This is a genomic window from Phaeobacter sp. CC-HEC084, from assembly GCF_059429255.1.
Window position 1 is genome coordinate 892666 of record NZ_JCAIJQ010000002.1, and the last position, 228167, is coordinate 1120832.

The 228167-nt window shown below is 61.3% G+C and carries 209 protein-coding genes, 5 tRNA genes and 1 pseudogene (2 of these 215 only partly in view); 118 read left to right on the forward strand and 97 right to left on the reverse strand.

Annotated features, from left to right (window positions below):
- On the reverse strand, positions 1 to 620 hold the 5' portion of the coding sequence (locus AC5SSZ_RS04720; RefSeq protein WP_495437282.1) for an acyl-CoA dehydrogenase family protein. 1150 nt of this gene lie to the left of the window's left edge; only the first 620 of its 1770 coding nucleotides appear in the window; it begins with the start codon at positions 618 to 620; its stop codon lies beyond the left edge, outside the window.
- Between the two features lie 105 nt (positions 621 to 725).
- Here AC5SSZ_RS04720 and AC5SSZ_RS04725 point away from each other — a divergent pair, with 105 nt between their 5' ends.
- Positions 726 to 1760: an AraC family transcriptional regulator gene (locus AC5SSZ_RS04725; protein WP_495437284.1), complete on the forward strand. Its 1035-nt coding sequence runs from the start codon at positions 726 to 728 to the stop codon at positions 1758 to 1760.
- A 15-nt stretch (positions 1761 to 1775) separates the two neighbouring features.
- On the opposite strand, the gene AC5SSZ_RS04730 is transcribed toward AC5SSZ_RS04725, so the two are convergent.
- Positions 1776 to 3371, reverse strand: a complete 1596-nt coding sequence (locus AC5SSZ_RS04730; protein ID WP_495437287.1) for a methyltransferase regulatory domain-containing protein — start codon at positions 3369 to 3371, stop codon at positions 1776 to 1778.
- Between the two features lie 248 nt (positions 3372 to 3619).
- On the opposite strand from AC5SSZ_RS04730, the gene AC5SSZ_RS04735 reads away from it, so the two are divergent.
- The 4 genes from AC5SSZ_RS04735 to AC5SSZ_RS04750 all read left to right on the forward strand — a co-directional run bounded on the left by AC5SSZ_RS04735 (position 3620) and on the right by AC5SSZ_RS04750 (position 7215).
- On the forward strand, positions 3620 to 4078 hold the full coding sequence (locus AC5SSZ_RS04735) for an Rrf2 family transcriptional regulator (protein ID WP_495437289.1): 459 nt from the start codon (positions 3620 to 3622) through the stop codon (positions 4076 to 4078).
- Positions 4075 to 4761 (forward strand): Crp/Fnr family transcriptional regulator, encoded by a 687-nt coding sequence (locus AC5SSZ_RS04740; protein WP_495437291.1) that lies wholly within the window; start codon positions 4075 to 4077, stop codon positions 4759 to 4761. The genes AC5SSZ_RS04735 and AC5SSZ_RS04740 overlap by 4 nt, the downstream gene beginning before the upstream one ends.
- Positions 4762 to 4958: 197 nt before the next feature.
- Positions 4959 to 6632, forward strand: a complete 1674-nt coding sequence (locus AC5SSZ_RS04745) for a bifunctional protein tyrosine phosphatase family protein/NAD(P)/FAD-dependent oxidoreductase (RefSeq protein ID WP_495437293.1) — start codon at positions 4959 to 4961, stop codon at positions 6630 to 6632.
- 190 nt (positions 6633 to 6822) lie between these two features.
- Entirely contained in the window at positions 6823 to 7215 is a 393-nt protein-coding gene (locus AC5SSZ_RS04750) for a rhodanese-like domain-containing protein (RefSeq protein WP_065270653.1), read from the forward strand.
- Positions 7216 to 7272: 57 nt separating this feature from the next.
- Here AC5SSZ_RS04750 and AC5SSZ_RS04755 read toward each other — a convergent pair whose 3' ends face one another.
- Positions 7273 to 8031 (reverse strand): alpha/beta fold hydrolase, encoded by a 759-nt coding sequence (locus AC5SSZ_RS04755; RefSeq protein ID WP_495437296.1) that lies wholly within the window; start codon positions 8029 to 8031, stop codon positions 7273 to 7275.
- Between the two features lie 115 nt (positions 8032 to 8146).
- Here AC5SSZ_RS04755 and AC5SSZ_RS04760 point away from each other — a divergent pair, with 115 nt between their 5' ends.
- Positions 8147 to 8512 (forward strand): hypothetical protein, encoded by a 366-nt coding sequence (locus AC5SSZ_RS04760; protein WP_065270651.1) that lies wholly within the window; start codon positions 8147 to 8149, stop codon positions 8510 to 8512.
- Positions 8513 to 8517: 5 nt separating this feature from the next.
- Here the strand turns inward: AC5SSZ_RS04760 and AC5SSZ_RS04765 are convergent, their stop codons facing one another.
- Positions 8518 to 9420, reverse strand: a complete 903-nt coding sequence (locus AC5SSZ_RS04765; protein ID WP_495437298.1) for a DUF817 domain-containing protein — start codon at positions 9418 to 9420, stop codon at positions 8518 to 8520.
- Positions 9421 to 9599: 179 nt separating this feature from the next.
- Positions 9600 to 10895, reverse strand: coding sequence for a serine hydroxymethyltransferase (gene glyA / locus AC5SSZ_RS04770; RefSeq protein ID WP_495437300.1), 1296 nt, complete (start codon positions 10893 to 10895; stop codon positions 9600 to 9602).
- Positions 10896 to 11117: 222 nt separating this feature from the next.
- Between glyA and AC5SSZ_RS04775 the strand changes: the two genes are divergently transcribed.
- Positions 11118 to 11873, forward strand: a complete 756-nt coding sequence (locus AC5SSZ_RS04775) for an NAD kinase (protein ID WP_274828442.1) — start codon at positions 11118 to 11120, stop codon at positions 11871 to 11873.
- An 82-nt stretch (positions 11874 to 11955) separates the two neighbouring features.
- On the opposite strand, the gene AC5SSZ_RS04780 is transcribed toward AC5SSZ_RS04775, so the two are convergent.
- On the reverse strand, positions 11956 to 13392 hold the full coding sequence (locus AC5SSZ_RS04780; RefSeq protein WP_369002708.1) for an amidase family protein: 1437 nt from the start codon (positions 13390 to 13392) through the stop codon (positions 11956 to 11958).
- 394 nt (positions 13393 to 13786) lie between these two features.
- Between AC5SSZ_RS04780 and prpE the strand changes: the two genes are divergently transcribed.
- Positions 13787 to 15679 carry a propionate-CoA ligase PrpE gene (gene prpE / locus AC5SSZ_RS04785; RefSeq protein ID WP_495437304.1) on the forward strand — a complete coding sequence of 631 codons (1893 nt, stop codon included), beginning with the start codon at positions 13787 to 13789 and terminating at the stop codon, positions 15677 to 15679.
- A gap of 107 nt (positions 15680 to 15786) precedes the next feature.
- Here the strand turns inward: prpE and AC5SSZ_RS04790 are convergent, their stop codons facing one another.
- Complete coding sequence (locus tag AC5SSZ_RS04790) at positions 15787 to 17175, reverse strand: methyl-accepting chemotaxis protein (RefSeq protein ID WP_495437307.1); 1389 nt, start codon at positions 17173 to 17175, stop codon at positions 15787 to 15789.
- Between the two features lie 475 nt (positions 17176 to 17650).
- On the opposite strand from AC5SSZ_RS04790, the gene AC5SSZ_RS04795 reads away from it, so the two are divergent.
- A complete protein-coding gene (locus AC5SSZ_RS04795) occupies positions 17651 to 18688 on the forward strand; it encodes a calcium-binding protein (protein WP_274834200.1) in 1038 nt (345 codons plus the stop codon).
- Between the two features lie 133 nt (positions 18689 to 18821).
- Here the strand turns inward: AC5SSZ_RS04795 and AC5SSZ_RS04800 are convergent, their stop codons facing one another.
- Positions 18822 to 19244, reverse strand: coding sequence for a tellurite resistance TerB family protein (locus tag AC5SSZ_RS04800; protein WP_065270643.1), 423 nt, complete (start codon positions 19242 to 19244; stop codon positions 18822 to 18824).
- A 271-nt stretch (positions 19245 to 19515) separates the two neighbouring features.
- Between AC5SSZ_RS04800 and AC5SSZ_RS04805 the strand changes: the two genes are divergently transcribed.
- From AC5SSZ_RS04805 to AC5SSZ_RS04815, 3 genes are all read left to right on the forward strand, one after another.
- Positions 19516 to 21096: a lysine--tRNA ligase gene (locus AC5SSZ_RS04805; protein ID WP_495437310.1), complete on the forward strand. Its 1581-nt coding sequence runs from the start codon at positions 19516 to 19518 to the stop codon at positions 21094 to 21096.
- Positions 21097 to 21241: 145 nt separating this feature from the next.
- The gene (locus tag AC5SSZ_RS04810) at positions 21242 to 21646 is read left to right on the forward strand and encodes a DUF4864 domain-containing protein (RefSeq protein ID WP_495437312.1); all 405 of its coding nucleotides are present in this window, start codon (positions 21242 to 21244) and stop codon (positions 21644 to 21646) included.
- Positions 21647 to 21776: 130 nt separating this feature from the next.
- Positions 21777 to 24062 (forward strand): right-handed parallel beta-helix repeat-containing protein, encoded by a 2286-nt coding sequence (locus AC5SSZ_RS04815; RefSeq protein ID WP_495437314.1) that lies wholly within the window; start codon positions 21777 to 21779, stop codon positions 24060 to 24062.
- 8 nt (positions 24063 to 24070) lie between these two features.
- On the opposite strand, the gene AC5SSZ_RS04820 is transcribed toward AC5SSZ_RS04815, so the two are convergent.
- Both AC5SSZ_RS04820 and AC5SSZ_RS04825 read right to left on the reverse strand, forming a co-directional pair.
- Entirely contained in the window at positions 24071 to 24556 is a 486-nt protein-coding gene (locus AC5SSZ_RS04820) for a HugZ family pyridoxamine 5'-phosphate oxidase (protein WP_495437317.1), read from the reverse strand.
- A gap of 23 nt (positions 24557 to 24579) precedes the next feature.
- Complete coding sequence (locus AC5SSZ_RS04825) at positions 24580 to 25248, reverse strand: hypothetical protein (protein ID WP_495437319.1); 669 nt, start codon at positions 25246 to 25248, stop codon at positions 24580 to 24582.
- A 147-nt stretch (positions 25249 to 25395) separates the two neighbouring features.
- Here AC5SSZ_RS04825 and AC5SSZ_RS04830 point away from each other — a divergent pair, with 147 nt between their 5' ends.
- Both AC5SSZ_RS04830 and AC5SSZ_RS04835 read left to right on the forward strand, forming a co-directional pair.
- Positions 25396 to 25716, forward strand: a complete 321-nt coding sequence (locus tag AC5SSZ_RS04830) for an antibiotic biosynthesis monooxygenase family protein (RefSeq protein WP_065270639.1) — start codon at positions 25396 to 25398, stop codon at positions 25714 to 25716.
- A gap of 86 nt (positions 25717 to 25802) precedes the next feature.
- Positions 25803 to 26210 carry a universal stress protein gene (locus tag AC5SSZ_RS04835; RefSeq protein ID WP_065270638.1) on the forward strand — a complete coding sequence of 136 codons (408 nt, stop codon included), beginning with the start codon at positions 25803 to 25805 and terminating at the stop codon, positions 26208 to 26210.
- Between the two features lie 108 nt (positions 26211 to 26318).
- On the opposite strand, the gene AC5SSZ_RS04840 is transcribed toward AC5SSZ_RS04835, so the two are convergent.
- Complete coding sequence (locus AC5SSZ_RS04840) at positions 26319 to 26924, reverse strand: hypothetical protein (protein WP_495437322.1); 606 nt, start codon at positions 26922 to 26924, stop codon at positions 26319 to 26321.
- Between the two features lie 116 nt (positions 26925 to 27040).
- Complete coding sequence (gene uvrB / locus AC5SSZ_RS04845) at positions 27041 to 29233, reverse strand: excinuclease ABC subunit UvrB (RefSeq protein ID WP_495437324.1); 2193 nt, start codon at positions 29231 to 29233, stop codon at positions 27041 to 27043.
- 168 nt (positions 29234 to 29401) lie between these two features.
- Between uvrB and AC5SSZ_RS04850 the strand changes: the two genes are divergently transcribed.
- The 7 genes from AC5SSZ_RS04850 (at position 29402) to AC5SSZ_RS04880 (ending at position 34063) form a co-directional block, all read left to right on the forward strand.
- Complete coding sequence (locus tag AC5SSZ_RS04850; RefSeq protein ID WP_495437328.1) at positions 29402 to 30526, forward strand: PepSY-associated TM helix domain-containing protein; 1125 nt, start codon at positions 29402 to 29404, stop codon at positions 30524 to 30526.
- 87 nt (positions 30527 to 30613) lie between these two features.
- Complete coding sequence (locus AC5SSZ_RS04855; protein ID WP_065270634.1) at positions 30614 to 30925, forward strand: ETC complex I subunit; 312 nt, start codon at positions 30614 to 30616, stop codon at positions 30923 to 30925.
- A 195-nt stretch (positions 30926 to 31120) separates the two neighbouring features.
- On the forward strand, positions 31121 to 32056 hold the full coding sequence (locus AC5SSZ_RS04860) for an MYG1 family protein (RefSeq protein ID WP_274838760.1): 936 nt from the start codon (positions 31121 to 31123) through the stop codon (positions 32054 to 32056).
- 33 nt (positions 32057 to 32089) lie between these two features.
- Entirely contained in the window at positions 32090 to 32722 is a 633-nt protein-coding gene (locus AC5SSZ_RS04865) for an alpha/beta family hydrolase (RefSeq protein ID WP_274838759.1), read from the forward strand.
- Positions 32723 to 32852: 130 nt separating this feature from the next.
- A complete protein-coding gene (locus AC5SSZ_RS04870; RefSeq protein WP_495437331.1) occupies positions 32853 to 33158 on the forward strand; it encodes a hypothetical protein in 306 nt (101 codons plus the stop codon).
- Between the two features lie 316 nt (positions 33159 to 33474).
- Positions 33475 to 33951 carry a GNAT family N-acetyltransferase gene (locus tag AC5SSZ_RS04875; protein WP_495437333.1) on the forward strand — a complete coding sequence of 159 codons (477 nt, stop codon included), beginning with the start codon at positions 33475 to 33477 and terminating at the stop codon, positions 33949 to 33951.
- Positions 33952 to 33986: 35 nt separating this feature from the next.
- Positions 33987 to 34063 (forward strand) — tRNA-Arg (locus tag AC5SSZ_RS04880).
- A gap of 488 nt (positions 34064 to 34551) precedes the next feature.
- On the opposite strand, the pseudogene AC5SSZ_RS04885 reads toward AC5SSZ_RS04880, so the two are convergent.
- The 3 genes and pseudogenes from AC5SSZ_RS04885 to AC5SSZ_RS04895 all read right to left on the reverse strand — a co-directional run bounded on the left by AC5SSZ_RS04885 (position 34552) and on the right by AC5SSZ_RS04895 (position 37749).
- Positions 34552 to 35719 (reverse strand): annotated as a pseudogene (locus tag AC5SSZ_RS04885) (IS3 family transposase).
- Between the two features lie 308 nt (positions 35720 to 36027).
- On the reverse strand, positions 36028 to 36297 hold the full coding sequence (locus tag AC5SSZ_RS04890) for a glutaredoxin family protein (RefSeq protein ID WP_274835636.1): 270 nt from the start codon (positions 36295 to 36297) through the stop codon (positions 36028 to 36030).
- Positions 36298 to 36423: 126 nt separating this feature from the next.
- Positions 36424 to 37749 carry an MFS transporter gene (locus AC5SSZ_RS04895; RefSeq protein ID WP_495437336.1) on the reverse strand — a complete coding sequence of 442 codons (1326 nt, stop codon included), beginning with the start codon at positions 37747 to 37749 and terminating at the stop codon, positions 36424 to 36426.
- A gap of 156 nt (positions 37750 to 37905) precedes the next feature.
- Between AC5SSZ_RS04895 and AC5SSZ_RS04900 the strand changes: the two genes are divergently transcribed.
- The 5 genes from AC5SSZ_RS04900 (at position 37906) to AC5SSZ_RS04920 (ending at position 39778) form a co-directional block, all read left to right on the forward strand.
- Positions 37906 to 38904: an aldo/keto reductase gene (locus AC5SSZ_RS04900; protein ID WP_495437338.1), complete on the forward strand. Its 999-nt coding sequence runs from the start codon at positions 37906 to 37908 to the stop codon at positions 38902 to 38904.
- Between the two features lie 221 nt (positions 38905 to 39125).
- Positions 39126 to 39202: transfer RNA gene (locus AC5SSZ_RS04905), tRNA-Asp, on the forward strand.
- Positions 39203 to 39283: 81 nt separating this feature from the next.
- Positions 39284 to 39360 (forward strand) — tRNA-Asp (locus AC5SSZ_RS04910).
- 75 nt (positions 39361 to 39435) lie between these two features.
- Positions 39436 to 39512 (forward strand) — tRNA-Asp (locus AC5SSZ_RS04915).
- Between the two features lie 41 nt (positions 39513 to 39553).
- Positions 39554 to 39778 carry an RND transporter gene (locus AC5SSZ_RS04920; protein WP_274833372.1) on the forward strand — a complete coding sequence of 75 codons (225 nt, stop codon included), beginning with the start codon at positions 39554 to 39556 and terminating at the stop codon, positions 39776 to 39778.
- Between the two features lie 134 nt (positions 39779 to 39912).
- On the opposite strand, the gene AC5SSZ_RS04925 is transcribed toward AC5SSZ_RS04920, so the two are convergent.
- Both AC5SSZ_RS04925 and AC5SSZ_RS04930 read right to left on the reverse strand, forming a co-directional pair.
- The gene (locus AC5SSZ_RS04925) at positions 39913 to 40791 is read right to left on the reverse strand and encodes an alpha/beta fold hydrolase (RefSeq protein ID WP_274833373.1); all 879 of its coding nucleotides are present in this window, start codon (positions 40789 to 40791) and stop codon (positions 39913 to 39915) included.
- Positions 40792 to 40891: 100 nt separating this feature from the next.
- Positions 40892 to 42283, reverse strand: coding sequence for a M20/M25/M40 family metallo-hydrolase (locus tag AC5SSZ_RS04930; RefSeq protein WP_495437341.1), 1392 nt, complete (start codon positions 42281 to 42283; stop codon positions 40892 to 40894).
- A 385-nt stretch (positions 42284 to 42668) separates the two neighbouring features.
- Between AC5SSZ_RS04930 and hemA the strand changes: the two genes are divergently transcribed.
- The 3 genes from hemA to ispG all read left to right on the forward strand — a co-directional run bounded on the left by hemA (position 42669) and on the right by ispG (position 46461).
- Positions 42669 to 43892 (forward strand): 5-aminolevulinate synthase, encoded by a 1224-nt coding sequence (gene hemA, locus AC5SSZ_RS04935; RefSeq protein WP_495437343.1) that lies wholly within the window; start codon positions 42669 to 42671, stop codon positions 43890 to 43892.
- Positions 43893 to 44021: 129 nt separating this feature from the next.
- Positions 44022 to 45233 carry a helix-turn-helix domain-containing protein gene (locus AC5SSZ_RS04940; RefSeq protein ID WP_495437345.1) on the forward strand — a complete coding sequence of 404 codons (1212 nt, stop codon included), beginning with the start codon at positions 44022 to 44024 and terminating at the stop codon, positions 45231 to 45233.
- 103 nt (positions 45234 to 45336) lie between these two features.
- Positions 45337 to 46461, forward strand: a complete 1125-nt coding sequence (gene ispG / locus AC5SSZ_RS04945) for a flavodoxin-dependent (E)-4-hydroxy-3-methylbut-2-enyl-diphosphate synthase (protein ID WP_495437348.1) — start codon at positions 45337 to 45339, stop codon at positions 46459 to 46461.
- A gap of 109 nt (positions 46462 to 46570) precedes the next feature.
- On the opposite strand, the gene AC5SSZ_RS04950 is transcribed toward ispG, so the two are convergent.
- On the reverse strand, positions 46571 to 47335 hold the full coding sequence (locus AC5SSZ_RS04950; RefSeq protein WP_495437350.1) for a DsbA family protein: 765 nt from the start codon (positions 47333 to 47335) through the stop codon (positions 46571 to 46573).
- On the reverse strand, positions 47332 to 48711 hold the full coding sequence (locus AC5SSZ_RS04955) for a M48 family metalloprotease (protein WP_495438318.1): 1380 nt from the start codon (positions 48709 to 48711) through the stop codon (positions 47332 to 47334). Before AC5SSZ_RS04955 ends, AC5SSZ_RS04950 begins: the two co-directional genes overlap by 4 nt.
- Between AC5SSZ_RS04955 and AC5SSZ_RS04960 the strand changes: the two genes are divergently transcribed.
- The 7 genes from AC5SSZ_RS04960 to AC5SSZ_RS04990 all read left to right on the forward strand — a co-directional run bounded on the left by AC5SSZ_RS04960 (position 48710) and on the right by AC5SSZ_RS04990 (position 57791).
- On the forward strand, positions 48710 to 49852 hold the full coding sequence (locus tag AC5SSZ_RS04960) for a pyridoxal phosphate-dependent aminotransferase (RefSeq protein ID WP_495437352.1): 1143 nt from the start codon (positions 48710 to 48712) through the stop codon (positions 49850 to 49852). The genes AC5SSZ_RS04955 and AC5SSZ_RS04960 overlap by 2 nt on opposite strands.
- A gap of 79 nt (positions 49853 to 49931) precedes the next feature.
- A complete protein-coding gene (locus AC5SSZ_RS04965; RefSeq protein WP_347508988.1) occupies positions 49932 to 51152 on the forward strand; it encodes an N-acetylmuramoyl-L-alanine amidase in 1221 nt (406 codons plus the stop codon).
- A gap of 201 nt (positions 51153 to 51353) precedes the next feature.
- Entirely contained in the window at positions 51354 to 53855 is a 2502-nt protein-coding gene (locus tag AC5SSZ_RS04970; protein ID WP_274837231.1) for a penicillin-binding protein 1A, read from the forward strand.
- Positions 53856 to 54026: 171 nt separating this feature from the next.
- Entirely contained in the window at positions 54027 to 55151 is a 1125-nt protein-coding gene (gene prfB / locus AC5SSZ_RS04975; protein WP_495437355.1) for a peptide chain release factor 2, read from the forward strand.
- A gap of 43 nt (positions 55152 to 55194) precedes the next feature.
- Complete coding sequence (locus AC5SSZ_RS04980; RefSeq protein ID WP_347508985.1) at positions 55195 to 55476, forward strand: hypothetical protein; 282 nt, start codon at positions 55195 to 55197, stop codon at positions 55474 to 55476.
- 94 nt (positions 55477 to 55570) lie between these two features.
- Positions 55571 to 56974: an amidase gene (locus tag AC5SSZ_RS04985; RefSeq protein ID WP_368998751.1), complete on the forward strand. Its 1404-nt coding sequence runs from the start codon at positions 55571 to 55573 to the stop codon at positions 56972 to 56974.
- A 46-nt stretch (positions 56975 to 57020) separates the two neighbouring features.
- A complete protein-coding gene (locus AC5SSZ_RS04990; RefSeq protein WP_495437359.1) occupies positions 57021 to 57791 on the forward strand; it encodes a DUF2189 domain-containing protein in 771 nt (256 codons plus the stop codon).
- Positions 57792 to 57810: 19 nt separating this feature from the next.
- On the opposite strand, the gene AC5SSZ_RS04995 is transcribed toward AC5SSZ_RS04990, so the two are convergent.
- Entirely contained in the window at positions 57811 to 58569 is a 759-nt protein-coding gene (locus tag AC5SSZ_RS04995; protein ID WP_065270606.1) for a helix-turn-helix domain-containing protein, read from the reverse strand.
- Positions 58570 to 58846: 277 nt separating this feature from the next.
- On the opposite strand from AC5SSZ_RS04995, the gene AC5SSZ_RS05000 reads away from it, so the two are divergent.
- Positions 58847 to 59254: a hypothetical protein gene (locus tag AC5SSZ_RS05000; RefSeq protein ID WP_495437361.1), complete on the forward strand. Its 408-nt coding sequence runs from the start codon at positions 58847 to 58849 to the stop codon at positions 59252 to 59254.
- Positions 59255 to 59435: 181 nt separating this feature from the next.
- On the opposite strand, the gene ilvN is transcribed toward AC5SSZ_RS05000, so the two are convergent.
- The 4 genes from ilvN to AC5SSZ_RS05020 all read right to left on the reverse strand — a co-directional run bounded on the left by ilvN (position 59436) and on the right by AC5SSZ_RS05020 (position 64353).
- Positions 59436 to 59996, reverse strand: a complete 561-nt coding sequence (gene ilvN, locus AC5SSZ_RS05005) for an acetolactate synthase small subunit (RefSeq protein WP_065273495.1) — start codon at positions 59994 to 59996, stop codon at positions 59436 to 59438.
- An 81-nt stretch (positions 59997 to 60077) separates the two neighbouring features.
- Positions 60078 to 61829, reverse strand: a complete 1752-nt coding sequence (locus tag AC5SSZ_RS05010) for an acetolactate synthase 3 large subunit (RefSeq protein ID WP_274828959.1) — start codon at positions 61827 to 61829, stop codon at positions 60078 to 60080.
- A 360-nt stretch (positions 61830 to 62189) separates the two neighbouring features.
- Complete coding sequence (locus AC5SSZ_RS05015; protein WP_274828961.1) at positions 62190 to 62822, reverse strand: response regulator transcription factor; 633 nt, start codon at positions 62820 to 62822, stop codon at positions 62190 to 62192.
- A 91-nt stretch (positions 62823 to 62913) separates the two neighbouring features.
- A complete protein-coding gene (locus AC5SSZ_RS05020; RefSeq protein ID WP_065270602.1) occupies positions 62914 to 64353 on the reverse strand; it encodes a cache domain-containing protein in 1440 nt (479 codons plus the stop codon).
- 280 nt (positions 64354 to 64633) lie between these two features.
- Between AC5SSZ_RS05020 and AC5SSZ_RS05025 the strand changes: the two genes are divergently transcribed.
- From AC5SSZ_RS05025 to AC5SSZ_RS05035, 3 genes are all read left to right on the forward strand, one after another.
- On the forward strand, positions 64634 to 65716 hold the full coding sequence (locus AC5SSZ_RS05025) for a TRAP transporter substrate-binding protein (protein WP_065270601.1): 1083 nt from the start codon (positions 64634 to 64636) through the stop codon (positions 65714 to 65716).
- A 149-nt stretch (positions 65717 to 65865) separates the two neighbouring features.
- Positions 65866 to 66813: a TRAP transporter small permease subunit gene (locus AC5SSZ_RS05030; protein WP_065270600.1), complete on the forward strand. Its 948-nt coding sequence runs from the start codon at positions 65866 to 65868 to the stop codon at positions 66811 to 66813.
- A 17-nt stretch (positions 66814 to 66830) separates the two neighbouring features.
- Positions 66831 to 69185 (forward strand): TRAP transporter large permease, encoded by a 2355-nt coding sequence (locus AC5SSZ_RS05035; protein ID WP_065270599.1) that lies wholly within the window; start codon positions 66831 to 66833, stop codon positions 69183 to 69185.
- Positions 69186 to 69413: 228 nt separating this feature from the next.
- On the opposite strand, the gene AC5SSZ_RS05040 is transcribed toward AC5SSZ_RS05035, so the two are convergent.
- From AC5SSZ_RS05040 to AC5SSZ_RS05055, 4 genes are all read right to left on the reverse strand, one after another.
- A complete protein-coding gene (locus AC5SSZ_RS05040) occupies positions 69414 to 70229 on the reverse strand; it encodes an arginyltransferase (protein WP_274828962.1) in 816 nt (271 codons plus the stop codon).
- Between the two features lie 145 nt (positions 70230 to 70374).
- Complete coding sequence (locus AC5SSZ_RS05045; RefSeq protein ID WP_495437369.1) at positions 70375 to 70815, reverse strand: RDD family protein; 441 nt, start codon at positions 70813 to 70815, stop codon at positions 70375 to 70377.
- 96 nt (positions 70816 to 70911) lie between these two features.
- Positions 70912 to 71358 carry a DUF2852 domain-containing protein gene (locus AC5SSZ_RS05050; RefSeq protein WP_368948037.1) on the reverse strand — a complete coding sequence of 149 codons (447 nt, stop codon included), beginning with the start codon at positions 71356 to 71358 and terminating at the stop codon, positions 70912 to 70914.
- 343 nt (positions 71359 to 71701) lie between these two features.
- Positions 71702 to 72184, reverse strand: coding sequence for a MarR family winged helix-turn-helix transcriptional regulator (locus tag AC5SSZ_RS05055; protein WP_065270595.1), 483 nt, complete (start codon positions 72182 to 72184; stop codon positions 71702 to 71704).
- 217 nt (positions 72185 to 72401) lie between these two features.
- Here AC5SSZ_RS05055 and ectA point away from each other — a divergent pair, with 217 nt between their 5' ends.
- Genes ectA through AC5SSZ_RS05075 form a run of 4 tightly spaced genes read left to right on the forward strand, consistent with a single transcriptional unit; the run spans position 72402 to position 76102 of the window.
- A complete protein-coding gene (ectA, locus tag AC5SSZ_RS05060; RefSeq protein ID WP_065270594.1) occupies positions 72402 to 72932 on the forward strand; it encodes a diaminobutyrate acetyltransferase in 531 nt (176 codons plus the stop codon).
- Between the two features lie 55 nt (positions 72933 to 72987).
- Positions 72988 to 74274: a diaminobutyrate--2-oxoglutarate transaminase gene (gene ectB, locus AC5SSZ_RS05065; protein WP_495437372.1), complete on the forward strand. Its 1287-nt coding sequence runs from the start codon at positions 72988 to 72990 to the stop codon at positions 74272 to 74274.
- Positions 74275 to 74278: 4 nt separating this feature from the next.
- Complete coding sequence (locus AC5SSZ_RS05070; RefSeq protein ID WP_274833388.1) at positions 74279 to 74680, forward strand: ectoine synthase; 402 nt, start codon at positions 74279 to 74281, stop codon at positions 74678 to 74680.
- Between the two features lie 3 nt (positions 74681 to 74683).
- On the forward strand, positions 74684 to 76102 hold the full coding sequence (locus tag AC5SSZ_RS05075; RefSeq protein ID WP_274866314.1) for an aspartate kinase: 1419 nt from the start codon (positions 74684 to 74686) through the stop codon (positions 76100 to 76102).
- Between the two features lie 169 nt (positions 76103 to 76271).
- Here AC5SSZ_RS05075 and AC5SSZ_RS05080 read toward each other — a convergent pair whose 3' ends face one another.
- A complete protein-coding gene (locus tag AC5SSZ_RS05080; RefSeq protein ID WP_274837226.1) occupies positions 76272 to 76769 on the reverse strand; it encodes a MarR family winged helix-turn-helix transcriptional regulator in 498 nt (165 codons plus the stop codon).
- A gap of 162 nt (positions 76770 to 76931) precedes the next feature.
- On the opposite strand from AC5SSZ_RS05080, the gene mnmH reads away from it, so the two are divergent.
- Positions 76932 to 77999: a tRNA 2-selenouridine(34) synthase MnmH gene (gene mnmH / locus AC5SSZ_RS05085; protein ID WP_274837225.1), complete on the forward strand. Its 1068-nt coding sequence runs from the start codon at positions 76932 to 76934 to the stop codon at positions 77997 to 77999.
- Here the strand turns inward: mnmH and selD are convergent.
- From selD to AC5SSZ_RS05120, 7 genes are read right to left on the reverse strand one after another with little or no spacing between them, the layout of a single operon-like run.
- On the reverse strand, positions 77996 to 80158 hold the full coding sequence (gene selD, locus AC5SSZ_RS05090; RefSeq protein ID WP_495437376.1) for a selenide, water dikinase SelD: 2163 nt from the start codon (positions 80156 to 80158) through the stop codon (positions 77996 to 77998). The two genes, mnmH and selD, sit on opposite strands and share 4 nt — an antisense overlap.
- Before the next feature lie 54 nt (positions 80159 to 80212).
- The gene (locus tag AC5SSZ_RS05095; RefSeq protein ID WP_065270587.1) at positions 80213 to 80599 is read right to left on the reverse strand and encodes a Na+/H+ antiporter subunit G; all 387 of its coding nucleotides are present in this window, start codon (positions 80597 to 80599) and stop codon (positions 80213 to 80215) included.
- Between the two features lie 7 nt (positions 80600 to 80606).
- Entirely contained in the window at positions 80607 to 80876 is a 270-nt protein-coding gene (locus AC5SSZ_RS05100) for a K+/H+ antiporter subunit F (RefSeq protein ID WP_065270586.1), read from the reverse strand.
- Entirely contained in the window at positions 80873 to 81370 is a 498-nt protein-coding gene (locus AC5SSZ_RS05105) for a Na+/H+ antiporter subunit E (RefSeq protein WP_065270585.1), read from the reverse strand. The genes AC5SSZ_RS05100 and AC5SSZ_RS05105 overlap by 4 nt, the downstream gene beginning before the upstream one ends.
- Positions 81367 to 82920 carry a monovalent cation/H+ antiporter subunit D gene (locus tag AC5SSZ_RS05110; RefSeq protein ID WP_495437379.1) on the reverse strand — a complete coding sequence of 518 codons (1554 nt, stop codon included), beginning with the start codon at positions 82918 to 82920 and terminating at the stop codon, positions 81367 to 81369. The genes AC5SSZ_RS05105 and AC5SSZ_RS05110 overlap by 4 nt, the downstream gene beginning before the upstream one ends.
- A complete protein-coding gene (locus AC5SSZ_RS05115; RefSeq protein ID WP_274828998.1) occupies positions 82917 to 83267 on the reverse strand; it encodes a Na+/H+ antiporter subunit C in 351 nt (116 codons plus the stop codon). The genes AC5SSZ_RS05110 and AC5SSZ_RS05115 overlap by 4 nt, the downstream gene beginning before the upstream one ends.
- Positions 83268 to 83269: 2 nt before the next feature.
- Positions 83270 to 86131, reverse strand: a complete 2862-nt coding sequence (locus tag AC5SSZ_RS05120; protein WP_495437382.1) for a monovalent cation/H+ antiporter subunit A — start codon at positions 86129 to 86131, stop codon at positions 83270 to 83272.
- A gap of 297 nt (positions 86132 to 86428) precedes the next feature.
- On the opposite strand from AC5SSZ_RS05120, the gene AC5SSZ_RS05125 reads away from it, so the two are divergent.
- Together AC5SSZ_RS05125 and AC5SSZ_RS05130 are read left to right on the forward strand one after the other, a co-directional pair.
- Positions 86429 to 86935: a rhodanese-like domain-containing protein gene (locus AC5SSZ_RS05125; protein WP_495437384.1), complete on the forward strand. Its 507-nt coding sequence runs from the start codon at positions 86429 to 86431 to the stop codon at positions 86933 to 86935.
- Between the two features lie 92 nt (positions 86936 to 87027).
- Entirely contained in the window at positions 87028 to 87810 is a 783-nt protein-coding gene (locus tag AC5SSZ_RS05130) for a CE1 family esterase (protein WP_495437386.1), read from the forward strand.
- Positions 87811 to 87831: 21 nt separating this feature from the next.
- On the opposite strand, the gene mdoH is transcribed toward AC5SSZ_RS05130, so the two are convergent.
- The 11 genes from mdoH to AC5SSZ_RS05185 form a co-directional block, all read right to left on the reverse strand.
- A complete protein-coding gene (mdoH, locus tag AC5SSZ_RS05135) occupies positions 87832 to 89751 on the reverse strand; it encodes a glucans biosynthesis glucosyltransferase MdoH (RefSeq protein WP_495437388.1) in 1920 nt (639 codons plus the stop codon).
- Complete coding sequence (locus AC5SSZ_RS05140; protein WP_495437390.1) at positions 89748 to 91253, reverse strand: OpgD/OpgG family glucan biosynthesis protein; 1506 nt, start codon at positions 91251 to 91253, stop codon at positions 89748 to 89750. Before AC5SSZ_RS05140 ends, mdoH begins: the two co-directional genes overlap by 4 nt.
- On the reverse strand, positions 91250 to 92551 hold the full coding sequence (locus AC5SSZ_RS05145; RefSeq protein ID WP_495437392.1) for an OpgC family protein: 1302 nt from the start codon (positions 92549 to 92551) through the stop codon (positions 91250 to 91252). The genes AC5SSZ_RS05140 and AC5SSZ_RS05145 overlap by 4 nt, the downstream gene beginning before the upstream one ends.
- Before the next feature lie 103 nt (positions 92552 to 92654).
- Positions 92655 to 94022 carry a tetratricopeptide repeat protein gene (locus AC5SSZ_RS05150; RefSeq protein WP_495437394.1) on the reverse strand — a complete coding sequence of 456 codons (1368 nt, stop codon included), beginning with the start codon at positions 94020 to 94022 and terminating at the stop codon, positions 92655 to 92657.
- A gap of 248 nt (positions 94023 to 94270) precedes the next feature.
- On the reverse strand, positions 94271 to 95470 hold the full coding sequence (locus AC5SSZ_RS05155) for a CaiB/BaiF CoA transferase family protein (protein ID WP_425537411.1): 1200 nt from the start codon (positions 95468 to 95470) through the stop codon (positions 94271 to 94273).
- Positions 95457 to 97076 carry a thiamine pyrophosphate-binding protein gene (locus AC5SSZ_RS05160; protein ID WP_495437397.1) on the reverse strand — a complete coding sequence of 540 codons (1620 nt, stop codon included), beginning with the start codon at positions 97074 to 97076 and terminating at the stop codon, positions 95457 to 95459. Before AC5SSZ_RS05160 ends, AC5SSZ_RS05155 begins: the two co-directional genes overlap by 14 nt.
- Positions 97077 to 97164: 88 nt before the next feature.
- A complete protein-coding gene (locus AC5SSZ_RS05165; RefSeq protein ID WP_495438319.1) occupies positions 97165 to 97635 on the reverse strand; it encodes a DUF302 domain-containing protein in 471 nt (156 codons plus the stop codon).
- 218 nt (positions 97636 to 97853) lie between these two features.
- Positions 97854 to 99884: a PhoX family protein gene (locus tag AC5SSZ_RS05170; RefSeq protein WP_495437399.1), complete on the reverse strand. Its 2031-nt coding sequence runs from the start codon at positions 99882 to 99884 to the stop codon at positions 97854 to 97856.
- 201 nt (positions 99885 to 100085) lie between these two features.
- A complete protein-coding gene (locus tag AC5SSZ_RS05175) occupies positions 100086 to 101144 on the reverse strand; it encodes a YeeE/YedE family protein (protein ID WP_495437401.1) in 1059 nt (352 codons plus the stop codon).
- A gap of 240 nt (positions 101145 to 101384) precedes the next feature.
- Positions 101385 to 101714 carry an ArsR/SmtB family transcription factor gene (locus tag AC5SSZ_RS05180; protein WP_065270573.1) on the reverse strand — a complete coding sequence of 110 codons (330 nt, stop codon included), beginning with the start codon at positions 101712 to 101714 and terminating at the stop codon, positions 101385 to 101387.
- An 85-nt stretch (positions 101715 to 101799) separates the two neighbouring features.
- Positions 101800 to 102216: a hypothetical protein gene (locus AC5SSZ_RS05185; protein ID WP_065270572.1), complete on the reverse strand. Its 417-nt coding sequence runs from the start codon at positions 102214 to 102216 to the stop codon at positions 101800 to 101802.
- A gap of 136 nt (positions 102217 to 102352) precedes the next feature.
- Here AC5SSZ_RS05185 and AC5SSZ_RS05190 point away from each other — a divergent pair, with 136 nt between their 5' ends.
- The 10 genes from AC5SSZ_RS05190 (at position 102353) to katG (ending at position 112922) form a co-directional block, all read left to right on the forward strand.
- A complete protein-coding gene (locus AC5SSZ_RS05190; protein ID WP_065270571.1) occupies positions 102353 to 103090 on the forward strand; it encodes a cytochrome c biogenesis CcdA family protein in 738 nt (245 codons plus the stop codon).
- Positions 103091 to 103119: 29 nt separating this feature from the next.
- Complete coding sequence (locus tag AC5SSZ_RS05195; RefSeq protein ID WP_065270570.1) at positions 103120 to 103722, forward strand: thioredoxin family protein; 603 nt, start codon at positions 103120 to 103122, stop codon at positions 103720 to 103722.
- A 124-nt stretch (positions 103723 to 103846) separates the two neighbouring features.
- Positions 103847 to 104323, forward strand: coding sequence for a sulfur oxidation c-type cytochrome SoxX (soxX, locus tag AC5SSZ_RS05200; RefSeq protein WP_065270569.1), 477 nt, complete (start codon positions 103847 to 103849; stop codon positions 104321 to 104323).
- A 49-nt stretch (positions 104324 to 104372) separates the two neighbouring features.
- Positions 104373 to 104789: a thiosulfate oxidation carrier protein SoxY gene (soxY, locus tag AC5SSZ_RS05205; RefSeq protein ID WP_065273490.1), complete on the forward strand. Its 417-nt coding sequence runs from the start codon at positions 104373 to 104375 to the stop codon at positions 104787 to 104789.
- A gap of 38 nt (positions 104790 to 104827) precedes the next feature.
- A complete protein-coding gene (gene soxZ / locus AC5SSZ_RS05210; protein ID WP_065270568.1) occupies positions 104828 to 105157 on the forward strand; it encodes a thiosulfate oxidation carrier complex protein SoxZ in 330 nt (109 codons plus the stop codon).
- Between the two features lie 77 nt (positions 105158 to 105234).
- Positions 105235 to 106086: a sulfur oxidation c-type cytochrome SoxA gene (gene soxA, locus AC5SSZ_RS05215; protein WP_495437409.1), complete on the forward strand. Its 852-nt coding sequence runs from the start codon at positions 105235 to 105237 to the stop codon at positions 106084 to 106086.
- Between the two features lie 102 nt (positions 106087 to 106188).
- The gene (soxB, locus tag AC5SSZ_RS05220) at positions 106189 to 107886 is read left to right on the forward strand and encodes a thiosulfohydrolase SoxB (protein WP_274829019.1); all 1698 of its coding nucleotides are present in this window, start codon (positions 106189 to 106191) and stop codon (positions 107884 to 107886) included.
- Positions 107887 to 107968: 82 nt separating this feature from the next.
- Positions 107969 to 109252 (forward strand): sulfite dehydrogenase, encoded by a 1284-nt coding sequence (gene soxC / locus AC5SSZ_RS05225; protein WP_065273489.1) that lies wholly within the window; start codon positions 107969 to 107971, stop codon positions 109250 to 109252.
- Entirely contained in the window at positions 109236 to 110291 is a 1056-nt protein-coding gene (locus AC5SSZ_RS05230; RefSeq protein WP_065270565.1) for a c-type cytochrome, read from the forward strand. Before soxC ends, AC5SSZ_RS05230 begins: the two co-directional genes overlap by 17 nt.
- Before the next feature lie 414 nt (positions 110292 to 110705).
- Positions 110706 to 112922, forward strand: a complete 2217-nt coding sequence (katG, locus tag AC5SSZ_RS05235) for a catalase/peroxidase HPI (RefSeq protein WP_368948055.1) — start codon at positions 110706 to 110708, stop codon at positions 112920 to 112922.
- Between the two features lie 93 nt (positions 112923 to 113015).
- Here katG and AC5SSZ_RS05240 read toward each other — a convergent pair whose 3' ends face one another.
- Positions 113016 to 114023, reverse strand: a complete 1008-nt coding sequence (locus AC5SSZ_RS05240) for a GlxA family transcriptional regulator (RefSeq protein WP_065270563.1) — start codon at positions 114021 to 114023, stop codon at positions 113016 to 113018.
- A 259-nt stretch (positions 114024 to 114282) separates the two neighbouring features.
- Here AC5SSZ_RS05240 and AC5SSZ_RS05245 point away from each other — a divergent pair, with 259 nt between their 5' ends.
- The 6 genes from AC5SSZ_RS05245 to AC5SSZ_RS05270 all read left to right on the forward strand — a co-directional run bounded on the left by AC5SSZ_RS05245 (position 114283) and on the right by AC5SSZ_RS05270 (position 118250).
- Entirely contained in the window at positions 114283 to 114915 is a 633-nt protein-coding gene (locus AC5SSZ_RS05245) for an ATP-dependent Clp protease proteolytic subunit (protein ID WP_065270562.1), read from the forward strand.
- A 144-nt stretch (positions 114916 to 115059) separates the two neighbouring features.
- On the forward strand, positions 115060 to 116325 hold the full coding sequence (gene clpX / locus AC5SSZ_RS05250) for an ATP-dependent Clp protease ATP-binding subunit ClpX (RefSeq protein WP_065270561.1): 1266 nt from the start codon (positions 115060 to 115062) through the stop codon (positions 116323 to 116325).
- 107 nt (positions 116326 to 116432) lie between these two features.
- Positions 116433 to 116795: a RidA family protein gene (locus AC5SSZ_RS05255; RefSeq protein ID WP_495437414.1), complete on the forward strand. Its 363-nt coding sequence runs from the start codon at positions 116433 to 116435 to the stop codon at positions 116793 to 116795.
- 108 nt (positions 116796 to 116903) lie between these two features.
- A complete protein-coding gene (locus AC5SSZ_RS05260; protein WP_065270558.1) occupies positions 116904 to 117290 on the forward strand; it encodes an NADH:ubiquinone oxidoreductase subunit NDUFA12 in 387 nt (128 codons plus the stop codon).
- A 55-nt stretch (positions 117291 to 117345) separates the two neighbouring features.
- Entirely contained in the window at positions 117346 to 117801 is a 456-nt protein-coding gene (gene mlaD, locus AC5SSZ_RS05265; RefSeq protein ID WP_495437417.1) for an outer membrane lipid asymmetry maintenance protein MlaD, read from the forward strand.
- An 83-nt stretch (positions 117802 to 117884) separates the two neighbouring features.
- Positions 117885 to 118250, forward strand: coding sequence for a DUF2155 domain-containing protein (locus tag AC5SSZ_RS05270; protein WP_065273488.1), 366 nt, complete (start codon positions 117885 to 117887; stop codon positions 118248 to 118250).
- Here AC5SSZ_RS05270 and aat read toward each other — a convergent pair.
- The 4 genes from aat to AC5SSZ_RS05290 form a co-directional block, all read right to left on the reverse strand.
- Positions 118214 to 118846 carry a leucyl/phenylalanyl-tRNA--protein transferase gene (gene aat / locus AC5SSZ_RS05275; RefSeq protein WP_495437419.1) on the reverse strand — a complete coding sequence of 211 codons (633 nt, stop codon included), beginning with the start codon at positions 118844 to 118846 and terminating at the stop codon, positions 118214 to 118216. The genes AC5SSZ_RS05270 and aat overlap by 37 nt on opposite strands.
- A 122-nt stretch (positions 118847 to 118968) precedes the next feature.
- Positions 118969 to 120318: an acetyl-CoA carboxylase biotin carboxylase subunit gene (accC, locus tag AC5SSZ_RS05280; RefSeq protein WP_495437422.1), complete on the reverse strand. Its 1350-nt coding sequence runs from the start codon at positions 120316 to 120318 to the stop codon at positions 118969 to 118971.
- A 9-nt stretch (positions 120319 to 120327) separates the two neighbouring features.
- Positions 120328 to 120825 (reverse strand): acetyl-CoA carboxylase biotin carboxyl carrier protein, encoded by a 498-nt coding sequence (gene accB / locus AC5SSZ_RS05285; RefSeq protein ID WP_495437425.1) that lies wholly within the window; start codon positions 120823 to 120825, stop codon positions 120328 to 120330.
- A gap of 202 nt (positions 120826 to 121027) precedes the next feature.
- Positions 121028 to 121564 carry a LuxR C-terminal-related transcriptional regulator gene (locus tag AC5SSZ_RS05290; protein ID WP_065270553.1) on the reverse strand — a complete coding sequence of 179 codons (537 nt, stop codon included), beginning with the start codon at positions 121562 to 121564 and terminating at the stop codon, positions 121028 to 121030.
- A gap of 99 nt (positions 121565 to 121663) precedes the next feature.
- Here AC5SSZ_RS05290 and AC5SSZ_RS05295 point away from each other — a divergent pair, with 99 nt between their 5' ends.
- The gene (locus AC5SSZ_RS05295; RefSeq protein WP_495437428.1) at positions 121664 to 123172 is read left to right on the forward strand and encodes a class I adenylate-forming enzyme family protein; all 1509 of its coding nucleotides are present in this window, start codon (positions 121664 to 121666) and stop codon (positions 123170 to 123172) included.
- Positions 123169 to 123972 carry a 3-hydroxybutyrate dehydrogenase gene (locus AC5SSZ_RS05300; RefSeq protein WP_495437430.1) on the forward strand — a complete coding sequence of 268 codons (804 nt, stop codon included), beginning with the start codon at positions 123169 to 123171 and terminating at the stop codon, positions 123970 to 123972. The genes AC5SSZ_RS05295 and AC5SSZ_RS05300 overlap by 4 nt, the downstream gene beginning before the upstream one ends.
- 31 nt (positions 123973 to 124003) lie before the next feature.
- On the opposite strand, the gene AC5SSZ_RS05305 is transcribed toward AC5SSZ_RS05300, so the two are convergent.
- The 8 genes from AC5SSZ_RS05305 to AC5SSZ_RS05340 form a co-directional block, all read right to left on the reverse strand.
- On the reverse strand, positions 124004 to 124540 hold the full coding sequence (locus tag AC5SSZ_RS05305) for a helix-turn-helix transcriptional regulator (RefSeq protein ID WP_274829033.1): 537 nt from the start codon (positions 124538 to 124540) through the stop codon (positions 124004 to 124006).
- Positions 124537 to 125079 carry a cytochrome b/b6 domain-containing protein gene (locus tag AC5SSZ_RS05310; RefSeq protein WP_495437433.1) on the reverse strand — a complete coding sequence of 181 codons (543 nt, stop codon included), beginning with the start codon at positions 125077 to 125079 and terminating at the stop codon, positions 124537 to 124539. The genes AC5SSZ_RS05305 and AC5SSZ_RS05310 overlap by 4 nt, the downstream gene beginning before the upstream one ends.
- A gap of 78 nt (positions 125080 to 125157) precedes the next feature.
- Entirely contained in the window at positions 125158 to 125418 is a 261-nt protein-coding gene (locus AC5SSZ_RS05315; RefSeq protein ID WP_065270548.1) for a PepSY domain-containing protein, read from the reverse strand.
- Positions 125419 to 125677: 259 nt separating this feature from the next.
- Positions 125678 to 126433 carry an ABC transporter ATP-binding protein gene (locus AC5SSZ_RS05320; RefSeq protein ID WP_065270547.1) on the reverse strand — a complete coding sequence of 252 codons (756 nt, stop codon included), beginning with the start codon at positions 126431 to 126433 and terminating at the stop codon, positions 125678 to 125680.
- Positions 126434 to 126445: 12 nt separating this feature from the next.
- Positions 126446 to 127201 carry an ABC transporter ATP-binding protein gene (locus AC5SSZ_RS05325; protein WP_065270546.1) on the reverse strand — a complete coding sequence of 252 codons (756 nt, stop codon included), beginning with the start codon at positions 127199 to 127201 and terminating at the stop codon, positions 126446 to 126448.
- Positions 127202 to 127214: 13 nt separating this feature from the next.
- On the reverse strand, positions 127215 to 128417 hold the full coding sequence (locus AC5SSZ_RS05330) for a branched-chain amino acid ABC transporter permease (RefSeq protein ID WP_065270545.1): 1203 nt from the start codon (positions 128415 to 128417) through the stop codon (positions 127215 to 127217).
- A 4-nt stretch (positions 128418 to 128421) separates the two neighbouring features.
- Positions 128422 to 129444 (reverse strand): branched-chain amino acid ABC transporter permease, encoded by a 1023-nt coding sequence (locus AC5SSZ_RS05335; protein ID WP_065270544.1) that lies wholly within the window; start codon positions 129442 to 129444, stop codon positions 128422 to 128424.
- Positions 129445 to 129603: 159 nt separating this feature from the next.
- Positions 129604 to 130950, reverse strand: a complete 1347-nt coding sequence (locus AC5SSZ_RS05340; protein WP_065270543.1) for a substrate-binding protein — start codon at positions 130948 to 130950, stop codon at positions 129604 to 129606.
- A 234-nt stretch (positions 130951 to 131184) separates the two neighbouring features.
- Here AC5SSZ_RS05340 and AC5SSZ_RS05345 point away from each other — a divergent pair, with 234 nt between their 5' ends.
- From AC5SSZ_RS05345 to AC5SSZ_RS05365, 5 genes are all read left to right on the forward strand, one after another.
- Positions 131185 to 132483 carry a short-chain fatty acyl-CoA regulator family protein gene (locus AC5SSZ_RS05345; RefSeq protein ID WP_495437438.1) on the forward strand — a complete coding sequence of 433 codons (1299 nt, stop codon included), beginning with the start codon at positions 131185 to 131187 and terminating at the stop codon, positions 132481 to 132483.
- Positions 132484 to 132579: 96 nt separating this feature from the next.
- The gene (locus AC5SSZ_RS05350; protein WP_065270541.1) at positions 132580 to 132960 is read left to right on the forward strand and encodes a response regulator transcription factor; all 381 of its coding nucleotides are present in this window, start codon (positions 132580 to 132582) and stop codon (positions 132958 to 132960) included.
- Positions 132961 to 133027: 67 nt separating this feature from the next.
- Complete coding sequence (locus AC5SSZ_RS05355) at positions 133028 to 133420, forward strand: hypothetical protein (protein WP_274829036.1); 393 nt, start codon at positions 133028 to 133030, stop codon at positions 133418 to 133420.
- A complete protein-coding gene (locus AC5SSZ_RS05360) occupies positions 133420 to 136101 on the forward strand; it encodes a sensor histidine kinase (protein ID WP_274833419.1) in 2682 nt (893 codons plus the stop codon). Before AC5SSZ_RS05355 ends, AC5SSZ_RS05360 begins: the two co-directional genes overlap by 1 nt.
- Before the next feature lie 80 nt (positions 136102 to 136181).
- Positions 136182 to 137507, forward strand: coding sequence for a FliM/FliN family flagellar motor switch protein (locus AC5SSZ_RS05365; protein WP_065270538.1), 1326 nt, complete (start codon positions 136182 to 136184; stop codon positions 137505 to 137507).
- Positions 137508 to 137781: 274 nt separating this feature from the next.
- Here AC5SSZ_RS05365 and AC5SSZ_RS05370 read toward each other — a convergent pair whose 3' ends face one another.
- The 4 genes from AC5SSZ_RS05370 to AC5SSZ_RS05385 form a co-directional block, all read right to left on the reverse strand.
- Entirely contained in the window at positions 137782 to 138207 is a 426-nt protein-coding gene (locus tag AC5SSZ_RS05370; protein WP_274833420.1) for a protein tyrosine phosphatase family protein, read from the reverse strand.
- 10 nt (positions 138208 to 138217) lie between these two features.
- Positions 138218 to 138649, reverse strand: coding sequence for a DUF6691 family protein (locus AC5SSZ_RS05375; RefSeq protein ID WP_065270536.1), 432 nt, complete (start codon positions 138647 to 138649; stop codon positions 138218 to 138220).
- Positions 138649 to 139077, reverse strand: coding sequence for a YeeE/YedE family protein (locus AC5SSZ_RS05380; protein WP_065270535.1), 429 nt, complete (start codon positions 139075 to 139077; stop codon positions 138649 to 138651). Before AC5SSZ_RS05380 ends, AC5SSZ_RS05375 begins: the two co-directional genes overlap by 1 nt.
- A 111-nt stretch (positions 139078 to 139188) precedes the next feature.
- Entirely contained in the window at positions 139189 to 140052 is an 864-nt protein-coding gene (locus AC5SSZ_RS05385) for an MBL fold metallo-hydrolase (protein ID WP_274833421.1), read from the reverse strand.
- A 327-nt stretch (positions 140053 to 140379) separates the two neighbouring features.
- Here AC5SSZ_RS05385 and AC5SSZ_RS05390 point away from each other — a divergent pair, with 327 nt between their 5' ends.
- Entirely contained in the window at positions 140380 to 140595 is a 216-nt protein-coding gene (locus AC5SSZ_RS05390) for a hypothetical protein (RefSeq protein WP_495437443.1), read from the forward strand.
- A gap of 141 nt (positions 140596 to 140736) precedes the next feature.
- Here AC5SSZ_RS05390 and AC5SSZ_RS05395 read toward each other — a convergent pair whose 3' ends face one another.
- Positions 140737 to 140955, reverse strand: a complete 219-nt coding sequence (locus AC5SSZ_RS05395) for a hypothetical protein (RefSeq protein WP_065270532.1) — start codon at positions 140953 to 140955, stop codon at positions 140737 to 140739.
- A 214-nt stretch (positions 140956 to 141169) separates the two neighbouring features.
- Between AC5SSZ_RS05395 and AC5SSZ_RS05400 the strand changes: the two genes are divergently transcribed.
- From AC5SSZ_RS05400 to preA, 5 genes are all read left to right on the forward strand, one after another.
- Positions 141170 to 141433: a DUF2312 domain-containing protein gene (locus AC5SSZ_RS05400; protein WP_065270531.1), complete on the forward strand. Its 264-nt coding sequence runs from the start codon at positions 141170 to 141172 to the stop codon at positions 141431 to 141433.
- Between the two features lie 213 nt (positions 141434 to 141646).
- Positions 141647 to 142045 (forward strand): RidA family protein, encoded by a 399-nt coding sequence (locus tag AC5SSZ_RS05405; RefSeq protein WP_065270530.1) that lies wholly within the window; start codon positions 141647 to 141649, stop codon positions 142043 to 142045.
- 120 nt (positions 142046 to 142165) lie between these two features.
- Entirely contained in the window at positions 142166 to 142810 is a 645-nt protein-coding gene (locus AC5SSZ_RS05410; RefSeq protein ID WP_495437447.1) for a cupin domain-containing protein, read from the forward strand.
- A gap of 152 nt (positions 142811 to 142962) precedes the next feature.
- Complete coding sequence (locus AC5SSZ_RS05415; RefSeq protein ID WP_495437449.1) at positions 142963 to 144297, forward strand: NAD(P)-dependent oxidoreductase; 1335 nt, start codon at positions 142963 to 142965, stop codon at positions 144295 to 144297.
- 57 nt (positions 144298 to 144354) lie between these two features.
- Complete coding sequence (gene preA / locus AC5SSZ_RS05420) at positions 144355 to 145659, forward strand: NAD-dependent dihydropyrimidine dehydrogenase subunit PreA (protein WP_274829050.1); 1305 nt, start codon at positions 144355 to 144357, stop codon at positions 145657 to 145659.
- Positions 145660 to 145745: 86 nt separating this feature from the next.
- Here preA and AC5SSZ_RS05425 read toward each other — a convergent pair whose 3' ends face one another.
- Entirely contained in the window at positions 145746 to 146360 is a 615-nt protein-coding gene (locus AC5SSZ_RS05425; RefSeq protein WP_495437452.1) for a TetR family transcriptional regulator C-terminal domain-containing protein, read from the reverse strand.
- Positions 146361 to 146616: 256 nt separating this feature from the next.
- On the opposite strand from AC5SSZ_RS05425, the gene AC5SSZ_RS05430 reads away from it, so the two are divergent.
- The 7 genes from AC5SSZ_RS05430 to AC5SSZ_RS05460 all read left to right on the forward strand — a co-directional run bounded on the left by AC5SSZ_RS05430 (position 146617) and on the right by AC5SSZ_RS05460 (position 153617).
- On the forward strand, positions 146617 to 147867 hold the full coding sequence (locus AC5SSZ_RS05430; RefSeq protein ID WP_495437456.1) for a Zn-dependent hydrolase: 1251 nt from the start codon (positions 146617 to 146619) through the stop codon (positions 147865 to 147867).
- A gap of 57 nt (positions 147868 to 147924) precedes the next feature.
- Positions 147925 to 148245, forward strand: coding sequence for a hypothetical protein (locus tag AC5SSZ_RS05435; RefSeq protein WP_274833427.1), 321 nt, complete (start codon positions 147925 to 147927; stop codon positions 148243 to 148245).
- Between the two features lie 38 nt (positions 148246 to 148283).
- Entirely contained in the window at positions 148284 to 149738 is a 1455-nt protein-coding gene (gene hydA / locus AC5SSZ_RS05440) for a dihydropyrimidinase (protein ID WP_065270523.1), read from the forward strand.
- Between the two features lie 68 nt (positions 149739 to 149806).
- On the forward strand, positions 149807 to 150619 hold the full coding sequence (locus AC5SSZ_RS05445; RefSeq protein WP_065270522.1) for an ABC transporter ATP-binding protein: 813 nt from the start codon (positions 149807 to 149809) through the stop codon (positions 150617 to 150619).
- Between the two features lie 33 nt (positions 150620 to 150652).
- Positions 150653 to 151570 carry an ABC transporter permease gene (locus AC5SSZ_RS05450; RefSeq protein WP_274835921.1) on the forward strand — a complete coding sequence of 306 codons (918 nt, stop codon included), beginning with the start codon at positions 150653 to 150655 and terminating at the stop codon, positions 151568 to 151570.
- Positions 151567 to 152412, forward strand: coding sequence for an ABC transporter permease (locus tag AC5SSZ_RS05455; RefSeq protein WP_274829054.1), 846 nt, complete (start codon positions 151567 to 151569; stop codon positions 152410 to 152412). The genes AC5SSZ_RS05450 and AC5SSZ_RS05455 overlap by 4 nt, the downstream gene beginning before the upstream one ends.
- 218 nt (positions 152413 to 152630) lie before the next feature.
- On the forward strand, positions 152631 to 153617 hold the full coding sequence (locus AC5SSZ_RS05460) for an ABC transporter substrate-binding protein (protein ID WP_065270519.1): 987 nt from the start codon (positions 152631 to 152633) through the stop codon (positions 153615 to 153617).
- A 97-nt stretch (positions 153618 to 153714) separates the two neighbouring features.
- Here the strand turns inward: AC5SSZ_RS05460 and AC5SSZ_RS05465 are convergent, their stop codons facing one another.
- The 8 genes from AC5SSZ_RS05465 to acs all read right to left on the reverse strand — a co-directional run bounded on the left by AC5SSZ_RS05465 (position 153715) and on the right by acs (position 163113).
- Positions 153715 to 154215 (reverse strand): flavin reductase family protein, encoded by a 501-nt coding sequence (locus AC5SSZ_RS05465; RefSeq protein ID WP_495437460.1) that lies wholly within the window; start codon positions 154213 to 154215, stop codon positions 153715 to 153717.
- Between the two features lie 15 nt (positions 154216 to 154230).
- Positions 154231 to 155685, reverse strand: a complete 1455-nt coding sequence (locus tag AC5SSZ_RS05470; RefSeq protein ID WP_495437463.1) for a 3'-5' exonuclease — start codon at positions 155683 to 155685, stop codon at positions 154231 to 154233.
- Positions 155685 to 156200, reverse strand: a complete 516-nt coding sequence (locus tag AC5SSZ_RS05475; protein ID WP_495437465.1) for a hypothetical protein — start codon at positions 156198 to 156200, stop codon at positions 155685 to 155687. Before AC5SSZ_RS05475 ends, AC5SSZ_RS05470 begins: the two co-directional genes overlap by 1 nt.
- 25 nt (positions 156201 to 156225) lie before the next feature.
- The gene (locus AC5SSZ_RS05480) at positions 156226 to 158049 is read right to left on the reverse strand and encodes a DUF294 nucleotidyltransferase-like domain-containing protein (RefSeq protein ID WP_495437467.1); all 1824 of its coding nucleotides are present in this window, start codon (positions 158047 to 158049) and stop codon (positions 156226 to 156228) included.
- Between the two features lie 128 nt (positions 158050 to 158177).
- Entirely contained in the window at positions 158178 to 159959 is a 1782-nt protein-coding gene (locus tag AC5SSZ_RS05485; protein ID WP_274829061.1) for a sodium:solute symporter family protein, read from the reverse strand.
- A 2-nt stretch (positions 159960 to 159961) separates the two neighbouring features.
- Complete coding sequence (locus tag AC5SSZ_RS05490) at positions 159962 to 160246, reverse strand: DUF4212 domain-containing protein (RefSeq protein ID WP_065270513.1); 285 nt, start codon at positions 160244 to 160246, stop codon at positions 159962 to 159964.
- 217 nt (positions 160247 to 160463) lie between these two features.
- The gene (locus AC5SSZ_RS05495) at positions 160464 to 161147 is read right to left on the reverse strand and encodes an adenylate kinase (protein ID WP_495437471.1); all 684 of its coding nucleotides are present in this window, start codon (positions 161145 to 161147) and stop codon (positions 160464 to 160466) included.
- A gap of 4 nt (positions 161148 to 161151) precedes the next feature.
- Positions 161152 to 163113: an acetate--CoA ligase gene (acs, locus tag AC5SSZ_RS05500; RefSeq protein ID WP_495437473.1), complete on the reverse strand. Its 1962-nt coding sequence runs from the start codon at positions 163111 to 163113 to the stop codon at positions 161152 to 161154.
- Positions 163114 to 163614: 501 nt separating this feature from the next.
- Here acs and AC5SSZ_RS05505 point away from each other — a divergent pair.
- The 4 genes from AC5SSZ_RS05505 (at position 163615) to AC5SSZ_RS05520 (ending at position 168700) form a co-directional block, all read left to right on the forward strand.
- Positions 163615 to 164631, forward strand: coding sequence for a C4-dicarboxylate TRAP transporter substrate-binding protein (locus AC5SSZ_RS05505; RefSeq protein ID WP_065270510.1), 1017 nt, complete (start codon positions 163615 to 163617; stop codon positions 164629 to 164631).
- Positions 164632 to 164712: 81 nt separating this feature from the next.
- Positions 164713 to 165384, forward strand: a complete 672-nt coding sequence (locus AC5SSZ_RS05510; RefSeq protein WP_495437476.1) for a TRAP transporter small permease subunit — start codon at positions 164713 to 164715, stop codon at positions 165382 to 165384.
- Positions 165385 to 165393: 9 nt separating this feature from the next.
- Entirely contained in the window at positions 165394 to 166794 is a 1401-nt protein-coding gene (locus AC5SSZ_RS05515; protein WP_065270508.1) for a TRAP transporter large permease, read from the forward strand.
- A gap of 412 nt (positions 166795 to 167206) precedes the next feature.
- Positions 167207 to 168700, forward strand: a complete 1494-nt coding sequence (locus AC5SSZ_RS05520) for a methyl-accepting chemotaxis protein (protein WP_495437479.1) — start codon at positions 167207 to 167209, stop codon at positions 168698 to 168700.
- A 127-nt stretch (positions 168701 to 168827) separates the two neighbouring features.
- Here the strand turns inward: AC5SSZ_RS05520 and AC5SSZ_RS05525 are convergent, their stop codons facing one another.
- The 4 genes from AC5SSZ_RS05525 to AC5SSZ_RS05540 all read right to left on the reverse strand — a co-directional run bounded on the left by AC5SSZ_RS05525 (position 168828) and on the right by AC5SSZ_RS05540 (position 173240).
- Positions 168828 to 170129 (reverse strand): MFS transporter, encoded by a 1302-nt coding sequence (locus AC5SSZ_RS05525; protein WP_495437481.1) that lies wholly within the window; start codon positions 170127 to 170129, stop codon positions 168828 to 168830.
- Positions 170130 to 170203: 74 nt separating this feature from the next.
- A complete protein-coding gene (locus AC5SSZ_RS05530) occupies positions 170204 to 171349 on the reverse strand; it encodes an ABC transporter permease (RefSeq protein WP_274837192.1) in 1146 nt (381 codons plus the stop codon).
- Complete coding sequence (locus AC5SSZ_RS05535) at positions 171346 to 172284, reverse strand: ABC transporter ATP-binding protein (protein ID WP_495437484.1); 939 nt, start codon at positions 172282 to 172284, stop codon at positions 171346 to 171348. The genes AC5SSZ_RS05530 and AC5SSZ_RS05535 overlap by 4 nt, the downstream gene beginning before the upstream one ends.
- On the reverse strand, positions 172281 to 173240 hold the full coding sequence (locus AC5SSZ_RS05540) for an HlyD family secretion protein (protein ID WP_065270503.1): 960 nt from the start codon (positions 173238 to 173240) through the stop codon (positions 172281 to 172283). Before AC5SSZ_RS05540 ends, AC5SSZ_RS05535 begins: the two co-directional genes overlap by 4 nt.
- Positions 173241 to 173458: 218 nt before the next feature.
- Between AC5SSZ_RS05540 and AC5SSZ_RS05545 the strand changes: the two genes are divergently transcribed.
- Genes AC5SSZ_RS05545 through AC5SSZ_RS05590 form a run of 10 tightly spaced genes read left to right on the forward strand, consistent with a single transcriptional unit; the run spans position 173459 to position 180836 of the window.
- Complete coding sequence (locus AC5SSZ_RS05545) at positions 173459 to 174334, forward strand: universal stress protein (RefSeq protein WP_495437486.1); 876 nt, start codon at positions 173459 to 173461, stop codon at positions 174332 to 174334.
- A gap of 1 nt (position 174335) precedes the next feature.
- Positions 174336 to 175790: a F0F1 ATP synthase subunit beta gene (atpD, locus tag AC5SSZ_RS05550; RefSeq protein WP_495437488.1), complete on the forward strand. Its 1455-nt coding sequence runs from the start codon at positions 174336 to 174338 to the stop codon at positions 175788 to 175790.
- Complete coding sequence (locus tag AC5SSZ_RS05555; RefSeq protein ID WP_495437490.1) at positions 175787 to 176245, forward strand: F0F1 ATP synthase subunit epsilon; 459 nt, start codon at positions 175787 to 175789, stop codon at positions 176243 to 176245. Before atpD ends, AC5SSZ_RS05555 begins: the two co-directional genes overlap by 4 nt.
- Positions 176242 to 176529 (forward strand): AtpZ/AtpI family protein, encoded by a 288-nt coding sequence (locus AC5SSZ_RS05560; protein WP_495437492.1) that lies wholly within the window; start codon positions 176242 to 176244, stop codon positions 176527 to 176529. The genes AC5SSZ_RS05555 and AC5SSZ_RS05560 overlap by 4 nt, the downstream gene beginning before the upstream one ends.
- Positions 176526 to 176813 (forward strand): ATP synthase subunit I, encoded by a 288-nt coding sequence (locus tag AC5SSZ_RS05565; protein ID WP_274833441.1) that lies wholly within the window; start codon positions 176526 to 176528, stop codon positions 176811 to 176813. Before AC5SSZ_RS05560 ends, AC5SSZ_RS05565 begins: the two co-directional genes overlap by 4 nt.
- A complete protein-coding gene (gene atpB / locus AC5SSZ_RS05570) occupies positions 176813 to 177481 on the forward strand; it encodes a F0F1 ATP synthase subunit A (protein WP_065270497.1) in 669 nt (222 codons plus the stop codon). Before AC5SSZ_RS05565 ends, atpB begins: the two co-directional genes overlap by 1 nt.
- A 13-nt stretch (positions 177482 to 177494) precedes the next feature.
- Complete coding sequence (locus tag AC5SSZ_RS05575) at positions 177495 to 177740, forward strand: F0F1 ATP synthase subunit C (protein ID WP_065270496.1); 246 nt, start codon at positions 177495 to 177497, stop codon at positions 177738 to 177740.
- A gap of 2 nt (positions 177741 to 177742) precedes the next feature.
- A complete protein-coding gene (locus AC5SSZ_RS05580) occupies positions 177743 to 178477 on the forward strand; it encodes a F0F1 ATP synthase subunit delta (protein WP_495437495.1) in 735 nt (244 codons plus the stop codon).
- Between the two features lie 3 nt (positions 178478 to 178480).
- On the forward strand, positions 178481 to 180025 hold the full coding sequence (locus AC5SSZ_RS05585; RefSeq protein WP_495437497.1) for a F0F1 ATP synthase subunit alpha: 1545 nt from the start codon (positions 178481 to 178483) through the stop codon (positions 180023 to 180025).
- A complete protein-coding gene (locus AC5SSZ_RS05590; RefSeq protein ID WP_495437499.1) occupies positions 179979 to 180836 on the forward strand; it encodes a F0F1 ATP synthase subunit gamma in 858 nt (285 codons plus the stop codon). The genes AC5SSZ_RS05585 and AC5SSZ_RS05590 overlap by 47 nt, the downstream gene beginning before the upstream one ends.
- Positions 180837 to 180847: 11 nt before the next feature.
- Here the strand turns inward: AC5SSZ_RS05590 and AC5SSZ_RS05595 are convergent, their stop codons facing one another.
- The 9 genes from AC5SSZ_RS05595 to AC5SSZ_RS05635 form a co-directional block, all read right to left on the reverse strand.
- A complete protein-coding gene (locus AC5SSZ_RS05595) occupies positions 180848 to 181207 on the reverse strand; it encodes a SpoIIAA family protein (protein WP_495437501.1) in 360 nt (119 codons plus the stop codon).
- Between the two features lie 72 nt (positions 181208 to 181279).
- On the reverse strand, positions 181280 to 182659 hold the full coding sequence (locus tag AC5SSZ_RS05600) for an MBL fold metallo-hydrolase RNA specificity domain-containing protein (RefSeq protein WP_495437503.1): 1380 nt from the start codon (positions 182657 to 182659) through the stop codon (positions 181280 to 181282).
- A 3-nt stretch (positions 182660 to 182662) separates the two neighbouring features.
- Positions 182663 to 183496, reverse strand: a complete 834-nt coding sequence (locus tag AC5SSZ_RS05605; RefSeq protein ID WP_495437506.1) for an LOG family protein — start codon at positions 183494 to 183496, stop codon at positions 182663 to 182665.
- Positions 183497 to 183995: 499 nt separating this feature from the next.
- A complete protein-coding gene (locus tag AC5SSZ_RS05610; RefSeq protein WP_495437510.1) occupies positions 183996 to 184433 on the reverse strand; it encodes a hypothetical protein in 438 nt (145 codons plus the stop codon).
- Between the two features lie 24 nt (positions 184434 to 184457).
- A complete protein-coding gene (locus tag AC5SSZ_RS05615; protein WP_495437512.1) occupies positions 184458 to 185057 on the reverse strand; it encodes a hypothetical protein in 600 nt (199 codons plus the stop codon).
- Positions 185058 to 185113: 56 nt separating this feature from the next.
- Positions 185114 to 186346, reverse strand: a complete 1233-nt coding sequence (locus AC5SSZ_RS05620; RefSeq protein ID WP_495437514.1) for a hypothetical protein — start codon at positions 186344 to 186346, stop codon at positions 185114 to 185116.
- A gap of 196 nt (positions 186347 to 186542) precedes the next feature.
- The gene (locus AC5SSZ_RS05625; RefSeq protein WP_495437516.1) at positions 186543 to 187151 is read right to left on the reverse strand and encodes a helix-turn-helix domain-containing protein; all 609 of its coding nucleotides are present in this window, start codon (positions 187149 to 187151) and stop codon (positions 186543 to 186545) included.
- A gap of 248 nt (positions 187152 to 187399) precedes the next feature.
- Positions 187400 to 189661 (reverse strand): plasmid recombination protein, encoded by a 2262-nt coding sequence (locus AC5SSZ_RS05630; protein WP_495437518.1) that lies wholly within the window; start codon positions 189659 to 189661, stop codon positions 187400 to 187402.
- Between the two features lie 722 nt (positions 189662 to 190383).
- Positions 190384 to 190569, reverse strand: coding sequence for a ribbon-helix-helix protein, CopG family (locus AC5SSZ_RS05635; protein ID WP_495437520.1), 186 nt, complete (start codon positions 190567 to 190569; stop codon positions 190384 to 190386).
- Between the two features lie 104 nt (positions 190570 to 190673).
- Here AC5SSZ_RS05635 and AC5SSZ_RS05640 point away from each other — a divergent pair, with 104 nt between their 5' ends.
- The 3 genes from AC5SSZ_RS05640 to AC5SSZ_RS05650 all read left to right on the forward strand — a co-directional run bounded on the left by AC5SSZ_RS05640 (position 190674) and on the right by AC5SSZ_RS05650 (position 194722).
- Positions 190674 to 191192, forward strand: a complete 519-nt coding sequence (locus AC5SSZ_RS05640; RefSeq protein ID WP_495437522.1) for a hypothetical protein — start codon at positions 190674 to 190676, stop codon at positions 191190 to 191192.
- An 86-nt stretch (positions 191193 to 191278) separates the two neighbouring features.
- Positions 191279 to 192304: a hypothetical protein gene (locus AC5SSZ_RS05645; protein WP_495437524.1), complete on the forward strand. Its 1026-nt coding sequence runs from the start codon at positions 191279 to 191281 to the stop codon at positions 192302 to 192304.
- A gap of 87 nt (positions 192305 to 192391) precedes the next feature.
- Positions 192392 to 194722, forward strand: coding sequence for an AAA family ATPase (locus tag AC5SSZ_RS05650; protein WP_495437526.1), 2331 nt, complete (start codon positions 192392 to 192394; stop codon positions 194720 to 194722).
- A 1362-nt stretch (positions 194723 to 196084) separates the two neighbouring features.
- Here the strand turns inward: AC5SSZ_RS05650 and AC5SSZ_RS05655 are convergent.
- Both AC5SSZ_RS05655 and AC5SSZ_RS05660 read right to left on the reverse strand, forming a co-directional pair.
- Complete coding sequence (locus tag AC5SSZ_RS05655; RefSeq protein ID WP_495437528.1) at positions 196085 to 197389, reverse strand: DUF6538 domain-containing protein; 1305 nt, start codon at positions 197387 to 197389, stop codon at positions 196085 to 196087.
- Positions 197390 to 197520: 131 nt separating this feature from the next.
- Positions 197521 to 197610, reverse strand: a tRNA-Ser gene (locus AC5SSZ_RS05660).
- Between the two features lie 336 nt (positions 197611 to 197946).
- Here AC5SSZ_RS05660 and dusA point away from each other — a divergent pair.
- Positions 197947 to 198942, forward strand: coding sequence for a tRNA dihydrouridine(20/20a) synthase DusA (gene dusA / locus AC5SSZ_RS05665; RefSeq protein WP_495437529.1), 996 nt, complete (start codon positions 197947 to 197949; stop codon positions 198940 to 198942).
- Between the two features lie 68 nt (positions 198943 to 199010).
- Here the strand turns inward: dusA and AC5SSZ_RS05670 are convergent, their stop codons facing one another.
- The 3 genes from AC5SSZ_RS05670 to ccmI are packed head-to-tail and all read right to left on the reverse strand — an operon-like array spanning position 199011 to position 200969.
- Positions 199011 to 199244, reverse strand: coding sequence for a DUF1289 domain-containing protein (locus AC5SSZ_RS05670; protein ID WP_065273486.1), 234 nt, complete (start codon positions 199242 to 199244; stop codon positions 199011 to 199013).
- A 4-nt stretch (positions 199245 to 199248) separates the two neighbouring features.
- Positions 199249 to 199722: a Holliday junction resolvase RuvX gene (ruvX, locus tag AC5SSZ_RS05675; protein WP_274829099.1), complete on the reverse strand. Its 474-nt coding sequence runs from the start codon at positions 199720 to 199722 to the stop codon at positions 199249 to 199251.
- Positions 199719 to 200969, reverse strand: coding sequence for a c-type cytochrome biogenesis protein CcmI (gene ccmI / locus AC5SSZ_RS05680; protein WP_495437532.1), 1251 nt, complete (start codon positions 200967 to 200969; stop codon positions 199719 to 199721). The genes ruvX and ccmI overlap by 4 nt, the downstream gene beginning before the upstream one ends.
- Positions 200970 to 201215: 246 nt before the next feature.
- On the opposite strand from ccmI, the gene AC5SSZ_RS05685 reads away from it, so the two are divergent.
- The 5 genes from AC5SSZ_RS05685 to AC5SSZ_RS05705 all read left to right on the forward strand — a co-directional run bounded on the left by AC5SSZ_RS05685 (position 201216) and on the right by AC5SSZ_RS05705 (position 207145).
- Entirely contained in the window at positions 201216 to 202460 is a 1245-nt protein-coding gene (locus AC5SSZ_RS05685) for a sarcosine oxidase subunit beta family protein (RefSeq protein WP_065270487.1), read from the forward strand.
- Between the two features lie 106 nt (positions 202461 to 202566).
- Positions 202567 to 202908 (forward strand): sarcosine oxidase subunit delta, encoded by a 342-nt coding sequence (locus AC5SSZ_RS05690; RefSeq protein ID WP_274829103.1) that lies wholly within the window; start codon positions 202567 to 202569, stop codon positions 202906 to 202908.
- Between the two features lie 100 nt (positions 202909 to 203008).
- On the forward strand, positions 203009 to 206038 hold the full coding sequence (locus AC5SSZ_RS05695) for a sarcosine oxidase subunit alpha family protein (RefSeq protein ID WP_370570747.1): 3030 nt from the start codon (positions 203009 to 203011) through the stop codon (positions 206036 to 206038).
- Positions 206031 to 206597 carry a sarcosine oxidase subunit gamma gene (locus AC5SSZ_RS05700; protein WP_495437536.1) on the forward strand — a complete coding sequence of 189 codons (567 nt, stop codon included), beginning with the start codon at positions 206031 to 206033 and terminating at the stop codon, positions 206595 to 206597. The genes AC5SSZ_RS05695 and AC5SSZ_RS05700 overlap by 8 nt, the downstream gene beginning before the upstream one ends.
- 134 nt (positions 206598 to 206731) lie before the next feature.
- Positions 206732 to 207145 (forward strand): hypothetical protein, encoded by a 414-nt coding sequence (locus tag AC5SSZ_RS05705; protein ID WP_495437537.1) that lies wholly within the window; start codon positions 206732 to 206734, stop codon positions 207143 to 207145.
- Between the two features lie 21 nt (positions 207146 to 207166).
- Here the strand turns inward: AC5SSZ_RS05705 and AC5SSZ_RS05710 are convergent, their stop codons facing one another.
- Complete coding sequence (locus AC5SSZ_RS05710) at positions 207167 to 207937, reverse strand: FkbM family methyltransferase (RefSeq protein WP_495437539.1); 771 nt, start codon at positions 207935 to 207937, stop codon at positions 207167 to 207169.
- A gap of 133 nt (positions 207938 to 208070) precedes the next feature.
- Between AC5SSZ_RS05710 and AC5SSZ_RS05715 the strand changes: the two genes are divergently transcribed.
- Positions 208071 to 208670 (forward strand): superoxide dismutase, encoded by a 600-nt coding sequence (locus AC5SSZ_RS05715; RefSeq protein ID WP_065270482.1) that lies wholly within the window; start codon positions 208071 to 208073, stop codon positions 208668 to 208670.
- Between the two features lie 144 nt (positions 208671 to 208814).
- Complete coding sequence (locus tag AC5SSZ_RS05720; RefSeq protein ID WP_368998849.1) at positions 208815 to 209270, forward strand: host attachment family protein; 456 nt, start codon at positions 208815 to 208817, stop codon at positions 209268 to 209270.
- Between the two features lie 77 nt (positions 209271 to 209347).
- Here the strand turns inward: AC5SSZ_RS05720 and AC5SSZ_RS05725 are convergent, their stop codons facing one another.
- Positions 209348 to 209890, reverse strand: a complete 543-nt coding sequence (locus AC5SSZ_RS05725; RefSeq protein WP_369002034.1) for an LOG family protein — start codon at positions 209888 to 209890, stop codon at positions 209348 to 209350.
- A 121-nt stretch (positions 209891 to 210011) separates the two neighbouring features.
- Here AC5SSZ_RS05725 and AC5SSZ_RS05730 point away from each other — a divergent pair, with 121 nt between their 5' ends.
- The 3 genes from AC5SSZ_RS05730 to AC5SSZ_RS05740 all read left to right on the forward strand — a co-directional run bounded on the left by AC5SSZ_RS05730 (position 210012) and on the right by AC5SSZ_RS05740 (position 214973).
- A complete protein-coding gene (locus AC5SSZ_RS05730) occupies positions 210012 to 211865 on the forward strand; it encodes a LysM peptidoglycan-binding domain-containing protein (protein ID WP_369002033.1) in 1854 nt (617 codons plus the stop codon).
- Positions 211866 to 212009: 144 nt separating this feature from the next.
- Complete coding sequence (locus tag AC5SSZ_RS05735; RefSeq protein WP_369002032.1) at positions 212010 to 213827, forward strand: ABCB family ABC transporter ATP-binding protein/permease; 1818 nt, start codon at positions 212010 to 212012, stop codon at positions 213825 to 213827.
- A gap of 63 nt (positions 213828 to 213890) precedes the next feature.
- Positions 213891 to 214973 carry an endonuclease/exonuclease/phosphatase family protein gene (locus AC5SSZ_RS05740; protein WP_495437542.1) on the forward strand — a complete coding sequence of 361 codons (1083 nt, stop codon included), beginning with the start codon at positions 213891 to 213893 and terminating at the stop codon, positions 214971 to 214973.
- A gap of 98 nt (positions 214974 to 215071) precedes the next feature.
- Here AC5SSZ_RS05740 and AC5SSZ_RS05745 read toward each other — a convergent pair whose 3' ends face one another.
- A complete protein-coding gene (locus AC5SSZ_RS05745) occupies positions 215072 to 218878 on the reverse strand; it encodes an efflux RND transporter permease subunit (RefSeq protein ID WP_495437544.1) in 3807 nt (1268 codons plus the stop codon).
- Positions 218875 to 220125 (reverse strand): efflux RND transporter periplasmic adaptor subunit, encoded by a 1251-nt coding sequence (locus AC5SSZ_RS05750; RefSeq protein ID WP_065270478.1) that lies wholly within the window; start codon positions 220123 to 220125, stop codon positions 218875 to 218877. Before AC5SSZ_RS05750 ends, AC5SSZ_RS05745 begins: the two co-directional genes overlap by 4 nt.
- A gap of 274 nt (positions 220126 to 220399) precedes the next feature.
- Between AC5SSZ_RS05750 and AC5SSZ_RS05755 the strand changes: the two genes are divergently transcribed.
- The 5 genes from AC5SSZ_RS05755 (at position 220400) to AC5SSZ_RS05775 (ending at position 225938) form a co-directional block, all read left to right on the forward strand.
- Positions 220400 to 221071, forward strand: a complete 672-nt coding sequence (locus AC5SSZ_RS05755; RefSeq protein WP_495437547.1) for a hypothetical protein — start codon at positions 220400 to 220402, stop codon at positions 221069 to 221071.
- A 53-nt stretch (positions 221072 to 221124) separates the two neighbouring features.
- Positions 221125 to 222447, forward strand: a complete 1323-nt coding sequence (locus AC5SSZ_RS05760; RefSeq protein ID WP_495437549.1) for a PQQ-like beta-propeller repeat protein — start codon at positions 221125 to 221127, stop codon at positions 222445 to 222447.
- Positions 222448 to 222521: 74 nt separating this feature from the next.
- A complete protein-coding gene (gene der / locus AC5SSZ_RS05765; protein WP_347510077.1) occupies positions 222522 to 223988 on the forward strand; it encodes a ribosome biogenesis GTPase Der in 1467 nt (488 codons plus the stop codon).
- A 244-nt stretch (positions 223989 to 224232) separates the two neighbouring features.
- Positions 224233 to 225186 carry a fatty acid desaturase gene (locus tag AC5SSZ_RS05770; protein WP_495437551.1) on the forward strand — a complete coding sequence of 318 codons (954 nt, stop codon included), beginning with the start codon at positions 224233 to 224235 and terminating at the stop codon, positions 225184 to 225186.
- Between the two features lie 89 nt (positions 225187 to 225275).
- Positions 225276 to 225938: a helix-hairpin-helix domain-containing protein gene (locus AC5SSZ_RS05775; RefSeq protein ID WP_495437553.1), complete on the forward strand. Its 663-nt coding sequence runs from the start codon at positions 225276 to 225278 to the stop codon at positions 225936 to 225938.
- 95 nt (positions 225939 to 226033) lie between these two features.
- On the opposite strand, the gene serS is transcribed toward AC5SSZ_RS05775, so the two are convergent.
- Positions 226034 to 227326, reverse strand: a complete 1293-nt coding sequence (gene serS, locus AC5SSZ_RS05780; RefSeq protein ID WP_065270473.1) for a serine--tRNA ligase — start codon at positions 227324 to 227326, stop codon at positions 226034 to 226036.
- 195 nt (positions 227327 to 227521) lie between these two features.
- Between serS and yajC the strand changes: the two genes are divergently transcribed.
- A complete protein-coding gene (gene yajC / locus AC5SSZ_RS05785) occupies positions 227522 to 227836 on the forward strand; it encodes a preprotein translocase subunit YajC (RefSeq protein ID WP_116560284.1) in 315 nt (104 codons plus the stop codon).
- A 34-nt stretch (positions 227837 to 227870) separates the two neighbouring features.
- Positions 227871 to 228167: the 5' portion of a protein translocase subunit SecD gene (gene secD, locus AC5SSZ_RS05790; protein ID WP_274829125.1), read on the forward strand. 1365 nt of this gene lie beyond the right edge of the window; the window shows 297 of its 1662 coding nt (coding positions 1-297); its start codon is at positions 227871 to 227873; its stop codon lies off the right edge, out of view.

Here is a 228167-nt window from a genome sequence, read left to right on the forward strand (position 1 = left end):
GTGTTTTCGGCCATGTCATGCTCACCATAGGTGATGAAGATCTTGGTGCCGGTGATCGCATAGGTGCCGTCGTCCTGCCGTTCGGCGCGGCTGCGCAACAGGGCCAGATCGCTGCCGGCCTGCGGTTCGGTCAGGTTCATGGTGCCGGTCCATTTGCCGGACACCAGATTTTCAAGATAGATCGCTTTGGTTTCCTCTGACCCGGCTGTCAGCAGCGCCTCGACCGCGCCATCGGTCAGCAGGGGGCAAAGGGCAAAGCTCATGTTGGCGGCGTTCAGCATTTCCGTAGCGGCGGCGCCGACGGCGCGGGGGAGGCCCTGACCGCCGAAATCCTCCGGATGGGGCAGGCTTTGCCAGCCCATTTCGACGAACTTGCCATAGGCCTCGGTAAAGCCATCGGGCAGGATCACCCGGCCATTTTCAAGACGTGCGCCGGACTGGTCGCCGGGTGCGTTGAGCGGGGCAATCTCTTCGGCTGTGAACCGCGCAAGTTCGGTGAGGGCAGCCGCCGCATCCTCGAGTTCCAGCCCGTCATAGGCAGGCAGGCTGGTCACCTCTGACCATCCCGCAAGATGCTGGATATTGAAAATCATGTCTTTGACCGGGGCATCAAATGTCATGGGGCGGCCTTTCTTTAGCGGTTGCCATTCCCGCCAGATAGACATTGCTCTAAGTGTGGTCTATATCCTCTGTGGACGTGAAACTTGCTAAAAGTGACAAATACCATGTCGCCGCTCCCCCCGGAACATGCGCAGGGCGCACTGATCCTGCCGACGGTATCGCGGGCCTTTCTCGAAGATTGGCTGTCGACCTTGCGGGTGCATTGCGCGCCGGGCCAGCTTGCAGGATTCCTTGATCAGATCGGATTGGATGATGCGGCGCAGCCGTTGGGGCGTGTCACCCATGACCAGATCGTGCGGCTTTACCAGTTGGTGGCCAGTGAAACCGGCGATGAAATGATGGGGTTGTGGAGCCGCCCGGTCCGGTCCGGGGCGCTGAAACTGCTCTGTACCTCGGTGCTCGGGGCGTCGTCGCTTTCGGCGGCCTTGTTTCGCTTTAGCTCGTTCTGGAACTTGGTCCTGGATGATTGCCGCGTGCGGCTTGAGACCGGGGAGGACAGGCTGCAGATTGTTCTGGAGCCGCAGGGCGATGGCGGCCAGAACAGGTTCGGGCATATGCTATTGCTGAAGCTTGCCCATGGGATTGCCTCATGGGTGGCGGGGCGAGAATTGCCACTGCGGGAGGTCGGCTTTGCCTTCCAAAAGCCTGAGTTTGCGGAGGATTACCCTATCCTGTTTCCCGCGCCGGTCAGGTTTGGTGAGGTGAGTTCCTCGCTGACCTTCGACGGCACGCTGGACCGGCTGCCAGTGTCGCGCAGCGAGGCAGAGATGCAGGAGTTTCTGATCCGGGCGCCGCGGGACTGGATCTTTACCAACTTCCGGGAGCATGCGGTGATGTTGCGCGTGCGTGAGCTGCTGCTGCAGTCAGAGCGGCTGAGTTGCAATCTGGAAGATGCGGCGCGTGCGCTGAACCTGACGCCCCGCACGCTGATCCGGCGTCTTGATGCCGAAAACACTTCGTTTCAGGAGATCAAGGACGGTTTGCGGCGCGATATTGCCATCCGCGATCTGTCACTTGGGGCAAAGAGCATCGAGGCGGTGTCGCAGGACGTGGGCTTTGCCTCTGCCGCGAATTTCCACCGCGCTTTCAAACGCTGGACGGGTACGACCCCCGGCAGCTACCGGAGGTCGGATGTGTAGGAACCGCTGGCCCCGTCAGGCGACAGCCTGCGAGTGGGGCTGGGCCTCTGGGTTCGGCATTGGTGGCTCAAGCGTGAGGCCGAGGCTTTCGCAGAGCGGCAGGCGCTGGGCTGCAAATGTGTTGGCCCGTACCCGCAGAACCGCAAGGTTTTCCTCAGGCGTTTCCAGAATGCGACCATCGGCATGCAGGCGATAGCCCTGAGGCGCGAGGATCTGCCAGGCCAGCTCTGCCCATTCATTCGGCGTTTGCAGCCCTTCGCTGCGGGCCAGCAGGAACAGCTGTTCGAACCGGTCCATTTCGATGCCGCCGCCAGTCACGGGTGAAGCCAGAAAGCGCAGGGTTTCGCTGTCTTCAGCGCGTTTGCACACGGCGGTATTGAAGGCGCGGCAATGTGCGGCGCGCTCTTCCAGACCTTCCTTCGGCAAGCAGGGGGTGATGTGGCCTGCGCCGATCAGAACGGTCAGGATACGGGTGATGGCCTCCCATGTGTTTTGCCCGAAGGCGCCCTGATCCAGCAGATCGCGGACCGTTAGCGGGCCGTCCTGCAGCGCCGTCAGCACCGGCGCGTATTGCTCTGGTTGCAGCGGCAGGTCTCCCTGACGCCCCTTGAAGGTCAGTCGCCCACCGCCATAGCGGCGCGACAGCGCCAGCGTGGTTTCAAACCAGGCGCCGATGGCGCCGCGTGCCGTGTGGGGCAGTTCCCCACGGATAAACAGGTCGGTGCGGAATTGCTCGTTCAGCAAAAGATCCCGCAGGCCCTGACGGCGCACCGGATCGGTTTCCGCGTTCAGAAGGGCCAGCTGCTCGGCGGAAAATGACACGTCGTCCAGATGATCCATCGGATCGGTCGAGGCCATGAAGGACAGTTTGGCCTGGGACATGTCGCTGGCCACATCGGCGAAATGGAACGGGGTCCAGTCCCTGTTGAGATACTCATGCGCCAGATAGTTGGGCGACATGTTCTTGATCTTTTCAATCCATGCAGACAGCGACGGGTTCGAGGAAATATACCCCGCTCCGGCCTGATCCAGTTGTTCCAGGTGCTGGATCGCATCGCTGATCCGCTCGGCTAGGGGACCACTGCCTTGCGCCGTGCGGTCCACCAGGATGCGGCGCAGGGGCACGGCCGCCGCCCAGCCGGGTTGCGTGTTGTAGCTGATGTAGACCATTCCGCCGGATTTCAGCCGCTTCGACAGGAAGTCGAGGATATGCTGCTGGTTTTCCTTGGACACCCAGCTGTAGACCCCGTGCAGGGCGATGACATCAAAGGTCTCGGGCAGGCCTGGGGCATTGGCGAAGTCTTCGAAGGATTGTTCGTGGAAATGCATGTTGTCCAGCTGTGCCTCTTCGGCCAGCGCCCGGGCGCCAACCATATGGGCCGGATTGAAATCCATCGCGTGGAATTCGATATGCGGGTTGGCCGCTGCCAGCAGATTTGCCGAAACCCCCTGACCGCAGCCCAGTTCGCAATATGTCAGCTTGGATCGGTTCAGCCCGTGTTTCTTCCCCTGAGAGACGGCGCAGAAGGCGAGGTGGGACGGCGCCAGTTCGCGAAAAAAGTCATGTGTGTAATCAAGATCGGCCACATAGCCGGAAGTCCAGTCGTTCATATTGCGCCTTGTTGGTCCGAGGTTTGTTCGAATGCAGCGTGACGTGCTGGCTCACAAATTTCATAAAACTTGTAATAATAGAGTTAATGCCACTCAGCATTTTCCGGCCTCGCTATTCAGGCCGGATGCGCCGGTTTGGCCGCGTGGTGATAATGGGAGAACACGTGCGCCGCGGCCGCACTTTCGCTGCCGTGACTGCGGTTCTATACTGGCCCTGCTGCGTACTCTGCGGCGCCGGGGAGACAACCATGAAGCTGACCAGATATACCAATTATGCCTTGCGTTCCCTGCAGTTGGCAGCGCTGAAGGCGCCCGCATTGGTGCGGGTCGAGGACATGGTGCAGATCCATGGGCTGTCGCGCCCCCACGTAGTCAAAATCGTGCATGAGCTGGGCAAGGCGGGCTACCTGCAGACCCAGCGCGGGCGCGGCGGCGGTTTTCGTCTGGGGCGGCCTGCTCACGAAATCGTGGTCGCGGATGTGGTGCGCCTGACCGAGGGGCCGATGGAAGTGGTGGAGTGTTTCAACCCCGACATGAATACCTGCCCGCTGATGGGGGTTTGCAAACTCTCCCGAAAGATTCAGGAGGCTACCCGGGCCTTCATGGCGGTGCTGGAAGAAGTGACCATCGCAGATATCGCTTCGAACAGGGGCGACCTATTGGCCCGGATCGCGCCACTGGACCCCCGACCTGAGAGCGCAACGTGACCGCGGAGAGCGAAAGCCGGGATTGGGTCGATCTGTTCCCCGGCCTGTCGCAGCTGGAAACCCCGGCCAGACAGGTGCTGCTACAGCGCAGCACCCTGATCGATGTGCCTGCGGGGACTGTTCTGTTCGGGCCGGGCAAAACGGCCGAGCATATGCTGTTCCTGCTGGAAGGCACCGTCCGGGTTCAGCATTTGTCGGACAGTGGCCGTGAGATCGTCCTCTACCGTGTGGGTGGCGGCGAAAGCTGCGTTCTCACCACCGCCTGCCTGATGGGCTATGCGGAATATTCCGCCGAAGGTATCGCGGAAACCGAGGTGCGGGCCGCCGCTGTGCCACGTCTGGTTTTTGACGATCTGGTGGCGCAGTCACCCTCGTTCCGGAATTTTGTCTTCACCGCCTTTTCGCGGCGGATTACCGATTTGTTTCTGGTGATCAATGAAATCGCATTCCAGCGGATGGACGTGCGGCTAGCGCAGCGGCTGCTGGAGATTTCCAAAGGCGATGACCGGATCGAGACCACGCACCAGCGGCTCGCCGTCGAACTGGGCACCGCCCGCGAGGTGGTGTCGCGGCAATTGCAGGAATTCCAGCGCCGCGGATGGATTCGGCAGGCGCGGGGAAGCGTCCATATTCAGGATCGCGAGGCTCTGCTGAGCCTGGCGGAAGACGCCGCAAAGGCGTGATGCACCGGGGTGATGTCCGGCATCTGCGGCTTTGGTGACTAAGTCACCGACGGGTGTAGCGCCAAAACTTATAAAATGAATGTAGTTTTGTGAGAGGGGGCTGCAGTGTTTGCCGATGTCAGGTCCGGTGATCTGACTTTCGGGAGCTGCACGGGCTGGTTTTGCTGGTCGCGCGCCACCAGACGTGAGGAGACACCATGGACTTCAAGACATTGACGAGCGGCCTGTCGGTCAGCCCGCAGATCACCATCGCGGACCTGCCCGCGATCCGCGATGCGGGGTATCGGGCGATCATCTGCAACCGGCCGGACGGGGAGGGGGCGGATCAGCCCACCTTTGACGAAATTCAGGCTGCGGCTGAAAAGCTGGGGCTTGAGGCGCGCTACCTGCCGATCGTGTCGGGCAAGGTCAGCGACGCGGATGCCGCCGGGTTCGGTGTAGCACTGACGGAGCTGCCGGGGCCGGTGCTGGCCTATTGCCGCTCGGGCACCCGATCGGCAACCTTGTGGTCGCTGTCGCAGGCGGACCGGCTCAGCGTTGCGGATATCCTCGCCACGACCAATGCGGCTGGCTATGACATGGGTGGGGTTGTGCGCCGGATTGCCAATGGCGGCAAAACGCCCACAGACCGGGCCGATGCGCGGTTCGACGTGGTCATCGTCGGCGGCGGCGCGGCCGGGATCTCGGTGGCCTCCAGCCTGAAATCCCGCAAGCCGGATCTTGATATCGCGATCATCGATCCGGCGGATATCCATTATTATCAACCGGGCTGGACCATGGTCGGTGGCGGCATCTTTGACGCGCAAGACACGGTGCGGACCATGGGATCGCTGATCCCCAAGGACGTGCATTGGATCAAGGCGGCGGTCGCGGCCTTTGAGCCCAAGGACGATGCCGTCGTTCTGGATGGCTGCCGGGTGGTGAAATACGACCGGCTGGTCGTCTGTCCGGGGCTGAAACTGGATTGGCACAAGGTCGAAGGACTGGTTGAAACGCTGGGCAAAAACGGCGTCACCTCAAACTACCGCTACGATCTGGCGCCCTACACCTGGGAGCTGGTGCGGGGGCTGAAAAAGGGGCGGGCGATCTTCACCCAGCCGCCGATGCCGATCAAATGCGCCGGGGCGCCGCAAAAGGCAATGTACCTGTCGGGCGATGCCTGGCTGCGAAACGGGGTGCTGAAGGATATCGACATTCATTTCAACAACGCCGGTGGCGTGTTGTTCGGGGTCAAGGACTACGTACCCGCGCTCGAAGGCTATGTGAAGAAATACGGCGCTCATCTGAACTTCTTCCACAATCTGGTGGCGGTCGATGGCGAGGCACGCAAAGCTTGGTTTGATGTGGCCAAGCCGGACACCCCAGTCGAACGGGTCGAGATGGAGTTCGACATGATGCATGTCTGCCCGCCGCAGACGGCGCCGGATTTCATCCGGGTGTCGCCGCTGGCCGATGCCGCAGGCTGGGTCGATGTGGATCAGTCCACGCTGCGCCACACGAGCTATGACAATATCTGGTCGCTGGGCGATGTGATGAACGCGCCAAATGCCAAAACCGCTGCCGCGGCACGTATTCAGGCGCCCATCGTGGCGGAAAACCTGGCGGCGGATATCGAAGGCAAGGCGCCGGTCGCGCAATACAACGGCTATGGCTCCTGTCCGCTGACCGTGGAGCGTGGCAAGATCGTCTTGGCCGAGTTCGGCTATGGCGGCGCCATGCTGCCGAGTTTCCCGAAGTTCCTGCTGGACGGCACCAAGCCTTCGCGCACAGCCTGGCTGCTGAAGGAGAAGATCCTGCCGCCGATCTACTGGAAGGCCATGCTGAAGGGGCGCGAATGGATGGCGAAACCGGAAAAGATCAGCGCGCGCTGAGGAAACCGGCCCATGGCAACCTTGTTCCGGTTGGCGTGGGCACACTTTCGGCAGGGAGGCGATCACGGCTGGTTGAGGCGCGGCCTTTGCGGGGTTGCCGCCCGGATGGCTTCGCGCGTAGCGTGCTGCGAGAGGAGCCGCCGATGATGGATGGGCGGCTGAACCTGCTGATCAAGAAAAGGAAACTGTCATGCCCCTGACTCTGCAACAGATGATGCAAGACGCCAACGCCGCCGTGGAGCGCCTGCCGGTGGAAGAGGCGCAGAAACTGCTGGAGCAAGGCGCCTTGCTGCTGGATATCCGTGATGCGCCGGAACTGTCGGCCAATGGCCGGGTGCGGGGTTCGCACCATATCCCCCGCGGCATGCTGGAATTCCGCGCCGATCCGGCCAGCCCGTTCCACGACGACACCCTGAAGATGGATCGTCCGATCTTGCTGCATTGTGCCAGCGGTGGCCGGGCGGCCCTTGCGGGCAAGCTGCTCAAGGATATGGGCTATGAAACCGTTTACAACACCGGCGGCCTGTCCGATTGGGCAGCAGCGGGTGCCTCGATCGAAGAGCCGGTCGACAAGGGCATGTAATCGCGATCATCCGGGCCGTTCCAGGATCAGGGTGGCCCGGATCATGACACAGCCTGTTCAGGCGTTGAAAAAGGCCCGCGCCGTCTGTTCAAAGGCGCGCGGGTTTTCTGCATGCAGCCAGTGCCCGGCATCGGGGATCTTGGCGAACCGTGCGTTGGGGAACTTGGCACGGATCTGCGGCCTGTGCTCCGGCAGAACATAGTCCGAATTGGCGCCGGACAGAAACAGCGCAAGCCCGTCCCAGCTGGCCTCAACCTGCGGAAAGGACATGATGCCGGGCATATGATTGGCCAGCGCATCAAGGTTCAGTAGCCAGCGTTTTCCCTGAATATCAAGCGATTGCGTGAAGAAGCTCTGCAAAGCTGGTTCCACACCCAGTTTAGCTAGCTGTGCATGGGCATCCGAGCGACGCGTCACCTGTTCCAGATCCACCTGCCGCATGGCTTCGATGAACTGGATCTGACTGTGGGTGTAGCTGACCGGGGCAATGTCGGCGACCAGCAGGCGCCGCACCGCCTGCGGGTGCAGCAGCGCCAGCATCATCGAGGCCTTGCCGCCCATGGAGTGGCCGATCACATCCATCTGTCCGCCGTGGGCTGCGATCACCTCGGCCAGATCCTCGGCCATATCGGGATAGCTGTGGCTGTCGCTCCAGGGGCTACTGCCATGGTTGCGCATATCCACTGCGATCACCTGGCGCTCATCGGACAGGCGTTTGGCAATGACGCCCCAGTTGCGGGCCGAGCCATAAAGCCCGTGGGCGATCAGAAGAGGCGGGCGGTCAGTCGGGGCACCGTGCAGGATCGTGTTCAGCATGGGGGCAGGTGATAAACGCGATGGCGCAGCGGCGCCAGCCCCATTGAGCCAGCTATGTGAACGCGGTAGGTTGCGCCTTGGCAGGCAGGACGCCGCCGGACCGGAGCCCAGAACGATGTCACAGACCGTCCTTGAGGAAATCGAAGAAATCCGCAGCCTGCTGGCCGAGCGTACGCAGGCCTCGGGTGATCTGCCTTTGGCCCTACGCAAGGCGCGCCGCCAGTTGCCGCGGCGGATCTACCGACAGGGGATGAGACTGGCCGAAGCCCTGCCGCTGCTGGAGCATCCGAAGCTGAGCCTGACGCTGGATCAGGCGGCGCTGCATGGAGCCAGCCGCGAGGTTACGGCTCATCTGCGCAGCATCAATCTGGCGGAGCGGCGCAAGGACCGGCTGTTGCAGATGCTGGGCAGCATGGCGTTTTCCTTGCTGGCCGTCGTGGCGCTGCTGATCCTCGTGTTGCGCTGGCGCGGGTTCGTCTAGCGCAGCTAGGGCGCCTTTGCTGCGCCGGTGGGGCCTTTGACACGGGGACGCGAGGCGTGCAGCGCCTTATCGCTCAGCGCCTCGCGGAAAACCAGGGTTACCGTGGCAAAGCTTACGTACAGCAACAGGTACCAGGACCCCATCTTGGCAAGGCTCACCCAATCTGTCGGGGCCTGCCCATGATAAAGCCAGGTCCGCGTGCCCGTGCCGATGTTCTCAGCCAGCCACAGGAAAAAGCTGGATAGAAAAGCCGCAAGCGGCAGCGGCATCCAATAGCGGTTATGACCGATGGTGAACCAGATACGGGTGCGCAGGAAAATGACCACCGTTGCCGCAAAAAGCACGACGCGCATATCAGGCAGGAAGTGATGGGCGAAGAAATTGCCATAGATCGCCACCGCAAGCAGAAGGGGCATCCAGTAGTGCGGATAGGGGGCAAAGCGCATATCGAACAGCCGGATAACCCGCGCCATATAGGAGCCCACCGAGGCATACATGAAGCCGGAAAAAACCGGTACCTGATATATCTTGAACAGACCGTCGCCCGGATAGCTCCAACTGCCCATATGGACCTTGAAGATCTCCATTGCGGTGCCGGTCAGGTGAAACAGCAGGATCACGCGAACTTCGCGCCAGCTTTCCATCCCAGTCCACAAAAGCAACGCCTGCAAGGCCAGCGCGTACATCAGCAGCGCGTCATAGCGCGCGAGCACCCAGTTCGGCTGCCAGATGTGATTGCTGAAGAGAATGCCGAACAGGAGAAAGGCTCCGAATATGGCGGCCCAGGCCTGCTTGAGGCCGAACATAACAAATTCTGCCACGGCAAAGGGCAGGCGGGCCCGCATGGCATCGCCAAGTCGGCGTTCAAGGCGGCGGGTGCGGTTGGGACCGGCGGGAAAATTCGCCATGTTACAAGATCTCAAACAAAATAAATGGTTACCAAACTGTGCAGGGCGGAGACGGTCCTGTCAGGCGCCGTACTCCTCCTTGGGAATATCCATTGCCCGATAAACTGACATTCGGCAAGAAAAATGCCCGGGCGATGTCATCGCGCCGGGCACTGGAAGCATAAAGAACCGTTCTGGGATCAGAGGTTCGGGTAGAGCGGGAAGCGGGCGCAGAGGGCCGCGACCTTGCCGCGTACGGCCTCTTCCACGGCCTCGTTGCCGTCTTCACCGTTGGCGGCCAGACCATCGATCACCTCGACGATCAGGTCGGCGATGTGACGGAACTCTTCCTCGCCAAAGCCGCGAGTGGTGCCCGCCGGGGTGCCAAGGCGGATGCCCGAAGTCACTGTCGGCTTTTCCGGGTCAAACGGGATGCCGTTCTTGTTGGTGGTGATATGCGCACGGCCGAGGGCCTTGTCCACGATATTGCCGGTCACGCCTTTGGGGCGCAGGTCCACCAGCATCACATGGGTGTCGGTGCCGCCGGTGACGATGTCCAGGCCGCCCTTGATCAGCTGATCGGCAAGGGCCACGGCATTGGCACGCACCTGCTTCTGGTAGCTTTTGAACTCGGGACGCAGCGCCTCTCCGAACGCCACGGCCTTGGCCGCGATCACGTGCATCAGCGGGCCGCCCTGGATACCGGGGAAGATGGCCGAGTTCACCTTCTTGGCGATATCTTCGTCGTTGGTCAGGATCATGCCGCCACGCGGGCCGCGCAGGGTCTTGTGGGTGGTGGTGGTCACCACATGCGCATGCGGGAAGGGCGAGGGATGCTCACCCGCTGCCACCAGACCGGCGAAATGCGCCATGTCCACGTGCAGGTAGGCGCCGACCTTATCGGCAATGGCACGGAAACGGGCGAAATCGATGACGCGCGGGATGGCGGAACCACCGGCGATGATCAGCTTGGGCTGGTGCTCCAGCGCCAGGGCCTCCACCTGGTCGTAGTCGATCAGGTTGTCATCGCGGCGCACACCGTAATGGACGGCGTTGAACCACTTGCCCGACTGGTTGGGGGCGGCGCCATGGGTCAGGTGTCCGCCCGAGGCGAGATCCATACCAAGGATGGTGTCGCCGGGTTTGATCAGCGCCTGGAAGACGCCCTGGTTGGCCTGGCTGCCCGAGTTTGGTTGGACATTGGCAAAGTCGCAGCCGAACAGTTCCTTGGCGCGTTCGATCGCCAGGTTTTCCGCCACGTCGACATACTGGCAGCCACCGTAGTAGCGGCGCCCCGGGTAGCCTTCGGCGTATTTGTTGGTCAGCACGGATCCCTGTGCTTCCATCACTGCGGCAGAAACGATGTTCTCCGATGCGATCAGCTCGATCTCGTCGCGCTGGCGGCCCAGCTCGTCAGTGATCGAAGAATACAGTTCGGGATCGCGATCGGCGAGGGACTGGGTGAAAAAACCGGGGTCACGGGTGGTCTCGGTCATGCTGGCTCCGTCGGGTTGGAGGTGGGATTGCGCGATTTCCTATCGGAAACATGGCCGATCTAAAAGCCCGTAAAGCGACTATTACCTGCGGCAGAACGGCCACTCTGGTCTTTGTGGGGCAGCTGTGCTTGTTTCGGAACCGAATGCGCACCACCGGAAACAGTTTTCCGCGCCCTGCGCCCCCAGTCGTGACCTCAGGGTGGCCCCAATGAGAATAGCTTCATGAGAATCGCCTTTCTGGCCAGCTCCGCCAAGGTGGCGCAAACCGCGCTCAAGGCTTTGGTCGACCGCTATGGAAATGTCCCGCCGCAGGAGGCGGAAGTGATCGTGGCTTTGGGCGGAGACGGCTTCATGCTGCGCACCATGCACGAAACCGTCGATCTGCCCGCGCCGGTCTATGGCATGAACCGGGGCACCGTCGGCTTCCTGATGAACGAATATCACGAAGAGGCGCTGATCGAGCGGCTGCGGGAAGCGGAACAGGAAATCATCAACCCGCTATCGATGACGGCAATGGACCGGGATGGAAAGATTCACCACGCGCTTGCGATCAACGAGGTGTCGCTGCTCCGCGCCGGGCCACAGGCGGCGCGGCTGAAGATTTCGGTGGATGGGCGACAGCGGCTGGCCGAGCTGGTTTGCGACGGGGCGCTGGTGTCCACGCCCGCCGGCTCTACCGCCTATAACTACTCTGCCCACGGCCCCATCCTGCCCATCGGCGCCGACGTCCTGGCCCTGACGGCGGTGGCCGCCTTTCGCCCGCGGCGTTGGCGCGGAGCGCTGCTGCCCAGTACCGCCAATGTGCGTTTTGACGTGCTGGAGGCCGACAAACGCCCGGTGATGGCCGAAGCGGATTCAATCTCATTCGAGAATATCGACTGGGTGGAGATCCGGACGGATACAAGCATCCGGCACAAAATCCTATTTGATCCCGGCCACGGGCTGGAAGAGCGGCTGATCTCGGAGCAGTTCACCTGATCCGGAAGACTGAGATGTGAAAAGGGGCGCTGCGGTTTGCAGCGCCCCTATATAAAGGTGTTCAAGGTTGGGGCAGGCTGTGTCAGCCCTGATCCATCATCTCCCACAGCGGCAGATGCATACGGCCAACGCGAGCCTCGATCGCGGCGCAGGCATCGACCGCCATGTCTTCGCGCCAGCGCGGCGATACGATCTGGACGTTGATCGGCTGCGGGCCTTGCTCCAGCTGCGCCAGCCGGGAGGGAACGCAGCCCGCGGGCAGCCCCATGAAGTTCATCGCATAGGAATAGACCGCGCAGCCCAACACCTCGTGCACGCCTTCCGCGCCTTCGGTGTCACGATCCGGTTTGAAGAAGGGCTGCGGCAGGAAGGGGGTCAGCACGAGCGGGTAGTCCTGCTGGAAAAGGGACCACTCCCGCGCGTAGTGGCTGCGTTTTGCCATCATCTGCAGCAGCTCATCGCCCATGAAAGGCGGGAACTCCTGGAAGTAGACCTCGAAGATGTCGCGTACGGTTTGCGATCCGGCGGCATCCACGTCCTTTTTCATCATCGCGTAGACCTCGCCCATCAGGGCGCGATAGCCGTTGCGGCCTGCCTCGAACACATTGGGCGGCTCGACCTCTTCCACCACGTAACCGGCATCGCTCAGCGCATCGCGGGCGGTCAGCAGCGCCGCCTCGACCTCGGGGTGTAGATCATAGCCGTGGGTGTTGCGGGTAAAGGCGACCTTGATCGGTCCTTCGGGGGCTTCCCCGCGCCAGGGCAGGGGGACGTGGAAGGGATCGCGCGCATCGGGGGCGATCATGGTCGGCATTGCCAGGTGCAGATCCTCGGCCGAACGGGTGATCAGACCCTGCACCGACATGGATTGCGCCAACATGCCGCGCTCTGCCTTCTGGCTGGGGTTCCAGGCAGGCACACGGCCCAGGCCCGGTTTCACCGTGACCGCGCCGTTGGCCGCAGCGGGAAAGCGCAGAGAGCCGCCGATGTCATTGCCATGCCCCAGCGCGCCGATCCCGGCCATTACGGCTGAACCTGCGCCGCCAGAAGAGCCACCCGGCGAAATATGCCGCCCCCAGGGATTGTAGGTGCGTCCGTGCAGCGGGTTGTCGGTATCGGCACGGAATGAAAACTCCGGCGTATTGGTGCGCCCAATCACGACGGCACCGGCCTTGTGCAAGTTCTCGACTACCGGGGCATCCGCCGGGGCGATGAGATCCTTCAGCGCGGTGACCCCGTTCGAGGTCGCATGACCCGTTTGGTCGACGTTGATCTTGATGGTGACCGGCACCCCGTGCAGCGGGCCGGGCGCAGCGCCTGCAGCGCGTGCCTTATCGAGGGTCCGGGCGCGTTCCAGCGCCTCGGCGCTCAGGTCTTCGACCACCGCGTTGAGCGCGGGATTGGCGGCCTGCATGCGGTCGATCGAGGACTGAACCGCAGCCTCGGCGGAAATGTCCCCGGCACGGGTCTGGGTGGTCAATTCGGTGGCGCTGAGACGCCAGATATCGCTTTGTGTCATATGTAATTCTCCTGCCGGCAGGTTAGACGCCGCGCGTCGGGTTGCAAGGGGATATGCGGCAATACCAGGGATCATTTTGCGACTTGCTGCGGGAACGGGCAGGGCTGTGCGGATGCCGCGCGGAACGCAAGATGGGCGTCCTGACGCGTGGAGTGCTGCGCATTGATTCGAAGGCGTAGCGGCAGGCCTTAGCCAAATCGGCTTTACAACTTTGCAGTTTTTCAGAAATCGCGCCGTAATACGTAAGGCTCCGCCGCGTTTGCATATATTTGCAGGGCGTAACAGGCCGAAATTGCAAATTTCTGCTACACTGTGACGCCACGTTCCTTCGGCGGCTTGCCCGGGCGCATCGCTTGGGCATAACTCTTTTGCATCGAGGAGCGAGGAGGACGCCATGTCGTATCAAGACGTATATGCCAGCTGGAAATCGGATCCTGAGGGGTTCTGGATGGAGGCCGCGAAAGCGATCGACTGGGACCAGGCTCCGAGCCGGGCGCTGAGCGATCTTGGCGGCGGGCTGTATGAATGGTTCGCCGACGGCATGGTCAACACCTGCTACAACGCCGTTGACCGCCACGTGGAAAACGGACGTGGCGAGCAGACGGCGATCATCTATGACAGCCCGATCACCCACACCAAGCGCGAGATTTCATTCGTCGAGCTGCGCAACCGCGTCGCCACGCTGGCCGGTGCGCTGCGGGCCAAGGGCGTTGAAAAGGGTGACCGCGTCATCATCTACATGCCGATGATCCCCGAGGCGCTTGAGGCGATGCTGGCCTGCGCCCGTATCGGCGCGGTGCATTCGGTGGTCTTTGGCGGTTTTGCGGCAAACGAACTGGCGGTGCGCATCGACGACGCCACTCCCAAGGCGATCATCGCTGCCTCCTGCGGGTTGGAGCCGGGCCGGGTGGTCCACTACAAGCCGCTCTTGGATGGGGCCATTGATCTGGCCACGCACAAGCCCGACTTCTGCGTGATCTTCCAGCGTGAACAAGAGGTTGCCGAGCTGGTTGAAGGGCGTGATGTCAACTGGCACGGCTTCCAATACGGGGTCGAACCGGTCGATTGCGTGCCGGTCGAGGGCAACCACCCGGCGTATATCCTGTATACTTCCGGGACTACGGGGCAGCCCAAGGGCGTGATCCGCCACACCGGCGGGCAGCTGGTGGCGCTGAACTGGTCTATGAAGAACATCTACAACGTAGATCCCGGCGACGTATTCTGGGCGGCCTCTGATGTGGGCTGGGTCGTGGGGCACAGCTACATCTGCTATGGGCCACTGATCCATGGCAACACCACAATCGTGTTCGAAGGTAAACCTGTGGGTACCCCCGATGCGGGTACTTTCTGGCGGGTGATTTCCGAGCATAACGTCAAGAGCTTCTTCACCGCGCCTACGGCGTTCCGCGCCGTGAAACGCGAAGACCCCAAGGGCGAATTCGTCGGTAAATACGATCTGTCCTGCCTGAAACAGGTGTATCTGGCAGGCGAGCGTGCTGACCCCGACACCATCACCTGGGCCCAGGACCAGCTGAAGGTGCCGGTGGTCGACCACTGGTGGCAAACTGAAACCGGCTGGTCCATCGCAGCGAACCCGGTGGGGATCGAGGAGCTGCCGACCAAGCTTGGCTCGCCCGCCGTGCCGATGCCGGGCTATGAGGTGGATATTCTGGATGAGGGCGGCAATCCGATGCCTGCAGGTGAGCTTGGTGCCATCGCCGTAAAGCTGCCCTTGCCGCCGGGCACCCTGCCAAACCTCTGGAATGCCGAGGAACGTTTCAAGAAAAGCTACCTCACCACCTTCCCGGGCTACTATGAAACCGGCGATGCAGGCATGAAGGATGAGGATGGTTACCTCTATATCATGGCGCGCACTGATGATGTGATCAACGTGGCCGGCCATCGCCTGTCCACCGGCGGCATGGAGGAGGTTCTGGCCTCGCACCCCGATGTTGCCGAATGCGCGGTGATCGGCGTTAGTGATCAGTTGAAGGGGCAGATGCCGGTTGGCTTTCTTTGCCTGAACGCGGGCACCAACCGCCCGGGCGAGGAGATCGTCTCTGAGGTGGTGAAGCTGGTACGCGAAAAGATTGGCCCGGTTGCGGCATTCAAACTGGCCGTGGTGGTGGACCGCCTGCCCAAGACGCGGTCTGGCAAGATCCTGCGCGGCACCATGGTCAATATCGCAGACGGCACGCCCTACAAGATGCCCGCAACCATCGACGATCCGGCCATCCTGGATGAGATAAAGGAAGCCCTGCAAAGCATCGGCTACGCCAAGGGCTAAACCTGTCTGAAGGTTAGAATACCAAACCGTGCCGCATTGCTGCGGCGCGGTTTGTTCGTTGGGGGTCGAAGAAAGCCAGTGCTCGGGGAGGGTTTTGAAACCCCGTCTCAGGCCGCCGGACGGTGTGTTTGTAGGGGCGTTTCCGGGGTGGCTCGGACAGCCTGGACGGTGCCTTGCCCCGCGTCACCGCCGACCTTGAAAGTAGCGACACGCTGCTGCAGCAGCCGGGCGTTGTGCGACAGGTCCAGACTGACGGCGCTGGTTTCTTCCACCATTGCGGCATTGCGCTGCGTGACCTGATCAAGTTGACCGATGCCAACGTTGATCTCTAGCAAGGCGGCTGCCTGTTCCTTGGCGCCGCTGGCGATATGGCCGATGCGTTCGGAGATGTCCGATGCGCCGCCAATGATGGTCTGAAGTTCCTGGCCGACCTGTGCCACGACATCCACACCCGAATGCACCTGCGAAGAGCTGCGTTCGATCAGCTTTTTGATTTCCCCTGCAGCGCTGCCCGAGCGTTGCGCCAGGGTTCGAACCTCGGCCGCAACCACCGAAAATCCCCTGCCTGCCTCTCCGGCGCGGGCGGCCTCGACGGCGGCATTCAAAGCCAGAAGGTTGGTCTGAAACGAAATGTCGTCAATGAGGGAGACAATGCTTCCGATTTCCTCGGAGGATTGCTTGATCGCCTCCATCGCGTCGACGGCCCGGTTCATGACTTTATTGCTGTCCTTAGCAGTCCGCTGCGCCGTATCTGCGATGCCTTTGACGTCCTGCGCCAGATTGGCCGAGGAATTGACCGCTGATGACAGCTCTTCCACTGCGGCGGCGGTTTCTTCCAATGTCGCCGCCTGCGATTCCGTGCGTGACGACAGTTCCCCAGAAGAGCCTTCGATCCCGTCGGCGGCTGCGGAGACTGTCGATGCAACCTGTTTAACCGATAGAACCACTTGCTCCAGTTTTTCGATGGCCGCATTGAAGGTGGTGCCAAGGGTGCTCAGCTCTTTGATGTCTGATACCTCGACCCGGTGCCGCAGATCGCCCTGGCTGATGGCCTCAAGCCCGGTAAGGATGCCATCCATGGCTTCCTGGCGGGCGCTGGCATCGGACACGTCGGTGGCAATCTTGATGACTTTGCGCACCTTGCCTTCAGAGTCGAATACGGGCGCATAGGTTGCCTGTATCCAGACAGGTTCGCCGGATTTCGAAACTCGTTCGAAGCGGTCCGAATAATATTCCCCCGATGCCAATCCCGACCAGAAGGTCGCATAATCCGCCGATTGCGCGTCTTCGGGCTTGACGAACATCGAATGATGATGCCCTTCGATCTCGCTGAGTTCATAGCCCAGGGTTTCGAGGAAATTCTTGTTTGCTTTTAGGATTGTGCCGTCTGTCGCAAACTCGATAACGGCCTGTGTCCTGTCGATGACGTCCAGAACCGCCTGCTGTTCTTCGAACTTTCTTTCCCGCCGAGTTCGGGGCTTGATAATTTTCAACATCAAATCGTCCTCACATAATAACTCTTGCCTTAGTAATCGGCAGGAAAAAGGGTCTGTCGATACGTGCAAAACGTTGAATTGTTGCAATCAATAAACGATTTGAGGTGCGGACGTGTTTTTCAAAATTTTCGGTGAAACGGAAGGATGAACAATCTTTTCAGGATCTTCCGAAGTATTTTGCAATCCTTATGGTTGCAGTAGCCGTGGGTGGCTCCATTAACTTTTGCGAATTTTTTACGGCTGTTAATTCGCTATGCTGCTTTTGTGTATGCCTGCCGTGCAACAGTCGGCAAAGGTAATCGCCTAAGTTTTCAGCCGTCTGAACGCGTTATCCGGTTTGAGTCGCTGATTTTCTATTTGAGCCATCGGTCGGCGAAATGGAGGCGAGGCGCAATACTTGGAACAAATCCATCGATCTGTTAGCGGTAGCTAGGTGTAGAGTTCAATCTGGTGACAGTATTAAGGGGTGGAAATAATGCGTGCGAAGGTTTCTTGGGGACAGAACGCAGACGAGATGGGGTTTGCCCAACCGCATAACATCTTCAATCTTTTCAACGGAATCGTCGGGAATGATGATTTCCCCATCAAGACATCAACTGACCGCGCCCTGGTCGTTGAGGGGCAGTTGGGGTTTGCGGGCTTTCCGCTGGACCTGCGGATGACGATCAAGGGCGTCGGTTTCACCTATCAGGGCGATGAGGTTACCGGCGGGGAGATCCGCCGGATCAAAGTAGAACAGCTGACCGATGATGGTGGGACCGCCAAGATCTTCAACATGCGGGGCCTACGGATCGATGTTACCGATCTGACCGAGGCGATGGAGTTCGAGGACAACGGTGGTTTTGAAGGCACCGTAGAGGAACTGCTTTATGGAAATGGCTGGGTTTACAATGGCGTGCCTTCGGTGGATGTCATTGACCCGGATCAGATGTTCTTTGGCTACGGCACCCAGTTCAACATGGATGGCCGGGACAAAATCTTTGGCCGCGCCGGGGACGACACCATCCTTAGCGGTGAAGGGCGTGATTTCGTGAGCGGGGGGAACGGCAACGACTTCATCCGCGGCGGGTTGGGGAAAGACACACTGAAAGGCGGTCGAGGGGATGATGAGATTTATGGCGATGTCGGCTACTGGGACGGGCGACGCGACAAGATCTTTGGCGGTGGAGGCGATGACTACATCGATGCTGGCGCTGGCAATGACCGTGTCAACGGCGGCCGCGGAAACGACAAGATGGTTGACGCGGCCGGACGCGATACCTTTGTCTTTGGTAAGAGATCCGGTCACGACTGGATCCACGACACTGACAATGAAGGTGCCGATCTGATTATCCGCACCGGCAAAGAGATCACGGTCACCTTTATCAATATGGAAGAAGAGTTCAGCTCAGGCCCATGGGCCGGGGAATACTTTGACCGCGGGTTCCTGTTGGAATGGGGGCGCAACAGCCTGCTGCTTGGAACCTATGGCGATATCGAAGATTTCGGCCTGACAGATTATACCATGCTGTGATGGTCAAAGGGCGCAGGGCGAGGAGTATCACGCCTTGCGCCCGTCAGAATCCGTCAGAATTTGCTTACGAACGGCCCGAGCAAAAAGCTGCTGCGGGCAGGTTATTGTGCATGGGTCCTAAGTGGGGCCGTGCCTAAACCATGTGCCGCGCGCGGGCGCCGCGTTCAATGGCGGCGGCGTGCAAGCGGTCGATGTTCAGCTCATACCGCATTTCTTCCAAAAGGCGCAGCTCGGATTCCGCCAGCGTGCCATCGGCAGCAGCCACGTCACAGGCCAGCGCATAGGCGGTTTCGAACAGGCGTTCTGGCAGGTTGTCCCGGATCAGGCCGAACAGGGCGTCCAGCCCGTCCTCCTGCTCGAATAGGTCGAAAACGGTCTGCGAGATCGTGTTGATCCGGTCGATGTCATAGTCGGCAAAGACCGGCAACATGTTGACTGCGGATTGGATCTTGACCAGCTCGGCGGTGCGGATGTTCTCGTCCGAGGCCGAAATCGCCACCATCAGCGCCACGAGGCAATCCTGCGGCGTCATCGGATGGGGGGCTTGCTCGCTCATGGGGGCAACCTTTTGTAAAACCACTGTACATCACGGACGATATGCGGGGTTTTCTGCGGGTGCAACCATGCCGGTCCGCAGGTCGGCCCCCCGGGGCGGTGTTTTGCCGCCGACAGGCGGATCCGGCAGGTTTTGTTGCGCGGGGCGACGGGGTTTGGCGCCAGTGTTTATTGACTTATGCCGCACCGGCACAATAGAGGAGGAGGCCGGATGCAAGACGCATACCGGTAAAGCGGATATAGGCCGATTGGCGGCCCCGATGGAGAACAACATGTCTGAACTGCGCGAAACCGCTCTGACGAGCAAAGCCTGGCCGTTTGAAGAAGCACGCCGCATTCTCAAACGTTATGCCAAGGGCGCGCCGGAAAAGGGCTATGTGCTGTTTGAAACCGGCTATGGCCCCTCGGGTCTGCCTCATATCGGCACCTTTGGCGAGGTTGCGCGCACCACGATGATCAAGCGCGCCTTCGAGGTGATTTCCGATATCCCGACCAAGCTGATCTGCTTTTCCGACGATCTGGACGGCATGCGTAAGGTGCCGGGCAATGTCCCGAATGCCGAAAGCCTGCACGACCACCTGCAAAAGCCGCTGACCTCGGTGCCCGATCCCTTTGGCACCCACGACAGCTTTGGCCACCACAACAATGCCATGCTGCGCCGGTTCCTGGATACCTTCGGGTTCGAGTATGAATTCTACTCTGCGACCGAATTCTATGGCTCGGGCCAGTTTGACGCGATCCTGAAGCGCGCCTGCGAACGCTATGATGAGATCATGGAGGTCATGCTGAAATCCCTGCGCGAGGAACGGCGCCAGACCTATTCGATCTTCCTGCCGATCCACCCGGAAACTGGCCGCGTTCTGTACGTACCGATGAAAAAGGTGGATGCGGAAAACCACAGCATCACCTTTGACGATGAGGACGGCAAGGAATGGACCCTGCCGGTCACCGGCGGCAACGTGAAACTGCAGTGGAAACCGGATTTCGGCGCGCGCTGGGCGGCGCTGGAAGTTGATTTCGAAATGTACGGCAAGGACCACAGCACCAACACGCCGATTTACGACAAGATCTGCCGGATCCTGGGCTGGCGCGCGCCAGAGCATTTCACCTATGAGCTGTTCCTCGATGAGAACGGCCAGAAGATCTCCAAGACCTCGGGCAATGGCGTGTCGATCGACGAATGGCTGACCTATGCCTCTTCCGAGAGCCTTGCCTATTTCATGTATCAAAAGCCGAAAACGGCCAAGCGGATGCATTTCGACGTGATCCCCAAGGCGATGGATGAATACCATCAGCAGCTGCGGGCCTACCACGGTCAGGATCTCAAGGGGCAGCTCAACAACCCGGTTTGGCACATCCACGGCGGCGACGTGCCGGAGTCCAAGATGGTGGTGCCTTTCTCGATGCTGCTGAATCTGGCCTCGGTGGCGTCGGCACATGACAAGGAAACGCTCTGGGGCTTTATCCGCCGTTATGCACCCGATGCGACACCGCAGACCCACCCCGATCTGGACGCGGCGGCGGGCTTTGCCGTCAAATACTACGAAGATTTCGTCGAGCCGCAGAAAGTGTTCCGCGCGCCGAGCGACGCCGAGAGTGCCGCGTTGGAGGAATTCCGCGGCAAACTGGCATCCTGGGATGGCGAGACCACGGGCGAAGCGCTGCAAGGCATCGTCTTTGAGGTGGGCCGCGAGCATTTCGGCAAGGAAAACATGCGCGACTGGTTCAAGGCGCTTTATGAGGTTCTGCTGGGCGCCAGCCAGGGTCCGCGCTTTGGCGGCTTCGTCGCCCTTTACGGCGTAGAAGAGACCGTTGCCCTGATCGACAAGGCGCTGGCTGGCGAGCTGGTCTGAGACCACCGCAAGCCAAGGATGAGAAGGGCGCCCAATGCGGCGCCCTTTTTCTTGACGGCCCGCAAGCTACGCCCTTGTCATCTAATTTTTGACCTGCCGCATTCCTGGCCTAGCTAAAACATCTAGGTATCGTCGGAGGTCGCCAATGTTCAGGTTTGCAAGTTTTGTGTTTTCGCTGGTGCTTCTGGCGCTGCCTGCGGGGGCAGAGGACAGGGACCAGATCACTGGCGTGATCGGGGACCAGATCGAGGCGTTTCGCGATAATGACGTCACGCGGGCCTTCGGTTTTGCCTCCCCCCGCATCCGCAGCCTGTTTGGCACGCCCGAACGCTTTGGTCAGATGGTCAAGCGCGGCTATCCCATGGTTCTGCGCCCAAACCAGGTCCGCTATCTGGAGCTGCGGGAGGTCGCCGGTAACCTGTGGCAACGGGTGCTGATCACCGATCAGGACGGGCGGCTGCACCTGCTGGATTATCAGGTTGTCGAGGGCGGCAGCGACTGGAAGATCAACGCCTTGCAGATCCTGAAAGTGCCGCAAGGCAACGCATAGTGTTTCTCGCCAGAGCGGCTGGCCCGGTGCAGGGGCAGCGCGCGCCTGTCTGACGCCGGATTAAGCCCGACATTCTAAACCCTTTCCGATCTGCGCTGCTTGCGCGTCGTGGCATAGGAAAGGGTTTCCCATGAACAAGGTGATCACAGATGGCTTGCAACTGGCGCCTTCACCGTTCGAGGAAGGGCTGGTTCAGTGGTCCAGCGGCAATGGCACGCCGGGCTCGGATACTTATGACGGGGTGGTGAACGCGGCCTACGTGGCGGCGGATGCGGATTTTGGCGGCTGCCTTGAGCTGCAAAAGCTCGACAGCACGCAAAAGCTGCGTTTCATGGGACAGACGCCGATCCTGCCGGGGTGTTACCTGCAGGTCCGCGCCCGTATCAAGGCGATCAGCGGCGCGTTGCCGACGGTGCGGGTGGCAGGCTGGGCCGGGCAGGCCAATAACAGCCACCTGTCCGGGGTGGTCGAAACCGGCACCAGCACGACGCTGACCTCTTATGGGCAGGTGGTGGAGATCACGGCCATCGTCGGGACTGGCAGTCGCAGTGGGGTGGACATGCCCTGGGGGCTTGCCGCCGACCACGGGCATTTCGGACTGGACCTGATTGGCCCCAATGGCGGCGTTGTGCGGATCGACGATATCGAGATCACCGATATCACAAGCGCCTTTCTGCGTGATATCATCAGCCTTGTGGATGTGACGGATTTTGGTGCCATCGGGGACGGGGTTCAGGACAACACAGCCGCCTTTGAAGCCGCCGATGCAGCCGCCGACGGGCGCCGGGTTCTGGTGCCGGAAGGGGAATTCTATCTGGCCGAAACGGTGTCGATGGACAATGAGATGGTGTTCGAAGGCACGCTCTCCATGCCGACAGACAAGATGCTGCTCATGCGGCGCAATTTCGATTTTCCCGCCTATGCCGCTGCCTTTGGTGACGAAGAGCTTGCCTTCAAGAAGGCATTTCAGGCGCTGCTCAACAACGTGGATCATGAATCGCTGGATCTGCGGGGGCGCATGATCACCGTGACTAAACCGATCGACATGCAGGCGGCGGTGCCGAACCGCAGCTCTTATGCCACCCGTCGGGTGATCCGCAACGGTCAGTTTTCCGCCGTGGGCGGCGCGGCCTGGGATACCGAAACCGTGAGCTCTCAGGCGACCTACGACAGCAGCGATCCGCGCAAGCTGCGCAACGTGGCCAATATCGCCAATATCCCCATTGGCGCATTGGTCGAAGGCAGCGGGGTGGGGCGCGAAATCTACGTGCGGGCCAAGAACACCGGCGCGGGCGAGCTGACGCTGAACGCGCCGCTTTATGACGCGGTGGGCACGCAGAATTTCACCTTCAAGGGCTTCAAGTATCTGCTGGATTTCTCAGGCTTCAGCCAACTCAGCAAATTTGGCATGACCGAGGTCGAGGTGCAGTGCAATTCCCATTGCAGCGCCCTGCGCCTGCCGTCGGCGGGCACCGTCTTCAGTCTCGATCATTGCTTCATCTCCAGGCCCAAGGATCGCGCGATCACCTCGATCGGGTCGGGCTGTCAGGGCATTCTGGTCGACAATTGCCAGTTCCTGTCCGCCGAAGAGCCGCTTGATGTGCCGGACCGGAGCAGCGTGGCCATCAACGTCAACGCCAATGATGCCAAGCTGCGCAACAACCGTGCCAGCAAATTCCGCCATTTTGCGCTGTTGGCCGGGGCGAATAATACGGTCACCGGCAACCACTTCTTTCAGGGTGACAGTATCGCCAATGGCGTGCGTACCGCCGGGCTGGTGCTGACGAATACCTATTGTTCGACGACCGTGTCCGACAATTACATCGACAATTGTTTTGTCGAATGGACGAATGAACAGGACCCGACGCCGGATTTCAGTTCAGGCTTTTCCTTCAGCGCCCTGTCGGTCACCGACAATGTGTTTCTGTCTGGTGAGGTCGCGCCCTGGTTCAGCTATATTGTGGTCAAACCCTATGGCACCGGGCATTTCCTGAACGGTGTCACGGTCTCGGGCAACAAGTTCCGGTCGATCAATGGTTTCATAGACCGGGCTGAACGGGTGGATACCAGTTTCTCCGGGCTGGATTTCAGCCGCAGCAAGATGGTCTTTTTCGAAGGCAATACCTTTCACGGGATCACCTCTCCCGCCGCCAGTCCTCTGCGGCTGGAATACACCCAAGGCAGCGCCGCCACGACCTGGACCATCGACACGGATGGGCAGCTGCCGTTTGAAGGCCACGCGCGCAAGGTGGATGCGATTACCGCTCTGGGGCCGATCAGCACGTCTGGTGGCAGCAAACGCTATGCCATGCCCTATGCCGAGGTCGAGCAGGGTAGCGGTAAGGACCGGGTCAAGCTGAACTGGCAGGACGCGGTCAAGGGAGAGGTGCAGGTGATCGTGCGGGTGGACCGCTAGCGCGCCACTCAGGCGGGGGGCGTCAGATCATCTGGGCTCAGCACAAAAGCCTTTCCAAAGCCGCCGTTCAGATGTCCCGCCGTCACGTCCAGCCGGACAAAGGTAAAATCGCCAAACCCGATGTAGAGCTTCGCCTTGGGGTGGTCCTGCAGGTAATGCGCGGCCAGACGGGCGTGTTCTTCGCCGGTATTGGGGGTGAACTGCGCATGGCCCTGCAGACTGAGCCGGGGATGGGTCAGGGGATCGCCTTTGTCTCCCGGCTCCCCGACGAGAAAGGAACAGGCAGGCGCTTTCTGCAAGGCACGCGTATGGGCGGAGAGGGTCGAGAGCAGACTGATCGGCTGCCCCTCTGGTGACAGGCCAAAGGCCACCCGCGTGACAAGCGGGGTTCCATCCTCGGAAATGACTCCCAGCGCAGCAAAGCGTGCCTTCTCCATCAGTGTCCGGGCAAGGCTGCGGGCCTCGTCATCGGTGGGGCGGATTGGATCTGTCATCGGATTGTTGTCCTGAGCCTGTTTCAGAACCTATGCCACAGGGATATTTTCAGGCCAAGGCTCTGCCTGTTGGCCTGTTTGTGCTCCAGCCCCACAACCAGTTCCTGACCGGGTGCCGTCCGGTAGCGCAGACTTGGGATGATGGCATAGGTCAATGGCGCCCCGGCGCTGCGGGAGGTTTCGATCTGCAGCATTGGCGACAGGGCCGATCGGGTGTTGAGGCCAAAGGTGGCATCAAGTTTCCAGATCGGATCGGGGAGGCTGGCCCGGTACTCGTAACTGGCATCCAGCGAGATCCAGCCGCTGGCGCGGGCGGTCGTGAAATCATGCCCGAAGGACAGGGTGGCGCGGGACATGGGACTCCAATAGCCACGCTGGTGACTGCCGCCACCCGCGACTGTCAGCGCCAGCCGGGGCCGGGTTTCCCCGGTGGTCAGCGGGATCCGGGCAAACAGCAGGGCGTGGCCCGTTTGCCGGTCGTTCTGGTTCAGATCCACCCCAAGGGTCAGCCGCGGCGACCAGCCGTATTCCCCGAAATACCCCAGCTCATGGCGCAGAGTGCCATCCTCTGTCTGCCGCAGGGTGGCGCTGGCGGCAACAAAACCCTGGCCCGTCTGACGCAGCCAGGCCCCGGCCAGCGCGGGCGGCGCCAGAAGCAGGCTGAACAGGCAGGAGAGGATCCAGATCCGCAATTGAAACTCCCTTGGGTTGCTTTGTTGATATGGAATCTACCTTTGGATGTTTTTGCCACAAACTCAAGTTGCACGCGGAAAACAGTCTTGTTTGCGGCAAAATCGTCGTAGGGTGGAGGTGTTCAGGGCCAATCACGGGAGGAAACGATGCCGACAATTTCCAAAACGGCCGATATTCAGACGGTCATCACCACTTTTGAAATGACACCGGGAACCTGTCAGGATCTGCTGGATGCGCTGACAGACGCCTATGACAATTTCATTTCCCGGCAGCCAGGGTTCATTGCGGCGGGGCTGCATGTGAATGATGCGCAAACCCGGATCGCAAACTATTCCCAGTGGAAACGGCGCGAGGATTTCATGGCGATGCTGCGCTCGGAGGAAATGCGTGAACGCAACCGCCAGATCAGCGCCCTGTGCCGCAGTTTCGAACCGGTGATGTACGAAGTTGCCGCCACCTTTGATTGAGATCTGCAAATAGACTGATATGGATCAAGGCCTTGGGGGCACGCGCCGGGCATGTTGTCCCCAAGCCCGAATGACTGGAGGACCCAATGTATCACAATATTCTTGTACCGATTTCCTTTGACCCTGACCGCGATGTATCCGCACCTTTGAAACTGGCGCGCCTCTTGGCGACGCCTGAGGCGAAGATCACCCTGCTGCATGTGGTGGAACAGATCCCGTCCTACGCGATCACCTATATGCCGGCCGATTACATGGCCGAGGCCCGCGCTGCGCTGGAAAGCGAGCTGTCGGCACTGGCGGACACCCTGCCCAATGCCAAAGGTCTGGTCATTGAAGGGCATTCGGGGCGGTCGATCCTCGATTGGGCCGAACAGAACAACCCCGACCTGATCATCATCGCGTCACACCGTCCGGGCATGCAGGATCTGCTCTTGGGCTCGACCGCAGCGCAGGTGGTGCGGCACGCCGGTTGCGCCGTGCATGTGGTACGCTGAGGTGATCTGAAACGGTAATTCCTGAACTTTCAGAAGCGAGAACGGGGGCGCGTGTATCGTGCCCCCGATCTGTTTTGATCCGATGCCTAACCGGACCGACAGATCTGATCATCCAGCCAGCCTGACCAAACGGTGCAAGGCCACGGCGGCCAGTCGCACGGCTGTGCTGCCCGGTTGTACGCCCTTCAACAGAGCGGAGCGGAGCAGTGCCTTGTTGGAGTTCAGCGCGTCGGCAATGCGGGCATAATAGACCTGTTTTTCCTCTGGCGCCCGCAGCAGGATGGTTTCGGCTTGCTGGATCGCCTTCCGCGTCTGTTGTTTCATCCTCGGCAGGGCAGAGGGTTTGACCGGAGTGTATACCTCAAACCCACGACGTTTGGGTTTCGTACCCGGATCGCGGTTCTTGGCAATCGCAGCGCTAAGGGTGTTCTCGACAAGGTCCAGCGCCTTCTGCGCTTCGGAATAGGCCGTGTTGCCGCGCAGTTTGTCGCCAGACCTTTTGTAAACCAGGCGGTAGCAATCGTAGCGGTAGACCCAATCGACATTTTCGCAGCGGCTGAAGCCCCGCGATAGGGTATTGGCGACGCTCTTGCTTGTTGCGGCGGACAGGCCGACAGACGATCCGCTGCCTCCGTAACCTGCATCGCCGCCAGCGTGAAGCGCTCCGGCAGAGACCAAAAACAGACCGAGGGTGGCAACGCGAAAAATACTCATAAACAAAACTCCTGTGTACCAATGTCAGGCTAACACAGAATGATGGTCAGGCAAGGAGGCAAACCGGGACAGGGGACGTCTTGCAGCCCCCTGCACAGGATCCGAACAGGCTCAGATCACTTCCATTTTCGTTTCACATTGCCGCCGCGTTGTCCCGGCTTGCCCGCCGTGGACCTGCCACGCGTTTTCACCGCAGCCTCGGCAGCCGCATCGACGGCGGATTGGCGGGCCAGCGGATCGTCTGAGACCGCCAGATCCACGGCCTCCAGTCGTTTGACCTCGTCCCGCAGGCGGGCGGCTTCTTCGAACTCGAGGTTCTCGGCGGCCTTGCGCATCTGCTCCCGCAGCCCGTTGAGGTGGGCTTCGAGATTGGCGCCATGCATCGGCTTGTCGATATTGGCGGTGACGCGGTTCATGTCCACATCGCCCTGGTAGAGACCCGCCATGACGTCCTCGACGTTCTTCTTGACGGTTTCCGGCGTGATGCCGTGTTCCTCGTTATAGGCGATCTGCTTGGCGCGGCGGCGGTCGGTTTCTCCGATGGCCCGCTCCATCGAGCCGGTGATGCGGTCGGCATACATGATGACACGGCCATCGGCGTTCCGCGCCGCGCGACCGATGGTCTGGATCAGCGAGGTTTCAGAGCGCAGGAAGCCTTCCTTATCGGCATCCAGGATGGCCACCAGCCCGCATTCGGGAATATCAAGGCCCTCCCGCAAGAGGTTGATCCCCACCAGAACATCAAAGGCGCCAAGCCGTAGGTCGCGCAGGATTTCGATCCGCTCCAGCGTGTCGATGTCGCTGTGCATGTAGCGCACCTTGATACCCTGCTCGTGCAGGTATTCGGTCAGATCCTCGGCCATGCGCTTGGTCAGAACGGTACACAGCGTGCGGAATCCATCGGCAGATACCTTACGGATCTCGTCCAGCAGGTCGTCCACCTGCATGTCGACGGGGCGGATTTCGACCATTGGGTCCAACAGACCCGTGGGTCGGATCACCTGTTCGGCAAAAACGCCGCCAGCCTGTTCCAGTTCCCACGCGGCGGGGGTGGCCGAGACAAAGACCGACTGCGGCCGCATTGCATCCCATTCCTCAAACTTCAGCGGGCGGTTGTCCATGCAGGAAGGCAGCCGGAAGCCGTGTTCGGCCAGGGTGAACTTGCGCCGGTGGTCGCCCTTGTACATGGCGCCGATCTGCGGCACCGAGACGTGGCTTTCATCAGCAAAGACAATGGCGTTGTCGGGGATGAATTCGAACAGGGTAGGGGGCGGCTCGCCGGGAGCGCGGCCCGTCAGATAGCGCGAGTAGTTCTCGATCCCGTTGCAGTGGCCGGTGGCCTCCAGCATTTCGATGTCGAAATTGGTGCGTTGCTCCAGCCGCTGCGCCTCTAGAAGCTTGCCGTCGCCAACCAGCTGATCCAGCCGCATCCGGAGCTCTTTCTTGATCTCGATAACCGCCTGGTTCAGCGTCGGTTTCGGCGTCACATAGTGGGAGTTCGCATAGACCCGGATCTGATCGAAGGATCCGGTGCGCTCCCCGGTCAGCGGATCGAATTCGGTGATCGCCTCCAGCTCCTCGCCAAAGAACGACAGTTTCCACGCGCGGTCTTCAAGGTGTGCCGGGAAAACCTCAAGCGTGTCTCCCCGCACCCGAAACGAGCCGCGCTGGAACGCCTGATCGTTGCGCTTGTACTGCTGGGCCACCAGATCGGCCATCACCTGCCGCTGGTCGTACATCTCACCGACCTTCAGATCCTGGGTCATTGCCGAATAGGTCTCGACGCTGCCGATACCGTAGATACAGGAGACCGAGGCGATGATGATGACGTCATCGCGCTCCAGAAGCGCCCGCGTGGCCGAGTGGCGCATCCGGTCGATCTGTTCGTTGATCTGGCTTTCCTTCTCGATATAGGTGTCGCTGCGCGGCACATAGGCCTCGGGTTGGTAGTAGTCGTAGAAGGATACGAAATACTCGACCGAGTTCTCCGGGAAGAACCCCTTGAATTCACCGTACAATTGCGCCGCCAGCGTCTTGTTCGGGGCCAGAATGATGGCCGGGCGCTGGGTTTCCTCGATCACCTTGGCCATGGTGAAGGTCTTGCCCGTACCAGTGGCGCCCAAGAGCACCTGATTGCGCTCGCCTTCGTTGACGCCAACGCTCAGCTCCGCAATTGCGGTGGGCTGATCCCCGGCCGGGCTGAACTCCGTGTTCATCACAAAGCTTTTGCCACCTTCCAGCTTGGGGCGCTGGACGGCCTCGCGTTCGGTCATCATCGGCAGCGATTTGTCGGAATGGGCGTAGGGCATTGGCGCTCCTCAGTCTGGCGGCCATACACTTGATCTCTTTTTGTTCCAGATCAAGGGGGCAGGGGCAAGTCCTGGGCAAGTTCCCGAAAAATTGCACGGCACTGCGACGGAGATTGCGGCCTGCTGCGTTGCAGAAAGAGTGGCGTAAAACGATCCGGGGACAAAACCATGCGGAAGCTTATTTTCTGGAGTCATTTGACGGTCGGCCTGATGGTTGCCCTTATAGTGCTGATGCTGTCACTGACGGGGCTGTTACTAACCTATGAGGCGCAGATCACCCGTTGGGCGCAGACACCCGCGGTGTCCGAAGTGGGCACAGAGAGGCTGTCTGCGGATGAACTGGCAGGCATCGCCGCGATTGAAACAGGGGGGCGGGCGACAGCGCTTCGTTTTGCAAAAGATCCGGATGCCCCCGTGGCCGTGCAGGTCGGGCGAAATTCCACACTGTTTCTCGATCCATTCACCGGCGATTTGCTGCCGGAACAGGGTGCGGGAGTCGCTGCATTTTTTTCCACGGTTGAACATCTGCACCGTTGGTTTGCGCTCTCTGGCGATGGGCGCGATCTGGGCAGGGCGGTGACAGGAGCCGCGAACCTTGGCTTTCTGTTCCTTCTGGCCAGCGGCCTCTACCTTTGGTGGCCCCGGGCGTGGAAATGGCGGATGGTCCGCATGAACCTGTGGTTTCGCAAAGGCCTGCCCAGCAGCAAGGCCCGCGATTACAACTGGCACCATGTCTTCGGCTTCTGGGCGCTTGTGCCCCTGCTGGCGATTGTGGTGTCAGGCGTGGTGATCTCTTACCCTTGGGCCAGCGATCTTGTGTTCCGCCTTTATGGTGAAGAGCCGACGGCGCTGCGTCGGCGGGCAGGGGCCGGGCAGGGCGCGTCGGACGCCGTGGCTGAGGTTTCAGGTCTCGATCTGGCGCTATTGCAGGCCAGCGCGAATATTCCGGAGTGGCAGCGGATGGAAGTTGCGCTGCCGCTTGCCGAAAAGATCCGCGTCACCGTCGACAGCGGCACCGGTCGCCAGCCGACGAAACAGGTAACGCTGACCATGGATGCCCGGGATGGGGCGGTATTGGACCGCAGTGAATTCTCTGACCGCAGCGCGGGTCAGCAGGCGCGGATATTCCTGCGGTTCCTGCATACCGGAGAGATTTTTGGCCTTTTGGGGCAGACTTTGGCGGGGTTGGCGGCCGCATTTGCTCTGGTGATGACCTATACTGGCGCGGCGCTCAGCTATCGCCGCCTGATCCAACCGCTGTTGCGGCGCAGGCGTAGCAGGCAGACGGGTTAGCATTGTCGCAATACTAAGGATAAATCGATCTTGCCGCAGCGCGCGTATCATCGCATATAGGCAGCATCGGATGAGTAGGAGACTGCAATGCAAGCGCGTATTTACCGGCCAGCGAGAAACGCCATGACCTCGGGCATGGCCAAGACGCGGAAATGGGTTCTGGAGTTTGCACCCGCAAGCGCCCGCGAGGTTGATCCTCTGATGGGCTGGACCTCCTCTGCCGATACCCAAAGCCAGGTCCGCCTGCGCTTTGACAGCAAGGAAGAGGCGCTGGAATACGCTAAGGATCACGGCATCACCGCCGAGGTGGTCGAACCGAAGACCCGCAAGACCAACATCCGCCCCGGCGGCTATGGCGATAACTTCGCCACCAACCGCCGCGGTCCCTGGACCCACTGAACCTGTAAATCGGGGCAAGGTTGTCGCGGAATCGGGGCAAAGATTTCGCGGAGCCTCAGATTTAGATATTGGTGAGCGCGGCGCACAGCATGTTGATGCTTGTCGCGTCGCTGCCGAAATCCCCCCGAACACGATTCCCTCAGGGCGACCCAACCGGTCGCCCGTTGTATTTCCAGATCTGCCAGAGTGCCCATCATGATCATTACCCACCTCGTCACCCACAATGGCGGTTTCCACGCGGACGAACTTCTTTCCTCGGTCATCCTGACCCGCCTGTTCCCGCAGGCCGAGGTGGTGCGCACTCGTGACGCCGCGTGGATCACCCCCGGTGAGGGCAAGATCATCTATGATGTCGGCCGCGATTATGACGCTGAGGCGGGCATTTTTGACCACCATCAGCGCCCCAATCCCCTGCGTGAGGACGAACAGCCCTACAGTTCCTTCGGTCTGATCTGGAAGCATTTCGGCCTTGACTACCTCCGCGCTTTGGAGATCCCCGAGGCCGATCTGGAAGACATCCACGCCAGCTTTGAGCAGAGCTTTGTCCTGCCCATCGACCTGATAGACAACGGCGCGATGAACCCTTCGGTCGCAGGTCCGCTGACGCCTTTGACCCTCTCGGTCCTGTTGGAAAGCCTGAAGCCCGTCTTCGACAACCGCAGCGCGGACGCGGACGATAAAGCTTTTGCAGAAGCTCTGCCGATCGCGCGGGCGTTTGTCGAGGCGTCGATCACCAAGAAAGCCGCCAAGCGTCGTGCCGAAGCCATGGTCATCAAGGCGATCCAGGATGCTGGCCACTCGCGCATTCTGGAATTGCCCATGGGCATGCCCTTCCGCTCGGCCATTGAGGCGACTGGCGCGGACCACCTGTTGTTCGTGGTGGCCCCCCGTGACAATGACTGGTCCATCGGCGGTATTCGCATCAGCGGTGACAGCTTTGAGCAACGCGCCGATCTGCCCGCCGCATGGGCTGGCCTGACCGACAAGGCATTGGAAGAAGCCAGCAGCGTCAAAGGCGCAAAGTTCTGTCACAACGGACGGTTCATCGCGGTTGCCAGCAGCCGTGAGGCAGCCCTTAAGATGGCTGAACTGGCCGTCGAAGAGGCTAAGCGCACAGGCGCCGCAGCCTGATCTCGCCGCAGCCTGATCTCGTAGGAGGGCACGATGGATTTCCTGCTGAACGGAGACGAAACGGGGCGAACCACAATCCTTCTGGCCCATGGTTCTGGCGCAGCGATGGACACCCCTTGGATGGATACGGTTGCCGAAGGGCTGGACGCCCAAGGCTTCCGCGTCGCCCGCTTCGAGTTCAGCTACATGTCCGCCCGTCGCACTGGTGGCTCTAAGCGCCCACCGGCAAAGGCCGACACCTACGCGCCGGAATTTCTTGCCGCCATTGACGCGCTTGGCTGCGATGGTCCGCTGATCATTGGTGGGAAAAGTATGGGCGGCCGCGTGGCCAGCCTGATCGCTCAGGACCTTTATGACGCGGGGCGGATCAAAGGAATGCTGTGCCTCGGCTTCCCGTTCCATCCGCCGAAGAAGCCCGGCAATCGACGTGGTGAGAACCTTGCCGAGATAACCTGTCCAACCCTCATCTGCCAAGGCACCCGCGATCCATTCGGCACGCGGGAAGAGGTGCAGGAATACGATCTGTCCAATGCCGTGACCCTGCACTGGCTGGAAGACGGCGATCACGACCTGAAGCCCCGTAAACGGTTGACCGGAAAGACTCTTGAGGACCAACTCCTTGAGCTCGCGGAGCAAGTCAAGGTCTGGGCAAATTCCTGCTTCTGATTGGCTTCGTCAATATTCGACTGGAGAAATCTAGGCGCCAATTTCGGCCCAATCCGGCCCTGCGTGTGAGACAGCGCGTATGACCGCTCGAAGCCTTTACCCGTGTCGTAAGCTACCTGGAAGCGGGAAAATGGTATTTGACGCAGTCACAACGGTTTCGATGGTTGAGGCGTTCCAGACCGCGATCCCCCTTTGCGATCTCCCCGAATATCTCGGCGCAACGAAACAGCAAATTGAAGTTCTCTCTCTCGGCGGCATTGTTCTCCCGCTGACCCTAAGGACGAAACGCGGCTCGGTTCGGCACGTCCTCTTTGGTCGATCGCACCTTGATCAGCTACTGGCATTAATCGCCGGCTTGCCGACAACACCGGTGTTCGGCGAAGGCGCTTTTGCATCCGATCCCCTATGCCTTCCAGCGTGGGGCCGACCGATTTGAGTACCTGTTTCCGAAGTTCTCGACGGAAACATCCCGGCATTCCGACATCCCCGCAAGCAAGGGATTGGATTACTCGTTGTAGATGTTGTCCCCTTGGTTTTCGCGAAAAACGCAGCCTGACCTGATCCCGCAAATCTTGAGATGGAGCCCGCTTCGGCGGGCTTTTCTTTTTCTATTTCAGGGTGTTCACGGGATCTTGCCCCTATTTTCGCGGCATCCTTGCTCCGAGGGAGGAAAGGCGTAAAATAAGGCTTTGAAATCATGTTGAATTTTTTGCCACGTGGAAACAACTTTGCCCCGACTTACAGAACCAAAAATGCCCGAAACTGTGATTGTAACGGCCCGTCCTTCGGATCCCGATGCGGCGGTTCTGATCCGGCGCCACCTGGATCAGATGGCCGCGCAATCACCGGAAGAGAGCTGTCACGCGCTGGACGGCAGTGGTCTTGAAGGTCCGGACGTACAGTTCTTCCTGCTGCGCCGTGATGGTCAGGCGATCGGTATGGGCGCGCTGAAGCGGCTGGCGGATAACACCCGTGAGCTGAAATCGATGCACACGCTCTCTGAGGCCCGCGGCAGTGGCGCGGGCAGGGCCATTCTGGACCATCTCCTGAAACTTGCCCGCCAGGAAAGCGCCTCTGGCATTTACCTGGAGACCGGCTCTACCCCAGAGTTCCTCCCGGCGCGAAAGCTTTATGAAAGCTACGGATTTTCGGAGTGTCCGCCCTTTGGGGACTACAGTGAAGATCCCTGGTCCGTCTTTATGCATCTGGACCTGCAAGCCGCGCCTTGACCCTTGCATTGCGGGTGTCGTAACTGGTCCTCAGCGGTCCCTTAGCTCAACTGGATAGAGCAGCTGACTTCTAATCAGCAGGTTCGGGGTTCGAGTCCTCGAGGGATCGCCATTCTTTCGAATGTGCTGCCAGTGACCCATAACATTGCACGTTTTGTCGGTTTTCATGCACGCCCCCTGTCAAGAGGGACTTGTGGTCATCGCGTGATTTATCTCAGAACATTGATAATCAATCGTTTTCCATGCTTTCCATAGCAAAGCGACGCTTCACGCCCTTTGAACCTTTAAGACTGGTAAGATCGGCACGACTTCGCTTCGAAGATAGACGGGACCGACATCCCGCCCGTCGGGCTTAAATTTTTTGATACCCGACGCCTCCAGAACGGCCAGAATCCTGTTGCGGTGAGCGCCGGTTTCCGCCGCCAGTACCGTTAGCGTAGTGAAACGTGCGTTGAACGCTGCGATACCATCGCGACTCATCCGCCAGATCGGGGCTTTGGTGGCCGAATGCACCACTCTCACCGCAGGCGTGTAGCCCCCTTCTATCATAGCCAGAAACCTGCGCCTGGTCGGCCCCACCTGAGTGGTCCAGCTTAACCGTTAGTGCATGATCAGTCTTGGGTCCATCGGTACGATGGTTTCCTGGGCTGGAGGGCGGTAGCCCAAAGCACTGTGTGGTTGTTTCGTGTTGTAGTGTTTCCTCCACTGTTGATCAGCGGTCTCCGCTTCCCGGAGGCTGTAGAAGACTTCCCCGTTCAGCAGTTCATCCATTGCCCGGCAGGCGCATGCAACGCATGCTGCCGAGAGGGGCGGAACCTGGCATTGAAGCTTACGCAGTAGCCGTTCTCCCAAGGTGACCCGGGCGCGATGTAGGCGGTCTTGGCGCCGACGGCCTTGATCCAATCTTGAACGGCCTGAGCCACGAACTCCGGGCCGTTGTCAGACCGGATGTAATCCGGCACACCCCGCATGATGAACAGGTCGCTCAAGGCATCGATCACGTCACCCGAGTTCAGCTTGCGCTTCACCTTGATCGCCAAGCATTCCCGGCTGTGCTCGTCCAAGATGTTGAGCGTCCGGAAGACCTTTCCGTCCTCCGTCCGGCAGTGGACAAAGTCATAGCTCCAGACGTGGTTGCGATACTCAGGGCGCAGCCGGACACAGGAGCCGTCATTCAGCCAGAGCCGTCCCTTCTTCAGTGGCTTCATTGGCACTTTCAGCCCCTCTCGTCGCCATAGGCGCTCGACCCGCTTGTCGTTCACCTCCCAGCCCGCATCTCTCAGCAAAGCCGCGATCCGACGATAGCCGTAGCGGCCATACTGCCGCGCCAGTTCGATCATGTCCGCGACCAGACGCTCCTCATCGGCACGGCCATGCGGCGCCTTCCTCTGCGTGGATCGGTGCTGACCCAAGACACGGCAGGCGCGTCTCTCGGACAGATGGAACCGGGTGCGAACGTGATCGATGCAGGCACGGCGGCGAGCGGGGCTCAAAAGTTTCCCTTTGCCGCCTCCGCCAGGATCAGCTTGTCCAAAGTCAGATCCGAGACGGCTTTTCTCAACCGTTCGTTCTCTTTCTGGAGGCGCTTCAGTTCCCTGAGTTGGTCGGTTCCCATACCGCCATATTGCTTGCGCCAGCGATAAAACGTCTGTTGTGTCATGCCGATCTGGCGCACCTCCTCCGCGATCGTTGCACCTTGTCCCTTTAGAACTTCAACCTGCCGAAGCTTAGATATGATTTCTTCGGGTTTCTCTCTTTTCCCAGACATCGCGGTTCCTCCAAATTGCGGGACAAAACTATCCCAGTTGGTGGGCCACTTTCAGGGGGCTATCCAAGTACGGGGCGGCCTTTGCGGGGCTGGGGCAGAATAATATCATAACCACATCCGCAGCTGCGCCAACGGTGGAGGTGCAGACGCCAGTGAGCCCTTCGGAGTGGGATGGCTCTACCCCGTTCATTGACTGATCAGAAAGCCTTTCCTAGGGCGCACAGAGGGCAGGCAACGTGGTCATGTCCCCCCCCCCCCCCGCTTAATGCGCGTCTTTGCTCCGCGGGCATGACGGGGGGGCTTGTGGATCAGCGTTTCCAGAACCGTTTTGGTTTCGGCTTCTGGGCCTTGAGGTGTTTCTTCAGCTCAGTGAAGCCACCAATTTTCTCCCCGTCAATGAATACAAGCGGCGTTGTAGTGACGTGGTGCTTATCCTTGAAGGCATCCGTTTCCCGGCGGGTGCGCAGCACATGTTCTTCGATATCGAATTTTTCGCGACGCAGCAGGTCAAGGGCTGCCGTGCCGAAGCCACAGGTGTAATTGGGCAAATCCATGCGATAGATGACGGCTTTGGGCATAGGGGTATCCTTTCTATTCGCGGCGGGTTTCGAATACCGGCATGGCTTGCGCAAGGTCGGGCGGATCACGTTGGCGTGGGGGAGGTGAGGGCGTCGGCTGGGAGCAGGGTGGGGAGCGCCTGATTGTCAGCCGCGCGTCGGCCAGTCGCGGTGCAGATCGTCGATGATGATGGCGTGCTTGTGTGCCTCATCCCCGTGCTCAAGCAGGTGTGGATGATCCGGCGGCAGATCCGCGTGGCTATGGGGTATCTCCGAGGGGGCATGGGCAGGCCAGAGGAAACGGCACAGCAGCAGCCCGACAAGAGAAAGCGCCGCCAGCAGGATCAGCGCCGTGAGCGTGCCAAAGGCGGTCATCAGCCAGCCAGACAGCGGATAGGTCAGAAGCCAACAAGCATGGGAGAGGGCAAACTGCGCGGCAAAGATGGCCGGGCGGTCCTCGGCAAGGGCAGAGCGGCGCAACAGCCGTCCGGAGGGGGTCATGACCGACGAGTAGCCGATGCCGACCAGACACCAGCTGATCAGCAGCCCGCCCCAGCTGAGGCCCGTAATTGCCACCAGCGCCGCCAGCGCCAGCAATGCCGCAACCAGCAGCCCGGCGCCGGATAGCATTACTGGCCGGTCCGGCACCCGGTCCAGAACAGGCGGCAGCAGCAGCGCTGCCAACATCGAGCCAAGGCCAAAGGCGAACATCGCCCAGGCCACATCGCTTTCGCTGAGGCCCAATTCTCCGCGCACCAGTACCACGGAGTTCACCAGCACCATCGCCCCGGCGGCCGAGACCGAAAGGTTGAGCGCCAGAAGACCGCGCAGCCGGGGTGTGGCTAGGTAGATCCGGATCCCTCGGGTGGTGCGATCGTAAATGCCGCGCCTCCGGCTGGATTTCGGGCTGGGCAGCAGCACTGAGACGACAAGCAGGGCCGAGCCGACAAAGCCAGCGACCGTACCAAGGAACAGCGTGTCATAGGCCATGACGGCCAGCAGCAGCGCCGCCAGCGTCGGGCTGACAATGTTTTCCAGATCATAGGTCAGCCGCGACAGCGACAGCGCCCGTGTATATCGGTCCTCCTCCGGCAGGATGTCCGGAATCGTGGCCTGGAATGTGGGAGTAAAGGCAGCTGATGCGGATTGCAGCAGGAAGATCAGCACATAGACCTGCCAGACCTCGGTGACGAAGGGGAGACACAGGGCCGCTGCCGCCCGCACGAGGTCCAGCGTGACCAGCAGGGCGCGGCGGTTCACACGGTCGGCAAAGGCCCCGGCGATGGGTGCAATCCCCACGTAGGCGATCATCTTGATCGTGAAGATGCTGCCGAGCACCAGCCCCGCGCCGCTGCCTGCCAGATCATAGGCCAGCAGACCCAGCGCAACGGTGGCCAGCCCGGTCCCGATCAGCGCCGCGACCTGGGCCAGGAACAGATGGCGATAGGTGCGGTCTGACAGGATGTCGAACATGGGCGTCCTTACGGGGAGCAGGAAATGGCGATGGGCCTGATCCTGCCTGAGCGTCAAAGGGCAGGCAAGAACGACGGGGAAGAGCGTTCGACAAACGGGCTTCTTTTCGGCACCATGCGCTGGACGAACACATAATCGAAGCCGGAAAGAGAGTTCATGAAGCAGCGCAAACTTGGAGCCCAGGGACCAGAGGTCGGATGTATCGGCTATGGCGCGATGTCCTTTTCAGACATGTACGGCCCCACCAATGAGGCCGAAAGCCACGCCATTCTCGACAGCTGCCGGGATCTGGGGGTGACGCTGCTGGACAGCGCCAATATCTATGGCATGGGAAAATCCGAAAGCGCCATCGGATCTTACCTGCGCGCCAATCCCGGGGCGCGTGATGAATTTGTGATCTCGACAAAGGCCACGATCACGCGCGATGCCGATGGCAACCGGTGCTTTGATAACTCGGCAGAGCATCTTGAGGCAGAGCTGGACAAATCCTTGCAGCGGCTGGGCGTCGAGTGTGTCGATCTGTTTTATGCGCACCGCCGAGATCCGCGTTTCACGCCCGAGGAAACGGCGGCGAACCTTGGCCGCCTTGTGGAAAAGGGCAAGACACGCGCGATCGGTCTTTCGGAGGTGGCGCCCTCAACCCTGCGGCGGGCGATGACGGCCTTTCCTGTTGCGGCTGTGCAATCGGAGTATTCCCTGTCGACCCGGTTCCCCGATCTTGGCCTGGTACAGGCCTGCGCCGAACTCGGGGTGGCTTTTGTGGCTTTCTCGCCGGTGGGGCGCTCCTTGCTGACGGATAATCCGATTCCGAAGGCGCGGATCCCGCAACTGCCGTTCCTTGCTGGCAACCCGCGGTTCATGGAGCCGAATCTTAGTGAGAACCTGCGGATCACCGATAAGTTCCGTGCACTTGCGGCGCAGATGGGGACCTCGGCGGCGGCTCTGGCCAACGCTTGGCTGCTGACCCGCGGCGACCACGTGATCCCGATCCCCGGTACCCGCAGCGTCAAACACCTTGGGGAATGCGTCGCGGGCGCGGATCTGACGCTGACGCCTGAGGACTTGGAACGGATCGAGACTGTGCTGCCCGTGGGATGGGCGCATGGCGACCGCTATTCGGATGAGCAGTGGATCGGCCCTGAGCGCTATTGCTGATCCGACAGTTGCTCTGGTTCACGGCGACGGGGCGAATACGGGTCTTTGGTTCGCGAGTGCGGGGAGGGATAGGGAGCTTTCCTCTTGGTTTCAATGCTTTACATCTGGGAATGAATTTTTTTGGCCGAAAGCGGATAAAATGACAAAACACCGCTTGACGATACCCGAGGCCTAGGAATATTACACCCCAACGTTCGGAAGAGATGCTGAACGGGCAGCGAGCGGTTGTAGCTCAGTTGGTTAGAGTACCGGCCTGTCACGCCGGGGGTCGCGGGTTCGAGCCCCGTCAACCGCGCCACTGCTGCCTGCCCGCCTTGGGCAATACCAGGGTCCGCTCCGGATGGGGGATGCCGAAAGGCAGATGATATGAGATCCATGCGCGGTTGTAGCTCAGCTGGTTAGAGTACCGGCCTGTCACGCCGGGGGTCGCGGGTTCGAGCCCCGTCAACCGCGCCACTCATTAGTCTGGTCCCATGTGACAATGGGAAGTCCCGAAATGGGACCGGTCGGGACGCCTTATATAGGCCATGCGCGGTTGTAGCTCAGCTGGTTAGAGTACCGGCCTGTCACGCCGGGGGTCGCGGGTTCGAGCCCCGTCAACCGCGCCACTTCCTTTTTCCTCGAAAAATCAGGACCAGATGCGAGCGTCATGAAACTGCTGGATTCCATCGACTGGACGACTGCGATCATTGTCGCGCTACTTCTGGGGCTGGCGCCTTTCTTCCCCGAACCGCACCTGTGGGAAAAGCTCAGGATGCTGTTTGCAGGCGAATTGCAGCGCGCCCTCGACTGGTTCGATCTACTGATGCACGGCGCCCCCTTGGTGTTGTTGGGGCTCAAGGCCGCAAGAGACCTGCGCGCACGCAAGGGGTAGGCTGCCTGCAGAGCGGGGTATTGGCAGTAAGGGGGGGGCCGCGCTGTGCCTTCTATCATCGGCCAAGGTCGGGAGAGTCTGCACAGGCTCAGTGCCCATGTAGCCGACACCATCGGCGCCAAGATCACCGGATGTCAGAACGCTGGTTGTTCACTAAGAAAGTCCATGAGCGCTTCCGCGGTTTTCGATGGGTGCTGGTCCACGAAGAAATGCCCGCCCGGAATGGCCGCAGCGCGCATGTTGGCTAGGCGGGGCGCCCAGGTCGCCTCCACATCGTATTGTTTCGCCATAGCGCCGGTGGCGCCATAAAGGACCAGCGCGGGGCTGGAGACCTGACGGTCCAGATCAGCGGCATCTAGCGCGAAATCCACATCGATTGCGGCGCGGTAATCGTTGCACATCGCGTGGATGCACGCCGGATCACGCCAGCTCTTGCGGTAGGCCTCCAGCGCCTCGGCCGGGAAATCCTCCAGCGTCGCGCCGCCCCAGCCCAACAGGCAGCTTTCAAAATAGTAGTCCGGGTCCGCCCCGATCATCCGCTCGGGAAAGGGCGCGGGCTGCGCGAGAAAGAACCAGTGATAATAAGCGCGGGCGACCTCTTGGTGCAGATCACCCAGCAGCAGGTGGGTGGGGATGATGTCCATCACTGTCAGGCTAGCGATGGCGTTTGGGCTATCAAGCGCCATCCGGTGCGCCGTGCGTGCGCCACGGTCATGGCCGACGAGGTGAAAGCTCTCATGGCCCAATGAACGCATCAGTGCCACCTGATCGGCGCCCATCTCGCGAAAGTTCATCGCGGTCATGTCGTCTGGCTTGCTGCTGTCGCCATATCCGCGCAGATCGGCGGTCACCACGGTAAACTGTTCGGCAAGGCGTGGTGCCACGGTATCCCACATGGCGCGGGTTTGCGGGAACCCATGCAGCAGCAGAACGGCAGGTCCGCTGCCTTGCTGGGTGTAGGCAATCGTTTGGCCGTTCACCTCGGCGCGGCCTGTTTCGATTTCTGATGCCATCCACCTGACCTCCCTGAGTGGCGTGACTTTCCTGAATGAAGGATGCCCGGCCCACAGGGCCGGGCATGGCGGGGAGCCGCCGCTCCCCTATCTTGTCCGCTTACGACTGGGTCAGTGCCTCCAGAACCCGCGCCCAGGAGCGGATGCCTTTGTGAAAGCTCTTGAGGTCGTATTTCTCGTTCGGGGAATGGATCGCGTCATCTTCATTGGCAAACCCGATCAGCATCGATTCCATGCCGAGGATGGATTTGAAAAAGCCCGCGATCGGGATCGATCCGCCCATGCCGCAGAAGACCGCCTCGCGCTCCCATTCGTCGCTCAGCGCGCCGCGGGCGGCGGTGAATTCGGGGCGAGTGATATCCATCACCGAAGCGCGCGACCCTTCCAGATCGTTGTCCCAGACCACCTTGCAGTCGGGTTTCAGGCGATCTTCGATATGCTTGCGGATTTTTTGGCGCAGTGCGTCGGGGTCCATGTCCCCCACCAGACGGCAGGTGATCTTGCAATGCGCTTCGGAGGGGATCACGGTTTTCGATCCGGCGCCGTTATAGCCGCCCCACAGTCCGTTGACCTCCAGCGTCGGGCGCGCCCATTGCTGCTCCAGAATGCTGCGGTCTTTTTCGCCATGGGCCTGGGTGTAACCGGCGTTGCCAAGGTAGTCGTCTGCATCAAAACCGCAGCCTTCCCACTGACGCATCTGGTCTTCGGGCACCTCTTTTACGCCCTCATAGAAGCCTTCGACGGCGATCTTGCCGGTTTCCTCATCATAGAAGGAGGCGACGATGCGGCTGATTTCGCGCAAGGGGTTGAGGCCCGGGCCGCCATAGTGGCCGGAATGCAGGTCGATGCGCGGGCCGACCAGGGTGAATTCATCCTTCAGCATCCCGCGCAGCTGCGAGGCGATGGAGGGCACGCCGCGCGACACCATGGAGGTGTCACAGATCAGCGCGATATCCGCTTTCAGCTCTTCGGCGTGTTCTTTCATGAAGGGCACCAGCGACGGCGATCCCGATTCCTCCTCGCCTTCGAAGAAGAAGGTGATGCGGCAGGGCAGGGAGCCGTGGATCGCCTGCCAGGCGCGGCAGGCCTCGACAAAGGTCATCAGCTGCCCTTTGTCGTCCGAGGCGCCGCGGCCGCGGATGACGGTGCCGTTTTCGGTCTCTTCCAGTTGCGGCTCGAACGGCGGTGTCTTCCACAGGTTCAGCGGATCGACCGGCTGCACGTCATAGTGGCCGTAGAACAGGACATGCGGCGCGTCCTTGTTTTCCTGCCCCACGTGGCCCACGACCATAGGGTGGCCGGGGGTTATGCGCTTTTCGGCGTCGATGCCGATGGATTTGAGATCTGCCACCAGCCAGTCAGCCGCCTTTTCGCATTCTGCCTTGTAGGCCGGGTCGGTCGAGACGGACTGGATCCGCAGAAGGTCCAGCAGCCGGTCCGTTGCTGCGTTCACATCGGCGTCGATCCGGTCCAGCACTTCATTCAATGACATGTCTCACTCCTGCGTTCTGATTATGGTTTGTGATGATTTGTCGCGGACCGTAGCAGCGCCGTCAAAGAGGCGCCAGTGGGGAAGCTGGACGAGGGGATGAACCGCCATAGCCGGCTGTCCATGCAGGTATTTTCCAGAGTTTCCGATCCTCTATGCCCGGCGCCTTTCAGCGCCGCGTGCCACGCAATTGTCAGGAAATAGCCGCCCGCGCCGGGTTGTGGGCTCAGTTGCTTAGGTCTATTTGACCTGCATCAATGTTGCGCAACATGCCTTTTGCGTAAGCAGTTGATCAAAATCGGCGTCTAGGGTAGTTATTCATAAATGTGAATGGGACTGCCTTCGCGCCAGCGCCCTGGGTGCCAGACTTACAGCTATGGAGATGCCGGTGGACTATACCGCGAAACTCGACGCAGCGATTGAAAGCCTTCACGAAGAAGGCCGCTACCGGACCTTCATCGATATCGAACGGAAGAACGGACAGTTCCCGCATGCGGTCTGGACCCGTCCCGATGGCAGCGAAAGCGATATCACCGTCTGGTGCGGTAACGATTACCTTGGCATGGGGCAGCACCCGGTGGTTCTGGCCGCGATGCACGAGGCGATTGACGCAACCGGCGCAGGTTCGGGCGGCACCCGCAACATCTCGGGCACCACCGTCTATCACAAACGCCTTGAGGCCGAACTGGCGGATCTGCACGGAAAAGAGGCAGCGCTGCTGTTCACCTCGGCCTATATCGCCAATGACGCAACGCTTTCGACCCTGCCCAAGCTGTTCCCCGGTCTGATCATCTATTCCGATGCGCTGAACCATGCTTCGATGATCGAAGGGGTGCGCCGCAACGGCGGTGCAAAACGCATCTTCCGCCACAACGACGTCGCGCATCTGCGCGAACTGCTGGAAGCGGATGACCCCGCAGCGCCCAAGCTGATTGCCTTCGAATCGATCTACTCCATGGACGGCGATTTCGGCCCCATCGAAGAGATCTGCGATCTGGCGGATGAATTTGGCGCGCTGACCTATCTCGACGAAGTGCACGCGGTGGGCATGTACGGCCCACGTGGCGGCGGTGTGGCTGAGCGTGACGGTCTCGCAGACCGTATCGACATCATCAACGGCACTCTGGCCAAAGCATATGGCGTGATGGGCGGCTATATCGCAGCCTCGGCCAAGATGTGCGACGCCATCCGCTCTTATGCGCCCGGCTTTATCTTCACCACCTCGCTGGCCCCGACGGTTGCAGCCGGGGCGGCGGCCTCGGTGGCTTTCCTCAAGACCGCGCCCGAGCTGCGCGAGAAGCACCAAGAACAGGCAAAGATCCTGAAAATGCGCCTCAAGGGGCTGGGCCTGCCGATCATCGATCACGGCAGCCACATCGTGCCGGTCATCGTCGGCGACCCGGTTCACACCAAGAAGTTGAGCGATATGCTGCTGTCGGATTTCGGCATTTACGTTCAGCCGATCAACTTCCCCACCGTTCCTCGCGGCACCGAACGGCTGCGGTTTACCCCGTCGCCGGTGCATGGGCCGCTGGAAATCGACGCTTTGGTCAAGGCAATGGACGGTCTTTGGTCGCATTGTGCGCTGAATCGCGCCGAATTGGCCGGGTAGTGCACAGTTCTGTGTTCAAAACTGTTGAGTGTGTTATCGTTTCATCAACGGATTGGTCAGCTTGAGTCGTTAGGGTGATTCTGCAGACATCAAAATCCGGTTGCGGCAGGTAAAGATGGGACAGCAGGCATGATCGGGCGCCTTACTCAGCGCAAATCAAAAGAGCAGGGTGAGCCATCCGCGCCCAAAAGTTTTGACGACTTTGAGCTGCGGCTTGGCGACATGATGCGCGGCGAGCGCGCAACCATGGGGAAATCCCTGCTTGATGTGCAACGAGAGTTGCGCATCAAGGCATCTTACATCGCTGCGATTGAAAATTCCGATCCTTCAGTTTTTGACACGCCCGGCTTTATCGCCGGGTATGTGCGCTCTTACGCGCGCTATCTGAGCATGGATCCCGAAGAGGCGTTTGAAACCTTCTGCCGCGAAAGTGGCTTTACGGTTGCCCACGGCATGTCGGCCGAGGCCTCGGTGCGTAAGGCAAAGGCTGCACCCGGTGCACAAGCGGCAAATGCCAGTGGGCTGGGCAGCGACCCGTTCACCTCGCCCAACACGCCCTTTGCCCCCTCTGCGGGTGGTCTGTTCAGTCATGTGGAGCCACGCGCCATCGGATCGCTGATGGTGCTGGCGGCGCTGATCACTGGCATCGGCTACGGCGGCTGGAGCATCCTGAAAGAAGTGCAGCAGGTGCAGTTTGCACCGGTCGATCAAACGCCGCTTGTGCTGGCGGATGTGGACCCGCTGGAAGGCGCGCAGCTGAACCTGGCGAATGCGGATACGGATCCTGCGGCAGCGGCGCTGGACCGGCTCTATCGCCCACAGGCGCTGGATGTTCCGGTTCTCGAAGCCCGGGACGCGCCGATTGCAACGCTTGATCCGCGCACCTTTGGCAACTTTGCCGAACCCGATCTGCCATCCATCCAACTGGCGGAGGCCAGCCTGCCTGCGGACATCGCCGGGCAGCAGCTGACGGTACCGCAGGTCGTCGAAGAGGTGGCGCCGAGCGCGGAAATGCTTGCCGTACGTCCGGCATGGGTCGAGGTGACCGCCGCGGATGGCAGCGTCATCTTCGAAGGGATCATGGAACCGGGCGACCGGTTCGAGATTCCCCTGACTGAAGTTGCACCGACCCTGAAGACCGGGGAAAGCAGCGGCATCTATTTCGCGGTCAATGGACAGCATTTTGGTCCCGTGGGCCAGCGTGGACGGGTGACCAAGAATGTCGATCTGTCCCCGGATGCGATCTCGGGTCGGTTCGAGGTGGCCGATCTTGAGGATGACCGCAACCGCGCCCTTGCGACCCTGGTGGCGCAGCTGCAGGTCGACAGCGCACAGGACTGATCCTTTTTCCGCTTTTACTGTGTCTGACCGCGCCTGCCATTGCAGACGCGGCCCGCAGCACGTATCTACCGGCTGAGCAGCAGGACCATAGGGGACGGACCGCATGTCGCTGAATCACATTCGACCCTGGCGCCATATCGAGCGCCGCAAGAGCCGCCAGATCCATGTAGGGAACGTGCCGATTGGCGGGGATGCGCCCATCGCGGTGCAGACCATGACCAATACGCTGACCACCGATGTCGCTGCGACCATCGCCCAGGTGCAGGCCGCCGCGGAGGCGGGCGCGGATCTGGTGCGCGTCTCGGTCCCGGATGAGGCTTCGTCCAAGGCGCTGAAGGAAATCGTGCGCGAAAGCCCGGTGCCCATCGTTGCGGATATCCATTTCCACTACAAACGCGGGATTGAGGCAGCCGAGGCAGGCGCCGCCTGTCTGCGCATCAATCCCGGCAATATCGGCGATGAAAAACGCGTCGCCGAAGTGATCAAGGCCGCCCGCGACCACAATTGTTCGATCCGGATTGGCGTCAACGCTGGCTCATTGGAAAAGCACCTGCTCGACAAATACGGTGAGCCTTGCCCCGAAGCGATGGTCGAAAGCGGTCTCGATCATATCCGCATCCTGCAGGATCACGATTTCCACGAGTTCAAAATTTCGGTGAAGGCCTCTGATGTCTTCATGTCGGCAGCCGCTTATCAGCAACTGGCCGATGCGACAGATGCGCCGATCCACCTTGGGATTACCGAGGCAGGGGGCTTTGTCTCCGGGACCATCAAATCGGCCATCGGTCTGGGGCAGCTTTTGTGGATGGGCATTGGCGATACGCTGCGCGTCAGCCTCTCTGCCGATCCAGTCGAAGAGGTAAAGGTCGGGTTCGAAATCCTGAAATCGCTGGGCCTGCGGCACCGCGGCGTCAATATCATCTCCTGCCCCTCTTGCGCGCGGCAGGGGTTCGACGTGATCAAGACGGTTGAAGCGCTGGAAGAGCGACTGGCCCATATCCACACACCGATGAGCCTGTCTATCATCGGCTGCGTCGTGAACGGGCCGGGTGAGGCGCTGATGACGGATGTCGGTTTCACCGGCGGCGGGGCCGGGGCCGGGATGGTTTATCTGGCGGGCAAGGCCAGCCACAAGATGAGCAACGAAGAGATGGTCGACCACATCGTCGAACAGGTCGAACAAAAGGCTGCAGAAATCAACGCGGCTGAGGCAGCCGCCGCAGAATAAGCAGACGGCCCCAGACCGGGGCAATATGCAGGACTAACAGAAACGGGGCGCCAAGGGCGCCCCGTTTTGCGTTTCACCATGATGGCTCGGCCCAAGGCCGCAGCGCGGGTCAGCCGCGGTTCTTGCGGTTCTCTGCCACCAGGACTTCCATCTGATCAGCAGGCAGGTAGCCGCGCAGCAGTTCACCGCCCAGAACAAATGTGGGCGTGCCGGAGATCGACAGACGCTGGGCCAGATCGCGGGTCTGGCGCAATTCGCGGGTGACGTCCTCGGAATCCATATGGGCGAGGATGGCGTCGGCATCCAGATCCAGACCATCCGCCAGACGGCGCAGGGCGACTTCCCCCGGCTCGCCGGTCATCTCCATCAGGGCTTCGTGCACGGATTTGTACGCATCGCTGCCAGCCAGCTGTTTGGTTGCAACAGCAAAGCGCGACGACAGCACCGAGGCTTCGCCCAAGATCGGGAATTCCTTCACCACCCAGCGGATGTTGCCATCCTTGGCAAGCAGCTCCGCCACCTCGGGCGCGGCGCGGCGGCAATAACCACAGCGATAGTCCATGAACTCGACCAGGGTGATGTCGCCCTCGGGGTTGCCGCCGACCCAGGAATAGCCATCGTTTTCCAACTCCTGCAGGTTGTCGGCAACCAGCGCCTGATCGCGGGTGGCTTCGGCGGCGGCCTGACGTTGCTCCAGCAGGTTCACGGCCTCAAGGATCACCTCGGGGTTTTCCATCAGGTATTCCCGCACCTGGACGCCAAAAGCTTCGCGTTCGGCGGCGCTCATGTTCGAAAGGTCCAGCGCCTGCGCGGGGGCGCCAAGCAGCGCAAGAGCAGTGGCAGCACCTGCTGCTGCACGTGTAACACGGATCATTTTCGTTTCCTTTTCTGTGTTTTCTCATAGGCCACCAGCACGTCCTGCGCCCGGCGCCAGGCTGGCGATCCGGTGGGCAAAAGCGCGGTGGCGCGTTTGGCATGCAGACCGGCGTCGTCCAGACGCCCCTGCAGGGCATAGCGTTCCGCTGTCACCAGCGCGGCAAGCCCGGTCTGTTTGGTTTTGGCATAGGCCTGCGCCATGTCCCGCAGCAGCACCGTGTTGCGAAAATCGATGCCGCGGGATTTTTCCAGCGATTTGAGCGCGGCCCGAGGCTGCCCAGCAGCAAGCTGCGCCCGGCCATAACTGGCCAGCACAAGCGGGTCCGAGGGGGCCAGCGCGACCGCCTGCCCGTAACTGGAAAGCGCGGCATTCCAGTCGCGGTTTTCCATCAGGATCTGACCTTTGAGATCGTGATAAAACGGATCCTTGGGGCGCAGCGAAATGGCGCCGTTTATGGCGGTCAGCGCCTTCTTGCGATTGTTGAGCCGATGATAGGCGATCGCCTCCCGCATGAGCCGGACATCCTTGTGGCTCTCGCTGCCTGCGCGCCGCAGCGTCCACTTCGGAGAGCGGACGAAGGCAGACAGCTTGCCGCGCAGCCGGGCGAACCAATACTCGGCCTCTGGATCGGTCGCGATGTCGGTGCCGTGGCTGGCGACATAGGCCTGCGCCGCGCGGATGCGGTCGCGGCTGAGTGGATGCGAGCGCATGTAGGGGTCCTGATGCTGGGCGCTCAGCACTTCTTGTCCGGCAAAGGTCTGGTGCAGGTCGACCAGCCCCTGCGGATTGACGCCAGCGCGGCTGAGGTAGCCTGCTGCCGAGCGGTCAGCCGAGGATTCCTCGGCGCGGGTGTGTGACAGGAAGCCGCGCAGGGCTGAGCTTTGCGTGCCGATGGCAATCCCGGTCGAGGCTTCGCTGCCAGCGCCCGCAGCGGCGGCCAGAACCGCCAGCGCCATGCCCAGCCCGGCGGCACTTCCGGCCGAACGCATGTTCTGCATCCGCCGGGCCAGATGGCCGTTTGCGATATGAGCCGCTTCATGGGCTAGAACCGCCTGCAGCATCTCGGGGCTGTCGGACTTGAGGATCAGGCCGTAATGCACGAAAATTGTTCGGCTATCCAAAACAAAGGCGTTGTAGCTGGACTCGTTGACCACAAGGATTTTGGTGCGCCGGGCGTTGAGGCCGGCCGCCTGCAGAACCGGCGCCGCAAGCCGGTTCAGCGCCTGTTCCACATCTGCGTCTCGCAACAGGGTGATCGATGCCGCCTGCACAGCCGTCGCCGCATAGGCCAGCAGGCAAAACACCAGAGCCGGGATTGACGCCAGACGAGAGAAACGGTCAAAAGTCATGCGCGCACCATGGGAGAACATCATGCGAAACTCAACCCGCTCAGAGGTCGATCCGTTTATTGTGATGGACGTCATGGAGTCCGCCCGCAAGGCCGAAGAGGCCGGGCGCCGTATCATTCACATGGAGGTCGGCCAGCCTTCGACCGGGGCGCCGGAGGCGGCGCAGCAGGCGCTGGTGCAGGCGCTGCAAAGTGATGCGCTAGGGTATACCGTGGCGCTGGGGAATCCGGCGCTGCGCGAACGTATCGCACGCATGTATGGCGAATGGTATAACGTGGATCTGGATCCCGGGCGCGTGGTGGTGACCTCGGGTTCGTCCGGGGCGTTCCTGCTGGCCTTCACGGCGCTCTTTGACAGCGGTGACAGGGTCGGCATCGGCGCGCCGGGCTATCCGTCGTACCGGCAGATCCTGCATGCGCTGGGGCTGACGCCGGTGGATATTGAAACGGCAGCGGAAAACCGCCTTCAGCCGGTGCCAAGCGATCTTTCCGGGCTTGATCTCGCCGGGCTGATGGTGGCCTCTCCGGCGAACCCGACCGGCACGATGCTGAACCGCGATGCCATGGGGGCACTGATCGGCGCGACGCAAGAGGCCGGAGCGGCCTTCATCTCGGACGAGATCTATCACGGGATCGAATACGAGGCCAAAGCCGTCACCGCGCTGGAGTTGACCAATGATGCCTATGTGATCAACTCCTTCTCCAAGTATTTTTCGATGACTGGCTGGCGCGTTGGCTGGATGGTGGTGCCCGAGGATCATGTGCGGGTGGTGGAACGTCTGGCCCAGAACATGTTCATCTGCGCGCCGCATGCAAGCCAGGTGGCGGCGCTGGCCGCGATGGATTGCGAGGATGAGCTGCAGGCAAATCTGGCGGTCTATGCCCGCAACCGGCAACTGATGCTGGAAGGGCTGCCAAAGGCGGGGTTCAGCAAGATCGCACCGCCAGACGGGGCGTTTTATGTCTATGCGGATGTGTCGGAGCTGACGCAGGACAGCCGTGCCTTTGCCGCCGAGATCTTGGAAAAGGCCGGGGTCGCGGTGACGCCGGGGCTGGATTTCGATCCGGTGCGGGGCGCAACGACGCTGCGGTTCTCTTATGCGCGCTCCACCGCCGATATCGAAGAGGGGCTGTCGCGTCTGCGCAGTTTCATGGAAAACCGCTAAGGTCCCCGTCAAAGGAGATGGGGACGGTGGGTGCAAACACCCACTGGTCAAAGGCACAGGCAGAATGGGCAGGAACAGGATGACAGGCAGGATATTGGCGATCATCGCGGCGCTGTTTCTGGGCGGCGCGGCCATGGCGCAGGGGTTTTCCGGGCTCGCGCGCATTGATGCCGAGCAGAGCCGTATCAGGGATGCGGGGCAGGGGGCAGAGATTGATCTGCACCTTAGTCAGGGGGTGCCCTATCGCCTGTTCACGCTCGACAACCCTCCGCGTCTGGTGCTCGATTTTCAGGAGGTGGACTGGACGGGGCTGCGTCGCGAGAACCTGATCCAAGGCGAAAACCTGCGCGATGTGCAGTTCGGCACCTATGTGCCCGGCTGGTCGCGTATGGTTCTGGCGCTGGCCGGACCGATGCAGGTTAGCGCCGCCGGGATGGAGGTTGATCCGGTGACAGCGGGCGCGATCCTGTCGGTCACGCTGGACAAAACAGATGCCGAACAGTTTGCCGCCAATGCCGGCGCCCCGCAGGACCGGCGCTGGGACCTGCCCGCGCCCGAGCCGCTGACACCGGCTGCCCCGCGTGATGACAATGCGCCGCTGCTGGTGGTGCTGGACCCGGGGCATGGCGGCATCGATCCCGGTGCGCAGGTCGAGGGCGGCCTCGATGAAAAGACCTTGATGCTGCAATTTGCCTTTGAACTCGGCGAAATGCTGGTGCGCTCGGGTCAGTTTTCGGTGCAGCTGACCCGTGATGGGGATTACTTCGTATCGCTGGAGCGCCGGATTGCGCTGGCGCATCAGGCGGGGGCGGATCTGTTCATCTCACTGCACGCGGATTCCCTCTCCGAAGGCGGCGCGCGGGGATCGACCATCTATACCCTGTCGAAAGAGGCTTCGGACAAGGCATCGGCCACCCTGGCCGAGCGGCACGACCGGTCGGATCTATTGTCTGGGACAGACCTCAGCGCGGCGGATGATCTGGTGACGGATGTGCTGCTGGATCTTGCCCGGCAGGAAACCCAGCCACGCAGCGAGGCGCTGGCGCGCGCCATCGTCGAAGGGCTGGCGGAGCAGGGCGGGCCGCTCAACCGGCGGCCCATGCGCTCGGCCGGATTTTCGGTACTGAAATCGGCGGATATCCCGTCGGTCCTGATCGAAATCGGCTTCCTGTCCAGCGCCCGCGATCTGAAGAACCTAAAGGACCCGGAGTGGCGCGCCCAGGCGGCGCGCGGTGTTCTGTCTGGCCTGATCGAATGGCGTATCCGCGATGATGCGCTGCGCCCGCTGGTACGCCAGTAGCCGGAAAGTAGGAAAAAGGCGCCCATGGGGATCGGCGCGCAGGTGCCGACTGACCCACTGGTTGCGACAGCGCCTGTCGCTGCGGCCCCGAATCCTCTATGGTTTTCCTGACACCAGCGGCATATATTCGCCGCTTCCCGTTTTGACCCCGGTAACAGGGGCTCCTATATAGGCGGGACCGTGCGAGAGAGGCTTTATTCCGTGCTCAGGTTCATTCTATCCTTCTTCGGCTCCATTTTCAGTACCATCACGCTTGGCGTGGCGGTGGTTGCACTGACCATTGGCGCGGTCTTCTGGATGTATGGGCGCGACCTGCCCAGCCACGAATCCCTGGCGCAATACCAGCCCCCGACCATCAGCCGGATCTATTCGGGCGAAGGACAACTGATCGACGAATTCGCCGAAGAACGGCGCTTGTTCACCCCGTCGCACGAGATCCCGGCGCTAGTGAAACAGGCCTTCATCTCTGCCGAAGACAAGAATTTCTATTCTCACGCAGGCTATGATGCCCGTGGTATTGCTGCCGCCGCGATTGAAGCGGTTCGCTCGCGCGGGTCCAACGTGCGCGGTGCCTCGACCATCACCCAGCAGGTGATGAAGAACTTCCTTCTGTCCGGTGACCGTAAGGCCGAGCGCAAGATCAAGGAAATCATCCTCGCCACCCGGCTTGAGGAAACGCTCGACAAGGACCGAATTCTTGAGCTCTATCTGAACGAGATTTTCCTGGGGCAGAATTCTTACGGGGTCGCGGCGGCCTCGCAGACCTATTTCAACAAGACCCTTGGCGAATTGGCCCCGCACGAAGCTGCCACGCTGGCCTCCATGCCCAAGGCGCCGTCAGATTATCACCCGGTTCGGCGCAAGGACCGGCTGCTGGCCCGGCGCAACTACGTGCTGCGCGAGATGTACGAGAACGGCTATATCTCCGAAGACGTCTACAAGGTGGAGGTCGAACAGCCGCTGCGCTCGGTTCAGAACGGCGATTTCGAAAGCTTCCGTACCGCTCTGCCGCCGCGCGATTATTTCACCGATGAAATCCGCCGCCAGCTGTCGCAGGACTTTGGGGAAGGTGAATTCTTTACCGGTGGTTTCACCGTCCGCGCCACTATCGACGAGGAAATGCAGACAGAGGCCGCGCTGGCCATGCGCAAAGGTCTGGAGAAATATGACCGTTCGCGTGGGATCTGGAAGGGCACAGGGGTAGCTCTCACCGAAGAGGAACTCGCCTCCGAAGAGACCTGGCGCGAGGCGCTGGGACAAGCCGATGTGTCCCGCGACATCGACTTGGGTGGCAAATGGCTGCCTGCCGTGGTGCTGACAGTGGCCGATCAGTCGCTTACCGTTGGCGTAGAAGGCGTTGCCGAAACCGGCAGCGTGCCGCGCTCTGACATCAAGTGGATGAAGGGCAATTTCAAGGACAACTTCACCCGCGGAGACGTGGTGCTGGTCCGCGCCGAGATGAAAGACGATGCCTTTAGCCATTGGTCGCTGCGGCAGGTCCCCGAAGTGCAGGGCGGTTTCGTTGCAATGGACGTCAACACCGGCCGCGTTCTGGCGATGCAGGGCGGGTTCTCCTATCAGCATTCGGTGTTCAATCGCGCCACCCAGGCGCAGCGACAGCCTGGGTCCAGCTTCAAACCTTTCGTCTATGCGGCGGCGCTGGACAGTGGATACAGCCCGGCGACCATCATCGTCGACGCCCCGATCGAGATCAACACGCCGCAAGGTCTGTGGCGGCCCAAGAACTCCAGCAACAAGTTCTACGGTCCGACGCCGCTGCGCACCGGGATCGAGATGAGCCGGAACCTGATGACCATCCGACTGGCGCAAGAGGTCGGCATGCCGGTGGTCGCGGGCTATGCGGAACGCTTTGGCGTCTATGACAATATGGGCACCTATCTGGCCAACTCGCTGGGGGCCGAGGAAACCACGCTCTACAAGATGGTTGCAGCCTATGCGATGTTCGCCAATGGCGGCCAGCGGGTGCAGCCGACCCTGGTGGACCGCATTCAGGATCGCTTTGGCAAGACGATCTACCGCCACGATGACCGCGACTGCGTCGATTGCGCCGTGGCTTCCTTGGAGCCTGGACGGGCACCGCGTATCGTTGCCGACCGCGAACAGGTGATGGATCCGATCACCGCCTATCAGCTGACCTCGATGATGAAGGGGGTTGTCGACCGCGGCACCGCCTCCAGCGTGATCAACCTGCCGGTGCCCACCGCGGGCAAAACCGGCACCACCAACGATTCGCGCGATGTCTGGTTCGTCGGCTTTACCTCCAATATCGTTGCGGGTTGCTACATGGGCTTTGACCAGCCCCGCCCGATGGGGCGTGGCGCCTATGGCGGCACCATGTGCGGGCCGGTGTTCCAGCAGTTCATGACCAAGGCTGTCGAAAAATTCGGCGGCGGTCCCTTCGAAGTGCCCGAAGGCGGCCATTTCATCAAGATCGACCGCTATACCGGCGCGCCTTTGCCGGATGATGCTTCGGGTGCCTATGTGGTGGCGGAATACTTCCGCGACGGGGCTGAGCCGATCTTTGGCATGACCTTCGATGGCGGCTTTGCCATGGGCTCCAGCCTGCCGTTGATCGAAGAGGTCGAACAATCCGGGCGCAAGGTTACCACCTCAAGCGGTGGAACCGCGGTTCTGGGGCCAAAGGCCAGCTTTGGCACCATCAGTTCGGGCGGCCTTTACTGACCGCCCGCCTGTGCCTTTGCGGGCACCGGCTTTGACGGGGGTATTGCGCGCGGGGCGCGATTGTCGGCCGCCTATGCGCACTGCTTGACGATGGACAGGCGCAGACCCTTGTTCTGCCTTGGTCTCTGGGCTATCACGCCAGCCTGAACGTCATGACAGGATACTCCCAAGATGCGCGCTGAAACCCAGAATATCGTGACCGAGATTGAAAAATCGCTGGAGCTTCTCGCCCAGCGGCTCGATTGGGAAACTGCGGAGTTCCGGCTGGAGGAATTCAACGCCCGGGTCGAGGATCCGGGACTGTGGGACGATCCCGAAGCGGCGCAGAAACTGATGCGCGAGCGTCAGATGCTGGTCGATGCGATTGATACCTACAAGGGCATCAAGCGGGATCTGGCCGACAATATGGAGCTGATCGAGCTTGGCGAGATGGAAGAGGACGAGGAGGTCGTCACCGACGCCGAGGACGCTCTGAAGGCGCTGAAGGACAAGGCCGCCGAAAAGGAACTGGAGGCGCTGCTGGACGGCGAGGCGGACGGCAACGATACCTTCCTCGAAATCAATGCGGGCGCGGGTGGCACTGAAAGCTGCGACTGGGCTTCGATGCTTGCGCGCATGTACGTCCGCTGGGCCGAGAAGAAAGGCTACAAGGTCGAGCTTCAATCCGAAAGCGCTGGTGAAGAGGCAGGCATCAAATCCGCCGCCTACAAGATCTCCGGCCCCAATGCCTATGGCTGGTTGAAATCCGAAAGCGGTGTGCACCGTCTGGTGCGGATTTCACCCTATGACTCAGCTGCCAAGCGTCACACTTCCTTCTGTTCGGTCTGGGTCTACCCAGTGGTGGACGACAATATCGACATCGAAGTGAACCCGGCGGATATCCGTATCGATACCTACCGTTCGTCCGGTGCGGGCGGTCAGCACGTTAACACCACCGACTCGGCGGTGCGGATCACCCACCATCCCACCGGGATCGTGGTGACCAGCTCGGAAAAATCCCAGCACCAGAACCGCGATATCGCCATGAAGGCCCTGAAATCGCGCCTGTATCAACTGGAGCTGGACCGTCGCAACGCGGCCATCAACGAAGCCCACGAGAACAAGGGCGACGCGGGCTGGGGTAACCAGATCCGGTCCTACGTGTTGCAGCCCTACCAGATGGTCAAGGATCTGCGCACGGGGCATGAGACCTCGGACACCAAGGGCGTTCTGGATGGCGATCTCGATGGGTTCATGGCTGCGACCTTGGCGCTGAACGTCTCCGGCAAAAGCCGCGCGGACGCGCAGGCGGAGTAAGCGCTTTTTGTCCAAACGACCGTATTGGCCGAGATTTCACAGGTTGGAGCTAACTGTTATTGTTCCGGCTTGGTTCTTTGTGTTATTCGGCGGGCTTTTCTTTCAATTTCTTGTTGGCGGTGTCGTCCTTGATGCGGAAGTCCGCGATGGGGCATATCTGTTCGAGATGCGTGGAAGTGATGAACCCAATTTCTGGCAGCCGACGAACTGGTTCATGTTTTGGTGGTGGAAAGCTAACCTTTACGTTGGCATCTCCTGCGTGAGTTATGTCGCCCTGCGATATCTGATTAGCTGGCTCACAGCGCCGGGGGACGAAGGCGCGTGAACGTATCAGGAGCGAACTGAGACAAGTCACCGCTTTCTTTTGCAAAAATCTGTCGCTAGGCTTTGTTCATTCCCGGAATGGAGCCCAGTCGATCATGACCCAGTACAGCTCTGCCAGCGATCTTCTGGCGCAATTGCATGATGGCAGCCTGACGGCCACGGCGCTGATGGAGCGCACACTGGCGCGGATTGCGGCGGTGAACCCGGATCTGAATGCCATCGTGGCGCTCAGGCCCGCCGATGAGCTGATGGAGGAGGCCCGCAAGGCCGATGCCATGCGCGCGGCCCATGTACCGCTAGGTCCGCTTCATGGCCTGCCCATGGCGGTCAAGGATCTGGCCAATGTCAGGGGCATCGTGTCCAGCCAGGGCTCGCCGCTTCTGAAGGATTTCGTGCCCTCCGAGGATGAGCTGTTCGTTTCGCGCCTGCGGGCGGCGGGGGCGATCCTGATCGGCAAGACCAATACGCCTGAATTCGGGCTGGGGTCGCATACTTTCAACCCGGTTTATGGCGCGACGCGAAACCCCTTTGATCAGGGGCGCACCTGTGGTGGCTCTTCGGGCGGGGCGGCTGTGGCGCTGGCCGCTGACATGGTGGCGCTGGCGGATGGCTCCGACATGATGGGGTCGCTGCGCAATCCGGCGGGCTGGAACAATGTCTACGGCTTTCGCCCCACCTGGGGCTGGGTGCCCTCCGAACCAAAGGGGGATCTGTTCATGCACCCCCTATCGACCCTTGGCCCCATGGCGCGCAGCCCCGAGGATATCGGTCTGCTGCTGGACGTGATGAGTGGTCCGGACCCGCGTCAGCCGCTGGCCTCGGGCGGGGCGCCGGTGATGCCTTTGCCGGAGGCTGAAAAGATGCGGATTGGCTGGCTTGGCGACTGGGGCGGGGCCTTTCCGATGGAGCCGGGGATCCTTGAGCTTTGCGAGGCGGCTGCCAAGACATTCGAAGACTTGGGTCATACGGTTGAAGCCGTGGCGCCCCCGTTCCCGGCTGAACGCATCTGGGAGGCCTGGATTACCCTGCGCTCCTTTGCCGTGGCGGCGGGCCTGCGGGTGTTCAATGATCGGCGCGAGCATCTGAAGGACACCGCCATCTGGGAGCTGGAGCGCGGCCTTTCGATGACGGCGCAACAGGTGCAGGAGGCATCCGATGCGCGCTCTGACTGGCAGCGGGCCGCGGCGCGGCTGTTCCAGGACTACGACGCCCTGATCCTGCCGACGGCGCAATGCTGGCCGTTCCCGGTCGATATAGATTACCCGCGCGAGATCGCAGGCGTTGAGATGGACACCTATCACCGCTGGATGCAGGTGGTGGTGCCGGTCAGCCTGCTGGGGTTGCCCTGTCTTGGTGCGCCTGCGGGGTTCAGCGAGGCGGGCCTGCCGATGGGCATCCAGATCTTTGGCGCACAGGGGCAGGATCAGAATATCCTGGCACTGGGCCAGCAGTATCACGCGGCCACGCAATGGCCGCAAAACGCCCCTCCACAGGGTTAAGGAAGGACCCGGGGGAGGGGAAACGTTTCGGGGAGGAAGCGTTTCGATGACAGAAAAGGCATTTGGTGTACCGGAAATGCAGCCGATGACCGCAGAAATCCTGCGCGAGGCGCTGCGACGCGGATGGGCGGATTTCCTGGCCAAGCCCGGATACGGGTTGTTCTTTGCCGGGTTTTACGTCTTGGCGGGCTGGGCGATGGCCTGGGTTACGGCACAGACCGGCACCACCTTCTGGCTGGTGCTGGCGGCCATCGGATTTCCCCTGATCGGTCCCTTTGCTGCCGTAGGGCTTTATGAGGTCTCACACCGGCGCGAACAGGGGCAGGCAATGGATGCCCGGGCCATTCTGGGGGTGGTTCTGCAGCAAAGCCGCCGCCAGCTGCCGTCGATCTGTGCCATCATCATTGTGGTGTTTCTGTTCTGGTTTTTCCTTGGCCACATGATCTTTGCCCTGTTTCTGGGGCTGTCGACCATGACCAATATCTCTACCTCGCTGGATGTCTTCCTGTCGGTCGAGGGGCTTACGATGCTGGCAGTCGGAACGGTTGTAGGCGCGTTGTTCGCGTTGCTGCTCTATATGATCACGGTGATCTCTCTGCCGCTGCTGCTGGACAGAGAGGTGGATTTTGTCACTGCAATGATCACCAGCTTTACCTATGTGCAGCGGAATTTTGCGCTGATGATGCTCTGGGCGGTGCTGATTGCGGTGCTGACCTTCGCGGCCATGCTGCCCGCCTTTGCCGGTCTGCTGGTGGTGCTGCCGTTGCTTGGCCACGCCACTTGGCACATCTACCGGCTCGCCACATCCCCGACCTAGGGCGGCGGGGTGTCCCTGGTCAGGAGAACGGTTCGTTGATGCGCAGCAGGCGGCGGTGGTAGGGCAGCAGGTCCTCTTCGCTCACAAAGCCCGCATTGCGGGCCACGGCCAGCGCAGGCCCCATGTCGCGGCCGAGGTATTCATAGACCATCCGGGTGACCCGCTCATCGCCGCTTTCGCGCACGGTGCGGGCCACGTAGCCAACCCAGAAATTGTTTTCAAGTGAGGCCACGCGCGCTAAGTAGTTGAAGGAAAAGGTCATCGCGCGGCGCCGGGAAATTAGGAAGGCGACGCCGTCCTCGTGACAGCTGAGCACGCCGCGGAACTCACGCGATGCCGGGTCTTCGGGCAGGCCCTGAAACCGCATCGCATCCTTGGCCTCAAACCCCTTGATATAGGCGACGCCGCCTCCATCGCGGCTTACGCGCACCAGACCAACGACAAAACTGTCACCGTTGATGAAGCTGCGCCGGGTAAAACGGTAATAGCCAGAGGGGAAGATCTGCTCGCTCAGCTGCTCGATCCCATGGCCCAGAAAATCATTGAGAAAGGCGCCGTGCAGGATCTTGTCCTGTTTGCCAACTGTATCGACCGGCTCCAGCAGGATACGCGCATCCACATCAAAGAAGCAGCAGATCCGGTCCAGAACGTCCGGCCGCGGAAAGCTTTCGCCGGACATGTAGCGATTGAACTGCGTCCGGTTGATGCCAAGGCGCCGCGACAGTTCGGAGATGGAGGGGTATTGCTGTGCCAGATGACGCAGGTTGGCGCCAAACATGTCGCGCAATTCTGCGGGAGAACGCGATTGCCGGGCGCGGTTGTCATCTCTTGCTGTTGCTATGGCAGCCATTGTGGCCTCAATCCCCGACCGTTGATCGCGACAAATATTTCCATTTTACGATGGGTTGTCGCTTTGTCGCGTCAATGTTGTCTCTAAATCACGTCGGGATACTATCCTCGCTGACACAAATTGCAATAGTCCGACGCAGTATTTGCCATGTTGGCGCCTCTCCAATTGGCCCAGAATTGAGCGATAAACGAACGAGGCTTGCAACATGATCGGATATGTACTTTGGAGTGATGTCGCCGTCGGAAAAGCAATTATTTGGTGTGAGGATCAGGGGGATCTGGCCTATTATTCCCGGCACAGAGATGCCTCACAGACGGCGGTGTGTAAGGGAGATTGGGTACAGTTTGACCTGACCGAAAAAGGCAATATGCGGTTGGCAGCCAATGCGGTCATTCTGGAAGAGGTCGGGTATCCTGACCTGTCCGAGATGCTGGTCGAGGCAGCACCGCTGCCAAAAGCGGCTTCAACAGCGGTGACGGCCGATCATCCGGCTCGCGCAACAGGTGCAGGGCGGAGTTTTGAAGCGTCTGGCGGTGTCGAGGTGGTAACGGAAGACAATGTGATACCCTTTCCGGCTTTCTCAAAATGGCACACGGCCGCGCGGTACGGGTAACCCCCGCACTGTCGGAACAGTCTGGCGCAGCGCTTTGTTACAAGCGGACATGGCGCTGCTGGCCCCGTCATTTTCCAGTAACCCGGACGTCGCAAAAAAAGGCCGCCCAGATCGGGCGGCCTTTTGTGTTTTCGGTGCACGACATGCGGTCGGAAGGCAGGGGAGCCTCCCGGAGCGGCAATCAGGTGCCGCGCAGCAGGGCGGCAACGCCGGTACGGGCGATTTCAATCAGTCCCAGCGGGCGCATCAGATCGGCAAAGGCATCGATCTTGTCCGGGGCGCCGGTGATTTCAAAAATGAAGCTTTCCAGCGTGCTGTCCACGACGTTGGCGCGGAAGATATCGGCAAGACGCAGGGCCTCGACCCGCTTGTCACCATCGCTCACGACTTTGAGGATCGCCAGTTCCCGCTCGACCGCGGGGCCTTCTACGGTCAGATCGTGCACCTCGTGGACCGGAACGATACGGCCCAGCTGTGCCTTGATCTGTTCGATCACCTGCGGCGTGCCGGTGGTGACCACGGTGATGCGGCTGAGGTGTCCGGTGTGATCGACTTCGGCGACGGTCAGACTTTCGATGTTGTAGCCGCGTCCGGAAAACAGGCCGATGACACGGGCCAAAACGCCGGGTTCGTTTTCGACCAGCAGGGCCAGCGTGTGGCGCTCCTGCACGTCGGAAAACGTGGGCCGTAGGTTATACGCCGAATGTTTGCTGGCGCCTTTTTTGATGTGTAGGGCAGACATGGAATTGTCCTTTTTCATTCCTATCGGGCCGTGTCGGCGATTGCCGGGCCCATCAATTCGGTGAAGGGGGAGCGGCGTGGATCAGACCAGCACCGCACCTCCGGCCTGAATGGCGCCCTGGGTCTCGGCTTCGCCCAGCAGCATTTCGTTATGGGGCTTGCCCGAGGGGATCATCGGGAAGCAATTCTCATGCTTTTCAACCAGGCAATCAAAGACAACCGGACCGTCGTGGTTGATCATCTCCATGATCGCATCGTCCAGATCCTTGGGGTCCTTGCAGATGATGCCCTTGGCGCCAAAGGCCTCGGCGAGCTTCACGAAATCAGGCAGCGCCTCGGACCAGGAGTGGCTGTAGCGTTCACCGTGCAGCAGTTCCTGCCACTGGCGCACCATGCCAAGGCGTTCGTTGTTGAGGATGAACTGTTTTACCGGCAGGCGGTATTGCGCGGCGGTGCCAAGCTCCTGCATGTTCATCAGCCAGGACGCTTCGCCGGCGACGTTGATCACCAGTGCGTCCGGGTGCGCCATCTGCACGCCAATGGAGGCCGGGAAACCATAGCCCATGGTGCCAAGTCCGCCTGAGGTCATCCAGCGGTTGGGATCCTCAAAGCCAAGGAACTGCGCCGCCCACATCTGGTGCTGCCCAACCTCGGTGGTGACGTAACGGTCGTGGCCCTTGGTCAGCTCCTCAAGGCGTTGCAGCGCGTATTGCGGTTTGATGGTGCCTTCGGACGGGGTGTAGGACAGGCAATTGACCGCGCGCCATTCGGAGATCTTGGCTTGCCATTTGGCCAGCGCTTCCTTGTTGGTCTTGCGACCGCGGGATTTCCAGACCTTCAGCAGATCTTCCAGCACGTGGCCCACATCACCGACGATCGGGATATCGACGCGGATCACCTTGTTGATCGAGGAAGGATCAATGTCGATATGCGCCTTGGTCGATTTCGGGCTGAAGGCATCGATGCGGCCAGTGATCCGGTCGTCGAACCGCGCTCCGATATTGATCATCAGGTCGCAGTCATGCATCGCCATGTTGGCCTCATAAAGACCATGCATACCCAGCATGCCGAGCCAGTTCGGGCCAGACGCAGGATAGGCGCCAAGGCCCATCAGGGTCGAGGTCACGGGAATGCCAGTGGCATCCACCAGTTCGCGCAGCAGCTGGCTGGCGCCGGGGCCGGAGTTGATCACGCCGCCGCCGGTATAGAACACCGGGCGTTTGGCGGTTTCGATGGCGGCTACCAGTTCGGTGATCTCTTCCATATCGCCCTTGACCGGCGGCTGGTAATGCGAGGCCGAGGGGCGCGGCGTCGTGTAGGTGCCAGTGGCGAATTGCACGTCTTTCGGAATGTCGATCAGCACCGGACCGGGGCGGCCCGAGGTGGCGACATGGAACGCCTCGTGCAGGGTACCGGACAGCTTGTCGGTGTCTTTCACCAGCCAGTTGTGCTTGGTGCAGGGGCGGGTGATGCCAACGGTGTCCGCCTCCTGGAAGGCGTCCGAGCCGATCATGAAGGTCGGCACCTGACCGGTCAGCACCACAAGCGGAATGGAATCGAGCAGCGCATCGGTGAGGCCGGTCACCGCATTGGTTGCACCTGGCCCCGAGGTGACAAGAACGACGCCCGGCTTTCCGGTCGAACGCGCATACCCTTCGGCGGCATGTACCGCGCCTTGCTCGTGGCGGACCAGAATGTGGCGGATATCGTTCTGCAGGAAGATTTCATCATAGATCGGAAGCACGGCGCCACCGGGGTATCCGAATACCGTGTCCACGCCCTGATCCTTCAGGGCCTGAACAACCATTTTTGCGCCGGTCATTTCACGTGTCATCTGCTTTTGCTCCAGTTGGCGGCAACGTCCATTCCGCATAAAAAAAGCCCCCGATTTTCTAGGTCGGAGGCGCATGGGTCAGATTATGGTCAACCGTTACCGGCCCATGCGCTTGGTTCCTACAATGACGACTAGGGAGGTCATTTACCCCAGGCTCCTCTTTTGCGTTGAAGCGCAGACTATGACCGGCCGGCAGGGGCGTCAACAGGCAAACCCATCAAAAATGCCCGTCTTTCGACATTTTCTTGCGCTCAAGGGGCGCGTTGCGACATTTCTCAAAAGGAGACTCCCGGAAATGTGACCGAAACCCGAGCCGCGGGGACTCAGCCGCAGGTGTCGCATGCCCCGGGAATGGGGGGGCTACAGGCCGACGCCAGTGCCCTGTAGAACGCCGTGTTGCAGCGCATAGCGGGTGAGGCCGGCGGTCGAGGAAATGCCCAGCTTGCGCTTGATGTTCTTGCGGTGGGTTTCCACTGTGCGCACCGAGATATCGAGCGCAAGGGCAACTTCCTTGTTGGATTTGCCCTGAGCCAGTTCCAAGAGGATGGTCTGTTCGCGCCCGGTCAGCGCCTCGCGCAAACCGCTGTCCTTGGGTTTCAGCGACCCTTCGGCGCCGGTGCAGAGATAGCGTTCACCGCGCATCACCGCGTCGATAGCATCCTTGATCTCTTCGGTGGGCACGTCCTTTAGCACATATCCCATGGCGCCATGGCTGAGCGCGGTAGAGATATATTCCGGGCTGTCGTGCATCGATAGGATCAGGATACGAGTGCTGGGGCAGCGCTCCAATATGATTTCGGTGGCGCCGAGGCCACCCAACCGGGGCATGTTGAGATCCATCAGGATCACATCGGGCGCCAGCTCGGCGACGCGGCTCACCGCTTCTTCGCCGTCGGTCAACGATCCGACCACCGCGATGTCATCGTAGCTTTCGAGAATCGACTGGATGCCCTCGGCGACCATCGGGTGGTCGTCCACGATCAGGACACGCACAGGCTCGCAATTTCCGTCTTTCAGCAGAGTGCCATCCCCCAACTGCCTATATGCTTCGGACCCGGCAGAGATACGGATCCTGCATCTGCCACTACGACACGCGTTTCGGAGCGGCTTCGTTCCCCGGTGGCAGCAGATGGCTCAAAGGGAGTGTTGCTTCGATCACCGTGCCGCTCTGGGTGCCCCGTGATGACAGAATCCGCAAGGTGCCGTCAAGCTGATCGATCCGCTCTTGCATGTTGCGCAGGCCGATGCCCGGCTCGCCTTCGGGCTTTTTCTGGGGCAGGCCACGGCCATTGTCGCTGATGCGCATGGTGGCGCCGCGGGCGTGGCCACGCAGATCGATACTGACATGGCTTGCATCCGCGTGCCGTTCGATATTGGTCAGCGCCTCCTGCGCGATGCGGTACATGGCGATCTTGGCATCCTGATCCAGCCGGTTGCGGAACACCACAGTGGTAAAATCCGTTTCGATTCCGGTGCGGGCCGCAAAATCATCGGTCAGCGCCTTCAGCGCAGGACCAAGGCCCAGATCATCCAGCACTCCCGGGCGCAGATCCCGGCTGATGCGGCGCACTTCGGAGATGGCGATGCCAAGGTGTTCGATGCCTTTGTCGAGCGGATCCGAAGCGCCATCGTGATCGCCCCGCATCAGGCGCCGCCGGGTGTTGTCCAGCGCATAGCGCACCCCGACCAGAAGCTGGCTGATCCCGTCGTGCAGCTCGCGGGCCACGCGTCCACGCTCTTCTTCCTGCGCGTCGAAAACCCGCTGTGTCAGTTCCTTCAGCTTGGCATCGGCAAGGCGGCGTTCGCGGATGTTCAGAACCATGCCCGATGCAAAGACAAGGACCAGTGCGACAAGGGTAATTCCGCCAATATAGATAAAGGTCCGGCGCACCCGGGCTTCCACCTCGGCGCGGCTGGCGGCAACCGAGGCCAGTACATCGTCGATGAAGACGCCGGTCCCGACCGCCCATTGCCAGTCCTGCAGGCCAAGGACGTAGGTTACCATCTGCGCTTCTTCGCCAGTCGATGGTTTTTCCCACATGAAACTGTGCCAGCCTGCGCCTTGGCGCGCCTGCTCGATGAAGGTGTCCACGACCGGCGTGCCCTGGCTGTCGGTGAGCCCGCGCCAGTTCTGGTTGATGAACTCAGTTTGCCGGGGGCTGACCAGATTGTTGCCGTCATAATCATAGACGAAAAAGAACCCGTCCTGGCCGTAGATCATCGCGCTAAGGATTTGCGTCACCCGTTCCTTTGCATCCGCATCATCCGGCGCAGCCAGACCATAGATATGGGAAAAGGCATTGCGGGCCTGGGTGACATAGTTGCGCAGTTCGGCCTTCTTGGCTTCGATCAGCTGCCGCTCCAAGGCCTTGATCTCCCGCTCGGCGAGGGCGCGGGACTGATTGGCCACCAAGAGCGCAATCGCCGCCACAGCCACCACCAGAGGCAGCGTCGCCAGAAGCGAAAGTTTCTGCGCATAATTCGGTCGGAACAGGCTGGAAAACAGGCTGGAGAACGGGGGCATAGGGCTGTCCGGCGGCTGTGAGAGAGGGAAGGCGAATCGTTACGCAATCGAAATCCGAAAGCAAAGGGGGCTTTGAGGCAGATTTTGCCGTCACCTGCGTAACAAAAGAAGCCTGCGCTCAAAATTAGTGCAACAATCGGACTGAAACTTACCAAAAAAGCGCCGATCTACGCAGTACTAGGTATTCACAAGTTTGGCCCCGTGGCTAGGCTGACGCCACTCGAACCGATCCGCCCAAGGCTTTGCTGCGGGCAATCCATATATCTGGGAGGAAAACATCATGGATCGTCGTTCCTTTTTGAAAACATCCGCTCTGGGCGGTACCGCCGCTGCTGCGTCTACTCTGGCAGCTCCGGCTTATGCTCAGGGCAAGCGCACCCTGACCATGGTTACCACCTGGGGTCGTGGCCTGGCTGGCGTGTTTGACGCCGCGCAGCGCGTTGCAGACAACGTCACCGCCATGTCCGATGGCAACCTGACTGTCGACATCAAAGCCGCCGGCGAACTGGTTGGCGCGTTTGAAGTGTTTGACGCCGTTTCCTCGGGTCAGGCTGACATGTACCACGGCGCCGACTACTACTTCGTTGGTCAGCACCCGGGCTATGCCTTCTTTACCGCCGTGCCCTTCGGCATGACCGCGCAGGAACTGTCCAACTGGTACTACTTCGACGGCGGCATGGAGCTGCACGACGAGCTGGGTCAGATCTTTGGTCTGAAATCCTTCCTCGGCGGCAACACCGGCGCGCAGGCTGGCGGCTGGTTCTCCAAAGAGATCAACAGCCCCGAAGACTTCAACGGTCTGAAGTTCCGTATGCCGGGTCTGGGCGGCAAGGCACTGGGTAAACTGGGCGCTTCCGTTCAGAACATCCCGGGTTCCGAAGTGTACCAGGCTCTGTCCTCTGGCGCCATCGACGGCACCGAGTGGATCGGCCCCTGGGCGGACGAAAAAGCCGGCTTCCAGGAAATCACCAAGACCTACTACACCGCTGGCTTCCACGAGCCGGGTGCAGGTCTGTCGGTTGCAACCAACCGCGACGTATTCGAGAGCCTGAGCCCCGCGCATCAGAAGATCATCGAAATCGCATCGGCTGAATGCCACCAGTGGAACCTGGCACAGTTCCTGGCCAACAACGGTGCCGCTCTGCAGCGTCTGCAGGCCGGTGGCGTGAAACTGATGGAATTCCCGGACTCCGTCTGGGATGCCTTCGGTAAGGCTTCCATGGAAGTGCATGCGGAAAACATGGGCGACGATCTCTACAAGAAGATCCACGACAGCGCCATGGCTTCGATGAAGTCCTCCTCCGCCTGGATCAAGACTTCCTCGGGCACCTACGTGTCGCAGCGCGACCGCGTTCTGGGCTAAGCGGCGTACTTACGCTTTCATCGGATCCTCCGCCATTGTGCGGGGGATCCCTTTTCCATTGCAGCAGGTCGAACCGGGCAAGCCAGCTCCTTGTGGAGCACCGCCAGCTCATCTAAAGACCCGCCGCAATCAATGATCCCGGGGGAACAATGCAGGACGACAGTGGCATTTCCTTTTTCGGCGCCCTGTGGGGTGGTCTTGTCTGGCTGGTCCAGAACATCGCTGGCGCCTTTTACAATCTTGGCTACGCGCTCTCCCATACCAGCGAATGGCTGGCATGGACTGGAGGGCTGGAGTCCGTAGAGGACAAACAGTCGCTTATGCGCTTTGTCTACTTCGGTGGCTCGGTCGAGTTCTTCTTTGTAGTGTTTACCGCGTTTCTAGTTTTGACAGCGGTGGGGATTTACCAGCGCCAAGTCATGTGGGGCGTGGTGCGCGGGCTGGAAGGCTTTGCCAATACCATCGGCCGCCTGTTCGCCTGGGCCGGTCTGATCATGGTGATCCAGCAGATCATCATTGTCTTCATGCAGCGGGTCTTTGCCCGGCCGGACATGAGTTTCGGTCTGGGGATCGAACTGCAGATGGACATCTCGTGGTTTGCCGAAGAGTTGAAGCTCTATAACGCGCTGGTGGTCTGTATGTGCGTTGCCTACACATTCGTGCAGGGCGGCCATGTGCGGGTTGACCTGATCTACTCCGGCATCAGCTTCCGCGCCAAGCGGGTGATCGACATGATCGGCTCGCTGATCTTCATGATGCCTGCGGCTGTTCTGACCTGGATGTATGGCTGGTTCTTCCTGTGGCGCCACCTGATCGTGCCGAAGCCTTCGGCCTCTGATGGGCTTGACCGGCTGGTGATGAAAGCACGTGCGCTGCGCTGGAACGTGGAAACCATCGGGTTCAGCCCGAACGGCTTCAACGGGTACTTCCTGTTCAAGATCCTGCTGGTCTCGTTTGCAGGCATCGTCTTCCTGCACGCCATTGCCTTCTTCTACCGCTCGTTCCTCGAGTTCGTCGAAGGTCAGGGTAGTGAAAACAAATACCTCGACAAGGATACCCTTGGAGAGGGCGAAGAAGCCTATGAAGGCGCGCATTAAACTAAGGGACAGCTGACATGCTATTCGGTCTTGATGGCGTCGAAATCGGCCTGATCATCGTATTCTTCTGCCTTTTCGGAGGCATTCTTTCCGGCTTCCCGGTGGCCTTTGCCATCGGCGGCGCCGGCATCATCTCCTTCGGGATTATCGCGGCGCTCGACAGTGCCGGGCTTCTGGTTCACCAGGCCATCGACACCTCGTCGCAGGTCTACCGGGATCTGGTGAATTCGGGCGTCAAACCCGATGTCATATCCATCTTCCGATATCCGGATCTTCCACGCGTTGCCGAGCATGTGTTCCCGCAGGGCTGGGAAAGCGCGATGGATCGCAACGTCTCCTTCATCGTGAACCGCATGAACGAGCGGGTTCTGGCAGGGGCGTCGATTGAAACGCTGCTGGCGGTTCTGATGTTCGTTCTGATGGGGATCACCCTGGAGCGGTCGAAGATCGCCAACGATCTGCTGACCACCATGGCGCGCGTCTTTGGCCCGCTGCCCGGCGGTCTGGCCGTGTCCATCGTGGTTGTGGGGGCCTTCCTGGCCGCTTCGACCGGCATCGTGGGCGCGACTGTGGTGACCATGGGGCTTCTGGCGTTGCCCACCATGCTGCGCAACAACTACTCGCCGGAGCTGGCGACGGGTGTGATTGCGGCTTCGGGCACGCTGGGGCAGATCATCCCGCCCTCTATCGTGATCGTTCTTCTGGGCACGCTGGCAGGGGATCTTTACTCCACTGCGCAGGAAAACCGTGCGCAGGAAGCGGGCTGTACCGATGCGCTGACCTTCCTGGGTGAGCCTGCGGTGGTTTCGGTCGGGACCCTGTTCCAGGCGGCGCTGCTGCCGGGCATCATGCTGGCGCTTCTTTATGCGCTTTATGCCTTTGGCTATGCGCTGATGAACCCGGAAAAGGCACCTGCGGTTGAGCTCGGCGGCGCCAGTGACGAACCGGTGACCCGCACCGAGGCCCTGACCTGGTTCCTGGGCGCGCCTGCTGCGATCATCGTCGGCACCGTGCTGCTTGGCTCGTTCGGCGTCGTTGGCTCGCAGAACATCAATGTGTCCAGCTTCTCCGACGCTGGTCAGACCGCGTCGCTGCGCACCTCGGTCGGGGCGGAATGTCAGGCCTCGATGATCGAACTGCATGGTCAGGAAGCCTGGGATGCAGCGGTGGAAGAGCAGAAGGCGATTGATGCCGCTGGCGGTGTCGCCTCGGCTGAGCGTCTGAGCGAGGAAGAGATCGCTGCGGCAGAGGTTGAGAAGATTGCCAACGCGGCGCCGATCGGCACCGGTATCGCGGTGATCATCGTTCTGCTGGGCCTGGTTCTGGCCGTTGGCCGCGGTGTCGCGCCGTCGCGCGATACCAAGCCGCTGATCGTAGGGGCCATCGGTCTTCTGCTGCTGGCACTGGTCGACATCCTGCTGATCGCGCCGACCACGTCCCCCGGGGCGACGGTGCTGCTGATGCTGATCCCGCTGGCGATCGCGCTTTACGGCTGTAAAGAGGCGGCGATCCGCTGTGCGCGCAACGATCTGATCCGGGTGGTCTTCCCGCCGCTGGTTCTGATCGTGGCCGTGCTCGGCTCGATCCTTGGCGGTATCACCAACCCGACGCCCGCTGCGGCGCTGGGGGCAGGCGGTGCCATCATGCTGGCGGCGTATCGCCGTCTGCAGGACGAGGGACGCTCGGGCAAGGTGATCATCTGGTCCACCTTCGCGGTGATCCTGTGCATCCTGATCGGAGTGAACTTCGATCTGCGGATCAATCAGGACAATGTGTCGTTCGAAAGCTGGGTGGCCTTCTTCTTCGCTTACGCGGCCTACCTTTATGCGCTGTTCGGCCTGCTGTTTGGCTGCTGGGTGCTGTTCAAGGGCGGGGTTCTGACGCCGATCGTGCGTGAGACGGCGAAGGTGACCTCGATGGTCTTCACCATCCTGATCGGCTCGCAGCTTCTGAACCTGGTGGTGATCTCCTTTGGCGGTGAGCACTACATTCAGCAGTTCCTGAAGAGCTTTGACAACGAGATGACGGTCTTCCTGATCGTGATGCTGGTGCTGTTCTTCCTGGGCTTCGTGCTCGACTTCCTGGAGATCATCTACATCGTGATCCCAATTGTCGGGCCGGTGATCTACGGCGGCTCCTTCGATCCGAAATGGGTGACCATCATGGTTGCGGTGAACCTGCAGACCTCGTTCCTGACACCGCCCTTCGGCTTTGCGCTGTTCTACCTGCGCGGGGTTGCACCGAAGGAGGTGACAACGGGTCATATCTATCGCGGGGTGCTTCCCTTCGTGCTGATCCAGGTGGTTGGTCTTGCGATCCTGTGGCTGTTCCCGTCGATCGTGACAATCGTACCGGCGCTGATGCCAGGCTGATCCGGTTCAGGATATCACAAAGACTTAAGGGGCCCCTCGGGGGCCCCTTTTTCATGGCGGCGGTGCAGATGGTAGTGACTGGAGCGCACAGGCAGACAGGCCGGACCCGGCGAGATCCGCCGGATAGCGTCAAGGTTGGGCTATGGAGACACGCGTGCAGCCCCAAGAGACGCCTTCGGCGGTTGGCTGCGTGGTTGTTGGGGCTAGGGCCCGTCGACTGCTGGAGAGTTACCGCCCGCGGTGGACCGGCTGCTGGGGAAGCTGAATATTGGCGACCTGTTCGGAAATCGTATCGGTCGCAGGGCTGTCCGCAGTATCTTGAACCTCGGACATCGCTGTCCACTTGCCCCCTTGATAGACCTCAAGGCCCGAGAACTTGACCTTGTACCCCATCTTGGGGCTGCCTTTGACCCAGTAGCCGAGGTAGACATAGGGCAGCCCGGCATCGCGCGCGATGTCGATGTGATCAAGGATCATATAGGTGCCCAGCGAATTCTGCGGCAGGTTCGGGTTGTAGAAGGAATAGACCATGCTCAACCCGTCTTCGAGCACATCGGTCAGCGACACCGCAGTCAGTGCGTTGTCTTCGGGATTGGTGTATTCCACCACCCGACTGCGCACCGGAGTCTCCTCGATCATTGCGGCATATTCGAACACGTCCATATCGGCCATGCCGCCATCCGCGTGGCGGCTGTCCAGATAGTCGCGGAACAGCTGGTACTGGTCCTCGGTTGCCCAGGGCGATGTTGCCCGGCGGACCAGATGCGCGTTGCGCTTGCTGGTGCGTTTCTGGCTGCGGCTGGGCGTGAACTCTGCCACGTTGATGCGCGCCGACAGGCAGGCCGAACATTCCGAACAGGACGGACGATACAGCACGTTCTGAGAGCGCCGGAACCCCTGTTGTGAGAGGCTATTGTTCAGCTGCTCGACACCATCGCCCTGCAACGCCGTGAACAGCTTCCGCTCCATCCGCCCCTCCAGATAGGGGCATGGTTGGGGCGCAGTCACATAGAACTGCGGTGCGATCGGAAGAGTATGGCGCATAGGGTCGGGCTTGAGTCCAAGGCTTGTCAAAAAACACAATAAGGCTGGAGTTCACGATAGCAACGACCAACCCGCCCGCCAAGGCCGGTCTGCACAAATGGTTTAACAGTGATTGCCAAGCGGGATGTTTGCCTCGAGTTGATTGCTATCGCTGGATGCTGCGCCGGTTCAGCATCACCGTGCCGAGAATGGCATCGCCCAGCCCCTGACCGCGTGCCGATGTCAGCATCATGATCACCGAGACCACCTGCAAAAGCGGCACGGCCAGAGCAACCGTATAAGCACCCGTATGCAGCGCGGCCATCTGCAGATCCATCCGCTGGCCGGAAAGGTCTCGCAGCTCGATGCCTGCAAAGCGCATCCCCAGCGTGGCAGAGCCGTTGGCGATGGTAACCGTCCGGTAGGCAAAGCCGATCGTCAGATAGAGCAGCGGCCAGATGAAGAGCCCGACAAAGGCAGTCATCACCACCGTCGCCATACACAGGCCGAATATGATCAGGCTGTCGACGACCCAGGCCAGCAGTCGTTTGGGCGCAACCGATGCGTAGAATTCAGCTTGGTAATCCGGGTCGGGCAGGGCGGTCATCTCAGGTGTCCTGTTTTGCGGGCGTGTGGGGGCAGGCGGGCAAGCGAGCGCCTCCCACCCGTATCTATGGGCGGGAGGCGCTGATGTCAGTAGGGATCAGTGGCGTTTGTCGCCGATATCCTCGTCGCCGATGTCCTGCGCTTCGGCAGGGGCGGCGGCGCGCTGCTCCATGAATTCGTCGAATTCAGCCTTGTCCTTGGCTTCGCGCAGGCGCTGCAGGAAGGCGTTGAAATCGTCCTGTTCCTGCTCCAGGCGGCGCAGCGTATCGGCCTTGTAGGCGTCAAAGGCACTGTTGCCGCTCGAGGTCATGGCGGACATGCCGTGGCGGGTCCAGGATTTGCGGTGGCGGCAGGATTTGTTGAACATACGTTTGCTCCAGATCATGTAAAACAGCAGGGCGAGGCCGATTGGCCAGAAGAACACAAAGCCAAGCACCATGGCAGCAATCCAGGCGCCTTTGCCCTTGCTGTCCAGCCAGGCCTCGCTGCGGGAAAACCAGCCCTGGTCATGCGGGGCGGCTGCGGTGGGGGTGATACTCGTCATTGGAACCTCCGGTATTGGGTTGATGTAAATCGCCTTCACATCCTCAATATCGTGCGCTCGCCTGCGCCCTGCAAGTCTATAAGTAAATGTTTTTTACATTTACTTTGTAAGGCTTTGATAAGCAGTCTTAAAATATTACCGTGAAGAGGGGTGAGTGGCTGGGGTTTCCATGCCTCCGTGGGGCAAGTGGGGCTATGTCTGGGCTCCAAAATCGCCCGACCACTGCAAAAGGGGGAAGGCTATGCGCGCCCGCCCTTGGGGTCGTCTGTCTGTATGGGGTCGCGTTTTCGCAAGGGGCACTTTGCGCGGCGCAGTGTAAGCCCGGCGCCCCGCAGTGCCCGGCCTAGTGGTCGACGGCGTGGCGGATGTCGCCTGTGTCCAGCACTGGGGACGCGTCGATGTCGTCGGCATCCAGCATCGCCGCCACGCGTTCAAGGCCCGCCACCAGCATCGCTTGCTCCCAGTCTTCCATCGCGTTGAACTTGCGTACAAAGCGTTGTTGCAGCGGATCGGGTGCCTCAGTCAGGACCTGACGACCGGCATCGGTCAGCAGGATATTGGTCTGCCGCCGGTCCTGGCTCGACTTTTCACGCAGCACCAGACCGTCACGCACGAGCTTATCGACAAACGAGGTGATGGTGCCCTGGGACACCCGCATCCGCAGCGAAATCGCCTTGGCAGTGCTGTAGCCCTGTTCTCCGATGATCTGAAGAACCCGGAACTGTGCAGGTGTCACGCCAGTGGTTTGTCGTATCTCACGTCCGAACAATTCGGTGGCCCGGACAATGCGCCGAAGCGCGATCAAGCTGCTGTCGATGCGATCCATGAAGACTCCGTTGTTTTGATCATCAAACTATATAGGAAGATATGACGCTATTCAAAGCAGAATACACTTTGAAATATAAAGGATGCAGGGGGCCAAATACGACGTTCTCCGCGACATAATGCCTAAAAGCGACGTTTGTGTCGCAAATTTTGCTTTGCCTGTTGAAGTTTTCGTGAGGCGCTGCTATTTCGATTGCCGAAGCGAAAGGAGCGAACACATGCAATACCACGCTGACCCGAGGCGGATCCCGCTGCCCACACTGCGTAAACCGACAGCGTCGGATGGCGCGGATATCTGGGAGCTGGTCCGCAGCTGCAGGCCGCTTGACGAGAATTCGATGTACTGCAACTTGCTGCAGTGCGATCATTTTGCCGACACATGCGTACTGGCCGAGCTGTCGGGCGAGGCCGTGGGGTGGATCTCTGCCTACGTCATGCCCAATGATCCCGAGACACTGTTTGTCTGGCAGGTTGCCGTGTCCGAAAAGGCACGTGGCCGCGGTCTGGGCGCGCTGATGCTGCAATCGATCATGCAGCGTGAAGCCTGCGAAGGCGTTACCCGCCTGCAGACCACGATTACCGCCGACAATGACGCCTCCTGGGCGTTGTTCCGCAAGTTCGCCAAGCTTCAGGACAGCGGTCTGGATATTCAGCCCTACTACACGCAGGCGCTGCACTTCCAGGATCGTCATAAAACGGAAAACCTGGTGACCATCCCTCTGGACGAGCGCGCTCAGCTGGCTGCTTGAGCCGCGCAGACGTCGGTTTTCACTTTCAACTCTTCTCCCACCCAAAAGAGGTCGTATGTCTACGAACACCTCCACCACAAGTGTATTCAAACGTCGGGAATCCGAGGCGCGCAGCTATTGCCGCGGCTTTGATACCGTCTTTACCTCCGCGCAGGGCTCTGAAATGACTGCCCGCGACGGTCAAACATATATCGATTTTCTGGCCGGCTGCTCGTCGCTCAACTACGGGCACAACGACCCGGACATGAAAGAGGCGCTGATCGCGCATCTGCAGGCCGATGGCATCGCCCATGGTCTGGACATGCACACCGATACCAAGGCCGATTTCCTCGAGACCTTCGAGAACGTCATCCTGCGTCCGCGTAACATGGACCACAAGGTGATGTTCACCGGTCCCACCGGTGCCAACGCGGTCGAAGCGGCGATGAAAATTGCCCGCAAGGTGACCGGACGCAGCAATATTGTGGCCTTCACCAATGGGTTCCACGGTGTGACGCAGGGTGCGCTGGCCGCCACCGGCAACGGCTATCACCGCGGCGGCGCCGGGCTGCCCCTCAATAACGTGACCCGTCTGCCGTTTGACGGCTACATGGGGCAGGGCACCGATACCGCCGATTACCTAGAGGCGATGCTGAACGATCCGTCTTCGGGTCTGGACGCACCTGCTGCGATCCTGCTGGAGACTGTGCAGGGCGAGGGCGGTCTGAACGCCGCGCGCGCCGAATGGGTGCAGCGCATCGCCCGTCTGGCAAAGGAAGCAGGCGCTCTCCTGATCATCGACGACATTCAGGCCGGTTGCGGCCGCACCGGGACCTTCTTCTCGTTCGAAGAGTTCGGCATCGACCCCGACATCGTCACCATGGCGAAATCGGTTTCGGGCTTTGGCCTGCCGATGGCGCTGGTTCTGGTGAAGCCCGAACATGACGTGATGGGCCCTGCCGAACACAACGGTACGTTCCGCGGCAACACTCACGCCTTTGTCACGGCCCGCGTCGCGATCGAGAAATTCTGGTCGGACAGCGCTTTTCAGGATGACATCGCCCGCCGGGCGAAGATCGTCGAAAAGGCCCTGCAGGAAATCGCCGACATGGTGCCCGGCTCGCGGCTCAAGGGGCGCAGCATGATGCGCGGTGTCGATGTCGGATCTGGTGAACTGGCTGGCGATATCTGCGCCCGCGCGTTCCAGAACGGCCTGATTGTCGAAACCTCCGGCCCCAATGATGAGGTCGTCAAGATCCTCGCCCCCCTGACCACACCCGACGCCCAGCTCGAAGCTGGCCTCAGCATTCTCAAGGATGCCGCGCGGGACGTGATCGGAACAACCAAAGTTGCAGCGGAGTAAGACAATGATTGTCCGTGACTATAACGATATCCTTGAAAAAGACCGCGACCGCGTGGTCAGCGATGCGGAGTGGACCAGCGTCCGTATGCTTCTGGCCGATGATGGGATGGGCTTTTCCTTCCACATCACCTTCCTCGAGGCAGGCTCGGAACATACGTTCGAATACAAGAACCACTTTGAAAGCGTCTATTGCATGCAGGGCACCGGGTCGATCACCGACCTGGCAACCGGCGAGACGCATCACATCCGTCCCGGCGTGATGTATGCGCTCGACAAACACGACCGCCACGTGCTGAAGGCTGACGAGCAGCTCGTGATGGCCTGCTGCTTCAATCCGCCCGTTACGGGAACCGAAGTACACCGGGAAGACGGATCCTACGCGGCGCCAGAAACCGTCGAGGCTTAAGCCATGACCCATACTGTAGAAAAGATCGGCGGGACATCCATGTCCCGCCTGAACGAGCTACGGGATACGCTGTTCATCAAGAACGATGAGCCCGAATACGGGCGTATTTTCGTGGTGTCCGCCTTTGGTGGCATCACCAACCTTCTGTTGGAGCACAAGAAGACCGGTGCCCCCGGTGTCTATGCCCGCTTTGCCAATGCCGAGGATGACCACGGCTGGTTCGATGCCCTGAACGAGGTGTCGGCCGCGATGATCGCCGCGCATGAGGCGGTTCTGGACAATGCCGGCGATGTTGCCCAGGCAACGGCCTTTGTGCAGGAACGTATCGAAGGCGCCCGCAACTGTCTGATCGACCTGCAGCGCCTGTGCTCCTACGGACATTTCCGCCTCAACACGCATCTGCTGCAGATCCGGGAGCTGCTCTCTGGTCTCGGCGAGGCGCATTCGGCGCTGGTGGCCGTGCTGATGTTGCAGCGGGCGGGCGTCAACGCGCGCCTGGTGGATCTGTCCGGCTGGCGCGGCGATGCGGATATGTCGCTGGAACAGCGGATTGAAACGGCTCTGGAAGGGGTCGACCCGGCGCAGGAAATGCCCATCGTCACCGGCTACGCGCAATGCGCCGAAGGCCTGATGCGGGAATTCGACCGGGGCTATTCTGAGGTGACCTTCTCGCAGTTGGCAGCACAGACCGGCGCGCGTGAGGCGATCATTCACAAGGAATTCCACCTGTCCTCTGCCGATCCCAAACTGGTCGGTGCCGAGAACGCCCGCAAACTGGGCCACACCAACTATGACGTGGCGGACCAGATGGCAAACCTCGGCATGGAGGCGATCCACCCCTCGGCGGCAAAGACCCTGCGTCAGTCCGGTGTGCCGCTGCGCGTCACCAACTGCTTTGAGCCCAATGATCCGGGCACGGTTATCGACGATCAACCCGCGCCCAAGGCAGCGGCCGAAATCGTCACCGGCCTTGATATTATTGCGCTGGAGCTGTTCGAACAGGACATGGTCGGCGTCAAAGGCTATGACGCTGCGGTGTTGGACATCCTGACACGCCACAACGTGCGGATCGTGTCGAAGGTGACCAATGCCAATACGGTGACCCACTATCTGGACGCCTCGCTAAAATCGATGCGCCGGGTCGAGGCGGATCTGCTGGCCCGCTTCCCGCAGGCCGAGGTCAACAGCGAAAAGCTGTCGCTGATCTCCGTCGTGGGACGCGATCTGAGTGGCCTGCACGTCCTGGCCCGCGGGATGAATGCCCTTGAGAAGAAGGATATTCTGCCGCGCGGTGCAACGCAGGGGCCACGCAATGTGGACACCCAGTTCATCCTGCAGCGCGAGGATAAGGACGCAGCCATTGCACTGCTGCATTCGGAGTTCTTCGGAGCCACCGAGTCCCAGGCGCTGAAAGCGGCCTAAGAGCGCAGGCGCTTTAGGCAAAAACGACCGGTTTTCAGTCGGGTGGCGCGTTTCGCGCCCCGCGTTCTGAAAACTGGTCGTTTTGCGTTTTTACAGACGTGTTCCGGGGCTGTCGAAACACGCGGCCAAAGCATAAGCCTTCACGCGAATGCCTTTTAGGCTATACGCGCTAGGGCTGCCGGGGCGGTCTGCGCAGGGGGGCACGGCTGCGTTCGTTGCCAGCGGCTGTCGCCTTTTGCAGCAGCGCCATGAATTGTTCCTGCTCTTCAGGGCTGAGGCCGGTCAGGATCTCGCCTTGCACCTCGCGCACAAGGGGGTGCGCCCGGGCCAGAACCTCTTTGCCAGTTTCGGTCAGGGTCAGCTGTCGCGCGCGGCGATCCCGCGGGCTGACGGTGCGGTCGATCAGCTGTTTCGCTTCCAGCCGGTCGATCACCTTGCCGAGTGTCGCCCGGTCATAGGCAATAAGCCCCGCAACCGAGGCCTGATCAATGCCAGGGTTGGCATCAATGGCTTTCAGCGCGGCGTATTGAACAGGGGTGAGGTCGATGTCGTGGGCGGCGACCTTTTCGGTGAACTGGGCCACTGAAATCTGATGCAAGCGGCGGATCAGGTGACCGGGAAACTGATGCAGATCCAACGCGTGATCATCCTCGTCTTGTGCGTCCATAAACCCTGTTCCGGCTGTTGCTGTCTCGTCCGACTGTGATGCACAGATAAACCAGAATAGTGGGTAAATGGCCACCATATACGGTGTCGCAGCCGGTCAATCGGCGGCCTGGCCGGTAAAACCCGCTTTCCCTTGTGGATGCAGCGGGCTAGACCCTGTTTCATGGTAAAAAGTTTTTCTTCCCTTCAGGATATGTACGATCATGGCTATGACACCATCATTGATGTGCGTAGCCCGGCCGAATTTGCAGAGGATCACGTCCCCGGTGCCATCAACCTGCCGGTCCTGAACAATGAAGAACGGGCCGAGGTTGGCACGATCTATGTGCAAGAAAGCCCCTTTCTGGCGCGCAAGCTGGGTGCTGCCATGGTGTTCCGCAATGCCGCGCGGCACATCGAAGAGACGCTGAGCCAATACGAAGGCGGCTGGCGGCCGCTGGTCTATTGCTGGCGCGGTGGGCAGCGCTCCGGCAGTTTCACCTATCTCTTGCAGCAGATCGGCTGGCGGGCCGAGATGATCTCAGGCGGCTACCAGTCCTACCGCAGGCTGGTGCATCAGATGTTGTATGAGGATGATCTGCCTTACCGGCTTGTGCTGTTGGATGGCTATACCGGCACGGCGAAGACCGACCTTCTGAAGCATGTGGCAGAACTGGGCGCGCAGGTGCTGGATCTGGAAGGGCTGGCCAACCATCGCGGCTCGCTTTTGGGGGGCATGCCGGAGGACCAGCCCGGCCAGAAGGCCTTTGAATCTGCGCTTGCGGGTGCGCTGAGCCGTCTGGACCCCAGCCGCCCTGTGCTTGTCGAGGCGGAATCGAGCAAGGTTGGAGACCGGATCATTCCCCCCAGCCTCTGGAGCCTGATGAAACAGGCGCCACGGATCGAGGTCAGCGCCTCGGTCGAAGAACGCTGCCGCTACCTGCTGCGGACCTACAGCGACGGTCTGCCAGATGCGGATACACTGTCCGAAATGCTGGAGCGGCTTCGTGCGCGTCGCTCGAATGCGGTGGTGGATGGCTGGCTGTCCCTGATCGAAGAGGGCGATATGGCAGGCCTGGCACGGGCCCTGATGGAACAGCATTACGATCCGGCCTACCGCAGTTCACGCCGCAACATCGGCGCTGATGCCGTGGCAGAAGTACAGCTGAAGGATCTGGACGATCAGACGCTGCAATCTGCCGCCACAACCATCTGCGACACGCTTGAAGGTCTGGCCGCAAAGGGCTTTTAAGTCAGAACAATTTGCCCTGCGCCTTGGGTAATCTTCCCGATGATCGCCGCCGGGTAACCTGCCTCTTTCAGCTGCTGCAGCACCCCTTCGGCCTTGTCCTGCGGTAGGGCCGCGAGCAGGCCGCCAGCGGTCTGCGGGTCGAACAGCAGATCCTGCGCGCCATTGGTGCGCCATTCCGGCAGCAACGCGGCGTTTTCCGGGAATAGCGAGGAGCGGATGCCGCTGTCGGCCAGTTGAGCGGCGCCCTCCATCAGCGGCACGGCGGCAAAATCAATCTCTGCACTGACGCCTGAAGCCTCGCAGATGCCAAGGAGATGCCCGGCCAGACCAAAGCCAGTGACGTCGGTCATCGCGTGGGCTTCGGGTGCCAGAATGCGGGAGGCTGCGGCCTGCGGCTGTGCCATCTGTTCAAGCGCAGCGGTGACCCAGGCGCCTTCGGCCTTGCCTGCCATTTCGGCGGCCATGATCACGCCGGAGCCGAGCGGTTTGGTCAGGACCAGTGCGTCGCCCGGCTGCGCCCCGGCAAGGGTCACAGGATCATGGCTGCAAAGCCCTGTGACGGTGAACCCCACAGTCAGCTCATCCCCCAGCGAAGTATGACCGCCGATGATCTCGGCGCCTGCATCCTCCATCACGCTGCGCGCGGCGGTCATGATTTCAATCAGGGTCCGTTGCTGCAGGGCTGGCGCCAGACGCGGCAGGATCAGGTTGGCGGTGGCGGCCTGCGGGGCGGCGCCCATGGCCCAGATATCGCCAAGCGCGTGCACCGCTGCGATACGGGCCATCACGAAGGGATCAAGGCTGAAGGCGCGCAGATGGTCGGTGCTGATCACCTGCCGCACGTCGCCCATGGTCAGTAGCGCGGCATCATCTCCGGGCAGGGCGGTGACATCCTCACGCAGACTCGCCACGCGCGACACGCCTGCCGCATGCAAGGCGGCGCGCCCGGCCTTGGCACCGCAGCCGCCGCACATGGGTTTGTCGCCCAGCACTGCGGGCAGGTCCAGCGTGTGTTCGGGCGGCAAATCCGGCACCTCCATTTCGGGCAGGCTCCGGAATTGCTCCATGAAGTTCTGATCGATCCGGTCCTTCCAGCGCCAGATCATCGGGCCGGAAAACTGGGTGCCGAACCTTTCTCCCAGCGCTTCCTTGGCGCCAATGGAGATCAGTTTCAGGTAATCTTTCTGCGGCCGGTAGTGGCGCATCGGATCGCCGGTGATGGCGGCGCGCAGATTGTGCAGCAGAACCGGGGCCTGTCGCACTGCGTAGACGCCGGCCTTGGGGCGCGGGGCATAGGCCAGATGGGCGCAATCCCCGGCGGCAAAGACCTGCGGGTCCGAGGTTTGCAGGCTGTCCGAAACGGTAAGGAAGCCGTCCTGTACCTCAAGCCCGGTATCGGCCAGCCAGTCATGCGGGCGCGCCCCGGCAGCACCGGTGGTGAAGTCCGAGAGAACCTCGCGCCCGCCTTCGAGTTCGATATGGCTGGAATGGATGCGATTGACGGCGGTGTTTTCAAAGACGGTGACGCCTTGCTCGGAAAAGGCGCGGCGCAGCCGCTCGCGGATCCCGGCGCTGGCGGTGCCCAGAACCGGGCCGCTATCGATCAGGGTGGCTTGTTCCAGGCGGCCCCGGCTGCGCAGGGCATGAGCCATCGCCAGAACCAGCTCGGCCCCGGCCACGCCGCCCCCGATCACCGCGATGCGGGCAGGGCCATCGCCGCCGCGGAACGCGTCCCAGCGGCGGGCAAAACTACCAAGCGGCTTCGCCGGGATGCCATGTTCTGCAAACCCTGGCAGGTCCGGCATGTCAGAGGTAATCCCCACATCGACCGAGGCCACGTCATAAGCGATGTCAGGTCGCCCGGGCACCCTGACGCTGCGGGTGTCTGGATCAAGTCCCTCGGCCGCGCCCTGCACCAGCCGCGCTCCGGCAAAGCGCGCCAGCCGGACCAGATCGATATCAAGATCGCCCCGCGCGTAGTGACCGGCGACAAAGCCGGGCAGCATCCCAGAATAGGGCGCGGTGGGGCCGGGGTTGATCAGCGTCAGCCGCGCGCCGGGCAGCGGGCGCATCCCCCATTTCAGCAGCACCAGCGCATGGGCATGCCCGCCTCCGATCAAAACCACATCTTTGGTTTGGGGCAGGCGGGAGGTATCCATTTCGGTGGCTCACTTTCTGTTTCTGGGGCCGTGGGCCAATGGCCCGGGGTGGGGCTATTGCGGCTGATCTGTGCTTTCGGGATCTTCCGGCGGGGTGTTGTGGGTGGCCCAAATCGCATCCGGTCCGGCCGAAGGCAGAGTGCCTGTTTCCTCGCGACGGTGAATGTGCACCTTGGCGATGAAATGCGCGGTCACCGGGGCGGTCAAGAACAGAAACAGCGTGATCATCAATTCGTGTAGCGACAGGCGCCCTTCAAAGGCGATCGCGTGCACCATCGAGGCAAGAAGCACACCGCCCACGCCCAGCGTCGTCGCCTTGGTCGGAGCGTGCAGCCGCGACATCGGGTCATTGAGTTTCAACAGGCCGTAGGAGCCGACAAAGCCGAACACACCGGCCATGACCAGAAAGCCTGCAATCAGAACGTCGAGTATCATATCCATAAGAGCCTCACTCGATGATATTGCCGCGCAGGATAAAGCGCGCGTAGGCCACGGTTGAAACGAAACCGAGCATGGCGATGATCATCGCCGCTTCGAAAAAAATCTCGGTTCCGAGCGCCAGCCCATAAAGGACCATCAGCGCGATTGCGTTAATGAACATGGTATCAAGCGCAAGGATACGATCAGCCATGGCGGCGGCGAACATCACCTTCCAGAGGTTCATCAACAGCGCCAGCGCAAAGCAGACAAAAGCAAAAAGAGCCGCAGTTTCAATCATTCGAAAATCTCCATCAGGCGGCGCTCGTAGCGCTCTTTGATTTCGTCCCGAACCGCATCAGGGTCGTCGCAATCAAGGCAATGCACCAGCAGGGCGTGACCTTCGGCGGAGACGTCTGCGGTGACGGTGCCCGGCGTCATGGTGATGGTGCCGGCCAGCACGGTGATCGCCTCGGGGGTGCGCAGCTCCAGCGGAACGGTGACCCAGTTGGGTTGCCGTTTTGCGTTGGATTTGAACACCACGATCCGCGCCACGGTGATATTGGCAACAACGATGTCCCAGATCACGATCAGGATATAGGCCGCGATCTTGACCGGGTGTTTCATGCGCAGTTGCTGCGGCCAGAACGGCTGGGTCAGGAAGGGGATCAGCAGCCCCAGCAGAAAACCAAAGACCAGCGAGTTCAGCGTGAAGCTGTTGACGATGAGAACCCAGGTGAGGGTCAGCAGCAGCGTCAGCACCGGGTGCGGCAGAAGTCGATGCATCAGTTTCATTCCCCGGTCCTCCCCAGGACGGTGTCAATATAGGCATCCGGCGCAAAGAGTTGCGCGGAGGTGGCCTCGGCGTAGTCCATCATCGGACCTGCAAAGACGGTCAGCAGAATTAGCCCGGCCAGAAAACCGAAGCTGGCCACGAAAGGCAGGGACGAGCCGCGTTGCGCCTGCACCGGCGCCTCCTCTGGGTCATCTGCTTCCACTTCGCTTTCAGCATCCTCTTGCGGTGCAAGTCCGTGGCTTTTCCAGAAGATCAGGCTGCCCGCCCGCGCCAGACCGATGATGGTAACCAGCGACGACACCAGAATGACGCCCCAGATCCACCAGACCAGATCATGCCCACGCGCAGCATCCATCACCAAGAGCTTGCCCAGGAAGCCGGACAGAGGCGGCATGCCCGCCATGGCGATGGATCCACCAAAGAACAGCGCCGCGATCAGCCCGCTTTGCTTCATCACCGGTTTCGGGGCGATCTCGCCGCCTTGACGTTCCATCACCATGTCGGCGACCAGGAACAGGAAGGCCGTCGCAAGCGTCGAATGCACGGTGTAGTAAAGCGCAGCACCGACAGAGTCCGGGGTGAACAGCGCCACCGCCGTCAGCAGGGTCCCCATCGAGGTAATAGCGCCAAAGGCGACAAGCCGCCCGATCTCACGCGCGCCAAGAACACCGATGGCCCCCACGGCAAGCGTCAGCAGCGCCGCGGGCAACAGCCAGTCCCCGGCCAGACCCGCGGTGATCTCGGCCTCGGGGCCAAAGACCAGCGTGTACATGCGCAGGATGGCATAGGCGCCGACCTTGGTCATGATCGCAAACAGGGCCGCCACCGGCAAAGGCGCGTTGGCATAAGAGGCTGGCAGCCAGAAATGCAGCGGCAGCACCGCGGCTTTGATGGCAAAGACCAACAAGAGCATGATCGCGCCGACCCGCAACAGGGCAGTATCCTCGGCCGGAAGCTCGGCCACCCGCACCGCCAGATCGGCCATGTTGAGCGTGCCGGTCACGGAATAGAGCGTGCCAAGAGCAAACAGGAACAGGGTGGAACCCAGCAGGTTGTAGACGACATATTGCACACCGGCCTGGAACCTTGTGGCGCCGCCTGCGTGGATCATCAGACCATAAGAGGCAATCAGCAAAACCTCGAAGAATACGAAGAGGTTGAAGGCGTCGCCGGTCAGGAAGGCACCGATGATACCCATCAGCTGGAACTGGAACAGCGCATGGAAATTGGCGCCGCGCGCGTCCCAGCCGGTTCCGATGGCATATAGCACCACCGCCAGCGCCAGCACCGCCGTCAGGACGATCATCATCGCCGACAGCCGGTCCAGCACCAGCACGATGCCAAAGGGCGCAGGCCAGTCGCCGAGCTCATAGACCTGTACCGTGCCATCGGCGGCCTGGCTGGCCAGAACCAGAGTGATCAGGGCAATCGCAACCGTGCTGGCAATCGAGAAGATGCGTTGCAGATCCAGATGGTAGCGCACCACCATGATGATGAAGGGAGCAACGATCGCGGGCAGAACGATGGGGGCAATCAGAAGATGGTTCATGCGTCCTCTCCCGTCTGCGTATCGCTGGTCATGTCGATGCGGTCATCGCGCGAGGACAGGAACGCCCCCAGCGCGATCATCACCACGACCGCCGTCATCCCGAAAGAGATCACGATCGCCGTCAGAACCAGCGCCTGCGGCAGCGGATCCGTGTAGGCGACTTCCTCGTATTTGTTGAGGATGGGCGGCGCGTTGACCATCAGGCGCCCAGTGGCGAACAGGAAGACGTTCACCGCATAGGACACCAGCGACAGGCCCAGAATCACCGGAAAGGTGCGTTTGCGCAGGATCAGGTAAATCCCTGCGGCGGTCAGGATACCAACAGCCGAAGCAACCAGAAGTTCCATGCTCAGACCTCGTTTTCGTTCTTGGGCTCGTCATCGCGGGCCGGGTTGATGTCCATGGCGTACTCCGAGGAAATCCCCGGCTGCCAGGCAAAGCGGGAGAGGCTTTCCAGCGCCAGCAGCACCGCGCCGACCACCGCCAGGAAGACGCCGAGGTCGAACAGCGCCGCGGTGGCCCATTCGAATTCTTTCAGCGGCGGCCAGTGGATATAGCCGAAGGCGGATGTCAGGAAGGGCATGTCGTTGAACCAGGCGCCGATACCGGTGGCGGCGGCGATCAGCACGCCGGAGCCGATGATACCGTGGTAGTAGAACCGCTGCCGTTCAGAGGTCCAGGCAAAGCCCGAGGCCATGTATTGCATGATGACAGCAATGGCCGCGATCAGACCGGCGATAAAGCCGCCGCCCGGCAGGTTGTGACCCCGGAAGAAGATATAGGCCGCCACCATCAACGCCAGCGGCATCATCACGCGGGTTGCGACCACCATCATCATCGGGTGGGCATCGCCTGCCTGCGGCAGATCCGGTTTGCGGTTCAGCAGATAGGCCCGCACGCGGGTGCCCAGAACCGCCTCGGTTAGGGCATAGATGACCAGTGCCGCGATGCCGAGGACGATGATCTCGCCAAAGGTATCAAAGCCCCGGAAATCCACCAGAATGACGTTCACCACATTGGTGCCGCCGCCGCCCTTGTAAGAGTTGGCGAGGTGGAATTCGGAAATGCTGGGCGCCGCGAAATCGCGCGTCATCAGCGCATAGATCAGCCCGCCTGCGCCAAGACCAGCCACAACGGCGATGGCGCCATCACGCAGCCGGACCAGCGCCGGGGTCTCGACCGGGGTTTCCTTGGGCATGAAGTTCAGCGCCAGCAGCATCAGCACGATGGTCACAACCTCGACCGAAAGCTGGGTCAGCGCCAGATCGGGGGCCGACAGGTAGTTGAACGACATGGAGACCACCAGACCCACGACGCCGATCAGGACCAGTGCCAGCAGGCGGTTGCGGTGACGCGCAACGATCAGCAGCGTCGCCAGTACCAGGCTGAGCCACCCGAGCGCCGGGATCGCGCCGATTTCCTGCAGGCTGCGGGTCGCCGGGCCAGTGGTGCCGGTGGAATAGGCATACCAGCTGATCGCCACGGTAAAGCTGATCATCACCGCGCCATAGCGGGTGATGGAGCCATTGTGCAGCCCGTCGGTCACCGCCTTGGCCAGACGCGCCAGCACCGACATCAGGGCATCAAAGATATCCTTTGCCTCGGGGCGGGGGGCGGCGTTCCAGGCGCGCATCAGGGGCTTGTGCAGCGCGAGCAGCAACGCACCGCCGCCCACAGCCACCAGCGACATGTAAAGGGCGGGCGTCAAACCATGCCATAGTTTCAGCGAGTAATAGGGCAGTTCTTCACCGCCAATCACGGCGCCAGCGGCCACGGCCACCAGTGGCCCGGCGATCTTGGCCGAGAACAGGCCGATCAGCACCACCAGCGTGATCAGAAAGGCCGGTGCCAGCCACATGCCCGCACCCGGATCATGGGGATGCGCGGGATAGTCGTCCCGCTTGGGGCCAAAGAAGACATGAACGATGAAGCGGAAGGAATAGGCTACCGAGAACAGCGCCGCGATCAGTGCAAGGCCCGGCACCAGATAGTGCGATCCGGCCCAGACCGTGTGTACGGTTTCCTCCAGCATCATCTCCTTGGACAGGAAGCCGTTGAAGGGCGGGATACCCGCCATCGACAGGGCGGCGACAAAGGCGATGGTGAAGGTCACCGGCATCAGGTGGCGCAGACCGCCCAGACGTTTGATGTCGCGGGTGTGCGCCTCGTGATCGACGATTCCGGCCGACATGAACAGTGCCGCCTTGAAGGTGGCGTGGTTGATGATGTGGAATACTGCGGCAACCGCTGCGATCTTGGTGCCAAACCCCAGAAGCATGGTGATCAGGCCCAGATGACTTACGGTGGAAAAGGCCAGCAGACCTTTGAGATCATCCTTGAACAGGGCAATTACGGCACCGATGAGCATGGTCACAAGGCCGGTGGTCGCCACGATGTAGAACCACTCCGGGGTGCCGGACAGAACCGGCCACATCCGCGCCATCAGGAACAGGCCTGCTTTCACCATGGTGGCGGAGTGCAGATAGGCTGAAACCGGCGTCGGCGCCGCCATGGCGTGGGGCAGCCAGAAATGGAACGGGAACTGTGCCGATTTGGTGAAACAGCCCAGCAGGATCAGGATCAGCGCGGGCAGGTAGAGCGGCGACGCCTGGATAAGGTCCTTGTTCTCCAGGATCACGCTCAAATCATAAGAGCCGACGATATTGCCGAGGATCAGCATGCCCCCGATCATCGCTAGGCCACCGGAGCCAGTCACGGTCAGCGCCATGCGCGCGCCCTGACGCCCTTCGGGCAGGTGTTTCCAGTATCCGATCAGCAGGAAGGACGACAGCGAGGTCAGCTCCCAGAACACCAACAACAACAGGATGTTATCTGAGAGGACGATGCCGACCATCGCACCCTGGAACAGCAACAGGTAGGTGTAGAACTGCCCCATGGGATCTTCGCGTGAAAGGTAAAACCGTGCGTAAAGGATGATCAGCATCCCGATCCCAAGGATCAGCGTAGCAAAGAGAAACCCAAGCCCATCCAGAAAGAAATTCGCATTGAGCCCCAGACCGGGGAGCCAGTCGAATGTGGCTGTGATGACCTCTCCGCGAAATACAGCGGGGGCATGCAGCAGAAGGCCGGTTAGGGCCAGGAAGGTGGTCAGACCAGCCGCCGAAGCGGAGGCGTTACGCCCCGCCCGGATCAGCAGAGCGGGAAAGACCGCTCCTAGAAAAGGCAGGGCCGCAATCAAAAACAGGGACACGTGCAGATCTCCTGGTAGGGCTAGGCGAATTTTGACTTTGCCTAAGCAATTTTTCGCTTCTGTGCCAGCCCCGCAGGCCCGGTTCTGAGGAAGATCGGGCAAATGACGCTGGAATTGTTGGACATTGCGCCACTACTTGGGGCTGGGGGGCGGAGTTGACAAGATTTTGAATGGCCAAAATTCGCCCTCTGTGCTGATCGGGAATACAAATGCTGCTAAAACGGTGTCCAAAGGAATGACACCCGCCTGAAACACGGCGCTGCGGGGCGTGTTTTCCCGGTTATTGGAGAGACGCAGATGCAAGACCCAATCAGTGCGGAGACGCAGGAGGCCAGCGGGCGGCCGGTCACTATGTCGCGGCGCAAGCTGTTGTCCTCTGCGGGCATCCTTCTGGGCGCTGCGGCGGTCGGCGCGGTGGCCTGGCGCTATCGGCCCGCGCCGGATCACGACCGTCCGCGCCTGTCCGTGGCCGAGGCGTTTTCCGCTGCCGGAGCGGGGTCGATCACCTTGGTGGACATCCGCACACCCCGGGAATGGCGCAGTACCGGCGTTCCGGTCGGTAGCGTCCAGATTGACATGCGTCGTGACGATTTTACTGAGGCGCTGTCCCGCGCTTTGGGTGGAAACCGCGCCGCGCCGGTGGCGCTGATCTGCGCCCGCGGTGTGCGTTCGGCCCGGATGGTACGGCGCATGGCAGAGGCAGGGTTTTCGCAGGTCATGGATGTGCCCGAAGGCATGCTCGGCTCTGGTGCCGGACCGGGGTGGATCGCGGGCAACCTGCCGGTGGCGCGGTGGCAGGGCTAGGCCCCGCGCGCCGACGGCGCAGCCTGATCCGGCGCCGGGCCGGAGGAATTCTTCTTTCGTTGTTCGTCGCGGCGCTCTGCGCACGCCCTGCATTGGCAAGTTGCGGCGCTGCCGCAGATGCTTGTGAGCTATCGTCCGGTGACTATCACATCGCAACACCCGATCCGGGCGCCTGGGCCAGCACGGAAGCAACAGGCACTCCGGCGGTGGTGTTTCTGCACGGCTATGGCGGTTCGGGCGCCGGGGTGTTGCGCAACCGCGCCCTTGTAAAGGAGCTGCAGGAGCGGGGCTATGCGCTCATCGCGCCGACCGCCTTGCCGCGCTGGAATGGCAAGAGGTCGTGGAACTTCCTGCCTGGCGCCGAGGGACGGGATGAGGCGCAGTTCCTGCAACAGGTCCTTGGCGATGCGGAGTCGCGGTTCGGCATCGACCGGCAGAGGGTTGTTCTTGCTGGATTTTCCGCCGGGGCCTTTATGGTGAACTACCTCGCCTGCGCCCATCCCGGAGATTTTGCCGCCTTCGCTCCGGTGGCGGGAGGATTCTGGCGGCCACGGCCCGAGACCTGCGCCGGTCCTGTCCGGTTGCTGCACACTCACGGCTGGGCCGACAAGGTCGTGCCACTGGAGGGGCGCATTCTGGGCAGCAGCACGCGCGAACAGGATGATATCTTTGCCGGGCTGGCCCTGTGGCGGCAGGTGAACGGCTGCGCCGATGACGCGCCCGATTATTTGTGGGTTACCGGAGCAGAGCTGCACCGCAGCTGGGATTGCCAATCCGGGGGCGATATTGAACTGACGCTCGGTCCGGGGGGGCACCGCATTCCGGGATCTTGGCCCGCGCGAGTCGTCGAGTGGTTTGAGCGGACCCCGGACTGACGCCCGGGACACGCGGTTCTTCTATTCCGCCGCTGAACGGTGGTCAGGTGTCCCGGCAAAGACGCGTTCAACCGCTTTGCGATAGGTCCGGGCGGTCCGGGCGATACGGGGTTCGGCAAAAACCTCGCGCGTACCCATCCAGAACCTGAGCCGAAGCGCGGGACGCATCCCCGACAGGGCCGACAGGGGCAGCACCAGTACCAGCGACAGGGCAATTGGCGCCAGCCAGACGGAAACCATCCCGGCCAGAATCCCGGCGCTGAGCGCAAGACCGCTGGTGAATTCGAGTGCATGACAGATCAGCATCGTCTTCAGCCCATAGCGCCCGCCGTCACGCGCTTGCGGCGCCCAGCCCCGCTGCAGGCGCAGGGCGCTGCGCAAGACGGCGATCATCTGCTGCACCATCAGGATCGGTGCATAAAGGATCGCCAGCAGGATCTCGGACGCAACCGAGAGAGCGAACTGCCGCCCTCCGCCATAATCCGATAGCCGCGCACCAGTCAGGGGCAGCGCGGCAAGGGCGAGAAGTTTTGGCGCCAGCAGCATCGCATAGATCACCAGAATCACGGCGACATGGCGCGGCTCTGACATATCCGGCCAGGAGGGGCGCAGCGGGTCGGCGGGGCTGAAATATTGCAGCGCCGAGGTTTCCCCGTCTTCTCCGATCAGCGCCCATATCACAAGAAGCGCAAACCAGATCGGCGCCATCAGGTACCCGATCGCCCCATGCAAGAGATGGAACCGTGAAATCGCGCAGAAACCCTGCGCGCTCAGCAGTTTCAGGTGCTGCAGATTGCCCTGGCACCAGCGCCGGTCGCGCAGGATGTGATCGATCAGGGTCGGCGGCGTCTCTTCATAGGAACCTTGGATACGGGGCAGGAAATGCACGCCCCAGCCGGCCCGGCGTAACAGACCTGCCTCGACGAAATCATGGCTCATGATTAGGGTCTTGCCGCCGAATGTCTGTTGCAGCTCGGGCAGTCCGGCGCAGGCGGCAAAGGCGCGGGTGCGCAGGATGGCGTTATGACCCCAGTAGTTGCCCTCGGCGCCGACCCAGCGTGCCAGCCCTTCGGCCATGGCAAGGCCATAGACCCCGTTGGCAAACTGCTGCATGCGGCCAAAGACGGATCTGGCGCCGATCAGCTGTGGGAAGCTCTGGATCAGTCCGGCTGCCGGATCTCGGCGCAGCGCATCGGCCAGTTGGGCAATCGCCCGGCCGGTCATCAGACTGTCGGCATCCAGCACCAGCATGGCGTCATAGCCGCCACCCCAGCGGCGCACCCAATCGGCGATATTTCCCGCCTTGCGCCCGGTGTTGTCCTCGCGGCGGCGATAGTAGAGCCGGATGCCGGGCGGCAGCGCGGCGCGCAGCGCCTCTACACCCGCCAGTTCCTGCGCCGCGATCCGGTCATCCCGTGTGTCGGACAGGATGAACATGGCGTAATCATGCGCGCCGCCCCAGGCATGCAGATCCTCCAGCATTGTGCGGGCGTTGCCGAACACGGCGGCCGGATCTTCGTTGTGGACGGGCACCAGCACCGCAACGGTAAGCGGCGGCGTGTCGGGTGCGATGGGACCGGTCGGAACCCGGCGTTCGGCCTCTTGCCTGCGCTGCCACAGGCTGAACAGGCCCAAGAGCACGGTGGAGACCGAAAAGCAGATCCAGAAGAAATTGAAGGCAATGAGCGCCAGAAGCAGCACCTCGATCATCATGAAGCCGCCATCGGCAAACCAGCCTTGCATCACGAAGGTCAGCAAGGCGGTTGCAACCATCGCCGGGGAAAAGGCGATAACCCGCCAGAGCGCCACGCGCATCTGCGGCGCGGTCCCGGGGGCGCTCATGTCGCGGAAAGCGGCGCCAAAGTTCTGCTCTGGCATCGCCATGGGCTGTTCGGGCGGCAGCATCTTCGCCGCAGAGGGGGCGGAGATCAGATCTTTCATGCGGTCCACCTGTAAAGCCAGACTTCGGTGGCAGGCTGCCCGTCCCGGCGCAGCGCCGCCCGTAGCTCCACAAGGGAGCGGTCACCGGGTTCAAAGCTGAAGGCGAGCCGCAGGCCACCGGTGGCCGGATTGCGCTGCAGGACCCCGGTGCTGAGCTCGACATGCGGCGAGGAAAGCACGACGTCGAAGTTTTCGGGATCGCCTGCCAAAAGCGGATGATCTTCGAAGTCCACGGTCATGATCCGGCCCGGATCGCCAAAGACACGTGCGCCCGCGGCGGTGTCCACCACCTGCGCCAGCGTACCATTGGGGCCGGTGCCCCAGGTCAGGCGGTAGTCAAGCCGCACCTCGGCTCCGGCAGGATAGGGCGTGCGCGGGCGCCAATAGGCGACGATATTGTCGTAGATTTCCTTGTCCGCCGGGATCTCTACCAGCGTGACGGCGCCCTTGCCCCAATCGCCCTTGGGTTCGACCCAGAGGCTGGGCCGGTCCTGATAATGCGCCTCAAGATCGGCGAAGTCCGACAGGTTGCGGCTGCGCTGCATCAACCCGAAACCTCGGGGGTTCTCGTCGACAAAGGAGGACACCTGCAGTTGCGCCGGATTGGCCAGTGGTCGCCACAGGGTTTCGCCGTTGCCATTCTCGATCAAAAGCCCGTCGCTGTCGTGCACGGCGGGGCGGAAATCGTCGAACCGGTTGCGGTTGGTGCGATCAAACAGGAACATCGAGGTCAGCGGCGCGATCCCTGCATGGGTCAGCTCTTCGCGTGGGAACAGCGTTGCTTCGACCTCCATCACGCAGGCGGCGCCTGGGGTGATGGTGAACCGGTAGGCGCCTGCGGCCGAGGGCGAATCCATCAGCGCATGCACGACCATGTGGCGCTGGCCGGGGGCAGGGGCCTCCAGCCAGAATTCGGTAAACTCGGGGAATTCCTCGCCTTCGGCGTCGCCGGTGTGAAGGGCCAGCCCGCGCGCCGACAGCCCATAGGCCTGGCCGATGCCAATGGCGCGGAAATAGCTGGCGCCCTGAAAGACGCAGAATTCGTTCTTCTTGCCCGGCTCGCTCAGCTCGGTGCGCAAGCGAAAGCCCGAATACCCCAGCGCTCCTTCGGTGCTGAGATCCGGTGCCTTGTCCGTCTTGTCAAACAGCGTCAGATCAAAGGCAACAGGCTGCGCCAGCCCGTCCGCGACGCTGTGCATCTGCACCGCACGGGGGAAATAGAGGCCCGGCAGGAAGAAATCGACATTATAGCTGCGTTCCGTCTTGCTCCACAGCGCGTCGCGGCTGCGGAACCAGCGGGTCTGGTAATCCTCATAGGTCAGATCCAGCCAGTCCTGCGGCACAGTGGGACGCGCGCGATAAGGCATATGCGCCAGCATGCGGGCCTTGTCGATTACATCCTGATGCCGGAACGGAACGGCGGCGGCCTTGGCCGCGAGCGGTGCTGTCAGCGCAAGGCCGGAGACACCGGCAAGGAAACCGCGGCGCGAAAGACGGCTCATCGCTTTGCCCTCCAGGGGTGGGATTTGAACCAGGCGGCGGCAAAGGCACAGGCGATGATCAGGCAGAACCCGGCGATATTTGCCGCAACGGTGATCAGGATGCCCCGGTCTGTCTGATCCAGCGCAAAGCCGATCAGCCGGGCCAGCGCCATCGAGAAGACGAAGACCGCAAGGGACTGTTGCCCGACCTTGGTGATGATGCGCAGGGCAAAGGACCAGAGCCGCGCCAGCTCCGAATGACCGGAGGCGATCAGCCGCTGACCACCAGCTCCGGCGGCCACCCAGCCGAGATAGGCCAGTGCCAAAAAGTGCGCATAGCGCAACAGGCCGAAATCGGTTTTCTCGCGCCACTCGTCCGTGAAGGCCCAGGCCGGGCGTATGGCGGCGGCCAGATCGTCGTTCCAGGCCTCAACCCACAGGAAGACCTTCCAGGAGCCAAAGGGGGCAGAGAAGATCAGGAAGGCTGCAGACACAAGCACCAGTGCTCGCGACACGGGCGGCGCCGGAAGCCAGCCTTTCATGAAGGCAAAGCCTGTGAAAAACAGCAATTGCCAGCCGAAGGGGTTGAAGAACCATTCCCGCGCCGACCAGGGTTCGGCAGGCAGGGATGCTCCGTCCGGTCCAAGGCCGATCATATAAGGGTTCGCGGCCAGCCAGATCAGCGCCGAAGCTGCGGCAACGGTCCAGAGGCCGATGCGCTCCAACCCCATCATCAGCGGCATCAGGGCCAGAACCACCAGATACATCGGCAGGATGTCAAAGTAGTTCGGCACATAGGTGAGCGTGAACAGGCCCACCAGTTGCGGCATGGGGTCGTTGAAAAAGTGCCCAAGGTTCAGCGAGTTGACGTAGCTTTTTTCAAAGGCACCGGTCAGGTCCAGCGCCGCCATGGTCATGGCGACAAAGAAGAACAGGCCAATATGAGCCCAGAATACCTGCCAGCAGCGGAATACCACCCGCGCAGTGCCCATCAGCCAGCCACGGCGTTCAAAGGACCCGCCAAAGGCGATGGCCGAGGCCATGCCCGAGCAGAAGACAAAAATCTCGGTCGCATCGGAAAACCCGAACCGGGCCGGGATCCAGCCGGTCCAGCGGTTGCCAGGAATATGGGCAACCAGGATGATGAACATGGCAATGCCGCGATAGAAATCGAGCCGCGGGTCGCGGACGCGCTTTTGCCCGCCTGCCGGGGCTGGGGCATGCTCCGATGCGGGCGCACGGCGGGTGTTGGCCGCTGCCGGACCTTCCACAGCCGGAATCTCTGCTGTGGGAGCGGGTAACTTGGAAATACGCGCCATCGTTAAGCGGTGTCCTTCCTGTCAATCAAACTTTGTGGCGGCGATGTAAGGGCGCGCCCGAGGCCAGGACCGGCATCCGGGCGCGCTCCGATCATTTTGCAGATCACTCGGCCGGCAGGCTGCGGCTGTCCGGCTGATTGCGCGCCTCGCTGATCAGGGCGCGGCGGGCCAGAGCATAGTTGTCCTCGGCGCCGCCGCGCTGGGCGCGGCGGCTGTCCAGCATGCGGGATACCTCGCTCAGGCGACCTGCGCGGATCCCGGCATCGATGGTCATGCGTTCAAAAACGTCGCGCTGGGCGTGGCTGCCACCGGCCAGTTGCATGGAGCCACGGGCCTGCGCCAGGTTGTCAAAGGCGAGCGCGAAATCACCTTCGCCAAAGGCCTCCAGCCCGCTGGCGGCGGCGCGGCCGGGATCTGCCATGCGCTGCCGCGCCTCGTCCCCGCCTGCGGCTGCCGCATCGGCGTGGATACGCTGCACCATCCGGGTGGTTTCATCCGGGCGCCCGCGCCCGGCCAGCGCCAGAAGGTAGTGCAGATCGGCAAAGATCAGGCTGCCATCCTCGGTCCGGGCGGCGCAGAGGTCGGAAAGTTCTTCCCAGCGGTTGCCGACAGCGACGCCTTCCAGCTCCAGCCGCATCAGCAGCGAGGTGGCATTGGAAATGTCACGGTAATCGTCGGTCTTGTCTTGGCGGATCTCGCGGTCGTAAAGGTCAAGAACGGTGTCGGTCTGGCCCAGGTCCAGATGCATCAGCGCCTTGTGCCACCAGACGTGATAGCGGAAGTTGTTGCAATGGCTCCAGGCCTCTTCGCGGCCAGTCAGCCAGTCGAGCCCGGCCTTGGCGTTGCCGGTCATGTCATGCACATGCGCCACCGCATGCAGGCCCCAGGCATCATCCGGCGCCATCCAGAGTGCCTGACGCCCCGCAGTCTCCGCCTTACTGTAGTCGCCGGTTTCCTCCAGCGCGAAGGCGTGACAGCCAAGCAGATAGCCGCGCCCGGGGTGATCCGGCGCATAGGCGGGCATCACCCGTTCCACTGACCGGCGCATCCCGGCGCTGTCGCCAAGGACGAAACGGATCGCCTGGCTCATCTTCATGGCAAGGCTGTCGGCAGGGTGAGAGCGCAGGACCTGCTCCAGCTTCTCAACGGCGGCGGTGGGGCGGCCCGCCAGCCAAAGCTCCAGCGCATCGGCGAAGAGCCGCTCCCGGGGCAGGGCAGAGGCATAGGCGATGCGGGCAGCAGCCAGCGCATCGCGGGCAGGGGTGCGCATTTCGCGGCGGCCCAGCAGCAGCAGGAACAAACCCTTGGCAGCCTGCCCAAGGGTGAATTCGGGGGCGGCCTCCAGCAGCTTGCCCAGATGCACCGGGGCCTCTGCGCTGTGCGACAGAACCCCGATCTGAACCGCGTTCCACAGATCCAGCATTTCGGGATCTTTCAGGCTTGTCTCCTGTCCGAAGAGATCATGTGTCATTTGGGTCCAATCCTTACCACCGGTGTTGTTCACTAGGGGAAGGTTAGAACAGTGGTTTTCATCGCGCGACGGGCGCTCTCGCTTTGGTGAAGGCGCGTGTTTGAAGGTGGGGAAACCCGCTGAAACCTGTAATATTTGCGGGCAATTTCCCGCCAGACGGGTCTTTGAAACGCAAAACGCCCACCACGAAGGCAGGCGTTTGCCGGTTTTTGTAACATTCGGCCGGATCGTGCCGGGCAGAATATGGCCTAAGCCTTGGAAAACGGGTCCTCGGCGCCGAGAATCCGGTCGCTGTCAGCGCCGCAGCTGGGCGGTGCGTGGCGGTAGGTGACCGGGGTGCGCGAGAAATTGAGCGGATTTCCAAGCAGTTTCACGGGAGTGTCCCCGGCCTGCATGTCGATGGCCATGCCCCGCGCAGCCACCTGATCGGAGGCAAAGACCCGGTCGAGCGTCTGCACCGGACCGGCGGTCACCTTGCGGGCCTCCATCGCGGCGATCACCTCGTCCATGGTGAAGCGTTTGAGCGCCGGGATCATGATGTCGTTGAGCGCCGCGCGATGCTCCAGCCGCGCCGGGTTGGTGGCAAAACGGGGATCGTCTGCAAGGCCTTCGAGCCCGAGGAACTCCATCACCCGTCGGAACTGGGCATCGTTGCCCACCGCCAGGATGACGTGGGAGTCCGAGGTCTCGTAGACGCCATAAGGCATGATGCTGGGGTGTTCGTTGCCGCGCCGGGTCGGCAAGGTGCCGGTGTTGAGATAGGCGACGCCTTCGTTGATCAGCCAGGCAATGGTGCTGTCGACCAGAGCGAGGTCGATCTGCTGCCCTTCACCGGTTTTTTCCTGGTGGCGCAGCGCAGCCAGAATGCCAATGCAGGCATACATACCGCACATCACATCGGCGATGCCGGTGCCAACCTTCACGGGCTGCCCCTCGGGATCGCCGGTGAGTGACATGATGCCGCTAAACCCCTGCGCCACAAGATCATATCCCGGGCGGTGGTTGTTGGGACCGGTCTGCCCGTAGCCCGAGATCGAGCAGTAGACCAGCCGGGGAAACTCATCCTTGAGGCTGGCATAATCCAGCCCGTATTTCGCCAGTCCGCCGGGTTTGAAATTCTCGATCAGGATATCGGCCTCGGCAGCGAGCCTGCGGATCTCGGCCTGACCTTCGGAGGTGGTGATATCCACCGCGACCGAGCGTTTGTTGCGGTTGGCGGCCATGTAGTAGGCCGACAGATCCGTGGGGTTGCCGTCGGCGTCCATGGCATAGGGTGGGCCCCATTGGCGGGTATCGTCACCCCCCGATTTGGGGTTTTCCACCTTGATGACCGTGGCGCCGAGATCGCCCAGCAGCTGGGTACAGGTGGGGCCGGCCAGAATGCGCGACAGGTCGAGAACCTTGACCCCATCAAGGGCCCCGTGTGGCAGCGTGTCAGATGCGTCCATCATATCCTCCGGGTTCGATTTCGGCAGAGATGACAGTGAAACGATCAGAAGCCAAGGCATCGGTGAGGGCGGCGCGCAGTTCCGTCCGGTTACGTACCGTCACGCCGTTGCCGCCAAAGGCCCGGCCCATCGCCGCAAAATCGTGCCGGGCGAAATCGACGCCTCGGTTTTTAAGCTGACGCTGGCGCTGTTTCAGCTCAATCAGGGCGAGGCTGGCATCGGCAAAAACCACGAAGATCGGCGCCACATCCAATTCGGCAGCGGTGGCCAGATCCCCGGCCACCATCAGGAAGCCTGCATCGCCGGAAAAGCTGACGACGGGTCGGTCCGGCTGCGCCAGCTTGCGCCCGATCGCCATCGGCACGGCGCAGCCCATTGTGCAAAGCCCGGATGACTGGATCAGCCCGCGCGGCTCGTTGCACTGCCACATCTGGCTGAGCAGGATCCGGTGGGCGCCGCTGTCTGCGGTGGCCAGCGTCTCGGCAGGCAGGGTGGCGCGGCATTCGGCGATCACTGCCGCCGGTCCCCAGCTGTCATCCTGCGGATCAAAGGCGGTGTGCAGCGCCTGTTGCGCGGTGCTCAGCTCTCCGCCGGGCCAGCGCGTCGGTGCTGTCTCGGCTTTTTCCGTCAGGGCATCCAGCGTGGGGGTGAGCGGCGCCACGATGCTGAGGCTGGCCTGATGCATGTAATGGGTGTTGGGTTCGGCAGCGATCTCGATCACGCGCTGGTGGGTTGGTTCCCAGGCGTTGCGCCAGCCGGGGCGCATTTCGATAGGATCATAGCCAAGCGACAGGATCAGATCCGACTGCGCCGCCAGCGGCAACAGGTGGCTGTCGGCCAGGGGGGACAGCCCGGCGCCGCCAAGGCACAGGGGGTGATCTTCGGGCAGGATGCCCTTCGCCTTGTAGCTGGTGACAAAGGGGATCTGATGCGCCTCCAGAAAGGCGCGAAGGGCAGGACCCGCGCCTTCGGCCACCGCATCAAGTCCGATGATGGCAAAGGGACGCTCGGCCTGCGCCAGCCAGCTGCGCGCCTGCGCCAGTGTGTCATTGTCTGGCTGGGTGGGCGCAGCAGGCGCGCGGCGGAGGTTGCGATCCCTGGCAGGGGCATCCGCGACCGAGATCGGCACGTCGATATGGACCGGACCATTGCGCGGCTCGGTCGCGATGGCGACCGCCTTGTCTGCGATCACGTCAGCCGCATCCGCATCCAGACGGAAGGTTGCCTTGGTGATGGGGGCGAAGACGGCGCCATGGTCGAGCACCTGATGGGTGTAGCTTTGCGCCTCGGCTGCATCGACGCAGCCGGTGAGAACCAGCATCGGCACCCGGTCCTGATGGGCGTTGGCCACCACATTGACCCCGTTGAGCGCGCCGGGGCCGAGGGTCGCAACCAGAATGACCGGGGCACCATCGGCATGATGCACACCTTCGCCCATGAAGCCGGCAGCGTTTTCGTGTTTCGCCAGATGGAAGGTGATGCCTGCCGCCTCAAGCGCGTCGACCAGCGTCAGCACCTCTCCGCCGGGCATGCCAAAGGCGTGGCGGCACCCGGCCGCATAAAGGCGCCGGGCCAGAACGTCGGCGGCGCGTAAACTGTCAGTCATGGCGATCTGTTCCTATCTGATGTCAGAGCCAGATTGCCTGCCCTGACGCCGGGTGCAAGCACCCTCACGGCTCTGTGACCCGGTTGTATTACTTCACTGCATCCTGTGCGATCTGGTCAAACCGCTGGTCCAGCTCCTCTGCAAGCGCCATCAGCCTGTCGCCGCCTTCGTCCCGGTAGGGGGCAAAGACATGGCTTGGACGCTTGTACGAGAGCTGCGCCGTGCCGCCCGGCATTTCGGTGACATAGAGGCGGATCGGGGCTTCGATCATGGCGGCGGTCGAGGTTTCAAGGATGTTGACCGCAAAGACATTGTTGAAGACGCCGATGACCCGGTTGCCCGGAATGGTGATCCCGCGCGCCGCCGCTGCGCCGGTGGGGCCGGCCTGCGTGACGATGGCCAGATCGCTGGCCCGCACCGCCGCCTGCGTATCCTGCAACAACTGCTGGTAGGATTTCGCCGTGTCGTGCACCTCCCAGCCGGGGCGGGCAGACACCTCTCCGGCGATGCTTGCCTGCGCGGTCAGGGTGACGGTCGAAAAGGCCAGGCCGGACAGCATTGGCAGACTGAAGGCAAGTGCGACGAGGATTGGGCGCAGGTTCATCATGGGCTCCGTTGTTTTGTGGAGCCACAAGCCTAACCCGGATTGCAATCACGCAGGTGTCACATCCCCGTGCTGCTGACTATGCCCCGTCGGGAGGTTGGGCGGCATCAGCAAAGAAAAACGCGCCCCTTTTGAGGGCGCGTTGAATGCTTTGTTCATGCCAAGGGCAAAGATTACATGGCGATCTTGCCGCCGCCCTTTTTCGTAACCACGACGACCGAGGGCCGCGGCGGCATCTTGGGGTCAAAGTCGGGCCAGCGGGTGGCCGGATCCTCAAAAGTCGAGGCGCGCTCGAACCCTTTCAGGGCCTTGGTGCCATCGGTGCCGGGGTGCTGCACCGCCAGGAATAGGGTCTCGCCATTGTCGGTGAAGTAGGGGCCACAGAGCTCACCGCCGACGGGGCAGCGGAAGAACAGCTTGGAGGTGCCGCGCAGATCGCCTTCGGTCTCGACACCATAAAGGCCATCGGATTTGCCGGTCTTGCCCCATTTGCTGCCCTGGTCGGTGGAGACCCAGAGGCGGCCATCGGCGTCAAAGGCGCAGTTGTCCGGGGAGCCGAACCAGCCGTTGGCGCTGGTTTCCGGGTTCCATTGGGCGCCCACCTCGGCCAACTCAGGATCGCCGCATTTCACCAGGATCGACCAAGTGCCGCGGGTTGCCGCGTGATCGCCGCCGTCTTCCTTGACCTCGATGATGTGACCAAAGTTCGATTTGGCACGGGGGTTTGCGGCGTTAACCTGATCCTCGGTGCGCTTGGAGTTGTTGGTCAGCATGATGTAGGCGGTGCCGTCGCCGCGCGGCTGCGCGTCTTCGGGGCGGTCCATCGGCGTGGCGCCCAGGGCATCGGCTGCAAGGCGGGTGTCGATCAGGACATCGGCCTGGCTGGCAAAACCGTTTTCAGTGGTCAGCGGGCCGGTGCCATGCACCAGCGGCAACCATTCTACGCTGCCGTCTTCGTTAAAGCGGGCCACGTAGAGGGTCCCGTCGCTGAGCAGGGCGCTGTTGGCGACGGCATCGTCGGACATTACGCCGTTCGAGACATATTTGTACTGGTAGTCAAAGCGGTTGTCGTCGCCCATGTAGACGACCAGCTTGCCCGAAGAGGAAACAGTGGTTTCGGCGCCTTCGTGGCGGAAACGGCCCAGGGCGGTGTGTTTTACCGGCTTGGCGTCGGGGTTACGCGGGTCTACTTCAACAACCCAGCCAAAGCGGTTTGGCTCATTGGGCTCCTTGTCGATGTTGAAGCGGTCGTAGAACTTGCCCCAGGCATACCAGCGGCCCGGCACGCCGTAGCGTTTCATGTTCTTGGCTTCGGGCTGGGCCGAGATATCGGGTTTGCCGTCGCCGTCGACCGTATCGGTCCAGAAATAGCCGTGGAAGTTCTCTTCGGCCATCAGGTAGGTGCCCCAGGGGGTCATGCCGCCGGCGCAGTTGTTGAGCGTGCCGATGACCGACATACCCGAAGGATCGGCGTTGGTTTTCATCCGGTCATGACCGGCGGCGGGGCCGTCGATGGTCATCTCGGTATTGAGCGGCGTGATGCGGCGGTTCATCTTGCCATCGCGCACCACGGCCCATTTGCCGTCTGCACCCTTGGCGATCTCGACCACGGTGCCACCATGGGCGGCCATTTCGATGTCGATCAGCTCCTTGGTCATGCCTTCAAAGCCTGCCTTGTCCTGACGGCCAAGGCCCGGGAACATGACCTCTTCATTGGTGTATTCGTGGTTCACGCACAAAAGGCCACGGGTGCCTTCGGCGTTCAGCGGGGTGAAACCGACGTAGTCGTTGTTGTAGCCGAATTGCTTCAGCTGGGCTTCGGCGGTCTGGTTCATCACATCGAATTCCGGGGCATCGGCGGTGATCGGATCACCCCAGCGCAGTAGAATGTCAGCGTCATAACCTTCGGCGATATGGTGGGTCTCGTCGTTGCCCCAGGTCAGTTCCTCGAAGTTGTAGCGACCCGCGCCATGGCTGCCTGCAGCCGCTTCGGTCGGGGCGATTAGGGCCGAGGTGCCGAAAAGGGCGGTGGTGGCGGAGACGCCCAGCATGCCTTTCAGCAGGTCGCGACGGCCATAGCGGGCGTTGATCACATCGCCGATGGTGCGTTCAAGCCGAGGATTGGTAGGGATGTCGTCAAAGGCTTCATAGGCTTCCGCCTTGTTGCCGATTTCGGGATCGTTGATGATTTGCTTGCGGTCCATGGCTTGCTCCAAAGTTCCAGATGCCGACGGTGCGTCGTCGCGTGCTAAGTTGCGCGGACCTGTAACAATTGCGTGACGTGCTCCAAGGTTTTACCAAACCGTTACAACTTGGGCCGTTTTTCGCCTGTTCGTGATGCTTCATCCGGAGCTGATGCCCCGTATATCATGCTGTGACGGCGTCGGCGAAGGGGCGAATCCAGATCACTCGGCGGGGCGGAAGCCTTCGATCAGCTGCCGCAGGCCAATCGCCGCCCCGGCAAAAATCGCCAGGAAGGTGACCGGCGCGGAAACGGCCAGCAGCGAAAAGGCGCTGAGCCCCTGACCGACGGTGCAGCCCATGGCGATGACGGCACCTGCGCCCATGATGCCCGCACCCACGATCTGGCGGCGCAATTCGCGGGGGTCTTCGCAGGCCTCCCAGCGAAAATGCCCCTTGATCAGCGAGCCGATGAAGGCCCCGGCCCAGACACCTGCGATGGAGCCGACGGCAAAGGACAAGGGGCGCAGGCTGCCGGTCATGGTCCACAAAATAGTCTCGCCCAGAGGGGCAGAAAAGGAATGCGACACCACCGGGAGGGCTTCGAAACCGGTCTGGTTGACCTCGCTGGTCAGGCCCCAGCCCGAAACGATGGCAAGGCCGACGATCACGGACCAGAAGACCGCGCTCTTGTCCTGACGCAGTTCGCGTCCGCAAAGCGCGGCGATGACCAGCACGGCGCCGACGGCAAGCCCGATGTTGTGCAGTGGCAGACCCGTCAGGGCAGCGGCGTGATGGGCCAGCCCGGGGGGAATATCGGTCGTGACCTGATGCTGCTCAAAGAAGAAATTGCGCAAGGGCGCAAGCGGACCGGAAAGAACCACATAGGTGGACACGCCCATGACCAGCACGATGACGAAACTGCGCAGATCGCCGCCGCCCAGTCGGGCGATAGCGCCATAGCCGCAATTGCCGCTGAGCGCCATTCCGTAGCCGAACATCAAGCCCCCGATGATTGAAGCCAGAGGCATCCATCTGATGCTAAGGTAGAAACTTTCGCTTTCATCCATAAGTCCTGCTGCGATAAGGGAAAAGCTGCCGATAACGGCGACGCCGATTGCCAGTATCCACATACGCATGCGCAGGGTGGAGCCGCCATAAAGGACGTCCTCGATCGCGCCAAGCGTGCAGAACCTGCCCAGCCGGGCAGCAAGGCCAAGAAGGATTCCGCCTACGAGGCCTGCAATGGCCGCCAGGTGATGTTCTGTCAGCATATCAAACATGAGACGCCCCTCCCGGCAGGTTTCCTATCCTTCGAGTCATGCAGAAAGGAGGTGTGCGATGCAAGCGGCATCGCGCTGTCGCCGCCTGCTGTCGATGGGCAGGTGGTCAGCTATGGGAGCTCGGGAACGCAACGGGGCGGACAGATGTTGAAGGATCTACAGGTCGCTCAGGCCGTGCGCATCTTGCTGGCTCCAGACCGGGACAAGACGGGTAGGGCAGGGAAAAAATCTAGGTCGTGCTCAGTTGCAGAAGAGGTCGTAGACCACTTCGAGGATGCGGCGCGGACGGTCGTCTGCCAGCCGGTAGTAGATGGCCTTGCCGTCGCGGCGCGGCACAACCAGACCTTCAAGGCGTAGGCGGGACAGTTGCTGCGATACCGCTGCCTGACGCGCCGAAAGCAGCTCTTCCAGCTCGGTGACGGATTTCTCGCCGGTGACCAGATGGCACAGGATCATGAGACGACCTTCGTGGCTGATCGCCTTGAGGAAATTGGACGCCGTGGTGGCGTTGTCCATCATCTTCTCAAGATCGTCATCTGCCATGTCTACCGAAAATTGCGGCAACCCCATCGCTCATTCTCCTTTGTGGCGGGCCGAATGGCCCCGCACATCTATACTTGTCCCAGTCAGCCAGACGTGTCGGTCTCCAAACCGGTCAGCTGTCGCCCACTTCTCCATCCGGCGCAAAGTCTGCATGATCGCGCAGCAGCGCCTCCAGCAGGGGCCAGAAAAAATCGGCCCCCGGATATCCTTCGAGCCGGGCCTTCTCATGACCGTCCTCCACAATCAAGAAGGTCGGGGTAAAAAGAACGCGACGAGTTGTTTCCAAGTCATCCGGCATATTGCGCAGATCCACCCGGCGCAGCGGCGCAAAGGCGCCTTCGGCCGTTTTGGGATAGATCGGTGCGATTTCTTCGTTCCAGCGCGCGCACCATTCGCAGCCATGCTGTTCGACCATCACCAGTTCCACTGCCCGGGCAGGTAGGCTGAGCGTGCACAGCACAAAAAAACCGGCCAGCAACCGGCGCAGCAGCAGCAAGGGCCGCAGAGGAACTGTGGACGCAAAAACCATGATGAAGCCGTTCGAAGCCGTTGACGAAGGTGCAGTGAGTAGGTTCTTTATGTAACACAACTTAATTTGAATATGTGAATGAGACAAGGCGCGCCGTCCCCGAATATCGGCTAATGCGCCCAAAAAAGGAGCTGAGATGCTCGAAATATCGTACTTTGGGGCCCTGTTTGCCGGTTTGTTGAGCTTTTTCACGCCCTGCATCCTGCCGATGGTGCCTTTTTACCTGTCCTACATGGGCGGGCTTTCGATGGCTGAACTGCGCGGCGACGGGCGCATTGCGCCGGGGGCGCAGCGCCGACTGGTGATCTCTGCGCTGTGTTTCGCAGCTGGTGTCACCACGGTGTTCATGCTGATGGGCATGGGAGCTACCGCGCTGGGGCAGTTGTTCGGGCGCTACATGGATATTCTGGCCTATGGCGCCGCCGGGGTGCTGGTCCTGTTCGGCCTGCATTTCCTGGGCGTAATGCGCATCCCGCTCCTATACCGCGAGGCACGCATGGAAAGCTCGGCCGAGCCTTCCACGCTGATCGGTGCCTATCTGATGGGGCTGGCCTTTGGCTTTGGCTGGACCCCCTGCGTGGGACCGGCGCTGGCGTCGATCCTGATGATCGCCTCTGGCATGGGGGACATCTGGCGCGGTGGCCTGCTCTTGCTGGTCTACGGTGTTGGAATGACAGCGCCTTTCGTCGTTGCCGCCCTGTTTGCAAAGCCGTTCCTGGCCTGGGTGGCGCGGCACCGGACCGCTTTTGCTTGGGTGGAAAAGGCGATGGGGGTTATGCTGATCCTGTTCGCTGTGCTGATTGTCACCGGAGGTGTCAGCTACATTGCCGATGCAATGATCCGCTGGATGCCCGGACTGTCCACAATTGGCTGACTGTCACCATAAATGGGAGAGACAAGGCAATGAATAGATTACTCAAAATGATTTCCGCACCGCTTGCCGCGCTGGCGCTTCCGGTGCTTCTGGCCGGGCCGGTGGCAGCGGTCGAGGTGGGCGACGACGGCCTTCATAAAACCGCATGGATGCGTGACACCTTCAAGGACCTTCAGGAAGACCTTGCCGAGGCGAATGCAGAGGGCAAGCGGCTGGTTCTTTTCTTTGAGCAGCGGGGGTGCATTTACTGCGCCAAGATGCACGAGGAGGTGTTCCCGCGTCCGGAGGTCAGCAACTACATCGAAGAGAATTATTTCGTCGTTCAGCTGAACCTACACGGATCCACCGAGGTGACGGATTTCGACGGTGAAACCTTGCAGGAGCGGGAGATGGCGCGGAAGTGGAACGTGCTGTTCACGCCGACGATTCTTTTCCTGCCGGAAGAGGTACCCGAGGATCAGACCGCGGTGCAGGCGGCCGTTTCCATCATGCCGGGGGCCTTTGGGGCGGGGACCACGCTCGATATGTTCACCTGGGTCAACGAGAAGCGGTACGAGCTTGATAATGGGGAGGATTTCCAAAGGTATCACGCGCGCCGCATTCAGGAGCGCAACAATGGATCAACAGACTGATCCTTTGCGCAAGAGAATTAAAATTCACATTAATGAATTTGTTGTTGCGTCCCAGGCCTTCGGTGGCCTACGGTATGCAATAGCTAAGCAGGCCACTTCGCGGTGGCAGCCAACGGGAGGAACCATGAAGAGACTATCTCTGACACTGGCCATGTGTCTGGCCGGGACCATGTCGCAGGCGGGCGAAGTCGCGCCGAAAGACGTGAAATTCACCGAGGATGGCGCAATTGCCGAATCGTTGACAGGTGTTGCTGGCGACGCGGCCAACGGTGCGATCATCGCCGGGACCAAGTCCAAGGGGAACTGCGTGGCCTGTCATCAGGTGACTGCACTGGCTGACGTGCCCTTCCACGGCGAAATCGGCCCCATGCTGGACGGCGCGGGGGAGCGCTGGAGCGAAGCTGAGCTGCGTGGCCTCGTGGCGAATGCAAAAATGACCTTCGAGGGCACCATGATGCCTGCGTTCTACAAGGTCGACGGGTTTATCCGTCCGGGCGATGCCTACACCGGTAAGGCGGGCGCAGAGCCGCTGCCGCCGATCCTGACCGCCCAGGAGATTGAAGATGTCGTCGCTTTCCTCGCGACGCTGAAAGAAGAGTGAGACAGCAGCTTCCAGCTGCTTGTCCGAGCGAAGTCAAAGGAGACAAATGATGGAGTTCTCACGTCGCGAAACCCTGGCGATGGGCCTGGGCGCCGCCGTGCTGACGGTTCTGCCCTACCGCCTGAGCGCATCGGCAGACGATAAGATCGCCGAGTTCACCGGCGGTGCCGATATGGCCGACAGCGGTATTGAACTGACTGCGCCGGAGATTGCCGAAAACGGCAACACCGTGCCGATTTCGGTAAACGCCCCCGGCGCGACCGCGATCATGGTTCTGGCCACCGGCAACCCGACCCCCGGCGTTGCAACCTTCAACTTCGGCCCCGGTGCCGCCAGCCAGTCCGCATCCACCCGGATCCGCCTTGCTGGTACCCAGGACGTCGTGGCCATTGCCAAAATGGCAGACGGCAGCTTTGCTAAGGCAAGCGCCGCTGTGAAAGTGACCATCGGAGGCTGCGGCGGCTGATCGCCCCGCATCCCTTTCCGAATTCAAGGAGTTAAGACATGGCATCCGGTGTAAAACCCCGCGTCAAGGTCCCGAAGAAAGCCGCTGCTGGCGAAGCCGTCACCATCAAGACGCTGATCAGCCACAAGATGGAAAGCGGCCAGCGTAAGGACAAGGAAGGCAACGTCATTCCGCGTTCGATCATCAACCGTTTCACTTGCGAGTTTAACGGCGCCATGGTGATCGACGTCACGATGGAACCGGCGATTTCCACCAACCCTTACATTGAGTTTGAAGCCACCGTGCCTGAAGCAGGCGACTTCAAATTCACATGGTATGACGATGATGGATCCGTCTACGACACGGCGAAGTCGATCAAGATCGCCTGATCCTTTCCGGATCTCAAAGGCAAGCGTCTCGTCCGCCACTCCGGCGGGCGAGGCGGATACCCAAGGGAGGATATGGAATGAAATATAAGGCACTCACTGCCATTGCCGCCGTGCTGGCCCTGCCGATGGCCGCCTTCGCCGGCGCAGACGACGACACGCTCGTGGTGAACGAAGAGATCGAAATGGTCACCAAGACTGCGGCCCCGGCTGCAGTCGCTGACGCATTGGACGAAGTCATGTCTGGCTGGCACTTCCGCTCGGACGAGACCCAGGCCCTGCAGATGGACGATTTTGAAAACCCCGCGATGGTCTTTGTTGATCAAGCAATGGACAGCTGGGAAACCGTCGAAGGATCCGAAGGCAAGTCCTGCGCGTCCTGCCACGACGATGTTGCCGACAGCATGAAAGGCGTGCGCGCAGTCTATCCCAAGTGGAACGAAGAAGCTGGCGAAGCCCGCACCCTGGCCATGCAGATCAACGACTGCCGCGAAAGCCAGATGGGCGCCGACAAGTGGAAATACACTGGCGGTGACATGGCGTCGATGGAGGCTCTGATCTCTGTCCAGTCGCGTGGCATGCCCGTCAACGTTGCCACCGATGGTCCGGTTCAGGCGATGTGGGAAAAAGGTAAGGAAATGTATTACACGCGTACCGGCCAGCTCGAGCTGTCCTGCGCGAACTGCCATGAAGACAACTATGGCAACATGATCCGCGCCGACCACCTGAGCCAAGGCCAGATCAATGGCTTCCCGGCCTACCGCCTGAAAAACGCCAAGCTGAACACCGTTCATGCACGTTTCAAAGGCTGCGTACGTGATACCCGCGCCGAAACCTACAAGCCCGGTTCGCAGGATTTCGTCGCACTTGAGCTTTATGTCGCTTCGCGCGGCAACGGCCTGTCGGTCGAAGGACCGTCTGTCCGTAACTAAACCCGGAACGACCCCGTGCCAGTTCATGGTGCGGGGTCTTTCGTTCTTTCAATATTCACACATGCGAATATGTCGTATGTTTACACAGGATATCAGAGTACCATGATCTCGCGCCGTGATTTTCTGCAGGTTTCGATGGCCGCCTCTGCCCTGGTCGGGGCATCTGGTTTTGGCAATTGGGGGCGTCTTGCGGCGCAGCAAAGCCTGACTCAGGATCAATTGCTGGAGTTTGATACCTTCGGCAATATCAGCATCATCCATGTCACCGACATTCATGCGCAGCTGAAACCGATCTATTTCCGTGAACCCTCGATCAACCTCGGGGTGGGCGCGAACAAGGGTCAGGTGCCGCATATCACCGGTGCCGACTTCCGCAAGGCCTATGGCATCGCGGATGGCAGTCCTTCCGCTTACGCGCTCACCTATGACGATTTTTCCTCCCTCGCCAAAGGATACGGGCGCGTAGGCGGTCTGGACCGCATGTCGACAGTGATCAATGCCATCCGTGCGGATCGGCCTGATGCGCTGCTGCTGGACGGCGGTGACACCTGGCACGGCTCCATGACCTGTCACAAGACCGAAGGTCAGGACATGGTCAATGTCATGAACGCGCTGAAACCGGATGCGATGACCTTCCACTGGGAGTTCACCCTGGGCTCTGACCGTGTGAATGAGATCGTCGAAGGTCTGCCCTTTGCCGCGCTGGGGCAGAACATCTTTGATTCCGAATGGGACGAACCGGCGGAACTGTTCAAGCCGTACAAGTTCTTCGAACGCGGCGGCGCCAAGGTCGCCGTCATCGGTCAGGCCTTCCCTTATATGCCCATCGCGAACCCCGGCTGGATGTTCCCGGAATACTCCTTCGGGATCCGTGACGAGCATATGCAGGAGATGGTGGACGAGGTCCGCGCAGCGGGCGCTGACGTGGTGGTCTGCCTGTCGCACAATGGTTTCGACGTGGACAAGAAGATGGCCAGCGTTGTCACCGGCATCGACGTGATCCTGTCGGGCCACACCCACGATGCGCTGCCCGAACCGGTGCTGGTGGGCACGACCCACATCATCGCCTCCGGTTCCAACGGCAAATTCGTCTCCCGTGTGGATCTGGACGTGCGCGATGGTCAGATGATGGGTCTGAAGCACAAGCTGATCCCGATCTTCTCGGATGTCATCGCGCCCGATCCTGTGATCTCCAAGCTGATCGACGAACAGCGCGCGCCGTTCAAGGCCGAACTGGAAGAGGTGATCGGCCAGACCGACTCGCTGCTCTATCGTCGCGGCAACTTTAACGGCACCTGGGATGATCTGATCTGCGACGCGCTGCTGAGCGAGCGTGAAGCCGATATCGCCATGTCGCCCGGCGTGCGCTGGGGCCCGTCGCTGGTGCCGGGTGACGACATCACCCGCGAAGACATCTGGAACGTCACCTCGATGAGCTATGGCGCCGCCTATCGCAGCGAGATGACCGGTGAATTCATCAAGGTGATCCTGGAAGACGTGGCTGACAACATCTTCAACCCGGACCCCTATTACCAGCAGGGCGGCGACATGGTGCGCATCGGTGGCATGGGCTACCGCATCGACATCACCAAACCGCAGGGCGAACGGATCACCGAGATGACGCTGCTGAAGAACGGTGAGGCGATCGATCCGGCGAAGACCTACATGGTCGCAGGCTGGGCCAGCGTCAATGAAGGCACCGAAGGTCCGCAGATCTGGGACGTCGTCGAAAATCACATCAAGAAAATGGGCACCGTCACGGTCAACCCGAACAACTCGGTCAAGGTGGTCGGCGCTTAATCAGCGCCGCCGCCTGACGGGCAAATTTTGCGCCGATGGGGCCCTGCCAGGGCACTCATCTAAATATGGAGGCATGAACAAGATGAGCGATAATTCAAAGGGTTTCACCCCGTCGCGCCGTCAGTTTCTGGCGGGTGCGGCTGCGGCCGGGGCCGGATCTGCGGTTGCTGGTGCGGCCCAGGCGGCCGGGCCTGACCCGCTGATCACGGAAGTCCAGGAATGGGCCAGTGGCCTGGGTGATGGCGTCGACGCCACCCCCTATGGTCTTCCGATCAGCTATGAATCGGATGTGATCCGCCGCAACGTGGAATGGCTGACTGCCGATACGATTTCGTCGATCAACTTTACCCCGATCCACGCGCTGGATGGCACCATCACGCCGCAGGGTTGTGCGTTCGAACGTCACCACTCGGGCGCGATCGAGCTGAAGAAAGAAGACTACCGCCTGATGATCAACGGTCTGGTCGACACGCCGCTGGTCTTCTCCTACGCAGATCTGGAGCGTTTTCCTCGTGAAAACCGCGTCTACTTCTGCGAATGCGCGGCGAACTCGGGCATGGAATGGGCGGGTGCCCAGCTGAACGGTGCCCAGTTCACCCACGGCATGATCCACAACATGGAATATTCCGGCGTCAGCCTGCGCACGCTGCTGGAAGAGGCCGGTCTGGATGCTGCAGGCGATCTGAAGGACAAATGGGTCTATGTGGAAGGCGCCGATGCCTCCTCCAACGGCCGTTCTATCCCGATGGACAAGGCGCTGGACGACGTTCTGGTGGCTTTCAAGGCCAACGGCGAAGCTCTGCGCAAAGAGCACGGCTATCCGGTGCGTCTGGTCGTTCCCGGCTGGGAAGGTAACATGTGGGTCAAGTGGCTGCGTCGCATCGAAGTCACCAACGGCCCGGTTGAATCCCGCGAGGAAACCTCGAAGTACACCGACACGCTGGCCGACGGCACCAGCCGCAAATGGACCTGGGAAATGGATGCGAAATCCGTTGTCACCAGCCCCAGCCCGCAGTCGCCGATCACCCACGGCAAGGGTCCGCTGGTCATCACCGGTCTGGCCTGGTCCGGTCGCGGCCACATCACCGGCGTTGATGTCTCCATTGATGGCGGCAAGACTTGGAATGAGGCCCGCCTTGCGGCGCCCGGAACCGATAAGGCGCTGACGCGCTTCTACCTCGATATCGACTGGGACGGTCAGGAAATGTTCCTGCAAAGCCGCGCCCGCGACAGCTCGGGCTACGTGCAGCCGACCAAGACCCAGCTGCGCGACGTGCGTGGTCTGAACTCGATCTATCACAACAATTCCATCCAGACCTGGTGGGTGAAGGCAAACGGAGAGGCGGAAAATGTCGAAGTTTCCTAATCTGATCGCAGCAACAGCAGTGGCCACCGCCTTGGCGGTGCCTGCCTATGCAGAGAAGTTCGGACTGGGCCGTCCGGCGCTGCCCGAAGAGATCGCCGCATGGAACCAGGACGTCAGCCCCGATGGCACCGGCCTGCCCGAAGGATCGGGTGACGTGTTCACCGGCGAAGAAATCTTTGCCGAACAATGCGCTGTCTGCCATGGCGATTTCGCCGAGGGCGTTGGAAACTGGCCGAAACTGGCGGGCGGTGCCGACACGCTGGACCACGAGGACCCGTTGAAGACCGTGGGTTCCTACTGGCCGCATCTGTCGACCACCTGGGATTACGTCAACCGCTCGATGCCGTTTGGCGCGGCGCAGACGCTGGAACCGGATGAGGTCTATGCCATCGTGGCCTATATCCTGTACTCCAACGATCTGGTGGATGACGAGTTCACCCTGTCGAACGAGAACTTCCTGGATGTGGAAATGCCCAACGCGGATGGCTTCATCGTCGATGACCGCCTGACCTCCGAAGCGCATTTCTGGACCGACACGCCTTGCATGGAAAACTGCAAGGACAGCGTGGAAATCACCATGCGTGCGGCGGTTCTCGATGTGACCCCAGACGAAACTGGCGAAGTCCCTCCGGCGGAAACCGGTGAAGCCGTGGTTGAAGAGGCCAAGGCGGAAGAGCCTGCCGCCGCTGAGCCGGTGGAAGAGGTTGCCGCGCTGGACCCTGAACTGGTTGCAGATGGCGAAAAGGTCTTCAAAAAGTGTAAGTCTTGCCACCAAGTGGGTGACAAAGCCAAGAACAAGACCGGTCCGGTTCTGAACGGAATCGTTGGTCACGCTGCTGGTGCTGTGGAAGGCTTCCGTTATTCCAAGGCCATGAAGTCGGCCAATGAAGACGGTCTGGTCTGGACCGAAGAAGAGCTTTCTGCCTTCCTGGCAAAGCCGAAAAAATACATGAAAAAGACCAAAATGTCCTTTGCCGGGCTGAAGAAAGACGACGACATCGAAGCGGTCATCGCCTATCTGAAGTCCTTCGGCGGCTGATGGTCTGACGGCCATATGGTTCTGGCATTGCCGCTTTTCATGGGGCGGCGGGGCCGGGCAGTCCACCTGGCAATACATTTCTGAAAACAGGCGCGGATCGCTTCCGTGCCTGTTTTTTATTGCTGATCAGGATTGATTGTTGGCTGGGTCGCTGTGGTTCGCGCATCCGCGAACAAAGGTATAGGAATTTACTATGATTGCTATCAGTAAAAATAACTTATTTTTATCACACAGATTTGTTAGAACGTTTCTAGGTTAAGGGAGGGAGGCCTTTAGGGGTGCGGATCCTATCTGCGTTTCTGCACTCCACGCAAAGGCTCTTCTCCTGACAGACACTTGTCCTTCTGGAATGGCCCATTCCGGGGCAGGTGTCGCGCCACGACGACAGAAACGTAGCAATAATCGGAGGAAAAAATGGACGGCAATGATATTCCCAGCGGCAAATGCCCGGTGATGCACGGCGGCACAACCACCTTTGGCGCGCGCGTCAACAGCGATTGGTGGCCGAACCAGCTGAACCTGCGGATCCTGCATCAGAACAGCGCAAAGTCCGACCCGATGGGGCAGGCCTTTGATTACGCAGAAGAATTCAAGAAACTCGACCTGAAGGCGCTGAAGAAAGACCTTTATGCGCTGATGACCGACAGCCAGGACTGGTGGCCGGCGGATTACGGTCACTATGGCGGTCTGTTCATCCGCATGGCCTGGCACAGCGCAGGCACCTACCGCACCGGCGATGGCCGCGGGGGCGGTGGCACGGGGCAGCAGCGTTTTGCGCCGCTGAACAGCTGGCCGGATAACGGCAACCTTGACAAGGCGCGTCGCCTGTTGTGGCCGATCAAGCAGAAGTACGGCAACAAGATTTCCTGGGCCGACCTGATGATCCTTGCGGGCAACTGCGCGCTTGAGGACATGGGCTTCAAGACCTTCGGTTTTGCCGGTGGCCGCGCTGACGTGTGGGAGCCGGAAGAGGACATCTACTGGGGCGCCGAAGACGAATGGCTGGCGACCTCTGATACGGAAAACAGCCGTTATTCTGGCGATCGTGAGCTGGAAAACCCGCTGGCAGCCGTGCAGATGGGCCTGATCTACGTGAACCCGGAAGGTCCTGACGGTAACCCGGACCCCATCGCCTCGGGCCGCGACATCCGCGAAACCTTTGCCCGCATGGCGATGAACGACGAGGAAACCGTCGCGCTGACCGCTGGTGGCCACACTTTCGGCAAGATGCACGGCGCGGGCGATGCTGCCCACGTGGGCGCCGAACCCGAAGCCGCGCCGATGGAGGCGATGGGTTTTGGCTGGCTCAGCAGCTACAAATCCGGCAAGGGCCGTGACACCATCACCTCGGGTCTGGAAGGCGCCTGGACGTCGAACCCGATCAAATGGGACAACGGTTATTTTGACGTGCTGTTCAAATACGAATGGGAAAAGGTCAAAAGCCCGGCCGGTGCCTGGGTCTGGACCCCCAAGGACATCCAGGAAGAGGATATGGCGCCCGATCCGGAGGATCCGTCCAAGAAGGTTCCGATCTTCATGTCCACTGCCGACATGGCAATGCGCATGGACCCGGCCTATGAGAAGATCTCGCGTCGTTTCCACGAGAACCCGGAAGAGTTCGCAGATGCCTTTGCCCGGGCTTGGTTCAAGCTGACCCACCGCGACATGGGGCCGAAATCGCGCTACCTGGGCGATGAGGTTCCCGCCGAAGATCTGATCTGGCAGGATCCGATCCCTGCCGTGACCCATCCGGTCATTGGTGAGGCGGAAATCGCCGAACTGAAAGAGAAGATCGCGGCTTCGGATCTGACCATCCCTGAGCTGGTTTCGACCGCCTGGGCCTCGGCCTCGACCTTCCGTGGGTCGGACAAGCGGGGCGGTGCCAACGGTGCCCGTATCCGTCTTGCGCCGCAAAAGGACTGGGAAGCCAACCAACCCGAACAGCTGGCCCGTGTTCTGGGCGTGCTGGAAGGGATCCAGGGCGCCTTCAACGCAGGCCGCAGCGATGGCAAACAGGTGTCGCTGGCAGATCTGATCGTGCTGGGTGGCTCGGTTGGTATCGAGCAGGCTGCAAAGAAGGCTGGGCAGGACATCACTGTGCCTTTCACACCGGGACGTGCAGACGCAACGGCTGAGCAGACCGATGTGGAATCCTTCGAGGTGCTGGAGCCGGTGGCTGATGGTTTCCGCAACTACCAGAAGACGCAGTTCACTGTTGCGCCGGAAGAGATGATGCTGGACCGGGCGCAACTGCTGACGCTGACAGCACCGGAAATGACGGCGCTTGTCGGTGGCCTGCGGGTTCTGAACACCAACGTCGGGCAGACTGCCCATGGTGTTTTCACGGATAAGCCTGAAACCCTGTCCAACGACTTTTTCGTTAATCTTCTGGATATGTCGACCGAGTGGAAACCCACCTCGGACGAGGCACAGGAGTTCGAAGGCCGCGACCGCGCCAGCGGAGAGGTCAAATGGACAGCCACCCGTTGTGATCTGGTCTTTGGCTCCAACTCGCAACTGCGCGCCCTGGCCGAGGTCTATGCCCAGGCGGACAATGGCGGGAAATTCGTCAATGACTTCGTGGCGGCCTGGACCAAGGTGATGAACGCAGATCGCTTCGATCTGTCCTGAACACGGCCTGTCTGATCTGTCCGAAAAACAACCAACGCCCCGGCATTTGCCGGGGCGTTCTTACTTGGGCGCCGGGCATCAGCCCGTTGAGTGTCAGGACCAGCCTTTACGGAAGAAATGCGGGCTGGCACCGAATTTGCGTTTGAACTGGCGGGAAAAATGCGTGGTGCTGTTGAAGCCCGAAGCCAGCGCGATCTCGGTCACCGACATCGAGGTTTCATTCATCAGGGCAAAGGCATGGCTGAGCCGCATATCGCAATAGACGTGCATCGGGCTCTGGTTCAGGTAGCGGGCAAAAAGCCGCTCCAGCTGGCGACGGGAGATATCCAATCGGGCGCAAAGATCGCCGATCTGAAGCGGTTCTTCGATCGCTTCCTGCATCAGCTGCAAGGCGTTAAGCAGGCGCTGGTTGCGGCTGCCAATGGCAACCGCGAAATTCGACTTCTGCGGCGCGGCCTGTCCGCCGGAGCGGGCATGCAGGCACATGTCGGCCACGATAATGGCCAGCTGTTTGCCGTGGCGCGCTTCAATGAGGCTCAGCATCAGGTCGGTCGCGGCATTGCCGCCGCCGCAGGTCATCAGGGGGCCCGAAACCTCGAATGTATTGGCGGATGGGGTCAAGCGCGGAAATCGTTCGATGAACCCCGGCTGGTTCTCCCAGTGCAGGGTGAATTTCTGATCCTTGATTAGTCCGGCTTGCGCCAGTGCAAAGGCGCCCGTGCAGATCCCACCGATGGAGCGGCCAAAGCGGCTTTCGCGGCGCAGCCAGTTGAGCGTGGCCTCGCCAGCGGTGCTTTGGGGTTCGACCCCGGCACAGACAAAGCCAAGGCTGTCGGCGGGCAGGGGGCGCAAGGGCATGTCCGGCGTAATCATCATCCCGTTTGAACACCGGATCGGTTCGCCATCCTCGGTCATCACGAACCAGCGATAAAGCCGCGTGTTGGTAACCTGATTGGCGATCCGCAAAGGTTCGATTGCGGCTGCGACGGGCAGCATCGTCGCCTTTTTCAGCAGCAGGAAATAGAAATCCTGCGGTTCCCCTTCAAATGGCACGTCCAGCTTTGCCGCCGCACCTTTTTGAACGAAGCTGTCATCTGTCATGGCATGGATCCGCCGCCGGGAGTGTTTCTGTGTCTTAAGCCAGAGTTTTGCAGGCAGGCCGGGGAATTGCGACCGGGGATTCGCGAATAGCGACCTGCTGGCCCGGGGTGTGGAACCGGTCGCAGGAGGAGCGGCAGGACGGGCGCAGGCAGTTTAAATTCGCATACCGCCCCTTGCAGGCCTTTTGGGCGAGCACTAAGACTCAGGTAACAGTTGGTCCGATATGATGGCGGACATAATTCAAAGCAGGCAGGTCCTAATGATTGATCCGACAGAAACATACATGAACACTCTGGTGCCCATGGTGGTTGAACAGACCAGCCGGGGTGAGCGCGCCTACGATATCTTCTCGCGCCTGCTGAAAGAGCGTATCATCTTCCTCAACGGTCCGGTTCACGATGGGATGAGCTCGCTGGTCGTGGCGCAGCTGCTGCACCTTGAGGCGGAAAACCCGTCCAAGGAAATCTCGATGTATATCAACAGCCCCGGCGGTGTTGTGACCTCGGGCCTGTCGATCTACGACACCATGCAGTACATCAAACCCAAGGTCTCGACCCTAGTGATTGGTCAGGCGGCCTCGATGGGCTCGCTTCTGCTGACCGCGGGTGAGCCCGGCATGCGCTTTTCGCTGCCCAACAGCCGCGTGATGGTACACCAGCCGTCCGGCGGGTATCAGGGTCAGGCGACCGACATCATGATCCACGCCGAGGAAACGCTGAAGCTGAAGCGCCGCCTCAATGAAATTTACGTGAAGCACACCGGCCAGGAATACGAGAAGGTCGAAAGCGCACTGGAGCGTGACAATTTCATGTCGCCCGAAGAAGCCAAGGCCTTTGGCCTGATTGACGAAATCGTCGAAAGCCGCAGCAAAGGCGACGACGAAACCAGCTAAGCCCGGTAGATCAACTGGGTGTGTGCCCCTATCCCTTTGGGGCACACTTTGACATTGTGACCGCTTGAGCAGTGTCTTAAGCTGTCAAAAAGGCGAAGGGGGCTGACGGCTCTTTTTCGGCCCGAGCGGACTGAAAGGTAGATCATGGCAACGAACTCAAGCGGCGACAGCAAGAACACGCTTTACTGTTCCTTCTGCGGCAAAAGCCAGCATGAGGTGCGCAAGCTGATTGCAGGACCGACCGTGTTCATCTGCGACGAATGCGTCGAACTGTGCATGGACATCATCCGCGAAGAAACCAAGGCGTCGGGGCTGAAGGCCACCGATGGCGTGCCCACGCCCAAGGACATCTGCGAGGTTCTTGACGATTATGTGATCGGTCAGGCCACGGCAAAGCGGGTTCTTTCGGTGGCGGTTCACAACCACTACAAGCGTTTGAACCACGCGCAGAAAACTGCCAGCGATATCGAACTGGCGAAATCCAACATCCTGCTGATCGGCCCCACCGGCTGCGGCAAGACGCTGCTGGCGCAGACGCTGGCGCGCATTCTGGATGTGCCCTTTACCATGGCTGACGCCACCACGCTGACCGAAGCCGGTTACGTGGGCGAGGATGTGGAGAACATCATCCTCAAGCTGTTGCAGGCGTCGGAATACAACGTCGAGCGCGCGCAGCGCGGCATCGTCTATATCGACGAGGTCGACAAGATCACCCGCAAGTCGGAAAACCCCTCGATCACCCGCGACGTGTCGGGCGAGGGCGTTCAGCAGGCGCTGCTGAAACTGATGGAAGGTACCGTCGCCTCCGTTCCGCCGCAGGGCGGGCGCAAGCATCCGCAGCAGGAATTCCTGCAAGTGGACACCACCAATATCCTGTTCATCTGCGGTGGCGCTTTTGCCGGTCTCGACCGGATCATCGCGCAGCGCGGCAAGGGCTCTGCCATGGGCTTTGGCGCCGATGTGCGTGATAACGATGACCGCGGTGTGGGCGAGATCTTCCAGGATCTGGAACCCGAAGATCTGCTGAAATTCGGCCTGATCCCGGAATTTGTTGGCCGTCTGCCGGTTCTGGCAACGCTGGAAGATCTGGATGAGGACGCGCTTGTTACCATCCTGACCAAGCCGAAGAACGCGCTGATCAAACAGTACCAGCGCCTGTTCGAGCTGGAAGACACCGAGCTGGATTTCACTGACGAGGCGCTGATGGCAATTGCCAAGAAAGCCATCGAACGCAAAACCGGTGCCCGGGGCCTGCGCTCAATCCTCGAAGATATCCTGCTCGACACCATGTTCGAATTGCCGGGCATGGAGAACGTCACCAAGGTAGTCGTGAACGAGGAAGCGGTGACATCGGATGCGCAGCCTCTGATGATCTATGCCGACGAAAAGGAATCCGCATCGGCCGGTTAACCCGCTGATGTGGATCGCATTTGCGCTGTTGCGTGGAGGGGCGAACGTCATTTTGACGTTCGCCTTTTTCTATGGGGTTTGGGCTTCAATACAGAGAGGGGCATTTCATGACGATCAAACGCATTTCATCCGGCGGTGAATTTGAGAAAAAGGTTGGCTATTGCCGGGCCGTTGTGGCGGGCGGTTTCGTGCATGTCGCAGGCACCGTGGGGCAGGGGGAGGATGTTGTCTCCCAGTGCCGATCGGCGCTGGATATCATTGCAAAGGCACTGGCTGAGGCGGGCGCTTCCTTTGCCGATGTGGTGCGGGTGAACTATTACCTGCCGGACCGGACTGAATTCGACGCCTGCTGGCCGATGCTGGCCGAAACCTTTGGGGATAATCCCCCCGCTGCAACGATGATCGAATGCGGGCTGATCAACCCGAAGTATCGGATTGAAATCGAAGTTACGGCCCTTCTGCCCCAGTAAGCCTGGGATCGTGCCAATTCCTGCCATGCTGTTAGCCACAGGGTGGCAACCCACTGGACCTCGCGCCGAAAGTACGCCATATCAGGGGCAACATTTTCGGAGGCACCCATGGGAATCCTGAACTCTCTTCTGCGCGCTGTGACCTGGTGGAACGGCTCCACGCTCAACACCGCTATCTACACCCGCCGCAAAGGCATCAAAGTGGGCGAGGATGACGCGGGCAATGTGTTCTACCGCAATGCCGATGACAGCCGCCGCTGGGTCATGTTCAACGGTGAGGCGGAAGCTTCGCGCGTCAGCCCCGATTGGCACGGCTGGCTGCACCGGACCTTTGACGAGGTGCCGAGCGACAAGCCGCTGGCGCATAAGACCTGGGAAAAACCGCATCAGGAAAACCTGACCGGCACCGCGCTGGCCTATGCTCCGGCCGGATCGATCCGCCGGGGCGGTGAGCCTGAGCGGCGCAGCGACTACGAGGCCTGGGTTCCCGAGTAACCCCTGACATCTTTGCGGTGTCAGCTGACGACAAATAACGATTTAGGCAGGCGATATGTCCCATAATACCACAGAGGTTCTGGCCGGTGGCGTTGTCGTTGCGGCGGCGCTTGCCTTTGCCGTCTACGCTGGACAGGCTGCGGGCCTGTCGCGCGGCGGGGCGGGCTATCCGCTCAGCGCCTCTTTCCGCTCTCTCGAAGGGGTCACCGTCGGCACTGACGTACGGCTGGCCGGGGTCAAGATCGGCACCGTCACCGGGGTCGAGCTGAACCCGCAGACCTTCCGCGCCGATACCAGTTTTTCCGTCGACAATGGCATCGTGATTCCCGACGACAGCTCGGCAGTGATTTCCTCCGAAGGGTTGCTGGGCGGTAACTTCGTCGAGATCATGCCCGGTGGTTCGCCGCTGAACCTGGAGGCCGGGGAGGAGATCCTCGACACTCAAGGCGCTGTTAGTCTGATTTCGCTTCTGGTGAAATTCGTTTCCGGAAGTGGTGGAGAAGACCAGTGACGCACCGCACGGCCCGGCCGCGGACTGTCAGATCGGCGCTGCTTTGGGGCTGCGCTGTTTGTGCTGGGTTCGGCCTGACCGCGATGGATGCCGCGGCGCAGGCGGTGATTACGCAGGAGCTGTCAGAACAGGATCAGGCGGCACAAGAACAGGCCGCATCGGGCTCTGCTGCCGTTTTGCGCGGCCTTGATAAGGTCAACGGGCGCACGGTGGATGCCGAGATCCCCGTTGGTGGCAGCGCAGAAATCCTGGGCCTGATCGTGACTTTGGGCGAATGCCGTTATCCCGCTGACAACCCGACCGGCGATGCCTATGCCTTCCTCACCGTGCGCAGCCCGGCCAATGGCGAAGTCTTCTTTGAAGGCTGGATGATCGCCTCAAGCCCGGCGCTGAACGCGCTGGATCACAATCGCTATGACGTCTGGGTCATCCGCTGCAAAAGCGAGTGAGGCGTCGGTGTCTGCGGGCGGGTGAAATCGCCACTCCCTTCCATGGCGTCGCGCAACTGCCGCCGATAGGCTGCACGGCTGATCTCGATCGCGCCGAGTGAGGCCAGATGATCGGTCAGGAACTGTGTGTCGCACAGAGCAAAACCGCCCTGTCGCAACCGGTCCACCAGGTACGCCAGCGCCACCTTTGAGGCATCGCGTTGGCGCGAGAACATGCTTTCGCCAAAGAACGCCGCGCCGAGCGAGACCCCATAGACGCCTCCAACCAGTTCATCGCCATGCCGCACCTCAAGCGAATGCGCATGGCCGATCCGGTGCAGATCCATATAACGGTCGAAAATCTCACCATTGATCCAGGTATCCGGTCGGTCGGCGCAGCCCGCGACCACACCAGCGAAATCGCGGTTGATGGTGATCGAAAAGCCGCCATTGCGGATGCGTTTCGCGAGGGAGCGGGAGATGTGAAACCCATCCAGAGGCAGGATACCGCGCCGTTTCGGATCAACCCAGAAGATCTCCGGATCGTCGCGGTGTTCTGACATGGGAAAGACGCCAACGGAATAGGCATGCAGCAAGAGTTCGGGCGTAAGGCTCATGCGGGTGCCCCCGGGGGCTTTGGTGGCTTCGGTCGTCTTGGTGGCCTTTTCCTTATTGGCAGGCCCTCAGGCGACAGGGCGGGCATGGACGCGCCCCGTCGCGATCATTTGCAGCCCGGCCCTTAGGCGGGCAGGTTTTCTTCCAGCCAGTGCTCCAGCCAGTGGATGTCATAATCCCCGGCCAGAACGTCACGCTCCTGCAGCAGGGCGTGGAACAGCGGAACGGTGGTGTCGATGCCATCGACGATCAGCTCACCCAGCGCGCGGCTGAGACGCGCCAGCGCCTCGGGCCGGTCGCGGCCGTGCACGATCAGTTTCCCGATCAGGCTGTCGTAATAGGGCGGGATCGAATAGCCGTCATAGAGCGCCGAATCCATCCGCACACCGAGACCACCGGGCGCGTGGAACGCGGTGATCTTGCCGGGACAGGGGGTAAAGTTCGGCAGTTTTTCCGCATTGATCCGCACTTCGATGGCATGGCCATTGATCTGAAGATCGTCCTGACCAAAGGACAACGGCTGACCCGAGGCAACACGGATCTGTTCGCGCACCAGATCGACACCGAAAATACCTTCGGTCACCGGATGTTCCACCTGCAGGCGGGTGTTCATCTCGATGAAGTAGAACTCGCCGTCCTCGTAAAGGAATTCGACCGTACCGGCGCCGGAATAGCCCATCTTGCCAATAGCATCGGCGCAGATCTTGCCAATACGGGCGCGCTCTTCCGGGCTGATCGAAGGGCCGGGGGCCTCTTCGAAAACCTTCTGGTGGCGTCGCTGCAGCGAGCAGTCACGCTCGGCAAGATGCAGACCGGTGCCCTTGCCGTCGCCAAAGACCTGAACCTCGATATGACGCGGCTTCTGGAGGTATTTCTCCATATAGACTTCGTCATTGCCAAATGCTGCCTTGGCTTCGGAGCGGGCGGTGGAAAAGGCCATTTCCAGCTCGGCTTCGTCCTTGGCCACCTTCATGCCGCGTCCACCGCCACCAGCGGTAGCTTTGATGATCACGGGATAGCCCATGTCGGTCGCAGCGGCCTTGGCCGTGGCCAGATCCGGCACGCCGCCCTCAGAGCCCGGCACCACGGGGATGCCCAGTTCCTTGGCGGTTTCCTTGGCGGTGATCTTGTCGCCCATGATGCGGATATGCGCCGCCGAGGGGCCAATGAAGGTCAGCCCGTGATCCTCGACGATCTGCACGAAGTTGGCGTTTTCCGACAGGAAGCCATACCCGGGGTGAATCGCCTGGGCGCCGGTGATTTCACAGGCCGAGATGATCGCCGGGATCGACAGATAGCTTTGGTTGCCGGCGGGCGGGCCGATGCAAACCGACTCATCCGCCATGCGCACGTGCATCGCATCGGCATCGGCGGTGGAATGCACCGCGACGGACTGGATGCCCATCTCGCGGCAGGCCCGGATCACGCGCAGGGCGATCTCGCCGCGGTTGGCAATCAGGATCTTGTCAAACATGCTGGATCCTTACTCGACGATGACCAGGGGGGATCCGAACTCCACGGCGGCGCCGTCTTCGACCAGAATGCGCTTCACCGTGCCGGATTTCGGCGCGGGGATGTGGTTCATCGTCTTCATCGCTTCGACGATCAGCAGAGTATCACCCTCTTTGACGCTGTCACCGACCTTGATGAAGGAAGGCGCGCCGGGTTCGGGCTGCAGATAAACGGTGCCAACCATAGGCGAGGTCACCGCGCCGGGGTGGCTGGCGGGGTCTTCTGCGGCTTCCGGTGCCGGAGCTGCAGCGGCTGCTGCCGGGGCCGGTGCGGCGGCAGCGGCCGGTGCCGCTGCGATCGTCTGCACCGTGGCAGGGGCGGCGGCGATTTGCCGTGAAACCCGCACGTTCAGGCTGTCATCTTCACCGTAGTCCCGCTTGACCTGCAGTTCGGTCAGGTCGTTTTCGCGCAGCAGTTCCGCCAGCGCCTTGATGAATGCCACGTCAGCTTCGTGAGATTTTTCTGTCATTTTGTCCTCAGCCGGTTCCGACAGGCCTGCGAAGATGTCGCAGGCTGGAAATTAGAGCGCTTATAGGCCAAGCTTTACCACAAGGAAAGCGCTGCCGATCATGCGCGGTCTATTAGCGCCAACATGGGGGCGTCGCGCGGGATTCGCAATTGCAGAGGGGCCTGTGATTGGCCAAAGGCAGCTGTCACGGCCTCTTAAAGGCTCATAATGGCATTCCGGTCAGCTTGGCCACCAGTTCGGGCAGTTTGCGGGCGCCGAACTTTTCCAGAAGGTGCGCCCGATGGGTTTCTATGGTGCGGTAGGAGAGGTTCAGCTTGGCGCCGATTTCCTTGGCCGACAGGCCCTTGCAGGTCAGAATGGCGACCTCGCGTTCCCGCGGGGTTAGGCTGACCACGGGGCGGTCGTCTGAGATATCGGCAAAAGACCAGACACCAGTCTGAAACGGTGCCTCTGGCGATACGGACCGCCCACGCACCCGGCACCAGAAGAGTTCTCCTGATCGGCGGCGCATGATGCGTTCGTCGCTATAGCTGCCGGTGCGGTGCTCTTCTTCCTGCAAGAGCGCGCCAATACGGCGAAACTCTTCCTGGGTGGGATAAAGATCCGCGATCAGCATTTCGTCATAGTCGGCTGGCTCCCCGCCAAAGGTCGCGGCGAACTGGAGATTGCAGCGTTTGATCACACGGCGTTCCAGCACGGCAAGGCCGACGGGCGCATGGCTAAAGGCGATATCTGTCATGACCTCTATTAACCGGGTATTTTTGCGGAATTGAAGAGGCCGGGGCCGCATGGAAATGTATTTCTGCCGCTCAACAGGGCGCGCTATGGGAGGATTAGCATGAATATCGGAATGTGGCTGGCCCGTCAGGCTGCGGCGGGCGGGGACCGTCCTGCCTTGTTTCTTGGCCGCGATCAGGTGGCGGACTACGACAGCTTCCACCAAAAAGCCGCAGGTGTTGCAGGCTGGCTGGTCTCGCAAGGGGTAGAGCCAGGGGACCGTGTCGCAATCTTCATGAAGAATTGCCCGGACTATCTGATCGCCCTGTTCGGGATCTGGTATGCCGGAGCTGCGGCGGTGCCAGTCAACGCAAAGCTGCATGGGCGCGAGGCGGCCTATATCCTTGAAAATTCCGGCACCCGGCTGGTCTTTGCCTCAGCTAGTCTGGATACGGCCCTGCGCGAGGCCGGGGTGACGCTGGATATCATCGACTTCTCCGGTGCAGACGGGGGCGCCGTGCTGGCTGCGGATCCTGTGACTGCGCCGGTCCGGCGGGCACCACAGGATCTGGCCTGGCTGTTCTACACATCGGGGACCACCGGCAGGCCCAAGGGGGTGATGATCACCCACCGGATGCTGGTGACGGTGTCGCTGGCCTATCTCAACGATGTGGATGCGGCCAGCGCTGAGGATCAGATCCTATACGCTGCCCCGATGAGCCACGGCGCAGGCCTTTATGCCATGCTGCACGTGCTGGTCGGCGCCGCGCACGTTTGCCCGCCGTCGGGGGGATTTGAACCGCATGAGATTTTCGATCTGGCCGAGCATTTTGGCCGCGTTCAGATGTTCGCGGCGCCCACCATGGTGACGCGCATGACCGCGCGGGCCAAGGCGGCAGGACGCAGCGGACGCGGCCTGCGCACAGTCGTCTACGCGGGTGGCCCGATGTATCTGGCGGATATCATCGAGGCGGTCGATCATTTCGGCCCGGTCTTTGTACAGATCTATGGACAGGGCGAATGCCCGATGGGGATCACCGCACTCAGCCGTCATGACGTGATCGACCGAAGCCATCCCGAATGGCGCTCTCGACTGGCTGGTGTGGGCCGCGCCCAAAGCCCGGTCGAGGTGCAAATTGGATCATCGGATGGCACAGCGCTGTCGCCGGGAGAGGTCGGAGAGATCATGGTGCGTGGCGATGCGGTGATGCCGGGCTACTGGAACAATGAGACCGCCACCGCAGAAACGTTGAAAGACGGCTGGCTGATGACTGGGGACATGGGGGTCATGGATGCGGCGGGCTATCTGACGCTGCAGGACCGCTCCAAGGATATGATCATCACGGGCGGCTCGAACGTCTATCCGCGCGAGGTCGAAGAGGTGCTGCTGATGCACCCGGATGTGCAGGAGGTCTCGGTCGTGGGGCGCAGGCACGCCGACTGGGGCGAAGAGGTGGTCGCCTTTATCGTGGGGACGGCACCCGAGGCAGAGCTGGATGCGCTTTGCAACGATCAGATCGCCCGCTTTAAGCGGCCCAAAGCCTATATCCGCACGGCGGAGCTTCCCAAGAACAATTACGGCAAGGTCCTGAAGACCGAGCTGCGCAAAATGCTGGAGGAAAACGCATGACGGATCTGAGTGGAAAGACGGCGCTGGTAACAGGATCGGTTCAGGGGATCGGCCTTGCGATCGCAAAGGAACTGGCGGCCGCGGGCGCCCGTATCGCGGTGCATGGCATCGCCGATGAAGCAACCGCGCAGGCAGCGACGGAGGCCCTGCAGGAGGCCGGGGCACCCGAGGCGCGCTTCTTTGCCGGGGACCTGAGCCAGCCGGAAGAGATCGACGCGTTGATGAGCGCGGTTGCGGACTGGGGCGGCGCCGATATCGTGGTGAACAATGCCGGCATCCAGAAAACCGCGCCTTTGGCCGAGATGCCGCGCGAGACGTGGGATGCGATCCTAGCGGTCAACCTGTCGGCGGCCTTTCACATCATGCAGGCGGCGCTGCCGGGCATGGCGGCGCGCGGATTTGGCCGGGTGATCAATATCGCCTCGGTCCACGGGTTGGTCGCTAGCAAGGACAAGGCGCCCTATGTGGCCGCGAAATTCGGTCTCGTTGGTCTTAGTCGGGTGGCGGCGCTGGAGTATGCCGATCAGGGCAGCCGAGACACCGGCGGCGTGACGGTGAATTGCATCTGTCCGGGCTGGACCGAAACCGCGATCATCGAGCCGCAGGTGGCGGCGCGGGCAGCGCAGATGGGCGGTGACAGGGAGGCGGGGATCGCCGATCTTCTGTCCGAAAAACAGCCCAGCAAACGGCTGTCTGACCCGTCGGAAATCGGCGCGCTGGCGCTGTGGCTTTGTGCGCCCGTGGCGCATAACGTCACCGGTACCGCCATTCCGGTTGATGGCGGCTGGACCGCGCAGTAGGCGCCAAAACACACCGTCCCCGATGCGCCGCTCAGCCCGATTTGGCCAGCGGTTCCGGGGCGGTGTCCTTGCCGTGGCCCATCAGCGTGTCGATCAGGAGGCTCATCAACTCGGCCCGGTTGCCGCTGCCGGATTTGCGGTAGATGGCATTGAGTTGCGCCTTGACGGTGCCTTCGGCGCTGCCGCGCATCTGGGCGATTTCACCAGTGCTCAGCCCCTTGACCAGAAAGGTCGCCACATCCCGCTCTGCCGGGGTCAGGTTCCAGGTGGAAAACTCGGCATCGATGACTTCCTGAATGGCGCCCTGGGCGCTTTTCAGGCTTTGCTCCAGATGCGCCTTGCGCCGCAAGAGCCACATCAGGATACGGACTTCGACTACGATGGCGGCGATCAGGCCAAAGGTGGCAATCGCTTCGATCGCCGCGTGCCGCCCTTCAGTATTCATCGCGCCGGGCATCAGAAGATCGGCAATGATATCACCCAGAAAGATCGCCGCGCAGATGGACTGCACGACGATCAGGGCGATCAGAACGGAGGGTTGGGCCGGGTCAAATCTGCTGTTGGTCACTGTTGGGTCTCCGGGGGACTCGTCGGTAGGTCCTTGTACCCCGAGACCATGGAACGCGCCAGATTGACCCTTGTGCGGCGGCTTTCATAGATCACCGCAGCGATATGCAGCACGACCGAGATTTCGGCCCAGGTGACCAGTGCTTCGTGCAGCTCTTCGGGCCATTCGATGCCCCAGAACATGTCGGTGGTCATCAGATAGCCGGTGAGACCGATGCCAAGGATCGTCAGCAGCAGGTTGTAGATCATCAGGGCGCCAAGCGGCGTATGGCCCCGGTGCGGACGCACCCGCCCAGTGGCAATATCCGTCAGCTGCCCGACAGCGCCTAAGAAACTGGGGGGGAAACTGGAAAACCGGGCATAACGGCTGCCAATCACCCCCCAGAGTATGCGCACTCCGATCAGGCCAACGATCACGTACCCCAATACCTCGTGAATCCGTTCGTCCGGATCGGTCAGCAGCGCATTAGCGGCGAACAGAATGACAAGTGACCAGTGAAACAGACGGATCAGCGGATCCCAGACATAGTGACGTTGCATGAGGGTCTCCCAATCGAATAGATGCGGCATTTGGTCGGGCGGAGCGGTACGTGCAGCCCGGCTCCGCCCGGGCTGGCTTTAGTCTTCCTTGACGCGGATGATTTCCATCTTGTCGTTCAGATAGATCTCCAGCTTTTTGCCGTCTTTCAGGGCGTAGGCCTCGTACATGCCGTCTTCGGATTCGATCTTGCGCACCTCGTAACCCTGTTCGGTCAGTGTGGCGCGGATCTGCGCTTCGACTTCGGCGCTGGGCTTGCCATCCGAGGCCAGCGCCGCGACGGGCAGCGACAGAGGCAGGACAAGGGCGAGGGCCAGGATGCGGGCAGAAGGTTTGAACATGATAAGTCTCCTTGATGTGACAGTCTGATGTGACTGCGGCACGCCATGCGGGCCGTGGTGGACATATCGGAGCGGGCAGGGCGGATCTGGAATAGATCGCGGGATGGATGCGGAGGCTAAACCGGGCGCGTATAACCCTGGTTTATGCAGGTTTTTGCGCTATTTCCCTGCTGCGAAACAAAAAAGACCGGCTCCGAGGGGAACCGGTCTTGAGGTAACCGCACCAGTCACAACACCAGTGCGACGGGGAGAGTTGAGATCAGATCGCCAGATATTCGGCGCGCAGCTCGGCGTTTTCCAGAACCTCGGAGGCGGTGCCGTCAAAGACGATCCCGCCGGTGTCCAGAATGACCGCCCGGTCGGCAAGTTCCAGCGCGCGCACCGCGTTCTGTTCCACAAGAATCGTGGTCATGCCCTGTTCCTTGATGTGGATGAGGGTCTTTTCGATCTCGTCCACGATGACCGGCGCGAGGCCTTCATAGGGTTCATCTAGCAGCAGCACCTTGATGTCCCGGGCGAGTGCGCGGGCAATGGCCAGCATCTGCTGCTCACCCCCCGAAAGGGTCACGCCTTCCTGCTTGCGCCGTTCACCAAGGCGCGGGAACAGGTCGTAAAGGCGCTCGATGGACCAGCCGATGGGCGGGGCGATCTGTGCCAGTTGCAGGTTTTCCTCGACGGTCAGGCCGGGGATGATGCGCCGGTCCTCGGGCACCAGACCCAGACCGGCGGCCGCCGCTTCGTGGCTTTCCATCTTGTGCAGCGGCTGGTGGTCCAGCCAGATCTCGCCCTGGGTAACCATCGGGCTGCCGGTGCGGGCGATAGACCGCAGGGTGGATGTCTTGCCCGCGCCGTTGCGGCCCAGAAGGGCAAGGATTTCGCCTTCGTGGACGTTAAAGTTGATGCCCTGCACGATGTAGCTTTCGCCGTAATAGGCGTGCATGTCCCAGACTGACAGGAAGGCCGGAGCCGTTGTGGCCTGATTGGCGTTCTTGGAGAAATCCGGTTTGACGTTCATCTCTGTTTCTCCTTATGCGCTTTCGCCCAAGTACGCTTCGCGCACCTTGGGGTTGCCACGGATGTTCTGCGGATCGTCTTCGACCAGCGGCGTGCCCTGCGCCAGAACCGTGATCCGGTTGGCCAGGCTGAACACCACATGCATGTCGTGTTCGATGATGGCGATGGTGATGTCGCGCTCGTCCGAGATCTGTTTCAAGAGATCGATGGTGTTGTTGGTGTCGGCCCGCGCCATGCCTGCGGTGGGTTCATCCAGCAGCAAGAGGCGGGGTTCCTGAGACAGGCACATGCCGATCTCAAGACGCCGTTTGTCGCCGCGCGACATGGCGGCGGCATGCATGTGCCGCTTGTCCGCCATGTTCATTTCCACCAGCATCTGCTCGGCCTTTTCCAGCACATCCTTCTGCTTGGCGACCGAGGCGATGGCGTTCAATTCGAACGCCCCGTCCCGTTTGGCAAAGCAGGGGATCAGCATGTTTTCCAATACCGTGAGATCGCCAAAGATCTCGGGCGTCTGGAACACGCGGGAAATGCCCATTTGGTTGATCTCATAGGGCGCCCGGCCCAGCACCGACTGACCGTCGAACATGACCGATCCGGTGTCTGGGATCAGCTTGCCCACCAGGCAGTTCAGCAGGGTGGATTTGCCCGCCCCGTTTGGGCCGATGATGGCGTGAACGGAGTTTTCCTTGACGCTGAGGTTCACATCCGACAGCGCCTGAAGGCCGCCGAACCGTTTGCCCACGTTTTTGACTTCGAGGATACCCATTGATCCTGTCTCCTTATTCCGCAGGTTCGGTTTTTTTGCTGGCCGAGCTGTCCTTGGACTTGCGCCCTTTGAACCAGCCTGCAATGCGCTGCCCGCCTTCGACGAGGCCACCCGGCAGGAAGATCACCACCAGCATGAACAGGATGCCCAGTGTCAGGTGCCAGCCTTTGCCGATGAAGGGGTGGACGATGAAGACCATGAAGTCTTCGATCCCGTCGGGCATAAAGCTGAACCAGCTGTGCAGAACGTTGTCGTTGATCTTCGAAAAGATGTTTTCGAAGTATTTGATGAAGCCCGCGCCCAGAACCGGACCGATCAGCGTGCCGGCACCGCCGAGGATGGTCATCAGGACGACCTCACCCGAGGCGGTCCACTGCATGCGCTCGGCACCTGCCAGCGGGTCCATCGAGGCCATCAGGCCACCGGCCAGACCGGCATACATGCCCGAGATCACAAAGGCCGCCAGGGTGTAGGGACGGGTGTTGAGACCAGTGTAGTTCATCCGTTGCTGGTTCGATTTCACCGCCCGCAGCATCATGCCAAAGGGCGAGCGGAAGATGCGGATCGCCAGATAGAAGGAGGCCAGCATAACGAGCGCGCACAGGTAGTAGCCCGCGTTGAACTGGAAGGCCCAGGGACCCACCGCCATTTCAAAGGTCGAGCGCATCTCCATCCCGAAGAAGTTGGTCACGGGGATTGAGCCGTCCGCGGTGGCAGAGACACCCAGAACGCGGGGGTCTTCCAGCGTCAGCTGCAGGCCGGTTTCACCGTTGGTGATCGGCGTCAGCACCGAATAGGCCAGGTTGAACGACATTTGCGCAAAGGCCAGCGTCAGGATCGAGAAGTAGATGCCCGAACGGCGCAGGGACACAAATCCGATCAGGAGCGCGAACAGCCCCGCAATGATCACCGACAGGATGATGGCCGGGACGACGTTCATGCTGAGCAGCTTGAACATCCAGACCGCCGAGTAGGAGCCCACCCCCAGAAAAGCCGCGTGGCCAAAGGAGAGGTAGCCGGTGAGGCCGAAGAGAATGTTGAACCCGATTGCGAAGATCCCAAAGATCACGAAACGCTGCATCAGGTCAGGATAGCCCGCGTTGAACTGCGCCATGGCGCTGTCTGCCGGGAAGGGGTTCAGGATGAATGGTGCGCACAGGGCCAGGATGGCGACCAGCAGCAGCATTCGAGTGTCTTTTTTGTCCAGTCCGAACATGTGCTTAGTCCTCCATCACGCCTTTGCGGCCCATCAGGCCCCGCGGGCGGGTGAGCAGAATGATGATCGCGACCACATAGATGATGATCTGGTCGATGCCGGGGAGAATGGATTTGATTTCATTCATCGAAGCAAAGCTTTCGAGAACCCCCAGAAGGAAGCCGGCCAGGACGGCGCCGGGCAGGGAGCCCATGCCGCCCACAACCACAACCACGAAGCTGAGAACCAGGAAGTCCATGCCCATGTGGTAGTTGGGAGAGTTGATCGGCGTGTACATCACACCGGCAAGTCCCGCGACCGCAGCGGCAATACCAAACATGATGGTAAAGCGGCGGTCAATGTTGATGCCCAGAAGGCCGACGGTTTCCCGGTCTGCCATCCCGGCGCGCACAACCATGCCGAAGGTGGTGAATTGCAGGAAGCTGAAGATGCCGCCGATGATCACCACCGCAAAGAAGAAGTAGACCACGCGCCAGACCGGATAGACGATGTCCATGCCGATGACCGCGCCGAGATTCACAACGCCGTTCAGTGCCTCGGGGGCCGGGGTTTGGATCGGGTTCGCGCCATAGAAATACTTGACGATTTCCTGCAGCACGATGGCCAGGCCAAAGGTCACAAGGATCTGGTCCGCATGTTCGCGCTTGTAGAAATGCTTGATCAGCCCGCGTTCCATCACGTAGCCGACGAAGATCATGATCGGGATCGCAAACAGGATCGCCAGCGGCACCGCCCAGTCGATGATTGCACCGCCCACCTCGGGGCCGAACCAGGATTCAACATACGGCGTCTTGACCTTCAGCGGGTTGCCAAGAAAGTCTTTCTGGCTTTCGTCGACGGTCTCAAAGCTGAGGTTCAGAATGCGCTGCAGGGTCACGGCGCAGAAGGCGCCGATCATGAACAATGCGCCGTGGGCGAAGTTCACAACGCCCAGCGTGCCGAAAATGAGTGTCAAACCCAGCGCGATCAGCGCATAGGCCGAGCCTTTGTCCAGCCCGTTCAAGATTTGCAATAGGATTGCGTCCATAGTCCCCACCTTCGGGTTCTTCAGTATGGAAGTGATAGAGTCCGACCGTTCGCGGGACGTGCCCCGGCGTTCTGTGCGGAGGCGCTCCGCATGGCAGATGAATGGACGGACGTTTCTGAAAGGGGCCGGGCGCAAGACGCGCCCGGCTTTTCATTCGGATCAGGCGCCCGGGTTGCAGGTGCCAAGGGCACCGCCTGCAAACATCGGGTGATCCGGCGGATAGGTAACCTGAGCGGCCGGGGTGACCTCGACAACTTCCAAGAGGTCAAACTCGGAGGTCGGGTTCTCTTTCCCGCGCACAACCAGAACGTCTTTGAAGCACTGGTGATCTTCGGCGCGATACAGCGTCTTGCCGTTGCCCAGACCGTCGAATTCGAAGCCTTCAAGAGCCTCGGCCACGCCGCAGGGGTTGAAGGTGCCTGCGCGCTCACATGCATCTGCGTAAAGCAGGGTCTGGCAGTAAACGGTATGCGCCGCCTGGCTGGGCGGGAAGCCGTATTTGGTGCCGAAGGACTGCACGAAGGCTTTCGATGCATCGTCCTGCAGCGACCAGTGCCAGTTGGTCGAACCGTGAATGCCCTTCACGTTTTCGCCGGCGCCTTTCGCCATCAGGCGGGAGTAGAGCGGAACGACGATTTCGAACTGCTTGCCGTTGACGATCTTGTCGCGCAGGCCGAACTGAACCGCGTTGGTCAGCGAGTTCACCATGTTGCCGCCATAGTGGTTCAGAACCAGAACGTCGGCGCCGGAGTTCAGAACCGGGGCGATATAGGACGAGAAGTCGGTCGCGGCCAGCGGTGTGCGGACCTTGTTGACGGTGTTCCAGCCCAGGGCCTCGGTCGCGGCTGCGATCGATTCTTCCTGGGTCCAGCCCCAGGTGTAGTCGGCGGTCAGGTGATATGCGTTACGGTCGGTGCCATAGAGGTTCTTCAGCACCGGCGCCAGCGCGGCACCCGACATGTAACCGTTAAAGAAGTGACGGAAGCCGTTGGCTTTCTTGTCTTTACCGGTGGTGTCGTTGGAGTGGGTCAGACCCGCCATAAAGATCACGCCGGCTTCCTGGCACAGGCCCTGAACCGCGATGGCAACGCCCGAGGACGAGCCGCCGGTGATCATCACCGCGCCGTCTTTTTCGATCATCGACTTGGCCGATGCACGGGCCGCGTCGGATTTGGTCTGGGTGTCACCCGTGACGAATTTGACTTCCTTGCCCAGGATGCCGTTCCCTTTCAGCGCCTTCGAGCTGAAGGTGTTCATCATGCCGCCGTCGCCGCCACCGTTCAGGTGCTCGACTGCCAACTGGTATGCGCGCAGTTCGTCTGCGCCCTCATCGGCGTAGGGGCCGGTCTGCGGCACGTTGAAGCCGAGGGTGACGGTGCTGCCGGTCGGCTCGTTGGTGTAAGCGGCTGCGGACGACGCGGTAAAGATCGTCGGAAGCGCAACGCCAGCGCCCATCATGGCACCGGACTTCAGTACCCCGCGACGCGAGACATCAGATTTGGACATGTAATCCTCCCTTAAGATTTTAACGCCTAGCAGCTCCTCACTTCCGCTCGGCGTCGGCACGGTTTTCGTGCAAAATCAGTATGAGGGCAGCTTGTAAAATCGCGCAATAAATCCCTTGTAAAGCAGGCTTATTCTGTAAATAAATGAACAGTATTCCACGGCATTCTGTAAAGAAACTTATGCCGCGCCGCGGAAAGCCCTTGAAATAGCGGCCTTTTGGGAAAGACCTGTAAAATGGTACGTGACACTCTGACCGGCAGCAGAATCCGCGAACGGCGGCTCATCCTCGGGATGCGTCAGGCGGAACTTGCCCGCGCGGCTGGTATTTCGGCCTCGTATCTCAATCTGATCGAACACAACAGGCGCAGAATCGGCGGCAAACTGCTGGTCGGGATCGCGCAGGTTCTGGGGGTTGAACCTTCGATGTTGAGCGAGGGCGCCGAAGCGGCGCTGATCGCCAGCCTGCGCGAAGCAGCAGCAGATAGCGGTGTGCCCGTGGCTGAGCTGGACCGGGCGGATGAGTTCGCGGGCCGGTTCCCCGGCTGGGCCGAGGTGCTGGCCACCAGTCACCGCCGCATCGCCACTCTGGAGCGGACGGTGCAGACCCTGTCGGACCGGCTGACACACGATCCGCATCTGGCCGCTTCGCTGCACGAGGTTCTGTCGACGGCTGCTGCGATCCGCTCGACCGCGTCGATCCTGGCGGAAACCGGCGAGCTGGAACCGGAATGGAGTGACCGGTTCCACAAGAACCTGAACGAGGATTCCCTGCGTCTGGCCGAAAGCAGCCGCGCCTTGGTGAGTTTCCTTGACGAAAGTAACACAAGCGCTGATCGGCGCGGGGTGCCGCATGAAGAGGCCGAGGCTTTCTTCCTCGCGCAGGGTTATCATTTCCCGGGGCTGGAAACCGGCACCGCCAGCCCGGAGGAGCTGGTGGCCCGGGCGCCTGAGCTGGTCAGCGATGCGGCAAGGCTGATCGCCCGCAGCGCGCTGGAGCAATATCAGCGCGACGCGGTTGCACTGCCGCTGGACCCATTGCGGTCGGCGCTGGACAAGGGGGGCATTCGTCCCTCGGCCCTGGCCGCGCAGTTTGACTGCGATCTGCCCACGGTGCTGCGCCGTATCGGTCTGCTGCCTTTCGAAGTGCTGGGGCAGGAGGCCGGGCTGGTGATCTGCGATGCCTCGGGCTCGATCTTGGTGCGCAAACCGGTGACCGGATTTGCACTGCCGCGTTTTGGCGCCTCATGCCCGCTCTGGCCGATTTATACCGCGTTGGCGCGCCCGCACGTGCCGGTACGCCGCAACGTGGTGCAGCAGGGGCGCTCGGCGCTGGCGTTTAAATGTTTGGCGGTGGCATGGGATCATGTGACACCGGATTTCGACAGCGATCCGCTCTATCACGCGGTGATGCTGATCCTGCCGCAAAGCGAAGTGCCGGAAGGCGCGCAACCTGTGGGCGCCAGCTGCCGGATCTGCCCGCGCCGGGGGTGTCCGGCCCGCCGCGAGCCGTCGATCCTGAAGGAAGAGTTTTGACAGCTGCGGGGCTGCGCGGCTACTCTAACGTGAAACGGGCATGTGCGCCGGGACCGTTATGGGTCCGGGGAGCGGCGCTGGGAGGACCTTCTGCCAATGAGCAGACACGTAATTCTGATCGAGGATGAGCCGAATATCACTGAGGCGATCCGCTTTCTTCTGACGCGCGATGGCTGGCAGGTTGATGCCTACGCCGATGGGACCGGCGCTGTCGAGGTGATACGCGAGGCCCAGCCGGATCTGGTGATTCTGGACCTGATGCTACCGGGCAAAAGCGGGCTTGAGATCATCCGTGAGCTGCGTGAGGTCGACGGGTTTGCCTCCTTACCGGTTCTGATGCTGACCGCCCGCGGCCAGATGAAGGACCGGGAAATGGCTGAACGCGCTGGCGTGACCCGGTTCATGACCAAGCCCTTTTCCAACTCCGAGGTTCTGACAGCCGTGCGGGACCTGCACGCTCAGGCCAGCCAGGGATGACCCCGAGCGGTCGGATTTGGCCCCCAGCAGGAGGCAGCGTTGGCTGCCGCCCTGACCGGGGGCGATCATGATCCGGGGCGACGGGGCCGGGCGGCAGGATGAGATCTCCGCTCCCTTTGTCGAGCGGCGCACCTATCGCCGTCGCCGCCTGATGGATATTGCCCGACTGTTGCCCATCCTGGGCGCCTTGCTGTTCCTGATGCCTTTGATGTGGCCCGACCCCGATCCCTATCCTGCGCCGGGCAGCCATGGGGGCATGGCGATGTCCTCGGCCATCATCTATATCTTTGTGGTCTGGGCGATCCTGATCGCGGTCAGCCTTGCCTTTGGAGAAGCGGTGCGCCGCTGGGCCGAACACTGGACCGCAGGCGGGCATTCCGAAGCTGAGCCCTATCAGGCACAGGACGCGGCGGTTGGTTCTGGGACAGAGCAGGGCAGCGCAGAGGCTCCGCGCGACTGATGGCCTCACTCAATGTTCTGGTCCTGGTCTGTTTTACCTATGTTGCGCTGCTATTCCTTGTGGCCTTTCTTGCGGACCGGATGGCCAGCCGGGGGCGCAGCGCCGCCTGGATGCGCTCGCCGCTGACCTATACGCTGTCACTGTCGATCTATTGCACCGCCTGGACCTTTTATGGCGCGGTGGGATACGCAGCGCGCTCGGGGCTGGAATTCATCACCATCTATCTGGGGCCGACGCTGGTCATGCTGGGCTGGTGGTGGGGTTTGCGCAAACTGGTGCGGGTCGGGCGCAGTCAGCGCGTCACCTCCATCGCCGACCTTCTATCGGCGCGCTATGGCAAGTCCAACACGCTGGCCATCGGCGTGACCATCTTGGCCGTGATCGGGGTGACGCCATATATTTCACTGCAATTGCAGTCCATTACCCTGTCTTTTTCAATCTTCGCCGAGGCTGATCCCCTGCGCGGATATAACGAGACCAAGACGGTATTCTGGGTCTCGGCGGGCCTTGCCGTCTTTGCCATCCTGTTCGGCACCCGTAACCTCAATGCCAACGAGCGCCACCACGGGGTGGTGACGGCGATTGCGCTGGAGGCGGTGGTCAAGCTGGTCGCCCTGCTGGCAGTGGGGATCTTCGTGGTCTGGGGCATCGCTGGCGGGCTGCCCGAGACCTTTGCGCGGATTGATGCCTCGCGTATTGGCCAGTGGCAGGTGGACGGGGGCCGCTGGGCCACCATTACCTTCCTTGCCGCTGCCGCCTTTGTCTGCCTGCCGCGCATGTTTCAGGTCATGGTCGTCGAAAACGAGGACGAGCGTCATCTGCGCATAGCGGCCTGGGCATTTCCGACCTACCTGCTGCTCATGTCGATGTTCGTGGTGCCCATCGCCGCCATCGGGCTTGAGCTGCTGCCGACGGGGGCGAACCCGGATCTTTTCGTTCTGACGCTGCCGCTGCATCAGGGGCAGCAGAACCTTGCGATGCTGTCTTTCCTTGGCGGTTTTTCCTCGGCAACCTCGATGGTGATCGTCGCGGCGATGGCCCTGTCGACCATGGTGTCGAACCATATCGTGATGCCGATCTGGCTGCGGCTGCAGGGCGCGGCGGGGGCCTCGGTCTCCGGGGATGTGCGTGATGTGGTGTTGTTTACCCGCCGTGTGACCATCGCGGTGATCATGGCGCTGGGGTACTTCTATTACACGCTGTCCGGTGGCGGCGCCGCGCTGGCGGCGATCGGCCTGATTTCCTTTGCCGGGGTGGCGCAGATGCTGCCGGCGCTGGTGGGCGGCTTGTTCTGGCGCGGCGCCACCCGCAGCGGCGCCCTGGCAGGGCTGACCGTCGGTTTTGGCATCTGGGCCTATACCATGCTGCTGCCGACCCTCGGCGGAGGGGTTCTGCCCGATACGGTGCTGGCCGAAGGTCTGTTCGGCCTGTCCTGGCTGCGCCCGCACGCCCTTTTCGGGATCGAGGCGCTCGACCCCACGGTGCATGCCGTCCTTTGGTCCATTGGGCTCAATGCCGTGGTGTTCTGCATCGTGTCGCTCGCCAGTTTCCCGAGCCCGATGGAGCGGCTGCAGGGCGCGCAATTCGTCAATGTCTTCGATCACTCATCCGGCCCGCGCGGCTGGACCGGCTCGGTGGCGCAGAGCGAAGACCTGATGGTGATGTCGCAGCGGATCCTGGGCGCCACCGAGGCGCAGGCGTTCTTCCAGCGCGAGCTGGCCCGGCAGGGCGGTCGGGGCAGCCTGCCAGAGCCGACGCCGGTGTTCCTTGAACGGCTGGAACGCGAGCTTAGCGCGTCGATCGGGGCGGCCGCAGCGCATGCTATGATCGGTCAGATCGTTGGCGGCTCTTCCGTTTCGGTTGAGGATCTTTTGGCGGTGGCGGATGAGACAGCGCAAATGCTGGAATATTCGAACCGTTTGGAAATGCAGTCTGCCGAATTGTCCAGGACGGCGCGCAAGCTGCGGGAAACCAACGAAAAACTGACGCAGATTTCGCGCCAGAAGGATGCTTTCCTCAGCCAGGTCAGCCACGAATTGCGCACGCCGATGACCTCGATCCGGGCCTTTTCCGAAATCCTGCGGGACGATGATACCCTGGCGCAGGAGGGTAAGGCCCGATATGCGACCATCATCCATGACGAGGCGTTGCGGCTAACGCGCCTGCTGAACGATCTGCTGGATCTCAGCGTGCTGGAAAGCGGTCAGGTCAGCCTCAACATGACCCGTGGCACGCTGAAGGAGGTACTGGACCATGCGGTTTCCACAGCCGTAGCGGGATTTGATACCCCAATGCGGGTGCTGCGGGATCCTGCAAGTGAAGATATTAAGATTTCATCGGATCTGGACCGGCTGGCGCAGGTCTTTATCAACCTGATCGCCAATGCCCAGAAATACTGCGATGCGGAACATCCGGAGCTGAGCATCCACGTGTCCCGCGAGGGCTCGCAGGTGCTGATCGATTTCATCGACAACGGCAGCGGCATTCCGCCCGAGTTCCAGCAGATGATTTTCGAGAAGTTTTCGAGGGTTAGCCCGGAGCGGGCTGGCGGAGCCGGACTGGGACTGGCGATCTGCCGCGAGATTGTGCAGCGGCTGGATGGCGATATTTCCTATCTTGCAGGCGCCTCAGGTGGCGCCTTCCGGGTAACCCTTTCCGGTATCCGTGAAAAAGCCGCATAAAGCCCAGAAATAAAGATCTTGGTAACCCTCCGTAGTCTAAAACAGAGACAACAGGCGCTAAGGGTTCAGGTTCACGACGTATGTCTGACACGACGACACAGGATTCGACAGGAAGCAAGCCAGGGGTTCTTGCCCGCAAGCTGGCGGCAACCAAAGAGGGGTCGGGAGCATTCAGCAGTTCGCTGACGCTCAAGGCGCTGCGGCGGTCGCTTGCGCGGGCAGCAGCCGAGCTGTGCGAACTGCCGCTTGCGGTTCTGGCTGCACGCCAGGTGAACCGTGCGTCGGATGAACTGCCCGAGATGCTGTCTGACAAGCATCTGTTGGTTGTTCTGGATGGCCCTGATGGCCGTCTTGGCGCTGCGACAATGGACGCCGCCCTCGTGACTGCTCTGATCCAGAAGCAGACCATTGGTCAGGTCATGGGGAAAACCCCTACAGAGCGGCATTACACACCGACCGATGCTGCGATGACGGCCGATTTCCTCGAAAGCGCCTTGAAAAAGGTGGTCGTGATGTTGGAAGGCCAATCCGACCAGGCCATCTTCTCTGGCTATCAGTTTGGCGCCCAGGTCGAGGACCTGCGCAGTCTGGCCCTGGGGCTTGAAGCCGACGATTATCGCGTTCTGACCCTGACTGTTGATTTGGCCATCGGCGCCATGCAGGGCGAATTGAACCTGATCCTGCCCGAACCCACGCCCGAGGAACTGGGCAAGGGGGGCGGCTCCGGTCCGTCCCTTGGGCGCAACCTTGGGGCCATGCGGGCCGAATTGTCCGCCGTTCTTTGCAAGATGCGGGTGCCGCTCAACGAATTTTCCGGATTGAAGACTGGCGATCTGCTGCCGCTGGATCAGGCATTCCTTTATGAAACGGATCTTCAGGCGGTGAGCGGTCAGTCGATCGCTCAAGGGCGCCTTGGGCAGTTGAATGGAGCGCGCGCGGTGCGCCTCAATCAGCCGCGCACCAAGTTGGTGAATGACATGGAAGCGGATCAAGCCGGATTTGCAGATGGTGTCGGGGCTGACGCCATGCCTGCCGCCGCTGACGAAATGCCCACGCTTGATCTTGGCATTGCAGCCGAGGATCTGCAGGACCCCCTGGACAGCGGCATGGGCGGCGGTGGTCTCGGTTCCGGCCTGGGTGGTGATTTCGATACCGGCGGTCTGGGCGATATGAACAACCTTGGTGGTGACCTCGGCTCCGATATGGGGGGAGATCTGGGTGCGGACCTGGAGAACGATTTTGCGGCGGCCCTTGGAGGAGGAGATCTTGGCGGCAACTTCGGTGGGGATCTGGGCGGTGGCCTTGGCGGCGATTTGCCCGCGTTGCCGGACACCGGGATGGATGAGTTCAACCCGGATGATGCTGCGGCGGAAATATCCAAACTGGCTGGACTTGGCTCTGGCTGACAAGGCGATCACGGCAGGCGCAGCTGAACTGCGGCCTCCCGATCCGTTCGCAACAGGTTGAGCGAAGCACGAGCCCGGCATGTTTAGATGCCGGGTTTTGCTATTTGGGGCCACTCCTCGCAAATGCCAGAGGGGGGCATGATCCGCAGTTCGCCCCGCGATGTCAGAGCAATGAAAAAGACCCCAGCCGTAGGGCTGAGGTCTTTGAGTGTTGTGAGTGATGGTCTTAAAAGTTGGGGGTGGGGAATAATTCTTTGATCTGTCTCGCTTCGGCTCAGGACTTGCCCGCAGCCTCAAGCGCAGGACGCAAACCATCCAGCGCGTAGCCCGCTGCTGCGGTTTTGCCGAGGATCTCATCCGCCGACATCTCCTGCGCCTGACCCAGCGCCCAGACTACCGAAGAGCGGGTGCCCGATGCGCAATAGGCCAGCACCTGACCCTCGGCGCCTTCGTAGAGTTCACGCTGGCGCGCGACGTTTTCCGGCGTCATGGTCTGGTGGGTTAGGGGCAATTCTTCAAAGCGCAGCCCGGCAGCCTCGGCCGCAGCGCGGATTGCAGCGGCCTGATGGCTCGGCTGAACCTCGGAATCGGGGCGATTGCAGATCACCAGTTTGAAACCGGCTTCGGCGATTGCGGGAATGTCTTCGACCGAAATTTGCGGCGAGACGGCGTAGCGGGGCGTTATGTCACGAGCTTGCATGGGCAATCCTTTACGCCTTTGCGGCCATCCGGTCCAGTTGCACGCCGATCGGCGCAGAAGCCAGCATACCGGCCGACATGGCAGCAAGGAAAATCAGTCCACCCCAGCCGTTGTAGGTCAAAGACGCGAGTGCCGGCCCCGGGCACAGACCGGCCAGGCCCCAGCCCATGCCGAACAGAACCGAGCCGGTGATCAGCCGGTGATCCAGTTCCGGACGCGGAAGTGTCGGGAAATCGCCGCCCACCAGCGGTTTGCGGCCATGGGTCAGACGCCAGGCAAAGAACATCGGAATAACGGCGCCGCCCATCACGAAGGCCAGGGTCGGGTCCCAGTTGCCAAAGACGTCCAGCCAGCCCTGCACCTTGGTGGTGTCGGTCATGCCGGAAATGAAAAGTCCGCCGCCAAACAGGCTGCCTGCGATAAGAGAAAGAAGAATACGCATCAGATCAGCCCCAGAACGTGACGGAAAATGGCCAGGGTCAGACCACCGGCCAGAATGTAGAAAACGGTGGCAACGATGCCGCGCAGGGACAGGCGGGAAATTCCGCAGACCCCGTGGCCGGAGGTGCAGCCATTTGCGATACGGGTTCCGACGCCAACCAGAAGGCCGGCCGCAATGATCACACCGACATTAGTGGTCATATGGGTGTCGATCTCAACGTTATAGATCGGCCAGAGGATGAGCGGGGTGACGATCACGCCGACCAGAAAAGCCAGCCGTTCCCACAGGGTGTTCCAGCCGCTGCCATCGATGAGCCCGCCGAAAATACCGCTGGCGCCCATGATCCGGCCATTGCCCAAAAGGTAGACGGCACCGCCGAGGCCGATAATACCGCCTCCGACGAGGCCCCAGATCCAGTCTGTTTCCATTGTTCGCGTTTCCTTGGTCTTTGCGCTGCGGATATTCGTGCTGACAGCGCGTGTTTTGAAGCTGCAGCGCCGGGCCAACAGGGGCGCGGCGCTGCAACCGGGGTTCTGGTGTTAGATCTTGTTGACCGGGATCTTCAGGAAGACATCGCCCTGATCGTCCGGCTCGGGCATCTGGCCTGCGCGCATATTGACCTGCAGCGACGGCAGGATCAGCCGGGGCATGCCCAGCGTCGCGTCGCGGGCATCGCGCATCGACACGAAGTCTTCGATGCTTTTGCCCTGACCAATGTGAATGTTCAGCGCTTTCTGCTCTCCGACCGTGGTTTCCCAGGCGTATTCGTCCCGGCCCGGCGCCTTGTAGTCGTGGCCGACGAAAATGCGGGTTTCATCGGGCAGGGCCAGAATCTTCTGGATCGAGTTGAACAGCGTTTCGGACGAGCCGCCGGGGAAGTCGCAGCGTGCGGTGCCGAAATCGGGCATGAACAGCGTATCGCCGACAAAGGCGGCATCGCCGATGACATAGGTCAGGCAGGCCGGTGTGTGACCGGGGGTGTGCAGCACTTCGCCGCGCAGCTGGCCGATCATGAAGGTATCACCTTCCTTGAACAGCTGATCGAACTGGCTGCCGTCGCGCTGGAATTCGGTGCCTTCGTTGAAGACCTTGCCGAAGGTATCCTGGACGATGGTGATGTTCTCGCCGATACCGATCTTTCCGCCCAGACGCTCTTGCAGATAGGGCGCGGCCGACAGGTGGTCGGCGTGCACGTGGCTTTCCAGGATCCACTCGGTTTTCAAACCTTCCGCGGTGATCCAGTCGATGATTTCATCCGCTGAGCTGGTGTCGGTCCGGCCCGCCGCATGATCGAAATCCAGAACCGAATCGATAATGGCACAGGCGCTGCCGTTGGGATCGCGGACAACATAGGAAACAGTATTGGTCGCTTCGTCGAAGAAGGCTTTGACGATAGGATTCATGATGGGGCTCTCCCTTGCGTTTCACTATACATATGTTGAAATCAGAATGTGTTTCAACCCTTCGCGTGTGGTTAACTTAGCTGTCCCGGCGGCAGGGCGGTGTTGATCTGGCTCAATCGCGTCCCGAACCGGGTCCTGTAGGGGCGCAAAACATCTATCCGGGACTGCTGTTTTTGCCGGTGTTTTGGCCGATATTTTGCCTGTCTGCTGTGCAATTTGCCCGATATTGCGCCAACCTCCGCCGATGATGACTCAAATCAAGGAGTTTTGCTGTATTTCTGTTTCAAACCCCTGCCAGAATGTTCCGCACGACAGGGAGGATGAAACATGACAGACGCAGTTTTGCTGCAGAATGCGCAGCATCTTGAAAAACAGATTCGCACCGCATCGGGTCCGGCACGTGAACGGCTGGTGGATGAATTCTTCAGCGCGCTGACCCGGCTGCGCGCTTCGGGCTCGGCCATTCCAGGCGCCCTGCGCCGGGTCAAGGCCACGCTGGAAGAAGAAGCGGTGGAAGATCAGTTCGACAATATGCCGGTCTGAGCTGCCACCACACGGAGCGGTCATTTCAAAACTTGTAAGCAACGAAAAAGCGGATCCTTGGTAGGGTCCGCTTCAGGCGTTTTGCAGGTTCTATTGCAGGGGGCCTTGGAGTGCACGCAGGGAGTGCGCGCAGGGCAGGGGTCAGGACAGGAAAATTCCGACCATGACCAGCATCAGCCCGATCACCGACAGCAGCAAAGCGCCAAGGTTCAGCGGTAGCACTGATTGCACCACGGCGCGCAGCGCCTCGTCGTCCAGTTTCTGTCGCCGCGCCTTTGCGACGCGCAGGATGCACCAGACCAGCCCCAAGAGACCGCCCACGGACAGGGCCGCGCCCACCCAGACAAGGATTTCAAACATGCCAGTCTCCTGCGGTTTGCATGCTGCTGCGGGTAGCGGATTGGCCTTGTGGATGCAAGATGCTTGCAGGCAGAGACAGGTATCAGGGGCCCGCGCAGCGCGCAAAACATCGCCCGAAGGCACAATGGCGGGCTTTCCCGGCTTGCGGTGATCAGGCCGGACCGCTATCCCCTTTTATCGACCGCAATGACATGCCTTGCTGACGGAGCCGCACATGGATCTGACCGAAGACGAAAAGAGTGAAAACTACCGGGTGACCGCCGGGGAACTGCGCCAGTTCATCGAACGTTTCGAACGTCTGGACGCAGAAAAGAAGGACATCGCCGAACAGCAAAAAGAGGTGATGGCCGAAGCCAAGGCGCGCGGCTATGACACCAAGGTCATGCGCAAAGTTATCGCCCTGCGCAAGCGGGACAAGGACGACATCGCCGAAGAAGAGGCGGTGCTGGACATGTATAAAGAAGCGCTTGGCATGTAACTGCCAGCCGCTTTGCAGATTGAATTCTACCGCGCATCTCCTTTGGGTGCGCGGTTTTTCTTTGGTCCCTGGTATAAGCGCCGCAGGGCGCTGCGCGGAAGCCGCCTGTTATGCAAATCGCTTCAGGTATGAAATTTTAAGCTTGAAATACTTTGCGCGCTGGCGGATATTGCCAGCAGCACTGCAAACAGAACCGAATTGAGGAGACAGGCAATGCCCGCAATCAATGTGCACCCCGAAGGCTGGAAGCCGGCCAAGGGCTATGCCAATGGCATGGTCGCCGAGGGCAAACTGCTGTTCGTCGGCGGGCAGATCGGCTGGACCGCAGATCAGGTCTTTGAGGCCAAAGACTTTATCGGTCAGATGAGCCAGGCGCTGCGCAATATCCTCGATGTGGTCGAGACCGCAGGCGGCGCGGCCAGCGATATCACCCGGCTGACATGGTATGTCACCGACAAGGCGGAATATATGGCGCATCAGGCCGAAGTGGGCAAAGCCTACCGTGACGTGATGGGCTATCACTTCCCAGCCATGACGATGGTTGTGGTCTCGGCGCTGGTCGAGGATGAAGCCAAGGTCGAGATCGAAGCCACCGCGGTTCTTTCGAACTGATCTCTCTGCCGGGCCAGATGGCTTTGGTTTCTGGCCCGCCGACACACAATTTGGTGAATTCGGTTGGAAATTTCCCTGGGATACCCCAGATCTGTCCCCGACATATGAGGGGAGTCACAGATGCGGATCAATGCCGATTTTTCACAGCGTGTCGCGGTTCATTTTGACGATATTCCCTGGGTGCAAAGCCCGGCTGCCGGGGTCGAGCGGAAGATGCTTGACCGGATCGGCGAGGAAGTCGCCCGCGCCACGACCATCGTACGCTTTGCGCCGGGCTCATCCTTTTCTGCGCACACCCATGACGGCGGCGAGGAATACCTCGTGCTGGACGGCGTATTTCAGGACGAAACGGGGGACTTCCCGGTTGGCTCCTACGTGCGCAACCCGCCCACGTCCCGCCACGCGCCAGCGGCCGCAGATGGCGCGATGATCCTGGTGAAACTGCACCAGTTCGATCCCGAAGACCGCCAGACCGGTCATGTCGACACCACTGAGGCGCAGGATCCGCATCTGCCGCTTTACTCCGATCCGCACGAGGATGTGTGTCTGGTGAACTGGGCCCCCGGGCTGGAAGTCTCCTTCACGGCCGAGGGCGGCGCTGAGCTGTTCGTGCTGGAAGGAAGCTATCAGGACGGGGATGAAACCTTTGGCCGCTGGGACTGGCTGCGCCTGCCTCCGGGCGGGCAACTGGATGCCAAAGCAGGCCCGGACGGGGCGCGTGTCTGGATCAAATCGGGGCATCTCGCAGAGATGGTGAAAAACTAGGCAAGCCTCATTTGTCCTATAAATCAACAATATGTCGGCCGTTCTTCAGAATTGGCCGATATTTTTTGACCCGTCAAAAATTTTACCAGTTGATAAAAAAACAAACTGTGGCACTCTGACTTGCAGAAAAATAACAGTCAGGGAGACACCCAATGGCGAGTAGCCATCAGGCATCCGGGATCCAGGCGGGACGTTTGTCCGCCCCAGAGATCGCCGAGAATTTCGGGGATCTGCATGCCCCCTATGATCAGCACGAGGCCGCCGTTGCCGCGGATCGTTGCTATTTCTGCTATGACGCGCCCTGCATGACGGCCTGTCCGACCTCAATCGATATTCCGCAGTTCATCCGCGAAATTCAGGCCGGACATCCGACATCTGCGGCAAAGACCATTCTGGATCAGAACATCCTTGGCGGCATGTGCGCCCGCGTCTGCCCGACCGAGACCCTGTGCGAAGAGGTCTGCGTGCGCGAAACCGCCGAAGGCAAGCCGGTGGAGATCGGCCGTCTGCAGCGCTATGCCACCGATACGCTTATGGCCAAGGGCGAGCATCCCTTCACCCGCGCCGAGGCGACGGGCAAGCGCGTTGCGGTTGTCGGCGCCGGTCCTGCGGGCCTGTCGGCCGCGCACCGTCTGGCGATGCTCGGTCACGACGTCACCGTCTATGACAGCAAGGACAAGGCCGGCGGTCTGAACGAATTCGGTATTGCCGCCTACAAGTCCACCAATGATTTTGCCGCACGCGAAGTTGACTGGCTGCTGCAGATCGGCGGTATTTCAATGGAATACGGTAAGAAGCTCGGGTCCGAACTGTCGCTTGAGGCGCTGAAGGGCGACTTTGACGCGGTGTTCCTGTCTATCGGTCTGGGCGGCGTCAACGCGCTGCGCAGCGAAGGCGAAGACAAGGACGGCGTGCGCGATGCAGTGGACTTCATCGCCGATCTGCGTCAGGCTGATGATCTGACCACGCTGCCCGTCGGGCGTAATGTCGTGGTCATTGGTGGCGGCATGACGGCGGTCGATGCCGCTGTGCAGTCGAAACTTCTGGGCGCCGAAAACGTCACCATGGCATATCGCCGTGGCCGCGATGCCATGGGCGCCAGCCGGTTCGAACAGGATCTGGCGGCCTCCAAGGGCGTCAAGCTGATGTTCAACGTGATGCCAAAGGCGATCCATGGCAATGGTGCCGCTGCCGAGATTGAGCTGGAATACACAGAGGTCAAGGATGGCCGCGTAACCGGCACTGGCGAGACCCTGCGCCTGGCAGCGGATCAGGTCTACAAGGCGATCGGTCAGACCCTTGAGGGACAGCCCGACGGGCTGGAAATCGACGGTGGCAAGATCAAGGTCTCGGAAACCGGGCGCACCTCGGTAGCCGGTGTCTGGGCTGGGGGCGACTGTGCCTCGGGTGGCGAAGACCTGACCGTGACCGCCGTGGCCGAGGGCCGCGACGCCGCAATGGACATTCATTCCAGCCTGATGGGCTAAGCCAGCCCGCTGTCCCTGAAACAGGGACAGCAGGCGAGCATGAAAAGGAACAGATAAATGGCTGATCTGACAACTGAATTTCTGGGGATTAAATCTCCGAACCCGTTCTGGCTGGCCTCGGCGCCGCCGACCGACAAGGAATACAACGTCCGCCGCGCCTTTGAGGCTGGCTGGGGCGGTGTGGTCTGGAAAACCCTCGGCTCTGAAGGCCCGCCAGTGGTCAACGTCAACGGGCCGCGTTACGGCGCGATCTGGGGCGCGGACCGGCGTCTGCTGGGTCTCAACAATATCGAGCTGATCACCGACCGCAGCCTTGAGACCAACCTTGAGGAAATCACCCGCGTCAAGAAGGATTACCCGGACCGCGCGGTGATCGTCTCCATCATGGTGCCTTGCGAGGAAGAAGCCTGGAAGGCGATCCTGCCCAAGGTCGAAGCCACGGGTGCCGACGGGATCGAGCTGAACTTTGGCTGCCCGCACGGTATGGCCGAACGTGGCATGGGCTCTGCCGTGGGGCAGGTGCCGGAATACATCCAGATGGTCACGGAATGGTGCAAGAAATACTATTCCAAGCCGGTGATCGTGAAGCTGACGCCGAACATCACCGATGTGCGCTTCCCGGCCCGCGCGGCCAAGGCAGGCGGCGGCGATGCGGTGAGTCTGATCAACACCATCAACTCCATCGTCTCGGTTGACCTCGACAATATGGCGCCCGAGCCGACCATCGGCGGCAAGGGTACCCACGGTGGCTATTGCGGCCCGGCGGTAAAGCCGATTGCCATGAACATGGTTGCGGAAATCGCCCGTGATCCGCAGACACATGGCCTGCCAATCTCGGCCATCGGTGGCGTCACCACCTGGAAAGATGCGGCTGAATTCATGGCGCTTGGCGCGGGCAACGTTCAGGTCTGCACCGCGGCGATGACCTATGGCTTCAACGTGGTGAAAGAGATGATCTCGGGCCTGTCCACCTGGATGGACGAAAAGGGCTACACCTCGACCCAGGACTTCATCGGCATGGCGGTTCCGAACGTGACCGACTGGCAGTATCTGGATCTGAACTATGTCGCCAAGGCGAAGATCAGCCAGGATGACTGCATCAAATGCGGTCGCTGCTTTGCCGCCTGCGAAGACACCTCGCACCAGGCCATCGAGATGAGCGAAGACCGCACATTCACGGTGAAAGATGACGAATGCGTCGCCTGTAACCTCTGTGTCAACGTCTGCCCGGTCGAAGGCTGCATCACCATGGAAGAGGTGCCCGCCGGTCAGGTCGATCTGCGCACCGGCAAGGTGGTGTCGGATCAATACGCCAACTGGACGACGCATCCGAACAACCCCTCGGCCACGGCTGCTGAGTGAGCTTTCGCCCTTAACAATCTGATAACAAATAAAGAGGGGCGCCCGGTGGGGGCGCCCCTTTTGCTGTTTCGGGTGGTGCGACGTGGTTAACCCGTTGGCGTCAGCATGCGTCGATAGAAGGTATCCAGAAACGTAGGTGCTGCCTCGAACGGATCTTCTTCTCCCATCAGGGTGCGGACCTGAACGTCGAAATCCGCATAGTGCTGGGTCAGCGACCAGATCGAAAAAATCAGATGTTTGGGGTGGCTTGGTTGCAGTTTACCTTCGTCCATCCAGCCTCGGATCACGGCGGCTTTTTCCTCGACCAACTGTTTCAGATCGGTCGAGAGCGCCTCCAGCATCCGCGGCGCGCCTTGCACGATTTCATTCGCAAACAGGCGGCTTTCGCGGGGGAAGTCCTGGCTCATCTGCAATTTGCGCTGCACATAGGCCAGCATTTCCTCCAGTGGCTCACCCTCGGGATCCAGTTCCCGCAAGGGATCCAGCCAGGTATCCAGAAGTTCCGAGAGCAGCGCGGTGAAAATCGCCTCTTTCGACGGGAAATAGTACAGCAGATTTGGCTTCGACAGCCCGGCCTCACCCGCGATCTGATCCACGGTGGCGCCGCGGAAACCATGGGTGGAAAACACCTCAAGCGCGGCGTCCAGGATGGCGGCGCGATTCTTTTTCTGAATGCGGGTTGGGGATCTGTCCTTGGGCATTGGCGGGTTTTCTGTCCTTGGGTGTCCGGGCGTCGGAAGAACGCCTCTATTTCACACATTTCACCTGTAAACCAAGTGTTTTCCCAGTCCTTGTGACGCAATTTCTTGACTGACTGCGCCCTCATGGTAGCTTGAGTTTGACCAGTTGGTCAAATCCGGTCCGAAAAGACTTTGACCAACGCTTCAAAGCCACCAAAATGGCGCCAAGCCAAAAATAGCCCGCAAAACAGACGGGACCAACAGGAAGGAAGCTGCGATGACGTCGCTTGGACAGAATCTGAAGATCAATGGCGATCGGCTGTGGGACAGTCTGATGGAGATGGCCAAGATCGGCCCCGGCGTTGCGGGCGGCAACAACCGTCAGACCCTGACCGATGAAGATGCCGAAGGGCGCGCCCTGTTCCAGAAATGGTGCGAGGATGCCGGATGCACCATGGGGTTGGACCAGATGGGCAATATGTTTGCCCGCCGCGAAGGCACCGATCCCGATGCGCTGCCGGTCTATGTGGGTTCGCACCTTGATACCCAGCCAACGGGCGGCAAATACGACGGCGTGCTTGGTGTTCTGGGCGGCCTCGAATTAATCCGCTCGCTCAACGATATGAATATCAAGACAAAACACCCCATTGTAGTGACCAATTTCACCAATGAGGAAGGCACCCGTTACGCCCCGGCGATGCTGTCGTCCGGGGTTTTTGCGGGCATCCATACGCAGGACTGGGCCTATGACCGCGAAGACGCGGAAGGCAAGAAATTCGGTGATGAGCTGAAGCGGATCGGCTGGCGCGGCGACGAAGAAGTTGGTGCCCGCAAGATGCACGCCTTCTTTGAACTGCATATCGAACAGGGCCCGATCCTTGAGGCCGAAGGTAAGGATATTGGCGTTGTCACCCATGGGCAGGGGCTGAGCTGGACGCAGGTGACGATCACCGGCAAGGATGCGCACACCGGGTCGACCCCGATGCCGATGCGCCGCAATGCCGGCCTTGCCATGGCGCGGGTGCTGGATGCGGTGGACGAAATCGCATGGTCCCATGCGCCGCATGCGGTTGGCGCGGCAGGTCATATCGATGTCTTCCCCAATTCGCGCAACGTGATCCCCGGCAAAGTGGTCTTCACCGTCGATTTCCGCAGCCCCGAGCTGGAGGTGATCAAGGATATGGAACTGCGCCTGCGGGAGCAGGGACAGGAAATCGCCGATGCCATGGGCGTGCAGATCGAATTCGAGAAGGTCGGCGGCTTTGATCCGGTGAAATTCGATGATGCATGCGTGACCGCGGTGCGCAGCGCCGCCGAGCGGCTGGGCTATTCCCACCTCGACATTATCTCGGGCGCCGGCCATGATGCCTGCTGGATCAACCGCGTGGCACCGACCGCAATGGTCATGTGCCCCTGTGTCGACGGGCTAAGCCACAATGAAGCCGAAGAGATCAGCAAGGACTGGGCCGAAGCAGGGGCAAACGTCCTGTTCCACGCCGTGGTCGAAACTGCTGAGATCGTGGAATAATCCGGTGACCCTCAAGCCCATGTTCCGGACCCTGCTGTTGCGGGGGATGGTCCTTCGGTGATCGGCGCCGACCTCTCCATCCCCGATCGGATCAAACATCTGATCGAGACGGAGGTCGCCGAATTCCCGATCACCAGTAACGTGGGCTTTGAAACCCTTGCCGCCTTTCGCAGCGCGCTGTGCGAGCCGGAAGAGGTCACCGTCAATTTTTCCGGCGGCCTGACACAGGACTGTTGGGCCGTCACCCAGCCGAATGGCGACTACCGGGTGATATATCTGCCGCTGGCGGGCTACTTCTCGCTTTGCGTTGAATCTGTTTTCGGCCCGCTCGACATCGGCGTACACGGACATGCAATCGGTTGTTTCAGTTCAGTCTGAAACGGATCGAACATATAAATAACAGGGAGTTAGAAACCATGAGTAAAGTCATCAAGAACGGGACCATCGTCACGGCTGACCTCACCTACAAGGCCGACGTGCTGATCGAAAACGGTGTGATCACCGAAATCGGCCCCGATCTGAAGGGTGACGAGCAGTTGGACGCGACCGGCTGTTACGTGATGCCGGGCGGGATCGACCCGCACACCCATCTGGAAATGCCTTTCATGGGGACCTATTCCTCGGATGATTTCGAAAGCGGTACCCGCGCAGGTCTGGCGGGCGGTACCACCATGGTTGTCGACTTTGCCCTGCCGAACCCGGGCGAAAGCCTGCTGGATGCGCTGAAACGCTGGGACAACAAATCGACCCGCGCCAACTGCGACTATTCCTTCCACATGGCCGTGACATGGTGGGGCGAGCAGGTCTTTGACGAGATGAAGACCGTGATCGAAACCCGCGGCATCAACACCTTCAAGCATTTCATGGCCTATAAAGGCGCGCTGATGGTGAACGATGATGAGCTGTACTCCTCGTTCCAGCGCCTGTCGGAACTGGGCGGTATCGCCATGGTGCACGCTGAAAACGGCGATGTGGTGGCCGAGCTGAGCGCCAAACTGCTGGCCGAGGGCAACAACGGCCCCGAGGGGCACGCCTATTCCCGCCCGCCGCAAGTCGAGGGCGAGGCCACCAACCGTGCCATCATGATCGCCGATATGGCCGGTGTGCCGCTTTACGTGGTGCATACCTCCTGCGAGGACAGCCACGAGGCCATCCGCCGCGCCCGCATGCAGGGCAAACGCGTCTGGGGTGAGCCGCTGATCCAGCACCTGACGCTGGATGAAAGCGAGTATTTCAACCAGGACTGGGATCACGCCGCCCGTCGGGTGATGTCGCCGCCGTTCCGCAACAAAAAGCATCAGGACAGCCTCTGGGCGGGCCTTCAGTCCGGCTCGCTGTCGGTGGTGGCCACCGACCACTGCGCCTTCTCGACCGAGCAGAAACGCTATGGCGTTGGCGATTTCACCAAGATCCCGAATGGCACCGGCGGCCTTGAAGACCGTATGCCGATGCTGTGGACCCACGGTGTTGAAACCGGCCGCCTGACGCCGAATGAATTCGTGGCCGTCACCTCGACCAACATCGCCAAAATCCTGAATTGCTATCCGAAAAAAGGTGCGGTTCTGGTGGGCGCCGATGCTGATCTGGTGGTTCTGGACCCGAACAAGACCAAGACCATCAGCGCCGAGACGCAGCAGTCCTCCATCGACTACAACGTCTTCGAAGGCAAAGAGGTCAAAGGCCTGCCGCGGTTTACCCTGACCCGCGGCCATGTCGCCGTCTACGACGGGGAGATCCGCACGCAGGAAGGCCACGGCAAGTTCGTCGAACGTGAGGCCAACACCACCGTCAACAAGGCGCTGTCGACCTGGAAAGAGCTGTCCGCGCCGCGTCCGGTGGAACGGTCCGGTATTCCGGCAACCGGCGTGTAATTGGTATCAAACAGGAGACGGGCCTCCGCACATGGTGGCCCGGCCTCCCGTCCTATTAAGGCAACGACATGAACAACGAAACGACTACCCAGGCCGGATCCCCCCAGGCCGTCGTCGAAGCGCGCAACCTGGACCTGGTGTTTGAAACCAACGACGGGCCGGTGCAGGCGCTGAAGGATGTAAACCTCACCATCAACAAGGGCGATTTCGTCAGCTTCATCGGCCCCTCGGGCTGCGGCAAGACCACCTTTCTGCGGGTGATGGCGGCGCTGGAACACCCGACCGGCGGCAGCATCACGGTTAACGGCATGACCCCGGATGAGGCGCGCCAGAAACGCGCCTATGGCTATGTGTTTCAGGCGGCGGGGCTTTATCCCTGGCGCACCATCGCCAAGAACATCAAGCTGCCGCTTGAGATCATGGGATACTCCAGGGAAGAACAGGACAAGCGCGTCGCGCAGGTCCTTGAACTGGTGGAACTTTCCGGTTTTGGCGGCAAATACCCCTGGCAATTGTCCGGCGGGATGCAGCAGCGGGCCAGTATCGCCCGCGCGCTGGCCTTTGATGCCGATATCCTGTTGATGGATGAACCCTTTGGCGCGCTGGATGAGATCGTGCGGGATCACCTCAACGAACAGCTGCTGAAGCTTTGGGCGCGTACGGACAAGACCATCGGTTTTGTCACCCACTCGATCCCCGAGGCGGTGTACCTCAGCACCAAGATCGTGGTGATGTCGCCGCGTCCGGGCCGGATCACCGATGTGATCGAAAGCACCCTGCCAAAGGAGCGGCCGCTCGATATTCGTGACAGTCAAGAGTTCATCGACATCGCGCACCGGGTGCGTGAAGGTCTGCGCGCGGGGCACTCCGATGACGCATAACGCCACGTTGAACCCGAATGGGGAGGGCAAGGCATGAAGAGCTTTTTTGCCGTTCTCACCGTTGTCGCCGCTATCATTGCCTTCTGGTATGCAGCCTGCGTTCCGATGAACATCAAGGGCGTTCTGGATCAGGCAGAACGGGCAGGGGCCGAAATCACCCCGGCGACTGCCAAGGAACGCCGTGACATGGGCACCTTTGGGTTGGTGGCGAAGAACACTTTTGCCATTGGGGACACCTGGGCGCAGGACCGCCCGCGTCTGCCCGCGCCGCATCAGGTCGCGGTGGAACTGTGGAAAACCACGGTGCAGAAAAAGGTCACCTCAAAACGTAGCCTGATCTACCACGGGCAGGTGACGCTCTCCGCGACGCTGCTTGGTTTTGCCATCGGCACGGGCCTGGGGATCCTTCTGGCCGTGGGTATCGTGCATTCTAAGGTGATGGATATGTCGGTGATGCCCTGGGCCATTGTCAGCCAGACCATTCCGATCATCGCTCTGGCACCAATGATCATCGTGGTGCTTTATTCCATAGGCGTTCAGGGGATCCTGCCAAAAGCGATCATCTCGGCCTATCTCAGTTTCTTCCCGGTCGTTGTTGGCATGGTAAAGGGCTTGCGCAGCCCCGATAGCATGCAACTCGACCTGTTGAAGACCTACAGTGCGAGCACATCGCAGGGCTTCTGGAAGCTCCGGTTGCCGTCCTCGCTGCCGTATCTCTTTGCTTCGCTCAAGATCGGCATCGCTGCCTCGCTGGTGGGTGCCATCGTCGGGGAACTCCCGACTGGTGCGGTTGCGGGCCTTGGCGCGCGGCTTCTGGCAGGCAGCTACTATGGGCAGACGGTGCAGATCTGGTCGGCGCTGTTCGCAGCGGCCATTCTTGCGGCGCTTCTGGTGGCGCTTCTGGGTCTGATAGAACGGATAGTTCTTAAACGCATGGGGATGAGCGCATGATCGAAGTTGTTTTTGCTGCTCTGGTCTGGATCGCGGGCTGGTGGATCAACAGCCGTTTGGCCAATAGTCCCGCGGCCAAGACGCAAGCTGTGAAGCTGGCCGTTCCGCTGATCTTTGGCGTGACCGTGCTGATCGTCTGGGAACTGCTTGTGCGGGGGCTTGAGGTTTCCATGGTGATCCTGCCTGCGCCTTCGCTGATCGCGGCGCGTTTTGCCACCTCGATCCCGATCCTGTGGCAGGATTTCTCCCAGACCTTCATCAAGGGGGCTTTGTCCGGCTACATCATGGGCTGCGTGGCTGCGCTGCTGATGGCGGTGGCTGTGGATCGCAGCGACTTCCTGCGCCGGGGGCTGCTGCCCGTGGGCAACTTTGTCGCGGCCCTGCCGATTGTCGGTACCGCGCCCATTCTGGTGATGTGGTTCGGCTTTGACTGGCAGTCCAAGGCGGCGGTTGTCGTGGTGATGGTCTTTTTCCCGATGCTGGTGAACACGGTTGCCGGTCTTCGGGAAACCTCGGCCATGCAGCGCGACCTGATGCAGACCTACGCGGCGAGCTATTGGCAGAGCTTTTTCAAGCTGCGCCTGCCGGCCGCGCTGCCCTTCATCTTCAACGGTCTGAAGATTTCCACGACGCTGGCGCTGGTGGGCGCAATCGTTGCGGAGTTCTTCGGCTCACCCACCGTGGGCATGGGCTTCCGGATTTCCACCAGTGTCGGCCAACTGGCGCTGGATATGGTCTGGGCCGAAATCCTGGTGGCCGCGCTGGCCGGGTCCGCCTTTTACGGCGTGATCGCACTGGTCGAGAAAACACTGACCTTCTGGCACCCTTCGCAGCGGGGCTGAAGATCCATCCACCACCCGGAATACCTCTTCGGGTGGTGGCAAAAACGGCGCTGCGGCCCATGGTTGAGCGGTAAAAATGCCGCGCATAACATGGGCGCAGCGCGCTGCTTAATCCTTGCGCGCGGGCAGCGATGCCCAAGTTTGATATAGTAAAAAAACTTTGAACAAATGGTCAAATTCGCGCAAGCTCTATCCATAACAACAGGGAGAACCTACCAATGAAACACATTCTGACAGCCGCCGCGCTGGCGCTTGGCGCAGCTGGGGCCGCGCAGGCAGCCGACGACGTTAAGCTGCAGTTGAAATGGGTGACACAGGCACAGTTCGCTGGCTACTACGTGGCACTCGACAAAGGGTTTTACGAAGAAGAAGACCTGAATGTCACCATCCTGCCCGGCGGCCCGGACATCGCTCCGACGCAGGTGATCGCAGGGGGCGGCGCTGACGTGACCGTCGAATGGATGCCTGCCGCGCTTGCCGCCCGCGAAAAGGGCCTGCCGCTGGTCAATATCGCGCAGCCGTTCAAATCCTCGGGCATGATGCTGACCTGCTGGAAGGACACCGGCATTTCCGAGCCTGCGGACCTGGCCAATCGGACCCTGGGCGTGTGGTTCTTCGGCAATGAGTTCCCCTTCATGAGCTGGATGAGCAAGCTGGGCATTTCCACCGAAGGCAAGGGTGAAATGGGCGTCGAAGTGCTGAAGCAGGGTTTCAACGTGGACCCGCTGCTGCAGCGTCAGGCCGACTGTATTTCGACCATGACCTACAACGAATACTGGCAGGTCATCGACGCAGGCGTCTCCCCGGATGAGCTGGTGACTTTCAAGTACGAAGATCAGGGCGTCGCCACGCTGGAAGACGGTCTTTATGTGCTTGAGGAAAACCTCAGCGACGAAGCCTTCACCGACAAGATGGAGCGTTTCGTGCGCGCCTCGATGAAAGGCTGGAAGTACGCCGAGTCGAACCCGGATGAAGCGGCTGAGATCGTTCTGGACAACGACGCCTCGGGCGCACAGACCGAAATGCACCAGAAGCGCATGATGAGCGAAGTTGCCAAGCTGACCGCAGGTAGCAACGGCGCGCTGGATGTGGCCGACTATGAGCGTACGGTTGAAACCCTGCTGACAGGCGGTTCTGCCCCGGTGATCACCAAGACGCCCGAAGGCGCCTGGACCCATGCCATCACCGATGCAGCCTTGAAATAAGGCTTTTCGGGCACAGCCCGGATTAAAATGACCCGCCGCTGCGCTCTGCAGTGGCGGGTTTTTTCATGCCTGTTTGGTTGAAGCCTGGGCTGGCGCCTCAGGATTGTTCCAGGAACCCACCGTAAAGACCCTGTTTGAAAACCAGCCCTTTGCCCGCCTGCCTGGTGAAGCCGGTCACCTGGCCGAGGATGATCGTGTGATCGCCCGCGTGATGGGCGCTGTGGGCGGCGCAGTCAAACCGCGCAATCACTCCATCAAGGTGTGGCGTGCCATCTTCGGCGGCCTGCCAGTCAACCGGGGCGAAATCATCGCCGCTGCGGGCAAAATGGATCGCCAGATCCAGTTGGTCCTGCGCCATGACATGAATGGAAAATCGCTGCGCCGAAACAAAGGAATCGTGCCGCAGGGAACTGCGTGCCGGGCACCAGAGCAGCAGGGGCGGATCCATCGACACCGAGGTGAAACTGTTGGCGGTGATCGCCAGCGGCCCGTTTTCCGTCAAGGTGGTGATCACGGTGACGCCAGTCGCGAAACATCCCAGTGCGTCGCGATAGGCCCGGAGGGTCTCCGGGCCGGGGGTGATTGTGGTTTCCGGCATGTCGCGCGCCTTCTGTCAGGTCTTGCTCCCGACCTGCCATGCGTCGCCCTGTTTGTCCACAGGGTTCAGGTCCTGCAAAAGGCGACCGTGCTGGCGTGTCTGCGCGATCACATCTCCCAGCGTGGTAAACCCGCGCGCCTCCAGCATCGGCAGCATCCGGCACAGGACCTCGGCCGTGGCGCGGGCATCGCCAAGCGCGGTATGCCGCAGTGCCGCGGGGATGCTCACATCCAGCCTCTCACAGAGTGCATCCAGCGTATGCGGCACCGAGGCGCCGAACAGGACCGCGCTCAGCAGCACCGTATCCAGTACCGGGTGATCCCATGTCAGGCCGCTTTTCTTGGCGGCGCGGCGCAGGAATGCCATGTCAAAGGGCGCATTATGCGCGACGATTACCGCGTCCGTCGCGAAATGATGGAAGGTGGCAGAAACGCTTGTGATGTCGGGGGCGTTTTTCACCATGGCATTGGTAACGCCATGCACCCGGGTGGAGGCCGCCGGGATCGGCGCGCCGGGATTGACCAGCAGGTCCAGAGTTTCACCTTCGACGATGCGGCCGCGCAGAACCCGCAGCGCACCCAACTGCACAACGTGGTCCTTATGCGGCAGCAGACCAGTGGTTTCGGTGTCAAACACGGCAAAGGACAGATCGGACAGGGGCCTGTCCTCGATCCTGCGCGTCGCGGGATTGAGCAGGGCAAAATCATAGATCAGCGGGCGGGCGGCCTCGGGTGGGATTTCCGCCTCGGCGCTGTCAAAGATCACCACATAGCCATGCGAATCCCCGAGCGGTTTCAGCTGCACGCCATAGGTCTGGCGCCTATCGGTGCCGGTGATACGGGCGCTGACCTCCTTGCCGGTGCGGATCATCTTTTTATGGGCGGCCTCCAGCAGGTCGCGTTCGAGGTAGTCACCCAGCGAGGCTCCTAGGCGGGCAGGGGCGATCTGGGACAGAACCGCCGCGGCCTGCGCGTCATATAGAACGATCCGGTGATCGGGCGCCGCCATCACGGTAGCAACGGGCACCTCGGAGAGTAGCGTTGTCAGCCGCGCCTTTTCCGCTTCCAGCCGCGCGGTTTCGCGGGCGATAGCCTCGGCGGTAGAGAGGGTCGCGGCGCCCAGCTGACCAGCCAGATCCGAGGCCGCCGGGGCCAAATCGCCAAGGTAGCGGGCCGTGCTTTGATCCAGCGCAGAAGTGACGCCGCCGTGGGCGCGCGCGCGCAGATGTGCGGCCAGCCGTTCGATCGGCTTGGCGACGTTTTCATCAAACAGCAGCCAGATCCCGGCGCAGATCCCAAGGATGGCAAAGAGGCTGAGCGCGCCGGAAAACACGAAGGCATCCAAAAGCTCTGGCGCGGCGGCCCGGGTATAACCGATCCACAGGGCGACCACGACGGCGGCGATTGCGGCAAGCGCGATCAGGCAGAAAAACAGGAAGATCCGCAGTCTGAGGCTCAGCCGTGTCAGCATCAGACCGCTCCGCAGAATGTGGTCAGAAGACCGTCGTTTTCGGGCGGGGTGATCCAGTCAACTGCCGCATCATTGGTCCCAAAGGCGCTGCCCGAGGCCACCACGGCGCGGCGCCAGCCGGTGCAGTCCAGCCGCGCGGTCAGGGTACTGACAGGGGACCAGCGGCCAAAGAAATAGACTTCTGCCAGATATTGTCCGGGCAGCTCGGCATGGCGTTTCGCGCTGGCCACATCAACCGCGGCGAACCGTTCAGTATAGGGCTCAAGATAGGTCCAGGGCCGGTAAAGGCTGCGGTTCTGACCGGTTTCAGCCACCACGACCCCATCGGGCAGGGACGCGCGGGTGCGATCATACCAGCTGTATTCCGAAGCAATCGTAACGCCGATCATTGCCAGGGCAGCGGCCACAGGCGCCAGCCATTTTGGCAGTCGTCCGCCGCTGATCCGTCCCGCCAGCATGACGACGCCTGCGACGGCAATACCGGCAAAGATCACCGCGATCAATTCCAGAAACATCCGTGTTCCTCCCTCGTTGCTGGCCTCAGCCCAGCATCCCCTTGCCGTGTCCCAGCGCCGATTGCATGGTCTTTACCACCACAAAGGCATCGCGCAGATGACTTCGCTCAAAATCCGACAGATCGGAGGGCGCCAGGAAGTTGTCGGGCGCTGTACCGCTGCGAATCTGGTCCGCCTGATGGGTCAGCCGGGTTTCGGCAATCAGATCATAGGCATCCAGCAGATCCCGCGCGCCGGAAGGGCTAAGAACCGAGGTCAGCGCCGCCGCCTCCAGCCGGGCACGGGTGTTGACCGGGGTGAGCCGCGCCTGCAAGGCATAGATCCGCCCCAGATCGACCACTGGCACCACGCCGTTGTGTTTCAGATCCAGCGTATTGCGATGCTCACCCGAGCGGATAGTGGCAATCCCGCGCAAGAGACCAAGCGGCGGCGTGTGTTTCAGCGAATTCGAAATCATATGGGCGGTAAAGATGGAGTTGGCACTGGCCGCCTGTAGCACTTCCTCTTGCAGCCCGTTGAACAGATCACGGTTGCCGCCGATGGGCCGCAGGTCAAACATCACCGAAGCCAGCATCTGCGCCATGGGATCGGGGGTCTTGATCCAGCCGTCAAAATACTGCCGCCATATGCGCAGGGGCTGACGCCAGCGCGGGGTGGTCGCCATCATGTCGCCGGGGCAATAGACATAGCCACAGGTATCTAGACCATCGCAGACAAAACGCGCCAGTGCCTCGAAATAGGGGGCGTCTTCCTCTTGCATGGCATCATCGATCATCAGGCAGTTGTCCTGATCGGACACGCCTGTCTGTTCCTGCCGCCCCTGCGATCCGCAGGCCAGCCACAGGTAAGGCACGGGCGGTGGTCCAAGGCGGGTTTCGGCAAGGGTCAGCAGCCGCCGGGTGGCGGCATCGGCGATATCGGTGATCAGGCGGGTGACCACCTCGTGCCGGTTGCCACCTGCCACCAGTTGCAGCAGCAGGGCCGGGATGCGGTCGGTGACCCTGGCCATGGCAGCGGCATCCGGGGCGCTGGCGATCTCGGCGATCATCTCGGCCGAGCTCATCGCTTGAAGACGCGTCAGGTCGGTCTGGGTGACGATCCCCGACAGCTTGCCTGCATCCACCACCGGAACATGGCCGATGCGATGCTCCATCATCGCGTGCAGCACATCGGATGCGATGGCTGAGGAAGGCAGCGTCAGCGGATCGCGCGTCATGATCCGTGCGACGAGGGTGGAAATGGGCAGGCCCTCTGCCAGAACCTTTTCGGTCAGATCGCGGTTGGTCAGGATGCCTTCGAGTGTGTCGCCATCGGTGATGCAGACTGAAGAGATATGATGCTCCCGCATCAATTGCGCGGCGCTTTGACAGGTGAGGCCACTGGAGCAGGTGATCGGCTGCGTCGCCATGAAATCCGCAACCCGGCGGGTGGCGAGGCTGTTCTGTACGGGCCCGTCTGGGCGGCGGCGGTCGAAAAAGCGCGCGACCTTGGGTTCGGCCTGCATCAGCGCATCGAAATCGGCGCGCGGCAGGAGCAAAAGCGCGCTCTCGGTGTTGGCAGAGGCGGTGGTAACAGCGATGCCGTCCCGGGTGAGACCACGCTCGCCAAAGGAATTGCGTGGCCCAAGGATGGAGACGGCCATACCATTCTCGTCAAAGACTTCCACCTCGCCGTGATGCACGAGGTAGAGACCCTGCATTGGCGCACCAAGGGCATAGATCTCTTCGCCCGCATTGGCGTGGATCACCTCGAACTTCGGTGCAAGCTGCGCAAGGCGCGCGGCATCTAGGCTGTCATAGGGGTGCACCGTCTTCAGGAACTGGATCAGACCGTCTGGGGAAAGGGGCATGTCAAAAGCCTGTTGGATAAGCCGGGAGAAAAGTCATCCTGCCCGAGTGTGCCCGGACAGGATGGTGAGGAAAAGAGGGCGGGCCAGAATACCGAGGGAGGCGGCCCGCCAGGGGAGGAAACCCTCGATCAGTGGTCCTGGGCAGCCCCTGCACCGCGCGGGATGCGGACGCTTTCCACCAGCTCTTCGATCTCGGCCGGGATGGCGTCGGTCGATTTGGACACGAAGTAGGCCACGGCAAAGTTCACCATCGCGCCAACCGCACCAAAGGAGGTGGATTTGATAGTGCCCAGCAGCGGATCTGCATCCGTGAAGCTGTTGGTGCCAGGGATGAAGAACCAGCCTTTATGCAGGAAGATATAGATCAGCGTGACCAGCAGACCTGCGATCATGCCTGCAACCGCGCCTTTGTTGTTCACCTTGGTGAAGATGCCCATCATCAGCGCCGGGAAGATCGAAGCCGCCGCCAGACCAAAGGCCAGTGCCACGGTCTGCGCCGCAAAGCCCGGAGGGTTGAGGCCCAGATAGGTGGCCACCGCGATGGCAACCGCCATGGCAACACGGGCCGAAAGAAGCTCGCCTTTTTCCGAGATGTTCGGATTGATCGAGCCCTTGATCAGGTCGTGCGACACCGCCGAAGAGATCGCCAGCAGCAGACCCGCCGCAGTAGACAGCGCCGCCGCCAGACCGCCTGCAGCCACCAGACCGATCACCCAAGAGGGCAGGTTGGCGATTTCGGGGTTGGCCAGCACCAGGATATCCCGGTTGAACTTGGTCAGCTCATTACCCTGCCAGCCGTTCTCCTCGGCTTTGGCCTGCATCTCGGCGTTCTTGTCGTTGTAATACTGGATCTTGCCGTCGCCGTTCTTGTCTTCCCAGTCCAGCAGGCCGGTTTTCTGCCAGGTGGCCATCCAGTCATAGCGGGCGTCATTCTCGATCTGCTCGACCGAGACCGCTTCGCTGTTTGTGCCATTGGGCCACATCATGTCGGTGATGTTGAGACGGGCCATGGCGCCAACAGCCGGGGCAGTCAGATACAGCAGCGCGATGAAGACTAGCGCCCAGCCTGCGGACCAGCGTGCATCGGACACCTTGGGAACGGTGAAGAAGCGCATGATCACGTGCGGCAGACCGGCTGTACCAATCATCAGCGACAGGGTGAAGAGCACCATGTTCAGCGTATCGGCGTGGTGGGCGGTATATTCATTGAAACCCAGCTCGCGCACGATGGCGTCCAGCTTCGCCAGCAGCGGCTCACCCGAGGCAACGTGATCGCCAAAGAGACCCAGCGCCGGGATCGGGTTGCCGGTCAGTTGCAGCGAGATGAAGATGGCCGGAATTGTATAGGCCATGATCAGAACGACATATTGCGCGACCTGCGTATAGGTCACGCCCTTCATGCCACCGAAGACCGCATAGGCGAAGACCACACAGGCGCCGATCAGCAGGCCTGCGGTGTTGGACACCTCAAGGAAGCGACCAAAGGCAACGCCCACGCCGGTCATCTGGCCGATCACATAGGTGGTGGAGGCAACGATCAGGCAGATCACCGCCACGATACGCGCGGTGGGGCTGTAGAAGCGATCGCCGATGAATTCCGACACGGTGAACTTGCCGAACTTGCGCAGGTAAGGCGCCAGCAGCAGTGCCAGCAGCACGTAGCCACCGGTCCAGCCCATCAGGAAGGAGGAGTTGTCATAGCCGGTAAAGGCGATGAGACCCGCCATCGAGATGAAGGAGGCTGCCGACATCCAGTCCGCTGCCGTGGCCATGCCGTTGGTGACGGGATGCACACCCCGGCCGGCCGCATAGAATTCAGATGTGGAGCCAGCACGGGCCCAGATCGCGATGCCGATGTAGAGCGCAAAGGACGCGCCCACGAACAGCAGGTTGATGGTAAACTGATCCATGATCATTCCTCCTCGACGCCGAATTCACGGTCGAGACGGTTCATCCGCCAGGCGTAGAAAAAGATCAGGCCCAGGAAGACCAGGATCGATCCCTGCTGGGCAAACCAGAAGCCCAGGTCGGTGCCGCCGACGGCGATGCCCGAGAGCATCGGGCGCAGCAGAATGCCGAAACCGAATGAAACGACAGCCCAGATCACCAGGCTGATGAGAATGATGCGCACATTGGCCTGCCAATAGCCCTTGTCGGCCTCGGCTGCCTTTGCGGCATTGGTTGTGTGGTCCGCCATGGCGGCTCCTCCTTGCTACGGGTTCTGCCTGCTTTGCGCCGGGCGCTGGGCAAGCCTTCTCTGTTTGCCTGCGTTGCCCGCGTTGAAACGGGCAGCCATCAGGCATTAGTCCTTTGGTCGCCAAAGCGGGCTTTGGCGGGGCCATCGGGTATTTCAGGGTTTGGGATGGCCCCCCGGCGGCCGCAGAGCCGACCGGGGATCCGGGTCTTGGCCGGGCCTAGGGCGCGGCGGTCTTTACAATCTTTGCCAACCCTTCGGCGACCGCATCGATCTGGCCCATGGCGTCGATCTTCTGCAGCACGCCCTTGCCGTCGTAATAGGCGATCAGCGGGGCTGTCTGTTCGTGATAGGCCGCAAGACGGCTTGCCACGGTTTCGGCATTGTCATCGGCGCGCCGCTTCATCTCGGTGCCGCCGCATTTGTCGCAGGTGCCAGCAACTTTCGGCTGTTTGAACGTGTCGTGATAGCCTTCGCCGCAGCCGCCGCAGGTGTAACGCCCGGCGACGCGGGTCACCATGGCATCGTCGTCGACCTCGAGGCTGATGGCAGCGTTGATCTTCTGGCCGGTTTCGGACAGCAGCGCATCCAGCGCCTCGGCCTGAACGGCGGTGCGGGGGAAACCATCAAGGATCACGCCCTTGGCGCAGTCGGGTTCGCCCAGACGGTCGCGAAGGATGGCGATCACGATCTCATCAGAGACCAGACCACCGGATTCCATCACGGATTTCGCGGCTTTGCCGGCCTCGGTGCCTGCAGCCACGGCGGCGCGCAGCAGATCACCGGTCGACAGCTGCACCAGACCAAAGCTGTCTTCCAGCATGCGGGCCTGTGTGCCCTTCCCGGCGCCCGGAGGGCCGAGAAGGATCAGAACGGCAGGGCGGGTCATCACATTCGTCGTCATGCGGTTACCCCTTGTTTGCGCGGTTGGCGATCAGATCGTCCACCACCGACGGATCGGCGAGGGTCGAGGTATCGCCCAGCGAGCCAAAGTCGTTTTCAGCGATCTTGCGCAGGATGCGGCGCATGATCTTGCCCGAGCGGGTTTTCGGCAGGCCGGGCGCCCATTGGATCACGTCCGGGCTGGCAATCGGGCCGATCTCGGTCCGAACCCAGGTGCGCAACTCCTTCAGCAGCTCGTCCGAAGGCTCGCGGTCGTTCATCAGGGTGACATAGCAATAGATGCCCTGTCCCTTGATCTCATGCGGGTAGCCCACCACGGCGGCCTCGGCCACTGCGGCATGCGCCACCAGCGCACTTTCGACCTCGGCGGTGCCCATGCGGTGACCGGAGACGTTGATCACATCATCGACGCGGCCGGTGATCCAGTAATCGCCATCTGCGTCGCGGCGGCAGCCGTCACCGGTGAAATAATAGCCCTTGTAGTCGGCGAAATAGGTTTTCTCGAACCGTTCGTGATCGCCCCAGACGGTGCGCATCTGGCCGGGCCAGCTGTCCTTGATGCAGAGAACGCCCTCAACGCCGTTGCCTTCGATCTCTTCGCCGGATTGCGGGTCCAGAACCACCGGTTTGACGCCAAAGAAGGGCTTCATCGCCGCGCCGGGTTTCAGCGCGTGGGCGCCGGGCAGGGGGGTCATCAGGTGACCGCCGGTTTCGGTCTGCCACCAGGTGTCGACGATGGGGCATTTGCCCTTGCCAACGACATCATTGTACCAGTTCCAGGCTTCCGGGTTGATCGGCTCACCCACTGTGCCCAGCAGGCGCAGCGAGGACAGATCGCATTTCTCGACCCATTCGTTGCCCTGACCCATCAGCGCGCGCAGAGCGGTGGGAGCGGTGTAGAACTGGTTGACCTTATGCTTTTCGCAGACCTGCCAGAAGCGGCTGGCGTCGGGGTAGGTCGGCACGCCTTCGAACATCAACGTGGTGGCACCATTGGCCAGCGGACCATAGACGATATAGCTGTGGCCGGTGACCCAGCCCACATCGGCGGTACACCAGTAGATATCGCCATCGTGGTAATCAAAGGTAATCTCATGCGTCATCGCCGCATAGACCAGATAGCCGCCGGTGGTGTGCACCACGCCCTTGGGCTGACCGGTCGAGCCGGAGGTATAGAGGATGAACAGCGGATCCTCAGCGTTCATCTCGGCGGGTTTGCAGTAGTCGTTCGCCTCGATCACCATCTCGTTGTAATCGTAATCGCGCCCGTCAATCCAGGTGGTCTGGCCGCCGGTGCGTTTCACCACGAGGCATTTCACCGTGTCCTTGCAATGCAGCAGTGCCGCATCGGCATTGGATTTCAGCGGCGTCTTGCGGCCACCACGGGGGGCTTCGTCGGCGGTGATGACAACCTTAGCGTCCGACCCGTTGATCCGTGCCGCCAGCGCATCGGGGCTGAAGCCGGCAAAGACGATGGAGTGGATGGCGCCGATCCGGGCGCAGGCCAGCATGGCATAGGCGGCCTCGGGGATCATCGGCATATAGATCACGACCCGGTCGCCTTTGCGCACACCCATGGTTTCCAGGATGTTCGCCATCCGGCAGGTGCGGCGGTGCAGTTCCTTGTAGGTGATGTGCTGAGCGGCCTCGTTCGGGTCGTCCGGCTCGAAAATGATGGCGGTCTGGTCGCCGCGGGTCTCCAGATGGCGGTCGATGCAGTTGGCCGCCACGTTGAGCGTGCCATCGGCATACCAATTGATCGACACGTTGCCGAAGTTGTAGTTCACATCCTTCACCGAGGTGAAAGGCTTGATCCAGTCGATCCGTTTGCCCTGTTCACTCCAGAACCCTTCGGGATCTGCGATCGAGGCCGCATACATCTCTTCGTATTTGGCGGCGTCCACATGGGCGCGCGCAACAACGTCGTCCGACGGCGGATACACTTTGCCTTCAGGCTGCGTGGTCATCTGGTGTCCTCCCTGACTTCCCTTCAGTTTGTCACCGGACAGCCACGGGGGCCGGGTGTCAAACCGTTTCCTTCCTCGACGGCCATAATAGGGAAAGTTGAAAATTTGTGAATAAGGGGCCGGAAAGTAACGATTTGTTTGTGAATGAATTTCCTGTGCGCCTTGCACCTGTAAATTTTCAGGGCAAAATCCGTGCAAAACCCAATTTTTACGGGTGATTGGGAGTCAACGATACCGGCACTCTGCCTGGGCGGGTATGGGGCTTTTGTGCAAGATTTCCGAAGGGAGGGGGTGGTTGCTGTCGATGCGGACATGCGGCAAATCGCGCGCGGATCCGCACGCCGTACCTTTTGCCGGGTTCTGAGGTGGGCTCACGGAGCTGTCAGCAAAACGTCCGGGCCGGGGCTTGGCAGTGCGCCGCCTTACAGGTAGCTTACTGCGCAAGCGTTCCAAAGGACAATGTCCACGACTGCAAGGAACGCAGAATGGGAGAGATACAACATGAATAAACTTCTGACTGCCGCCGTGGCGGCTGCCGCGGGATTTGCGATTGCCGGTGAGGCCGCTGCGACCGAATGGAACGTGTCGGTCTGGGGCAAACGCCGCGCCTTCACCGAACATGTCGAGAAACTGGCCGAACTGGTCAGCGAAAAGACCGATGGCGCCTTTACCATGAACGTCAGCTATGGTGGCCTGTCGAAACCGCGTGAGAACCTGGACGGGATCTCGATCGGTGCCTTCGAAATGGCACAGTTCTGCGCCGGCTATCACCGCGACAAGAACCCGTCGATCACCGTGCTGGAGCTGCCGTTCCTGGGCGTGAACAACCTGGCCGAAGAAGTTGCCGTCAGCCACGCTGTCTATGCGCATCCCGCCGCTGCCAAGGATCTGGCGCGCTGGAATGCCAAGCTGCTGATGACTTCGCCCATGCCCCAGTACAACCTTGTCGGCACCGGCGAGCCCCGCGACGAGCTGGCTGAATTCGACGGCATGCGTGTGCGCGCAACCGGTGGTCTGGGCAAGGCCTTCGAAGCCGTGGGCGGGGTCCCGACCTCGGTGCCTGCGACCGAAGCCTATAACGCGATGGAATCGGGCGTTGTCGACACGGTTGCCTTTGCGCAGCACGCGCATCTGTCCTTTGGCACCATCAACAAGGCAGACTGGTGGACCGCGAACCTGAACCCCGGCACCGTGAACTGCCCTGTTGTGGTCAACACCGACGCCTACGACATGCTGAGCGATGCCGAGCGTGAGGCGCTGGACAGCTCGGTTGACGAGGCGATTGCGCATTACCTCGACAACTACGGCAAGCTGCTGACCAAATGGGACAGCGTGCTGGAAGAAAAAGGCGTTGAGAAAGTCATGATCTCGGAAGAACAGCTGGCCGCGTTCCGCGCCAAGGCTGCCGACCCGATCCGTGAACAGTGGATCAAGGACATGACCGCTCAGGGCATTCCGGGCCAGGAACTCTATGACCTGGTGATGAAAACTCTGGAAGACACACGCGCGGGCAACTAAATCCCGCGTTGCAGGAGCAGGCCGGGACCACTCTCCCGGCCTGTTTTTGTTTCCGTTCTCTTGAAATGAAAGGTGGGGGCCATGGCGGGAAACGCCGCGGTATTGGAAGACGACAGTCTTGTCAGTCGTCTTGACAGACGTTTGTTGCAGGTCGAACAGGTGCTGGCGTTGATCAGCGGTCTGGCGGTCTTTTCTCTTATGGTGCTGGCAGTGGTTTCTGTGGGCGGGCGCAATGCCTTTAACGCGCCGCTGCCGGGGTATGTCGACTGGATCGAACAGGCAATGCCGCTGATCGCCTTCATGGGCATTGCCTATGTGCAGCGCGAAGGTGGTCATATCCGTATGGATATCGTGATCGGCGCCCTGCGCGGCCGGGCCCTGTGGCTGTTCGAACTGTTCTCGGTGCTGTTAATCCTTGTGTTGATGATCTGCCTCGTCTGGGGCAGCTGGGCGCATTTTGCGCGTTCGTTCGATTTCGCCGCGCCCCTGTGGAGCCGTGACAGCTCGATCGACATCGGTATTCCGCTCTGGCCGGCCAAATTGCTGGCGCCGGTGGCCTTCTCGGTTCTGTGCTTGCGTCTTGTGCTGCAGGTTTGGGCCTATGGGCGGGCGCTGGTTCTGGGGCTGGACGCTCCGGCAGCAGTGCCGCTGATTCAGGATGCCGCCGCGCAGGCCGCCCATGAGGCAGAGATGCTGACCGGCCATGACGACGCGCCCGGCGACAGCGCCGACAGCCGAAACTCTCAAGGATAGGAAAAGCACATGGAACCGATTGAAATCGGCCTGTGGGTCACGGGTTTTCTGCTGATCCTGGTCGTCACCGGCATGCGCGTTGCCTTTGCCGCAGCTCTGGCCGGTCTGGTGGGGCTGACATGGATCTTCTGGGCCAAGTTTGGCTATGATCCCTCCCGCTTTACAAAGGCGCTGACCATTGCCGTTAAAACCGCCGGACAGGTGCCGCATTCCAAGGTCTCAAGCCAGGCATTGTCGCTGATCCCGACCTTCATCCTGATCGGCTATCTGGCCTATTACGCAGGTCTGACCAAGGCGCTGTTTGAGGCAGCCAAACGCTGGATCGCCTGGTTGCCGGGCGGACTTGCGGTTTCGACCGTTTTTGCGACTGCCGGCTTCGCCGCCGTGTCTGGCGCCTCTGTTGCGACCTCGGCGGTGTTCGCGCGGATCGCGATCCCGGAAATGCTGGCCATCGGATATAACAAGCAGTTCGCGGCTGGCGTTGTGGCAGCAGGGGGCACGCTGGCCTCGCTAATCCCGCCCTCGGCGATCTTGGTGATCTACGCCATTATCGTTGAACAGGACGTGGGCAAGCTGTTGCTCGCGGGCTTTATCCCCGGCGCCTTCTCCGCGGTGATCTACGGGCTGCTGATCGTCGGCATCGCGATGATCTTCAAAACCGTCGGCCCACCGGTCAAAGGCTTTACCTGGAAGCAGCGGTTTGCGGCCCTGCCGGGCGCGCTGCCGATCATGTTCGTGGTCGTGATCATCATCTTCTTTGTCTACAATCCCTTTGGCGAAGCCTGGGGCACCCCGACAGAAGGGGGCGCACTCGGCGCCTTTGTGGTCTTCCTGATGGCGCTGTGGCGCGGCATGAAATGGGCCGAGCTCAAGTCGGCGCTGCTGGAAACCGCGAAACTGGCGGTGATGATCTTCTCGATCATCTGGGGCGTTCTGATCTACGTGCGCTTCCTCGGTTTTGCCGATCTGCCGGGCGCGTTTTCGGACTGGATCACCTCACTTGAGATGTCGCCGATGCTGATCCTGATCTGCATCCTCTTGGCCTATGCGGTGCTGGGGATGTTCATGGACGCCATCGGGATGCTGCTGCTGACCTTGCCGGTTGTCTATCCGGCGGTGATGGCGCTGAACGGCGGCGAAGCCGTGTCGGCTGCGGATAGTGCATTCGGCATGAACGGCACCATGTGTGCGATCTGGTTCGGCATTCTGGTAGTGAAGATGGCTGAGTTCTGCCTGATTACACCGCCAATCGGGCTCAACTGCTTTGTTGTGGCCGGGGTACGGGATGACCTGACGGTGCAGGACGTGTTCAAGGGCGTGACACCCTTCTTCATCGCCGATGCCATCACCATCGCGCTGTTGGTCGCCTTCCCGGGGATTGTGCTCTACCTGCCATCGCTGGCTGGATAAACGCAAACCGCAGAACAAAGAAAGCATGCCGTCCCTCATTCTGTGAGGGGCGGTTTTTTGTTTGAAAGCCGGAAAATGGGTAGCGGGTATGCCTTGGGGTACTGGCTTTTCCTGATTCGAAACGCCGGTGCGATCGTTAAATGTACGATAAATGAAACTGCGGTCGCAATGCGATCACTTTGCTGCCTGCTCATTTTTTGAGCGTTATCCTTTTGAAAAGTAAGTAGACATCCCAATCCACATGCGAAAGCGCGCTTGATTACGCCTTTTGGATGTTACAGCCACGCATCTGCACTTTTGATCGGAGAAACACAATTGTCTAAATCTTAAATATTGAAGGCGCTAATTCCGCAAATTCATCGTGAAAAATTGTATCACGATGAGATCTTGTAAATTGTAGTGAGGACAAACAATGGTGCGTGACACTCAGGATACCCTTGCAAAGTTTGCTTTGACGGGGAACGACCACGAACAATTGGTTCGGGCTGGCAAGATGGTCATGCCGATCCTTGATGATGCCCTCGAACATTTTTATTCGTTCGCGGTCGCAGATCCCGAGATCGCGCAATTCTTTCCGGACGACAGCGTGATGACCCACGCCCGGTCCGCGCAAAAAAAGCACTGGCAGCGGCTTCTGTCCGGTACCTTTGACGAGGCCTACTTCGCCTCAGCCGAACGTGTCGGCACGGTGCATTTCAAGATCCAGTTGCCCTTTTCGATGTACCTATCCGGCTATTCGCGGGCCAATGCATATATCCAGCAGCGTTTGCTGGAACGCTCTGGGGCGCTTTTGGGTAAATTCGCCAAGCGCAAACATGGGGAAATCCTTGGCACATTGACCCGTGCCTTTGCCTTTGACACCTATCAGGTGATTGAGGCCTATTTCGCGGCGCAGAAGGCAGAACAGGACACGGCGTTTAAGTATCTGAGTGACGGAATTAAGCGGATGTCGGAACGGGATCTGTCGCAGAGTATCCCCGGCCCCGATGAAAGCGACTACCCCGCACGCTACGATCAGGTGCGCCAGTCGTTCAACGAGTTGATGGGCTCTATGCGGGATATCATCGTTACCATTCAGGATTCGACCGGCAATCTGAACCGCGTGGCCAGCGAGGTGAGCCAGTCTGCTGGGGATCTGTCCCGCCGGACCGAAACCCAGGCGGCGACGCTGGAAGAAACCGCCGCGGCGGTGGAAGAGATCAACAACAGCATGCGTTCCTCAACAGAATCGACGTCAAAGACCGAAGAGGTGGTTCTCGTCACCCGGAACAACGCTGCAACAGGAAATGAGGTCGCCGAACAGGCGGTCTTGAAAATGCGCGAGATTTCGGAGTCATCGGTGCAGATTTCCCAGATCATCAGCGTCATCGACGACATCGCCTTCCAGACCAACCTGCTGGCGCTGAATGCCGGGGTCGAGGCGGCCCGTGCAGGCGATGCCGGTCGTGGCTTTGCCGTGGTAGCCTCCGAGGTGCGGGGCCTGGCCCAGCGTGCCGCCAATTCCGCAAAAGAGATCAAAAGCCTCGTGACATCTAGCACGCAGCATGTCGATGCAGGCGTCGCGATGGTGGATCAGGCGGGGGCCGCGCTTACCAGTATCGTTCAGGAGATTGAGACGGTTTCGGGGCTGACGGCAGATATCGTCAACTCGGCGCGGGCTCAATCGACAGGCCTGTCTGAGATTTCGGTTGGCGTCTCGCAGCTTGATACCGTGACGCAGCAGAATGCGGCCATGGTCGAGGAAACGGCTGCCGCCATCATGTCCCTGCAGCAGGATACACAGGTGCTGTCGGACCTGGTCGGAACCTTCCGGGTGTCAGGGAACGCACCAGTGCCTATCGGAGTCACCAGGGCGGGCCTTTCGGAGGCTCCGTTGGAGTTGCTGCCGCGCGCCGTCGGGTACTGAGGCTCATGCCCGGCCTGTAGACCGTGGGAGGCGGAGAACAGCCCGGAAGAGGGCGCCCGATAACCCAAAGCAACGCGTGATCGGCGCGAACTCTGCGGACAAGCCTTGCAGGTTGACGGCGCTTGCCTCAGCGCAACGCGGCACGGCTGCGGTCCGGGACGAAGGCCAGGCAGACCACTGCGAGTGCGCAGGCCAGCATCATGTAAAGCCCGGGGGCGGTTGCGATCCCGGTGCTGGCGATCAAGCTGGTTGCGATCATCGGCGTGAGGCCCCCGAACACGCCGACCCCCAGGTTGAACGCAACCGAATATCCAGACAGGCGATCCTCTTCGGGGAACATCTCTACGAACAACGCCGGGCCAGAGCCAAGCGGAACCGAAAGCAGGGCGAAGGCAAGCACATGGAACAGTACGACCGGCAGCATCGCGCCACCAGATCGCAGCATCCAAAGGTGCATTGGCCAGCTCAAGAGACCCAGGCCCAATAGTGCCACGGCGATCCACGTGCGCCGGGCGAGGAACCTGTCCCCGACGATGGCGCCAAGCGGCATCAGGGGGATGACCAGAATCGTCATGGCGGTGTTGATGGTCAAGGCTGTGCTGCGCTCCACCAGGTTCTGACCTGACAGCCATTCCGGCAGGTAGACGAAGGTGATGTAAAAGCACGTCCCATAGCTGGCAGCAAAACCCAGCGCGAGGAGGGTTTCTTTCAGGTTGGTGGTGAAGGCCTGCAAGAGGGGAGAGGTTTCCTCGCGTGCGGCGTCATGTTGGCCGAAACGTTCGGACCCATGCAGGTTGCGCCGCATCAGGATGGCGGTAACGCCAAGCAATGCTCCGCCCAGAAACGGAAGGCGCCAGGCGCCGTCCTGCATGCTTTGCGCATCAAACAGGGTAGTGACCAGCGCGGCCGCGCCGACACCCAGGAGCGATCCAGTCATGGAGCCGATATTCGCCCAGCTGCCGGTCAGACCGCGCCGTCCCGTCGGTGCGGTTTCAACCAGATAGGTCGCAGAGGAGGAAAACTCGCCTCCGACAGAAATGCCCTGCAGGATCCGCACCAGAACCAGCAGCACCGGTGCCAGAACGCCGACCTGCGCATAGGTTGGCAGCAGTCCCAGCAACAGGGTCGGTAGCGCCATCATAGCTACCGAGATCTGCATGGTGCGTGCGCGCCCATAGCGATCTCCGAACCAGCCAAAGACCGCCGCCCCGAGTGGCCGCATCAGAAAACCGGCCGCGAAGATACCGTAGGTGGCGATCAGGCCTGCGGTCGGGTCTTGGGATGGAAAGAACACCGGCGCGATAATGCCCGCCAGGTAGCCATAAAGCGCAAAGTCGTACCATTCTACGACATTGCCGATAAAGCCCGCCATAATGCGGTGCCTGAGTTCGGGGTCTTGAATTGCGCCGGTCTGTTGCTGCACGATCATCGGCCTTGATCCGCTCCTTTGGCGTGTTTCGACATCGCCCTTCTCTGCGGTGTCATGTTTCCAAGCATCTGCATTCAATCAAGCCTTTTCCTGAACCGCAGCGATGCAATGGTCATTCCCAGCACCGCAAAGCCGATCAACCAGGCAGCGTCGGGCAGAACGTCGGCCAATCCGGCATCGCGTAGAAAGACGCCGCGGATGATCCGCAGAAAATGCGTGACCGGCAGCAGATCGGCCAGGCGCTGCGCGCCTTCCGGCATGCCCTCGTAGGGAAACATGAACCCCGACAAAAGGATCGAGGGCAGCAGCACGAAAATCGTCATTTGCATCGCCTGCAGCTGGTTCTTGGCAATCGTGGAGATGACCAGCCCAAGCGACAGACTCGCGATGATGAAAAGCAGGGTCACCACCAGCAAGGTCCAGACCGACGCGGTGGTGGTGACCGAAAACAAGGCCCATCCAAGCCCGAGGATGATGGTAACCTGTATCAGGCCGATCCCGACAAAGGGCACGATCTTCCCGATCATCAGCTCCAGCGGACGGATGGGGGTCGCGATGAGCATCTCCATATTGCCCCGTTCGGATTCGCGTACGATTGCCGCGGCGGTGAACATGATCATCGTCATCGTCAGGATGATCCCGACCAGACCGGGCACGATATTGACCACGGTTCGTTGCTCGGGGTTGTAAAACAAGGCGACTTCAAAGGTGGGGGTGGGACGGGTCGATGGTTGGCGCAGCAGCGCCTCAAGCGGCATGGTGCGCAGGGACCGGATCGCGCCGGCCACCAGCGTGTCCGACCCATCCGCGATCCATTGGGCGACGGGGCGCGCGGTGGTGTCCGTTGCGCCCTGGGAAAACCGTGCGCCCACCGCCGGATTGCGGACAAGGCGCTGGCTGACGTCCTTCGGAATGATGAAGGCCGCTCGGACGTCGGCCCGCATGATCGCGCCTTCGGCCTCGGCCACCGTGGCGAACCGGCTTTCAAAGCGGACCACCTGCGTGGCCTCTACCATCTGCACCAGCGCGCGGCTGACGTCCGTATTGCTCTGATCGACGATGGCGGCGGGGATGTGGCGCACCTCCGTGTTGATCGCATAGCCGAACAGGACCAGCTGGATCAGCGGGATCATCACAATCATTCCAAAGGTCAGCCGGTCCCGACGCAGTTGCAGCAACTCCTTGCGGATGATGGCGAGGATATGCCGGTAGGAGATCACGCCGCCCTCTCCGCGGCTCTTTCCCCTGTGGCCAGCACGAACACGTCCTCAAGGTTGGGGCGCGTGGGCTGCGTTTGGATCTCTGCAAACTCCGTAACGGCCGCTGCCACCGTCGCTTGCGGATCATCGGTTTCCGGGGCGACGAGCACACGCAGCCGCGATCCGACCTGCGCCACCGACAAAATACCTGTGGTGGTCGAAAGATGGCGGCGGACGGGCCTCAGGTCTGGGCCCGAAACTTCGATGACGCGCCCCTGCACACGCGCCATCAGATCACGCGGTGCACCTTCAGCCCGTTTTCGTCCCTGATCCAGGATCGCGATCTGGTGGCAGCGTTCGGCTTCATCCATCAGGTGGGTGGACACGATGATCGTGGTTCCGCCTTCGACCAGATCAAACAGTTGTTCCCAGAAACTGCGCCGTGTTTCCGGATCGACCGCGGCAGTGGGCTCATCCAGAAACAACAACTCGGGCCGATGCAGAACCGTCGCGGCCAGCGCAAGACGCTGGCGCTGCCCCCCGCTCATCTCACCGGCAAATTTATCGGCCTGCGCGGCCAGATCGTAGGTATCCAGCAGCTCTTTGATCCGGGCGCGTTTTCGGCGGCCGCCGAAATCGTGGATATCGGCGATGAAGCCGAGGTTCTCCAGAACGGTCAGGTCGCGGTAATGCGTGAAACCCTGCGTCATATATCCGATGTGGCGTTTGAGCGGTTCTGCATTGCCCGGAAGCCGCGTACCCAGAACCAGAGCCTCACCGGCGGTGGGTTTCAGCAAACCAAGTAGCATGCGCATGGCGGTGGTCTTGCCCGATCCGTTTGGGCCCAGCAGGCCGTAGACCGTACCTTTGGTGATCTTCAAATCAACCTTGTCGACCGCCGTCTTGGTCCCGAACTTACGGGTCAGCCCATGGGTTTCCACCACAACTCCGCTCATGGCAGATAGGCCGTCACGGGCAATCCGACCGGAAGATCACCGGCCTGCGGTGGCATGTCCACTTCGGCCATATAGACAAGGCGGCTGCGCTGTTCCTTGTTCAAGGCGTAATAGGGCGTGAAGGCAGGCTCGGACTTGATCCAGCGGACGGTGCCGGAAAAGCGGCCCTCGATCCCATCGACCTCAACCTGCACTTCTGCGCCGATCTTGAGGCCTGCCCGGGCGGGTTCTGGAACATAGATCCGGGCAAAGGGTCGATCATCCGTCAACAGGATTGCCACCGGGCTGCCCATCGGCACGCGCTCTCCGAGGCTCCAGGGCAGGTTGTCGAGAATGCCATCACGGGATGCGACGATTGTAAGGTTCTGCAGCCGGATCTGCTCGGCAGCGACCTGCGCATCGGCTGCTCTCAGCTTGGCCTCGGCAATGCGAATGTCCTCTTCGCGGGCGCCGGTTTCGATTTCCAGCAAGGCCTGTTCGGCGCTTTGCAGTTCCGCCAGGGCGGCATTGCGCCGCGCGATGTCCTGATCAAGGCTGGCCTGCGTGATCGTCCCGCGTTTCAGCAACTGGCTGTTGCGCTCGACCGTACTCTGCGCCTCGTGATAGACGGCCCGGGTTCCATCGACCCGGGATTGTGCAATCGCGATTTCTTCCTCGCGCGCGCCGGTTTGCAGCCGCTCCAGATCGGCCTGCGCTTGCGCCCGGTTTGCCAGCGTCACATCAAGGTTGGCTTGCGCCAGCCTGTCATCAAGTTGGACTAGAACCGTCCCCGCCGTCACGCTCTGACCTTCGGCGACGGGCAATTCGGTTATGATCTCGTTGGCGGTCGCGGTGAGAGCAACGCGTTCGCGCGCAAGCACGCCCAGCGCCACATGCGTATCGGGTCCCTGACAAGACGGAATTAGAAAAGGCAGGGCGAAGAGCGCCCGTGTCGCCTGCACCATGAAACTCATCATTGCGATGCCGGTCTCCCCGTCATGACAGTCTCAGCCAGTCTGCACATGTTTTGAACGTCAGGTACATAGGCACGACCATAGGAACGGCGGCAGCTGCGATCCCTGATTTATGTCAAAGCGTAGGCGCAGGACCGCTTTATCGTCGGTCGGGAATTGGAGGCGATCCCAGTTTTTTGGTGGTCTCCTGGGATAAGGCCGCGTCGGTAAAGGGACAAAACATGGCAATGCGGAACATCGTGATGCCGATTGCACCGGGGCGCTATAACCCGTCAAGCCTGAGCCGGGCCATCACCCTGGCCAAGCGTCTGCCCTGCCATCTGGACGTGGTCTTTCTGCTTCCGGACCCGAAAGAGACATTCATCTATACGGGCATTGAGCCGACCGAACAGGACGGTCCTTTGTCCGACATCCGAGACCGCATGGAAGATCACGGGCGCAGCGCGGCCGAGGCGTCGCGCCGGATGTTTGCCAAGCTACGTAAGGAGGCCGGGTTGGAGCTGCGGCAAAAACCGTCGCTCGCGTCGACTGCCAGCGGCGCATGGCACCAGATCAAGGGGGAGCCGCAGGAGATGATCACCCCCCTGGCCAGACGCGCAGATGCGACGATCTTTACGCCTGAGACCGCCAGATACACTCTGATGGCGGATAATGTTCTGGAGGCTGCCTTGTTGCGGTCAGGGCGCCCGGTGCTCTATCTGCCGGGGGAAGACGGCCAGCAGGTAGATATATCCCGCGTCATGATTGCCTGGGATGGCAGCAGCGCCTGCGTGCGGGCAATCTCGGCCTGGCTCGCCAGTGGTTTGCCGTTGCAGGAGGTTTTTCTCGTGCACGTGGCGGACCCGCATGAGGACCAGCCGAACAGCGACAGTATCCGCGACCATCTTGCCTGGCACGGTGTTCCCTGCACGGTCGAGACCCGCCGCAAGGGCGCCGAGCCCGTCGGTGCCGTGCTGGCAGAAGCCGCAGTCGATCTGCACTGCGGGCTGATCATCATGGGTGGATATGGTCATTTCCGCAGCTGGGAGGCGATTTTCGGAGGCGTCACGCGCTATATGATACACCATGCCCAACGTTCTCTGTTTATGATGCATTGAGATGAGCGAGACCGTAGCAGATATCCAGACACCCTCGCCAAGCGACAGCACAGGCGCGCATGGAGCCGTCTCCCGCATTGATGGCTCTGTCATTGAGGTGCGCTTTGCAGAGGGCGATTTGCCAGAGATCAATAGCGCGCTTGAGGTACAGTGGGACCGCCCGAGCAAACTGCTGCTGGAGGTACAACAACACGCCGACCCGACCCATGTGCGCTGCGTTGCCATTCATGAAACGGCGGGGCTGGCTTGCGGAATGCCTGTCCAGGCGACCGGCAGCCCGATCACTGTGCCAGTTGGAGAGCAGGTGTTGGGCCGTATGATCAATGTGGTCGGAGAGACGATCGACAAGGGGCCGGACCTGCCCGAAAGCACGCCACGCCGCGGCATTCACCGGCGCGCGCCGCTATTGTCGGTACAGAATGCAGGCACCGAGGTTTTTTCGAGCGGGATCAAGCTGATCGACCTTCTTGCTCCGCTTGCACGCGGCGGAAAGGCCGCCATGTTCGGTGGTGCCGGGGTCGGCAAGACCGTTTTGATTATGGAACTGATCCGCTCCATCGCTGACCGTTACAAGGGGCAATCGGTCTTTGCTGGGGTTGGTGAGCGGTCCCGCGAGGGACATGAGCTGTGGCTCGACCTCAAACACTCCGGCGTGATCGACAGAACGGTTCTGGTCTTTGGTCAGATGAACGAGCCACCCGGTGCGCGCTGGCGCGTGGCGCTCTCTGCCCTCACCGTTGCCGAGTATTTCCGAGATGAGATGGCGCAGGACGTCTTGTTCCTGATCGACAATGTTTTTCGCTTTGTTCAGGCCGGTTCAGAGGTCTCGGGTCTGCTGGGGCGTTTGCCGTCGCGCGTGGGCTATCAGCCAACGCTGGCGACGGAAATCGCAGAGCTGGAGGAACGGATTGCCTCGGTCCGCAGCGCAGCGGTTACCTCGATCCAGGCGGTCTATGTTCCGGCCGATGATTTTACCGATCCGGCGGTCGCGGAAACCTTCACCCATCTCGACAGTGCTATCGTGCTCAGCCGGGACATGGCCAGCGAAGGTCTGTATCCCGCGATTGATCCGCTCGCCTCAAGCTCATCGCTCCACGATCCCCTGATTATCGGTCAGCGCCACTATGATACGGCCGAGCGGGTACGGCGTCTGATCGAGCAGTACAGGGAACTACAGGAGATCATCTCGCTGCTCGGGATTGACGAGCTGAGCGCGACGGACCGGCAGGCCGTCGGGCGCGCACGGCGCCTTATCCGGTTCATGACGCAGCCGTTTGTCGTGACCTCACAATTTACCGGACGGGCCGGGGTCTCGGTCAGTCTTGAAGACACGCTGACCGGATGCGAGGCCATTCTGGACGGTGAGACCGACGATTGGGACGAAAGCGCACTTTATATGGTGGGCACGCTGGAAGACGCCCGGGCGGCGCAAGCCAAGTTGCGGCAGAGCACATGAAACTTGTCGTCGCCACCCCTACGGAGATTGTCGAGGACGTCGATGACATCGTCTCGGTCCGTGCAAACGACGATACCGGCGCCTTTGGCATCCAGCCCGGACATGCGGATTTCCTGACGGTCCTGCCAATTTCGGTTGTCAGCTGGCGGACCAAGACGCGTTCCGGAGTGGTTGTCATCCGGGGCGGCATCCTCACGGTGCAGGGCGGGAGCAGGATCGACATCGCCGCCCGCGGCGCCTGGCGCGAGGATCAGCTTTCCGATCTCGGGTCCAGCGCGATTGCGGAATTGCAGCGCGAGGACAGCGACGAAGATGTGACGCGCAAATCCGAACACCGCCTGCATCTGGCCACGATGCGCCAGATCGAACGGTTGCTGCGGGGCGCGCGCAAGGAGACGACCACGCCACGACTGGACGCCGGGGCCAGCCCGGGGGCAGGGGAGGCGCGATCATGAGCGATCCGGACAACAACGAACGCGATGAAATGCTGAAGGTCATCCGCACAACCCAGGCCCGGCGCCAGAAATGGCAGGAGGAGGGCGAACGTCCCCTGTGGAAGAACCTTTCGATGATCGGCGCGCTGGGCTGGCTCATCGTCGCGCCAACGCTGCTCGGCGTTTTTTTGGGCCGGTGGCTTGATAGTAAGCTGGGCACCGGTGTTACCTTCAGCGGCGCCCTGACATTTGCGGGCGCCTGTTTCGGCTTTTTCCTTGCATGGCACAGGATGAATGAGAAATGACATTATACCTTTTGTTGAGCCAATTCCTGAAGCTGCTTCCCTGGCTGCTTGCGGGCCTCGTCCTGGGGGCTGTCTATTTTGTCCTTTTAGGGCGGACGGTTGCAGCAATCGAAGCTGATGCGGGATGGCGCCGCGCGGCGGTGTTCGTTGGCCTGCGGCTGGTGCTGGCAACCGGGGCATTCGCATTGGCGGCCATGCAGGGCACGGCGCCGCTGATCCTGACGCTGCTGGGGTTCATCGCGGCGCGCATGATCGCCATCCGGCGGGTCAAAGGACAGGGCTGATGGACGCGAGCCCGCTGCTGCCCGATATCCTGTTTCACATCGGCCCGGTGCCGATCAGCCGCGCCGTGGTGACGACCTGGGCGTTGATGCTGGCCATGGCAGCGTTCCTGGGCATCGCCTTGCGTAAACCCGCCCATGATGCCGGCCCTGTTCAGGCGGCGCTCGAAGTTGTGCTGCTCGCCATTGTGAAACAGCTGCGCGAGATCCTCGGGCGTGATCCCTGGCCCTTCCTGCCGCTGCTTGGGTCACTATTTCTGTTCCTCTGCCTTGCCAATCTTGCGGCTGTGCTGCCCGGTGCCACACCGCCCACCGGACATATTGAGACGCCCGCCGCGCTGGCGTTGATCGTCTTCCTGTCGGTGCATTTCTACGGTCTGAAGATTCGCGGCACGGGGCCATATCTACGGCACTATCTGGAGCCGAGCCCGCTTCTTCTGCCGCTGAATATCCTGTCGGAGCTGACGCGGACCTTTTCGCTGATGATCCGCCTGTTCGGCAACATGATGAGCCACGAGTTCGTCCTGGCCATCGTGGTGTTTCTGACCGGCCTTCTGGTTCCGGTCCCGTTTCTGCTTCTCGGGATCCTGATCGGGATAATCCAAGCCTACATCTTCACCGTTCTCGCCGCCGTCTACATCGCTGCCGCTGTCGGCGCGGTCGAGACATAAGGAAAGGGAAATCATGGACTATATCGAACATGTCAGCGTCATCGGAGCGGCGGTCGCCGTGTCATTTGGTGCGATCATGCCGGCCTATAGCGAGGGGCGTGCCATCGCTGCGGCGATGGAGGCAATTTCCCGGCAACCAGAGGCCGCCGCGACATTATCGCGGACGCTGTTTGTCGGCCTCGCCATGATCGAAACCATGGCGATCTACTGTCTCGTCATCGCGCTGCTGCTTCTTTACGCTAATCCGTTTGTGGGCTGAGAATGCAGATCGACTGGTGGACACTGGGACTTCAGACGGTCAATTTCCTGATCGTCATCTGGCTTCTGAGCCGGTTTCTTTATCGTCCGATCCGCAGGATCATCGAAGAGCGTGAAGCGGCGGACAAGGCCGCAAGCGATGCGGCCAAGGACCAACTGGAGAAGGCGCAGGCCGTCCGGCGCACCTATGAGGACAAGACTGCGCAACTCGCTGCAGAGCGGCAGGAACGGGAAGCCGACTTTCACAAATCCCTAGAGGCCGAAAGGGATAGACGCCTTGAGGCGGCGCGCAAAGAGGCAGCGCAGCTGCTGACAGACGCGCGTGCAAAAATTGAAGAGGATAAACATCAGGCGCTGCAATCGCTCAAGCAGCAGATTGAGGCGCTTGCGACAGATCTGGCGCGGGTGGCGCTTCGTGGTCCCTGTACAGTTCCGGAGATGCTTGCGCAGGTTCAGGCCCATCTTGACGGTCTGGCACAGGGCGATCTCGACAAGCTCAAGGACGACCTGCAGGCCAAGGATGCTGCAATGACCGTGGTGATGGCTCATGGCCTCTCGGATGAGGAGAAGGCGGCCTGGAATGCCTGCCTGTCCAAGTATTTCGGGGCGGACGTAGCTGTGGTTTTCACTGAAAAGGCCGAGATCCTTGGCGGGGCGGAATTGCATTTCCCACACGCCGCCCTGCGGTTTTCCGTGGCCGACCGGCTGAAACGCGCCGCGCAGGCGCTGGAGGTTTGAGCAATGGTTCTGGAAACCCCGCTTTCTGATTGGATATCCGGCGCCCGCGACCGGCTGGAGCAGACCCGTCTTGCGCCTGAGCTGGAGCAGGTCGGACGCGTAGAGCAGATCGGGGACGGTGTCGCGCATGTTTCGGGATTGGGGCAGACGCGTCTTGATGAGCTTTTGCGTTTTGAGGATGGCAGCATGGGAATGGCGATGACCATCGCCGAAGACAGCCTGGGCTGCGTGCTGTTGTCGCCCTATGAGGAAATCACCGCAGGCAGCCGGGTCTTCAACACCGGGACTATCGCGCGGGTTCCGGTTGGCGACGGGCTGCTGGGGCGTATCATATCACCGCTTGGAGAACCTCTGGATGGTGGGCCGCCGGTTGTCGCGGCGCGGTATGATCCGATCGAAAAACCTGCGCCTGGCATCGTTGATCGGGATCTTGTCACCGAGCCCTTGCTGACTGGCCTGACCGTGGTCGACGCGATGATCCCCCTTGGGCGGGGGCAGCGTCAGCTCATCATCGGGGACCGGAAGACGGGGAAGACCTCGATCGCGGTCGATACGATCATCAATCAGCGCGAAACCGATGTCGTCTGCATCTACGCCTCCATCGGGCAGAAAAGCTCGACCGTGTCGCGCGTGGTCGAATCCATCCGCGCGCATGGGGCAATTGATCGCTGCATCTTCGTTGTGGGGGCCGCTGATGCCGCGCCCGGGGCGCAGTGGATCACCCCCTTTGCGGCCTGTAGCATCGCCGAATATTTTCGCGACCGGGGCCAGCATGCGCTGCTGGTGATGGACGACCTGACCAAACATGCGATGGTCTACCGACAATTGTCGCTTCTGCTGCGCAAGCCCCCGGGGCGCGAGGCCTATCCCGGCGATGTCTTCTACCTGCATTCGCGTTTGCTGGAACGGGCTGCGAAACTGGCGCCCGATCTTGGTGGTGGCTCGCTGACGGCCCTGCCGATTGCAGAAACTCAGGCCGAGAACCTGACCGCCTATATTCCCACCAACCTGATCTCGATCACCGATGGGCAGATCATCGTGGGGCAGAAACTGTTCTATGAGGGGCAAAAGCCCGCGGTGAACGTCGGGTTGAGTGTCAGCCGCGTCGGCGGCGCCACGCAGGCCAAGGCGATCAAGTCTCTCGCCCAATCGCTGAAGCTGGACTACGCGCAATACCTTGAGCTGGAAATCTTCACCCGTTTTGGTGCGATGGTGGATGACAAGACCGCCAGAACCATCGCTCACGGCCGTCGGTTAAGGGCGATCCTCGCGCAGCCCGAATACCAGCCCTTGCCGCTGTCGCTGCAGGTTGCCCTGCTGCTGGCCATATCCGACGGCATGCTGGATGAGATGCCGCTGCCGGATATTCCCAAGTTTCGGGAGATTCTGGCGCAGCGCCTGCCAAGCCAGCGCCCCAATGTGGTGGCCGAAATAGACAAAACGCATGCGCTTTCTGATGAGGCGCGCGATGCGCTGCGTGAGTTCGCGCGGTCCTGCGCGGATGAGTTCAACCGCATCCACCGCGCTGAGGGCGCGTCAGGTGGTTGAACTTGCCCGCATAGAGGCCCGGCTCGAAAGCCTCGGGCAGCTTGGCGTTCTGGTCACGGCGATGCGGTCCATGGCGGCTGTGCGGGCACGCGAAGCTCAGGAGGCGCTGATCGGCACACAGGCTTTCTGTGCCACGGTGGACCGCGCGATCGCGAGCCTCAGCCAATTGCCCGGGCGCAAGACACCAGACGAGACTGGCGCGCCTGTCCTGCTGGTGATCACCTCGGAAAACGGATTCGTGGGCGGTTTCAACACGCGCATCATGGAGCATGTGCAAGAGATCCGCATGCCAGAAGAGAGGCTTGTGCTGATCGGGCGGCGCGGTCAGATCCTGGCGGGCGAGATGCACATGCAGCCGGAGATCGCGCTGCCGATGACCTCGCGGGTGAGCGGTGTGACGCAACTTGCGCGGCGGGCGACCAACCGGTTGATGGGGGCGACACACGCGCGGGTGGTCTTTGCCCAGCATGAGAAAAGCGGCACCTACGCGGTCGTGCATCGCTCTGTCCTGCCGCTCGCGGCAGATCCCCCGCAGAATGCCGCTGCTGCGCCGCCGTTGCACCATTTGCCCACGCCAGAGTTGCTGGACCGGCTCGCGGGGGAATATCTCTTTGCCGAGATCGCCCATGCATTGATGGAAAGCCTTGCCTGTGAAAACAATGTGCGGCTGCTGACCATGGATGCGGCGACGCGCAATATCGACACCCGTTTCGACAAGTTGCGCAGAGAGGAACGGCAGGCCCTGCAGGAGCAGACGACATCGGACATGCTCGATGTCATCGTTGGCTCCGAGGCGGTCGAAGGCAAATAACGCCCACAGGGTTAAGTCCGCACCCAATCCCAGGCGGCATCAAGCGCACCGCCATCGAACACCTTGACCTCGCCCTTCATCAGGAACGCGCTGAGCTTGAGGCACCAGACGACCCAATCGGGCGCGCCGACAAGGGCGAGACGTTCAAAATCCGAGGCATGCTTTAGCCCGAAAGACATGTCGTCCCAGGCGGCCCTGATGTCCCACCCTTCAAAACCACTGTCCGCGAAGAACAGGAGGCGCAGTTTGCCGTAGGTGTCAAAACGCGCTTCGAGTTCGGGCAACAAAGTGGTGTAGTCCTCTTCGTGCAAAAGTCCGGAGGCCCGAATACCGACGACGGGCCCTTCGCTTTCTTTCATAATTTTAAGCATCGTCCTGCGGTCCTTTCTGCATTGCGTCTGTTCGGCGGGCATCGCCGATAGCGGGTTCGCTCCGGCGCGCCGTCAGATTTCGAAACTTTGGTGCATGGTCGGAAACTCGATCCGCTCCGATTTAAGGCCCTTTGCAAAGGTTTTTCGCGCGTCTTCTTCGCCGTGGATCAGGAAGGTAATGTCGGGCGTGCGGTTCTTTTCATGCCAGGCGCGCAATTCCTTTTTGCCCGCATGGGCGGAAAATCCGTTGATCGTGTGGATGCGAGCCCGGACCGGGATGTGATCGCCGAACAGTTTCACCGACTGAGCGCCGTCGATGATGATACGCGCGAGCGTGCCCTCGGCAGCGAAGCCGACGAAAATAACACTGCATTCTTCGTGGGCGAGGTTGTGCCTCAGGTGTTGCCGGACGCGCCCCCCCGTGCACATGCCCGACCCCGCCATGATCACCGCGCCAGAGTGTATGTGGTTGAGCTGCATCGATTCTGCCGTCTCACGCGTGAATTCCAACTCGGGCAGTGAAAAGGGATCTTGCCCCGACCGGATCTGCTCCGCGATTTCGCGGGTCATCGCCTCGGGATGGTTGCGAAAGATCTTTGTGGCCGAAATCGCCATCGGGGAGTCGAGAAATACCCTCAAATCCTGTGGCAGGATATCCCGTTTGATGCCTTCATTCATGAAGAAGAGCAGCTCCTGCGCCCGCTCCAGGGCAAAGGTTGGAATGATGACATTGCCGCCCCGTGCCTGCGTGTCAGCGATGGCTTCGAGCAATTCATCCACCGAGGCCTCAAGCGAGCGGTGATCGCGATCGCCATAGGTGGTCTCCATCACGATGATATCCGCATCACCCGGCGGCTGAGCATTACTCAGGAACGGCCTGTCCGATGGGCCGATATCGCCCGAGAACAGGATGCGGCGATTGCGCCCGTCCTCGGTGACGCTAAGCAGGATGCTGGCCGAGCCTAGGATATGGCCCGCCTCATAGAAGATGGCGCTTGCGTCGTGCCCGATGCGGATGGGCTCACCGTAGTCAGCGATGCGATTGAAGTGGTCAAAGCTCATGACCGCGTCGAGCGTGTCATAGAGCGGCTGATGTTTGTGCCCTTTCTCGGAGTGCCGTTGCCGCCGACGCGCCTCTTCTTCGTGAAGATGCGCGGAATCGAGGATGACCAGCCGGGCCAGATCCCGGGTTGCGGCAGTGCAGATGATGTCGCCCCGGAAGCCCCGGTTCACCAGCAGTGGAATGCGTCCGCAATGATCTAGATGCGCATGGGTAAGCAGCAGGACGTCGATAGAGGCAGGGTCGAAACCGAAGTCGCAGACATTCTCTTCCTTGAGTTCGTGGCCGCCCTGAAACATGCCGCAATCCACCAGGATTTTGAGGTTGCCAACTGTCACCAGATGGCAGGACCCGGTGACGGTACCAGCGGCGCCGTGAAACGAAATCTGCATCCTCTATTCCTCCTGATCGCCGATGGATTTTCCGGCACGGGCGTACCAGCGTTGGATGTCCTCCCAGATTTCCTCGGCGGTTTCGGCGAACCAGAAAAGGTCCCGGTCCTCGGGGGCGATGACACCCTCGTCGACCAAAAATTCGGGATCAAAGGCGCCGCGCCAGTAGTCTTCCCCGACCAGGATCAGCGGCATCGGCGCGATCTTCCGGGTCTGGATCAGGGTGAGGGCCTCAAAGAACTCATCAAGCGTGCCATAGCCGCCGGGAAAGATCACCAGGGCTCGTGCCCGGAGCAGGAAATGCAGCTTTCTGATCGCGAAATAGTGGAACCGGAAGCAAAATCCGGGAGTCAGATAGGGGTTTGGGAACTGCTCGTGCGGCAGGGTAATGTTCAGTCCCACGGTTGTTGCGTCCATATCATGCGCACCGCGGTTTGCGGCTTCCATCAGGCCTGGCCCTCCGCCCGTAACCAGTGCCAGCTTGTCGCCGTTCGTTTGCTCCTGTGCCCCGACGATGCGTCCGAATTTACGCGCAACCTCGTAATAGTGGCTTTTGTCCAGAAGGCGCCTTGCGATCCTCAGATCGCGTTCGAGGCCCGAAGGCCAGTGCTCTGCTGGACCGTTCTGAACCGCCTCGAGCTCTGCCACCTTGCGCTGGGCGGCTTTCGGCTCCGGGATCCGGGTGCTTCCGAACACCACAATGGAGTGTTTGATCCGATGGTGCTCAAGAAGCCGCTCTGCCTTGAGATAGTCCAACTGCAGGCGGACGCCGCGGGTGTCTTCACTTTGCAGGTAATCGATGTCCTCGTCCGCGCGCCTGTACTCTGGTGACCTCATGATCGCCTGGACCAGAGACAGAGCCTCCGGATCTTCGTGAGAGGGCTTCGGGGTCTTCCAAGGCAGGTCCGTTTGCCGCTGCTCGGGGTGCGCTGGCTCCGGTTTACGCGATTGTTTCGATCTGTGTTTCACCCTGTGCCTCCGCAGGGCGCCCGCTTTGTCGGGCGCTTGGGCATTATCGCAGCCCACAGGTCCAGCACGTTGACAAAGATCAATGGCGTGGAGCGTTCGTGTGACCGCTCCTGTAGCCATGGAGACGTAAACGCCCGGCGCTGGGCCACGCCCACATGGTCGCCTGAAATGGCAACGAAATCCAGCCACAAACGGGTCTGAAAATTGAGCATCTAAGGGGGTAATGGCGGAGAGACAGTCCGACAAGTCAACCATTAAGCTTCAAAAAAATACGCCTAATCAGTTATTTGAAAAATATGGCAGCCGCATGTGTGTAGCAAAAAGTGTAGCGAACGAGAAAGTCGCCTACGCAACCCGCCCGCTATGATCAGTTAAGCGCCGCGTTTGTGGCGCCGCTCATACCGACTATGCCGTGCACGGTCGCGTCCACGCCCGAGATGATGACGCCGGTGTTGACCGCGCCAAGCGCCGTGGTGGACAGATCGCCGATGGAGCCGTTGACCTGCGCCAGCGCATTGTTGATCGACCCGTTCACCGTGTTAATGTTCGACGCCACGTTCAGCACGATCGCACCCGCATCCGCCGATCCGCCGATCTGTTCGACCACGGCCGAGATCGCGCGGGTGGTGGAGGTTGCGGCCTCGTCGATGGCCGAGTTCACGCCCAGCGTGATGTCGCCGGTGTTCACGGCCCCCAGCGCCGTGGTCGCCATGTCACCGAAGTCCAGCGTCGGCATGTCCCACTCGATAGCCGACACGTCGATGCCCGCCAGCGCCTCCTGCGTTGCACCGTCGATGCCGGTCACGATGTTGGTGATGGAGCCGTCGATTTAAACGGCGGCCGTCCAGCGCGGAACCGAAACCGTAACGATCTCTTCAATCAAATCTGGGTTTTCCGCGTTGTAAGCGGGCGTATTGAAGTAGTAGTCTCCGGTGGTTTCAAAGACGATGACCGCGCTGTTGGGAAGGGCCACGACGTCACCCGCGTCTACCGGTTCCCACTCCCACTCTGTCGCGGTGCCGTAAAACTCCAACGGCTCGTCACCTTCTTCCGGGAACGATACACTGCCGTCCAGGCCTACCGTGATTGGAACGCTGAGACCGCTCGTTTCCGGTGTGATGGTCGCGCCCAGATCGTCGGTTGAAATCCACCAGCCGTTACCCGTTTCATCATCGCCTTCCCAGACTTGCCCAAACCACACTGACTCACTTAAAACGGCTGCGTCACCAAAGCCAGCTTGTCTGGTTTCAGTGAAATAAACAGGGGCACCGACGCTTTCGGCGATATTCGCGTAAGTGCCGTTCACCTGCGCGAGGTTGGTGGCATTGTCGATCGTGCCCAGCACCCGTTCCAGCACGGATTGGGCGGAGGCGGTGCCCGCCAGACATACAACCGCCGCCGATGCCACCGCGAATAGTGTTTTCTTCATGGTCTCTTCCTCAAATGGAAATCGCGCGAGCCACTTGGGTGACCCGCCCGCTCCGATCAGTTCAGCGCCGCGTTTGTGGCGCCGCTCATGCCGACTATGCCGTGCACGGTCGCGTCAACGCCCGAGATGATGACGCCGGTGTTGACCGCGCCCAGAGCCGTGGTGGACAGATCGCCGATGGAGCCGTTGACCTGCGCCAGCGCGTTGTTGATCGACCCGTTCACGGAGTTCATGTTCGACGCCACGTTCAGCACGATCGCGCCCGCGTCCGCCGATCCGCCGATCTGCTCAACTACCGCCGAGATCGCGCGGGTGGTCGAGGTTGCAGCCTCGTCGATGGCCGAGTTCACGCCCAGGGTGATGTCACCGGTGTTGACCGCCCCGAGCGCCGTGGTCGCCATGTCACCGAAGTCCAGCGTCGGCATGTCCCACTCTATGGCCGACACGTCGATGCCCGCCAGCGCCTCCTGTGTCGCGCCGTCGATGCCGGTCACGATGTTGGTGATCGAACCATCAATCGAATTCGGCACGAAATAATAAAGTGTTTGGCGAACCTCCGGTATGGTCACGTAGGTTTCAGCAAGTGTTAGGATTTCGCCAGACGTAATCCTATTGTTCCAATCGGCATCACTAAACAAACCACGAAAGGTCAATCTCGCAGTACCATTTCCGAGATCTTGCCAACCGCTTTCCCTGATCTCATCGAGCGAAAGAGGTGAGCCTGCCCAATCCTTATAGTTTTGAACCGCCTCATCGCTCAAAAGATTGAATGTATCTCCCTCGCCTACGGCATTAAACCGGTTCTCTGCTGGTGACAGTTCATGCCGGATATAAGTACTTGGGTCTGTTACCTCGTTGAACTCCGTAATGGTATTCCCCGCTGCGTCAGTTGCTTCCACAATTGTGATATTAAGGTCCTCATCAACGTCGACTACGATTACCGCCGCGTCAGATGTATCCAACGTCACCTCACCTACACCAACTTGGTCAAGCATGAGGGGCGCGCTGCCCCCGCTGTAGAAGAAAAGTGCCGCCGTGACAGCATCTGGATTTGGCAAGGCGGTGTTTACGACTGTCTGCTCCGGTGTGACGACCTCGTACGGCACCGCGGTTTCACCAATGCTTTCCGCAATATTCACGTAGGTGCCGTTGACCGGGGCAAGGTTGGTAGCGTTGTCGATCTGGCCCAAAACGCGTTCCAGCACGGATTGGGCCGACGCTGTGGTTGCGCCGTTCACACAGAGCGCTGCCGCGAGCCAGAAGATGTTGCGTCTATAGGTCTGGGTCATTTTCGTTTTCCTTTACCGCGCGATATTTCGTTAGCTAAAATAATGACCTGCGACCGGCTGTATACGTTTAACTGCGTATATTTGGCCTGCGCGGTCAGATTCTACGCCGCCATGCCCGATGTCTCTCTACCGTATCCGCCTGTCCCCAGGCCGCGACAGCGCGTTCTGGGCAATCTCTGGCGGTTCGTGCGCCATCCTATGTCCTGAAGACTATGGGTTCTGAACCGGTCGGCCGATTGGTGGTGATGGGCTCGTAGGTCACGTCGATAACGGATTGTGCGCCGAGCGTCCGGACGATCCCGTGCATGCGGTATGTGAACGCGTGGTGATCCTCGAATCGCGTAGACCGTGTTGTCACGCAGGACATGGCGACGATGTGATTTGCCGCAAGGTGATACTGCGTATCAGGGTCATGAAGCAGGTCTGCCGTCTCATTGACCAGATCATCGACGAGAAACCGGCCTGTTATGTTGTCCAGGCTCTGTCCGATATGGTTCTTGGGCCAAAGATTTTCAAATCCGCCGGACCAGGCCAGCAGCTTCAGACCATCTGTTGCGTAGATGGCGCGAGGCGTGAGCAGGCCCGCGATTCCCTTGCGCTCGAGTTCAAGGCAAGTATCCAGTTCGGATTGATACAGAATAGCTTTCAGGCGCTTGATGAAGCTTTGCGATGGAACATCTACCCCGCGTTCCCACCGGGAGATGGTCGCCTGAGTGACGTTCAGCCTATCAGCGACAAGCTTCTGGTTCATGCCGTGCTGCCGCCGCCATTCTCTGAGCTTATATCCGAAGTCTTCTTGCGCCACGCGTATTCCCGTCAACTCTAACTCGGATAGGGAGCGACAAATGCCGTGCGCCGCTCGCTCTTTCCGAGCAAAATTTTATCAATGAGTGTGTCGGCAAGACACCTGTGCGGAAGATTGTCGGCATATCATTAGATACTATGAGACTTCACCTGACAGGCCGCAGTGCAAACGTCGCTTAAGCTGAGAACCGGGCGCGAAGTCCCCTGACTTTCCGTCCCTCGCTGTTCTGGCAGGCTTTGCCCGCCGCCTTACATCTCCAGCCCATCCTCTCTCAGATCTGCGAGCGTTTCCTGCGTCTCCCCGAGGATCTCTAAGCCTTCATCCCGGATGAGTTTCGGCATGCCCGGCAGCTTGAGCCATTTCACGAAGCGCGTGAGCAAGGGCTCGAGGCGGTTCAACATCCGTCGGGCCTGGGTGGCCTGAGCTTCGGTGGCATTCTGGTCCCGTTCAAGCTGACCCTGGTCCTTCGCGAGTTGATCCTTATCCTGACGCAGCGCTGCCTGATCGTTTTGCAGCGCCTTGCGCTCCCTCATCGTCGCGTCACGGACAACACACGCATCGCGATGGACGATCTTCGCTTTGTCAACGACCTTCACACCCAGCTGGATCGCGGGCAGAATCTCGGGACAGGCCGCCTCCAGACGGTCGGACTCACTCGCCCTGATGCGGCCGTCAGGGTCCTTGTGGATCGTGCCCTCGGCGATCTCCCTGACCAGCACGCTCAACCCACCGGTCACCACGTCGATCCGCTTCAGCGTTTCGGTCGCCTGGGCTTCTTCTTTCCGGGTCTGTTCGGCGGCTGCCTCGGCAGCGTTCTCGGCCTTGACCCGGTCCACCTCCGCGGCATCGCGGGCGAGGGCCTTCTCCTCAGCCTCCGTCTTCAGGCGCGCGACTTCGGCGGTCCGGTCCGCCGTCACACGGGCCATGGCGACTGCATCTACGGTCAGAACTTCGATTTCCCGCCCAAGTTCGGCCACTCGGGATTCCTTCGTCCGGGCCTGTTCGGCGGCTGCCTTGGCAGCGTCCTCGGCCTTGACCCTGTCCGCCTCGGCGGCATCGCGGGCGCGGGCCTTCTCCTCAGCCTCCGTCTTCAGGCGCGCCGCCTCGGCCTTTCGGTCCGCTACGACACGGGCCATAGCGACCGCGTCTTCGGTCAGATCCTCTATCTCTTGCCCAAGCTCGGCCTTCCAGGCTTCAGCGTCCCGGACCTCGCTGGCGGCCTCTTCGGTCTTCGCCTCGGCCTCTGCCATGACCCGCGCCGCTTCCGCCTGGACCTTCTCGGTCTCGGCGGTCGCCGTGTCCCGGGCCGCCTCTGCCGCGTCTCTCGCCGCTTCCAACACGGCCATCCGATCACCGAGGCGACGGCGATATGTCTCAAGCCGCCTCACCTCATTTTCCTTCAGGTTTGCCTTTTCGGTCAGCTTGTCGACCCGGCCCTGCATCTTGACCACGCGTTCACGGGCCGCCTCTTCCTCCCTTTCCAGATCGGCGAGCCGGTCCCTCACTTCCGCCTCGGCGGCCGTCAACTCGACCAGTCGGCCCTCGACCTTCCGGGTTTCGGCCCGGGCGGCGGCGGCCCTGGCCTGTCTGTCCTTCCGCTCTCTGTGTGCGATCTTTGCGATGCGGTCCGACGCGTCCCGCGCGACCTCGGCCGCTTCCTGGTTCCGGATCAGGTCGTCCAGTTCCTCCTCCACCCGGGTCTTCTCGTCCTCCAGCTGCGCCACATCACTCGACACACGCTCGACCGTCTGGTCGAGTTTGGCCAACTCGGTCCGCAGCCTGTCGATCCGGTCCTGCGCCTCGGCCCCGACCTGTTCCAGAGCTTCCAGCTCGGCCTGCTTCGCGGCGAGATCTGCCGGCAGCTCCCGATGGAGCTGCTTAACGGATTTGTGGATCACATCGGGCCACTCCGCGCCCGCCGCCAACCGGTCGCCATAGCGGGTGCCGCGCTCGATCTCGGGGCAGTAACGCTGCAGGACCTCGGCGGTCAGGTCCTGCAGCTGGGACAGGATTGCGGGTCGGGTCGTGCGGGACAGCGGGACGCCGTCATAGTCATAGGCGCTAAGCGCGAAATGCGCATGGATCGTCGCCTCGTCGAGGTGCACGACCAGCGCATGAAGGGACGTGTTGAGATGGGTTGCCACCGCCTCGGCGAGGTCCCGGAACGCGCGGTCCTGGTCTTCCTGCGAAAGAGCCTCGAACATCTGGGCAGCGTCGGCACCGAAGGTTATGACGCCCGCCGTGGCCACGGCGGAGTTCGATTTCATGGCGCGTTGAGTGTCACGCCGTGCTCGCCGCGCATGCGCGATCTCGCGCATCTCGGCAGGGGTAGGCGGGGCAATCAGAACACGGTTCAGATGAACATGTTTCTCGTCGACGTATTTCGGAACTGTCCCGATTCGCAGGTCATGACGGCGCTGACCGGAGTACCCGGACATCGTGTCGGCGGCGATCCGGACGGAGGCTGCGCGGGGATTCGAGAGTTTCTTGTCATCGTTCAGGACGGGCATATCGTGTAACCTACTAGCCATAAGTTCGCGGCGAGCCGCTCCTTATGACTATCCGGCGAAGGGATGAAAAAACCTAACCGGTTCCTTTCCCCCCTTTCGAAACCCCCCTTTGCTCCACCCTGATGACATATTGTTTTTCCTATCTTTTCTCAGGCCCGACTGTCGCGCAAGTCTCGTATTTCTTGCCCGTCTCCAGTTGTCCCACACAGGCGAACGCCCGCAGCCTGACCCGTGCGCGTCCCCTTTCGGAGACCTCTTGCTTGGATGGTCAGTTCGGCATTCTGTCCGGGGGGACGGGGCGGTCGCAGGCCGTGGAGCGGGAGCCGGATACCTGTCCGTCTTGCGGTGATCTTGTGTGCTGACGTGGGCCGCTTTGAACCCGCTGAATTACCGGCCCTCGACCAATACAGTCCGCGACCGGAACCTCACCTCGCCCGCGCGCCATTTTGTTCGCCATGAGCAGGTCAAGGAAATAGTGGCTGAGCGGGAACGCCTGTGTCGAGCGCCACGAGCGGCGGTGAGGACCCGGGCCTCACGAAAAACGTCGACCCAGCTGAGAACTTCACCTCGAAAAATTGAAGTACGCGACGACGAGAAAGATCCTTGAGACCCCGTGGCAGGGGAAGCCGCCGCTCTGATCAGTTACTGGGCTCAGTTTGAGAGGGGTTTCCCGGTCCCTACAACGGCGACCGTATCATCCGTTCGAAACGCATCCATTTTAATCATTTTGTTTTTTCAAAGAGCTCCTGAAGAAGTCTTCGGATCATCTCCGGTCTCGTAGGCAGGTCACTCTCGAGTTTTCTGCGCCGGTCTAACTCGTCGATCATGTTGCGTGGAAGCCGGAGGTTGACTGGCTCCGTATCCGTTGGTGGCCGACCCCGGCTCGATTTTTTTTCTGTGTCGGTCACTTTTCACCCTTGTTAAATGGTTTTATGGTTCCATATAATCGGGAGAGACGCAAGGCTCCACCCTCGCGTTCTCCCTAACCAACAGCCCTTCACAGGAGGATCCGATGGCTGAAGCATTCTCTAACACGAACAAGAAGTTCCCTGAACCCCCCGCTGTGGCCTCCGTCACCGCGATCTTCGTGGGTTTCGTTGCCACGCTGCCGACGTTGATCGAGACCGAGCAGGAGCTGGCCGGCTACTCCGGTCAGGATCCTGCTGTGGATCACTGGATCACGGCAGCGGATGCCGCGCTCGCGGAAACCAAGGCTGGCTGTGAAGCAATGATCGCGGCACCGGCCATCGACGGGGCCGAGCGGGCCTTTCAGGCTGTGGCGCGTCTCTATCTGCGGGTGATCCGGTCTGCAGATCCGGAAGAGATCGCAGGCATTCGCGCCCATATGCGGCTGCGCCGCTGGGCGTGGCTGGTGCCGGGAGGAGACGCCGGAGCGCGCGACCTTAACATCTGGATCGGCGCGGCGATCGACGCGCTCGAGACCTTGCTGGCTTTGGAAGACCTGTTCGATGCCCGCGTCGAGGACTGGGGTGGCCCAGACCTCGACAGCGATATCGGTCCCTACGCCTGATCCTCTGGAACAGTTTCACGCAACGTCCCGGCGCGGGGAGACCCCGCGCCCTCTCTCTCCTCATGTCCAGCCCAGGAGCTTCTCCCATGCCCAAGAACCAGCCCCGCTCGCCCAAGTCGTCCCGCCCGTCCGTCCGTGGTGTTCCCTTCGAGGTCGTGACCAGTCGTCGGCGTCGCCTTCACGTTCCGCATCGCTCCCGCCATGTGCCCGCCAGCGAATGGCGCGACTATCCTCGGCCCGTGCCGGAAGCCTGGGCCCTCATCGCTCGCGACAAGGGCTTCAGGGTCCATGGCAGGATCCGGGACAGGTATCACGTCGCGCTCGAATGTGACACCTGTGGCGGACTGACCGCGCACAAGAGCTTTACGCTCCGGACGGCCCAGCCCCGCTGCGGCGCCTGCGCCGAAGCTGATCTCGCCGACGCCGCACGGGCGGCGGGCCTGACCTTCCTGCGCCGTGACGGGCGCAACCACCACTACGGCTTGTACCGGGCCGCCTGCGGCCACGTGATCAAGCGGCAGTTCGGATTCGTCGAACGGGTCGCTGCCCGCAAAACCGATGTGCGTTGCGAGAAGTGCCTGCTCAACCGGGAACGGGACGAGGCGACCCGTAGGGGCTGGGAGCGGCTGGGACGCGATCCGCAGGGCAACGCTAACTATCGTCTGTATCGCCACAGCTGCGGGAATGTTCAACGTATCGCCCGCGTCAACCTCTCATGGGGGCAGGTCCAATGTGCCTCCTGTGGAGGCGCATGGAACAGCAACCCATCCTTCATCTATCTGCTGCGGATCGAGATGAAGTCGCGTGGCCTCCATCTGCTGAAGTTGGGCTTCTCTAAAACCCCGATGAAACGCATGAAACACCAGCTCGGCCTGCCGCGCGCGGCCCGGGTCGAGCTGGTCCGGGTCCTCCCCATGGCTTCCGGCCATGTCGCCCGCGCGCAGGAAGCCGCCGTTCATGCGACGCTCAGGCGGCATCACCCCTACGCGGTGGTCCCGCCCGAGGTCTATGCCGGTATCCTCAACGTGCGATCCGAGGTCTACGAAGCCTTCGCCTTCGATCTGATCATGGACCACCTGGACCGCATCGAGGCGGCGCACCCGCCCGCCTGACCAAGCCCGTCCATCCCTGAGATCATCAGGCCCGCCGTACATCGCGGCGGGCATCCTCTCCCCTTTGTCCGACGTCAGGAGAATGCCATGACCGCGACCGTATCGAGACCCTTCCCCCAGCCATCCACAAACACCACCGTCGAAGCCAACCCCGCAGGCCCGGCGTTTGCCACCTTGCGCGGGGAACTGGCCTGGCAACCATTCGCTCAGGCGATCCTCGGAGCCCTCAAGGGCAGCATCTGGGCCGGCTCGCGTGTAACCCTGCCTGCAAAGGACAGCGCAGATGAAGCTGGCGACCCGGCACGCGCATATCACGCCGATGATGCGACTCCCATGTCATCTGTCCCCAAGACCCGGCGCGACACCGATGCGGATGCCGGTCGTCACGCGGACTGGACCCGTGGCGATAGTGTCGACGATCTTCTTGACCAGATCGAACAGGCGACGGAATTCGGCCCGGTGCTTCCGTCCTGTCCGCCCGTCAGACAGGATACAGGCACTGTATGGCGCCCGGCGGCGGCAACCCTTCTGGCAGCGATCCGGATCGCCGCCAGCTTCGGAAGTGCGAGTGCGATGGCCACTGCACTCGGCACGCACGGCGCGCTCACCTTGCTGACGACCGGCAGTGCTGCACTCGATCAGACGGTCCGGAAGGTGCTGGAGCAGATCGTGGCCGAACCGAGCCTCTGGCCAGCTGCCCTGACTGCACCTGACTTCATTTACGCCGTGGACGCAGTGAAGGCGACTGGGCCTGATCGGCACCGCACGCTCGGCGCTTACTCTGACAAGATGCGCAGCGCGCTGGAAACGGGCAAGCCGGTGGTGCTGATCGCTCCTGTCGCGGGCGCCGCACCCCGCGCATTGCACGATCTGAGGCCGAGTGTGATCGCTCTCACACCCCTTGATCGCGAGATGCTGTCCGTCCTGCTGGAACACGCCTATCCCGGTCAGGGGGCTGGCGACGCGCTCGCCGCCCTTCCCATGGACGCCCGCGTCTCGCGTCTGGATCCGGACCGGCTCACTCTTGCCCTGCGCGCACCGGATTCCGAGAGTGCTGTGACGGCGATCGCCGAAGCACTGAATCCGACCCCGGTCGAAGGCGCTGGCTGGTCCGCCTTTCCCATGCCGGACACGGTCAGGGCTCCGCTCGAACAGATGATCTCGGATTTACGTGATTGGCAGGCGGGCAGGATTTCCTGGAACGATGTCGCGCGCGGGCCGCTTCTCGTCGGCCCGCCCGGATCGGGAAAGACGCAGCTTGCAAGGCTCATCGGGCAAGAAGCCGACATCTCTGTCGTCGCGGGATCCGTGGCGCAATGGTCGTCCGATAGCGCGCGCTCGAGTGACATGATCAAGGCGATGCGCAGCGCCTTCGCCACGGCCGCCGAGCAGGCTCCCGCCCTGCTGTTTATCGATGAAATCGATGCGTTCGGGGACCGGAACCGGAAGACTGACCACAACAGCGCATACACGGATTTCATCGTCACGGCCCTGATCGACCTGCTCGACGGCTACCATGGCCACGAGGGCGTGATCGTGATGGCGGCGACGAATCATTTTGAAAAGCTGGACCGGGCAATCACCCGCGCCGGGCGGTTCGACCGGATCCTGAACCTGCCGCATCCTGACCACAGGCTCCTCCCGCAGGTGCTACGCTGGCATCTGGGCGGCGACCTCGCCGATGCCGACCTGACCGGTGTCGCGCAGGTTGCGCTCGGCATGTCTGGCGCCGATGTCGCGGCTGTGGTCCGCGCCGCCCGCGGCCGGGCCCGCCAGGCACGACGCGCGCTGACACTGGCCGATTTGACCGAAGCGATCAATGAGGTCCGGCCCCCGTTACCAAAGGCGCTTCGCAGGCTGGTTTCCGTCCATGAAGCGGGCCATGCCCTCGTCAGCGCCGCGACGGGACGCGCCGATGTAGCCATGCTCGCGATCCAGTCCGACGGCGGTGTCACGGCGACCAGCCTGCACCGGACGGGTGAGGACCGTGCGGCGATCGAAGCCCAACTCGCTATCAGCATGGCCGGGCGCGCGGCCGAGCGGCTCCTGCTCGGACAGGTTTCGGCCGGGTCTGGCGGAGATCCGTGCTCGGATCTCGCCACCGCGACCCGGCTTGCGACGGCGCTTGAAGCTTCATGGGGTCTGGGCTCAACGCTGATCTGGCAGGGGCCGATCGAGGGGATCGAGGCGCGCCTGCGCGACGACACCGGCCTTCGGGCGCGGGTCGAAACCCATCTGCGCAACGCCGAAACCCGCGCGAGCCGGATCCTGACCGCCCATCGGGCGCTCCTCGACGAGATGGCGAGTGCCCTCGAGACGGCCGGGGTTCTCTCGGGACCGGAGCTTGCGGCGTTCCTCGCGCGCGTCAGGAAGGAACCCGTCTTGGCGCCCGGGGGCGATGGTGCGAGCATCGGGTAGCGCCGAGGTCAGCGCTCAGGTCAGCGCCAACCTAAGCCCACCCATCAGCGCTGACCTGAGCACCGAGGCGGTATGGATGGATTTCTGCGGCGTCAATCGAGCTGAACGGGGACGTAACCACATGTTTCGCAGGGCGCGGGCTGAGGAGGCGTAGCGCAAGGCCGCTACATGACCTAGGTTTGCCGTCAGGCACAGAACGCGCCGTCCATCAGCAGAAAGCTGCGGTTTTTCACCAAAGCGGAGGCGTCTTGGCCAAGGAGACCAAGAGCGGTTCGAAGAGGATCGATCAGGCCCCAAAGCGCAGAAAATCCGCGTCGGAGTACCGAGCCTCACATCGCATTCACAGCGCCGCCTCGGCGGACCGCAAGAGGGCGACTGGTCTTGTCCGACTATCTGTGTGGGTGCCTTTGGAGCGCAGCGGCGACTTGAAGCTTTACGCCAAAGGCTTGTGCGAGGGGCGCATGCCTGATGACATCGGGCGCGCTCAGGTTGGACACGGGAAGATCACCGGAATCGATATCACCCCGACCCGGCGGTCTAAGAAGCGTGCGAGGCAGCCTTGCGATAAGCGGCAGCTGGACCTCTTCGACCCCACTTGAGCGGGGCCGAAGCGAGGCAGCGCATGGTTGTCCACGTAAACGTTCCGGATGGCCTCATTTCAGGACGAACAGGTCGCTCTGGGGTGGTCACCGTAACAACCGAACAGAGCACCGCAGGCAACCCGCCCGCGCCCACGCGCGGGCGGGACAGATCAGTGCATCCCGAACCCTGAATGAGACGTTCCCGCGGCAATCCCGTCAGCTCGATCCCGAAAAGCGGGCCAACCGGGGCGGGGAATGCCGCTATGGGCCGGGCGGCAGGCCACGGCGCAGGTTATCCACATAAAACCGACGCCGTACCCCTTTCGGCTCGGCCGAAATCCCCCAAACCGAAAATCCGAGTCTACATCACCCTTAGAGACGCGGGGCCACCCCGCAACAGGATGATCAGATCTATGAGCGGCGCCGGAACCCCCGGCACCGCAAGGGAGACCGCGGCCCATGGCACGCGACCGGGAGAGGCATATCGAAGGACGGGATGGCGCAAAGTCAGCGCCGCGGGCTGATATGCTCTCGGGCACCGGCACGACGCATCCGACCGATAACCGGTTCACTGCCAGCGCTTCCGGGCAACCGGACCGGCAGAGAGGCAGCCAGTGGCAGGGGCAGAAACCCCTCGAGGTCCGAATCGCCAACGCTATACGCGTGGTGGCCGAGTTGCTGGAGCATGACGAGGCCTATCTGCCTATCTTCCTCCGCCTCGAAACCGAACGCGACAAGCTGGACACCCACCGCGCCGCCCTCGAGCGCGCCCGGTGCGTCCTCAGGGAAAAGTCCCCCCTATCGCGACCCGGGCCAGCTCCGCAGCCTTGAAGGCCAACCCACCGCCCTGGCCATACTTCTGGCGGCCGAGCGAATGGCCCATCAGTTCGCGCCTGATCCGCTCGTCGATCCTGCCCCGCAGCATCCGGTCCTCGAAACTGTGACGGAGGCTGTACATGACGTGCTGGCCGCTCTCCATCAGCCCGTTCTCGCGCAGGTACTTGTTCACCGTCGCCGACAGGGTCGCAGGCTTTTCGCGGTAATGGGGAAAGCCGGAGGGAAACGCCCGGAAGACCTCTAGACTAACCCCGGTCAGCGGGATCTCGCGCCGGGAGGTCTTATTCTTGATCTGGCGGGTCTCGTCCGACGCGATCACCAGATGCGGCATCTCGTGGTCGAGCCGGATCCGGCCGGCGGTAAGCCCGGCCGCCTCTGACGGGCGATATCCGGTGTTGATCATTCCGACCAGGATCGCGCGGGCCTCCTCGTTCAGACCCGAGAGGGCGCCATCGGCCAGCAGCTTCTCCCGGATCCAGTCATCGGAGAAGGGGATCCGCTCCGCCTTGTCACCTTCCTTCAGGGTCAGCTTGTGTAGGGGCAGGTCGAGACCGAGACCCTTCAGCTCATCCACGGTCCGAAGGACATCCGACAGGTGGATCAGGTCCTTATTGGCCGAGTTGGGCGTCAGGTTCTCCTCGGCGATCCGCTCCAGCCACCAGGACCGGAAGTCGAGGAAATCCGCCCGCGTGAGCGCGGCGATCGGGCGGTCGCCGACAACGTCAACAAAGTTCCGGACAGCTTTTTTCCTTGGATTCTCCCAGCGGCGCCTCTGGTCGGCGCTCTTGCCACGCACCCGGTCGGGCGTCAGCGTCCAGTACTCCGACAAAGTCTCGGAGACGGACATGGAGGGTACCTCCACCGTCCCCAGCACGGCAGGGGCCGCCACCGCGTTTACCGTGCCGTCCCGTCGCTGCAGAACCTCAATCCGCGCGAGCAGGTCTTCCAGCGGAAGATCTTCGAGGTCGCGGACTGGCTTGTAGCTCAGTCCATGGCTGGCTGCGATGGCACGCGCGGCCTCCAGCCGTGCTACCCCATCCTCAGACCGGCCGGCCATCTGCGCCTCCCAGCCTGCAACGAGGCTATCCCAGACCGCGGGGGCCTTCTTAGAGGCCTGCTGGCGCGAGTCGGTCTTGAGCGAGACCCAGACCTCACGTCGCGGCTCCACCGAGGCAAACCGGGCCGGCACGCGCCGCCGCAAGTGCCACGTCTTTCCCCGCATCATCAGCTGCATCTCACCCCTCCACATCTGCCCATTGTGTAGCAAGATGTGTAGCAGAATCGGGTGATTTCAAGGGGACATCGGGTGCGGCGCAGATCGGGTTCCGCGTCAATTAACTGATTATATTTGATAAATTTAAATCGCGACCATCTGGGAAGTGGCGGAGAGACAGGGATTCGAACCCTGGAGACGGTTTCCCGCCTACACACTTTCCAGGCGTGCGCCTTCGACCACTCGGCCACCTCTCCGTGAGGCGCACTTCTGATGTATTTCGGGGGGGATTGCAAGACCATTTTGGGCAAAAAATCCAATGTTTTTCGAGGGACGAAATGTCCGGTTCTAAGGCCCTTCAGGATGGCCTGTCTGCAATGCTCGCAGTGGGCAATTCCTGCCTTGTTCGGGGCGGTTATTCGCCGCGAAATCTGGTTTGGGGCAGGGGGGCGACGTTCACGGCGCTGGGGGATTCCCGTGGTTCCCTGTCGCCTCCGGTGAAATGTGCTACACCCCAGCCCTGTCGAATCGCGTACGACTGGGCACCCCGGCCTGCGCCGAAGGCAGGCCGTATTGAGGATGGAGCCAAGGCTGTGAATACCAAGCTGGAACAAGCCGCGCGCCTGAGCGTGGCGCCGATGATGGACTGGACCGATAGGCACTGTCGTTACCTGCATCGCCTGTTGAGCCGTGAGACACTCCTATACACAGAAATGGTCACCGCACCTGCGCTGGTGCGGGGTGGTGCCTTGCATCTGCTGGCCTTCAACCCTGAGGAGCACCCGGTGGCGCTGCAGCTGGGCGGGTCCGAGCCGCAGGAACTGGCCGAGGCCGCGCGGCTTGGCGAAGAGGCGGGCTATGATGAGGTGAACCTCAATTGCGGTTGTCCCAGCGACAGGGTGCAATCCGGTGCCTTCGGGGCGGTTCTCATGCAGACGCCGGATCTTGTGGCGGAGTGCGTGGCGGCCATGCGCGCCAAGGTCGAGGTCGATGTCACCGTGAAATGCCGCATCGGCGTTGATGAGCAGGAACCGCAGGACATCCTGCCGGTGTTTCTGGAGAAAATTCGCGCTGCGGGTTGCCGCCGCGTGACGATCCACGCGCGCAAGGCCTGGCTGCAAGGGCTGTCACCCAAGGAAAACAGGGATATCCCGCCGCTGGATTACGATCTGGTGCATCAGATGAAGGCGGCGTTTCCCGATCTGCATATCTCACTGAACGGTGGCATTGCCTCTCTAGACGCGGCGCGGGAACATCTGGACCGGGGTCTTGATGGCGTCATGGTCGGACGCGCGGCCTATCACCAGCCCGCCGACATTCTGTCGGCTGCCGACCCGGTGATCTATGGCACCGGCGAGCCGCGCGACGCATCCGCCGTGGTGCATGAGATGCTTCCCTATATCGAGCGGCAGTTGAGCGATGGCGCGCGGCTGCATCAGATTACCCGACATATGCTGGGTCTTTTTGCCGGTAAACCCGGCGCGCGTGCATGGCGGCGGATCCTCTCCGAGGGGGCGAACCGTCCGGGGGCCGGTCCTGATTTGGTGTTGGAAGCGCTGTCACAGGTGGCAGAGCGCTCTGCCGCCTGAGGCATCCGTCAGCCGGAGACCGGTGAACCATCAATCCTGTGCTGACTGACCGCTGTACGCGGGCGGCGTTATTTGCGCTCCAGTCGGGCAGCGCGACCGCCACGGCGTTTGGTCAGCCCGGCGGCACGCCCCGGCAATTCTTCCATCACCGCAGCGCGTTCATCATTGCTCATCCGCGACCATTGGGTGATCTCGTCAATCGAGCGGTAGCAGCCAGTGCAGATCCGCTCTGCGGGGTGAACCACACAGATCTTGATGCAAGGCGACTGAATTTCGTCGCGTTTCCAGACCTTGTCGCTCATGCCGTCATCCATTGCCCAAATGCCTCATCCGATCCAGCGCTCCCTGCAGGATATAGGAGGCGGCGACATGGTCGATCACCTCGGAGCGGCGTTTGCGGGACGTATCCGCCTCCAGCAGGGCTTTTTCGGCGGCAACTGTGCTCAGCCTTTCGTCCCAGAAGCCGATCGGCAGTTCGGTCAGTCGCGTCAGGTTGCGGGCAAAGGCGCGGGTGGATTGGCAGCGAGGTCCTTCGCTGCCATCCATATTGCGCGGCAGGCCGAGCAGGATGCCGCCTACCTCGCGTTCCTTGATGATTTCCAGCAGGCGCGCGCTGTCGAGGGTGAACTTCTTGCGCCGGATGGTTTCCAGCGGTGTGGCCACCGCGCCGATCCGGTCCGAGACGGCAACCCCGATGGTTTTCTCGCCCAGATCCAGCCCGACCAGCGCAGAGTAAGAGGGCAGGGCGGCGGCGAATTCTTCAAAGGTATCAAGGATCATTCTGCCACCCCTGCCTGACGGGCGGCGTCGTTGATCATGTCAAGCGCGGCAGCGTCCCCGGCAAAGGTCTGGCGGGCTTCGTCATAGATGACGCGGGCCTGATCCTGATCGCCAAGCACCCCCAGCGCCCCGATCAGACGGGACCATTCCTGGACCGTGCCACCTTCGGTCGCGAGCCTGTCCGACAGGCGAGCCACCATGCCGCGGATCATCTCGGCGCGGTCGGCTTCGCTCATCTCGGCGGCGTTCTCCACGTCCGCCGCATCGGGGCCGGGCATGGCGCCAGCAAAGGGCGGGGTCGGCGCGCCTTTGGGCTGGATCGGCTGATAATCGACCCCGGCGCGCACGGCCATTTCTTCGATCTGGCTTTGAATGCCGCGGACCCAGGGATCATCGGCATTGCCCTTGCGCAGGGTTTCCGCCCAGATCTGGTAGGAGAGGTCAGGCCGTCCCACCTGTCCCAGCATCAACCCGTAGTAATAGCGTGCCGGTCCGTTTTCCGGGTCCAGTCGCAGCGTCTGGCTTAGCGCCTTTTCCGCTTCGGGAGAGACATAACCACCGGCTGCCATGATCATCAGCTCGGCCAGCTCGCCGAAATCGGCGGCTTCCACATCGCCGGACATGATGTCGATATACTTTTCCTTGGCCTGATAGGCCGCGATGAAATTCCCGAGGTTCGCCTCGTGCTGTACCAGCAGGGCCTGACCCTGGGCATCGTCTTCACGCTTGGCCACGGTCTTGCGCAGTTGATCGACGAGCTGACGGTAGCTGTCTTCGACCTCTGGCGCCGGGAAAGGCGGCACCTGGGCTTCAGCTTCGGCCTGGCTGGGGCGACTGTCGGCGCGCTCCTGCGCCATGGCGATGCGGCTCTTGAGGCTGAGGTCACCATAGCCTGGTGCGCCCAGCGTCGCGTATATCCCCAGTGTTCCGCCACAGATCCCCAGAACGATGATCACCGCCACTGCGCGGGTCGCCATCCGGGGTTGCCGCGCGCCTTCGGCCTGTGCCTGCAGCTGCGCATCGGCGGCCAGAATGCGGCGGGAGACCTCGGTACGGATACGGCCGGCGTCAGCTTCGTTGATCACGCCACGCGCCAGATCCTTGTCCACGTCGCGCAATTGCTGGCGATAGACGCGCAGGTCATAGGCGGCTGGCGGCTCTCCCGTTGCGCGGCTGCGCAGCAGAACCAATGCCATCAATCCGGCGATGGCCAGGGCCATGAATGCGATGAGGATCCAGAAAACCATGCTTACTCCGATGTTTGATCTCCATCTATATCTCCGCAGGCGTGGAAAAAAGGCCTAACTGCTGCGTCACCCTGTCGTGCCCGGTATGTCAGTCGGCTCATGGGCGAGGCAGACCCCGTGCGGCACGGTCGCAGACGTGGTAGAAAGGTGATGTCGCAACTATGCACAAATGCGACGATAAACGGCACGGCCCTGAACCGCCCCTCGGGCATACCCAAGAACAGACACGCATCATCGGATTCGCTCATGAAACGCTATTCAGCCTTTGCAGTCGCGCGGGAGGCCCTGCGCTACCACACCGGATGGGAACGCGCCTGGCGCGCCCCCGAGCCCAAACGCCACTATGATGTGATCATCGTCGGCGCGGGCGGGCACGGCCTTGCCACGGCCTATTACCTTGGCAAGAATTTCGGCATCACCAATGTGGCGGTGCTGGAAAAGGGCTGGCTGGGCGGCGGCAACACCGGGCGCAACACCACCATCATCCGCTCGAACTACCTGCAGGATCCGTCGGCGGCGATCTATGAAAAGGCGCGTTCGCTTTACGAGGATATGAGCCAGGATCTGAACTATAACGTCATGTTCTCTCCGCGCGGCGTCATCATGCTGGCCCAGACCGAGCATGAGGTGCGCGGCTACAAGCGCACGGCCCATGCCAACGCGCTGCAGGGCGTGTCGACCGAGTGGATCGAACCCGCGCGCGTCAAGGAACTGGTGCCGATCATCAACCTTGAAGGGCCGCGTTACCCTGTGCTGGGTGGCCTGTGGCAGGAGCGCGGCGGCACCGCGCGCCACGATGCGGTGGCCTGGGGCTATGCCCGGGCGTGTTCGGCCATGGGCATGGACATCATCCAGCAATGTGAAGTCACCGGCGTGCGCACTGAAGGTGGTCGGGTCATCGGTGTCGACACCAGCAAGGGCGCGATCGATTGCGACAAGCTTGGCATGGTGGTTGCAGGCAACTGTTCGCACCTGTCCCAGATGGCGGGCTTCCGCCTGCCGGTCGAAAGCGTGGCGCTGCAGGCGCTTGTGTCTGAGCCAATCAAACCCTGCATGGATGTGGTCGTCATGGCCAACACCGTGCACGGCTACATGAGCCAGTCCGACAAGGGCGAGATGGTGATTGGTGGCGGTACGGATGGCTACAACAACTACACCCAGCGCGGCTCCTTCCACCATATCGAGGAAACCGTGCGTGCTCTTAACGAAACCTTCCCGATGGTGTCGCGCCTGAAGATGCTGCGCCAGTGGGGCGGTATCGTGGATGTGACCGGCGACCGCTCGCCCATCATCTCGAAAACGCCGGTACAGAACTGTTTCGTCAACGCAGGCTGGGGCACCGGCGGCTTCAAGGCCATTCCGGGATCTGGCTGGGCTATGGCCGAGCTGATGGCAACCGGCCATTCGCCGCTGGCCGAGGAATTTTCCATGATGCGCTTCAAGGAAGGCAAATTCATCGACGAGAGCGTCGCGGCAGGGGTGGCGCACTGATGGTTGCTTCCCTTCGTTCATCCAATGTGACGCCCTGCGTTGCATCGTGCCCGATCCCCGCCCTCGGTTCGGGGGCAGTAGACCAGACCAAACCGGAGCATGGCCCATGCTGATCCTTGAATGCCCCTATTGCGGCGTCAAAGCCGAAGAAACCGAACTGCACGGTGGCGGTGAGGCGCATCTGACGCGCTTTGGTCCCGGCTCCTCGGATGATGAGTTCCATGACTATCTGTTCATGCGGGAAAATCCCAAAGGCGTGCATTTCGAACGCTGGCGGCACGTCAATGGCTGCGGCAAGTGGTTCCACGCGGCCCGCTGCACCATGACGCTTGAGGTTTTTGGCACCTATTCGGCGCAGACCACCGAGCCGCCGCAGGAAATCCGCGACGCGATCACCGCCAAACGCCCCGGCTGGAGCTGGCGCGAGTTTTCGGATGCCAAGTCATGACAGGCGCACTTCGTCGCACAGACCGACCGCAGCCGGGCATGGCCCGTTTCGCGGAACACACACCGAATACCACCGCCTTTTATCGTGAAAGGTTCGCAGCATGAGCACGCGTCTTGCCAATCAGGGCCGGTTGATCGACCGCTCCAAACCCATCGAGTTCACCTTTAACGGCACGCGGATGACGGGCTATGCCGGGGATACGCTGGCCTCGGCGCTGCTGGCCAATGATCAGCTGCTGGTGGGCCGGTCCTTCAAATACCACCGTCCACGCGGGCTGGTTGCCTCGGGCGCGGAAGAGCCCAACGCGCTGGTTGGCCTCGGCTCCGGTGCGCGGTTCGAACCGAACCAGCGCGCCACGACGACCGAGCTGTTTTCCGGCCTCAGCGCCCAGTCGCAGAACCACTGGCCCAGCCTTGAGTTCGACGTGGGCGTGGTGAACAACAAGCTGGCGCGGTTCCTGCCTGCTGGTTTCTACTACAAGACGTTCATCCACCCCAAACCCTTCTGGAAACACGTCTACGAGCCGATCATCCGCAAATCCGCAGGTCTGGGTCAGGCGCCGGACCGCGAACTGAAGGACGCGGACACCTACGAACACTTCTACTTCTTTGCTGATGTTCTGGTTGTTGGCGGCGGTGTCGCAGGCCTTCAGGCGGCGCTAACGGCGGGCCGTTCGGGCGCCAAGGTGCTGGTGATCGAACAGAACGCCCATTGGGGCGGCCGTGCGCCGGTCGATGGCGGGACCATCGATGGCGACGATCCCGAAGCCTGGGTGGAACAGGCGCTGGCGGAACTCACCGCGATGGAGAACGTGACCCTGCGCAACCGCTGCATGGGTTCGGGCGTCTATGATCACGGTTATGCTTTGGGATACGAGCGGTTGACCGATCACACACCGGGGCAGGGTGGTCCGCGCCACCGCCTGTGGCGGATCCGTGCAAAACAGATCGTCACCGCAACTGGCGCCATTGAACGGCCGCTGTCGTTTGCTGGCAACGATGTGCCCGGCGTGATGCTGGCCGCAGCGATGCGCGATTACGTGGTGAACTGGGGCGCGACCCCGGGGCAGCGCGTGGTGGTAGCGACCAACAACGATGATGCATATCGCACCGCGCTGGCGCTGCATGGTGCAGGCGTCGAGGTTGTACGCGTGCTCGACACCCGCGAAGCCGGTGGCGGCGCCCTGATGGATGAGGTTCGCGCGCTTGGTATCCGTGTCGAATGCGGCCGCGGCATTGCCAAGGTCAAGGACGGCAAGCATGTGACCAAGGTCGCGATCTGCGCCCAGAATGGTCAGGGCGGCGCCCAGGAAGAGGTCGAAGCCGATGCGGTCGCCATGTCCGGCGGCTGGTCTCCGGTGGTGCACCTGTGGTCCCATTGTGGCGGCAAGCTTACTTGGGATGATGCGCAGGCGCATTTCCGCCCCGATCCCTCCCGTCCGCCGCTCGGCGCAGATGGTGCAGGTTTCGTGGTGACCGCTGGTGCCGCCAGCGGCCCGCTGACACTGGATGCGGTTCTGGCCGATGGTGCCGAGGCCGGGGCCAAGGCCGCTGCTGCGGCCGGGTTCAAAGCCGATGCCACTGCCGCCAAGGGCGAAGCGCAGGAAGAGGCGCCGATGCAGCCGGTCTGGCTGATGCCCGCCCGCGCGGAAATCAACCTGCGCATGAAGGCCTGGCTCGACTTCCAGAACGACGTCAAGGTTTCCGACGTGCAACTGGCGGCCCGCGAAGGCTATGAAAGCGTCGAGCACACCAAGCGTTACACCACCCTCGGCATGGCGACGGATCAGGGGAAACTCAGCAACATCAATGGTCTGGCGATCCTTGCTGACAGTCTCGGATCGGAAATCCCGCAGGTGGGCACCACCACCTTCCGCCCGCCCTATCACCCCATTTCCATGGGCGCGATCGGCGGCGAGGCGCGCGGCGAGATCTTCCAGCCCCTGCGCAAGACGCCGATGTACGACTGGCACGATGGCAATGGCGCTGACTGGGAGCCGGTTGGCCACTGGCGCCGTCCCTACGCCTATGTGCGCAGCGGCGAAAGCGTGAAGGAGGCGGTCAACCGCGAGATCACCAACACCCGCCAGAACGTCGGGATGCTGGATGCCTCGACCCTGGGCAAGCTGATCGTCAAAGGCCCTGATGCCGGGCGGTTCCTCGACATGATGTACACCAACATGATGTCGACCCTGAAAGTCGGCAAATGTCGCTATGGTCTGATGTGCTCCGAGAACGGCTTCCTGTCGGATGACGGCGTGGTTGCCCGCATCGACGAGGACACCTGGCTATGCCACACCACCACCGGCGGCGCCGACCGCATCCATGCCCATATGGAAGAATGGCTGCAGACCGAATGGTGGGACTGGAAAGTCTACGTCGCCAATGTGACCGAGCAGTACGCTCAGATCGCGGTGGTCGGTCCTAAGGCGCGCAAGGTGTTGGAAAAGCTGAACGGCGAGGCCGGTGGCGGACTGGATGTCTCCAAGGAGGCGCTGCCCTTCATGGAATGGAAGGACGGAGAGATCGGCGGCTTCAAATGCCGGGTTTACCGGATCTCCTTCTCGGGTGAATTGTCCTACGAGATCGCAGTCGCCGCCTCTGATGGTCAGGCTTTCTGGGATGCGCTGATGGCGGCCGGACAGGAGTTTGGCGTGATGCCCTATGGCACGGAATGCCTGCACGTGCTGCGCGCGGAGAAGGGCTTTATCATGATCGGGGATGAAACCGACGGTACGGTCATTCCGCAGGATCTGGGGCTGAACTGGGCGATTTCCAAGAAGAAGGAAGACTTCATTGGCAAGCGCGCGCAGCTGCGCAGCCATATGGCGGATCCGGAACGCTGGAAACTGGTGGGGCTTGAGACGACCGACGGGTCGGTGCTGCCGGACGGCGCCTATGCGGTCGGCAATGGCGTCAATGCCAACGGCCAGAAAAACACCATCGGCCGGGTCACCTCGACCTATTATTCCCCGACCTTGGGCAAGGGGATCGCGATGGGACTGGTGAAACACGGCCCCGACCGCATGGGAGAGGTTCTCGACTTCCCCGGCACCGATGGCACCATCTTCAAGGCGCGGATCGTCGATCCGGTCTTCTACGACAAGGAAGGGGAAAAGCAGAATGTCTAATCCTGTGAGCGTCCTGGGCGGCGCCAGCTACGCCGGAATGGCCACGCTGGAAGAGGCCGGACTGCAGGGGATGATCACCCTGCGCGGCGATCTGTCCTCCAAGACCCTGCGACAGGCGGTGAAGGTGGCCACCGGCGCAGATGTGCCGGAGCCGCGCCGGACCACCACCGCCGAGAACGGTGCCGTGGCCTGGATGTCCCCGGATGAGCTGCTGTTGCTGGTGCCATATGCCGACGCCGAAGCCAAGACCGCGGCGCTGGCAGAAGCTCTGTCGGGCGAGCACGCTCTGGCGGTGAATGTCTCTGATGCGCGGGCTTTTTTCCACCTCTCGGGCGCAGGTGCGCGCGAGGCTCTGGGCAAGGTCTGTCCTGTGGATTTCGATGCGGCAGCCTTCACCCCTGGCGATTTCCGCCGTACCCGCATGGCGCAGGTGGCTGCGGCCTTCTGGCTGGATGAAGAGGAGACCTTCCACATTGTCTGCTTCCGCTCGGTTGCGGGCTATGTCTTCAATCTGTTGAAAGCATCTGCCCACCCGCAATCAAAGGTTGGCGTCTACTGACACCGGCCCTTCTGGGTTGTGCGAAATCGATCCATCCAATAACGTGTCCCGGACCCTCGGGGCACGTTTTTTGTTTTTGATCAGGTGTTTGTTCTGCTGTCTTGAGGTGCTGAATTTTGAAGCAAGGATTGCACATGTTTAAAGGATCCATAATAGCGGCGGCTTTGTCGCTTTGCGCGCTGCCATTGGCCGCCGCAGGCGCGCCCATTGTTTATGAATGTGAATATACCGCCCATACCAGCTATGGCTGGATCCCAGATAAGGCCGCCTACGTGGTGGATGAGGCCGCCGGAACCGCGATGGCCTACGATGCTTATATTCACCACGTCAATAAGGCCCCGTTGCCTGTGACATTCAGCGTGGTGAAGGAGCAGAAATACCTCATGAAATGGACCCTGACGGGCTTGCCTGTTCGGGGGAACAGAACGGCCACGGCGACCTACACTGTGCGGCTTGATGCAGCGCGGTCCAAGGCGACGATCAGCGCGCGCGTGCATGGCGGAGACGGAAACAACCGCGGCACCGGCACCTGCCGACGGGTCAAATAGTCGGCACGCTTGGCGGGCGCATCACTTGAACAGAAACGTCGGGAACTGCGTCAGGGCGCGGGGGCTGGTGAGAGCCTCAAACCCGGCCTGCGCCCCATTGTCAGGGTGGCATTCGCCGTAAAAGGACAGAAGATCGGCCAGCTCTGCCATCCGCGCCTTGCGGGTCTCTTCCGGCAGGAAGGGCGCGTGGGTGGACAGGTAGAGGGCCGGGCGCTGCTCTTTCAGCCAGGGGATCATCTGGGGCAGAACGTCGAATTCGGCGCCTTCAATATCGAGCTTGACCAGCGAAACGCGCGACAGATCCGCCTTTGCTGCGAAATCCTGCCAGCCGATCGTCATCACATCAGATCCGTGATCGCCATCGTTTAGAAGGCTGCTCATGCTGTCTCCGGCTTCGCCACCAAAAGATGCCATACGGGCAAGACCAAAACCGCTGCTGATGGCGACTGAGAAGGCCGAGACATTGTCGACGCGGTTCAGTTCCAGGTTCCAAGCCAGATGGCGGAAGGCAACCGGGTCGGGTTCAAAACACATCACCCGCCGCGCCCTATGCGCTCCGTATAGGACGGTGGGGCCGATCCAGGCGCCGATGTCGAGATAGTCGTGATCCTTGTCAAGATGGGCATCCAGCACCTGAAAGGTCTCCGGCTCCCACCTGCCTGCCGCGGCCTTGCGCCAGAACTTGGAATGGTAGGGATCCAGCCGAAAGGGAACACCGTTCAGCTGACCTGCATAGTGGCCCCGCATGCGGTAGAGCGCTTTGCGGGCGCGGATCCAGGCCTCGGCGATCATGGCGGTCTCTCCCATTTGCGCACATAGACGTCGCAGTCAGATGGCGCGGATTTCTTGTCTAGGCCCTTGACCTGCCGAATGCTGCGCCGCATGTATCTGCATAGGAACGCAACAAAATTGACAGGGGTCCGATATGGCTTTTGAACTTCCCGATCTTCCTTATGCACATGATGCGCTGGCTTCCAAGGGCATGTCCGCCGAAACCCTGGAATACCACCACGATCTGCACCACAAGGCCTATGTCGACAACGGCAACAAGCTGATCGCCGGTACTGAATGGGACGGCAAGACGCTGGAAGAGATCATTGTCGGCACCTACGACAAATCCGCCGTCGCCCAGAACGGCATCTTCAACAACATCTCCCAGCTGTGGAACCACAACCAGTTCTGGGAAATGATGGGTCCGGGCGCCTCCGCGATGCCGGGTGAGCTGGAAAAGGCACTGGTCGAAAGCTTCGGCTCCGTCGACAAGTTCAAGGAAGAATTCTCCGCCGCAGGCGCGGGTCAGTTCGGCTCCGGCTGGGCTTGGCTGGTGAAAGACACCGATGGCGCCCTGAAAGTCACCAAGACCGAAAACGGCGTGAACCCGCTGTGCTTTGGCCAGACCGCGCTGCTGGGTTGTGACGTATGGGAACACTCCTACTACATCGATTTCCGCAACAAGCGCCCGGCCTACCTGACCAACTTCCTGGACAACCTGGTCAACTGGGAAAACGTCGCTTCGCGCATGTAATCCGCGACAGGATACGAGATACGAAACCCGCGCCGGACCGGCGCGGGTTTTTTCGTGGCAGTTTGATACGCGTCAAGGTTCCCTGCCATGTTTTCCGGTTGGCTGGCGGCACAGAGGAAGCGGAACGGAGGAAAGGGAACACGCATGATTAAATTGCCCAAAGGACTATGGATCATCGTTGCAGACGGCCAAAAGGCGCTGTTTCTGGAGAACGTCAGCGATACGGTAGATGCGGACCTGCGCGTGATGCGCGCCGACGAGATCGCCAACCCGTCGAACGAAGCGCAAGGGTCAGAGGCGCCCGGTCGGCTCAGCGGGGCAGCCGGAGCTGCGCTTGGCGCGGTTGAACCTGCGGACTGGCATCAGATGGCCGAAGATGACTTCGCTGCCGGGGTAGCATCTCTGGTCAACAAATGGGTGGCCGCCGGGGCCTGCTCCGGGCTGGTTTTGATCGCACCGCCGCGCAGTCTGGGCGCGCTGCGCCCCGAGTTGAGCGGGGATGCCGCCAAACTGCTGGTTGCAGAGCTGCCCAAGGATCTGACCAATCACCCAGTGCCCGAGATTGCCGAGGCCGTGAAATCCGCGCTGGCGAGCGTCTGATCGCCTGCTGTCCGGGGGCGGCGGGCTAGCAGCGGGAGGGAGGCTGAACTGGAGGCCTGAACCGGAGTATCTCCGGGTCAGGGTTTCAGTCTGGCTAGCGCTTCTTCGGCGCTGTCGACCCAGGTCAGGTAATCCTGCATCTCGGCTCCTGCAAATTCCTGCGCCACCACGTGCTCCAGAAGGTCGCGCAGCTTGTCCCAGTAGCCATCGGTGTTGACCACTATGATCGGTTTGTCGTGCAGGCCCAGCTGGCGCCAGGTCAGCACTTCGAACAACTCATCCAGCGATCCCGGGCCGCCGGGCAGGACCACAACGGCGTCGGCGTTATAGAGCATGACCTTTTTACGCTCATGCATGGTTTCGGTCACCACATAGGTTGTGAGATCCGATTTGCCGACCTCGCGCCGTTCCAGATGCACCGGGATCACCCCAAAGGTTTCACCACCTGCAGCCTGCGCCGCCCGAGCGACGGTGCCCATAAGGCCGACGTCTCCGGCGCCGTACACGAGCCGCTGACCTTGTGCGGCGAGCCCTTTTCCAAGGGTCTCGGCGGCTGCGGCATAGCTGGCCATTGCTCCAAAACGTGATCCGCAATACACACAGACGGATTTTATGCTCATGAGATAGCCTTTCGACAGGGTTTGGCAGCGAAACAGGTATGCTGTTTTGACCCCAGATACCCCCATTGGTAGGCTGGCTCAACCAAGCGAGGGAAAACATCTCGCACAAGGAAGGAACAAGATGGCGCAAACATCTGGAAGTGGGGGGGTCAGCCCCCTGGCGATGGGAGGTATTGCTTCTGTCGTCGTGATCGTGGGCGGCGTCGTGCTGATGCAGCTGGGGGTGTTTGACCGGGGCGATGGGCCTGAAGAGGCCGCATCGCGCACGGTGGCGCAGCCCGAGGTGACGGTGTCCCCGGCGGCCAAAGAGCCGGTTGGCGTGACCACCACGGTTGAGACCGCCAATTCCGCGGCTGAACCTGAAACTGCGACCGCTTCGGAAAACGCGCCTGAACCTGCGACCGATGCGCCGCAGAAGACAGCCGCAGAGGATGCGGCCCCTGCGGCAGTTGAGGAGACGGCAGAGGCCGAAGTCGAGACCATCGCGCCGACAGAGGCACCCGAGGCATCGGCAGAGACCGCCGCCGTCGTCGAAACCGCCGAGCCAACAGAGACAGGTAAGAGCGAAACGGCGGTAGCCCAGGCACCTGAGGCAGAGGTTCCCGCGGCGGATGACAGCGACACCGTTGCAGATACGCAAAAGGCGGATGTTGCTGATACCGCGACCGAGGAGGCAGCCGTTTCTGAAGACCCCGCCACCACTGCAGAGGCGCCCGTGGAAGAGGCGGCGCCGCTGTTGGAAGCGCCAATGCTGGATCTGGTGCGGGTCGACCCCGACGGTGCCCTTGTGATTGCAGGTCGTGCACAGGCCGGAGCCGCGGTCGAGGTCCTGCTGGATGGTTCGGTTCTGGAACAGACCGAGGTTCAGGGCAGCGGCGATTTCGTGATTTTCTCCAGCATCCTGCCCAGCGACCAGCCGCGGGTGATCTCGCTTCTGGCGCGGTTCGAGGATCAGAAACAACCCTCTGAGGATCAGTTCATTTTGGCACCGATCTCAGCGGCGCCAGCGCCGCAGGTGGCGGATGCCGAGGATGCCGCGAAGCCCGAGGCCGAGCCTGCGGCTGTATCCAAGGACACCGCAGCCCCGCAGAGCGAAGAGGCAGTGGAGGTCGCGCAGGCTGAAACATCTGAGGCCGTTTCACAGGAACAGCCGACTGAGCAGAGCGGAGCGCCCGCTCCGGTCGCAGCTGAGGGAGAAGCACAGCCCGTCGTAGCCGAAACCACCACGCCGCAGGTCGAGGCGGAAACGGCAGCACCGGAGCAACCGGTGGAGGCTGAGGCCGCACAGGTCGAAGTGGCAACCGCAGAGGGCGAGACCGGCACTGCTGGCCCCGACGATACCACACCGCCCCAAAGCGAGCCGGTGGCCGAGGAAACACTCGCCAGCGCGGAAACCGTTCCTGCGCCGCAGCCGGAGCCAACGGCGGTTGCCGTGCTGAGGGCCGGTGCAGATGGTGTAGAGCTGGTGCAGCCCGCTACGCCGGTTCTGAATGGCAAGGTCGCGCTTGATACCATCAGCTATTCCGACAGCGGCGAGGTGCTGCTGGCTGGGCGTGGCCGCGCGGATGCCTTGGTGCGGGTCTACGTGGACAATGCGCTCAAGACCGAATTCCTCGTGGCCGAGGATGGCCGCTGGGGCGGCGCGCTGGCTGCCGTGGAACCGGGCATCTACACTCTGCGTCTGGATGAAATTTCCGCCAGCGGCGCAGAAGTCCTGAGCCGTCTTGAAACCCCCTTCAAACGCGAGGCGCCCGAGGTGCTGCAACCGCAGACGCAGCAGCCTGGACAGGCGCCGGATCAACCGGTTCCGCTGGTACGGGCCATCACGGTGCAAAAGGGCGATACCCTTTGGGCGATCTCGCAGGAACGCTATGGCAGCGGGTTCCTTTATGTCCGGGTGTTCCAGGCCAACCAGGATGCGATCCGCGATCCCGACCTGATCTATCCCGGACAGGTGTTCAACCTGCCGGATTGATCTGTTCGGTGTACCAGAAACGCGCCGTGTCCCCAGCCACAGGGGGCGCGGCGTATCCTTTCCCAGCTTTGTGCTTGGGATATGTAGTAGGCGATACGCATCAGACATCGCCAGCCCGCCGGAAGGCCCAGCCGCAGGAACGCCATGAGACGATCCCCCACCACCATCGATTCCATCTCGGCCGAGGAACGCCGCTCAAGCCTGCGCACCCTGCGCAAGGTGGTTCCTTACCTGTGGCCCGCAGACCAGAAGAGCGTGAAATACCGGGTCGTGCTGGCCATGGTGGTGTTGATCCTGGCCAAGCTAATCGCCGTTTATACGCCGGTTCTGTACAAAGGCGCGGTGGATGCGTTGGCGGGTGAAGGCGTTCCGCCGCTGGCGCTCGGCGCGGTGGGGCTGACCGTCGCCTATGGTGTGGCGCGGGTGCTGACGAACGGATTCCAACAGCTGCGGGATGCGGTGTTTGCGCCTGTCACCCAGCGGGCGCTACGCGGTCTGGCGCTGGAGACATTTCAGCACATTCACCGACTGTCGATGCGCTATCATATCACCCGCAAGACCGGCGGATTGTCCCGGATCATCGAACGCGGGGTCAAGGGCGTCGAATTCCTGCTTCGGTTCCTCTTGTTCTCGATCGGTCCGCTGGTGCTGGAACTGGTGCTGGTGGCCGTCATCCTGACGGTGCTGTTCGACGCGCGCTATCTGCTTGCGGTCGGTGTCACCATTGCGCTTTATGTCTGGTTCACGCTGGCGATCACCGAATGGCGGGTGAAACTGCGCCGCGAGATGAACAAGCAGGACACTGACGCCAACCAAAAGGCGATCGACAGCCTGCTGAATTTCGAAACGGTCAAATATTTTGGGGCTGAAGAGCGCGAGGCGGCCCGCTATGATGGCGCCATGCGTGCCTATGCGCAGGCGGCGCTGAAGACCGCCTATTCGCTGGCCTTCCTGAACTTTGGCCAGAGCGTGATCATCACCGGCGGTTTGATAACGGTAATGGTGATGGCGGCCATCGGCGTGCAGGACGGCAGCCTTAGCGTTGGTGATTTCGTGATGGTCAACGCCTATATGGTCCAGATCACAGTGCCCCTGAACTTCCTCGGCTCGGTCTATCGGGAAATCCGGCAGAGCCTTGTTGATATGGGTGAAATGTTCGACCTGCTGGAACAGCCGCCAGATGTGACGGACCGTCCGAATGCGGCTGAGCTGAAGGTTAGCAAGGGGCATATCCGGTTGGAGGACCTGCATTTCGGTTATGACCCGGAGCGCGAGATCCTGAAGGGTATCACCATGGAGGCCAAGCCAGGTGAGACGGTGGCCATCGTCGGCTCCACCGGGTCCGGCAAATCCACCATCGGGCGGCTGTTGTTCCGGTTTTATGATGTTACCGGCGGGGCGCTGACCATCGACGGGCAGGATGTGCGCAGCGTCAGCCAGAAAAGCCTGCATGCCGCCATCGGCGTGGTGCCGCAGGACACGGTGCTGTTCAACGACACCATCCGCTACAACATCGCCTATGGCCGCGATGGCGCCACCCAGCAAGAGATCGAAGACGCCGCGCGCGCGGCGCAGATCCATGATTTCATCGCCGGTCTTCCGCAGGGCTATGACACTCAGGTGGGCGAACGCGGGCTCAAGCTGTCGGGCGGTGAAAAACAGCGCGTCGGCATTGCCCGTACCCTACTGAAGGACCCGCCGATCCTGCTGCTGGACGAGGCAACTTCGGCGCTGGATACCGATACCGAGCGCGAGATCAAGGAAGCGCTGGCGCGGGCCGGACAGGGGCGCACGGTGATCACTATCGCGCACCGCCTCTCCACCGTCGCCGAGGCGGACCAGATCGTGGTGCTGGAGCAGGGGGAGATTGCGGAAGCAGGCTCTCACGAAGATCTTCTTGCGCGCGGTGGTCGTTATGCCCATCTGTGGCAGCGCCAGCAGGCGGATCAGGACGTCGCCTGATCCTGTCGGCAGGTGTGACCTGCACAGGTCGCGCGGCTGGGTGAGTGGGATAGTGAGTGTAAGATGAACGTGATACTGGACTGGGCTCTTTTTCTGTTCATCTGCGCAGTGCCGCTTTTGACCCTGTTGCCGCTCTTGCGGCACGAAGGCTGGTGGGTGCGGGGCTTTGAATTCCCGGCCTTGCAGATCACTACGGTCACCGTTGCTGCCTTGCTGGCCTATGTCTGGGTCTACGGCTGGCAGGGGCAGGGCGATAAAGCGCTGATCGTTCTGTTGTTGCTTTGCTCGGCGCTGCAGTGCGTGCGGATCATCCGCTATACGCGGCTTTTTCCCTATCAGATCCAGTCGGCGCGGCAGATGCGCCCTGACGATCAGTTGAACCTTCTGGTGGCCAACGTCCTGATGACCAACCGCAACGCGCAGCCGCTGCTGGGTCTGATCCGCGAGACACAGCCGGATCTGGTCCTGACAGTGGAGACGGACGCGTGGTGGGAAGAACAACTGGAGCAGATCGAGGCGGTTTATCCCTACCGGGTCAAGCAGCCGCTCGATAACCTTTACGGGATGCATCTTTATTCCCGGCTCGAGTTGATCGACCCGCAGGTCCACTTTTTGGTGGAGGAGGGCGTGCCCTCGATGCATGGCTCCGTGGTTCTTGCCTCGGGACAGCGGGTTGCCTTGCATTGCCTCCACCCGGCGCCACCCAGCCCGACGGAGAACCCGACCTCTGCCGAGCGGGATGGAGAGCTGTTGCTGGTGGCCAAGACCATTGACGCCAGCGCGGGACCGGTTGTTGTCATGGGGGATCTCAACGATGTGGCCTGGTCGGCATCGACCCGGCTGTTCCAAAAGTTGAGTGGTCTTTTGGATCCGCGCATTGGACGGGGGATCTTCAGCACCTTTCACGCAGGCTACCCGCTGCTGCGCTGGCCGCTGGATCACGTCTTCTGCTCGGGCGATTTCACGCTGGTTTCGATGAAACGGCACCGCAATATCGGCTCGGATCACTTTCCCATTCAGGTGGTTCTGCAGCACACGCCGCGGGCGCGTCAGCTGCACCCGGAACCCGCGCCCGGCCCAGGCGATGAAGAGCTGGCGCAGAAGAAGATTGAAAACGTATCCGCGGATGAAACCGCCTTGCTGTAAGCCGTGCGGGCGCCAGAGGCGCAATGCTGCGCAGCGAAAAGAAAGGCCCCGCATCTGCGAGGCCTTTTTTCATCTGGTTGTCTGCGCAGACGCGACGTTTACTCTGCCGCGCGCAGGGCGGGGCCTGTGCCCGGTCCTGTGTCGGGCTCGCTGTCGTCTGCCGGGCTCCTGTCGATCTCTTCCCACAGCAGCTCGGTCGTGGGCAGTTTGCGCGCTTTCTTGGCCAGACGCATATCCTGCGCGATCCGGCTGGACCGGCCACCGGTGATGCGTGCCAGCAGGCGGCCCATCCACGACAGGTAGGTCGACAGCCACACCCGGATCGACAGCAGCGAGGGCGTCACCACCAGCGTCAGCACGGTTGCGATGCCAAGGCCAAAGACCACGGCGGTCGCCAGCTGCTTCCACCACAGCGCGGTGGGGCTGTTGATGGAGTAGCCACCGTCGATGAAGTCGAGGCTGATACCGAACATCATCGGAGCCAGACCGGCCATTGTGGTGACGGTGGTCAGCAGCACGGGACGGATGCGTGCCTCGGCGGTGCGGATGATCGCCTCGATCCGGGGCATGTGCTGGCTGAACTCCTGATAGGTGTCGATCAGAACAATGTTGTTGTTCACCACGATCCCCGCCAGCGCCACGATACCCGTGCCCGTCATGATGATCGAGAACGGCTGCTGCATCACCATCATGCCGATCAGCACCCCGGTGGTGGAGAGCACCACCGCCAGCAGCACCAGCGCCGAATTGTAGAAGCTGTTGAACTGGGCCAGAAGGATCACGAACATCAGCCCTAGCGCCCCGGCAAAGGCCTTGGACAGGAAGGCGCCGCTTTCCTCTTGCTCCTCCTGATCGCCGGTCCATTCCCATGTGATGGATTTGGGGAACGGATCGGTGGCCAGCCATGTCGTGATGGCGGCCAGCCGTTCATTGGCGTTGACCGGCAGGATCCGGGCGTTCTCTGCGACGGCAGTGCCGAGCTCTTCAGCCGTATCGGCCTGATCCAGGGCGAAGATCGTATAGCGGTTGCCATTGGCAGCGGTGATTTGCCCCTCGGCCACCGTCACTGTGTCGGGGACCGCTTTTAGCAGGCCCAGGACCCTGTCCTCGCCAGTCTCGGGATCGGCTGTGACGACTTTGCTGAGACCCGGCTCCACATCCGCCTTCACATCATAATACCGCTGCTGCTGCACGCGGCTGATCTGGGCCAGTTTCGGAACCGGCTGGCGGGTGATGAAGTTGCTGAGCGGAACCAGGCCATCGGTGGTGCGGACCTTGAGGTTGTCCAGCGTCGACAGCACCCGGTCTTCATCGGGCAGCCGCACGCGGATCTCGATTTCCTCATCCGAGCTGTCCACCCGCATGGTGTCGAGCAGGATACCACGTGTCACCAGCTGCACCATGGCGCCCACCGTTGCCACATCGGCGCCATAGCGGCCCGCCTTTTCCACATCCACGTCGATCTGCCAGTCGATACCGGGCAGGGGCAGGGTGTCCTCAACCAGCGTCAGCCCCGGCATTTCGTCGAAATAGGCGCGCGCGGTTTCGGTGGCGGATGTCAGATCCTCCCAGCCGTCGCCCTTGATCCGCAGATGGATGGGTTTGCCCGACCCGGGGCCTTGCTCGAGTGCCTTCAGTTCGGCCACAAAGCCCGGCAGTTTTTCCAGCTCGGCGTTCAGTTCGTCGATCACTGTATGCCCGTCATAGGCCGAAGCAGTCACCTCGCGGGTCAGCAGATCGAAGAACCATGTTTCCGTCTGCGTCGGGCGATCTTCCCAGGGGATGATTTCGAACTGGACCTGACCAACGGTATCCTGCGGCGATTGCCCGCCGCCGGGGCCACCGGTATCAAGACCACCTTCACCTGCAAAGGAGAAGACGTTGATCACCGCCGGATGCGCTTTGATGACCTCTTCGGCCTGGCGCACCATTTCGTCCTTTTCATGCAGCGAGATATTGCCACGTGCCCTCACAAATGCCGTGGCTTGCTCCGGTTCGGATTCCACGAAGAACTCGACGCCATAGTTGTTCTCGCTGAACATCTGGAACACCGTCATTATGCTGAAGGCAACCGCTGCAATCGTGACCAGAGGCATGATTGGATTGCCCGCGATGAACTTGATGAAATAGCCAAACGGCGTATGGCGGTAGCCTGCAGAGACCACCTTTGGTTTGCGCTCGATCCGGGCTGCACCCAGCGCGGTGGAGGCGGCAAAGGCCGACAGCACAAAGACCAGCGCGCCAAAGAGCGGCGGGATGGCACCGGGCATGGTGGCAGCAGCGGCGTCGGGCAGCAGGTAGCCCGGGTTCAGCATCTGCATCAGACCGGCGAACATGCCCCAGATCGGCGGCGGCACCAGCAGCGCCCGTGCCCACCATGGCAGCACCGCGCGCAGGCCTTGCGAGGTGCCTTCGAACACCCGGCTAATACGACCGGAGACGCCGCCCATGACCGGCAGGTAGACCAGCGCCACCACCAGCGATGCGGAGAGCACGAAGATCAGTGTCACCGGCAGCATGCCCATGAACTCACCCGGCACACCGGGCCAGAACAGCATTGGCAAGAAGGCGCAAAGCGTCGTCGCGGTCGAGGAGACAACCGGCCAGAACATGCGCTGCGCAGCCTCCACATAGGCGTGCATCGGGCCGGTGCCTTCGCTGATGCGTTTGTCGGCGTATTCCACCACCACGATGGCGCCATCGACCAGCATGCCGACGGCAAGGATCAGACCGAACATCACGATGTTGGAGACAGAGATCCCCATCAGCGCCAGCAGGGCAAAGCACAGAAGGAAAGAAGTCGGAATGGCAAAGCCCACCAACAGCGCCGCCCGGCTGCCAAGCGAGGACAGAACCACGATCATCACCAGCGCAATCGCGGTCAGTACCGAGCCTTCCAGCTGGCTGACCATGGAGCCGACCACGCGGCTCTGATCGTTGGAGGTACCAAGCGAGATCGCCGCGCGCAGTTCTGCGGGCCACTTCTGCTCGGATTTGGCGATGGTTTCTTTGACCAGATCCACTGTGTCGATCAGGTTGAACCCTTTGCGTTTGACCACTTGCAGGGCAACGGTGTCTTCGCCGTCGAACCGTGCGGTGCCTTCGCGATCTTCGAAGGTATAGTTGATCTGCGCCAGTTCCCCCAGCTTGACCACCCGGTCGCCGTTGGTCTTGATCGGCAGGGCGTAGATGTCGCGCACATCGTCAAAGGACGACGGGATCTTGATCGAGAAGGTGCCTTGCGCGGTTTCAACCTCACCCGCCGCGATCAACTGGTTGTTGTTTTGCACCACGTTGATCAGTTCAAGCGCGGTCACGTTGTAGGACTCCAGCCGCAGCGGGTCGATCACCACCTCGACCATCTCATCGCGGTTGCCCGCGATGGGGGCCTCCAGCACCGCATCCAGCGATTCCAGATCGTCCTGCAGATCCTTGGCGATGCGCGCCATGGTCCGTTCCGGCACATCGCCGGTCAGGTTGACGATGACGATGGGGAATTCGGAAAAGTTGATTTCCTTGATGACGTATTGCTCAGCCGCCGACGGGAAATCCGCCTGCGCTGTGTTCATCGCATCGCGCACATCGGCGATTGTGGCGCTCTTGTCCCAGCCAAAGTCGAACTCCAGCAGGACACCGGCGTAATTCTCCGCCGCGGTGGAGGTCATTTCCTTCAGGCCGTCCAGATCGACAAGCTCCGATTCCATCGGCTTGACCAGCAGGCTTTCGCTGTCTTCGGCGGAAATGCCGGGAAATTGCACCGAGACGTGCAGCATCGGGATGTCGATGTCCGGCTCGCCTTCTTTTGGAAGGCTGACATAGGCAAACCCGCCCACCAGGAGCGAGATCACGATGAAGGCCAGAACCATACGGGCCCGGTCTGCGGCCCAGGAGACTATGCCGGTCATTGCATCGCCTCCTGATAGGTGGGCGCAACGGGCACCCCTTCGGTGACGAAGTCCTGACCGACGACGATCACGTCAGCCTTTTCCGGCAGGCCGCTGACCCAGACGCCCTCGGCCGTGTCGCGCAGAAGGGATACCAGAACGAAACCGGCAGTTTGATCCTCGCGCACGATCCGCACGCCGAGCCGCCCATCGTTGTTGAGGGTCAGCGCCGATTGCGGCAGCAGATGCGCCTTGGTGCCCTCTGCGGAGATCACGATATCGGCGGTCTGCCCGTCGCGGATCTTCAGGTCGGGATTGTCGACGGTGATTTCGACCTCAAAGGTGCGTGTGGTCGGATCAGCCGAGCGGCTGACGAATGTGACCTCGCCCTGAACCCGCGCGCCATTGGCCAGTTCGGCCCCGGCCAGCGCGCCAAGATGCACCCGGTTGACTTCGGTTTCCGGCACAAAGCCCACCACCTTGATGGTGTCCAGCTGGATGACGGTCGCACAAAGGCTGCCCGGCTGCATCAGGCTACCGATTTCTGCGGTGTCGCTTTCCAGAAGGCCGTCAAAAGGCGCGGTAATACGCAACCGGTCGATTTCCTTGCTGGTGGAGGCGACCAGCGCCAGCGCGGATTCGATGCCCGCACGCGAGGTTTCCAGACCACCCTGCGCCGCCGCGATACCGGCAACGGCCGTGCGTTCGGCCGCCCGCGCCGCCGCCAGCCGTGTTTCCGAGGCGTAGCCTTCCTGCGACAGTTTTTCCGCAGCCGTCAGGTTTATGGTCGCTTCCTTGAGCCGGGCGTTGGCTTCTTCCAGCTTGGCTTCGGCTTCGGGGGTACGGGCTCGCGCTTCGAGCAGACGGGCCTGCGCTTCCTGGTGCGCGGCCAGACGGGTGCCGGGATCGAGCTCGCACAACAGATCGCCCGCCTTGACCTGCGTGCCCTTGCGCAGCGGCTCTGACAGCACGGTGGATGTTGTTTCGGCCTTGACCTCGACCTGACGTGCGGCCTGTGTCTGGCCGCGCAGGATCACAGCGCTGTCGAGCGGCCGCGCTTCGCTGCGTTTGACGACGACGCCGACGCGTTTTTCTGCAGTGACCGTGACACTGGCCGCGCCTTCGGCAGAGGGTTCGCTCTCAACGGTCTCTGTTGCTTCGGCTGCAGTCTCGCCACGGGCGAAGGCAAACAGATCCTCCCGCTGCAGGACCAGGAAATACAGTCCGGCGGTGACGGCAATCGCGGTCAGAAGGGGTATCAAACGCATTTCGGGCCTTTCTCAAATAACACTGAGCAAGCCGCAGCCATTGGCTCGGCTTTCCAAGAGGGTTCCGCCAGACACCCGGGAAAAAGTCATAGTAAGCATGTAGGCATTGTCCATACTAAACAAAGCAGTTCACTTCATATTTTTACCCATTGTTTCAGGCTTGCGCACGGATTGCCGGATATTGCGGCTCTTGGCTTGTACCCGAAGGCGCGTTAAGAGAGGCGTCACGTGAGACAATTTTCCGGCACAGACCGGGCATATCGGGGACATTTTCATGAGCGACACCGACAGCTTTATCGAAGAGGTGACCGAAGAGGTGCGCCGGGACCGCCTGTTCCTGATGCTGAAACGCTATGGCTGGATCGGTGGTCTGGCCGTGGTGGTCATCGTGGGCGGTGCCGCCTATCGCGAATATAACAAGGCGCAGGAACTCGCCGCAGCGCAGGCGCTTGGCGATGGCATGATTGCCGCGCTGGCAGCTGATGAACCCGCAGACCGCGCCGAGGCACTGGCGCAGGTGGCCGCTGGCTCTGAAACCGGCGCTGCCGTGGCCAAGATGATGCGCGCAGGCGCCCTGGCCGAAGCCGAGGATACCGAGACCGCCGTTGCGGTCCTCAGTGAAGTCGCCACCGATGGCGAACTGCCGCTGGTTTACCGTCACATCGCCAGCTTCAAGGCGCTGGCCCTGCAGGCAGAGACGCTGAGCCTTGAAGAACGCCGCCTGCAATATGAGGCCCTGGCACAGCCCGGTGCACCTTTGTCGCTGCTGGCGTCCGAGCAACTTGCACTGCTGGACATCGAAGCCGGTGAGACCGAGGCCGCAATCGCGCGTCTGCAGGCGATTACGGCGGATGCGACTGTCAGCCGGGACTTGCAAGACCGCGCAACTCAATTGATTGTAGCACTTGGTGGAAAACCGGACGCGGCAGACGCGCCGGAAGGTTAAAAGGCGCCGCGCGGAATGTGCGCGGAGAGGGAAACGAATTGCGGGGCAGGGCAATGACGGCAGCTAAATCCATTTCTCGCGCGCGGGCGCTTTTTTGCGGTAGCGCGATGGCTCTGGTTCTGGCCGCCTGCGCCGAACCCGAGGTGATCCTGCAAGGGCAGCGCGAAGACATCCGTCCCGATGCCAATATCGAGGTGGTCAACCAGTCGCGGCCAATTTCCCTGCCCAGCCAGACCGTCAACGCTTCCTGGGCGCAGACGCACGGTCTTCCGGCGCAGCGCACCGCGCATCCGGCGCTGTCGACGGCGCCGCAATTGCAGTGGGCCGTTTCCATTGGCGAGGGCGACAGCCGCCGCCAGCGCATCACGGCCCGCCCCGTTGTGGCTGATGGGCGTATCTACACGCTGGACAGCGCGGCCCGCGTCAGCGCGGTCTCTCCCTCCGGTCAGCTTCTATGGCAAAGCGATCTGATTCCCGCCCGCGAAGGCGAAGGCCAGGCCACCGGCGGCGGCATGGCCTATGACAAGGGTGTTCTTTACATCTCCTCCGGTTTTGGCGTTCTGACCGCGCTGGAGGCCAGCACCGGCAAACAGATCTGGCGTCAAAAACTGGAAGCCACCGGATCTGGCGAACCGATGGTGCGTGACGGGCTGGTCTATCTGGTGGCCGGGGATGATACTGGCTGGGCCGTCAACACCTCTGATGGCCGCATCGCGTGGCAGGTCGAAGGCGTTCCGAGCCCATCGAACGTGCTGGGCGCCCCGTCGCCAGTGATTGCCGGGGATTACGTCATCTTCGCCTTTGGTTCCGGCGATCTGGTCGCAAGTTTCCGCCGTGGCGGTGTGCGCCGCTGGAACGCCTCGGTGGCGGGGCAGCGCGTCGGTACCACGCTGGCACGGATCAGCGATGTCACCGGTGCGCCAGTGGTGGTCGGCAACCGCGCCTACGTCGGCAACCATTCCGGCCGCACCGTGGCCATCGACACCAACAATGGTGATCGCATCTGGACCGCACAGGAAGGCGCCATCGGGCCGGTCTGGCCTGCGGGTGGCAGCCTGTTCCAGATCAGCGATCGTAACCAGCTCCTGCGTCTGGATGCCTCCAGCGGCGAGGTGATCTGGGCTGTGGACCTGCCGGGCTATCTGAAGGACAAGCCCTCCAAACGCGGCGCAGTGGTGGCCCATTATGGTCCGGTTCTGGCAGGTGGTCAGGTGATCATCACCTCCAACGATGGTCAGATTCGCATGTTCGATCCCCGTGACGGCAGCCTGACGCGCAGCATCGAGGCCCCCGGAGGCGCGACGACCGCGCCGGTTGTTGCGGGTAAGACCCTTTATGTGGTTTCCTCGAAAGGGGAGCTTCTCGCCTTCCGTTAAAGCGTCGATCGGCTCTGGCCGTAAGACAGCAGATGCGCTATGGGGCGCGTCTGAATCGCAAAAAGTTGGGTCCGATGTCTTTTACCCTCGCTATCGTGGGCCGTCCGAATGTGGGCAAGTCCACCCTGTTCAACCGCCTTGTCGGCAAGAAACTGGCCTTGGTCGATGACCAGCCGGGGGTCACCCGTGACCTGCGCGAAGGTGAGGCCCGCCTTGGCGATCTGCGGTTTACCGTCATCGACACCGCCGGCCTTGAGGATGCCACCGACAACTCGCTCGAAGGGCGCATGCGCCGCCTGACCGAACGGGCGGTGGATATGGCGGATGTCTGCCTGTTCATGATTGATGCGCGCACGGGTGTGACCCCGGTGGACGAGATGTTTGCCGATATCCTGCGCAAGAAATCTGCGCATGTCATTCTGGCGGCAAACAAGTCCGAAGGCTCCGCAGCCGATGCCGGGGTTTTGGAAGCCTATGGTCTGGGCCTCGGTGAGCCGATCCGCCTGTCCGGCGAACATGGTGAGGGTCTGAATGATCTCTATTCGCAACTGTTGCCGATTTCGGAACGTTTTGAAAAAACCGCGCAGGACAATGCTCCGCTGACGGACGTGTCTGTGGACGAGGATCTGGACGACGAGGATGCCGAATACGAGGTCCCTCAGCCAACGATGGACAAGCCGCTGCAGGTGGCTGTCGTCGGCCGTCCCAACGCGGGCAAATCGACCCTGATCAACAAGATCCTTGGTGAGGATCGCCTGCTGACCGGCCCCGAGGCGGGGATTACCCGCGATGCGATCTCGCTAAAGATCGACTGGGCAGGCACGCCGATGCGGGTCTTTGACACCGCCGGTATGCGCAAAAAAGCCAAGGTTCAGGAAAAGCTGGAAAAACTGTCCGTATCGGACGGTCTGCGCGCGGTAAAATTCGCCGAGGTCGTGGTGGTGCTTCTCGATGCGGACATTCCCTTTGAACAGCAGGACTTGCGGATCGCCGATCTGGCCGAGCGGGAAGGACGTGCGGTTGTCGTCGCGGTCAACAAATGGGACATTGAGGACAACAAGCAGGAAAAGCTGAAAAACCTGAAAGAGGCCTTTGCTCGGTTGCTGCCGCAGCTGCGCGGTGCGCCGCTCGTCACGGTATCGGCCAAGACCGGCAAGGGGCTGGACCGGCTGCACGCTGCCATTATGCGCGCTTATGACGTCTGGAACCGCCGGGTGCCCACCGCAGCGCTGAACCGCTGGCTGACTGGCATGCTGGAGCAGCACCCGCCGCCTGCGCCGCAGGGTAAGCGGATCAAGCTGCGCTATATGACCCAAGCCAAGACGCGCCCGCCGGGGTTCGTGGTGATGTGTTCCCATCCGGACAAGATCCCGGCCAGCTATACCCGTTATCTGGTGAATGGTCTGCGCGAGGATTTCGACATGCCCGGCACGCCGATCCGGCTTTATATGCGCGGGCAGGCGGACAAGAACCCCTACAAGGGCCGCAAGAAAGCCGCACCGTCAAAGCTGCGCAAACACCTGGAAGGGCGCAGGGACTGATTCCAGGCGCTGCCCCCCAAGGGCTTGCGCGCCCTAGGCCAAAGACCAAAATTTTTGCTGGACCGGTTCGCATCTGCGGGCCGGTCCTTTTCACACGTTGAAATCCGTTGCCAAGCCATTAACATTAAATGGCATTGGCAGGGCGTTAGCCGATTTTCTGATCTTCCCAGCCAATGGAGTTTTTAAACGTCAAGCGCCTGGAGATTTTACACCGGCGTCACAGAGCGTATTTAAGGGAAGTCTCATGGACCTGAGAACTTACACGCGTGAATATACTAAGAAAGATAACCGCCTGGCGGCAATGAGTTATTTCGGCACCTTCGCGGTCTACTTTCTATCCCTCTACTTGGCCATCGCCTATGTCGAGCGGTGGTATATCCTGATTCCTGCAGGGGTGATCTTTGCCTTTGCGGCGGTGCGGCTTTATGTGCTGCAGCATGATACCGGGCACCATTCGCTGTTCGAAACCCGCAGGCAGAATGAAATCGCGGGCCACGTCCTGTCGCCTTTTACCTTTGCGCCGTTCGAGGTGATGAAGCAGAACCACAACCTGCACCATGCCAATATCGGCAATCTGGAACACCGGGAAACCGGCGAGATACACACGATGACCCTGCGCGAATGGAAAGAGGCGGGGTTCTGGGAGCGGCTGACCTATCGGCTTTACCGCAACCCCTTGGTGCTGGTGCCGGTGGGATCGGCCTTTACCTATTTCATTCGCTACCGCTGGCCCAAGAACACCACCAAGTTCGGCATTCTGGGGGTGCTGCTGCATAATATGGTGATCATTGCGCTGATTTCCCTGCTTTATTACGTGGCAGGCCCGACGGGTCTGTGGGTGTGGCTGGCGTTTTCCTTCCTTGGCGGCATGATCGGGGTATTTCTGGTCTATCTGCAGCATAACTTTGAAGACACCTACTGGGATCGTCGCCCGGATCTGAACCCGCAGGAGGCAGCGTTGCAGGGGTCCTCCTGCCTGGATTTCGGCTGGTTCTTCGATTTTGCCGTCGCCAATATCACACTTCACGACATCCATCACTTCAACGCCCGGATCCCCAGCTATCGCCTGCGCAAGTGCCATTATAATCTGCCGCCTGAATTTCCGCTGCGGCGGATCTCATTTGGTGAAGCTTTGCGCGCTTTGTCTCTGAAACTATGGGATGAAGAGCAAAAACGCCTGGTGCCCTTTCCGGCCTGAAACGCGCATTGCATACTAAGGGCACGCTAGGTACGGCAGCCTATTCCGGCAGCCCGTGTAGCTGCCGGGAAAAGAAAAGGAAGATTGAAATGACGGCTCTCAAGGATCTCAAAGGGGTTGGTCCCGCGCTGGAAAAGGCGTTGAAGGATCAGGGGATCACGTCGGTCGAGGCGCTGGCAGCGATCAGCGAAAAAGATCTGAGCAAGGTACCCGGCATTGGGGCCGCGCGCGCCGCGCGCCTGAAGCAGGCCGCCGTTGCACCGCAGGCTGTGGCTGCGGCCGCACAGCAGCGTCCAGCCGCGCCGGTGCGCACCGGTCGCCCTGCCGCAAGGCCGGCGAAGGTGACCCGTGAGGTCCCGCCTGAGGATGCAACCCAGCTGAACGCCGCGCTCGCCGCCGCCGAGGCGGCCCGGCTCGCGGCCGAGGAAAAAGCTGCCAAGGCCAAGATCAAGGCGCGCAAGGCCGCCAAGAAGGCCGAGGCGCTGGCGCTGGAAATGGCCGAAGCGCGCGTGAAGGCCAAGGAAAAAGCCAAACGCGTGAAGGCCAAGGCGCGTAAGGCGATCGAGCGGGAAAAGGCCAAGGCTGAAGCCATCCTGGCCCGCAAGAAGAGCGGCGGAAAACTGGATGCAAGCGATAAGGCCACCAAGGAGAAACCCGGCAAGGAAAAGCCGGGCAAGGCAAAAGCAGAAAAGGCCAAACCAGCCAAGGACAAAACGGCAAAGGCGAAGAAATCCAAGAAGACAAAGGGTTGAAGCCAACCCCTGCGACGCGCTCGTAGCACGACAAAGAAAAACCGGCCCGCATTCTCGGGGCCGGTTTTCTTGTTTTCAGGTCTGAGGAGTTGGGCTCAGGCCAGTGCGCCCTCTGCCGTCAGGGTCAGCTTGCCGCCCAGATAGGGCGCCAGCGCCTCAGGCAGTTTGACCGATCCATCCGCCTGCTGGCCATTTTCCAGAACCGCGATCAGGCAGCGGCCCACGGCCAGCCCGGATCCGTTCAGGGTGTGCACGAACTCGGGCTTGCCACCGCCTTCGGGGCGGAAACGCGCGTTCATGCGGCGGGCCTGGAAATCGCCGGTGGTCGAGACCGAAGAAATCTCGCGATAGGCATTCTGGCCGGGCAGCCAGGCTTCGATGTCATAGGTGCGGCGCGCGCCAAAGCCCATGTCGCCGGTGCACAGAATCACGGTGCGATAGGGCACGCCCAGCTTCTCCAGCAACCCTTCGGCGCAGCGCAGCATGCGTTTCTGCTCGGCGTCGGACTCGTCAGGGTGGGTGACCGAAACCATTTCGACCTTTTCGAATTGGTGCTGGCGCAGCATGCCCGAGGTGTCGCGGCCCGCGGAGCCCGCTTCGGAGCGGAAGCACAGGGTATGGGAGGTCATGCGGATCGGCAGCGCGCTGGCATCGAGCACATCCTCTGCGACGGAATAGGTCAGCGGCACCTCGGAGGTCGGCACCAGCCACCAGCCATTGGTGGTCTGATAGCTGTCCTCGCCGAATTTCGGCAGCTTGTCGGTGCCATACATTGCTTCGTCGCGCACCAGAACAGGGGAGTTCACCTCGGTCAGGCCATTCTCATCGACGTGGGTGTCGATCATGAACTGTGCCAGCGCCCGGTGAATGCGTGCCACTGCGCCTTTCAGGAAGACGAAGCGCGAGCCAGAGACCTTGGCGGCGGTCTCAAAGTCCATGGCTGTTGCGACGCCGGTGATCTCAAAATGTTCCTTGGCGGTGAAATCGAATTCCGCGGGCGTGCCCCAGCGGTTGACCTCGACGTTGTCGTCCTCATCAGCCCCATCCGGCACATCCTCGGCGGGGTTGTTGGGCAGGCGGGCCAGCATGTCGGTCAGCTTGGCGTCGAGCTCCTTGGCTTCGGTCTGCAGCGCGGCAACCTCGGCCTTCTTGCCTGCAACTTCGCTGCGCAGGCGTTCGAACTCTTCCTCGTCGCCCTTGGCCTTGGCCGCGCCGATGGCCTTGGCGGCCTTGTTCTGGGCGGCCTGTGCTTCTTCGGCGGCCTGGATCTTGGCCCGGCGCGCCTCGTCCAGGGCCAGCACCTCAGAGGACACAGCCGCATCCCCACGCCGCGCCAGAGCGGCGTCAAAAGCGGCAGGATTTTCGCGGATCGCGCGGATGTCGTGCATGGGGTGGCTCCTGTATAAGAGACGACGTTGAATCAGTGCCAAACCTATGCCCGAGCCGCAGCCAAAGAGGAAGAGGGCACAACGGGGTTTGTATAAGGGTGTTGCAAGGCGGAATCTGCACATCGTCGCACCGCCTTTGCCTTGCAACTGTCCAGACCAGCGCATAGGTTCGCCTGCAAAATAAGGCAGCCCCGCATGGGCTCTCCAGACAGAAGGAATATCCCCTTGGACGCAAATACGATTGGCCAGTTTCTCCCGCTCATTCTGATCTTTGCGATCATGTACTTCCTGCTGATCCGCCCGCAGCAGAAGAAGATGAAGGAACACCAGAAAATGGTCGAGAACCTGCGCCGCGGCGATCAGGTGGTGACCCAGGGTGGTCTGATCGGCAAGGTTGCCAAGATCAAGGAAGAGAACGAGGTCGAAGTCGAAGTCGCCGAGGGCGTCAAGGTCCGCGTTGTGCGCTCGACCATCGCTCAGGTGCTGTCCAAGACCGAGCCGGCAGCGTAAGCTTCTGATCTTAAATATCTGAAAAGGCAGGGCAATGCTGCAAATCGATCTCTGGAAGAGGGTGCTGATCTGGCTGGTCTGTGTGGCCGGCCTTTTGCTAGCCCTGCCAAATGCGTTCTACACCCGTGTCGAACAGGCCAATGATGCCGTCGCCGCGATCGAGATGAAGGGGGAGACTCCGGAGCGGCTCGAACAGGCAGGCCAATGGCCCGAATGGATGCCTTCGGGGCTGGTCAACCTGGGCCTTGATCTGCGCGGCGGTGCGCATCTGCTGGCCGAGGTCAAGGTCGCCGATGTCTATGCTGCGCGCATGGATGCGCTCTGGCCCGAG

Coding starts and splice junctions, on each gene's coding strand:
- ispG (WP_495437348.1), top strand. CDS start 45,337: ATGTCGCTGAATCACATTCGACCCTGGCGCCATATCGAGCGCCGCAAG.
- AC5SSZ_RS05310 (WP_495437433.1), bottom strand. CDS start 125,079: ATGCAACGTCACTATGTCTGGGATCCGCTGATCCGTCTGTTTCACTGG.
- AC5SSZ_RS05640 (WP_495437522.1), top strand. CDS start 190,674: ATGGCTGAAGCATTCTCTAACACGAACAAGAAGTTCCCTGAACCCCCC.
- AC5SSZ_RS05010 (WP_274828959.1), bottom strand. CDS start 61,829: ATGACACGTGAAATGACCGGCGCAAAAATGGTTGTTCAGGCCCTGAAG.
- AC5SSZ_RS05770 (WP_495437551.1), top strand. CDS start 224,233: ATGGACCTGAGAACTTACACGCGTGAATATACTAAGAAAGATAACCGC.
- prfB (WP_495437355.1), top strand. CDS start 54,027: ATGCGCGCTGAAACCCAGAATATCGTGACCGAGATTGAAAAATCGCTG.
- AC5SSZ_RS05390 (WP_495437443.1), top strand. CDS start 140,380: ATGACAGACGCAGTTTTGCTGCAGAATGCGCAGCATCTTGAAAAACAG.
- AC5SSZ_RS05400 (WP_065270531.1), top strand. CDS start 141,170: ATGGATCTGACCGAAGACGAAAAGAGTGAAAACTACCGGGTGACCGCC.
- mdoH (WP_495437388.1), bottom strand. CDS start 89,751: ATGAAAGATCTGATCTCCGCCCCCTCTGCGGCGAAGATGCTGCCGCCC.
- AC5SSZ_RS04895 (WP_495437336.1), bottom strand. CDS start 37,749: ATGTTCGACATCCTGTCAGACCGCACCTATCGCCATCTGTTCCTGGCC.
- accB (WP_495437425.1), bottom strand. CDS start 120,825: ATGACAGAAAAATCTCACGAAGCTGACGTGGCATTCATCAAGGCGCTG.
- AC5SSZ_RS05295 (WP_495437428.1), top strand. CDS start 121,664: ATGAATATCGGAATGTGGCTGGCCCGTCAGGCTGCGGCGGGCGGGGAC.
- soxY (WP_065273490.1), top strand. CDS start 104,373: ATGGAGTTCTCACGTCGCGAAACCCTGGCGATGGGCCTGGGCGCCGCC.
- AC5SSZ_RS05145 (WP_495437392.1), bottom strand. CDS start 92,551: ATGGCGCGTATTTCCAAGTTACCCGCTCCCACAGCAGAGATTCCGGCT.
- AC5SSZ_RS05430 (WP_495437456.1), top strand. CDS start 146,617: ATGACGTCGCTTGGACAGAATCTGAAGATCAATGGCGATCGGCTGTGG.
- AC5SSZ_RS05260 (WP_065270558.1), top strand. CDS start 116,904: ATGGGAATCCTGAACTCTCTTCTGCGCGCTGTGACCTGGTGGAACGGC.
- mnmH (WP_274837225.1), top strand. CDS start 76,932: ATGGTAAAAAGTTTTTCTTCCCTTCAGGATATGTACGATCATGGCTAT.
- AC5SSZ_RS05560 (WP_495437492.1), top strand. CDS start 176,242: ATGAGCGATCCGGACAACAACGAACGCGATGAAATGCTGAAGGTCATC.
- AC5SSZ_RS04930 (WP_495437341.1), bottom strand. CDS start 42,283: ATGTCATTGAATGAAGTGCTGGACCGGATCGACGCCGATGTGAACGCA.
- AC5SSZ_RS04730 (WP_495437287.1), bottom strand. CDS start 3,371: ATGAACGACTGGACTTCCGGCTATGTGGCCGATCTTGATTACACACAT.
- hydA (WP_065270523.1), top strand. CDS start 148,284: ATGAGTAAAGTCATCAAGAACGGGACCATCGTCACGGCTGACCTCACC.
- AC5SSZ_RS05505 (WP_065270510.1), top strand. CDS start 163,615: ATGAATAAACTTCTGACTGCCGCCGTGGCGGCTGCCGCGGGATTTGCG.
- AC5SSZ_RS04735 (WP_495437289.1), top strand. CDS start 3,620: ATGAAGCTGACCAGATATACCAATTATGCCTTGCGTTCCCTGCAGTTG.
- AC5SSZ_RS04920 (WP_274833372.1), top strand. CDS start 39,554: ATGAAACTGCTGGATTCCATCGACTGGACGACTGCGATCATTGTCGCG.
- AC5SSZ_RS04875 (WP_495437333.1), top strand. CDS start 33,475: ATGCCCGAAACTGTGATTGTAACGGCCCGTCCTTCGGATCCCGATGCG.
- AC5SSZ_RS05150 (WP_495437394.1), bottom strand. CDS start 94,022: ATGACACATGATCTCTTCGGACAGGAGACAAGCCTGAAAGATCCCGAA.
- AC5SSZ_RS04760 (WP_065270651.1), top strand. CDS start 8,147: ATGTCACAGACCGTCCTTGAGGAAATCGAAGAAATCCGCAGCCTGCTG.
- serS (WP_065270473.1), bottom strand. CDS start 227,326: ATGCACGACATCCGCGCGATCCGCGAAAATCCTGCCGCTTTTGACGCC.
- AC5SSZ_RS05330 (WP_065270545.1), bottom strand. CDS start 128,417: ATGTTCGGACTGGACAAAAAAGACACTCGAATGCTGCTGCTGGTCGCC.
- soxZ (WP_065270568.1), top strand. CDS start 104,828: ATGGCATCCGGTGTAAAACCCCGCGTCAAGGTCCCGAAGAAAGCCGCT.
- AC5SSZ_RS05335 (WP_065270544.1), bottom strand. CDS start 129,444: ATGGACGCAATCCTATTGCAAATCTTGAACGGGCTGGACAAAGGCTCG.
- AC5SSZ_RS05520 (WP_495437479.1), top strand. CDS start 167,207: ATGGTGCGTGACACTCAGGATACCCTTGCAAAGTTTGCTTTGACGGGG.
- AC5SSZ_RS05245 (WP_065270562.1), top strand. CDS start 114,283: ATGATTGATCCGACAGAAACATACATGAACACTCTGGTGCCCATGGTG.
- AC5SSZ_RS05025 (WP_065270601.1), top strand. CDS start 64,634: ATGGATCGTCGTTCCTTTTTGAAAACATCCGCTCTGGGCGGTACCGCC.
- AC5SSZ_RS05470 (WP_495437463.1), bottom strand. CDS start 155,685: ATGCTGACACGGCTGAGCCTCAGACTGCGGATCTTCCTGTTTTTCTGC.
- AC5SSZ_RS05340 (WP_065270543.1), bottom strand. CDS start 130,950: ATGTCCAAATCTGATGTCTCGCGTCGCGGGGTACTGAAGTCCGGTGCC.
- AC5SSZ_RS04745 (WP_495437293.1), top strand. CDS start 4,959: ATGGACTTCAAGACATTGACGAGCGGCCTGTCGGTCAGCCCGCAGATC.
- AC5SSZ_RS04800 (WP_065270643.1), bottom strand. CDS start 19,244: ATGAGCGAGCAAGCCCCCCATCCGATGACGCCGCAGGATTGCCTCGTG.
- AC5SSZ_RS05670 (WP_065273486.1), bottom strand. CDS start 199,244: ATGAGCGACAAGGTCTGGAAACGCGACGAAATTCAGTCGCCTTGCATC.
- soxB (WP_274829019.1), top strand. CDS start 106,189: ATGATCTCGCGCCGTGATTTTCTGCAGGTTTCGATGGCCGCCTCTGCC.
- AC5SSZ_RS05395 (WP_065270532.1), bottom strand. CDS start 140,955: ATGTTTGAAATCCTTGTCTGGGTGGGCGCGGCCCTGTCCGTGGGCGGT.
- AC5SSZ_RS05555 (WP_495437490.1), top strand. CDS start 175,787: ATGAAACTTGTCGTCGCCACCCCTACGGAGATTGTCGAGGACGTCGAT.
- AC5SSZ_RS05685 (WP_065270487.1), top strand. CDS start 201,216: ATGAAACGCTATTCAGCCTTTGCAGTCGCGCGGGAGGCCCTGCGCTAC.
- ectA (WP_065270594.1), top strand. CDS start 72,402: ATGCAATACCACGCTGACCCGAGGCGGATCCCGCTGCCCACACTGCGT.
- AC5SSZ_RS05180 (WP_065270573.1), bottom strand. CDS start 101,714: ATGGGGTTGCCGCAATTTTCGGTAGACATGGCAGATGACGATCTTGAG.
- AC5SSZ_RS05270 (WP_065273488.1), top strand. CDS start 117,885: ATGGATGCCGCGGCGCAGGCGGTGATTACGCAGGAGCTGTCAGAACAG.
- AC5SSZ_RS05515 (WP_065270508.1), top strand. CDS start 165,394: ATGGAACCGATTGAAATCGGCCTGTGGGTCACGGGTTTTCTGCTGATC.
- AC5SSZ_RS05190 (WP_065270571.1), top strand. CDS start 102,353: ATGCTCGAAATATCGTACTTTGGGGCCCTGTTTGCCGGTTTGTTGAGC.
- AC5SSZ_RS05045 (WP_495437369.1), bottom strand. CDS start 70,815: ATGACCGCCCTGCCCGACCCGGATTACCAAGCTGAATTCTACGCATCG.
- AC5SSZ_RS05195 (WP_065270570.1), top strand. CDS start 103,120: ATGAATAGATTACTCAAAATGATTTCCGCACCGCTTGCCGCGCTGGCG.
- AC5SSZ_RS05655 (WP_495437528.1), bottom strand. CDS start 197,389: ATGTGGAGGGGTGAGATGCAGCTGATGATGCGGGGAAAGACGTGGCAC.
- AC5SSZ_RS04925 (WP_274833373.1), bottom strand. CDS start 40,791: ATGGCATCAGAAATCGAAACAGGCCGCGCCGAGGTGAACGGCCAAACG.
- glyA (WP_495437300.1), bottom strand. CDS start 10,895: ATGACCGAGACCACCCGTGACCCCGGTTTTTTCACCCAGTCCCTCGCC.
- AC5SSZ_RS05345 (WP_495437438.1), top strand. CDS start 131,185: ATGGTACGTGACACTCTGACCGGCAGCAGAATCCGCGAACGGCGGCTC.
- AC5SSZ_RS05170 (WP_495437399.1), bottom strand. CDS start 99,884: ATGGACCGCAAGCAAATCATCAACGATCCCGAAATCGGCAACAAGGCG.
- AC5SSZ_RS05155 (WP_425537411.1), bottom strand. CDS start 95,470: ATGGACGCATCTGACACGCTGCCACACGGGGCCCTTGATGGGGTCAAG.
- AC5SSZ_RS04850 (WP_495437328.1), top strand. CDS start 29,402: ATGCGGAAGCTTATTTTCTGGAGTCATTTGACGGTCGGCCTGATGGTT.
- AC5SSZ_RS05755 (WP_495437547.1), top strand. CDS start 220,400: ATGAGCGACACCGACAGCTTTATCGAAGAGGTGACCGAAGAGGTGCGC.
- AC5SSZ_RS05775 (WP_495437553.1), top strand. CDS start 225,276: ATGACGGCTCTCAAGGATCTCAAAGGGGTTGGTCCCGCGCTGGAAAAG.
- AC5SSZ_RS05255 (WP_495437414.1), top strand. CDS start 116,433: ATGACGATCAAACGCATTTCATCCGGCGGTGAATTTGAGAAAAAGGTT.
- AC5SSZ_RS04900 (WP_495437338.1), top strand. CDS start 37,906: ATGAAGCAGCGCAAACTTGGAGCCCAGGGACCAGAGGTCGGATGTATC.
- AC5SSZ_RS05720 (WP_368998849.1), top strand. CDS start 208,815: ATGATTAAATTGCCCAAAGGACTATGGATCATCGTTGCAGACGGCCAA.
- AC5SSZ_RS05495 (WP_495437471.1), bottom strand. CDS start 161,147: ATGACGACGAATGTGATGACCCGCCCTGCCGTTCTGATCCTTCTCGGC.
- AC5SSZ_RS04965 (WP_347508988.1), top strand. CDS start 49,932: ATGACAGGCAGGATATTGGCGATCATCGCGGCGCTGTTTCTGGGCGGC.
- AC5SSZ_RS05760 (WP_495437549.1), top strand. CDS start 221,125: ATGACGGCAGCTAAATCCATTTCTCGCGCGCGGGCGCTTTTTTGCGGT.
- AC5SSZ_RS05360 (WP_274833419.1), top strand. CDS start 133,420: ATGGCCTCACTCAATGTTCTGGTCCTGGTCTGTTTTACCTATGTTGCG.
- AC5SSZ_RS05545 (WP_495437486.1), top strand. CDS start 173,459: ATGGCAATGCGGAACATCGTGATGCCGATTGCACCGGGGCGCTATAAC.
- AC5SSZ_RS04990 (WP_495437359.1), top strand. CDS start 57,021: ATGACAGAAAAGGCATTTGGTGTACCGGAAATGCAGCCGATGACCGCA.
- AC5SSZ_RS05490 (WP_065270513.1), bottom strand. CDS start 160,246: ATGGCGGACCACACAACCAATGCCGCAAAGGCAGCCGAGGCCGACAAG.
- AC5SSZ_RS05475 (WP_495437465.1), bottom strand. CDS start 156,200: ATGTTTCTGGAATTGATCGCGGTGATCTTTGCCGGTATTGCCGTCGCA.
- AC5SSZ_RS05185 (WP_065270572.1), bottom strand. CDS start 102,216: ATGGTTTTTGCGTCCACAGTTCCTCTGCGGCCCTTGCTGCTGCTGCGC.
- AC5SSZ_RS05535 (WP_495437484.1), bottom strand. CDS start 172,284: ATGAGCGGAGTTGTGGTGGAAACCCATGGGCTGACCCGTAAGTTCGGG.
- AC5SSZ_RS05075 (WP_274866314.1), top strand. CDS start 74,684: ATGACCCATACTGTAGAAAAGATCGGCGGGACATCCATGTCCCGCCTG.
- clpX (WP_065270561.1), top strand. CDS start 115,060: ATGGCAACGAACTCAAGCGGCGACAGCAAGAACACGCTTTACTGTTCC.
- AC5SSZ_RS05095 (WP_065270587.1), bottom strand. CDS start 80,599: ATGGATATGATACTCGACGTTCTGATTGCAGGCTTTCTGGTCATGGCC.
- AC5SSZ_RS05700 (WP_495437536.1), top strand. CDS start 206,031: ATGTCTAATCCTGTGAGCGTCCTGGGCGGCGCCAGCTACGCCGGAATG.
- AC5SSZ_RS04790 (WP_495437307.1), bottom strand. CDS start 17,175: ATGTTGAAAATTATCAAGCCCCGAACTCGGCGGGAAAGAAAGTTCGAA.
- AC5SSZ_RS05035 (WP_065270599.1), top strand. CDS start 66,831: ATGCTATTCGGTCTTGATGGCGTCGAAATCGGCCTGATCATCGTATTC.
- AC5SSZ_RS04725 (WP_495437284.1), top strand. CDS start 726: ATGTCGCCGCTCCCCCCGGAACATGCGCAGGGCGCACTGATCCTGCCG.
- AC5SSZ_RS05115 (WP_274828998.1), bottom strand. CDS start 83,267: ATGGAACTTCTGGTTGCTTCGGCTGTTGGTATCCTGACCGCCGCAGGG.
- AC5SSZ_RS05450 (WP_274835921.1), top strand. CDS start 150,653: ATGAAGAGCTTTTTTGCCGTTCTCACCGTTGTCGCCGCTATCATTGCC.
- AC5SSZ_RS04835 (WP_065270638.1), top strand. CDS start 25,803: ATGTATCACAATATTCTTGTACCGATTTCCTTTGACCCTGACCGCGAT.
- AC5SSZ_RS04810 (WP_495437312.1), top strand. CDS start 21,242: ATGTTCAGGTTTGCAAGTTTTGTGTTTTCGCTGGTGCTTCTGGCGCTG.
- uvrB (WP_495437324.1), bottom strand. CDS start 29,233: ATGCCCTACGCCCATTCCGACAAATCGCTGCCGATGATGACCGAACGC.
- AC5SSZ_RS05160 (WP_495437397.1), bottom strand. CDS start 97,076: ATGACTGACAGTTTACGCGCCGCCGACGTTCTGGCCCGGCGCCTTTAT.
- AC5SSZ_RS05100 (WP_065270586.1), bottom strand. CDS start 80,876: ATGATTGAAACTGCGGCTCTTTTTGCTTTTGTCTGCTTTGCGCTGGCG.
- AC5SSZ_RS05590 (WP_495437499.1), top strand. CDS start 179,979: ATGAGTTCAACCGCATCCACCGCGCTGAGGGCGCGTCAGGTGGTTGAA.
- AC5SSZ_RS05575 (WP_065270496.1), top strand. CDS start 177,495: ATGGACTATATCGAACATGTCAGCGTCATCGGAGCGGCGGTCGCCGTG.
- atpB (WP_065270497.1), top strand. CDS start 176,813: ATGGACGCGAGCCCGCTGCTGCCCGATATCCTGTTTCACATCGGCCCG.
- AC5SSZ_RS04805 (WP_495437310.1), top strand. CDS start 19,516: ATGTCTGAACTGCGCGAAACCGCTCTGACGAGCAAAGCCTGGCCGTTT.
- selD (WP_495437376.1), bottom strand. CDS start 80,158: ATGGATACCTCCCGCCTGCCCCAAACCAAAGATGTGGTTTTGATCGGA.
- ruvX (WP_274829099.1), bottom strand. CDS start 199,722: ATGATCCTTGATACCTTTGAAGAATTCGCCGCCGCCCTGCCCTCTTAC.
- mlaD (WP_495437417.1), top strand. CDS start 117,346: ATGTCCCATAATACCACAGAGGTTCTGGCCGGTGGCGTTGTCGTTGCG.
- AC5SSZ_RS04765 (WP_495437298.1), bottom strand. CDS start 9,420: ATGGCGAATTTTCCCGCCGGTCCCAACCGCACCCGCCGCCTTGAACGC.
- accC (WP_495437422.1), bottom strand. CDS start 120,318: ATGTTTGACAAGATCCTGATTGCCAACCGCGGCGAGATCGCCCTGCGC.
- AC5SSZ_RS05405 (WP_065270530.1), top strand. CDS start 141,647: ATGCCCGCAATCAATGTGCACCCCGAAGGCTGGAAGCCGGCCAAGGGC.
- AC5SSZ_RS04995 (WP_065270606.1), bottom strand. CDS start 58,569: ATGTTTGGCGCCAACCTGCGTCATCTGGCACAGCAATACCCCTCCATC.
- AC5SSZ_RS05425 (WP_495437452.1), bottom strand. CDS start 146,360: ATGCCCAAGGACAGATCCCCAACCCGCATTCAGAAAAAGAATCGCGCC.
- AC5SSZ_RS05300 (WP_495437430.1), top strand. CDS start 123,169: ATGACGGATCTGAGTGGAAAGACGGCGCTGGTAACAGGATCGGTTCAG.
- AC5SSZ_RS04755 (WP_495437296.1), bottom strand. CDS start 8,031: ATGCTGAACACGATCCTGCACGGTGCCCCGACTGACCGCCCGCCTCTT.
- AC5SSZ_RS05410 (WP_495437447.1), top strand. CDS start 142,166: ATGCGGATCAATGCCGATTTTTCACAGCGTGTCGCGGTTCATTTTGAC.
- AC5SSZ_RS04795 (WP_274834200.1), top strand. CDS start 17,651: ATGCGTGCGAAGGTTTCTTGGGGACAGAACGCAGACGAGATGGGGTTT.
- AC5SSZ_RS05050 (WP_368948037.1), bottom strand. CDS start 71,358: ATGACGAGTATCACCCCCACCGCAGCCGCCCCGCATGACCAGGGCTGG.
- AC5SSZ_RS04860 (WP_274838760.1), top strand. CDS start 31,121: ATGATCATTACCCACCTCGTCACCCACAATGGCGGTTTCCACGCGGAC.
- AC5SSZ_RS05485 (WP_274829061.1), bottom strand. CDS start 159,959: ATGGATCAGTTTACCATCAACCTGCTGTTCGTGGGCGCGTCCTTTGCG.
- AC5SSZ_RS04815 (WP_495437314.1), top strand. CDS start 21,777: ATGAACAAGGTGATCACAGATGGCTTGCAACTGGCGCCTTCACCGTTC.
- AC5SSZ_RS05320 (WP_065270547.1), bottom strand. CDS start 126,433: ATGAACGTCAAACCGGATTTCTCCAAGAACGCCAATCAGGCCACAACG.
- der (WP_347510077.1), top strand. CDS start 222,522: ATGTCTTTTACCCTCGCTATCGTGGGCCGTCCGAATGTGGGCAAGTCC.
- AC5SSZ_RS05740 (WP_495437542.1), top strand. CDS start 213,891: ATGAACGTGATACTGGACTGGGCTCTTTTTCTGTTCATCTGCGCAGTG.
- AC5SSZ_RS04940 (WP_495437345.1), top strand. CDS start 44,022: ATGATCGGGCGCCTTACTCAGCGCAAATCAAAAGAGCAGGGTGAGCCA.
- AC5SSZ_RS05715 (WP_065270482.1), top strand. CDS start 208,071: ATGGCTTTTGAACTTCCCGATCTTCCTTATGCACATGATGCGCTGGCT.
- AC5SSZ_RS05540 (WP_065270503.1), bottom strand. CDS start 173,240: ATGATGAGTTTCATGGTGCAGGCGACACGGGCGCTCTTCGCCCTGCCT.
- AC5SSZ_RS05355 (WP_274829036.1), top strand. CDS start 133,028: ATGATCCGGGGCGACGGGGCCGGGCGGCAGGATGAGATCTCCGCTCCC.
- yajC (WP_116560284.1), top strand. CDS start 227,522: ATGGGCTCTCCAGACAGAAGGAATATCCCCTTGGACGCAAATACGATT.
- AC5SSZ_RS04890 (WP_274835636.1), bottom strand. CDS start 36,297: ATGCCCAAAGCCGTCATCTATCGCATGGATTTGCCCAATTACACCTGT.
- AC5SSZ_RS05525 (WP_495437481.1), bottom strand. CDS start 170,129: ATGATCGTGCAGCAACAGACCGGCGCAATTCAAGACCCCGAACTCAGG.
- AC5SSZ_RS05595 (WP_495437501.1), bottom strand. CDS start 181,207: ATGCTTAAAATTATGAAAGAAAGCGAAGGGCCCGTCGTCGGTATTCGG.
- AC5SSZ_RS05750 (WP_065270478.1), bottom strand. CDS start 220,125: ATGCGTTTGATACCCCTTCTGACCGCGATTGCCGTCACCGCCGGACTG.
- AC5SSZ_RS05380 (WP_065270535.1), bottom strand. CDS start 139,077: ATGGAAACAGACTGGATCTGGGGCCTCGTCGGAGGCGGTATTATCGGC.
- AC5SSZ_RS04750 (WP_065270653.1), top strand. CDS start 6,823: ATGCCCCTGACTCTGCAACAGATGATGCAAGACGCCAACGCCGCCGTG.
- AC5SSZ_RS05630 (WP_495437518.1), bottom strand. CDS start 189,661: ATGCCCGTCCTGAACGATGACAAGAAACTCTCGAATCCCCGCGCAGCC.
- AC5SSZ_RS04955 (WP_495438318.1), bottom strand. CDS start 48,711: ATGATGTTCTCCCATGGTGCGCGCATGACTTTTGACCGTTTCTCTCGT.
- AC5SSZ_RS05055 (WP_065270595.1), bottom strand. CDS start 72,184: ATGGATCGCATCGACAGCAGCTTGATCGCGCTTCGGCGCATTGTCCGG.
- prpE (WP_495437304.1), top strand. CDS start 13,787: ATGTCGTATCAAGACGTATATGCCAGCTGGAAATCGGATCCTGAGGGG.
- AC5SSZ_RS05375 (WP_065270536.1), bottom strand. CDS start 138,649: ATGCGTATTCTTCTTTCTCTTATCGCAGGCAGCCTGTTTGGCGGCGGA.
- atpD (WP_495437488.1), top strand. CDS start 174,336: ATGAGCGAGACCGTAGCAGATATCCAGACACCCTCGCCAAGCGACAGC.
- AC5SSZ_RS04820 (WP_495437317.1), bottom strand. CDS start 24,556: ATGACAGATCCAATCCGCCCCACCGATGACGAGGCCCGCAGCCTTGCC.
- AC5SSZ_RS05690 (WP_274829103.1), top strand. CDS start 202,567: ATGCTGATCCTTGAATGCCCCTATTGCGGCGTCAAAGCCGAAGAAACC.
- AC5SSZ_RS05325 (WP_065270546.1), bottom strand. CDS start 127,201: ATGGGTATCCTCGAAGTCAAAAACGTGGGCAAACGGTTCGGCGGCCTT.
- AC5SSZ_RS05445 (WP_065270522.1), top strand. CDS start 149,807: ATGAACAACGAAACGACTACCCAGGCCGGATCCCCCCAGGCCGTCGTC.
- AC5SSZ_RS04865 (WP_274838759.1), top strand. CDS start 32,090: ATGGATTTCCTGCTGAACGGAGACGAAACGGGGCGAACCACAATCCTT.
- aat (WP_495437419.1), bottom strand. CDS start 118,846: ATGAGCCTTACGCCCGAACTCTTGCTGCATGCCTATTCCGTTGGCGTC.
- preA (WP_274829050.1), top strand. CDS start 144,355: ATGGCTGATCTGACAACTGAATTTCTGGGGATTAAATCTCCGAACCCG.
- AC5SSZ_RS05585 (WP_495437497.1), top strand. CDS start 178,481: ATGGTTCTGGAAACCCCGCTTTCTGATTGGATATCCGGCGCCCGCGAC.
- AC5SSZ_RS05365 (WP_065270538.1), top strand. CDS start 136,182: ATGTCTGACACGACGACACAGGATTCGACAGGAAGCAAGCCAGGGGTT.
- AC5SSZ_RS04985 (WP_368998751.1), top strand. CDS start 55,571: ATGACCCAGTACAGCTCTGCCAGCGATCTTCTGGCGCAATTGCATGAT.
- AC5SSZ_RS05385 (WP_274833421.1), bottom strand. CDS start 140,052: ATGAATCCTATCGTCAAAGCCTTCTTCGACGAAGCGACCAATACTGTT.
- AC5SSZ_RS05745 (WP_495437544.1), bottom strand. CDS start 218,878: ATGACCGGCATAGTCTCCTGGGCCGCAGACCGGGCCCGTATGGTTCTG.
- AC5SSZ_RS05565 (WP_274833441.1), top strand. CDS start 176,526: ATGACATTATACCTTTTGTTGAGCCAATTCCTGAAGCTGCTTCCCTGG.
- AC5SSZ_RS05240 (WP_065270563.1), bottom strand. CDS start 114,023: ATGACAGATGACAGCTTCGTTCAAAAAGGTGCGGCGGCAAAGCTGGAC.
- AC5SSZ_RS05605 (WP_495437506.1), bottom strand. CDS start 183,496: ATGAGGTCACCAGAGTACAGGCGCGCGGACGAGGACATCGATTACCTG.
- AC5SSZ_RS05615 (WP_495437512.1), bottom strand. CDS start 185,057: ATGAAGAAAACACTATTCGCGGTGGCATCGGCGGCGGTTGTATGTCTG.
- AC5SSZ_RS04960 (WP_495437352.1), top strand. CDS start 48,710: ATGCGAAACTCAACCCGCTCAGAGGTCGATCCGTTTATTGTGATGGAC.
- AC5SSZ_RS05465 (WP_495437460.1), bottom strand. CDS start 154,215: ATGCCGGAAACCACAATCACCCCCGGCCCGGAGACCCTCCGGGCCTAT.
- AC5SSZ_RS05140 (WP_495437390.1), bottom strand. CDS start 91,253: ATGAGCCGTCTTTCGCGCCGCGGTTTCCTTGCCGGTGTCTCCGGCCTT.
- AC5SSZ_RS05000 (WP_495437361.1), top strand. CDS start 58,847: ATGATCGGATATGTACTTTGGAGTGATGTCGCCGTCGGAAAAGCAATT.
- AC5SSZ_RS04830 (WP_065270639.1), top strand. CDS start 25,396: ATGCCGACAATTTCCAAAACGGCCGATATTCAGACGGTCATCACCACT.
- AC5SSZ_RS05645 (WP_495437524.1), top strand. CDS start 191,279: ATGCCCAAGAACCAGCCCCGCTCGCCCAAGTCGTCCCGCCCGTCCGTC.
- AC5SSZ_RS05290 (WP_065270553.1), bottom strand. CDS start 121,564: ATGACAGATATCGCCTTTAGCCATGCGCCCGTCGGCCTTGCCGTGCTG.
- AC5SSZ_RS05350 (WP_065270541.1), top strand. CDS start 132,580: ATGAGCAGACACGTAATTCTGATCGAGGATGAGCCGAATATCACTGAG.
- AC5SSZ_RS05735 (WP_369002032.1), top strand. CDS start 212,010: ATGAGACGATCCCCCACCACCATCGATTCCATCTCGGCCGAGGAACGC.
- AC5SSZ_RS05175 (WP_495437401.1), bottom strand. CDS start 101,144: ATGTTTGATATGCTGACAGAACATCACCTGGCGGCCATTGCAGGCCTC.
- AC5SSZ_RS05165 (WP_495438319.1), bottom strand. CDS start 97,635: ATGCTGTCCGGCCTGGCCTTTTCGACCGTCACCCTGACCGCGCAGGCA.
- AC5SSZ_RS04780 (WP_369002708.1), bottom strand. CDS start 13,392: ATGACACAAAGCGATATCTGGCGTCTCAGCGCCACCGAATTGACCACC.
- AC5SSZ_RS05460 (WP_065270519.1), top strand. CDS start 152,631: ATGAAACACATTCTGACAGCCGCCGCGCTGGCGCTTGGCGCAGCTGGG.
- AC5SSZ_RS05725 (WP_369002034.1), bottom strand. CDS start 209,890: ATGAGCATAAAATCCGTCTGTGTGTATTGCGGATCACGTTTTGGAGCA.
- AC5SSZ_RS05600 (WP_495437503.1), bottom strand. CDS start 182,659: ATGCAGATTTCGTTTCACGGCGCCGCTGGTACCGTCACCGGGTCCTGC.
- AC5SSZ_RS05040 (WP_274828962.1), bottom strand. CDS start 70,229: ATGCGCCATACTCTTCCGATCGCACCGCAGTTCTATGTGACTGCGCCC.
- AC5SSZ_RS05480 (WP_495437467.1), bottom strand. CDS start 158,049: ATGCCCCTTTCCCCAGACGGTCTGATCCAGTTCCTGAAGACGGTGCAC.
- ilvN (WP_065273495.1), bottom strand. CDS start 59,996: ATGTCTGCCCTACACATCAAAAAAGGCGCCAGCAAACATTCGGCGTAT.
- ccmI (WP_495437532.1), bottom strand. CDS start 200,969: ATGGTTTTCTGGATCCTCATCGCATTCATGGCCCTGGCCATCGCCGGA.
- AC5SSZ_RS05415 (WP_495437449.1), top strand. CDS start 142,963: ATGGCGAGTAGCCATCAGGCATCCGGGATCCAGGCGGGACGTTTGTCC.
- ectB (WP_495437372.1), top strand. CDS start 72,988: ATGTCTACGAACACCTCCACCACAAGTGTATTCAAACGTCGGGAATCC.
- AC5SSZ_RS05020 (WP_065270602.1), bottom strand. CDS start 64,353: ATGCCCCCGTTCTCCAGCCTGTTTTCCAGCCTGTTCCGACCGAATTAT.
- AC5SSZ_RS05695 (WP_370570747.1), top strand. CDS start 203,009: ATGAGCACGCGTCTTGCCAATCAGGGCCGGTTGATCGACCGCTCCAAA.
- AC5SSZ_RS04775 (WP_274828442.1), top strand. CDS start 11,118: ATGAGAATCGCCTTTCTGGCCAGCTCCGCCAAGGTGGCGCAAACCGCG.
- AC5SSZ_RS05125 (WP_495437384.1), top strand. CDS start 86,429: ATGCAAGACCCAATCAGTGCGGAGACGCAGGAGGCCAGCGGGCGGCCG.
- AC5SSZ_RS05315 (WP_065270548.1), bottom strand. CDS start 125,418: ATGTTCAAACCTTCTGCCCGCATCCTGGCCCTCGCCCTTGTCCTGCCT.
- AC5SSZ_RS05510 (WP_495437476.1), top strand. CDS start 164,713: ATGGCGGGAAACGCCGCGGTATTGGAAGACGACAGTCTTGTCAGTCGT.
- soxA (WP_495437409.1), top strand. CDS start 105,235: ATGAAATATAAGGCACTCACTGCCATTGCCGCCGTGCTGGCCCTGCCG.
- soxX (WP_065270569.1), top strand. CDS start 103,847: ATGAAGAGACTATCTCTGACACTGGCCATGTGTCTGGCCGGGACCATG.
- AC5SSZ_RS04950 (WP_495437350.1), bottom strand. CDS start 47,335: ATGATCCGTGTTACACGTGCAGCAGCAGGTGCTGCCACTGCTCTTGCG.
- AC5SSZ_RS05705 (WP_495437537.1), top strand. CDS start 206,732: ATGTTTAAAGGATCCATAATAGCGGCGGCTTTGTCGCTTTGCGCGCTG.
- acs (WP_495437473.1), bottom strand. CDS start 163,113: ATGACCACGCAGCCTGAAGGCAAAGTGTATCCGCCGTCGGACGACGTT.
- AC5SSZ_RS05650 (WP_495437526.1), top strand. CDS start 192,392: ATGACCGCGACCGTATCGAGACCCTTCCCCCAGCCATCCACAAACACC.
- AC5SSZ_RS05080 (WP_274837226.1), bottom strand. CDS start 76,769: ATGGACGCACAAGACGAGGATGATCACGCGTTGGATCTGCATCAGTTT.
- AC5SSZ_RS04855 (WP_065270634.1), top strand. CDS start 30,614: ATGCAAGCGCGTATTTACCGGCCAGCGAGAAACGCCATGACCTCGGGC.
- AC5SSZ_RS05105 (WP_065270585.1), bottom strand. CDS start 81,370: ATGAAACTGATGCATCGACTTCTGCCGCACCCGGTGCTGACGCTGCTG.
- katG (WP_368948055.1), top strand. CDS start 110,706: ATGGACGGCAATGATATTCCCAGCGGCAAATGCCCGGTGATGCACGGC.
- AC5SSZ_RS05070 (WP_274833388.1), top strand. CDS start 74,279: ATGATTGTCCGTGACTATAACGATATCCTTGAAAAAGACCGCGACCGC.
- AC5SSZ_RS05730 (WP_369002033.1), top strand. CDS start 210,012: ATGGCGCAAACATCTGGAAGTGGGGGGGTCAGCCCCCTGGCGATGGGA.
- AC5SSZ_RS04840 (WP_495437322.1), bottom strand. CDS start 26,924: ATGAGTATTTTTCGCGTTGCCACCCTCGGTCTGTTTTTGGTCTCTGCC.
- AC5SSZ_RS05110 (WP_495437379.1), bottom strand. CDS start 82,920: ATGAACCATCTTCTGATTGCCCCCATCGTTCTGCCCGCGATCGTTGCT.
- AC5SSZ_RS05620 (WP_495437514.1), bottom strand. CDS start 186,346: ATGACCCAGACCTATAGACGCAACATCTTCTGGCTCGCGGCAGCGCTC.
- AC5SSZ_RS05370 (WP_274833420.1), bottom strand. CDS start 138,207: ATGCAAGCTCGTGACATAACGCCCCGCTACGCCGTCTCGCCGCAAATT.
- AC5SSZ_RS04870 (WP_495437331.1), top strand. CDS start 32,853: ATGGTATTTGACGCAGTCACAACGGTTTCGATGGTTGAGGCGTTCCAG.
- AC5SSZ_RS05030 (WP_065270600.1), top strand. CDS start 65,866: ATGCAGGACGACAGTGGCATTTCCTTTTTCGGCGCCCTGTGGGGTGGT.
- AC5SSZ_RS05455 (WP_274829054.1), top strand. CDS start 151,567: ATGATCGAAGTTGTTTTTGCTGCTCTGGTCTGGATCGCGGGCTGGTGG.
- AC5SSZ_RS05230 (WP_065270565.1), top strand. CDS start 109,236: ATGTCGAAGTTTCCTAATCTGATCGCAGCAACAGCAGTGGCCACCGCC.
- AC5SSZ_RS05580 (WP_495437495.1), top strand. CDS start 177,743: ATGCAGATCGACTGGTGGACACTGGGACTTCAGACGGTCAATTTCCTG.
- soxC (WP_065273489.1), top strand. CDS start 107,969: ATGAGCGATAATTCAAAGGGTTTCACCCCGTCGCGCCGTCAGTTTCTG.
- AC5SSZ_RS05710 (WP_495437539.1), bottom strand. CDS start 207,937: ATGATCGCCGAGGCCTGGATCCGCGCCCGCAAAGCGCTCTACCGCATG.